This window comes from Fructilactobacillus sp. X2R1C1, assembly GCF_059901435.1.
Window position 1 is genome coordinate 288,358 of sequence record NZ_JBWXUV010000001.1, and the last position, 230,686, is coordinate 519,043.

The window sequence follows — 230,686 nt, forward strand, 5'->3', positions numbered from 1 at the left end:
CTATCCATCCCAACTCTCTGGTGGTCAACAGCAACGAGTAGCGATTGCTAGAGCGCTCGCTAACGACCCTAAGATTTTGATTTCTGACGAAGCTACTTCCGCACTTGACCCCAAGAACACCGATCAAATCTTGGATTTACTGAAAGAATTGAACGAGAAATACGGCTTAACGATTATTCTGATCACCCATGAAATGGAAGCCATCAAACGCATTTGTCAGGAAGTTGCCATCATGAGTCAAGGAAAAGTGGTTGATGTTGGTAATCTACTTGATATTTTTGTTGATTCGAAGAATCCAACTACCAGAAAGATTGTTGGAAACAGTTTCAACGCACTTGAAATCTTGAAGTCGATGAACATTGATGTTAATAAGCGAAATTTAGTTCAGCTGACGTATCTATCAGATGACATTAGCGATCCAATCATCGTTAGCCTGTACGAGAAGTTCCATATTTCGGCAAGTATCATCTACAGTAATATTGAAAAATTGGGTGAGCAGGTCGTTGGAACGTTGATTGTTGATTTACTTGGAAGTCAAGAGGATCAAGAAGCAGCGGTTAAGTACCTTAATGGTCAAGACATCAAGGTCACTGAATTGAAGGAGGCAGAATAATGGGAGCTTGGTTTGCAACTCATTTTCCCAACGTGGTTTCACAGGGATTAAATGGTGAAGAAGGCTGGATCACAGCCGTTAATCAGACAATTTACATGACGTTTTGGTCCGCAATCTTTGGTGGGATTGCAGGAATCATCTTTGGAGTTTGTTTAGTGATTTTTGCGGATAACGGGATTATGCCATGTCATCCACTGTTCTGGATTATCGACAAAGTTGTTTCGCTATTCCGAGCCGTTCCGTTTATCATCTTACTGGCCTTCATTGCCCCAGTGACGCAAAAGATCGTTGGAACCCAAATCGGGACGACGGCCGCTTTAGTACCTCTATCAGTCGGGGTCTTTCCGTTTTATGCTCGGCAGGTTCAAGTCGCCCTGGAGAGTGTCGATCATGGCATCATTGAATCAGCGGAATCACTAGGGGCCACGAACTGGGACTTAATCTTCGGCGTGTACCTCAGTGAAGCGCGTTCAGAGTTGATTCGAGTATCGACCGTAACTTTGATTAGTTTAGTTGGTTTAACCGCAATGGCCGGTGCCATTGGTGCTGGTGGCCTTGGTAACATGGCCATCTCATATGGGTACAACCGCTTCGCAAACGACACAACCTTAGTCGCAACAATCCTAGTTGTCATTATGGTTTTGATTATTCAAGTTGTTGGTGACGTCTGGGCCAAGTTTGCTAACCACGCCGATCGCGGTTAATAAATAAGAATTTAAAGAAGGGTGTTTAAGAATGGAAAAAGCAGAGAAAATCAAAATTCTACAGGATTTAATTCAGATTAAGTCCGTGAACGGTAATGAAATTGAGATCTCAGAGTACTTGTCGAAGCTGCTGAAAAAGCACGGTATTGACAGTAAGATTTTTCCGTTTGGCGACGGCCGCGCCAACTTGATTGCTGAACTTGGAACTGGTGAATCTGGGAAAGTACTGGCTTTAGAGGGACACCAAGACACGGTGGCGGTTGCTCATCCGGAAAATTGGAAGCATGATCCGTTTAGGGGTGAAATCGTGGGTGACAAGATCTACGGTCGTGGTGCCGCTGACATGAAGAGTGGGCTAGCGGCTGAGGTGATTGCGCTCTGTGAACTGGCCGATAAAGGTGAGGTTCCTGACGGCAAAATTCGTTTGATTGCGACTTCTGGTGAAGAATTTGGTGCACCTGGTGCTTATAAGATTGAACCAAAGTATATTGACGATGTGGACGCCATGATTGTCGGTGAACCATCCGATGGGGATGTCACCTATGCCCACTCTGGAAGTTTGAACTATCAGATTACTAGTACTGGAAAACCAGCGCACAGTTCGACTCCTGATTTGGGACTGAATGCCATTACTGGTTTGGTTAAATACATTCAAGCTGAGCCGGATTTCTTCAACGATTTACCAGTTGATCCAGTGCTTGGCAAAGTCCAACACAGTATCACCGTCATTAACGGTGGGGAACAGGTTAACATTATTCCTGGATCAGCAAGTTTGCTTGGAAACGTCCGTCCGACTCCTTCATTTAATAACGACAACGTGATTGAATTGATTCAAACAATCGTTGATAAAGTGAACGACGAGACGCCATATCACCTCGAATTTAAGTTGGTTCACAACTTTTATCCAATTGAAACCGATAAGGACAATCGATTCGTCCAGAATGCTTACGAGGTTACTAAAAAAGACTATCAGAATCGCAAGCCCGAGCTGATTGTCAATAACGGTGCAACTGATGCGAGTGTTTACGTTCAGGAAAACGACAAAATGGCAGTGATCTTGTTAGGTCCCGATAAGAACAACACGTCACACCAGATTAACGAGTATACGACACTTTCGAGTTATCTTGATACGATTAATGCTTATCAGGATATTGCGAACGATTTCTTTGAAAAGTAGTAAAAATAAAGGCCTTGAACTGTGGAGTTCAAGGCCTTTTTGTATGGCTTTGTTTAAAATATAATTTCTTCATATTAGTGAAACATAACTATATCCATAGCTATTGTTTTGGCAAACTTGTTAATCATACATGACATTATTATCTAGAACTGATTGATGGTAGAATACAACTATTAAATGAAAACAAATTAAGGAGAGGGGAATCTCTATGATTAAACGAAGAGTATTTTTTAGTTTTTATTATGATGAAGATGCTTCACGTGTTCAACAAATAAAGAATATGGGTATTGTTGAAGGGAATACGATTATCAATTCAAATGCTTGGGAACAAGTTAAACGTAGTGGGGATGCTGCTGTTAAACGATGGATAAATGATAATATGAAACAAACTTCATGTACAGTCGTACTAATTGGTACACATACGGCAGATAGAAAATGGGTAAAATATGAAATTGAACATTCTTTAGAAATAGGTAAGCCAATAATTGGAATCTATATAAACAATCTCAAAGATTTTAATGGAGATAGATCAGTACAAGGGAAAAATCCATTACCGAATGAAGTTGATGTATACGATCCATCTAAAACTATGGCTTATAATGAAATAAGTAACAATATTGAAAAATGGATAGAGAATGCTATTTCGAAAAAATGAGGTGATAGTTTGGATGAAGATAAAAATCAAGAACAAACAGTTAAGGAACAAAAATTAGAAAAAACATTAGATTTTATTGAAAGTATAATAAGTCGAATGGCAAAAAATTCTTTTCAACTTAAAACGTGGATGGTAACAATTTTTTCAGCCATAATAGTATTAATAATTGGGCAAAAAATAAATTTATTTCTTTCATCATTAGTTTTAATAATTCCAACCTTGTTTTTTGGTGGATTAGATGCATATTATTTGAAATTAGAAAGACAGTTTAGATATCTTTATACGGCCATAGTTGATAGACCAAATGATTTTAACTATAAGCCATTTGATTTGAATACAGCTGTAGATGGAGTAAAACAAGCAAGTTTTTGTAAAACATTAAAATCTCCAAGTATCTGGGCTTTTTATGGTTCCTTATTACTTTTAATATTTATAATTGTGATATTTTCATTAATAGCTAAATATTCACCATTGGTCATTATTATTAATGTTAGTTAGGAGTATGTGATATGTATCGTGGTTATAATTTAAATTTAGATGAGAATGATCTTAATGGTTTGTTTCCTTCTTCAATAATGGATAAAGCGTCTATGAATTTTTATAAAAATAATTTGTCTGCTAATGTTGAAAAAAGCATTAAGGACATTATAAAAGATAATTCCACAGTAAATGTATCTAAGAGTAATGAAAATAGTATTGATATTACTGAAATAGGGAAGAAATGGTTTCCTAAACAAAATGATAAAGTTTTTATTTCTCACTCTCATAAAGATGAGAGGTTAGCTTTAAGATTATCAAAATGGCTGAAGGAAGAATTTGGTCTTAATTCTTTTATTGATTCTTTAGTTTGGGGATATGCTCCTGATTTATTGAAAGAAATAGATAATGATTATTGTTATAATGAATCGACTGAGCTTTACGATTATAATAAGAGAAATATTACAACATCTGAAGTCTATCTTTTGCTTTCCTCTGCTTTGCATGAAATGATAGACCAATGTGAATGTGTTATTTTTATAAATACGCCAAACTCAGTAGAAATAAATAATGTAAATGATTATTATACAAATTCACCATGGCTTTATGATGAATTACAAACTGCTAAATTTATTGAGAAAAGAACTCCTAAAGGAATTGAAACATTAGAAGAAAGTAATAAAAGTTTGACCAGAAATAATCAATTACCTAAATTCAAACGTAATACTACTGAAGAAATTAAATCACTTCAAACAATTAACACTAATGATCTGAAACATTGGGAAGATTCTTGGAATAATTTTAAAGGAAAAAGAAGTATTTTAGAAAATGATAATGATGAGAGTACAAAGAAACTATTGTTTGAAATGAATGAAAAAGATCCTTTATATTTTTTGTATAAAATAAATAATTAATTAAATAAAGAAGTCCAACATAAAAACCATATGTGCTACACATATGGTTTTTATATTGGACTTTATATCTTAGAAAGCATCTTGAGTGCTTTTATTACCTTAGGGTTATCTGTTACTTTCTTATTAGCTTCTTCATTAATTCTTTTACGATTTTTGGGATCCATTAATTTATCGAATAATTGGTTCAGCTCTTTATCGGTTATATTCATATTAATTTCTCTTTTCTTAAACCACTATCTATGCTTTCAATACATGCTATTTTATAAATTTAGTTTTGTCAAACGCCAAGTATAGATTGCATTAAATCTAAGTCTAAATAACAATGAAAGGTAACATACTCTTTTAATTCAGCTTGTGACATGCTTTTTTGAGCAATTGCAACGGAAATCGTATAGAGAGCCATGTCATCATATATATCAAATGTATAATAATTATTACTAAGAAAGGTGAGAGCAGCTAACATGGCTGTTCTTTTGTTACCATTCGTAAAAAATTGGTAGCTTGCTATGGAATACCAAATATAAGTTGCCTTATCAATAATGGTAGGATGAAGGTCTTTGTTAAATAAATATTGGTTAATTTGGCCCAAAATTCGTTCTAAACCTGCCTGATCCTTTAAACCGTAGATAGTTTTTTCTTTAATTAGGATTTCGGCTTGTTTATTGATATTTTTCATTTCAGGTACACATAAATTAAATTGTGGCAAAGTTAAGACTAATTTGTCAGTTAAATGATTATGGACGTTAAAAACTGATAATTTAAGTGCGTTTTTTTCATTGGTTATTGATTTGTAAAAATGGAGATTAATTTTTGTTATTTCTTTTATATTAAGTGTTTTTTTGAGTAATTTTTTATACTCATTAATCTGTTCTGTTTTACTGTTTTGATAGTTTGTGATTATTAAGGCTTGAGGTAATTCCCTATTTAGCTGTTTATCTATTGACATATTTAAATTCCCTTAATATACATACGCTAAAAATATATTAAATTTGCGCATAAAAAAAGAGCTTGGTTACCAAGCTCTTTTTTAAAATTACCATCTTAAAATAGCTGCAACTTTCTTGTCAGTTGGCATATCGTCAGCAGGCAATACAGTAACATCACCATCAAGGCCAAGAACTGTCAATGCTAATGAGTTTAATTCATTAGATGGACGTGAACCTTCGGCGTTAACTTCAACGTCCTCACCGTTATCCTTGCTTTGAACGTAAGCATCCTGTTGGATGATTAGGTTAGCAATTCGGTCGTCAATGGCAGCCTTCAAGATTTCATCGTAGTCATCAGTGGTCTTCTTAGCACCGTCGGCTTTGTCATAGACGTCTTTCATTGATTTCTCACCATCTGAAACGAAGTTATCATGGATGGTTTGAGCAACTTCTTGAACGTTTTCGCCAGCATTTTTAACGGCGGCATCCATTTCAACGTGTTTGTCTTCAACCACGTATGGGTTGTGAGTAGCACGGTTGAAACGGCCTTCGTCTTCAGCGTTTGCAACAACTACTAATGGATTGTGGTCCTTGTTTGAAACATGTTTTTGAACATATTTGTCAACCAATTCGTAGTATTCGTGAGTATCCCACTTAGCTCCGTTCTTTCTAGGATCATCCTGGGTCTCAGTCTCGGTCTTGTTTGAGTCAAATGGATCTGGAGTGTCGGTGTCGTCATCAACAACGCTCAAGTCGTTAACGTGAAATACTTTGAAGTCGTCACGTTGTAAGAACAACATGTCAAAGTCAGGAACGAATTGGTATTGTCTTACGATTGGTAAGATTTGCAATTTGTCTGAGAATGAGAATGCTGTTTGTGGAGCGTAGTTCAATTGAGCAACTTCGATGGAATCGTTAGTTACGTACATGATGATCCCCTTAGCAATGGTTGCCTTAGGTTGTAAAGTCTTTAGGTAGTTCTTAATTTGAAAATCATAGGCGTTCCAAAGTTCTGGTTTGTATTGTTTTTGAAATGCTTTTTTAGCAGTGTCAACCAAACTGTTGATTTGGGTGTTGTCTCTACGAGTATTGTCTTCCTTAGGATCCAAGGGTACAGTGATTGTTAAAACTGGGCCGTTATCGGATTCCAAGTCAAGCAAGTTTTTAATTTGATCTTTTTTGTCATGCTTAGCCATGGTAAAACCTCCATTAATAAATTGTTACTATACTCTACTATATTACCATTTTTAAAAACAATTGGAAACGGGTACCTCGATTAGAGTTTATCGGTTACCAGTCGTTTAATTAAAAAGAACACGATGAGGGCAAAAACGACGATGATACCGATTAACACCATCAGTTTCTTGAAACTCCCTTGCAAAATCGTGTCACCACCAAGCGAGTAGATGATTGAAATGGGAATGCTTCCCAGAATCGTCGCAATCTTCACTTTCTTGTCTGGAAACCGTTTCTTATCCTGATTGGCCTGAAAACTGACTAGAAACGTCGGGATAAAGGGGATCGAATATCCGATAATCAGACCGAGGAGGGGATGCTTTAAGTGTTTAAAGTGTTTGGCATACTTATTGTTCTCGTATTTTCTAGCAATCCCTTTAAATGATGAAACAATCTTAGTCGTCCCAAAGTTTCCGGCTGAAAGTCCAATCACGTTGATGATAATGCCAAGCCATTTTCCAAAACAAATCCCAGTGATAACGCCGACAACTGCGACTGGTGCCCCTGGAATCATGGTCAAGATGTACAACAAGAAGATCAATAAGACAGCATCAATTAGACCGTGGTCACGGATTTCTTGAATCGCCGTGCCGCGGGTAGCAGGATTGAACATCATTTTAATCTCTGGCCAATAATCCATGAATAGGATGTAGAAGAAGAGGACGGCGATGACAATGCCAAGGTATTTTAAAATGTCCATGCGATGTTCTTTAATGAATTCTACGATGATAAAAAACTCCTCTAAATGTTATAGCTATATCTTATAAGAAAATCTTAGCCACGTCTATTCTTTCGAAAAAAATAAGCCAACCATTTGGGTTGGCTTATTAATTATTTTTCGGCGTGCTTCAAAACGTTTTGAGCGATGAAGGAAGAATACTTCGGCGTTCCTTGCACGTTAGGGTGCGTCTGGTCTTGATAGAGGTACTGTGGATGTGACTTAGCATAATTATACCAGTCGATCACATACAAGTTCTTATACTTCTTTTGAGCCTTATTTAGAAACGAGTTAACCTGGTTCTGCCATGGTTGAGTTGGAACGTAGGTGTTAATCCAGAAGACATGACGGTTCTTTCCCGCAATTTCCATGTATTGCTTCAGCGTCTCGTCACTAATGGCACCGTTAGTTCCAAGGCCGATAATGACGTTTTTACCCAACAAACCTTGTTGTTGCATACTCTTCATGATGGCAACGCCATCTTGAGGGTGACGCGAGGTGGCAGCGTCAATGTATAGTTTTGGAAAGATCTTTTGCAGATTATCGCGTCCAGACAGCATGACTGAGTCACCAATGGCACTTCCAGAGAGGTTCTGAGCTTCTTGGAGTTGTTGCTTGGTTAGGCCGTCTTTTTCCAGCTTCTTATTGACTTTCGTGTTCTTTGATTTTTTACCGGATTTGATTTCTTTGGCTAGTTTTTCGTTGTGCTTATCTTGCGCCTTAGAGTTCTTTTGAATTCGGTTGGCCAGTTGCGTGTGATTGGCGGCCTTCGGATTAACTGTGGTTGATTGGAAGATGCCAACCGTGCCAATGGTTAATACAATAATTGCTAGGACCTTTAAGACCATGTGGTGCTTAAAGCACGATGTCAGCCAATCTTTAATCTGGTTAAGACTCATCTTGTAAATGTTGAAGAGAGTCTTGAAAAACTCAGGGACCCGATGGTAATCGTATTTAGCGAGCGGAACCTCAATGAAGCGGTACGATAATTCTGAGATAACGATGATAATCGCAATTTCGATAAGAGAATACAACCATTGATGATCAGCTACATCTTTAAATTTGTCGGCAAAGAAAACAAAAACAGGGAACTGGTAAACATAGATTTCATAACTTCTAGAACCAATCCAGTCAAATAATTTATTGGTTAGGATGCGATTCCAGTGACTATTAGGATGAACAACCGCCATCATGGCCATTATGGTAAAGATCGAGAACAGTGCCATGCCACCACGATACAAAAACGGTGATTGTGAACCAGTGGTAACGATGATCCAACCCATTCCTACCATTCCGATTAGACCAAAGACGTCCAATAGAAATGATTTTTGGTTGTCATGATCGCGTTTCTGGGTACTCGGCCAGAAAACGGCCAGGGCGGCTCCGAAAAGAATTGAGAACATTCGGGTGTCGGTCCCGTAGTAAACTCGACTAGGATCACTACCAGGATGATACAGAACGGCCATTAAAAGGACTGAAAGAACTGATAATAAAATGGCAGTGTAGAAGATGGGGTGTTTGTTTCCGTGGAATTTTTTAAGTAAGAAGTAGGCAATGAGGGGCCAAATTAGGTAAAATTGACCTTCAATTGCAAGGGTCCAAAGGTGGGTAAATGGGGAAGCACTTCCAGCAAAGTTCTGAAAGTACGATTGACCATTCATGATTTCCCACCAGTTATATACGTAAGCTAAGTTAGATACGACGCTCTGCCATAGATTCGCTAGTAGATTACGTTGAAACAATGTTATGTATGCAGCGGTCGCAAATAACATCGTAATGAGGGTGGGATACAGCCGTTTTAATCGTTTTGACCAAAAGTAGCCGTAGCGGAAATGGTTCGTTTCATGATATTCGGTAATCAAATGATCGGTAACCAAATACCCTGACAACGTCAAAAACACCGGAACCCCTAGGTATCCTCCAGTAAATACGCTAGGTGACAGGTGGTATAAGATGACACAGATAACGGCAAGTGCCCGTAAGCCGGTGAAGCCGGTAATAAACCGACGTTTTGTAGTTTTATTATTCATATTATTGGATCCCTAATTATTAGTTTGTATAATAGCAAGTTTAGCACGCAAAAGCCGTGCTGTATATGGACTTCGGCAAATCTTAAGAAAAAGATTTTGGGCACAAAAAAACATCTACCAGAACTGGTAGATGTTTTTAAAAATGCAACTAACTTGACTAACATTTTTCTTATTACTTTAGATAATTAATTATTTGATGTTTATATGATATAATTGACTAGTTGAATACTCTATACATTATGAAGGCAGCTTGTAATGACGATTAGTATATATAATTTAACTATTTATCATGGATCTTCTTTAAAAAAATCTGAAAGCATTGTTAAAGGTAATCCTAATATAGTTAAATTAAACTATTCGAAAAATGGATGGTTAAAAAGATTACCTGGTAGTGCAGGATTCGGATTTTATGGTTTTGAGGATGACATGGAGTTAGCAAGAACCTTTGCGATTAATAAAAATCCAGTTAAGAAGATTGGGATAGTTAAACTAAATATTCAAGTTAAGGAAGATGAATTGTTAGATTTTACTGATCCTAGTATTTTAAAAATATATAGAAAGTTTAGAAAAGACATTTTGCCTGTGTTGAATAAAAAATCTAAAGCTTTTCGTGATGCAAATGAAAGACTTAGTAATGAAAAATATCAACAATCTTTGGATGGATTATGGATAGAAGAGTTTATAATGTATATAAATCGGACTCCACAGTTAAACAAATATTGGCCTAAAGGAATAAAAGCTGTTAGGGTTTTAGCTCCAACAAACATTTCTAATGATGACCAGAGTGATTTTAGTATTCATAATGAACAAATAGAGATTTGTATTAGAAATCTTGATGTTATAAGAGGGAAATATTTACTAAAATGTTAGCTATAGTGTATTATTTAATTAAAAGGGAGGAATATTATTATGCGTGATTTTAATTTTAATGAAATTGATAATGCCATCTTTAATGATAAAGAAGAAATTGCAAACGAATTATCTACTTTGATTGAGAAAGCAGCTCCTCTTACTAAAACTAAAGGTATTTCTGACCACTTTGATTATAAAATTAAGTTAAATTCCTCAAAAGATAATAATTATTATGAATTTTATAAAGTTGATGGACGAAAACATAATGAACCTACGTATTCATTATCGAGTAATGGTATTAACTCTATTGAATTGGCATCTTAATTAATAAGGAATTGATATGGTAAATAAGAATGATCCTGTGATTAATTTTATTGGATATAAAGTTAAAAAGATTAATGTAAAAAACTTTGATAATGTAAATCGTTACAATGAAGTAATTAAAGATTGTCCATCGCGTATGAACGTGAAAACTGGAGTTTCCGACGATAATAAATTAGCTTTCGTTGAGATTAAGGTTAGTTTTAATAATAATAAAGAAAAAAGAATGGGCACTATTGTAGTGCAGGGGAACTTTAAAGTTAGAGAGGGAATTTCTGAAAAAGAATTACAACGTTATCTAGCTATAAATGGAGCAGCTATGATTTATCCATATGTTAGATCCATTGCCTCAATTGTTACTTCATTTGATAGTTCAGATGCGACAGTTTTATCGTCAATTAACTTTGTTGAAGAATATAATAAATTGAATCTTAAATAGTGACAAAAGCCGTATTCTAATTAATAGAATACGGCTTTTTACTTTTTCATCGAACATAAAGAAATGATTCCTTTAGAATAAATATAAATTAGTTTAATCTTTTTGGAAATACTGTGACTTTTTTACTAATATCAGAATTTCTTTTATCGTAAGCCATATTAATGTATTTTTGAGGATCATTTAAGAAGTCATCTTTTTTAGATAAAACACAATAACGCTCATTATATGACCATGAGCATTTATCTGTACCATCATCTATATAAAAGTTTTTACTGAATTCCCTTATAACAGTATTGTCGTCAATATTTACTATATTATGATCTTTTCCACAAAAAATACACTTTTCTGACCCTCCATATATTCTATCCTCCATTTCTGGTAAAACTATTCCTAAAATACCATTTCTTCCAGCTTCTTTATAATTGTACAATGAAGCGCTTAATTCTTTTTTTATGAAATTTTGATTAGTTGCACTATACTCAGAGGAATAATTTCCAATTAAAAATATTGTTACAGTTGAGTCTTGTAGGTGATCTTCTCGGATTTTCTGCATGATATAATCTTCGTCAGTACTACTAATTGCTACTTCTAAAGATTTATCTATTATTTGATCAGAAAGTGCTTCTTTTATTTCATTTTTTTCATCCATATTGTTACTTTTAAATGAAATAAAGCATTTGTGTTTTTCCATAGATATTAATTACTCCAATTATTTATAATTTTAAGTACTTGTTTTCTTAGATTTTCAGTTTCGTTAAAAGATTTTACCTGTTCATTATTTGATTTATTTGTGAATATGCGTTTATAATTTGAAAAATTATCATTTTCTCCCATTAGTAAAGCTGAATTGGCATAAGTTGCTGCTGCCCAAAAGTCCCAACTTTTAGAATTGCGTGAATCATCATAAGCTTTTTCTGCTAATTTAGCTACTTCTTTATTTCTTTTTTGTATTTCAAATATAATGTAAGCTTTTTCGTCTTGCTTTATATTTTTATAATTATCTAATAATTTTTGACATAGACAATTAACATAATTTTCACCATTATAATAATCGTTTTTTAATATGAAACCCCTTAAGTATGAATCAATTGCGTTTTCTAAATTAATCGGGTTTTTACGTTTTTTATATATTCTTTTTTCAATACCCCCGTAAATTCCAGTGGTTTCTGTATCAAAACTTTTTAATGGTGAAAGGGTCCATATTATGTCTTCTGCTTTATTTAATAAATTTTCATCTCTACTATAGAGATAGGCTAATTGTTGTGTAAAAAAGTCATCATTAGTATATGAATTATGCAAATTTTCGTATATATTTCTTGCGTCAATAATTTTTTCTTCTTTTATTAATTTTTTTGCTTTATTTACTTCACATGATATAGAGTTTATGGAATTACTATTTTCTTCCCAAATTTTACTTATTTGTGATGGTGATAACTCCAAAGGAACTGCTAAATTACTATATTCATAAATTGGACTATCGGATTCTTTTTCATTAGAAATATTATATTTGGCGTCCTTTATAAAGGCTATTAAATGTTCTTTAGCAGTTTTTATATTTTCTGGTGTACTTAAACTATGTTTTAAAATATTTTCATGGTTGATATCAAAGGGTAATTTGTCATTTTTGTCAGCCATAACTATTGTTGAGTAAGGTCTTAAGGCATGTCGTACCCCAATTTCATACATAGCATTTGGATTTAAAGTCGTTATATCTGCGATTACTAGTTCTGCACTCATTAATAGTTTATACATTTTTGAATCAATATTTCCTGGTTTTTCTACTTCGTCACTTCTAATATAAGTTATTGAATTAGAAAATGTATCTAGTGCGGGCTTGATAATTTTTGAATATATTTCGTCTAAGTTTACATTTTCTGGCGTGGCTGTATTAGACCAGTAATCGGGACGTGTTCCATAACCCATTACAATAAAACAGTGTTGTTTATCGATATTAAAATCTCCTTATTCATAAACAATTTTACAAAAAAATACATGACTATAGACATAAATCTATAATCATGTATTTCTTTATTTTCCTAATTAAATTAGTCACCACTAGCAAGTTTAGTCTTGTCAGTATTCTTAGTGATTTCGATGGTGTCTTTTCTAAGGTCAGCCTTAAGATGTTTAACATCTTGGTGATCCAAGTAGTACATCGCAATTTTATCTCTTAATTGTTGTTCGATTACTCGACGTAATGGACGAGCACCCATGGCTTCGTCGTAACCTTGATCCATCAACCATTTCTTAGCATCTGGAGTTACGGAAAGTTCCATGTCTTTTTGAGCTAAGGTGTCGTTTAAGTTACCGATCATTAGGTCAACAATCTTGCTTAAGTCTTCCTTAGTCAGGTGTGAGAACTCAACAATGGCATTGAATCGGTTCAAGAATTCAGGTCTGAAGTATGGAGCCAAACGGTCCATAATTGACATGTCCTTCTTGTTGTTCTTGCTCATTGAATCGTTTCCGAATCCGGCGTTTGAAGTAGCAATGATAACGGTGTTCTTAAAGTCGACCACGTTACCTTGACCATCAGTCAAACGACCATCGTCCATAACTTGAAGTAATAGGGTAATTACTTGTGGGTTAGCCTTTTCAATTTCATCAAGCAATACGATTGAGTATGGGTTTCTTCTTACTTGTTCAGTAAGGGTATTACCATTGTCACCGTAACCAACGTAACCAGCTGAAGTACCAATCATCTTGGATACAGCAGTTACATCTTGGTATTCTGACATATCAAGTCTGATGATTGAGTTTTCATCGTTGAACATGTCTTTAGCCAATTGCTTAACTAATTCAGTCTTACCAACACCAGTAGGTCCAACGAATAAGAATGAACCAATTGGACGGTTACCCTCGTCAAAACCGGCACGGTTTCTACGGATAGCGTTAACAACTAGGTCAACAGCTTGGTCTTGACCAATGACACGGCCCTTAAGACGAGTATCCATACCTTTCAATCTTTCAAGGTCGTTAGCACTCATCTGTGAAACTGGAATACCAGTTAATCTTTCAACTGAGTCAGCAATGTCTGATACCTTTGCAACAGGACGGTCAGTGTTAGTGTCGTCACTCTTAAGTTTCTTTTCGATATCTTCGATCTTAGTCTTTGCTTTAGCTGCATCTTCGTACTTTTCAGCTTTAGCTGCGTCTTCTTTTTCCTTCTTAGCATCCTTTAATTCACTTTCAAGGGTAACCTTGTCAGTAACAGGGTGCTTTGCGGCCAAGTGAGCAGCGGTCATATCGATCAAGTCAATGGCCTTGTCAGGTAATGAACGTTGAGGGATGTATTGAACTGAGTAGTCAACGGCAGCTTTTAAAACATCGTCAGGTAAAGTAACTTGGTGATGGTCTTCGTAAGCCTTCTTGATACCCTTCAAAATTTCAAGGGTAGTAGCTTTACTTGGAGCGTCAACAGTAACGTCATTGAAACGACGTGCAAGTGCAGAGTCTTTCATAATGGTGTTTCTGTATTCGTCTTGAGTAGTAGCACCAATAACTGAGATTTCACCACGGCTCAAAGCTGGCTTGATCATGTCAGCTAAACCTTTACTTCCAGATTCGTCACCAGAAGCACCGGCACCAACGATTTGATGAATTTCATCAAAGAATAGGATAACGTTTTTACGTTCTTCAACTTCTTTGATTAATTTTTGAATATTTTCTTCGTATGAACCACGGTATTGAGTACCGGCTTCAAGAGAAGATAAATCGATTGAAATGATTTGCTTGTCTTTGATTGCGCCAGGGACATCACCCTTAACGATCTTTTGAGCTAAACCTTCAACGATGGCAGTCTTACCAACACCAGCGTCACCAACTAAAATTGGATTGTTTTTGATACGACGACTCAAAATTTCAGCGGTTTCTTGGATTTCTTTGTCACGTCCAATAACTGGGTCAAGTAAACCTTGTTTAGCTTCATCAGTTAGGTTTCGACCAACTTTGTCCAAGTAACTTTCGGCTTTCTTTTGTTGCTTGGCGTTGTTGCCTCCGCCGTTTCTGCCACGACGACCAGGGATTTGACCTGATTTTCTCATTGCTTCAACTTCTTCAGGAGTAAGTTCGTGACCGTTAACAACGTAACGAGCATTAGGGTTTTGACCCATTCCTCCATTCATTAGACTATTAAATAAATCGTCCATTCCGTTTCCGAATGGATCATTTCCAAAATTGTCTGCCATGTGCAATTTCCCTCTTTCCTATTTTCACCACTTGGTGAGTTTATAACTACATAAGATAAACAATAGGAACATATCTCAAGTTCCAATTCTAATTATACCAGTTTTGAATCGAATGCATAGTAATTAGCTCATATCTACCGGGTTTGGTCAACGTTGGTCAAACTATTTCCCTTGACTGGTGCCGATTTGCAAGATTTTTAATTTATAGTTTACTTCGGGGGCTTTTACTGAAATTGTTTCATTAAGATGATGACCTAGTAATGATTTTCCAAGCGGAGAATCGTAAAAAATTTTGTTTTCATCTAATTTAGAGAATTCAGCTTCTTGTTTCCCAACAATAAGGAAGGAATCTAAATCACCGTCTTCTAAAAATTGCACTTTGACCTCGCTACCAATGCCGATTCGGTCATTATCAGGTTTTCTAACAATCTCGGCATATTGTTCCTGTTTTCTAAAATAACGCAAGCGACTTTCTAGTCGATGGAGCTCTCTTTTAGAGGTACTGTATTCCGCGTTTTCAGAACGGTCACCCAGAGCAGCGGCATCGTGTAAGGCTTGGATTTTTCCCGGACGATTTTTTTGAAGCTTTTTGATTTCATTTTGAATCTGTTTGTAGCCGTTGCGTGTCATTTTATTAAAGTATGTCGCCAACTTAGTTCACCTCAGTCTTTTTCCTATTTTCGCCCAAATTTTAACATAATGTAGTTTAAATAATGGTAACAAAAGGTAACTTATTGCCTTATAAAGTTTTCATCGTTAGCAGCTTATGATATTATTACACTATGATTAATTCAAAATCGATTTTATTCTAAGGAGAAATAATATGAGAAGCCGTCACATGGAGAAGAAATCTCATAAGACTCGTAACATCATTATTCTAGTTGTGATCGTGATCGTAGCGATTGTTTTAGCGTTTTTAGGATATGGTGCTTACAAGTATAAATCTGCATCAAATGAAATTAACAAAGCTTATAAGAGTGCAGGAATCAAGAAACAACGAGATACTGACGCGCTGTTAAATCATAAAAAACCAATTTCAATCCTATTACTTGGGACTGATACGGGTGCTCTTGATCGTGATTATAAAGGTCGAACCGATACTTTAATGGTTGCCACCCTTAATCCAGAGACCAAGAAAATGACGCTCACAAGTATCCCACGTGATACTGCCGTTAATATTCCCGGATACCCACAGTATTCACCATCTAAGATTAATGCTGCATATACTTACGGAAGTGCTGGGACTGCCATTAAGACCGTTGAAAAACTGTTAAACGTTCCAATTGATTTCTATGTCTTAATTAACATGGGTGGCTTAAAGGAAATCGTTGACCAAGTAGGTGGAGTGACTATCACACCAACGTTGTCCTTTAGTTATGAAGGCTATAACTTCAAGAAGGGTCAACCAACTAAGATGGACGGAAAAGAAGCACTTTCTTATTCAAGAATGAGATATTCTGACCCAGCTGGTGATTACGGAAGAACAATGCGGCAACGTCAGGTTCTCCAAGCCATTGCAGCTAAAGGTGGTTCGGTATCACATCTCATGAATAATGACTTCATTAGTTCAATTGCCAAGTCCAGTCAGACTGATTTGGACTCAAGTGATTTGACGAAACTTGCTACTAGTTACCGTGAACACGGTGACTTTGTTGATAATCATCTTCAGGGTGAAAACCAGATGATTGAGAACTCAGCAATGCAGGTGCCAACGGAAAGTCAATTGCAACAGACTACCAACTTCATTCGGAAGAATTTAGGGTTGCCTGCCGCTAAGACTGGAACCGCAGCTTATCACTAGATTTAAATAGCAACGAGATGTTCTCCTAAGTTTATGAGGAGAACATTTTAGCGTAAAGGGTAATTAGAACTAAGTATGAGGGAGTCATGATGAATGGAAGAGAACCTAAAGAGAAAGACGATCTGGCTTGATCCCAAAAAAGTCCAGAATCGCCCAGTCTACTTTACGTGTAAAAGAATATTTGACATCACTGCCAGTCTAATTGGGCTTATCTTACTAAGTCCCTTATTCTTAGTGCTTAGCATTCTAATCAAGTGTGATGGGTCTCATGGCAAGGTTTTTTACACGCAAAAACGAGTTGGTTGTAATGGGGACGTCTTCAACATGTATAAGTTTCGGTCGATGATCCCTAACGCTGACAAAAAATTGGCTGAACTTAAAAAATTTAATGAAGTTGACGGGGCCATGTTTAAGATGAAGGATGACCCCCGAGTCACTAAGGTCGGACGTTTCATTCGAAAGTATAGTTTGGACGAACTGCCTCAGTTAGTGAACGTTTTAATTGGTGAAATGTCACTGGTTGGGCCACGTCCACCACTTCCAAAAGAAGTGGCCGAATACACGGATTATGATCGCCAGAGACTGTTAGTCAAACCTGGCTGTACTGGTTTGTGGCAGGTGACGGGGAGAAATAACGTCGGTTTTGATGACATGGTTTATTTGGACATCGTCTACATTATGAACAGTGGTTTCTGGTTTGATCTGAAGATCATATGCAAGACGGTTCAGATTATGGTGGTTCCAAACGCTGCTTATTAAAGAGGTTGAAGGATGAAAATTGCAATTTTGGTGGCGTCCCATAAAGATGCGCCGATGCCAAAAGATCAAGATTTGTACCGACCAGTTTTGGTTGGTGCTGACAAAAATTACAAGGGCCAAAAGGGTTTTCAACTGGATAATCAAGGTGACAACATCTCGGCCAAAAATCCCAATTACAATGAATTAACTGCCGTTTACTGGGCATGGAAGAACTTACATGACGTTGACGCGATTGGACTAGTCCACTATCGTCGTCTTTTCAGCAAACACCTTGATCGTTCGCTTGATAAGGTGCTAACTAAGGAGCAGGCCGAAAAGATGCTAGAAAAGGCTCCAGTCGTGTTGCCACGAAAACGGTACTACGTCGTTGAAACCATTTATTCGCATTATGTGCACTCTCACTACAAAGAGCCGTTAGAGGAGACTCGTCAGGTCATTTCAGAAATCGATCCCGATTACTTAGCCAGTTTTGACCAGGTCATGCACAGTCGTTCAGCCCACATGTTTAACATGTTCATCATGAAAACAAATTACTTTGACGACTATTGTAAATGGCTCTTTAACATTCTTTTTAACGTTGAAAAACGAATTGACATTTCCAATTATTCGGTTCAAGAGGCGCGGGTCTTCGGTTATTTATCCGAAGTTTTGATGGACGTTTGGATTAATAAAAATCACGTTAAATATACCGAATGCAACTGGATTCAAATCGGTGATCGTCATTTAGTTAAAAAGGCGTGGGGCTTTGTAAAACGAAAGTTCTCCAGTAACGTCGGAAAAGACGAAACACACTATTAGAAAGAGGAGTCATTAATGACTGACTATGACATTAGTATTATCATGCCCAGTTTTAATTCGGAAAAATCAATTGGAAACGCCATTGATTCGATTTTTAATCAGAAAACCGATTTTAGCTTTGAGCTTTTAGTTATTGATGATGGATCCTCCGACGACACTGTAAATATTATCAAGTCACGGATGCTCCATCACAAGAGCATCCAACTTTTTTATACCGACCGCCAGTATCAGGCTGAGGCCAGAAACAAAGGCCTTGAGCACGCTGCCGGGAAATACATCATGTTTTCTGATGATGATGACGAATATTTACCCGGATACATTCAGGCAATGGGTGATAAGATTCAAGATAGGCAACTAGTGATTGCGGGAATTGAGAAGAAATTTCCGAACGGTCGGGTCGAAGTTGAGGATCATTCCGTAATGGAATCTGCTACTAGTGATGCCCAGCTGCTTGGGGATTACCTGACTAAGAACCAAGAAATGGACGTTGGGCTTTGGAATAAGATTTTTGTTAAAGCCATTATTGATAAAAATCAGATTAAGATGAGCAACAAGAACTTTTTTGAAGACAGTTTATTTGTACTTCAGTACTTGTTGTCGATTAATCGGGAACAGATTGGCTACATTAATCAACCAATGTATTTATTGAACAAGCACGAGGGATCAACTACGAATACATATGATCCTCAATTACTTGATAAGTGTAATGAATACATTGATAAGGTCGATAAATTAATCGCAAACCACCCAGAATTGGCGAGATATTTCAGAAGCTTTAAGGCGCGAATTGACTTGTTTTACGTTCACCGCAACATCTTGAATAATCCGAATTGGGACGCTCAATCGCAGCGGTTGATTTTGCGGCCTTTAATTAGTTCTTCCTACTTAAAAGAATTAAGCAAAAAATATGTTGTTGCAATTATTTTGGCCTTCATGATGCCCAAGACTTACATTAAGTTGTATTCAAAACGAAAGTGAGAAATAGATTTGAACTTAAAATCTTTTATGTATAAGGCGTTTAACGACGCTCTTTACATTCCAATCTATCAAATTAAATATAAAACACAATTTCGAGCTTTGAAAGTTAAATCAATTGAACAAACCATCGATGCAATTACTAGCGATCATATTTCCCTTAGCCGATTTGGTGATGGCGAGTTTAAATGGATTAACATGACGGGTCAGAAATCGTTTGAACGCGATTCAAAAGAATTAAGCAAACGACTTTTGGAAGTGCTGCACTCGAATCTTAATGGTCATGGAATTGGTCTTCCTCAAGCATTTAGAGATCCAAGTATCATGAACGCTGACATGTACTGGGAACGTGAAATGGGGAAGTATGGCTCAGAATGGCTCAAAGATTTAGATCGAAATAAGTTTTACTATAATACCAGTGTGACACGTCCGTATATGGACTTAAAAGATAAGAACATTGCTAAGTACGTTTTTAATGAGTTTAAAAAGTATGTCTCAGATAAAAAGATATTAGTAATTGAGGGTGACCAAACCCACTTTGGCAAGGGAAACGATTTGTTAGAAAGTGCCAGTGAGGTCTTGAGGCTAGAATGCCCAAGTCATAATGCTTTTGAACAGTATGATGATATCCTCATGCGATCGAAAGGTCTCATCGCAAAAGATAATCCAGACTTAGTCCTAGTTGCACTGGGACCAACGGCGACCATTCTTTCGTATGACCTGACTAAAACCTTAAATAAACAGGTTCTTGATATCGGCCATTTCGATGTGGAGTATACTTGGTTTTTAAACGGAGATAAAAAAAGAACCAAAATTAATGGGAAAGCTGTTAATGAAGTAAAGGATAGTTAATTGACATTACAATCTTAATTGCATTGTTGCTTGTATCATTATTCTTTACTATTATTGATAAAGTAAGACTATCTATTAATTTAGTAAGTTATTTGTACATTTCAGACAGAAAATAAAACATTTAAGCAGGGCTTGCCCTAGTAAATTAATACATTTTGGAGGATAACATGACTGATTATTTAGTGGTTGGTTCTGGATTATTTGGATCAACCTTTGCATACGAAGCTGCTAAACGCGGCAATCACGTTGAGGTGATCGAGAAACGTGATCACGTTGGTGGCAATATCTATACCAAAGAAGTAGAGGGCATCCAAGTTCACGAATATGGAGCTCATATTTTTCATACCAAAATGAAAGACATCTGGGATTACGTGCATCAATTTGCGGACTTTAACAACTACGTTAACAGTCCGATTGCTAACTATCACGGTGAGATTTATAACATGCCGTTCAACATGAACACCTTTAACAAACTGTGGGGAGTTAGAACACCAGAAGAAGCTAAGGCTAAGATTGAGGAACAGAAGCGGAGTGCTAATATTCCGGATAAGCCCACTAACTTGGAGGAACAGGCTATCTCACTGGTTGGTCCTGACTTGTACGAAAAATTGGTGAAGGGCTACACTGAGAAACAGTGGGGCAGAAAAGCCACTGATCTCCCAGCCTTTATCATTAGAAGAATTCCAGTTCGCTTCATTTATGATAACAACTACTTTAGTGATCCATACCAGGGAATTCCAATTGGTGGATACACTCAAATTATCGAAAAAATGCTTGCTAGCGACTTAATCGATGTTAAAACTAACACTGATTTCTTTGATAAAAAGGATGAGTATCTAAAATCCGGTAAGCGTATCATCTTTACCGGAATGATTGACCAATTCTTTGAATATCAATTGGGAGCTCTGGAGTACCGTAGCTTGAAGTTTGATACTGAAGTGAAAGACGTTGATAACTACCAAGGAAACGCGGTAGTTAACTATACCGATGCTGAGACCCCTTACACTAGAGTCATTGAGCACAAACACTTTGAGTTTGGTAAGGGTAACAAGCACAAGACCGTCATTACTCATGAATATCCAAAGAGATGGCACCGTGGGGATGAACCATACTACCCAATCGATGATAAAAAGAATCGTTCTTTGTACAAGAATTATGTCGAATTAGCTGAAAAAGATGCGCCAAACGTTGTCTTTGGTGGCCGTTTAGGTCAGTACCGTTACTACAACATGGATCAGACCATCATGTCAGCTTTGAGACTAGTTAAAAACGAATTTGGTGAATAAATTTGGGTAAAGTAATTAAGAATTATTTGTATAATGCGTCCTATCAACTATTTGTGTTGATAGTTCCGCTAATTACTACTCCTTACTTGGCTCGTGTTTTGGGACCACAAGGGGTTGGTATTAATTCATATACAAATGCTAATATTCAATATTTCATTATCTTTGGAAGTGTTGGGGTCGCACTCTATGGTAATCGGCAGATTGCGTATGTGCGAAATAATAAGCAAAAACTAACCAACACCTTTTATGAAATATTCTTTATGCGAATGGTAACGATTGGAGTGGCGTATATTGCCTTCTTTATTTTTTTGGCATTTGTGCATCGCTTTCACAGTTATTACATTGCCCAATCTTTTTCATTGCTTGCGGCAGCTTTTGATATCTCCTGGTTCTTTCAGGGGGTCGAAAACTTTGCTGTGACCGTTTTAAGAAACTTTGTTGTTAAAATAATCACGCTTTTCAGTATTTTTGCGTTCGTTAAGTCATATAGTGACTTGTGGTTATACATATTTATACTGTCTATGTCGCTATTGATTGGAAATCTGACCTTATTCCCAAGTTTGAGAAGATATTTAGGAAAAGTGGACTGGAAAAACTTTCACTGGTTTAGGCATTTTTGGCCGTCGATGGTTCTTTTTGTTCCAGAGATTGCCACGCAAATTTATTTAGTGGTTAATAAGACGATGCTGGGGGCAATGACCTCTGTTACGGCAGCTGGTTACTTTGATCAGTCGGATAAGATCGTCAAGCTATCATTAGCGGTCGTTACCGCGACGGGAACCGTCATGCTTCCACACGTGGCGAATGCCTTTATGCAGGGAAAACACGAGAAAGTTAAAGACTACTTGTATCAGAGCTTTGAGTTTGTGACGGCGTTGTCCATTCCAATTGCGTTTGGAATTGCGGCGGTTGCTCCGACCTTTGTTCCACTTTTTTTCAGTCCGAAATTTATGGCAGTTGTTCCACTAATGATGATCGAGTCAATTGTGGTCGTCATGATTGCGTGGAGTAATGCGATTGGAGTCCAATACTTGGTTCCGACCAACCAAAACAAGGCCTATAATTATTCGGTCATTATTGGTGCAATTGTTAACATCGTTGCTAATGTTCCTTTAATTTTACTGTGGGGAGCAGTGGGAACCGCGATTGCGACGGTTCTTTCAGAAGCCATTGTCACTCTAGTCCAACTATATGCTGTTAAGGATGAAATTGACTTTAGAAAGTTGTACCACGGATTCTTTAAGTACTTTATTGCTGGTCTCATAATGTTTGCGATCGTTTCTGTCCTAGACATGACCCTAAATGTTAAATGGATTGATCTGATCATCGAAGTTGGGATTGGAATTGTAATTTATGGTCTCCTGATCTTTTTGTTTAAAACAAAAGTTTCAAAGGATATAATTACCATTGTTAAAAAGAAATTCTAGTTAAAATAATAAGAGGTTAAGAGCCAATGAAGATTGCTTTTATTAGTGAGGACAAATTAAATGATGTCTCGGTTTGGTCTGGGACGACCAGCAACATTTATGACGTCATTGCTAAACAAAACCAAGTTGTTTCAGTTCGTCCATCTGGTATTAAGCTGTTTTTAGGAAAGGTTTTTCGAAAGTTTACCAAGTGGTTTAAGTTACCTGATTTAAAAGCTTTCTCCGACGAGTGGATTGCAAGGGTTGAGGGTCAATCTTTACAGCAGAAGTTGAAGCATGAATCTGATATTGATTTTATCTTTGTTGCGGCTGAGGATAACCTCGTTGAATTTTTGCAGACTGACTTATCAATCGTTTTTTTAAATGATGCGACATTTAGCGAAATGATTAATTATTACTACTTCAATTTGACGAAAAAGAAGATTGAAGTACACACCCAAATGGACAAAGTTACCCTTGAAAAAGCTTCTTTGATTTTAATGGCCAGTGAATGGGCCAAAGAGGGTGCCATTGAATCTTATGGAATTGATGAAAACAAGGTCAAAGTGTTACCTTTTGGCGCTAATTTACCAGATAAATTTGTAGCTCACAAAGCTGACCCAGACAGTAAAATTAGATTATTGTTTGTTGGTGTTGAGTGGAAACGAAAGGGAATGGATCTCATCTGTGCCATGATGGACAAGCTGAACGAACGATTCCCAGATAAGTTTATGATTAACGTCATTGGTCTTAATCAGCCAACTGACCAAGATTTACCCAACAACATTAAGTTTCATGGTTTCATCTCTAAACATACAGACTCTGGTCTTAACAAGATGATTCAACTTTATAATGAGAGTGATTTGTTTGTTTTGCCAACAAAGGCAGAGTGTGCGGGAATTGCGTTTGCGGAAGCTTCCGAATATGGTCTGCCTTCTATTACGTATGATACTGGTGGAATTGGTACCTATGTCATTAATGATTACAATGGTTATCGGCTCAATAAGAACGCCACGGCAATGGATTTTGCCGATGCAGTGATTGATTTGACACAATCACCAGAAAAATTAGAAACGATGTCTAAAAACGCTCGAAAATTATATAAAACCAAATTGAACTGGAAGGCGTGGGAACATGGCTTCAACGAATTAACCCAACAGTTTAATAATTAGGTAGACCTTGAAGGAGTTTAGTAGAACTGATGAAAAAATTGATTATTGATGTGGTCCGGTCAAAAGCAAATGACGGGATTGGCAAGCCCAAAGAGGACATTAATAAAGTTCTTGAAAACGATTATGGTTTTCAAATGGCATACTTAAAGCAGTATAAATACGGTAAATTTGATCGTCATTTTTTGATTAATTATCGAATTAATAAACTGGATAAGTATCACCTAAAATCAACTGATGTAATCATTATTCAATATCCAATTTATTCTGGAAAACAGTTTGAAGAAACCCTTTTAAGATATCTCAATGGCCGTCACGTCAAGACAGTGGCAGTAATCCATGATATTGATTCACTACGTTTTCCTAACAGTACCTTTGCAACCGTCAAAGAAGAAGCCGAGTTTTTAAATAACTTTACGGCCGTTATTTCACCGAATAGTACGATGTCAGATACGTTAAAAGAAAATGGATTAAACGTTCCATGTGTGGACCTTGAAATCTTTGACTATTTTTCTGACGTTCAAAGTCAAAAAAACGGGATAAAATACAAAGATAACGTGACGTTTGCGGGGAACTTGAATAAGTCAATCTTTTTAAAATATCTAAACGTTTCAAAGGCAGTTAAATGCGAAGTCTTTGGAAATATTAATGATTCAAATACACTGAATTCCTCATTAGAGTACATGGGAAGTGTGTCACCGGACGTGTTATCAAAGAAGTTAGGCCATGGTTACGGATTAGTGTGGGATGGCAATAGTGTTGATACTGTTGATGGCAAGATTGGCGACTATTTGCGCTACAATAACCCCTATAAGGCATCGTCGTATTTAAGTGCTGGGATGCCTGTGATTGTCTGGGAAGAATCAGCCGTGGCGAAATTTGTAAAACAACATCACGTTGGCTTATCAGTGGATTCCATTTCTAACCTAGCTTCATCACTTAAAAAAGTAACTAATGAAGATTTTACCCAAATGGTTGATAATGCACATGAAATTTCAAAAAAACTTCATGATGGCTTTTACACTAAACAAGCCTTTAATCAGGTGTTTGAGAAAATTAAGTAAAACAAATTAGAAACGACGTGTTAATCTATTAGTTAATATTATTAGCTAATGATCATCACGTCGTTATTTTTTTATGGGAGTGATTTTATGATAAAAGTATTGGTACTGGGTTCAACTGGTCAGTTAGGTCGGGCGTTAGCAAATCTGCTAAATGAGAAACAAATTGAATTTGAGGCACCTTCTTCAAAAGAAGTTGATGTAACTAATCAGAAACAAGTAATGGATTATTTTCAGATCCATCAACCAGAAGTTGTTTTTGATTGTGTTGGATACACCGACATTGTTAACGCCGAAAATGAACCGGGTAAAACCATCAACAAGAATGTGAACTTTCTTGGCACCCAGTATGTGGCGTTAGCCGCTAGAGATGTGAATGCAACGCTAGTCCATATCAGTACGAATCGAGTGTTTGACGGAAATGATAATTCTAAATCGCATGAGATAACGGACATTCCCAATCCAGTAAGTGAGTACGGTAAGCAGAAACGCATGGCAGAACGTGCCATTGAGGAAATTAGTACGAAATATTATACGATTCGAACGGCTAATTTATATGATGAAAATGGAAGCAAATTGGTGGACGAATTACTAAAAAGTGGTGAGATTAAGGTTAATAACAAATTAATACAAGTAACTGACACAAGAAAATTAGCAGAGTTTATGCTGTTTGTGATTGAAAATGATTTATCTTATGGAATGTATCATTTAACGAATGAAGAAGAAATCACTTCATATGAGTTTGCGAGATCAGTTTTGAATGATAAAGGATTAAACGTGAAATTCATTAAATTAAATCATATTAGAATGGTATACACACCACTTCTTGCATAAATAAAGGATGACTAATCTGAATTTATATTGAAGTTTAATACCAAAATTATTTTTCTTTAATTTTTTCTATTGATTTAATTAAAGCTTTAAAATAATATTTTTTTACTTTATCTGATTGATTTTCCGCGTTTTGATTCATATGATCTAATGTTTTTTCAATTTGTTTTTTAACTTCTAAAGATAACTGTTGTTTAAACGGTAAAATTTGGTTATTAATATATGCTGTTAAATTTTCACTTTCATTTGCATTATCAAGAAGTCTATTAATATAAGTGTTTTCATCTAAAAAAGTTAAAAGATTTGTTTGTTGAACATTACCACTATTCGGGTTCCATTTTCCTTCTATGATATGAATAAATAGTTTTTCTTGAGAGCTTTTCTTAACGGCTTTAATTCTTGAATTAATTGCCTCTTTTATATGAGGATTCAGATCATATGTTCTGCTTTGTATTATTAATTTTAGGTAATCAATATCATCTGTTGTATTTATTGTTTTAATTACATTTGTCTCTAAATTATTAATATTGTCAAACTGTTCTGTAATTGGGAGTTTCCTCTCTTTTAACTCGTTGAAAGTTATATAAATACTCATCATGTCATTTAATGATATGTCATTATTTTCGCTTGTCTTAATAGTATTAATTACTGCATTCTCTAAGTTCATTAATTGGGAATCTGATTTGTAGTGTCCGTGTAAGAACTTATCAATTGAATTATCAACTTTTTTTTGATCAGAGAAAGACTGTTTTATTTGATATAAGTAATTTTTTACTGAAAAAATATCATGTGCTGCATTGTTAAAAATTTCATCTGAAAACATGATGTTTGAAGTATATTCCTGGTAGTTAGATAGAGTTGAATTGTACTCTTCTAAAAACTTAAATTCACTTAACGAAGATATTTTTTTGCGGAGTGGAATATATTTTAATCCATTAATTTCTTCCAAGCTATTTTCTTGGATTTTAGATGATCTTAGTCCAAGGGTTAATATTAAGTTTGATAAATATGCCGTCTTAATTGATTGATCCTCAAAATTATTATTATTTTTTTTATAGAAAGATCGTATTTCGGAAATTATTTCATTAAACGAATCTAGTGAGCTTTCAACTGATCTAATGTTAATGTTTCCTTTCACTGATAATACTTCATCTGAAATTTTAACAATCCAAGTTGACAATTCTTCATTTATTATGTTTTTAGGATTACTTATATATTTTTTAATAATTTGAGTGGCAATATCTTTATTATATTCACCAAAATGTATAGTTTTGTTTATTATTTTTTCTTTCGTAAATTTAAATCTTCCATTTGTATTGTTGCTTGAAGATAATTGGTTTTCGTTAGATATTATTATTATTTTTAGATTTTTATTCAACATGTTTTGTATAAATCCAGTAATTTCATTGCTTGTTACTGAGTCATCCAATCTTTCTAGATCATCAAGTACAACTATATTTTTATTATTATTTTTATTATCAGAAATTATTTTATTAGCTGTTTCATCCATTTTTTGGTTTATAAAAGAAGTAATATTTTTAGTATGTATTCCTTTTATTTTATGTGGTATATTCTTCGTTATTTTTTTAACTTTTTTTAGTACTTCCCCACTGTCGCTTAGAAGTTGATATATTATTTCATAATATTTTTCATTTAGGTCTTTAGTTCCACTTAAGGAAACATAAGAAAAATTATATGGCTTTTTGTTTTTTTCACTTTCTTCCATAAATCCTTCTATGTAGCACGTTTTTCCCGTTCCCCAGTCTCCGTTAATTTGGAAAGCAAGTTTATCATCTGAATCTATATATCTTTTAACAGCCTCATCAGTTGATTTTAAACTTTCAAATTCATTGTTTTCTGTCAATTGCTTATACCTCAACATTTATAATGGTTTTAATATACATAAAATAATACTAAATCCCAATTTCTGCAATGTTTTTTAACATCCGTGTAATATTTTCCTAATATTGTTGAAATTTCTACCCCTTAACGTATTGACTGTTGAGAGGAGGAACAAAATGGAGTGGAAACATATTATTCTTACAGCAGTTAGCGTTACAGCTATTTTTACCACGGGCATAGCAGTCGCAAATAGCTCACGCGCTAATGTTAATGCTGATTCATCGCGCTACACCACCGTTAATAAGCTAGTCAAATTTCGAAAAGCACCACACGCCAATAAACCTGTCAAAGTTATAAAATCAGAAAGTTCAGTGTCGAAATTAAGTCCGTCAGAGATGACAGCTAAGAATTGGATTGCTTATCATGAATCACGTGGTGAGTATCATGCTGAAAATCCAACTAATCCACAAGTGTATGGCAAGTATCAATTGACTAAGACTTACCTTCACGGGGATTACTCGAAGGAGAATCAGGAACGTACTGCTGACAACTACGTTCACGATCGTTATGGTTCATGGCAAAATGCTAAAAAGCATTGGGAAAGTAATAACTGGTACTAAATTAGTTTTAGCGCGGAAGGCTCATGATGAAAGTCATGAGCCTTTTTGTGTGCGTTTATAAGGGTTCATGATACAGTTAAGTCGGTAAATGACTAAGTAATGGAGGGATAAATATGACAGACAGATTAAAGAACAAAGTTGCAGTTGTTACTGGTGGAACTCATGGCATTGGTTACGCCATTGCTAAGATGTTTGCAAAAGAAGGGGCCAAGGTTACCATTACCGGACGTAATGAGGATAAAGGCCGTCAAGCCGCTGATGAAATTAATAAAACTTATCCTGATTCAGTAAAATTTATTACCCAAGATGTTTCTGACCCAGATCGTTGGCCAGAGGTGTTTGAAGAAACCGAAAAAGATTTCGGACAAGTAACTACCCTAGTTAACAATGCTGGGATTGCTATCGGGAAATCCATTGAAGATACTACGACCGAAGAATGGCACAAGGTCTTAAACATTGACCTTGATGGAGTTTTTTATGGAATGCGTGAAGGCATCAAGCAAATGAAAAACAAGAACGTTGGTGCTTCAATTGTGAATATGTCATCGATCGAAGGTTTAGTTGGCGACCCTGGTTTAGGAGCGTACTGTGCGGCTAAGGGTGGCGTTCGGATGATGTCGAAATCCGCAGCAATTGATTGTGCACTAAAAGATTATGGCATTCGGGTCAATTCAATTCATCCGGGTGGCATTCAAACCCCACTAATCAAGCCTGATTTTGCTAAATATGTATCACAACGTTCTAAAACTCCAATGGGACACCTAGGTAAACCAGAAGACATCGCATACGCAGCAGTTTACTTGGCGTCTGATGAATCTGAATTTACGACTGGTAGTGAGTTAGTGGTCGATGGTGGCTACACGGCTCAATAAAAATTTACGTGAAAAAAGACGACTTTTTTAAAGAGTCGCCTTTTTATTTCGTTAAGATTGCGTAAATGCCAGCGATGACCAAGATGATCATGACAACTGCCATTACTACGATTCGTTTAACTTGAGTTTTGTGAAAATTATTAAATTTGTTTGCCATACTATTCTCCTCTGATTGGTTATGAACATTTTAGCATTTAATAAGAGAAAAGAATTGCATTTTAACCACGATTTAATTCATAATTGGGTTGTTAAGATAAGGAGATAGTTTAATGTTTAAAATAACAATATACCATGCTGATGCGATGCAGAAGCAATACTTTGAAGATTATAATCAAACAGAATTCGACTTAAAGTTTGTCAATGAAAAGTTAACGATGGCCAATGTAAGTCAGGCTCAGGGATCAAACGGGGTTTTGATTGATGGGATGTGCGACGCTGATGGTACAATCGTTGACCACTTAGCCGATTATGGCGTTGAGTACTTGTTTACTCGTTCGGTTGGAGTTAATAATATTGACATTAAGCGGGCGACTGAAAAGGGCATTAAAGTTGCTAACGTGCCCGACTATTCACCACATTCGGTAGCAGGATTGGCGTTTACTCTTGGAATGACGCTTTTTAGACATGTTGCTCAAGCAACCGCCAACACGCATGACGCTGATTTTCGTATCTTACCACTGTACTTTAGTCGTGAGATTCACGATTCAACGGTTGGAATCATTGGGGCCGGTAGGATCGGAACGGCTGAAGCCCAGATGTATGATGCAGTTGGGGCAAACGTTTTGGCTTATCAACGTCACGCTGATCCGGACAATCATTCCGTTAAATTTGTTGACATGGATGAATTACTCACAAAGTCTGATATTGTATCCATTCACGTTCCACTAACTTCCGGGACCGAGAAGTTAATTGGCAAGACCGAACTCGATCAGATGAAGAACGATGCCATCCTGGTTAATACAGCTCGGGGCGGTGTGGTTGACAACAACGCGGTTGCTGATGCCGTTGAAAACTTTGAAATTGGTGGTTATGGAACCGATGTCCTACTAGATGAAGGTCAGATTATGGGTAAAGAATTCAATAGTTTGGATGATGTTCCTAATGCTGAAGACAAGAAGTTGATGAAGAACTATCCTAATGTGATTGTAACGCCACACATGGGTTCATTTACCGAGGAAGCCAATAAGGATATGGTTCGCATCAGTTTTGAGAACTTTCAAAAAGTGATTGAGACCGGGAAACCACTTCATCCATTAAACTAAGGAGAGATATAATGGCAAAGATTACTGCTTATGACGTAAGGCCATTTGAAAAAGAATACTTTGTGGATTTAAATTCATATGACTTTGATTTGAATTTGGTTGAAAGACCATTGAAGATTGATACGGTTGACGAGGCAATGGGCACGGATGCCATCCTGATTGACGGTTCCTGTGTCGCTGATAAAGATGTCTTGGATAAAGTCAAGGATATGGGAATTAAGTATCTGTTTACCCGTTTTGTTGGTTACAACAACATTGACCTAGATGCTGCTAAAGCAGACGGAATTATGGTTGCTAACGTTCCTAGTTATTCACCATATTCCGTTGCCGAATTAGCACTGACGATGGGAATGGACCTATTCAGACACGTTGCCCAGGCAACTGTAAATACAAATAACGCTGACTTTCGGGTTCTGCCAACGTATTTCAGTAATGAAATTCATGATGCAACCGTCGGAATTATCGGAGTTGGTCACATGGGGAGTGCTGAGGCTAAGTTGTATCACAATCTTGGTGCCAACGTGCTTGGCTATCAACGTCATCCAAATGACAATCCCGATGTAACCTTCGTTGATGAAGATGAGTTGTTAAAGAAGTCGGATATTGTTTCCATTCACGTTCCTTACGTACCGGGTGAAAATGACGAGATGATTGGTGCTCCAGAGTTAGCCAAGATGAAACGAAACGCTATTTTAGTCAACACTGCGCGTGGTGAGCTGGTTGATACTAAGGCCGTTACGATTGCATTGTCTGGTAGTAACATTGGTGGCTACGCTGCTGACGTGATTATTGATGAGAATCAGATTGATGGTAACGAGTTCAACTCATTAGATGACCTTCCAAACAAAGACGTGTTAGAATTGATGAAGCGTTATCCAAATGTTATTATTACTCCGCACATGGGTTATCTGACTAAGCCAGCCACGGTCGACATGATCAAGGTTAGCTATGATAATTTCCACGAAGCAATGACAACGGGAAAGACCAAGAATCAAATTTGACGAAAGAAGTTTTGGAACATGGAATTAAAGAAACAATTCTTAGATCTTGAGAAGAATCGACGAACTATCTATGACTTGGGTAAGGATGTACCTTTCTCACAGGACGATCTATATACTTATATCAAGGAATTAATTAAATACACACCAAGTGCCTTTAATGGGCAGACGGTTCGAGCTGTGGTACTTTTTAACGAAAACCATGATAAGTTGTGGGATATCGTTGAAGATGCACTAAGAGAAAAGGTACCTGCCGACGGCTTCCTTCGCACCAAGGCAAAAATCTCAACTTTTAGGGATGCCTACGCATCAATTTTGTTTTTCACTGATATGGACAAGGTCAAAGAATTGCAAGGTCAATTTAAGACCTATCAATACGAAATGTACAACTGGTCTGAAGAAGGACAAGGAAATGCGCAGTTCGCTGTTTGGACCGGCCTTGAAGAAAATGGACTTGGCGTTAACATTCAACACTATGATCCATTGATTAATGCTCAAGTAGCTTCAACCTTTGATATTCCGGATCATTGGCAGTTACGGGCTGAGATGAACTTCGGTTCAATCAACACTCCAGCTAGCGAAAAAGATTTTATGGAAGATAGCAAGCGATTTAGAGTGCTTAAATAGAATAATACGTAAAAGAGCGTGAAGATTTTGTCTTCACGCTCTTTTTGTATGTAAAATTAAATTTCTTATTTTGGAAGAATTCTGATATGATTAATGTATATTCTATTAATTAGAGGTGCTTTTTATCGTAATGTGTAAAAGAATTCTTCATAAACATCCTAATCTGTTTGTAATTTTATTGTTTGTATTACTGAGTATTTTGATTGTGTTACCGTACTATAATACTCCGATTGTCTCATGGGATTTGCCTTTTCATCTTGCTCCGCTAAATGAAACATTTGAATACATTAAAAATGGAAATTTGATCCATCTATTTCCAGATATTTTAACTAAAACTGGCGGATCAATTGGTTATCCTTTGAATTTATTTTATCCGCAGTTAATCCTTTTACCTGAACTATTTTTTAGAATGATAGGGTTTGGTGCATATAATTCTTATTTAATATTTTTATTTTTAATTACTTTGTTTACTTTCATTTCTATGTACTTAGTATCGTATAAGATTAGTGAAAATAAGTTTTCTGGATTAGTAAGTTCACTCCTATATGGATTTGCGCAATACAGAACTTTTGATATGTTTTTGAGACAAGATATTTCAGAAGCTATGGTATTTGTCTTCTTACCAATTTGTTTTTATGGGATATACCAGATATTATGTAAGAATTATAAAAAGTGGTGGATTCTTTCAATTGGAATGATTCTGGTTCTTTTAACTCATATTTTGTCTGCTGTTATTATCAGCGTTTTTATGTTTCTATCACTTGGGCTATTATTTTTAAATTCAAGTAGTGTTAAAGATAAAATAAAACGTTTAGTGTATTTAGTTTTATCCGCTCTTATTTCTGTTTTAGGAGCTGCAATTTTTCTTTTTCCATTGATGTGGAATCATCATTTGTACTCCCCTCTAATAATAGAAAGCCAGGAAACTTATTTACTTAGAGATTCTTTAAACATTAGTACCATAGTTTTTGGTGGACTTTCAGCATATGATTTAGGAATTGGAATTATCTTGCTTGTTACGTTTATTTTTTCTGCTTTTTGGTTTAGAAAAATGAACAATATGTTTAAATATTTGTTTATTGAAGCCATTGTATTTATTTTATTAATTTCTAATTTATTTCCCTGGAATGCTTTCCAACCTATTTTGAAAATGATTCAATTTCCAAATCGATTTTATCTGATTGCGGTTTTCTTGATTTCATTAATTGGTGGTAAATGTATTAATGATATTTTAAGTGAATCTGCACTAGGTGATTTAGTTAGGAACAAAAGTATCTTTCTTACTTTATTTACATTACTTTGTTTGTGTATATCATTGTCTTCTTCAGAGAAAATTAAATCAAATCCAACTGAACTAACTGGTTTTTCTGTTATTACTTCAAAGGATGGATTTGAAAATGAAACATCAAATTTTCATGATATTTTTGATTACTTACCAGCTAAATCAAAGAATACAATCCCAATGCTTCTAAGACATTCAGTACCAGCTATGAATGGTAAGAATTCCAGGATTAAACAAGTTGGCAGAAGTACTTCCTATAATAAGATTAGCTATGATCTTTTAAGTGCGAATAATACTAATTGGATAAAAATACCTAACATTTATTACCATGGTTTCCATGTTTATAATAATGGTAAAGAGATTCCAATTAAAGTTGATTATGAAAAAGTAATTCAAGTTAAATTGAACAAAGGTCGTAATAACTTAGATGTTGTTTATAAAAAGACTACCTTACAAATTATTTCAATTTGGATTAGTTTAATTACATGGATTTTTCTTTTGTTTTTACTTGTTAGAAACTTCTTAGTTAACCGAAGAAAGAAATTGAATAACTAATTTTAAAGGAGTGAAGAAATATTTCTTCGCTCCTTTATTTGATTAAAATTATATTTTTTGTTAGTTAAAAATCTGATACCATTGTAATTGTGTTAAAAATTACATAATTAGGAGATAGTATGAAAAAAAGATTAACTTATATTGATGTAATCAATATTATTGCGATTATATTTGTTTTATTTATTCATTCATCTTGGGATTTTACTCCAAGTGCCTTAGGAATATTTGATTCAGCGGTAAGAGCAATTGTTGCACCAGCTGTATTTCTGTTTTTAATGAATTCTGGAGCAACATTACTTGGGTATCGTGATAAGTATGACACACAAGTATTTTTTAAAAAGAGGTTTTTTAGGGTTGTAGTTCCATTGATTGTGTGGAGTATTGTCTATTATATAGTTGACTCGATGCTTAAAAATCCACTTCCAGATGTTAATTATGTTCATCCCAATCCTAGTATTGGAGATTTTATTACTAGCTTTTTCTCTGGAAATATTAATGGGGCTTTCTGGTTCTTTTACTGCATTATTGCATTGTATTTACTTACACCAATTTTATCGGTGCTTTCTAAAAATCATAAAAATGTTTTATTTTACATTGTAGTATTAGACTTTCTATTTAATAGTTTGTTTTTATATTTGAATAATAACTTATTCCATATGGATTTATCCCCATATATTTTCCCAATTACTTCTACGAGCTATGTTGGATTTTTCATTATGGGGTATTTAATCAAAGTAGGTTACTTCGATCGAAAATGGTTAAAGATTATGAAATGGGTTGCACTTTTATCCTTAATCATTTCTTTCGTCATTGCATTACTTATATTTAAGGGATTGCCGCCAGTTATCAATAACTTAAAAGAATATGGTGGACCATTATTGTTCATATATGTAATTGGACTTTATCTTTGGATTAAGGATTTTGTTGAATCACACAAAGTCTTTGTTAAGCCTAAGTTTCAAACTTTGTTAGCTAAAGTTGCTTCAGTTAGTTTAGGAATTTATATCTTGCATCCTTTCTTTTTGAAGTTATTTATGTACGTGACAAAAACAACCTTTAGTAGTTGGCTTGATATTCTGGTAATGCCATTATTTACTTACGTAGTTTGTGGATTAGTGGTTTATGTAATTAAAAAGGTTCCGTTTGTAAAAGATATTTTGCCTTAACGATATATATATATATAAATAAGCCCAATCCATCTGGATTAGGCTTATTTATTTACTATCTATTTAGTTTTCTTCAAACTCTTTCTCTTCTTTGGATACAACACAAGATCAAGATCTCCCTTAGATCCAAACTGACCTAAGTAGACATCCTGAATGGTGCATCCTTGTTTCTCACACATTTGTTCAACTTGATCGTCGTTTAAGTTACGACGTTTAGCAACGTTTTCGTTTAATTGACCATCGGTAATAATCGGGTAGTTCATAGTAGGTTCATCGTTTAACGTTACGGTCAACTGACCGTTTTCTTCAAGGGTGGCGTTCTTAACGTCCTTGAAGTCGTTAACTCCATGAGTTCTTAGTTTGAAAGCAAGCTGATTAGCAGTTAAACCGTTCCGCAATGCACGGTTGACATTTACGACACCATTTAAAATCAGTATCTGCGGACTTCCGTTGATGAGCTTGTTCAGCGTATTACTCGTTCCGGTTAAGAACTTACTTGCAAAGACGATAACAGACCAGATTAACAGGATAATGACAAATTGAATTGGAGTGATGTCTTGGTTGTAAATAACACCACCAATAATTCCACCAAGAATATAGTTCTGGAGTTGGTCGACGGCATTTGATGGAGCCAGGTTACCTTTGCCAGAAAGGTTAATCTGTAAGACAATCATGATGAATCCAATCAGGAACTTCAAGAAGATGGTCCAATATTGAGAGTCACTACTACTCCACGTGAAGCCACCCTTGTTGATATGCTTGGGTTTAGATACTAGTTTAGTTGGGGTGACCGTGTAGTTGGTCATGTCAGTATTGAAGTGAACCACGTAGGCGTCTTTTCCCGCTTGAATCGTCATTCCATCAACCAGATTATTGCTACTAGCATACATCTGGTTTAGCGGAACTTTTTTCTGTTTACTGATGTTTTTCATGATTTGGACGGTCTGAGTAGTTTGACTATCAGCGTTTTTTTGCTGAAAGACTCGGCCCGTCTGCATCGCGATAATCAGTGCCCCTAACATCGTAACTAGGATGAATAGGCTTCGAAATCTTAGATTACTTCTATTTCGATAATAGAAGATCCCAGTTCCAATGATGACCAACGCAATCACAATGATTAAACCAATAAAGATGTAGTTGGTAAAATTGAAATTGTGGGAAATAAATGAATATGAATAAAGCTTCACTACTCTCACTCCAGTTCTGTATTAGTTATGTAACAATTATACTCAATTCGGACGGTTTGTGTTTTATATTTAGCAAGAAATTAACTTTTTGTTTATTTTATTGTCTGGCAGGACGTGAAAATGGTATTAATCTAAAGCTTATGAAAGTGATACAATGGTTTGTGCTATAATATCTGTATTATTAACGTATCTATTAATTAAAAATAATATATACATTAATCGTATTATCATTTATAAGTAGGAGTGGTATTATCAAATATTCAAATACGCAATGGGTTATATACAAAGCCTCTGAGCTACTATCTAGCAAACTATTTGTATTATTAATATTACTGGTAGCGTTTGTTATTTTAGTCCTTGGATATGTTCTGATCAGAAATAGTTACTATCAGGACAAGGCAAGCAATAGCCACGGCATCAAACCAAATCATAAAAAAACAGGTGTATGGCTGGTTTGTATTGGGATCGTCTTCATCGGGATCTTTTTTGTTGGTTCTAAGTACGTTAAGGCTAGAGCAGTGGACCCGAACGAGATTGAAAGAACGAATCAAGTTAACTTTGATGAGACTGGTACGATCACCAACATTAATCAATCTGATGATAATTACTTGTATGAGATTAAAGTTAACGGTAAACGGAAAAATCAGACCGTCTATGTTTCGATGCTGGATAAACCCGTTAGCATGGACGTTCAGCCACCGATTCACCCCTTCAGTGGGACGATAATTACGCAACCAGTGATTAGTAATGCAACGGTGGGTAGTAAAGTAACGTTAAGGTCATGTAAATACGACTTTAAGTATAAAAACCATAAGGATTTTGTGCCTAATGACGATTCTGCTAATAAACAATTGAAGTTATTAAATGAGAATTACGTAAATGGAGTTGTAACCGAAAAATGATAAAAGATTCAATTTATTTTTTAAAAAAACATGAATCTTCTTTGTATCTGTGTGCTCTGGTAATCGGAATCCTCGATGCATTAGTTGGGACCACGATGATCATTAAAATGCATCCAGTCATTGGACACGTGTTACATTTAGTGCTCCTGTTGGCGTTTGTCTATGTGTTTTTTAAGATTTTTTTCTTTGATAACTTAAAGCCGATTTATTTGGTGGGAATTTTCGTCCTAATTACCTTCATATTCATAAATGGTCATTTTGCCAGAGACCAAAGTTTGTTATATACGATGGTGTTTCTTGTTGGTATGAAGGACGTTCCGATTAAACGGATTATTAAAACGGAAATAATTGTTACGATCTGTGTGATTGGGGTAGTTATTTTATTTTCAGCATTTGGCATTTTGCCGAATCTGCAATTCCCCCGAAACGGATTAATTCGCAATAGTTTAGGATTCGTTTACCCATTATTATTGTCCTCAGCGGTCTTTTTCTTGAACGTTGCGTTAGCGAGTTATTTATTGATTAATAAAATATCGTTTAAGAACAAACTGATTGGCGCATTAATAATGGCGGTTGGAACGATTGCCATCTACTTGATTACTGATTCCAGAACCGATCTGTTGCTTAACATCGCGATCGTGATTGTTATCATCCTTTCATGTTTTTCCATTAATTTAAGAAATCGATACACGAAGATATTGGCGGAACTGACGCCACTATTGATTGCCTTCTGGACCATCATATCAATGATTTTTTATAAAAATGATAGTCTTTGGTTAACTTTAAATAAGCTTTTTAGTAACCGGTTGGCTCTGGTGCATGAAGCCTATTTAAAGTACATGCCAGGCATGCTTGGTCAATACATCAAGCAGCGCGGAAACGGCGGTAAGGTGAGTGATGTCTTACATTACTTTTACATTGATTCCAGTTTTTCACGGGTGCTGTTTATGGATGGTTACATTGTGTTTGTAATATTGATGGTTTTAATTACCATTGGACTTGTTCGTTTATTGTCGAAAGACAGTGCGGTGGCCTCATATTTAGCCTTTATTATTATCATTACACTAATCGAAGGGGTCTTTACCGACCACATGTTTTATGCTAATAACGTCGCTTTGTTTATGATTGCTGGTCAGATCATGGAACTGATAAGTCAACGTGGTTCTAGTGAGAACCTTTTGAAGAGTGCCATATAAAGTTTATTGAAGTGTTTTGTAATTACTAGGGTGAATCTAGGAGTTACAGAGCGCTTTTTTTGTGAGTAAATTTGTTTCAAGCATGCTTAATCGGATTGAAAATGATAAAATAGTTCAAACGAAACAACAGGATAATTTATTTAAAGCGGCCCAAAATTCAGCAATTTTTAACACGTGGACGACTGATCATCACGATTTTGCTACCAAAACGGGGAAACTAAAGGAGTCTTTTTAATGGAGTCAAAAAGTAAAGAGGAAGCATTAAACAAAAAGATTAAGAATCTGCATAACTTTGCGAATTGGGGTTTAACGCCACTGGTTGTGATCTTTATCGTGGTTTACTTTTTAACCAAGCCAACCTCGATCTGGACGATTTTATTGGCGTTACTAGTGGTCTTTACGACGTTTATCGTCTGTGTAATGGCGCTAGTTTACATTCACCAGAAGAAGAAACTCCAAAAGGAAGCTAATCAACAGAATTCTGATCAAAAATAACGAGATAATGGCGGTACGATAGGTAACCGTTTTTTTTGTGGCAATTAATTAGTGTATAATCGATGATAATTAAGAAGTTAATCACAATTACTTATAAGAGGAAATCATGAAGAAGAATAAATATGCTAAAACGACGTTAGCGGTTCTTTTAATTTTGTTAGCGGCCCTTTTCTTGGTTGGAATTCAGTACTTTTCACACAGTATCCTACTAGGAAACGACTCGCTCTTTCATTTTAATCGCATTTATGACGTTGAAAGACAGCTTCAGACCGGCAACTTCAACTATTTCATGACTAACTATGGCTTCAATCAGACTGGTCGAATCGTCAACGCGGTCTATGGACCTTACATGGCCTTTATTTTGGGCGTAGTTTTGCTAGCGACTAAGAGTTGGTTTAGCTTCCAGCTGGTAACGAGTTTTGTTCTGTATGTCATCGCCGGACTGGGTTCGTACGGCTTGCTTCGCCGGGTCAAGGTCAATCGTTTTTTTGCCACGGCTGGCGCCATTATTTATTTGTCACAGAACTTCATTACCGGTTGGCAGACTGATGCCCAATTCCTAGCTTGGGGCGCAGCCGTCCTGCCGTTTGCGGTGATGGTGGCTCTTGATTTGCTGGATGGTTCACCGAAGAAAATTCACGTGACGTTAGCGTTGATCGTTGCGATTTTACTTGAGATGCACATCCTGAGTGCCTTGTTCACGGTCATTATGCTAATCCCGTTTGTGGTTGTTGGTCTTTGGCGTTCCCGAGCTAAGTGGAAGTATCTGGGTAAGATTACGTTAAACGTGCTCTTAACGTTGATTTTAGCTGGAAATTACTTCGTCGGTTTCTTGAACATTTTCGGAAAAAACGAACTCATGCCACCATTTACGATGAAGGACATGAGTACGTATTCGGCTAATTTTAATTTTTATAATAACTTACCCAATGAAGTTGGAATCGTGCTGACATTGATTTGTGTCTTCCAGTTAGGTTACATGATTATTGCCAAAAAGAAGAATCTGACTAACATCGTGGTCACGATTGTGGGTGGCTTGTTTCTCCTAGTATCATCGGCGATTCTCCCTTGGAACGCAATAGGTGAGAAGTGGACCTACATGCAGAACTTCATCCAGTTCCCATACCGTTTCTTTCCGTATGCGGCAATTTTGTTGATGGTGGGTTTTTTCATGTCACTCAGTCAGATTAATAGTGATTGGTACGAAAAAATCAGCGCATCGCATGGTAATATTCGCTATAACTACATGAAGATTTTTATGGGAATCGTGGTATCTGTCATGACTGTTTTGGCTCTCTGGTTTGCATATTCAAACGTTCAGTATGGCGTTGATGTTTGGCATAACCCGAAGAGTTCCCCGATTAAACGTAATATGATTCGCGCCCTTCCAAACGTGGAGACGCCACGCAAGTACCTGCCACCTGCTAAAAGTCCATTTAAGAAGGATTTGAGCGTGAAACAGGTTCGCTTAGACTTTATAAGTGGTAACCTTGATAAGCCCCTACGTGATGTTTCTGAGTTAAACGGGGACTACTTGCCAAATGATTCTGGTAATCCCAACTTTAATTCGGTTGGATCGCAGTACCATACGGATGTCATGAATAATCATGGCTTTAAGAAACAAGTGGACCGTAATGGTGATTTAACCATTAAGTGGAACGTTGATACCAATCAGACGAAGAATGGCTATCGGATGGTTCCGGTAATCTTGTACCATAATTCAACGGTTAAACTGAACGGGACCAAACTTAGTCGTAATCAATATCGCGTTTCCGATATTGGGGCGGCAAGGGTTAAAGAAAAACCTGGTCAGAATCAGCTGACGGTTGGATACCAAAACCCGGCACATTTCATGGCAGTGGTTGCTCTGTCGGTATTGGCATGGATTGTGACGGTCGGATGTGTGATTATTAAGGGAATCTATCATTGGTTGAAAAAATAATAGACATACAAAAAGGATTGAACCTTGATAAAGGTTCAATCCTTTTTAATGTTAAAGATTATTCCAGTTAATTCCTTTACTAATATCAGAATAGTGATTAGAATTCTGGTCTTTTTGTCCCTCAAGTGCTTCTTTGAGTTGACCATTCTTTTTTAGTTCTTCGGTTTCCCTTGTGGCACTATTATTTTTCATTCTCATCATTGGCCACCACGACTTTCCCAATCATTTGTTTACTTTCGACTAACTTGGTAGCTTTTCGTAAATTTTCGGCATTGATGGGACCAAACTGCTTGGTCATGGTGCTTACTAAATTCCCCTCATCGAGCATGATACTAATCTTATCCAGGATTTCGTGTTGGGTAATCATGTCAGTAGTATGGAATTCAGACTTGGTGAACATGTATTCCCAAGCAAAGCGAGCACGTTTTTCCTTTAGTTTACTCATGTCGAGTGACTTACCAGAGCCGGTGATTGATACGATTGTGCCAGATGGGGCAATTAACTCACAGATTTCGTCCCAGTACGCGTCAATGTTACGTAAATCTAAGATGTAGTCAACGTATTTGAAACCCTGGTCGTGAATCTTTGAAACGATGTCATCGTGGTAGTCAACAACGATGTCGGCGCCGTGATCGAGTTCCCACTGTTTCGTCTCATCTTTTCCGGCAGTGGCAATGACTTTGAGGTTAGCGCGGTGAGCCAATTGGGTCGCAATTGAACCAACTCCACCAGCACCATTGATGATTAAGATTGATTTATTGTGGTTCTGTTCGTCACGGTCGTAAAAATCAATGTTCATCTGTTCAAACATGGCCTCCCACGCCGTCAGGCTAGTGAGTGGCATAGCGGCAGCGTGAGCATTGTCTAACTTCTTCGGGGCAATGCCAACGATGCGTTCGTCAACCACCTGATACTCACTATCGCTACCTGGACGAACGTGTGAACCGGCGTAGAAGACGCGGTCACCAACACTGAAACGATTGGTCTTAGAACCAACTGCCTCAACGATTCCAACGGCATCCCATCCGATAATTTTCGGTTCTTTTAATGGCTCTTTTTGAGCTTCACGGGTGAAAACGTCCACTGGGTTAACCGAAACGGCAGCCACTTTTACTAACAGGTCGTGTGGTTCCGGTTTGGGCACTTCGGTGGTGAAATCAAATAAACTCTTGGGGTCATCAATTGGTAGATATTTTGTGTAACCAACGGCATTCATTTCTTTAGTCATAAGCGTTCTCCTTTTTCGTATTCTACCCCTAGGATACCACGCGGACGGCGATAATTGTTTCCCTGGAGTTAGGTTACCATCACATTTTATGATAAAATGATGATATGGAAAGAGTGGGATGAGGTAAAAAAATGCAAAGATTGTATTGGGATTCCGTTCATGTTAACGGGGATAAAGTCTTCTTCACGATTGACGATCATGGATTGAATTTCGTAAGCAGTCCAGGTCAAGGAGTGTCTCAACTGCTTGATTTTTATACGAATGATCATTTTGAGTACGCCAAAAATAGTGAGCACAGCTTGCAGTATCGTAAAACAATTAAAAACTATTTGCGAGGTAAGTCAACCAGTCTTGATTTGCCAACTGATTTTATGGGGTACGGTTCTGATGAAGACCGGTTGGTTTGGAACGAAATTGCCCAGATTCCGTTTGGTGAATTAGTTACGGTTTCCGATCTGGCAGACCGTTCTGGTGTTAGTCAGGATAAAGTGGAGGCTGCCATTTCAAGAAGTCCCATCTGGATCGTGTTGCCACTTCACCGGGTAACGGATCGAAACGGACGTTATCCATACCGGACAAACGAAATGACCCGTGATTTCTTGGTAAATCTTGAGCATCCTAAAAAGTAAATAATGAAATCGAGATTTCAGTCGTGAAGTCTCTTTTATTTTCGATAAATTGATGTGAAATGACTTTTGTAAAAATGTGTGATGTTGTATAGTCATAATCACAATCAATTAATGAATGGAGTATTTAAAATGAAACATATTATTAAGGCAGATAACGGGCGAGTGTTTAAACGATTGGTAGTGACAGGAGTCAACGATAACAGTAATCAGTTTGATTTCAACAAGGTCAGACCGATTCCGCAGCAAATCAGGGACGTAATCGTCGATAATTATTTGTCAAACGCTGCAATTGGGGTGTACATGGTCAACGTTGACTTTAATCGGGATGATATTCCGTCGACGGTGGAAGCACTAGCGGCTGATATGAATCACAATGGGGATGAATTCTACGACCACGTCCAGCGGGACCAGCAGAAGTTCCTTTCAACTTTCATGGAGGTCTACGGTCAATTTGAGCAACCCATGGATGACAAGATGAAAGAGGCCACCATTGCTTCGCTTCAACGTGGTTACATTGGGGCTAAAAAGTATTTGATTAAGGACAACATTGATTTAGAGGTCTTTCAGCCATATGATCCAGAGAAGATTTTGCAGCCAGACTTAAGGGAGGGTTTTCAAGGCATTGACCTGAACGTACTTGCTTGGTTGTCCAAACAAGGTGAGATGTTGATTAATAACTACATTGCCTTTCAGGCCTTTAATCAGGAAGACTGGACCAACGAAAACTGGCGTATTACTGAAAATGCGTTTGATACTGAGATTGATAAAAAAGAGAACACCATTACTTTTCATACCAATGAAATTGTCGGCTTAACCGATTTGTTTGAGACGTTGTTGATTAAATCCGATGCCCAGGCGGATGATGTGAAGTATATGTATGAGTTGTAGGATGTAACAGAAAAGTATTTTTTATGAAAAAGTCTCTGTGAAGATAAGTAATTAATGCGTATATGCACGATGTAAACCATTTAGTTAAATAATTTAACTAAGTGGTTTTTATTATGGTTAATTTATTGTTTTGTTTCTGATTAGAAACAAATGGTATAATGATATTAGCCAAGGGAGATATGGTGATAAGCACCATGAATAAATGCATCTAAGCGTAAAGTTAAAAGGGTTTTAAAGAAGATCAAAAAGAATCGATCAACTTGGCAGGTAAGCAGACGCTCTAAAAACCTGGAAACTCAAATTAAATTAGAGATGGATTCAGTAGGAATCATGAATTTTATTTATGACAATCTTTCTTGGAAGGATTATGTTTGTGGTCCAGAAAGTGATAACCACATTCCACCAATTTCTGGAGACATTTGGGTATTCGGGTTAACTAGATTAAATTATGATTTGTATTTAAAATTTCAATTGAAGAAGAATTCAGTATATTGGATTTCAATTCATATTGCTGAATATCCAATACAGTATCGTTATAAGTAGGAAGGAGAAAATAATGACGAAATTATTATATAATCCAGAAACAGACCAAACTGGTCAATACCGAGATGTTTACGAAAATAAAACTGTCAATTTTAAAGGCGTAGATGTTAATGTTAACGAACATTTTCTCGTCGATAATGCTGGTGAAAAATGGCTTGATTTTAACAAGCCTGATGAAAATATTCATAAAATATTTGATGCTTACCGCAAATTAAGGGGATTTATGACTTCCCAAGACGTGCGAAAACTTAGGAAAAGTTATGGGTTATCTAGCAGGGACTTTGCTAAAACATTGGGAATGGGATATGGAACACTGAACCAGATTGAAAATAACCATATTGTGCAAAGTACCCAACAAGATGCATTGTTTCAGATGGCTAAGAACAAGAGTGCTTTTGAGAGATTAGTGATTGAACATCATGATAATCACAAGCTAGCGATTGAGATGGGATTGTAATACTTATTTTTGAGATACATTGTTTTATGTTCACTCATTAACAAATTACTCTCAATAAGCTAAACTTAAGTCATCAAACAGCTCACTTTATTTCGCAAAGGAGACTTCCCATGACCCAATACATTTTAGGAATTGACATCGGCACCTCAAGCACCAAAGCCATCTTGATGACGACCACTGGTGAAATTATCGCTCAAGACAAAGCTTCATATCAGTTAGAAACCCCACATCCAGAATGGGCGCAAGAGAATGCTGACGACTGGCTCCAGGCGGTGACGTCCTTGATTAAAAAATTTTCCCAAAAAGTCGATAGTACCCACATCATTGGTATTGGCATCGACGGTCTTTACGGTGGTTCTGGAGTTCCAATTGACAGAAGTGGTCAGCCACTCGGTCCCGCGTTAATTTGGATGGATCGCCGGGCTACGAAAGAAACCGAAGAAGCACTGAAACTTGTCAGTAAATCAGAACTGATGGACGTCACTGGTAACTTGGCTGACCCGTACTACGGTTACACTAAAATTATGTGGTTGAAACAAAACAAACCCGAGTTGTACCGCGACACTTATCAATTTTTGCCACCAGAATCGTACGTCATTTACAAGTTAACGGGGAACATCAGCATTAATTATTCCGCGGCTGGTAATTTAGCTGGGATTTTCAACATTAATGATGATGAGTGGTCGCCTGAATTGGCAGCTAAATTAGGCATTGATTTAAATAAATTACCACAGAAGATGAGTGCTAGCACGGATGTCGCCGGTCAAGTCACTGACAAGTGGGCGCAAGAACTGGGCATTGAAGCGGGGACACCAATTTTTAATACTGGAGTTGACGTTGGGCCAGCGACGGTTGGAACCGGTGTCCTTGGTACTGGCCGCATGACGATTGCATTAGGTACGTCAATGAATGCGGCACTTGTGACCAACAAGCCACTTAAAGATGACAATCTGATTATCTGGCCGTACGCTTACAAACCGAAAGAATATTACTATAACTTTGCAGGCGCTAACACGGCTGGCGCGGTAATTGCGTGGTTCACCCGTGAATTCGCTCAGGAAGTTGATAATAATAACAGTACGAAAATGCTGGACGAAGAAAGTGAGCACGTTCCCGCTGGTAGTAATGGCTTGATTGTTTTACCGTACTTTATGGGAGAACGCAGTCCGGTATGGGATTCCAACGTTCGTGGAACCATCTTTGGGATTTCAATGACGACAAAACGTTATGAGTTATTTAAGGCATTTCAGGAGGCCATTGCCTACTCCGTTCGTCAGAGTATTGAACAGTTTGGTGATCATATTGGCGATTCGTTTACTCTAGTTGGTGGCGTTAGCAGTTCTAGAAAAATGGTCCAGATCATTGCGGATGTGACAGGTAAAACCGTCAAAACGACTGATTCTGGTGGTGAAGCCGACCTCGGAAGTGCCATTCTGGCTGGAATTGGATTGAATCAAATTCAACCACAAGCAGTCCAGAAGTGGGTCAAGATTAATGAAAAAATTGAACCCAATCCAGAAAGACACGAAGAGTATAACAAGTACTATGAGTTGTATCGTTTGGCGTATACGGATACGAAGGGCTTTTATAAGAAGTATAGTGAGTTGGTTGAAAAACAAAACTAATATAATGTGAGTGCTAACTATTTAAGTGGTTTAGCACTTTTTATAAGCCCTCGTTTTTGACATTCCCACTTCACAGCGACATACTTCTCCATGTATTCCAAAGTATTCCAAAAAAGAAAGAAGTATGGTAATAATGAAAATTGCAGTCTACGGCGCTGGTTCACTTGGGACCATTATTGGTGCATATCTCACCAAAGCATACGGCAAAGACAACGTGGATTTGATTGCCAACAATCCCCAGCACGTTAAGGATTTAAATGATCAGGGTGCGACGGTTACCGGCACGGTTAACTTTACCGTTCCTGTCACTGCAAAGACTCCGGATGAATTAAAATCGAACGAGTATGATCTCGTTTTACTTTTGACCAAGCAGACTCATAACGGCGAAGTTCTCCCCAAGGTTAAAGACGTGTTGAAACCAAATGGGACTTTGGTTTCGCTTCAAAACGGGGTTCCAGAAATTGCGATTTCAGAGGTCATTGATCCTGCAAACATCGTTGCTGGTTCCGTTGAATTTGGTGGGACCCAGCTTAACCACACGGAGTCCGAATTAACCACGGCACTTCCAGCTTTTTCAGATTGGTGAACTTGACGGAAAGGACACCGACCGCATTAAGAAGGTCAAAGACGTGCTGAGTCACGTTGGTGGCACCACCATTTCCGATAATTTACTTGGAACCAAATGGTCTAAACTTTTGGTTAACTCATCGTTTAGTGGGTTATCAGCCGCAAGTGATGCTACGTTTGGCCAGGTTGCTGATAGTGAGGTTGGCTTAAAGAGTGCGCTAAATATCGTCAATGAAGGATTAAAGGTCGGTCATGCTGACGGTGTTAAATTTGCCAAAATGGGAAATCATGACCTCAGTTCACTTACTAGTGAACATCCCAATGATGAACCAGCACAGTTGGCCTACCTGAAGTCCGCGATGAACAACAGTAAGAACCTAAAGGCTAGTATGCTGCAAGATTTGGAGAAGGGCAGAAAGACTGAGGTTGATGACATCAATGGGGTGATCTCCGAGACGGGCAAGAAGTATGGAATCAAGACTCCATTCAACGACTTGGTCATTAAGATGGTTGAAAATGCCCAGGATACGGGTAAACTACCGAAGTTTGATGATACCATGGACCAGTTTCAACAATTACTTGATAGCAAATTGTAATTATTGTAATGAGGCTTCTTACAGTACGTTAGAATTATTCGTTGTTTACTTTTAAAATATGTAATATTATGAATCTCTAAAGGAACTTTTAGAGGTTCATTTTTTGTGTTTAAATATAAAGTGTATGAATTAATCGTATCTTAGAAAGGCGAAAAATGACTGTTGCAATATCAATCTTTATTTTTTTGTTTCTGGTCTGGCTACTGTTTGAGTTTATCAGCAGTGCCGCTTGTGGTTGTCTTTTGTTGATGTTTCTATTAGCCGCTACGATTGGTTTGTTTGCGGCTAATTTTTGGATTCTCGGACTGATTATGTTGGTATTAGTTGTGTTTGGAGCGTTATTTAATTATTAGTGGCGTCGATTTTTCTTAAAATTATAGTAAATTAAAATTGTCAGCTCTGATTAAATTATCGGGCTGGCAATTTTTTGGCTTAATTTTTATTATCGTGTTGTTCATGCCACTTCTTGATCTGTTCCAAGCGTTCCTTGAACCGGATCTCATGACCCTCGCTCGTGGGTTTGTAGTAGACGTGACCTTCAACGGATGGTGGCATCGTTTTCATGGTGGTTAACTTGTCTTGATAGTTATGGGCGAGTTCGTACCCCTTGCCGTATCCTAAGTTTTTCATCAACTTGGTGGGAGCATTTCTGATTTGCAGTGGAACGGGATCGTCAGCGGTTTCCTTGACGTCTTTCTTGGCCGCCAGTCGTGCCTTATAGAGGGCGTTTGATTTTGGTGCGAGTGAGAGGTACGTAACGGCCTCTACGAGGTGGACGTCACACTCTGGCATCCCCAGAAACTGACAGGCTTGAAACACGTTAATGGCAACGTTTAAGGCATTCGTGTCAGCTAAGCCAACGTCTTCACTTGCAAACCGCACCAGTCGTCTGGCAATGTAAAGCGGGTCTTCTCCACCATCTAGCATACGAGAAAGCCAGTAAATGGCTGCGTCAACGTCACTATTACGCATCGATTTATGCAAAGCTGAGATAATGTTGTAGTGTTCTTCGCCATTTTTGTCGTACAGCACAAACTTGTTGCCGATCAGTTGTTTCAGACCATCTAACGTTATTTTAGTGACACCGTCTTTTTTGTCACCGTTGAGAACGGCCATTTCCAGGGTGTTTAACGCTTTACGGGCGTCACCGTTAGCAAAATTAGCAATCTCGTTAATTTCATCCTGACCGATTTTGATATTTTGTTTGCCAAAGCCGTCCGGGTTCTTTAAGGCGTTGTTTAAAAGCGTCACCACGTCAGACGGTTTTAAAGCGTGTAGAACGAAGACCTTACAACGTGATAGGAGGGCGGAATTGACCTCAAATGACGGATTCTCGGTGGTGGCTCCAATCAAGATGATGCTCCCTTGCTCGACGTAGGGTAAAAAGGCGTCCTGTTGGGCTTTGTTAAAACGGTGAATTTCGTCGACAAAGACAATCGTTTTTTGCCCAATTGCTTGATCTTGCTCAGCCTGACGCATGATTTTTTTAATTTTGCTGATGCTGCTGTCAGCCGCACTGAAACTGTAAAAGTTTGATTGCGTTTTTCTGGCGATAATTTCGGCCAAAGTGGTTTTACCAACCCCGGGTGGTCCCCAGAAAATCATGGAAGAAACCTGGTCGTTTTCAATTAGTTCTCTTAGAATTTTTCCCTCTCCAAGGAGATTTTGCTGTCCCACAAATTGGTCTAAAGTCTTGGGACGAACCCGACTGGCTAAGGGAACGTTTTGATCTTGATTATTAAAAAGTGATTCTTGCCGCATGGTTACTCACTTCGATTCTGCTAGAAAGTTTAGTCTTTAATTAAGTTTAAGTTAATACACTTGGGGAAATCATGCAATCAATGGGTTTAAAAAAGCTCTCTGATTAAAATTTTAATCAAAGAACTTCTTTTGCTTAGATTTCGTATGATGGTTTAGTGGATAATAAATCTTTAACCTGTTCATCAAGGGTTGGTAATGGTCTACCAATGACCTGCGGCAGGTCCGGATCGTTGTCAGTATTGTTTGCCAAGATTTCTTGATGAGTCATGCCAAATTTGACGGCCTGTTCGTCGATGTTTTCATCTAAGACCCCGGCCCTGATCATGTCTTGAACGCCGACCATGAAATTAATTGAACCCTTGTCATAGCCACGTTTTGCTAAAGCTTGGCGGTAGTTGTCATCGTTTAACAAGTTAACCTTAAAGTCCCTGTTGGTGTTGGCAATGACTGAGGCTGCTAAGTCAGCGTAGGTGTGTTCGTTTCCATAGAACTCATAGACATCCTTGGTCTTTTCGTCGCTTGCCATGACCTTGGCCGCCGCAAACGCGTAGTATTTCTCTTCGGCCCAGCCAACTTTGCCGTCACCAGCGGAGAAGATAAAAGCCGCTCCCTTAGCGGAACGTTTGATGAGGTCGAGGTCGTTTTCTAGGTACCAGTTGTTTCTAAGAAAGGAATGGTTGATGCCAGTTGCCTCAATTAATTTTTCGGTCTTGGCGTGGTCCTCTGCTAGTGGCACCTTGGCGATGTCAGCATGAGGGAAGCTCGTATAAGCGATAAACTTGACCTTAGCTTTGACGGCGGCGTTGACCACGTTTTCGTGTTGGACGTAGCGGGGATGTTCTGGATCAGGTTGCGATGAGACGAAAAGGAGCTTATCAATTCCACTAAAGGCCTGATTTAGACTTTCAGTGTCATTGTAATCACCCTTTCTGATTTCCACTCCCGCAGGATACATCTTTTTGGCTTTCTCAGTATTTCTAGCGATTACGACGATGTCTTCGACAGGAACCAGTCGAATCAAGCCCAAGATAGCACGCTCACCGAAACGACCCGTTCCGGCAGTAACTCCATATTTCATAGTATTGTCTCCTTAGTTTTCATTATCTAAAAACTAGCATTAATTTTTTCAAAAGGCAATTAAACCATTTTTGGAAATGATTCTTTATGAAAGCCGTGGTGATAATGATATAATAGGAACGTATAAACAAAACAGAAGAGGAGGGTTTAGTATGAGTGACAGAAGACCTAGTGAAAAACAAGAAAAGAACTTATTGCATAAATTAGAAAAAGACGATCACAAAAAGGATCGTGGCCATGAAAACCGTTCAACCGATGGAAAAGAGATTCATAAACACATCGAACGTAGTGACCGTCCTGAAGAACCGAATAAGGATCGCAAATAATTAATGGTACAAAAAAAGATCGCGAATCCGCGATCTTTTATTTTTGATTAGAATGAACGAACAATTAACAAAATTCCAAAGAACATGAAGTAAAATGCCACTAAGAATAATGCAACTGACATTGCCATGGCTGGTTGGAATAATAGAACAATTCCTAAGATCAAGCCAATAATACCAAGAATGACTTCAAACCAGAAGTAACCCTTGTGGTTTCTTTCGGCAAATCGACTGTACCATAGTTCAAACAATGAATCGATGATGAACCAGATTGATAACATCAACCAGATGTAGATTCCACCAACGGCAGGGTCTAAGAAGATCAAGATACCAATGATGATATCAAGCACACCGTTAATGACAAGCCAAACTGGTGACATCCCTAATGATTTGTCTAGTTGAGAAATTTCAGCAATCTTGAAGATCCCTTCAACGATTGACAGGATGGCAATGACGAAAACTAATGCCTTAAATGAGTTCAATGGATTCTTCAAAATGAAGAGTGATAAGATCACACTCAGGATTCCGATAACCAGTGAAAACGGGTCAAAGCCCTTTGTTTTACTAAACATATGAACACTCCTTTTTATTTATTAGCCTAAGCTTAAATTCATTTTACCAAAATTTAAGAAATAAACCACCATTGAAATGTTAAATGACGTAATTTAGGGAGATATTTAACTTTAAGGGAAGTTAATTGGAATAATTGACGTATCCTAGTTATGAAAGCTAGCTGGTTTTGTCAAAGACGCTAGCGTTAAATGATTGAACTAACAAATTATTCCTAAAGAATTGTCACATTTGTTAGGTTACGTCACAAAAATATAATACAATGAACTGTGGTTACATAATTTTACAAATATTAATATCGAGGGATTTTTTAGCTATGAAAAAGAAAATGCATGTTTGGAAATACTACGCGGCCGCTTTTATCATTCCGGTCGTAGTGGCTTCCATCGTCTTCGCAATTTACGGAATAACACCATTTGGTAACCATAATCTACTTATCAGTGATTTGCTCACGCAGTACATGCCATTTTTTAAGTTACTTCGTGATCAAATGCTCCATCATACCTTTAGTGCATACTCGTTTTTGGTCTCGATTGGTGATAATACCGTTCCGATCTACACTTACTATTTAATGAGTCCTCTGAACTTATTGGTTTCATGGTTCAGTGTGGTTCACATGCCAATTCTGATCTCAATCATCATTTTGATTAAGATCGGACTAATTGGTTGGTCAATGGCCTTCTTTTTGAAGGTAAAGTATCACAGACAGGACATGATGCAAATCATGGCTGCCGTAGCATACAGTTTGAGTGGTTACGTTGCCCTCTACTTTTATGATTTCATGTGGCTTGAGGCCTTAATGATTCTACCGCTTTTAACCCTTGGAATTGAACGACTGTTTTATAAGGGGAAATGGGGCGGATACGTCGTCGCTTTGACGGCCATCATTATCATGAATTACTACATGGGCTATATGCTGTGTATTTACTCTTTGATCTATTTTGTCTACCTCGTCTTTTTGAACCGTCCAGCTAAAACTGGGTTTTGGCATTACTTAAAGGTTCATGGTTCCATGACGTGTAAGTACGTCGTTAGTTCGATCATTGCCGCCCTGTTGTCGTGTTTCATGTTGATTCCATCAATTGTGGGGATGCTTTCAACCAGTAAGGGATTATTCAAGATCTGGGACTTTCTGCCTTATCCAAGGTTTAGTCCTGCTGTTTTTGTTAATCTTGGGGTGGGAGCCAATAACTTTATGGGTCGTTTGTCCCATGATCCCAGTATCTTTGTGGGCACGATCTTCATCATGGGCCTCTTGGTGTTCTGGTTATCGAAGAAGATTACGAAACGACAGAAACACGCTTCCTTCTGGCTAGTTGGGGCAATTTTCGTCGGGATGTGGATTACCACTTTCAACACTATTTGGCACATGTTTCAAAATCCAGCTGGATTCCCGTATCGAGAAGCCTTCATGTTCGGTTTTGTGACCATCATGTTTGCCTATGAAGCTTACATTAACGGAGCGTTTAAGGACAATCGAGTTGTTAAAAACGCTGGTTTAATCGTTTCCTTCCTGTTAGTAATTGGGTACGGTTGTGGCGATTTGGTTGCCTTATTTAACCACATGCATCAGTATGGCATTCAGCTTATTGCTGGGAATTCCCACTTAATTTATGCTTTAATCTTTGTCTTAGTAACCACGTTGTTGTTAATGGCAACGAATCGCTACGGCAAAAAGATTTGGTACCTGCTTTTCGCAGTCCTGTGTGTTGAGATGGGAGTTAACCTCTATCTTTCCCTTCAGGGACGACGGATTGATGCGTTTAGGAATGCTCCTGCAATGTTTGGGAATCAGAAAAAATTTGAAAATGCCTATAACCAGTCTAAAGGCATTATTGACCAAAAAGTTGATAATAAGAAGAATCAAACGACGTTCCATCGTAATGACGTGAATAATCAACTGTACAGTGGGATCTTTGATCAGGATTACAACCAGTATAATGATGGAATTATCTTTAATTACCGTGGGGTAAGTGGCTATAGTTCAACTTTAAACATGCATACTCAAGCAGTCCTTTCTAATCTGGGATTATCGTCAAGAAACGTGCGCCGGGTTAGCGTGATTGGTAGTTCGCCGATTACCGACCAACTACTTGGAGTTACTAATCGGTTAACCATTTTGAAAAATGGTCAGACGATCAATAAAAAGAATGAACGCTATAGTGGACTGGGCTATGCGGTTTCTGATCGGATTGTTAAGACCAAACTAAACAAGGGTCATGTTTTTAAGAACTTGAATCGTTTCGTTCAAGACGAGTCCGGAACCAAGAAGAAGTTCATGCATAAGGCTCAGGTTACCGTTAATAATTCTGGTAAGTACCGTTATCAGACGGTTGATCCATACGATACTAGACAAATGGATACGGTGGACGGATACAAGTATAATTTGACGGTTAATCCGGTTATTTCCGGTAACCAATACATGTATCTGAGTCAGGCCAACCTCTACAAGGATAAAATCTTTGTGAATGGCAAGAAGATTCCTGAAAGATACCGGATGATCGGGACTGAAAACGTTAAGTTAGGTCATTTTGATAAAGGACAGAAATTTACGGTTAAGATTATTTCTTCTAATAGTCTGAAGGAGAAGAGTCTATTAAAGAGCTTCTCTGGCTTAGACGGTGTGGCTTTCAATCAATTTGTTAACGAAACTCAGCCATACAAGCTGAGGGTGGATCATCCTGAAAACCTGAAACTTTCAGGAGCCGATTTCACTGGTCACGTTAAGACGAGTTCAAAGCGCAACGTGCTCTTATTGAGTATTCCTTATGACAAGGGATGGCACGTGACTGAGAATGGTAAGAAAGTCAAGACCTTGATGGTTGCTGACGGCCTTACTGGGATAAAATTAAAGCCCGGTAAACACACCCTTCACTTCCATTATCGTACTCCAGGATTGATTCTGGGATTGCTTTTGACCCTCGTTGGAATTTTGGGGGCATTCTGCGAGTGGCTATTCTACCGAAAACGAAATAAATAGAAATTAGCATTCCCAAAATACTTTGGGAATGTTTTTTGTTATAATTGGGTTAGAGTTAAGGAAACGAGTGAGGTAATAAATTATGAAAGTAACTGCATACTTAGTACGACACGGACAAACTTATATGAATCTTTATAACAAGGTACAAGGTTGGATTGATTCACCCTTGACCAAAAAGGGACTTGAGGACGCCGATAACGCTGGTGAACGATTGAAGGACATCAATTTTGATGCGGCCTTTAGTAGTGATTCTGGTCGAGCCATTCAAACGGCCCACCATATTTTGCAAGCCAACAACAATAACATTAACATCATTAGTTATCAGTTCCCCGAATTACGGGAACAGTTCCACGGCTACTTTGAGGGTGAAAACTTGGAGCAGATGTGGCAATTTGTTGGTGAACAGGTCAAGACGACTTCTGAAGCCGGGGTTCTCAAAAACTTTGGTCTTGAAAAGGCTCGTGATTTGATTGCCAGAGCCGATTTGTACAATAATGCGGAGGACAACAAGACGTTTTGGAAGCGAGTTGACCGTGGAATTGATCGAATCCGAAAAAACACCAAGGATGGTGACAAGATTCTGATCGTTTCTCATGGGATGACCATTCGCTCCATTGTTGATCGGTATAATCCAGCGCTTGATATTGGTGAACCAGCTAAGAACGGTAGTATCACTAAGCTGATTATTACTGATAAAGATATCAAGGTTGAGTATTTTAATAGTTTAGATGAACAAGTCTAAAAAGTCGGGACAAGCGTCTCGGCTTTTTCTTATGCCTTTTTCAAATGGTTTACTTCTTAATTTGTGAATAATATAATTATGACAGTTTAAAGGAGGAGTAAAAAATGGTTGAATTATATGCAAGCCCTAGTAATTATGTCCAAGGTTCAGATGTATTAATGAACAGTGCGGACCGAATTGGTAAGTTTGGGAAAAAGGTGCTACTTCTATCAAGTGGGACGGCACTAAGAATGGTTGGAAATGACTTTGCTGATTACTTGAAACAACATGACTTTGAAGTAACCGTCGTTGATTTTGCCGGGGAATCATCTGAAAGTGAGATTGATCGGGTCACTAAGATTGGGCAAAATAACGATGATGACATTGTCATTGGTCTGGGTGGTGGCAAGGTGTCCGATAGTGCCAAAGCGATTGCTGACAACTTGAACACGACTGTAGTGATTGCCCCAACGATTGCCTCGACGGATGCGCCATGTTCGCGGTTATCGGTAATCTACACTGATAGTGGTCAATTTGACCACTATCGTTTTTATAAGAAGAATCCCGACATGGTGATTCTTGATACCAAGGTGATTAGTCAGGCGCCAGTCAAGTTTCTGATTTCAGGAATGGCTGATGCCATGGCGACTAACATTGAGGCGACAGACACCCGAAAATCGAACGGGACGAACATGCTGGGTGGAAAATCCACCCTTGCTGGCGAAGCGATTGGACAAATGTGTGAACAAACGTTGTTTAAATATGGCAGTTTAGCAGTGGCTTCAAACGTGGTTGGATCGGCTACTTCCGAACTTGATAAAGTCGCTGAAGCCAACACGCTTCTTAGTGGAATTGGTTTTGAAAGTGGTGGATTAGCAGCTGCTCACGCCATTTATAATGGTTTTACGGCTTTAAGTGGTGAGATTGACCAGTTATCTCACGGACAGAAGGTCGCCTTTGGAACCCTATGTGAGTTGGTTCTGACTGGTTCTGATCACCGTCAATTTGAGAAGTATTTGAAATTTGATCTTGAATTTGGCCTACCAACGACGCTAGCGGATCTGAAGTTAGGGGAAGCTAGTGATGAAGAGTTAATGAAGGCAGCCACTCAAGCATGTGATCCAAATGATACCATGGCCAATTTACCAGCATCGGTAACTCCGACAGATGTGATGAACGCCATGAAAGCTGTTTCTGAATTTAGTCATGAGTATCAGGTCAAGAATGGATTAGGGAATTAAAATGAATAATCGTGATGATGTCGTTAAATACATTAAAAAGCAGTTTGACGTGGAACCAGACCGGCCCTTTAAAGAATATCCAAAGTACTTGGCTTTTCGTCACAAAGATGACCAGAAGTGGTTTGGCTTGGTCATGAACGTGCCTCAAAATAAGTTAGGATTAAACGGGACTGATGAGATCGATGTCTTAGACGTGAAATTTGATCCAGATGTTGCCGGACTTTTAAAACAGTCTAAGGGATATTTACCGGCTTATCACATGAACAAGGAGCACTGGATTACGGTTGTGCTTGGTGAAGTTGATTCAAAACAGGTCCAAAAGATGATTCAAGATAGTTTTAAAATGACCTTAAAGTAAGAATTAAAGCTAAGTAGATGATGACACCGCCGCCAAAGATAGTATCTCGAATACTAAACTTGGTTTCGTGATATCTAGTTGATTGGGATTTAGGCGTGTAGCCACGGGCATCTAAAGTATTGGCTAGCTTATTAGCGTGGTTTGTGACCGCGTACAACAGTGGAATAATGAGTTGAACGTGGAGTTTGATTTTCTTGGTCAATTTTGATGAAGTAAAGTCAACCCCACGGCTGGTTTGGGCAACTTTCAGGTCGTTTAGTTCACCTAAAATGATGGGAATAAACTGCAGGGTGAGGGTAATCATTAACGAAAACTCAGATACAGGTAGATGCAGATAAGTTAATGGTCTCAGTAGTCGTGAGATTGCCTGCGATAAATCGGATGGACTGGTCGTAAACGATAAAAGGGCGCCCACTAGAAGTAGGAGAATGATTTTAACGCAAATTTGGCTTCCATAAAGCCAACCACCAACGTTAATCTGATTAATATCCAAGTCGTGATTGGTTGGAAAAATTCCATGATAAATTAAAATAAACACTAAAATGAACAAAATGGGCTTGATGGAACTAAGTGCCATGCTTACCTTGATGTGTGCCAAGTGATACAGTCCAATTAGTCCTAAAGCACCGATTCCAATTTGAATGGTCGTGGTTGACCACATGAAAGTGATCGTTACGAGCGTAATGAAAATGAGCTTGGTTCGCGGATCTAATTGCTGCATGAAGGAATGATTGTTTGCGTATGTGCCAAAGATAAAATTATTCATGTTTGAGTTGTGACACCAGACTAATTTTCTTGGTGGAAGCACAGATTAAACTAACGATCACGGCTTTGATGATATCACCAGGGATGAAGGCTAAGTTTGAAACTAGTGAGGCCGTTACTGACATGTGGGCAATCACTGAGAGGTACATGGCCCCAAAAACGTCGATTAAAATCACACCACCGATGACATTAGCAACAAGATACTTCCAGAAATTAATCTTCTTCCACAATTTTTCAACTAGGAAGCCAATAAGAAAGGCGGCAATGGGCCAAATGATGAAGTAACCACCGGTCGGACCCGCTAAAATCCCTAAGCCGCCACGTCCACCTGAAAGGACTGGCAGTCCAATTAAGACCAGGATGACTACCAGTAGGGCACTTAGAAAGCCGTTTTTCTTACCTAGAAAACTTCCCTGAAGCATGATGCCCATACTTTGTAGCGTAATTGGAACTGGGATAAACGGCAGTGTCAGCGGTGGAAAGAGGCCTAACACAACGACGATTGCGGCAAATAGCGCGTCATAAACAAGTTCTTTGGTCTTCATGATTGTTGTTCTCCTTAATTAATTACTTAAATGTCTTTATTTAAGATTATCGATTAAATTCATGAGAAACAATCATTTCATTAAATGATGTAGGCCAAATGTTGTTGGAACAATTATTTATCCGAAAATAAAATTGAGCCACATATTTATTTTTGCAACCTATGCCATCTGCATATGACTTATGAATACAAGAAAGCAGTAGACAGGTTGTCCGCTGCTTTTTATATCATTTAGAATAAATAAAAAACATGGTTTATTCTAAATTGACGAATTGATTGCTATAATAAAAATGAAGTTGCATTAGAGTTATCCAATTGTATGTGACTTTTGTGGAGTCGTTATCATGCAATGAAGCTCAGCGTCTTCTTTTCTAGTCAATTGACTAGAAGGGATCCATATAAAAAAGAGGTCACACCTTCGTGTGGCCTCTTTTTCGTATCCTTTAAAAGAACTGTTTAATATTATTAGTAATTTTCCGCATGTCCCGATCGTCTAATTTCGCGACCAACTTGGTTTCACTTCTAACTTCCATGTCCACGGTTCGGACGTGCTGAAGCATGGCAGTCCCATGAACGTTTTTGTTATTGACCTGAAAGTATAGTGGTGATTTCACGTACTTCTTTTCTTCCAAGTACTTAGCGGAAGAACTGATTGGGATTACAATCACCGTGTTCATTAGATGATTATAGTGATTGTTACTAACCACCAGACACGGACGTTTTTTCTTGGTTTCGGTGCCAAGTGCCGGTTCAAGATTAACGAAGTAAATCTCACCTTGTTTATAATTCATTAATCGATAACCTCCGACCCCTGATCAGGGCCCCAATCTTGTTCCGAACTGCTGACGTTACCGTATTTCTTTTCCTGATCTTCAACGATTTTCCAAAACCCTTCAAAGGATTCTTTAGGTGCCATTGTTACCGAACCATCTTTTTGAATTGTAAATTCCAGTTGGTCGTTTTGCTTAAGATTGAGAATGTCACGGACGGTTTTTGGAATCGTAATTTGATTCTTACTCGTCATTGTTGCTGTGATTTTAATTTTGTTTGTCAACATGCATTAACCTCCCATATGCCCTCATCCAATGTAGCTCAAAATCAAGGGAAAGGGAAGCAATTTGTGCAGGCTAAACCATTCTTTTGTCGAACCATTTTGCAAGTAAGGAGAGTCCGTAGTTAATAATGAAGTACATAATGGCAATCGTGACAAACATCGGGATCATGTAATTAGGGTTCTGACCGTAGATGACCTGAGACCTAAAGGTTAGTTCTGGAAGGACAATGGCGGTTGCTAACGAAGTATCCTTAACTAGTGAAATGAATTGGGAAATCAGTGGTGGAATGGACTTCTTTAGGGCCTGTGGCAACAGGATGTGCCATAACGTTTGGGCCTTATTCATCCCGGTTGAAAGGGCACCTTCAGCCTGGTCAACTCCAACTGAGAGTAAGCCACCACGGATAATCTCACCAACCATGCTGGCTTCAAAGACCGACATGGCAACGACCGTGGCCGCAAAGGAATTCAACTCCACCCCTAACTTTGGTAAAGCGAAGAAGGTGAAGAAGATAAGAAGCAGTAAAGGAAGATTTCTGATGGTGTTGGAAATGAAACGAACCGTTTTGGTAAAGTAGGGAACTTTTTCAAATAGGATAATTCCGATTAGAGTTCCTAGGATAAAACTAATAATAATTGAAATCACTGATACCAGAATGGTAACGACTAGACCACCCAGTAAATAGTGCATGTTAATTAAACTAAATGCTCCACTCATTGTGTGACACCTCCGTTCACTTTGCGCTCAATCACGCTCATGCATTTGGAAACAGAGACGGTAATGATGAGGTACAAAATTCCAACGATGATGTAGGTGTTAAACGGATCAAGATTTTCACCAGAGATAACGTTGGCCTGGTACATCAAATCGAATCCGGCCACAAATGACAGAATTGATGAGTTTTTAACCAGGTTAATGAACTGATTTCCAAGTGATGGGATCGCCAGTTTGAATCCTTGGGGTAAGACCACCTGAATCATAGCTTGAGTGTACGTTAATCCGTTCGCTCTGGCACCTTCCATCTGGCCCGAATCAACTGAATCAACGCCACCTCTAATACACTCAGCGATAAACGCAGACGTATAGAGGATTAATCCAATGGTCCCAGACCAAAATCCAGAAATGTGAAAATCAGCGGCGACCACCACGTAGAAGAACAGGGTAATGACCAGAAGTGGGATGTTTCTAAAGAATTCGACAAACGCACTTCCGATGAATTTAAGTAGTTTATTTGGAGCCATTTCTAGAAGGGCAAAGATGGTCCCCAGGACTAGTGATCCAACTAATCCAATGATTGAGGATAGGATGGTAATCCAGAAGCCGTCTAGAAGAGTTTTCCAATTTTCAAGAAAGATATTTATCATTTTTCAAGACTCCTCCAATCTAATCCAGGCACGTTTGAGAACCATTTCTTAATCAGCTTGTTGTAAGTTCCGTCGGAAATGACCTGTTCTAAAGCTTTATCCATGGCGGCCTTCAGTTTAGGTTGGTGCTTGTTCATTGCTAATCCGTAGGGTTGATTAGTGAATGGTTTTCCAACAACCTTGGTGGAACGATTTTGATCAGCTAGACCATATAGAATGGCGTTATCGGTAGTCACAGCCACACCCTGACCAGATTCAAGAGCACTTAAGGCCTGGGAATTATCTGGCATCGAGATGACCTTCGCCTTTGGAGCAAACTGTTTCATGGTTTGAATCGCAGTGGTTCCAATGGTCGTGATCACGGTGTATTTAGGATTGTTTAACTGAGAAATGTCCTTAATTGGGGAATCTTTTTTAACCAGAATTGATTGGCCAGCTGGAAAATACGGTTTGGTAAAGTCAATCACTTTGGCTCTCTCGGGTGTGATGGTCATCGTTGCGGCTACTGCTTCAACCTGATTGTTTTTTAGTAATTGGATTTTAGAGTTAGTGGTGACCGAAGTGAATTCGGGCTTGATTTTCGTTCCGGCGTCCTTGGCCATTTGGGCGGTGACGGCGCGTGCCATGTCGACATCAAATCCTTCACTTTGACCGGTCTTGGGACTGATTAAGCCAAATAGTCTGGTATCACCCTTAACTCCCCAGTGCATGACGTGGCTGTCCTTGATCCTGGCGTAGTCATTGGTTGCGACCGATTGATGTTTCTTAGCCTCAAGTCCGGTGAAAATGCCACCAATGATTATGACAATTAAGATGACGGAGGCAATCAAACCCACTCGTTTTAACTTAAATTTACTCATGGAATCTACCTCACTTTTTATTTATGTTCAACTTGTGATAGGAATTTGCGAGCTCGTTCGGTCTTAGGATGATCAAAGAATTCATCGGTCTTAGAGTTTTCCAAGATTTTCCCGTCAGCCATGAAAATAACGCGATCAGCAACGGATCTGGCAAAGCCCATTTCATGAGTAACAACGAGGGTCGTCATGTCCGATGTGTTGGCGATGTCTTGCATGATGTCTAACACACTTCCGACCATCTCGGGATCAAGGGCAGAGGTTGGTTCGTCAAACAACAACACCTTAGGATTCATTGCTAGGGAGCGAGCAATAGCAATTCGCTGTTGTTGACCACCGGATAATTGAGCTGGGTATTTGGCTCCTTGTTCTGGTAGGTTAACTCGTTCAAGTAGTTTCTTTGCTACTTTTTCGTTTTCAGCTTGAGGACGTTTTAAGACGATTCGTGGAGCCAGCGTGATGTTTTCGGTGATGGTTTTGTTGTTGTAAAGGTTGAAATGCTGAAAGACCATCCCAACGTCAGTTCTAAGTTTATTGAGGTTGGTTTTGTTGCTTGACAGATCTTTTCCGTCAACAATTAGTTGCCCCTCTTGAATGGTCTCTAGTCCATTAATGGTTCTAAGTAAAGTTGATTTACCCGATCCAGATGGTCCGATCAACACAACGTTTTCACCTTCGTGAATATCAAGGTTAATGTTGGTTAACGCGTGAAATTTGCCGTAGTACTTTTCTACGTCTTTGAATTGAATGATTGATCCCATTAAATTGTCCTCCTTATCATAAGCTCCAAAAAATGTATTTTGGGGTTATGACTAGATTATACGCATTGAAAGGAAATTACTAGCACTGATGGCACATTTTGTTACACAAAAGTAAATTTTTTTATCAGAACAACCAAAAAGGTCCCAAAATACGAACATTATGGGGCCTTTTAGCTTAATTATCTTTAAAATGGAACTTACTTAGTGGTTGATTTTTTGAAATGATTTCATCAATGCTTCTCTAATCTTCGGATCGTGAGCAAAGATGAAAGTCCCAAAGACACCGCGCTTCATCAACACATTCACGGAGTTCAGGATGATTTGCCGCCTTATTTGTGCAAATTTTTTCGGATCTGTGACGTCTTTTCGGTGTTTTTTGCTTTCAACATCGGTTTGCTTTTTTAAGTCAACCTTTACGCGATGATCTTTAGGGTCAAGATAGATTGGTGGACCTAAAATAATGCCAACGTAGTTCAAATCAAATCCCTGACAGGTGTAAATGGAGCCAACTTCATTGATGGTTTGAGGAATTTCCGCCCACGGAGTACTGGTGTAATTGTACTGATCCCACGGCATTTTGAAACCACCAAGTTCTTTGATGTAATGTTTTCCGCCATCTAAAGTTGATGGATAGCCGGTGGTCGAAACAATTCGGGATAAGCCCACCTCATCGTTTTTCTTCACAATCGCTTGACGCATTTTTTCAGCGTCATCAAAGATTTGAAAGTCGTAACCAGTATCAGCGTCCTTGGGGATTGGCAGTAGTTCGCCCGCCGTAAATTCATTGATCCAATGAACAAGGTCTGGTTTAGCGGTCATGCGAAACTGATGAGTCAGTTGATAGCTTTCGTGATAGTAGGGCTCAAGTAGTTTGTTTAAACGTTGCTTGTCCCAGTAACACTTGGTTCGTAGTACCTGATTCATGTCAAAGACGGCAATGACGACCTTGCTTGACTTAATGATTTCTTCTAACTGGTTTTTCTGATAGAAATTATTGTAATGGTCTGGTGAAGACAGTAGTAAATGGGCCTCATCAACAATCACAACGTCAGCACGTTCGTTTCGCTTGTGCATTTGGTTAATAAATGAGGTAGGACGCATAAAGTTCTTTTTTAAAACATTATCTTCGGATCCAGCAATTTGTTTGTAAACCTTCAAAATTTCTGGATGGTTAACTAAGAAGTAGTTCTTAGTGTCATGAAGCTTGCCTTTTTTCTTTGCGGCTTGTTGAAGTTTGAAAAAGAGTTGACTCAAAATGACACTTTTACCCGTTCCAGCATCTCCAAAGATCGTGAAAATGGACGGTTGTTTTTGATCGATTCTTTGCTTAATAAATTGTTCAATTTGATGAATTAATTGTTCCTGTTCCGTAGTTAAATGGTGAAGGTTGGGAGCAAGTTTCTTAATTGCTTGATTGTTATGCATTTTTGGCAAGGTGATTTCTTTGAATGGTCCAGTTAACTAGTGCAAGGATTAAGCCGAAAACGGCCAGTACGAACAGTAGTAAGAAGTCCATGTGACCACCCATGACCGTCTTTGAGACGTATTGGGCAGCACTGTGAGCCTGGTTCTGGTTAAAGGCGTAGATCGTTGCTAGGACGCTGGTACCGATTGAACCAGCGTATTGTTGGAGCATGTTGAAGAGCGAGTTCACGTCGGCTGAATCAGATTGTGGTGCGGTTTCTTGAGCATTGGTAATGGTACAGGAGAACGCACAGTTAAATCCAATTCGTAAAAGTGTGAATAACAGCGTCAATACGACCACCGTGAAGGCCGCCGTCATGGAACTAAACAAGAACGTGGCGATTGACAGCAGAACCATCCCAATCATGATTGGTTTAAAGGCTCCGAACCGGTCATAAGCGCCTCCCGCAAATGGCGAAATGAGGCCACCAATGATTGAACCTGGCAGCAGAATCAGTCCGGCAACCATGGCACTGGTATGAAGAACCGTCTCAGCGTAAATTGGAATTACGAATGACGCCCCAATATTAATGAACATCAACAAGAAGTAGTTCACGGCGTTCAGTGAAACCGTGGGGATCTTGAGTGGGTGAAGCGACATTAGCTGTGAATCACCATGACCATTGAGGTAGATAAATAAGACTAAGGTGATTAATCCAATGACGATGGGAATGAAGCCACTCATAAACGTTGCACCCTTGACGCCAAACTGGTTAGCACCCCAAACAAATGAAAATAGGGTCACGATCAAGAGGGCAAAGCTAACGAAATCAAATCGTTTGGAGATTCCCGGAGCTTTAAGATCAATGCTCTTAAGTCCGATAAACAGGGTAATTAGGACGATTGGGAAAGCCACGATGAAGATGTAACGCCATGAAAGTAGTGATGATAGCGTTCCCCCGTAAGTTGGTCCCAGTGCGGGAGCTAGTGAGATAACCATTGAAGCAATTCCAGTATAAAAGCCGATTTTTGGTCGGGGTACTTCAGCAAAAATGATTTGATACATCATCGGAAGTGAGATTCCGGTGGCAGCTGCTTGAATTAATCGTCCGACTAATAGGAGCCAGAAGTTGGGTGCGACCGCACACAAAATATCACCAAGGATAAACGCGGTGACCGCAAAGACGAAAATGTTTTTTAGTGGGAATTTCTTTAGGAGGTATGCCGTCGTTGCCATGGTAATGGTAACGACTAGTAGGTATCCAGTTGAAATCCACTGAACTAAGTTTAACGAAATGTGAAAAATTTGTGAGAGTTCTGGAAACGTAACGTTCATTGAAGTTTCTAATAGAATTCCACAAAATGATAGTAACGCGGTGGCGAGGATCGCGATTTTGGTTTTTAAGCTTACTTTTGAATCCAAATAATTTCCTCCATTACCGTATTTTATTTGTTGGCGTCGCTAACCGCCTTGTTGACGGCATTTCTAAAGCCGGTGGCGTCTAAAGTAACCACCCCACGAATGGTAGAACCACCAGGTGAGGTAACTTGGTCTTTCAAAGTTGCCGGTGAAATGCCAGTATCGAGTGCTAATTTGCCACTGCCTTGAACCATACTTGCAGCGACCTTAAAGGCGGTCTCACGGTCAAGGCCATTTTGAACGGCGGCGTCAGCTAAGGCGTCCATGAAGACGTCGACAAAAGCTGGGCCACATCCAGCAACCGTTCCCACGATGCCAAGGTTTTGGTTGCTGGTTTTAATGAGCGTTCCTAGGTTAGTGACAACGTCTAAAGCCGACTTAACGTCTGCTTCATTAGCATTCTTAGATTTACCAACGGCGATGCAACCGGCGTTCACGGCAACCGGGATGTTAGGTACGATACAAACCACTGAGTTGTTTTGGTGCACGTCATTAATGGCTTGTTCACTAACCCCCTGGGCCGCTGAAACGATCACAGTTTGGTCTGGCAATTTGGTGTTCTTCAGCACTGCCACTGTGATTGGTGCGGGAGTTGTTACAAATAGGACGTTTAAGTCACTTGGAAAATCATCGGTGACAATTGTGAAGCCAAGGTCTTTTGAGAAGTTTTTAAGCTCATCGGTTACGTGATGACCCTTTACTAAAACGTCACTCGCGTTATATTTGTTGACAAGTCCTTTAATGATGGCGCTGCCCATATGGCCGGCACCTAATACTCCAATTTTCATGTGATTCACTCCTTAATTTATCATTATGATAATAATGATACATCATTGTTAATTGGTTATGTAAGCAGGAATTAACAAACCAATGATTTTACCGAGAGAAAGTTACTATTGGTAAGCGCTTACAGCTAATGATATAATGAAAGTAATAATTCACAAACCAAACATCAGAAAGGGGTTGGCAATTTGAGCTTAAAAAGTTGGTTTAGTAATTTGACGGATAAGGAGACCCCGAGCCTTTCGGATTCGAAACTGGCCGATAACGTTCAATTCATTGATAACGAAGGAAAATACCTTGAAACAGTTGTTAATAGTTTTAAAGATAACTCCGGGTTAGTTCATTATCGTGGTGATGGTTACACCGTTGAGAATTCATTTGCGTTTGCGATTGGTGACCTAGTCAATGACGATAACTTGCTTGAAAAATGCGCTTATTCGATTAAATTGTTAAAAAGAATGGACGCACCCAAAAAATCAAAGTTGGCCTCCTTAATTGCGCAGTTGATTAAGATGATTACGTATGTTTCTGATTATGTTACGGGAATGCGGCGTGATATGCGCCAGGGAACAACTGGTCATGCTGCGATCCAGATGTTCTGGCGTAGTGAGAAGGCCATTAAGGAATTTAAAGTTGAAAAAGTGTACACGGTCGCACTTGTTAATGCTGATGAACCAGTAACTAAATGAAAGTATCAAAAAACTGGACTCAAACGAGTCCAGTTTTTGTTTGCTTAAAATTATTTATTTAATAGTTCATCGTCAACGGCTTGAGTGTAGCTCTCGAGTTTTTGATCAGCTGCCTTTGCTGTATCAGCTTTAACCCCGATGTAAAACTTGATCTTGGGTTCAGTTCCAGAAGGACGAATTGCAAGCCAAGTCCCATCATCAAGCCAATACTTTAAAACGTTCGATTGTGGTAACTCAATTTTTTGGGTTGAACCATCAGCCATCGTCGTGGTGGAAGTCTGGAAGTCTTCAAGCTTAATCACCTTGGCGCCATTGAATGTTGTCATGGGATGGTCTCTAAAGTCTTTCATGATTGCGGCCATCTTGGATTTACCCTCTAGACCATCGAATTCCTTGGAGATGGTCTTTTCTCTAAAGTAACCGTACTTCTTGTAGATATCCTGAAGACCGTCGTACAGGGTCATCCCCTTTTCCCGGTAGTAAGCAGCAACTTCAGCAAGTAGTAGGGTTGACTGAATGGCGTCCTTATCTCTTACAAACGGTTTGATAAGATAACCGTAGCTTTCTTCAAATCCAAAGAGGAAGGTATGATCGTGATTTTGTTCAAAGTTTTTGATTTGTTCCGCAATAAACTTGAAGCCGGTTAGGACGTTCTTCATCTCGATCCCGTAATTCTTGGCAATATCGGTGGCGAGTTCAGTTGAAACGATTGATTTGACCACTACTCCATCCTTTGGAAGGGTACCAGCGTCTTTTTTGGCTTGAAGAATATAATTTAAAAGAACACTGGCAATTTGGTTTCCAGTCATGAGTTTGTACTCACCATCGGGTTGTCTAACGGCGGCTCCCAAACGGTCAGCGTCAGGGTCGGTCGCAATCAGAACGTCCGCATCTTCTTTTTTACCCAATTTAATGGCAAGATCGAAGGTTTGCGGGAATTCTGGATTAGGAAATGGTGTAGTAGGAAATTCAGGGTCGGCGATGGTTTGTTCAACAACCGCGTCGTAGTTCTTGAACCCAGCGTCTGAGAGTGCCCGTCTAGCAACAATTTTACCAGTCCCATGAAGGGGAGTGTAGACAAACTTCAGGTCTTTTCCTACCTTATTAATCAGGTCATGGTTCACGTTGACCGTTTGAACGGCTTCTAGATAAGGAACGTCGACATTTTCACCAACGATACTCATGAGCCCATCCTTTCTAAGGTCCTTTTCCTCTGAAACTGGAATTTTGAAGAGGTCGTTGACCTTGCGGATGTAAGTAGTTATTAGATCGGATTCTTTGGGTGGCATTTGACCACCATCTTCACCGTAAATCTTGTAACCATTGTATTGTTTTGGATTGTGACTAGCGGTAATCATGATTCCGGCGTAAGTGTGTAAGTGACGCACAGCAAACGAAAGTTCCGGAGTTGGGCGAATGTCATCAAAAACAAACGTCTTGATGCCGTGAGCACCAAGTACCCGAGCCGCTTCGTGAGCAAAAAGTTGCGAGTTGTATCGGGGATCAAAACTAATAACAACCCCACGCTTTTTTACCTCAGGATCAAGGGTGTCCATCAATTGGGCGAGACCCTCAGTGGCTTGTCTAACGGTATAAACGTTCATCCGGTTCGTTCCAGCACCGAGCGTTCCACGCATTCCGGCCGTTCCAAATGAAAGTGATGACCCAAAAGCGTCTTCAATTTGTTCCGAATCGTTTCTCATTTTGGCCAAATCGATTTTTAATTCTGCCGGCATATCTTCTTGAGAAACCCAGTTATCATATTCCTGTTTAGTATCTGTTGCACTCATAATTTTCCTCCTGGAAATAATTTTTCCACGTCGAATAGTTTGAATTGTAACTTCTAATATGGATTATAATTAAAGTCCGACACTCCGTCAATGTAAGCGCCTTTATATTGATGTCAAGACTGTGATATACTTACGCTAAGGTGGTGAGACAAATGAAATTTGATTATGAACCAGGCCGTTTCTATGCTAACGATGTCCATGGTGATTTAATTGCTGAAGTTACTTTTACTGAAGATAATGGAGTAGTCTCCATTAACGAAACATTTGTGAACCCAAGTTATCGTGGCCAGGGTTTAGCTGGAAAGTTAATTATGGTAATGATTGATTACGCCAAAGAAAACCATGATTTAATCAAACCAGTTTGTTCCTTTGCCGTTAAATTTTTCGAAAAAAATACTCAATATGATGATTTATTAGATAAATAGGAGGTAATTAAGATGGCTGTATTAGTTGCTGGAGGAGCTGGATACATTGGCTCACACATGGTCGATCAATTAATTAATAAAGGTTACGATGTTGTAGTGGTTGATAATTTGTCAACGGGACACCGCAAGGCCGTTAATCCAAAGGCCAAGTTTTATGAGGGGGATACTCGTGATTCTGACTTTTTGGATGACGTTTTCGCTAAGGAAAATATCGATGCTGTAATCCACATGGATGCTTTCTCACTGGTTCCCGAATCAATGAAGGATCCTTTGAAGTATTTTGATAACAACGTGATTGGGATGATTAAGCTGTTGGAGTCAATGAAGAAAGCCGGAATTAAGTACCTGGTCTTTTCTTCCACAGCTGCTACTTATGGTAATCCAGAGCGAATTCCAATCTATGAAAAAGACCGAAAAGACCCCATCAACCCTTATGGTGAAAGCAAGTTAATCATGGAGCACATTATGAAGTGGGTTGATGAAGCTTACGGAATTAAGTTTGTTGCTCTTAGATACTTTAACGCTGCTGGAGCCAAGGAAGACGGTTCCATTGGGGAGGATCATCATCCAGAAACCCATTTAATTCCCATCGTCTTAAAGGTGGCTGCAGGTCAGCAGGATACCATGAAGATTTTTGGGGATGACTATGACACGCCAGACGGGACCAACGTTCGTGATTACGTGCACGTCCTTGATTTAGCGGACGCTCATATTTTAGCCATGAAGTATCTGGAAAAGGGTAATCCAAGTAACATCTTTAACCTCGGCTCATCAACTGGTTTTTCTAATAAACAGATCGTTGATGCCGCTCGAAAGGTTACTGGTAAGAAGATTCCGGTTGAAATTGACGCAAGACGTGGTGGTGATCCTGATACCTTGATTGCTAACTCTGACAAGGCGAGAGAAGTTCTTGGTTGGAAACCACAGTTTGATAACGTTGAAGAAATCATTAAAACCGCTTGGACCTGGAAGACTAAGCATCCAAATGGTTACGAAGATAAGTAAATGGGGCACAAATATTGAAGAAAAGTAAAACTTACATTGGTGTCATCCTAGCAATTGCTGGAGCCATCATGTGGGGAATTCAAGGACCTGTTTCGCAGTTCTTGTTTCAAGATAAGAATTTTTCAACGGAATGGTTAATGGGAGTTAAGATGTCGGTTGCCGGCATCTTAATTCTTTTATTTACAAAGTTTGTTCAAAGAAATAGGATTTTAAAGATTTGGCACACCGGATATAGCTGGGTCATCCTGCTCTGTTATGCGATTTTTGGTTTATCGGCCGTTCAGTACCTATACTTACTGACAACGAGAGCCAGTAATGCGGCAACTTCAACTATCATGCAGAGCCTTGGAACGGTCATCATTATGATTTTGACGGTGATTGTGTACAAAAAAGCACCAACGATTCAGCAGGGTGTGGCTGTAGTGGTAGCCCTACTTGGAACGTGGTTACTGGTAACAAAGGGAGATTTGACCCACCTTGCAATGAGTCCTAAAGCGTTTACGCTTGGCCTTTGCCTGGCTTTTGCTGGCGCGCTTCAGACCATGCTGCCGGTTAAACTCCAGGAAAAGTTCAGCACGTTTGTCATCATTGGATGGGCAATGATCGTTGGTGGAGTGATCTTCACCTGCGTTCATCCCTTTTGGGTGGATGTTCCCAAGCTTTCTCTTGGTGGCATTTTGGGAGTGGCCTTCATTGTGCTTTTTGGCACAATGTTGTCATTTCTATGCTTCACATCGAGTTTAAGGTACGTGTCAGCTACGACTGCCGGCCTACTCGATACTTTTGAACCTTTGTCGGCAACGATTGGAACCGTGGTTTTCTTACATACCAGTTTCAATATCTATGAAATCATTGGTGGCATTTTGGTCTTGAGTACCGTTTTTATTCTGGCAATCAGACCCAGAAAAGCATCACTTCAGCACTGACTAATCGGTTGGTGCTTTTTTGATTGAACTGCTTTTGGCGGATTGCTTGTTTGTGATCAATTTTGTATAATTGGAAGCGTTATGAATGAATTAATGTTTTAAGTAAAATATTAAGCATTGAGGAGGAGTTTGATGAATAGGTTCGTCAAAAAATACATATTTTTTGCGATATTTTGGGTTCTTGCTGTTTTAGCTGCCATTTTCTTTTTGCCCAGCATTTCACAGGTAACTGCACAACATGGACAGACTAAGATTCCAGCTAACATGCAGAGTCAGGTTGCTGAAAATATTCAAAAGCATTGGGGCCATCACATTAGCGATACCAGACAAGTTGTACTGGTATATAACAACGGTAATAAACGCATTAATGCTAGTAAACAGGCTAACATCGATCGAACCGTTTCGAAGCTAAAAAATGATGCCGATTACTATGGAATTAAGGGTGTTACCTCAGCAAACGAGAATGCCGCCGCCAAGAAACAACTGATTTCAAAGGACGGTACGACCGAATTAGTTCAACTGAATGTTTCTAAAAGGGACTCGGTTGAAACGATGAACAACAAACTCAAAAAGGGTGCGAAAACGGCGAACTTGAAGTCGTACGTGACGGGATCTGATGTCTTAGATGACGACATGCGGCAGTCAATGATTGACGGAATCAAGCAAACCGAAATCATTGCGGCAGTCTTCATTTTGATTGTGTTGATCATTGTCTTTAAATCTCCAATCGTTCCGTTGATTTCACTTTTGACCGTGGGAGTTTCTTTCATTGTCTCTTTGAGTGTCGTCATGAATTTGGCGAAGTATATGGGCTTTCCACTCTCAAACTTTACCCAGGTCTTTATGGTGGTAGTGCTGTTTGGAATCGGAACCGACTACAATATCCTACTATATGACCGGTTTAAGGATAATCTGGGACAAGGAATGGACAAAGTGGAGGCGACGGTCGATGCCAGAAGACGAGCCGGTAAGACCATTCTTTACAGTGGTGGTTCGGTTCTAATTGGTTTCTTTGCCCTTGGACTAGCCAAGTTCTCAATTTACCAGTCTGGAGTGGCAGTTGCCATCGGAGTGGTGGTACTATTACTGGTACTTCTCTCATTAAATCCGTTCTTTATGGCACTCCTTGGTAAGACCATGTACTGGCCAGCTAAGAATCTGTCACCAAAGAAACGGGGTAGTCGAATCTGGTACTTCTTGTCCAGTCATTCAGTTGCACATCCGGTGATGGCGATTGCCTTGGTTCTAGTTTTGACTTTGCCGTTGATTTTCTTTGCGGGAAAGAGCAGCTTGAACTACGATAATTCGGTTGAATTAAGTAATTCATTGCCTTCAAAACAAGGATTAAATACGGTATCCAAGCATTTCTCAAAGGGGACTGCTGAACCGTCAACGATTTATATTCAATCCAAACACAAGGTCAATAACGAGAAGTCAATGATGGAAATTGATCGGATTACTCGTCAATTGGAGAAAAATAAGGAAATTAAGACGGTTGCTTCGGTCACCCAGCCAAGTGGCGAACCAATTAACCAACTCTACTTAAACGATCAGCTGGGGACTTTGAACAGCAAGATGCAACAGGCTAATGCTGGTTTAACCCAACTTCAGAGTGGGGCTAACAGTGGTTCATTTAATGCCGATCAACTAAAGGCAATTGGGGCTTCGGCACAATCAATTGGAGATCATTTAAAGACCATTCAAGGCGCTAGTGGAGCAAGTACCGCTCCTGGTCAAACTTCGGGTCAGCAAGTCATCGCCCAGATGCAACAACAAGCCACCGCTATGGGGTCACCAATGAGTCCTCAACAGTTACAAATTGTTGCTAGTGGCCTTCAAAGTGTTAGTTCCAAGGTGCAAATGCAACAGGCCGCTTCTATGTCAGGTCTTCAAAATGAATTGGCCGGGATTGCCTCAGATACTCAAAACATTGGTGCAAATGCTCAGGCGATGGGGCAACAACTCCAGGGTGTTCAAGCCCAATTGTCGCAAGCAAATGATGGCCTAAGTAAGATTAATAAGGGCATGCAACAGTCAAATGAATACTTGACCGGCTTACAGAACTCAGCTGCGGCTGCGAACACGTTCTACATTCCTAACCAGGTGCTTCAAAGTGATACTTTCAAGCAAGCCTTAAACAACTACGTTTCTTCTAATGACAAGATTACAAGCATCACCTTTGTCTTAAAAGATAACCCATCAAACGCTAAGTCGATGAACTTGGTTAAGGATGTTCAAAATCAAGTTAAACAGTCACTGAAAGGAACTAGTTTAAATGATGCAACCGTTGCAATTGGGGGAGAGACAGCAACCATGTCTGACACCCATGATATTGCCTCACAAGACTTCTTCAGAACGGCTGTCATCATGTTAGTCGGAATCCTGATTGCACTGATGTTTGTAACCCGTTCAATTTTACAACCACTTTACATTGAAGGAACATTAATTTTGACGTACTTCACTTCATTGACGTTGACACGGATCTTCTCGGATATTTTCCTCGGACAGAGCATGTTGACTTGGAACACGCCGTTCTTTACCTTTATCATGTTGATTGCGTTGGGGGTTGATTACAGTATCTTCTTGATGATGAGGTACCGAGAAACCAAAGACGGAACGCCTGCGAAACGAATCGTTAATTCGGCCAACTATATTGGAGTAGTGGTATTATCTGCTGCTGTGATTTTAGGTGGTACGTTTGCCGCACTGATTCCATCAGGAATTTTGACACTGATTCAGGTTGCAATCGGGGTAATCATTGGTTTGATTATCTTAGTAATCATCTTGCCAATCCTGTTACCAGCTGCCATTCGGTTAACGTATCAACCAATGAGATTTAAACGAGATAAAAACGAAGATTAGTTTTTAATTTAAAAGCGAAACCAGATAAAATTGGTTTCGCTTTTTTATGTTAGATAAAATTACATGGACTATTGACCGCCCTGTTCTTTACGCCTAAAATTAAACTATTAAATTGATATGTAAAAAAATAAATCGGTTTATGCCGAGTTAGGGTGAAAATATGAGTGAAGAAAAGACTAGCATTGGAAAAAGTAAAGTATTAAAGGGCATTGCTTGGGCAACCCTTGCATCCACTTTTTGGGGTATTTCTGGGGTTGTTTTGCAGTTTGTCTCACAAAATGCCGCTATTCCAGCTTCATGGTTCTTGTCCGTCAGAACTATTTTTTCCGGGATTCTACTTTTAGCAATTGGTTCGATTATGTATGGGAAAAAAATCTTCCATGTTTTTAAGGACTGGAAATCGATTATTTGTATTGTGGCATATGGAATCATTGGCTTAGGTGCCAACCTGATGTCGTTTTACCTTAGTGTTCAGGACGGAAACGCAGCATCAGCAACCATCTTGCAGTATTTATCACCACTGTTCATCCTTTTAGGGGGCTTTTTGTTCTTTCATAAACGTCCCTATAAGATTGATTTAATCGTGTTCCTGTTGGCACTTGTCGGGGTGTTTTTGGCAATTACCAAGGGTGACATTAATCAGTTAGCTATTCCGCTGCCAGCGTTACTTTGGGGAATTGTTTCAGGAATTACGGCCGCATGTTACGTTGTCATCCCTCGGCCATTAATGGAAGAAAATTCACCAATCGTCGTCCTTGGATGGGGAACCTTGATTGCCGGATTGGTCTTTAACATTCATCAACCAGTTTGGGTTGGTGTACCTCACTTAACGATGGGTGCGATCATTGGAATTGGTGCCATTGTTATCATTGGAACCGTAATCCCATTTGCATGTTTGCTTCACAGTTTACACTTTGCTTCCTCTGAAGATGTTAGTTTAGTTGACGCCGTTCAGCCAGTAGTGACTTTCATTTTGAGTGTCATCTTCTTACACACCAAGATTAGTTTAATGGAAATTGTCGGATCCGCCTTGGTAATTCTTGCCATCTACATCTTGCAGGATTCCAAGCGTCGCAATATTAAACAACAGAAGCTTTAGCCAAGATCATGGCAGATAAATATAAAGTAATTCGCTTTACCGGGGTTCCAGTTAAACTGGATGACTCTGGTAATTACGTAATTAAGAAGGATGAGCAGGGTAATTTTAAACTTCACACCTGGCGGATCGGAAAACATACTAAGGGACATTTTCAGCGCATTGGTCAAGTTTTTTTGACGGAAAATAAATTAAGGGTTGCCATTGTGGCGGATTTTAGTGTATCTTTTAAAAAACGACATTTGTACACACCGATGGAACGTTTTTTAAATGATTACGTTGATTTGAAGTTGATTGATGAGGCAAAGTCACATTTAGATCAAGAGTAGACTGTGAGGAGAGAATATGAAAAGTAAAACGGGTAAGATGAGCAACACCGTTAAAGGAATTAGTTTAGCGGCGTTTGCTTCAACTTCATGGGGTGTTGCTGGCGTTATTACGCAGTACGTTTCACAAAACGTTGGGATTCCAGCTGCGTGGTTCTTGTCAGCACGAACTACCGGGGCTGCCATTGTATTATTACTAGTCAGTGCCATTATTTACGGAAAAGGCATTTTTAGTGTTTTCCGTTCATGGAAATCAATCATGTGGCTAGTTTTATACGGTTTGTTCGGTTTGGCTGCCAACATGGGAAGTTTCTACGTTAGTATCCAGACTGGAAACGCCGCTGCCACCACGATTTTGCAGTACCTGTCACCGCTATTCATCCTACTGGGTGGTTTTCTGTTCATGCACAAAAAGCCCATGAAGATGGACATCGTGGTCTTCATTTTGGCGCTAGCTGGAGTTTTCCTTTCAATTACTAAGGGGGACCTTTCGCAATTATCCATTCCCTTTGACTCGTTTTTCTGGGGGATCATTTCTGGAATCACTGCTGCTTTGTACGTGGTGCTTCCAAGGCCACTGGCTCACGACAACTCACCAATCGTGGTTCTTGGCTGGGGAACTCTGATTGCCAGTTTAGCCTTTAACATTAATCATCCCGTTTGGACCAACGTGCCCCACTTAGGAATGGGTGGAGTCCTTGGTGTTTGTGGGATCATCCTCTTTGGAACCCTCCTGACATTCTCATCACTGATCTACGCTTCCCGCTTTACTTCTTCAGAAGTTATCAGTTTACTAGACGCCATTCAACCGGTAGCAACCTTTATCTTGAGTGTGATCTTTTTACACACGCACATCAGTTGGATTGAAGTCCTTGGTGCCGTTCTGGTTATTTTGGCCGTTTACATTCTGCAGTACGTTCAGCGACACAAGAATCAAGAAGAACTCTTATAACTTTCTTAAACCCTTGAGCATATTGGTTTGAACCCCTGATGTTTCAAGATATAATGATGTCATACTTAAAGAAAAGGGAGAGATTGTTATGTCAGACGAAAGTAAAGAAACAAAAGCATTAGATAAGATTTCAGAAATTATGAACGAACTCCAAAAAACTTTGGACAAGGAAGGCACTGAATCACAAGAGGGCCACAAAGTTCATCGTTGGTTAGAAGAACACCGTGCCATTCATGAAATTAAACGTACCCTTCATGAAGTTGGTAAGTTCGACAAGTTCGATTCTGCTGCTTATGATAAATTTATGAAAGATTACAAAAAGGTTGTCGACGATTTGGACGACAACGATTAATAAGCTCTAAAGGAGGCTACTTGGTAGCTTCCTTTTTTTGTGACAATTTTAATAAATAAAATCGGAGATGAGAATTTGGTAGATAAAAGTAATGGATTTAGTTTTGATGGGTTCACTTTAAATCCGGCAGTGGGAGAACTAAGTAGTAATACACAGTCGATTAAGCTAACTCCAACGGAGACTTCACTAATGGTCCTTTTCATTGAGCATAAGAATAAGTTAGTATCCAAAAAGGAATTGATGACGTTTCTGTGGGCGAACGGAAGTTTTATTGACGAGGATGCCATTGAAGATGACATTAGTTTACTTCGACGCAAGTTAGATCAAGTTGGACTAAAGGGAAAAATTAAGACGGTACCAATGCGGGGATATAAGCTGGTTGCCGATCGTTAATAATTTAATAGTATTAAAAGAAGCAGAATGATTCTCAAAAGTCATTCTGCTTCTATTTTTTATATCGTTCTGACCATTCCTTCATTGACTTTAAAATAGGTGCTAAATCCATTCCACGTTTAGTTAAATTATATTCTACAGTAGGAGGATTTGTATTAAAGACTTTGCGCGTAACGATTTGCTTGTTTTCTAACATTTTTAATCTTGTTGATAATGTTCTGGTACTAATTCCAGGTAATGCCCGCGTGATACCACCATAATGATTATTTCCATTATAAATTTCCCAGAGAATGTATGAGGTCCATTTTCCACTAATGATGTCCACAACTGGTTGAATAGGACAGTCATCGATGATGTTATTGTTTTCCATAAGTGCCTCCAGTTTACTTTTATGCTGATACTTTAAAAAATTACCCTACTTTTATTTTTAAACTTATAAATATATTATACAAATAACACCTACAAATCAAAGGTGCAAATAAAATATTTTCATACTTTTAATAATTAATCATGGAGGTACCACTTATGCTCAGCTTAAAACATGTCAGTAAAAGTTATCAAAATGGATCTGAAACAACTCATGCTTTAGACGATGTTAGTTTTGATATCGAGTCGAATAAGGTTACGGTGATTTTGGGACCAAGTGGGTCTGGTAAAAGTACAACTTTAAATATCTTAGGTGGGATGGATAAACCAACGTCAGGTAAAGTTTTATATAATGATAATCTTATTAACACAGAGTCAGATAAGCAATTGACAGTTTATCGAGGAGACGTTGTCGGATTTGTGTTTCAATTTTATAATTTAATTTCTAATCTTACGGCATTTGAAAATGTGGCAATTTCGGCACAATTAAAAAACAAGAAGTACAAGAAAGTGTCAGAAGAATATTTGAAAAAGGTTGGTCTTTTAAAACAAAGAAATAATTTTCCTGATCAGTTATCTGGAGGGGAAATGCAACGTGTTTCGATTGCGAGAGCCTTGGCTAAAGATCCCAGAGTACTTCTTTGTGACGAACCCACTGGTGCACTTGATACTGAAACCTCAAAACGAGTTTTTAAAATTCTGAAGGGTAGTAAAAATGAAAATACGGCCGTAGTGATCGTCACCCATAATCCATTAGTTGCTCCAATTGCTGATCGAGTTATCAATATTAAAGATGGCAAAATAGATAAGATCGTTGACAATCCAACTCCGCTTGAAGTTGAGGAGGTTGATTGGGGATGAAGTTTTTATTTAAGAAATTAACCCGCACGGTTGTGAAAAATTGGACTCAATTCTTTTCCGTTTTTTTGATGGCGTTTCTAAGTGTTCTTTTTTATACCGGTTTAGAGGGTACCTGGAATGGTATGAAACAAAATATTAATCAGTATACGAGTGAAACCCATTTGGCTACATCGACATTACAATCGACAGGCTTGAGCAATAAAGAACTAAATACAATTAAGTCAATTCCAAGTGTTTCAAAGGCATCGGCTAAAACAGAAATTAGTACCACGGCACAATTAAAAGGGGATAAACGTTATTTAGAGATTGATACTCCTGGAACCCAAGAAATTTCTCATACATTTCAAACTAATGGCAAGAATATAAATAAAAATACTAAGGGCATTTATTTGAATGAGAAGTTTGCTAAAAAGAATGGGTTAAAGAAAGGAAAACAAGTCACTATTAATTTCAATAACCAACCCATTAAATTAACAGTGGTCGGTATGATAAATTCTCCGAACAAGATGTATTATACCGGGACCAATGATTTCATATCTCCTCAAGAACAAAACTATGGGTATGGAATCATTAGTGAAAAGACATTGCTCAATAAATTTAAATTGCCAGCCCTTAATAATATTGTCGATATTAAAGACAGTGATAATTCTAAAACTGAAAGTAAAATTAGAGATATCATTGGTAGTAAATTTATCACTTTGCAAACTCAAAAATCCGATGTTGGCATCTCAACAGCTGTTGATCGAGTAAAACAAATACGTAATCTTTCAATTTTGTTTTCAATTATCTTTATTCTATTAGCTGTATTGGCCATGTATACCACTATTAGAAAAATAATTGATCAGCAACAAAAGGACATGGCAACTTTACAGTCATTAGGATATTCCAATATAGCATTGTCCATGTATTACTCAATGTATGGTCTTTTTGTTGGAGGAATTGGTGCAATTGCTGGTTTGATAGTAGCTCCAGCACTTTCAACATTTGTAATGAATTCACAGAAATCTATGTTTTCGCTTCCGTTATGGCAAATTGCCTATACTCCCACACCGATCTACGTTGCTGTGGGAGTAATAATTATATGTATTTTTTCAGCACTACTAGCGGCACAAGTGAATCATGGATTAACTCCAGCCCAGGCATTTAGGAAGGGCAGTACTGCTAAAAATGGTAAACGAGTCTTTCTCGAAAGATTTCCTCGAATTTGGAATAAAATTCCTATTGGTAATCGTTGGTCAATTAGAGATAATCTTGGTAATAAAATTCAAATGCTGATGGGATTAATCGGCGTTATTGGTGGACTAGCTTTGGTGATGACTGGATTTGGTACGAAAAATTCAATGGACAATCAGGTTAATCAAACGTATGGGCATGAGTATAACTATGCTAAAAAGATTAATTTAAACCAAAAGACTAGTGAGACAGAGATTAATCGAATTGTTAACAAAACTAACGGACAGAAGATTGAAACATCTTACGCTAGTTTAAGTCCAAATGGGAAATTTGATCGTCCACTTACTGTCTTGGGTTCTGGATCTCAAATCAATCTTAAAACCGATGATGGTCAAGGAATTAAGGATGGTGGTATATATCTAGCTGAGGGAATTGCTAAAACTGCTAACGTTAAGAAAAATGATACCGTTTTTATCAAGCCGTCATTAAGTACGAATAAATTGAAGTTGAAGGTAAAGGGCATCGTTAAATCAAATGCACCACAAGGAATGTATGTAACTAAACAAACGTGGACCAGTAATGGGTTGAAATTTCAACCAACGTCAATTTTGACAAATTATCAAGACGTTTCAAATTCAATTAAGAAGAGTCCAGATGTTAGTCAGATTGTTAGTTTGAAAGAACAAAAAAGTAATGCTAAAAGTATGGTAAATAATTTGAGTAGTATTTTCTTGATGATTCAAATTTTTGGAATCCTTTTGACCATTGTAATTCTTTATAATTTGGGATCTCTAAGCTTTACAGAAAGGTCAAGAAGTTATGCCACTCTTGAGATATTAGGATTTTCTCGTAAACAGATCCGAAATTTAACGATTATTGAGAGTTTAACAATTACGGTAGTTGGTTGGTTTTTGGGAATTCCGTTTGGATACTGGTTCCTATCCGGGTACGTAACTACTTTTAATACCAGTCAGATAATTTATTATCCGTTTATTTCTATTATTAGTATCGTTGTAGCTTCATTGATTGTGGTTCTAGCTGCTTTGTCTACAATTATAATGATTAGGAGCAGATTAAAAAAACTAGATATGATATCTTCAACTAAGGGCGTAGAATAAGACGGATCGTTAACAATTAATTCTAATAAAAGAGATGACAATTCAGTCATCTCTTTTTATATAAAAAAGAACCCATCAATTAGTGATGAGTTCTAAGAATCAAAAACTATTTCTTAAGTAACTTTTCAGCATCAGCTTTAACATCGTCATCGCTCATGTTTAAGTACTTTTCCATATCAGATTCAGTCTTCATGGTATCATGACTGTTATCTTCCATGTAGTGATCCCATAATGCATCACGTACTGGAGTTGAGTCGTCGCTCCAATCAAATACTTCTGACATCTTTTCGTCTAATACGCGTGGTGTTTCAAAATCATCAGCCATGTTATATATCCCCTTTTTCATTTATTCATGTCTATTTTAGTTCTTTTGGGTTAAAAATGTTAGTTATTTGCACTTAATTTAGTGTTTTTACTTAATTTTTTAATGCCAGGGATGTGATCATGGTGACAAAGCTGATTAAATATAAAATAGAGAGGAAAATCATCACTACGTACAGGTTGTACTGATCCATTAAAATCCCGATAATGACCGATGACATCCCACCAACTGCTCGACCAACACCCACGATGATGTTGTTAGCGCTACTTCTGACCTCAGTGGGATAGAGCTGGCTCACGACCGCACCATAGCCGCCGTACATCCCGTTTGAGAAGAAACCAACAATGGCACCAATCACCAGTAAAGCAATCGTCGTGTGAGCTAGGACCAATAAATAAACCATGATTGATGAGGCAATCAGGAAGATTCCAAATGAAAGCCGGGGACCAATGTGATCAAGAATCATGCCAAACACCATCATGCCAACACTCATCCCAATAATAGTGGAAATCATCCACATTGAGGATCCAGCAACGTTTAAACCACTTTGCTTTTGAACGATGGTTGGAAGCCAGTTCATTAACCCAAAGTATCCAGCAATCTGAACGGTGGTCATAATCATCAAACCGACACTTTGATAGGCAGTCTTAAAGTCTGAAAACATGTATTTTTTAATGGCTTCGCCAGTTGAAATGGTCTGTTCCTGCTTTGATTCAAGAAACTCGTCTGACTCATGCAAGTGGCGTCTAACGAAGAAGATTAGGATAATCGGAATGAGGCCAAATAGGTATAACGCATGCCAGCCAAGGTGTGGAATAACAAAGGCGGCCAGGATTGCTGCAAGTAAGGCACCGACTTGCCCGCCGACAGATGCAATTGACGACATTTTACCTAACTTATTCTTGGGGAAGGCTTCGGCTAGTAAAGTAATGCCAAGTCCATACTCACCACCAGCTCCAATCCCGGTCAACAGTCTTAGAAAGTAGATTAAGTAGATGTTGTTGGCAAACCCCATTAGAGCGGTCGCAAACGCAAAGATGAAGATGGTGTAGGTAAACGTCTTGACTCGACCAAAACGGTCACCTAGAAATCCAAAAATCACGCCACCAAGCAGCATTCCCCAGTTGGTGATGGTTCCAATTAACCCGGCCGCTCCAGCTGAGATGTGTAAGGATGCGATGATGGAACTCATTGTAAAAGACAGAAAAAGCACGTCCATGTTTTCAAGACCAAAGCCAGAACTAGACGATAGTAAGACTAGTTTCTGGTTCTTGCTCATTGATGCATGGCTGTGCTCAGTATTATTGCTTATTTTATCCATAATTTCCTCCAAATTAAGACTCGCTGGTCTTGTTTATTTGACGCTGTTAGTGATTATTACATAGTAAAATTGTTTTGACAAGATGAACTTTTACCTTGACGGCCCCACCGATATTCCCTATATTTAGAGTAATAATTAATTAAGTTGGTTCAGAGAAACCAAGATTATGTTTATTAACTGATATAAATTTAATTTTAAAGGACCATTCTCTGACACCCGTCTGTGATTGGTCCTTTTTTGCGAGGTAAGAAAATGAAGAAGGCAATGATGATTGCGCTGGATTTTCCGACGCAGATGGACGTAAATACGTTTTTGGATCAATTTGCGTACCCAAGTCAGTTGACGGTCAAGATTGGCATGGAACTTTTCTATCGATACGGTCCTGAGACGGTCAAAGAAATCAAAAATAAGGGGTGTTCAATCTTTTTAGACCTGAAGTTAATGGACATTCCTAATACTGTATACGCGGGTATGTTTCAGCTTGCTCAACTTGGAGTTGACTACGTGACCGTACACATGCTTGGTGGAAGTGAAATGATGAGGGCTGCCAAAAGGGGATTGGTTGATGGCAGTAATCAATCTCATAATCAGGTTCCCGAGTTATTAGGGGTGACCGAATTAACTTCTATTTCGCAAAAAGGACTCGCTAATGAACAAAATTGTTCTTTGAGCATGAATGAGCAGGTGGTTTCTCTAGCTAAGTTAGCGAAAGATTCTGGTTGCGAGGGAGTCATTACCTCCGCTAAGGAACTACCCGATTTAGTGAAACAAGTTGGTGATGATTTTGATTACGTTGTGCCGGGAATCAGAAGTAAAGACGACGCCAGTGAAGATCAAAAACGGGTGGCAACACCAGAACAAGCAAGACGTGATGGTGCGTCTGCCATTGTGGTAGGACGTCCAATTACGCAGAATGAACATCCCTATCGGGCTTATCAAAAATACAATGATGAATGGAATTTAAAAAAGGGGACAGATTAGTTATGAATAGTACAACTGAGATTTTAGAAGACCTGATTAACGACCAAATCGTTCAACTGAATCCAGGACGCCCCTTTACGTTTGCCAGTGGGATTAAGTCGCCAATTTATACCGACCTACGTTTAACGATTTCGTATCCAAAACTAAGAAAAAAGATTTATCAGGCCCTTGGTCAATTAATTCAGACTAATTTTCCGAACGTCACGGTCATTGGCGGAGTGGCAACAGCTGGAATCCCGCACGCGGCTTGGGTAGCTGAAGCAATGAAGTTACCGATGATCTACGTTAGATCTAAACCAAAAGATCATGGAACCAGTAAACAGATTGAGGGGAAAGTAAGGAAAAATGATCATATTGTGCTCATTGATGATCTAATCTCAACTGGCGGAAGCGTGATTAAGGCGGCTCAGGCAGTTCAAAATGACGGCCATCAAGTTGATGGGGTAGTTTCCATCTTCTCCTATGGTTTTAGTGATGCCGACGATAATTTTAACAAGGCCGATTTAAGATTTGTTCCGCTGTTAACTTATCCTGAACTAATTAAGCAAATGCTTAACAACGGTCAAATCGAAAATGATCAGTACGAGCGACTTAATAAATGGCATCAAGACCCCTGGGCATGGAAATAAATCACTTTTTTAATTCTTCGTTTTTTAAGGATATATTACAATCTGTTATCGCTTACAATTCCCTGTTGACACGTGAAAATTTTAACTATATGATAGGAATTGTTGATAGATAGACGACTATAAATCATGGGAATAGGAGAATTAATATGGTAAAAGCAGCAGTTGTTAGAGATAATTCAGATGGATACGTTGATGTTAAAGATGTCAAACTTCGTCCAATTCACGAGGGTGAAGCTTTAGTTAAAGTTGAGTATTGTGGACTCTGTCATACCGACCTCCACGTTGCCTCGGGTGACTTCGGTGAAGTTCCGGGCCGAATCATTGGTCACGAAGGAGTTGGACGTGTAACTCAAGTTGCTGACGACGTTACCGACTTAAAAGTTGGTGACCGAGTTTCAATCGCTTGGTTCTACTCAGCTGACGGTACTTGTGAGTACTGTGTTACTGGTAATGAGACCTTATGTCGTAACGTTAAAAACTCTGGTTTCACCGTTAACGGTGCCATGGCAGAAGAATGTATCGTTGATGCTAAGTACGCCGTTAAGGTTCCTGAAGGATTGGACCCCGTTGAAGCAACTTCACTAACTTGTGCCGGTGTTACCACTTACAAAGCTTTAAAGATTGGTGACACGAGACCCGGCAAATGGGTTGAAATCGTTGGTGCCGGTGGATTAGGTAACTTGGGTGTTCAACTTGCCAAAAACGTCTTTGGTGCTCCAGTTGTAGTTGTGGATGGAGATCCTAAGAAGTTGGAAGCTGCTAAAGAAAATGGTGCCGATGTTTTGATTAACAGACATGACGGTAACGTTGCCGAACAAGTTCAAGATAAAGTTGGTGGGGTTTACGATTCAATCGTTACTGCCGTTAACAAGGATGCTTTCACTCAATCAGTTAACGCCTTACGTCCCGATGGAACCTTAGTTGCAGTTGCTCTACCAAAGGGTGATATGGCACTTAACATCGACAAGACCGTTCTTGACGGTATTAAAGTTGCTGGTTCACTAGTTGGAACTAGACAAGATCTTAGAGAAACCTTCCAGTTCGGTGCTGAAGGTAAGGTTAAACCAATCGTTAGAACTGACAAGTTAGAAAATATCAACAACGTCATTGATGACATGAAGGCTGGTAAGATTGTTGGCCGTGTTGTTTTCGATTTCACTGGTGATGACAAATAAATTAAAATTATCAACTAACTTAAGAAGTAGAATTCATAGAATTCTGCTTCTTTTTTTAATAATTAGTCCTGGGTCCGTTATAATAGAAGAATAAAACTATTTTCAAATTCATAACGAACGAGGAATCATAATGACGGAACCAAAGTATAAAATTGCAATCCCAAATCAGGTCGTTGAACGTCTCCATATTAAGCCGGGAGCCAAATTGAACTTGACACTGCGAAGACAGGGCATGACGGTAGAGAAAGTTAATGATGGCACGCCGAATTCGTGGAACGTTTCGATCTGGTGGTCGCTGGTTCCGGCGGTGATGACCGCGTTAATCGCACTGATCTTTTTTAAGTATCGGCACTTTCAGATCGTCCCCATCAGTGGTAAATATTCGATTGCCAGTGGCACCATTATATTGGGACTGTTTTTTGGTGCTTTACTGTTTACGATTTTTCTCATTAAAAGTCGCAAGAATCCACAAAATACCATTTATCGCAATATTTACTGGCGAAACTTTCCAACGATTGTTCTATCCTTTACTGCCAGTTTATTGGTTGGGCTGCTTGGGGTATTTTGGATTCTGGGAATTGCTTTTAAAGGCGCCACTTTCGATGTGTATACGGCGACCATCATCATTGCCATTTTAGAGGGAATCGTGAACTACGTCATGATTAGTGTGGCAGTGGCTCTAACGCCAACTTTATTAGTCGATCTTTTGAACCTAATCATTGTTTCTGGTGTTCTGATCTCCATGTCGTCAAACAGTCATCGCTACTGGTGGCGCCATAATCTGAGCTTTTTGGGGACGAGTCGAGCAACCGACAGTTGGCAGTTTAACTTGACCATTATCTTTTCTGCTTTATTGATGTGGGCCGTGATTGATTTCTTGTTTGTTTCGTTAAAATCAGTTCAAAGACCAACCATTCAAACTTGGATTTTACGAACCCTTTTGACGTTAATGGCGTTTAACGTGGCCGCTATCGGGATTATTCCCAATGACATTCAGATTCCGTGGATGCATTTTTGGCACACTCAGTTTGGCTGGTCGTTAGTTTGGATTATTATTATTCTGATTGCTGGAATTCGTTGGCTTTGGCCTGGAATTTCTAAAAACTTCCTGAAAACGTCGTATTTGATTGGACTACTACTAGTGCTGGCCAGTATCCTCTTTCAAGTTGTGCACTACTTCTCACTAACAGCCTTTGAGATTACTTCGTTCACGTTGGCCTTTTCTTGGATTATGATGTTATTTCAGTACATCTTAGACGTCGTGAACAAGGGAACGCTTGATTTTACCGTGACGCTCGCTAAAAATAACAAACAAAATTCATGAAATAAATAACGTGATATCCTACAATTAGTTCATGGAGGTGTTAAGTATGAGTAGAGATTTAGAATCAAAAGTACGTTTAAATAATGGCGTTGAAATGCCCCAATTAGGAATGGGTGTTTGGAAGAGTGATAATAAAACCGCCGCTCAATCCGTTGAATGGGCACTAAATGATGGTTATCGAGCAATCGATACCGCTAAACAATATGGAAATGAAGCCGGTGTTGGTGAAGGTCTGAAAAAAGGTCTGACTGACAACGGATTAAAACGTGAAGATGTTTTTCTAACGACTAAAGTATTTAATGGTGATCAAGGATACGATTCAACTCTTGAAGCTTTTGAAGGCCAATTAAAGCGTCTTCAAACCCCATACGTTGACTTGTTACTAATTCACTGGCCAGTTAATGGCAAGTACAAGGAAACTTGGCGCGCTCTTGAAAAGATTTACCATGAGGGTAAAGCACGTGCCATTGGAGTTTCAAACTTCAATATTCGTCGTCTAAGAGATTTGATGAAGCATGCTTCCGTAAAGCCAGCTGTCAACCAAATGGAATTTCATCCCTTAGAACAAGAAGCTGACATTAAAGAATACTGTGACTTAAATGACATTAAACTTGAAGCATGGTCACCACTTGGTGGTGGAGCCGCTTTAAACAATCCACTTGTTAAGAAGGTTGCTGAAAAGTACGGTAAATCAACCGCACAAATCATCATTCGTTGGGACATGCAACGTGGCATTATCTCAATTCCAAAGTCAGCTCATGAAAAATACATTAAAGCCAATGCTGACATCTTTGACTTTGAACTTGACGACGATGACATTCGCCTAATTAATAGCCTTAACGTTGACAAGCGTTCAATTTGGTACGGTGACTTCCGTTGGAATGGGAATCCTGATGCTCCAGTTGACACTGTTGACCAATGGGATGACTAATTTAGTCAAAAGAGAAGCGTGTGCTTCTTTTTTTTATTGGTTGTGATTGTGACTGATAGCGTTTTTATTAAGATTTCGTTATAATGAAATTGTAAATAAATTAACAAAGGGAGAATTATTATGATTATTAAAGCAATTAAAAGTGCCCTTAACGTAACCAAAAAGCATTTTTGGATTTTGTTAGCAATGGTTGTTCCTGCGATCTTAATATCCGCTGTTCTGGGTGGAGTGGTTAGCAGCCTGCAAAATTCTGAGGCTTTGAGTTTAAGTTATAGTTTGGGTGCCAGTTTTAGTATCTGGTTAATCTCGATCATCGTTGGAATTATTGGGATTGTATTATTTGAATCAGCAGCGATGGGATACCTGACTGGTGACGAGACCGATACGTTTAAATTTGAAGATGCCTTTGTGGCATTTAAACAAGGAAACACTTGGCTAGTGGCAGCACTGTATGCCGCTTTTATGGATTTGATTAGTTTCATTTTTGGTGCATTATTTGTTGCCTCCGCTGGCGTTATTAGTGCTTCATTTGTTCCTCGAGTCTTTGGTTTTAACACCACCACCGCTCAAGTGGTCGCTTTGATCATTGTTGGAATTGTGATTCTAGCATTAGTTGGAATTGCTTGGATCTTTGTTGCCACTGGGTTAGCGTTCATTTACTTAACCTACTTTGATGCTCAACGAGCTGGTAAAAAAGTTCATCTAATGGATGGCTTTTCAGCTTCATGGAAACTCATGACTGGCAATCGTTGGGGTCTGATTGGTTTGAAAGTTTTGAACCTAATCATTGCCATCGTAACCTACGCGGTAATTGTCCTGGTAGGTGCACTTCTCTGGTGGATCTTCGCCTCAATGTTGACATGGACCGTCTTTGCAATTGTGCTTGAAGTCATTTTGACGGTACTAGCCATCGCAATTTCAATCTTTTACATGGTATGGTTCTCAATGGCTAACATTAAATTCTACGAAGAAATTAAATAGTTAATCATTAGTTACAAAAAGAGAAGCAAGTTGCTTCTCTTTTTTTTACGTTGTCAAAAAGAACTCGGCGTGTAATAATTCTAGTAACGAAAAATGGAGGAATACATATGATTGCAAATGCAATGACAAAGTCGTGGGGAATCGTGAAGAAGAATTGGTGGATGATGTTTTTAATGGGCATCCCAGCTGGGGTCGTGGGAGCTTTTTCGGATCCAATGATGTTGTTCAAGCTTCAGGGCATGCAAAGAGCCCTTTTCTCAATCTTTGAATTAATCGTTGGTCTGGTGGGGATCTTATTTTCTGCCTCTCTGGCCATGGGATACGCCAAGAGTATTCAAAATGATAGTTTTAAGTTTAAGAATGCTTTTGTGGCTTTTAATCGTAAGTACAATTGGCCTGTCATCATTCTGGTAGGGCTTTTAATGGCACTTGCAGAGGCCTTTGCAACCCTCCTATTGATTGTTCCCGGCGTCATCTTGTCGGTTGGATGGGGTCTTTGGATGTATTCGTATCAAGATGAAATTGAGACCGGAAAAGAAGTTGGGATTACTCAAGCATTTACCGATGCTTGGCAAACAACGAAGGGTTACAAGTGGAACTTTTTTTATCTGCAGCTGTTATTTTTCTGTATGTATTTCGTATTAACCATTTTGATGACAGCCGTCACAACCGCTGTGAAGGGTAATTCTATTTTAGCCGCGGTGGTTTCTGTAATTGTATATGTTCCAATGATTTTCATTAGTTTCTGGAATTCAGCGGCTCAAATCATTTTCTACCGTGAAATTAAAAATAAATAAGTGTCAAAAAAGCGTTCATCATTTGATGAACGCTTTTCATTTCTTAATTTCTATTTAAATAGGGTGTTAATTTGATCATACTCGGCGTGGCTAAGGTCAATGTCTAACGCTTTAGCATTGCTTTTGACTTGCTCTGGCTTTTTGGCACCCGGAATAACAACCGTGATATCAGGATTCTTGATGTACCAAGCAATGACGATTTGAGCAACGGTAGCGTCATGCTTGTCGGCAATTGGCTTTAGTTGGTCAACTTTTTCAACAATCTTTTTGAACTCTTTGCCTTTAAAGTCGGGATTGTCATGTCTGATATCATCCTTTGGGAACTTAGTCTCTTTGCTGTACTTGCCGGTCAAGAGTCCAGATGCAAGTGGGAAGAATGGAACAAATGAAATATCGTGTTCCTTTAGATATGGGAATCTTTCCCTTTCGGCTGAGCGATCAATCAAGTTGTATTCTTCTTCATCAATGTCAACCAGTCCGTCAAGGTTGGCCTGCTTTAATTGTTTCATTGACATGTTTGAAACTCCGATGGCACGAATCTTACCGGCTTTTTTCATTTCGTTTAAAGCAGCCACTGATTCGTTTAATGGGGTGTGATCATCTGGAAAATGGATGTAGAAGATATCAACGTAGTCGGTTTGAAGTCGTTTCAAACTATCTTCGACGCATTGTTTTAAGTATTCCGGAGAGTCATCAATAACAACGCTTCCATCGCTTTGAACCTTTTGACAACCCTTAGTAGCGATCTGAATCTTAGAACGATCGTATCCCTTGATGGCTTCACCGATTAGTTTTTCTGATTCGCCCATGCCATACGCAAAGGCAGTATCTAGCAGGGTAATGCCAGAGTCTAAAGCTGTTTTAACGATTTCGATTCCGGTTTGGTCACTTAAGTTTGGAAATAAGTTGTGACCACCAACGGCATTAGTGCCTAAACCTAGTGGGACGGTCGTTACGTCTGATTTACCAATTTCTACTGTTTTCATGTTAAATTCCTCCATTACTGATTGAGTTCTGCTTTAATCTCAGGTTGGGCAAGCAAATAGTGATAGATAATGATCGCTTGATTATGCTTTGTATCGTTTGCTCCATACAACAAAATTACGTTACCCGATTTTAAGTGGGTGGAAATTAATGATATAAATCCGGGCATTTGTGGATTATTTTTTAGTTCATCCAAATACTTTTGTTTGAATTCCTCAAACTTGGCGGGGTCGTGTCCGAACCATTTTCTTAGTTCGGTACTTGGAGCGATTGATTTGAACCAAATATCTAGATCGGCGTTAACCTTCGAGATTCCACGAGGCCAGAGACGATCAACTAGGATTCGGTATCCATCCTTATCGACGGGCTTGGTATAGATTCGTTCAAGCTTCAATTCCATTTTTCTTACCTACCTTCATTGATTATTTGATCTCTTATACTATAAGCAAGTATACGATACCTTGGTGTCCAAACGTTAGAATTTAGTCTTCAATGTGGTAAAATCAAGTGTAAAAACATTAAGGAGGGACAGTACCATGGTTAGAAAAAATCGGATTTCGGATGGCATTTCCAAATTGCATGGTTCAGCCAATGAATTTTTGAAAAAATTTCAAACTGAAATCGATGAAAAACGACATCCTAATAAACAGAGAGTGATTGATGGGACAGATATTGAGCTGGCGCCACGGCAAAAGATTGAACGTCATCGTTATCCAGATTTGGTGGACTATGGCACCTATTATTCCGCAATCATGGATAATGGGCATACTGTTCTGGTCAACCCAGATTACCTTGAGTACAGTGTTGAGGTTATGCCCGGTTCCTATGATCAAGAGCATCATTTCATAAATGACACCAATCACTGGCGGATGTACTATGTTGATGGTGTTGGAATCGATCGTTACTCGGCTCCCATCCCAGAATCCTATGATTATCTACAGGATATGGATAATGATGAGGCCGATAAATTCCCAGGAATTCCCGGAGATCGATACGGAAATCGATGGGCGATTGGGTATAATTCAAAGGATAAAATCCTGTTAGTAAGTAGCGAGGCACTCAGTTTGAATAAACGTTAAGATGTTACCAAACGTCACATTTGTAACGTAAAACTAAATTTTGTGAGATGAAAATATGGAACAGTTAAGCATTGATAAAATAATGGAAATTCTTCCAAACCGTAACCCAACTTTATTTGTGGACCGAGTGGATCAGCTAACTCCGGGCGAGTCAATTGATGCCGTAAAGAACGTCACCGCTAATGAAAATTATTTTCAGGGTCATTTTCCCGGATTTCCACTAATGCCAGGAGTTTTAATTGTTGAGACCTTATCGCAGGTGGCGTCAATCCTCATTTTGAAATCGCTTGATGTTGATCCTAAAAGTAAGGTTACTAAACTTAACAAAACTAAAAATGTGAAGTTTAGACACATGGTCCGACCTGGCGACATTTTGAAAGTTCACGTTGATTTAAAAGAAGTTAACGATGGAACCTACACGATGGTGGCTGATAGTGAAGTTAATGGCGATAAAGCTTGTTCGGCCACGCTTGAATTCTCGTTAGCTGACCGGGTCGATTAAGTAGGTGATAAGTAGTGAGTGCTTTTAAAATTATTTCAAGCGCCAAAAGTGTTCCTGAAAAGGTCGTCACTAATGACGACCTGGCTAAGATTATGGACACCTCTGATGAATGGATCAAGAGACGAACGGGCATTTCAAGTCGGCACATTGCGGTTAATGAATCTACAACGTCAATGAGTATGGAAGTGGCTCAAAAGCTTTTGAAAAGTTCTGGGACTGATCCTAAAGACTTGGATTATGTAATTGTAGCCACCATGTCATCTGATTATCAGACTCCATCGACGGCTGCTAGCGTTCAGGGTGCGATTGACGCTACCAATGCGGTGGCGTTTGATATTGATGCCGCATGTACGGGTTTTGCGTTTGGAACGTCAATTCTTAATTCGTTGTTAGCAAAAAAGAACGGTAGTTGTGGGATTTTGATTGGTGCGGAAGTATTAAGTAAGTTTTTGGACTGGTCAGATCGATCAACTGCCGTGCTTTTTGGTGATGGAGCCGCTGGAATCTTGGTTAAAAATGATCCTAGTTCTGATTCGAAGATCTTAGGAGAGTCCCTTCAAACTTATGGTGATTTGGGGTCAGCTTTAACAGCTGGACACTTTCCCTGCGTTACACCATTTGGGAAAAGTCCCAATCAGGAAAATCGGTTCTTTAAGATGGATGGTCATAAAGTGTTTAACTTTGCGTTAAAGAGGGTTCCCAGTTCAATTAAAATAGCACTAACAGATGCTCATTTAGCTTTAGATGATATTGATGTTTTTGTCATGCATCAAGCTAATGCCAGAATTATTACTAGCGTTGTTAGAAGGCTTGATTTGCCGAAAAGTCGGTTCCCAATTGATATTGATGAATATGGGAATACAGCGGCAGCTAGTGAACCACTGCTATTGGCAGATTTGCTTACAAGCGGTAAAATTCAAAGAGGAAACAAAGTTGCCCTTGTCGGTTTTGGTGGCGGATTAACTACTGGAACTGTTATAATTAATTATTGAGGGCAAACAAATTTTATTAAATGGAGTGATTATTTATGGCTGAAAAAGCAGATAAGAATCAGATTTTTGACAAGATTAAGGCGGTTGTTACCGACCAAACCGATATCAACCCCGATGACATTAAAATGGACGCTAACTTCAAAGATAACTTGGATTTAGATTCATTAGATATCTTTGAAATTGTGGATGCCCTAGAAGATGCCTATGACATCGAAATTGATAGTGACGAGGGCATGGAGACGGTTTCTGACCTAGTTGATTATGTTGCAAAGCAAATTGACGAAAAAAACGATAAATAATAAAGTGTTTTTTATTTTAGGAGTGTTTTAAATTTTGAAAATCGGTTATTTATTCAGTGGCCAGGGACAACAGTTTGCCAACATGGGATCTGACTTGTATCAAAATAACGATACCTATAAAAAGGTGGTCGATACCGCGTCGCATACTTTAAATCTTGATCTATCCGATCCGAAGGTTTTTGACGATCCTGAAAATACGCAGATTGCCATTTTGACTTTGAGTTATGGAATTTACCAGATTTTAGCTGGCAAGCTTCCTAGAGCACAGGCAATGATGGGTCTTAGTTTAGGCGAGTATAGTGCTTTAGTATCTGCTAAAGCACTATCTTTTCAATCAGGATTAAAATTAGTGCGTGACCGAAGCCACTATATGGATGAAGCCGGAAAGCAAAACCCCGGTTCAATGGCTGCTGTGTTAAAGGTTGAGCCCAAGGTGGTGGTTGACGTAACAAACGAAGTTGACGGGGCATATCCAGCTAATTTCAATACTAGCGAACAAACTGTGATTGGTGGGACTGAGTCTGGGGTCAAAACGGCTAGTGCAGAACTTAAGAACCGGGGAGCAAAGCGAGTCGTTCCCTTAAAAGTGGCCGTTTCTTCACATACTCCGCTGATGCAACTAGCTAGTGATTTGCTTTCAAAACGGATGGAGAATGTTGCCTTTAAAACCCCGGAGGTTCCAGTGATCAGCAACACTGACGTTGACCTGTTTAACAAGGATAACCTCTCCGATACGTTAACCCGTCAGTTGGTCAATCCAACCCACTTTAAAGCGGATCTAGAATTCATGGTCAAAAACTATGGAGTGGATACGCTGATTGAGATCGGGCCGGGGAACACACTGACTAAATTTGCAAAAAAGACACTTAAAGATGTTGATGCTTATAGCGTTGACAGTTTGAAAAAATTGAATGATTTACAAGCAAAACTTGGTTTGGAGGACTAATTCATGACAACAAAAAATGACAAAAGCACGGTTTTAATTACCGGTGCTACTAAGGGAATTGGTCTGGCAACTGCCAAACGATTAGCAAAAGATCCACATAATTTTGTGATTGTGAATTCTCATCGAGAATTAAGTGATGACGAAGTAAAAGATTTAAAGTCACAGTTTGACACTGAGATTGAGATCTTGATTGGCGACGTTTCAAAAGAAGAAGACGCTGAGTCAATGGTGAACCAGATCTTAGATGAACATGATCATCTCGATGTATTGGTTAATAATGCTGGGATTACCAGGGACAAACTCTTAACGCGGATGAGCGAAGAGGATTTTAAAGCTGTGTTAGACACCAACCTTGTTGGAACGTTTAATATGACTAAGTATGCCTTAAAGACAATGCAAAAGAAACGAGCTGGTGTTATCATCAACACTTCCAGTATTTCGGGACTTCACGGAAATATGGGACAGGCGAATTATTCGGCAAGCAAATCAGGGATTGTTGGTTTAACAAAGACGACGGCACAAGAGGGATCACTTAGAGGGGTTCGTTGTAACGCCGTTGCTCCTGGCATGATCAAGACCGACATGACGGCCAAATTGAGTGACAAAATTATTTCGAGGTGGGAAGATACCATTCCCCTTCATCGTTTTGGAAGTGCTGAAGAAGTAGCCGAAACAATCGAGTTTTTGATTAATAATCAATACATTACCGGACAGGTAATCACTGTTGATGGCGGACTCACAATGTAGTTCCGTTTATTTAAGGGAGGATTCAATTGGGTAATAGAGTTGTTGTTACGGGCATGGGTGCAGTAACCCCAATCGGGAACGATGCTGAGACTTTTATTGATAATTTGTTGGCTTCAAAGGTTGGAATCGAAAAAATCACTAGTTTTGACACCTCTGAGATTAAAGCTCACGTGGCAGCCGGCGTAAAGGACTTTGATCCAAGCAAACGCTTAGCTAAACGAGACTATCATCGAGTAGATCCATTTGCGCAATACGCACTTTACAGTGCCGTAGAGGCAATGGACCAAGCTGGGTTGAAACGAGGAGAATATGATGGAAAGGATCTTGGCGTCATCTACGGATCTGGGATTGGTGGAATTAGTACCATCGAGACGCAGGTTCTAAAAATGTACAAAAAGGGTCCCAGACGTCTTTCTCCGTTATTTATCCCAGAAACCATTATTAATATGGCTGCTGGCAATATTTCGATCTACTTTGGCGCTAAAAACACCAGTAAAGCCGTGGTTACAGCTTGTGCAACTGGAACCAACGCGATTGGCGATGCTTATGAATACCTTAAAGCTGGCAAGGCTAAAATGATGATCGCTGGTGGATCAGAGGCAGCAATTACTCCGGTTGGAATTTCAGCCTTTGCGGCCCTAACAGCTCTTTCTTCAAGTGAAGATCCAGCTCACGCATCCATGCCATTTGATAAAGATCGGGACGGTTTTGTAATGGGCGCTGGTGCTGGAACCTTAGTGCTTGAAGATTACGATCACGCCAAAGCGCGTGATGCACATATTTTGGGTGAAATCGTTGGCTACGGCCAAACGAGTGACGCTTACAACCTTACTGCTCCGGATCCAGATGGGGAAGGGGCCATTGGGGCCATGCAACAAGCATTGGATGAAGCTCACATCAAGACTTCCGACCTTGATTACATTAATGCCCATGGCACAGCAACTCAATCTAATGATGTTTCTGAGTCAAAGGCCATTAGCAAGTTGTTTAAAGATAATGACCACGTCTTGGTTAGTTCAACCAAAGGGATGACTGGTCATGCCCTTGGAGCTGCCGGGGCCATTGAGGCAGTGGCAATTCTTGGATCCATGAAGCATAGTCAAATGCCAGTGAATGTTGGTGTCAGTACCCAGGATCCAGAAAGTCATATCAGGCTAGTGGATAAAGAGAATGCTAAAAGACCGGTCAATACCGCCATTAGTAATTCATTTGGATTTGGTGGTCATAACGCGGTCATTGCGATAAAGAAGTGGAATCAATAATGAATGAAAAAGACATTGAAAAATTAATAACTAAATTTGATAAGTCCAACTTACAGGAATTAAAAATTGACGAAAACGGTCAACAACTTTATTTCTCCAAGATTGACAGTCATTCTAAACCAGTCACCCACGTTGAAAAAACGGCGGATGAAAATCAGGAAAAGCTTCAGTTGAATGCACCTACTAGTGGTAATTATCAACTAAAGGCACCGATGGTGGGAATATTGTATTTTGCTCCTAGTCCTGAAAAGCCCGACTTCAAAAAAGATGGTGATCGCGTTCAAAAGGGTGAAACGGTTTGTATCATTGAGGCCATGAAGATGGTCAATGAAGTTAAAAGTCCGGTGAGCGGAACCATCGTGAAACGTCTGGTTGATAATGGTTCGATGGTTGAGTATAACGAACCAGTTTATGAGATTAAGGAGGATTAGTTATGGCATTGAATGTTAATGATTATATCCCTCAACGTCCCCCAATTCAGATGATTGATAAGATTGACACCATTACCCCGGGAGAGGGAGCCGAGGCCACTAAGATGTTGGCAGGAAACGAATGGTACTTTGCAAATCAAGGTAATCATCCGACACTGCCGCGTCCGTTGGTGCTTGAGTCAATGGCTCAGACTGGAGTGGTTGCTCTCTTATCAATGCCAGAATATAAGGGTAAAAACGCCTTTTTTGGTGGAATCAAACAAGCTGAATTTAAAGATGATTTTCGACCGGGCGATGTTTTACATTTAAAGGTTGATTTATTAAAGGTTAAACATAATATTGGAATTGGCAAAGGTGTTGTCACTAGGGACGGACAGGAAATCGCTAATGCAACGTTGATATTTGCGGTTGAATCATAGTGAGTGAAAGGTGATTTAATGTTTAAAAAGGTACTGGTGGCTAATCGGGGCGAGATTGCAGTCCAGATTATCCGTGCGCTTCATGATATGAATATTAAGGCAGTGGCAGTGTATTCAACTGCTGACGCTGATAGTTTATTCGTAAAATTGGCCGATGAGTCAGTCTGTATCGGTGGACCATTTCCAGACGAGTCATATCTCAATATGGCAGCAATTGTTGATGCAGCGGTACTTACTGGTTGCGATGCTTTGCACCCGGGATATGGCTTTTTGTCTGAAAACGCTGATTTTGCGGAACTTTGCAATCAGTGTGGCATTAAGTTTATCGGTCCAAGTGCTAAGGTCATAAATTTGATGGGAAATAAAGGCAATGCTAAGGAAGCCATGAAAAAAAGTGGTGTTCCAACGATTCCTGGCAGTGATGGTTTTATTGACTCCGTAGAACAAGCCAAAGAAGTCGCTCATCAAATTGGTTATCCAGTAATGCTGAAGGCTGCTGCCGGTGGTGGTGGTAAGGGCATCCGAAAAGTTGCTGATGACGATGAACTGGCTAAGGCTTTTCAGGATACGAAACGGGAAGCTAAACTTTCCTTTGGCGATGACCGATTGTACATGGAAAAAGATCTAAATGACGCCAAGCACATTGAGATGCAAGTCATTGCCGATGAGCATAGTAACGTTGTTTATTTTCCCGAACGTGATTGTTCACTTCAACGTAATCACCAGAAGATCATTGAAGAAAGTCCATGTGCCGAAATTAGTCCGGCAAAGCGAAAAGAACTTGGTCAGATCGTCGTTAACGCCACCAAAGGAATCCAGTATACAAATACAGGTACATATGAGTTCTTAATGGATCAGGATCACAACTTCTACTTTATGGAAATGAATACCCGATTGCAGGTCGAGTACACCATTACCGAAGAAGTTGCCGATGTTGAAATCATTAAAGCCCAGATCTTAGTTGCAGAAGGTGAAAAATTACCCTTTACGCAGGCTGATTGTGGCGTAAAAGGCTACGCTTTGGAATGTCGAATTGATGCAGAAGATCCCAGCAATAATTTTGCCCCATCGCCGGGTAAGATTACGAGTTTGCACCAGACTTATGGTACAAAGGGAGTTCGAGTGGACTCTGGCATTGGACAAAACGACGTCATTTCGCCCTACTACGATTCAATGATTGCCAAAATCATTGTTCACTTGCCCACTAAGAAACAGGCTGTCCATAAGATGCGTCGGGTTCTTAATGAGTTTCACATTGAAGGGGTCAAAACCAACCGAGATTTCTTGATTGCTTTACTAAATGACAAGCATTTCTTGGCTGGGGATTTTAACAATAATTACATTGAAAGTACGTTCTTAAAAGAATGGATGAAGAAACATGGCAAAAAGTGATTTTGAGAATTTGAATTCTGATGAGCTGACCAAAAGAATGGATCAGATTCCTAATGATATTTGGGTGAAATGTCCTTATTGTGGGACTACTTTTTACAAAAAGAAACTTGGTAAGTACAAAGAATGCCCAAATTGTGGCTATGCTTTTCGGATTGGAGCCAAAGAACGCATCCAAATGATGTGCGACGACTTTGCACCCATTAATACTGATTTAAAGGCTTCCAAAAAATTTAAAGACGATAAGTACGTGGCAAAACTAAAGAAGGCCAGAGAGATTACTGGGATAAACGAAAGTGTCCTATCGGGAATCGGAACGATCAACGGTGTCAAAGTTGCGGTTGCAGCGATGGACTGGCGTTTTATTATGGCCAGTCTAGGGACAGCTACTGGAGAGATCTTGGCTCGTTTATTTGAAACGGCTACTAAAAAGGGCCTGCCGGTGATTGTCTTCACTGCTTCTGGGGGTGCGCGAATGCAGGAGGGAATTCATTCCTTAATGCAGATGGCCAAGGTCTCTGAGGCTGTGGCTGAACACAGTAAGGCTGGGTTGCTTTACATCAGTGTGCTTGGCGATCCTACCACTGGTGGTGTGACCGCCAGCTTTGCCATGCAGGGTGATATTTTGTTGTCAGAACCCCATGCTTTGATTGGTTTTGCTGGTCGTCGGGTGATTGAAAAAACGATCCAACAGCGTCCGCCAAAGGACTTTCAGCGGGCTGAAACGTTGCTTAAAAATGGCTTCTTGGACGATGTCATTAAACGTTCTGAATTGAAAGAAACGTTAGGGAAGTTACTAAAATGGCATCAGGTAGGTGATCTTAATGGCTAAAAAAACGGCATGGGATAAGGTGCTGGCCGCTAGAGCTGCCAAAAAAATTGGGGTTGATGATTTAATCAACGGCATTACCGATGATTTTATGGAACTTCATGGTGACCGGGCCTATGGTGATGATCCGGCTGTTTATGGTGGGATTGGCACCATGGACAACATTGCCACTACGTTTGTGGGGATTAGAAAGGGATCAGACCTGAACTCTAACATTGAACGGCACTTTGGTTCAGCTGAACCAGACGGGTATCGGAAGGCGCTCCGTCTGATGAAACAAGCCGAAAAGTTTAACCGACCGATTGTCACCTTGATCAATACACCGGGAGCCTATCCTGGCGTTGATGCTGAGTATCATGGAATTGGTTATACGATTGCTCAATTAATCTTACAAGGAATGCAACTAACCGTTCCTTATATTAGTGTGATCGTTGGCGAAGGTGGCAGTGGTGGTGCTTTAGCACTGGCTGTCGGTGATTGTGTCTGGGCCTTTGAGGATAGTATTTATTCGGTGCTCTCACCCGAAGGTTACGCCACGATTTTGTGGAAAGACCCCAGTCGGATGAAAGAAGCTGCTTCAGTGATGAAATTAACGCCGGATGATTTGTTGTCCGAGGGAATCATCGATCGGATTATTCCCGAAGCTGATACGGTTGATGGTTTCGAACGTTTCAGAGGTGATCTGGTTAAAAAAATTAGGGAATTAAATGCATTATCTAAGGATGATTTGGTTGCTAAGCGACTTTCCCGTTACCGAAATTTTTAATGAATGAATTAATTTTTTGATATAATGATGTAAATTAGATATTTGGTTCTAGGAGGATTTTGAAGATGGCTGATTTATTAAAAGGAAAAAAAGTTGTTGTGATGGGTGTGGCGAATAGAAAAAGTATTGCTTGGGGATGTGCACAAGCAATTAAGTCACTTGGAGCTCAAGTTATTTTGACATACCAAAATGATCGTTTAAAGAAGAGTATTGAGAAGACCATTGGTGATGAAGAGTTCCCACTGGTTGAATGTGACGTGGCCGAAGATGCTAACGTCCAAAAGGCTTTTTCCGAAATTCATGACCGTTTTGGAAACATCGATGGGGTTATTCATGCCATTGCTTTTGCTGACAAAGAAACCCTTCAAAATGGTGTGATTAACACCAAAAAAGATGGTTACAACTTAGCCGAAGACATTAGTGCGTACTCATTTATCTCAGTTACTCGTTATGCCAGCAAGATTATGAACAAGCCTGGTAGCATTTTAACGTTAACTTATATGGGTTCAACTCGTGCCATTCCTGATTACAACATGATGGGAATTGCTAAGGCATCCCTTGAATCAGCTATGCGTTACCTTGCTTCTGAACTTGGTAAAGACCAAATTCGAGTAAACGCAATTTCCGCTGGAGCCGTTAAAACTTTGGCTGTTACCGGAATTAAGGGTCATCGTGACCTTCTTAAAATGTCACAATCATTCACCGTTGATGGTGAGAATGTAACAACTGATCAGATTGGTAACGTTGCTGCTTTCTTAGTTAGTGATTTATCAACCGGTGTTACTGGTGACATTATCTACGTTGACAAGGGTGTTCATTTACTTGCCTAAATTAAAATTAATTTAAATATCCCATAGTCGTTGATCGGCTATGGGATTTTTTTGACTCAAAGGTGGGAGTTTGGTCATGATTACACATTAAAACAAGTGTAACCAGATACATACTTGCTTTAAAATGCTGATATGACAGGCTTTTATGTCAGAATCATTCTAACTAGAATGGTTTTTGATTGCTAAATAACGAAAACTTGTTGAATATGAACACATGGTAATTACTCGAAATACCATGCTTGAATCAAATTAGATTAATAGAGGTGAATAATTTGAGTTTAATGAATGCAAAAGAAATTATGGATCTGATTCCTAATCGTTATCCGATTTTATTTATTGATCGGGTCGATGCGATGGACCCAGGTAAGTCAATTACGGCTACCAAGAATGTTACGATTAACGAAAATTATTTCCAAGGACATTTTCCTGGTAATCCGGTTATGCCCGGTGTTTTGATTATTGAATCAATGGCTCAGGTGGCTTCAATTTTGATTTTAAAGTCGCCCCAGTTTAAGAACAAGACGGTTTATATGGGTAGCATCCGCAACGCGAAATTCAGAAAGATGGTGGAGCCCGGTGATGTGCTACGCTTTGAGGTTAAGATTGATAAGGTTAGAGGAAGTGCTGGCTCAGTTTCGTGTGTGGCATACGTTGGCGATAAAAAGGCTTGTGACGCTCAGTTGACCTTTATCGTAAGTAACAAGGAAAGAGAACAATAAAATAGGTAATAGGAGTCGCAAATGGGTAGTTTTTCAATCTTAGAAACGGCAAGGTCAACGCCCAATAATGTTGTTACTAATCATGATTTAACTAAAATCATGGATACCTCTGATGAGTGGATCAAACGACGGACCGGTATTCACGCCCGTCACATTTCTAAGTCAGAGACTAATACTTCCATGTGTACTGATGTTGCAACCAAGCTCATTAATAAGGCCAATATTTCTGCAAGTGACGTTGATTTCATCATCGTAGCCACCATGTCATCAGACTTTCAAACTCCCTCAACTGCAGCAGCGGTTCAGGGAAATCTTTATGCCGACAATGCAGTTGCCTTTGATCTAAACGCCGCTTGTTCCGGATTTGCTTACGGAATTTACGTCTTGAATGCGTTGCTTGCAAATAAGCCGCATTCAAAAGGAATTTTAATTGGCGGTGAGAAGCTAAGCAAGTACATTGATTGGTCGGACCGTTCAACGGCGGTCCTGTTTGGGGATGGTGCTGCGGGAATTCTAGTTACCAATGATGGAAGTGAGTCAGAGGTACTTGCTAGTGACTTAGAAACAGTTGGAGAACTTGGTAATTCGCTAACGGCTGGGCACTTCGCTGATGATACGCACCAGCCGTATTTCAAGATGGATGGTCATGAAGTATATCGTTTTGCTACTCAAAGGGTTCCAGAATCCATCAAACTGGCGCTTTCAAAGGCAAACATTGGCTTAAGTGATGTGAAGTACTTTATCGTTCATCAAGCAAATGAACGAATTATTAAAAGTATTGCTAACAAATTAGATTTATCGATGGAAAAGTTTCCCGTTAATATCAATAAGTATGGCAATACCGCTGCGGCGAGCGAACCATTGCTACTTAGTGAAATGGTAGAGGAGCATCAGATTAACCGTGGTGACAACCTTGTTTTAACCGGTTTTGGTGGTGGATTAACCATTGGAACCGTAGTAATTAGATACTAAATACAAAAAATATTATGGAGTGATAAATTATGGCAGATCAAAACGAAATTTTTAACAAAATCAAGGACTTAATCGCAAAACAAACTGATGTACCAGCATCAGACATCAAGATGGACACTAATCTTAAGGAAGACGTTGATATTGATAGTCTTGACTTTTTTGAAGTGGTTGACGGACTTGAAAATGAATATGACATCGAAATTGAAAGTGATGAAGACATCAACACCGTCCAACAATTAGTTGACTACATTCAAAAGAAGATTGCGGAGAACGATAAATAATCAGTAAAATTATTTATTTGAACAGGAGGAAATCATTTGAGTAATCGAGTAGTTGTAACAGGGATGGGAGCTGTCACCCCCATCGGAAATGATGCCGAAACCTTTTCCAACAATTTGTTTAACTCTAAAGTGGGCATTGCACCAATTACCAAATTTGATGCTAGTAACACGGGTGTAACGGTAGCTGCTGAAGTTAAAGACTTTGATCCAAGCAAGCGTTTAGATAAACGTGCCTACAAACGAATTGATCTTTTTTCACAGTACGCTTTGTACAGTGCTAAAGAGGCCATGGATCAAGCTGGCCTGAAACAGGGTGATTACGAACCTGAGGACCTTGGTGTCATGTACGGAAATGGAATTGGTGGTCTTACTACCATTGAGAGTGACATCATCAAGATGCACGAAAAGGGACCAAAGCGAGTTTCACCACTTTTTGTTCCTAAAGCCATTGCTAACATGGCAGCTGGAAATGTTTCCATGTACTTTGATGCGGAAAACACGTCTCAGACCATTGTGACGGCTTGTGCTTCAGCTAATAATGCCATTGGAAACGCCTTTGAACTAATTAAACAAGGGAAAGCCAAGATGATGATTGCTGGTGGAACTGAAGCTGCCATCACCGAGATTGGAATTGCTGGATTTGCTAAATTGACCGCTCTTTCAACCGCTGAAAAAGTAGAAGATGCCTCAATGCCATTTGATAAAGACCGCAATGGCTTTGTCATGGGAGAAGGGGCTGGTACTCTTGTACTTGAGGATTATGACCATGCTAAAGCACGTGGTGCTAATATTTTGGCCGAAGTGGTTGGATACGGTGCTACCAGCGATGCTTATCATATGACTGCTCCGAACCCCTCTGGAAAAGGTGCCATTAGAGCCATGAAGGAAGCCATTGACGAAGGTCACATTAAAACTAGTGAACTTGATTACGTTAATGCGCACGGTACCAGCACTCACGCTAATGATGTTGCTGAAGCTGGTGCGATTGAAAAGTTGTTTAAAGATAACGATCACGTCAAGGTTAGTTCCATTAAAGGAATGGTGGGACACTCCCTAGGTGCCGCCGGTGGACTTGAAGCGGTTGCTTTAGTTGCTGCCCTTCAAAATGATCAGATGCCAGTTAACGTGGGGATGAAGCATAAGGATCCTGAGATTCACGTTGATTTGGTCAATGAAGATAACAAAAAGGCACCCGTTAATACTGCAATTAGTAATGCCTTTGGCTTTGGTGGTCACAATGCGGTAATTGCAATGAAGAAGTGGAATGAAGATTAGTGAATGAACAAGATATTGAAAAATTAATTGATAAATTTGAGCAATCGAGTTTACAAGAAATTAAGATTAATCAGAATGAAGGAGCCGTTTACTTATCCAAAATTCCTGATCACGACAGCTTGCATGCAAGTGAGTCAGTTAATGAATCCAGAAAGCCGGCTCAACTTGAATCTACGTCAATTGATGCAGCTGATGACTCCGATAATTATCAATTGAAAGCTCCAATGGTTGGAATTCTTTATTACGCTCCAAGCCCAGAAAAGGCCGACTTTAAACAAGATGGTGATCACGTTAAAAAGGGTGAGACCGTTTGTGTAATTGAAGCCATGAAGTTGGTTAATGAGGTTAAAAGTCCAGTGAGTGGGACCATCGTTAAACGAATGCCCAAGAGTGGTTCGATGGTGGAATACAATGAACCGATTTTTGAAATTAAGGAAGACTAAGAAACTCAATTCATATTATTTTAAAAAGGTGATTTAATGTTTAAAAAAGTGCTGGTTGCAAACCGCGGTGAAATCGCAGTCCAGATCATCCGTGCACTTCACGAAATGAACATCAAGGCGGTGGCGGTTTATTCAACCGCTGATGCTGATAGTTTATTCGTAAAATTAGCTGACGAATCCGTATGTATTGGTGGACCGTTTCCAGATGAGTCATACCTAAACATGGCAGCAATTATTGATTCCGCGGTTCTTTGCGGATGTGATGCGCTCCATCCTGGGTATGGCTTTTTGTCTGAAAATGCTGATTTTGCTGAATTATGTGAACAGTGCGGAATTAAATTTATTGGTCCTACCGCTTCAGTAATTAATTTGATGGGGAATAAGGGTAATGCCAAAGAAGCGATGAAAAAGAATGGCGTTCCAACTATCCCTGGTAGCGATGGGTTTGTTGATACTTACGACCAAGCTAAAGGAGTGGCCCAAAAAACTGGTTATCCCGTGATGTTAAAGGCTGCTGCCGGTGGTGGCGGTAAGGGAATTCGAAAAGTTACTAGTGAATCTGAATTAAAAAAAGCCTTTAGTGATACTAAGCGTGAAGCCAAACTTTCATTTGGTGACGACCGCTTGTACATGGAAAAGGATTTAAGTGATGCCAAACACATTGAAATGCAGGTCATCGCCGATGAACACGGCCACGTGGTCTATTTTCCGGAGCGAGATTGCTCAATGCAACGAAATCATCAAAAAATAATCGAAGAAAGTCCATGCTCAAAAATTACGCCTAAAAAACGCAAAGAACTTGGACAGACCGTGGCTAAAGCCGCTAAGGGAATTGGTTATACCAATACCGGAACCTTCGAATTTTTGATGGATAAAGAAGAACATTTTTATTTTATGGAAATGAATACGAGGCTTCAAGTTGAATATACCGTTACCGAAGAGGTTACTGGAGTAGAGATTATTAAGGCTCAGATTTTAGTGGCGGAGGGTCAAAATCTGCCATTTAATCAGCAAGACTGTGCGGTCAAGGGTTACTCACTTGAATGTCGGATCGATGCCGAGGATCCTAGCAATAATTTTGCTCCATCACCTGGTAAACTTCAGCAGGTGAAATTTACCCATGAATCTGATTCCATTCGAATTGATTCTGGGGTGGAAGCTGGCGACATGATTTCACCTTACTATGATTCGATGATTGCTAAAGTTATTGTGCATAAACCGACAAAACGGGAAGTCGTGTCCGAAATGAAGCAAATTTTGAACGAATTTGTTGTGAAAGGAGTCACCACCAATCGCGATTTCTTGATTGGTTTGATTTCTGATCAGCATTTCTTAACTGGTGATTTTAACAATAATTACATTGAGAGTACGTTCTTAAAAGAATGGATGAAGCAGTATGACAAGCAAACGGTTTGAAAGTATTAGTCAAAAAGAGTTAAGTCAGCGAATGGATCAAATCCCTGATCACATCTGGGTTAAGTGTCCGATTTGTGAGAAGAATTTTTACAAGAAAGATCTTGGCAGGTATAAAGAGTGTCCTAATTGTTACTATGCCTTTCGGATTGGTGCTAAAGAGCGAATTGAGTTAATGTGTGACGACTTCACACCCATTAATACTGATTTAAAGGCTTCCAAAAAGTTTAACGACGAAAAGTACGTAGCTAAATTGAAGAAGGCACGCGCGATGACTGGTCTAAATGAGAGTGTTTTGTCTGGGATTGGTACCATTGATGGAAATCAGGTAGCGATGGCTGCGATGGACTGGCGCTTTGTAATGGCAAGCCTTGGGACGGCAACGGGTGAGATTCTGGCACGACTGTTTGAAACGGCAACGAAAAAGAAGCTTCCCGTGATTGTGTTTACTGCTTCTGGAGGAGCCCGAATGCAAGAGGGGATTCATTCCCTGATGCAGATGGCCAAAGTGTCTGAAGCGGTTGCGCAACACAGTAAAGCGGGCTTACTATACGTCAGTGTTCCCTGTGGTCCCACTACTGGTGGGGTGACCGCCAGTTTTGCAATGCAGGGAGACATTATTTTGTCAGAGCCCCACGCTTTGATTGGTTTTGCGGGACGTCGGGTGATTGAAAAGACGATTCAACAGCGCCCACCAAAAGACTTTCAACGATCAGAGACATTACTGAAAAATGGGTTTTTGGATGGGGTCGTGAGACGACGCGATCTAAAAGAGACACTTAATAAAATTCTAAAGTGGCATCGGGTAGGTGACAATGATGAGTAAACCAACCGCATGGGATAGAGTTATAAATGCTAGAGCTGCGGGTAAGATTGGGGTTGATGACCTCATTAACGGAATTACCGAAGATTTTATGGAACTGCATGGTGATCGTGCTTACGGTGATGATCCCGCCGTATACGCTGGGATTGGAACCCTTGATGAAATTCCGACGACGTTGATTGGGATTAGAAAGGGCTCGGATCTAAACTCCAACATCGAACGGCACTTTGGTTCGGCTGAGCCTGACGGATACCGCAAAGCGCTGCGATTAATGAAGCAGGCCGAAAAATTCAATCGTCCAATTGTTACCTTGATTAATACTCCTGGAGCTTATCCTGGTGTAGAAGCCGAGTACCACGGGATTGGCTATACGATTGCGCAATTAATCTTACAGGGAATGCAACTGAAAGTTCCTTACGTAAGTGTGATTGTTGGTGAAGGTGGCAGTGGTGGTGCCCTGGCATTAGCTGTTGGTGACTGCGTCTGGGCTTTTGAGGATAGTATCTATTCGGTTCTTTCCCCAGAAGGATATGCCACCATTTTGTGGAAAGATGCTAGTCGGATGAAAGAAGCTGCTTCAGTCATGAAGTTGACTCCAGATGACTTACTAAAAGAAGGAATCATTGATCGGATTATTTCTGAAGTAAATACCGCCGATGGCTTTGAACGGTTTCGTGGTGATTTGGTTAAAAAAATTAAAGAACTAAATGCGATGCCAAAGGATGAGATGCTTAAGAAGCGGTTTGCTAGGTACCGTAATTTTTAGTCAATGACCAAGATGTATGAGAGTGTTACTATTGTATCTGTTGAAAATAGTGAGACTCTTATTTTTTATCTCTCGGACCCAATCAGGTCTAATAAAATGAAAATGAGGAATTAGCATGATTAAATTTTTAAGTGATTCGATCACCACAAAAGCATTTCAACCATACTACCAAGACTTAGAAATCACCGATAAGCCCAAAAAGCAACAGACGCTTGTTGGAAGGGTTTTGTTAGCTAAACTGGTGGGGATGCCAGTACAAGACGCCATTAAAAACGTTGACATTGATTTTGGACATTACGGGAAACCCTATTTTGTGCCAAATGGCTATCATTTTAACATTGCTCACTCTCATGACGCGGTTTTGGTGGTAATTTCTGATCAACCAATTGGAGTTGACTTAGAACAGATTCGTCCTTATGACTACACCAGGATTACCAAGGCTTTTACTCCAGCGGAACTTAATTACTTAAAGAATTTAAAGGGCGAACGGCAAGGTGAACAAGCCTTAAGATTATGGACCATCAAGGAAGCGGTCTTAAAACTTCAAGGAGTCGGATTGATCGGAAAACCCAAGTCCGTTGAGGTTTCATTACCTCACATGGAAAGTGCTAGAAGAAACGATGATTTGTACCAGATTAACTTTTTGGACGTGGGATGGAAGTACATTGGGACACTTGCTACCCAGGTGAGTGAATAAATCATGAACGATATTTTAAATGCACGCGTAATTCATAGCTTAATTAGTAATCCCATTGATCAAATCGAGGTTTATGACCAATTGCCGTCGACTAACGAAGAGGCTCAAGTGGAGGTTTGGCATCGTCCTGGCATGATCATTGCTAACGAACAGACGAAGGGGAAAGGCCAAAATGGCCATCATTTTTATTCTCCTGCAAACAACGGCGTTTATTTTACGGTGGTGTTTCAGGCCCAACCAAGGTATCTTGATAATCCAGGTATCTTAACGCTTGGAATTGGCATTGCCGTTACGGACGCTATTAAACTGGTCTACAACATCGATACTCAATTAAAATGGGTGAATGACGTGTATCACGATGACAGTAAGGTCTGTGGGATTTTAACTGAAATTCAGAGTAACGAAGATAACGAGCCCGAGAACTTTATCATGGGCATTGGCCTCGATATTGGGATCATGCCGTTTTCACGTAATGGTGACCAAATGGTGGGGAGTTTAAACGTGGTACCACCACTTAAAAGGAACCAGTTAATTGCTTCGGTTTATGACCATTTGTACGAGGTCTATCGCGAGTGGGACGATGATCGGATTATTAATCAATATACTAAGCGTCTGCTGTGGCTTAACGAACAAGTTTCCCTGATCAATTATGATAATGAAATCACTGGAAAATTAGCGGGAATCGACGAACGTGGGCACCTTTTGTTAAAGACACGGGACCAGCAAACGTTAAACCTGGATCCGAATGTGACCAGACATATTAGGAAGATGAAATCTGACGATTGGTGTTAGGTTTCTCTTTTTGTGTTGATTAAATTTAATTGTATGCTAAAATTAGCAACAAATTCAGGAGGTCTTATTATGGTTAAATTAAATGAAATGAGAGACTACGTTAACCAAAAGAAGCTTGATGTTGCTTACATCAGTAATTTTGAGGATATTAAGTACTTTACTGGTTTTGGTAGTGATCCCGTTGAACGGGTGTTGGCACTTTTTATTTTTCCTGATGCGGAACCATTTCTGTTTGCACCAGAACTCGAAGTGGAAGCCATAAAGGAGTCAGGATGGAAGTATCCCGTTTATGGTTACTTAGACCATGAAGATCCCTTTAAAATGATCGCCAAGCACATTCGTGATGTAACTCCTGATCCCAAACGATTTGGGATTGAAGACGACAACTTGGTCATTAGTCGTTATCAACAGCTTCAAGCTGAATTCCCGAAGGCTGACTTTAGCACTAACGTGGCTCCAGAAGTTAGTGAACTGCGGGTAATTAAGACGCCATATGAGATCGAACAGTTAGACGCTGCTGGAAAAGAAGCCGACTTTGCTTTTCAAGTTGGTTTTGAGACCGCTAAAGCCGGTAAAACGGAGGCAGAAGTGGCTGCTGAGATTGAGTACCAGGAAAAAATCAGAGGGGTTATGAACATGAGTTTTGATACTCTTGTTCAGACTGGACCTCACGCGGCGGAACCACATGGTGCTACTGACATGAACAAGATTAAGAACGATAACCTGTTATTATTTGATTTAGGAACGGTTCATAATGGCTACATCTCTGATGCTTCCCGGACGGTCGCTGTTGGTGATAAAATTCCGGCCAAACAAAAAGAGATTTATGACGTTTGTTTGGAAGCTCAGTTAGCTGCCCAATCTGCTGCTAAACCAGGTATTCGGGCCGAAGACCTGGATGCGGTTGCAAGAGATATCATTGACAAGGCTGGTTATGGTAAATACTTCATCCACCGTTTAGGCCACGGCATGGGGATGGGTGAGCATGAATTCCCTTCAATCATGGAGGGCAATAAGATGATTTTAAAGGAAGGCATGTGCTTTTCAATTGAACCTGGTATCTACATTCCTGGAGTAGCCGGAGTTCGAATTGAAGATTGTATTCACCTAACCAAGGATGGAAATGAACCATTTACTCACACGTCCAAAGAATTACGCTATGTATAAGAATTGACATAAAAAGACCCTGGATTTTATCCAGGGTCTTATTTTTTACATTTGATGGGTCTGTTCTCGCTTGGGACCAGTTGAGAAAGTGACTAACGGGATACCTACAAGTTCTGAAACCCGGTCAAGAAACTTTTGGGCGTTTTTAGGAAGCTTGTCGTAGGTATCACAATTAGTGATATCCTCGTTCCATCCCTGGAGCGTTTCGTAGACCGGTTTGCACTTGTCCAAGATATCCAAGTTAGCGGGGTAATAAGTGATTTTCTTACCGTCTAGTTCATATGCGGTACAAATCTTAATTTCTTTTAATCCGTCTAAAACATCCAGACAGTTTAAGGCTAGGTGGGTTAGACCAGAAACACGACGAGCGTGTCTTAAGGCAACGCTGTCAAACCAACCGATTCGTCTGGGACGCTTGGTCACAACCCCGTACTCATGGGCGGTTTCTCTGATGTAGTTACCGGTCTCGTCTAGTAGTTCCGTTGGAAATGGTCCCTCACCGACACGTGAAGTATAGGCTTTACAAGTTCCAATGACCCGATCAATCTTGCTGGGTCCAATTCCCGCACCAACGGCAGCGCCGCCGGCAACGGGGTTCGAGGAAGTGACGTAAGGATAGGTTCCATGGTCAACGTCTAACATAATGCCCTGAGCACCTTCAAACAGGACGTTTTGGTTATGATCGATTTCATCGTTTAAAAGAACGGAGGTTTCGGTTACGTATGGTTTTAATCGTTTCCCGAGTTTTACGTATTCATCGTAAATGTCCGTAAAATCAAGGGGTTCATGATCGTACAGCTTGACTAAAATTTCGTTTTTTTCGGCTAAAACATCCTGCAAACGTTTCTTGAAAGTTGCCGGATCAATTAAATCAGCCACCCGAATTCCAACCCTAGCAACCTTGTCCATGTAGGCAGGGCCAATTCCCTTTTGGGTCGTCCCGATCTTATGATGTTTGTGTTCCTCTTGAAGCTTATCAAAAAGAGGATGGTATGGCATGATGACTTGAGCACGAGATGATACACGGAGGTTGTCGGTAGAAACACCATGTTCGTTTAGATAGTCGACTTCTTTAAATAGTGACTTCGGGTTTAAAACAACGCCGTTTCCAATTACTGCCAACTTGTCAGAATAGAAAATTCCGGACGGAACGAGTTGAACGTGAAAATTTTGATTGTTGTACACAATGGTGTGACCCGCATTGTCACCGCCCTGATATCTAGCAATGATATCTGCGTCAGCACTTAGGGTATCGACAATCTTTCCTTTTCCCTCATCGCCCCATTGACTACCAACAACAACTGTTACAGACATAAATAGCACCTCGTAAATGAATTTTTTGACCAAGAACAGTTTACCAATCACATATGGAAAAATCAAGAACGTTCAAAATATTGTTAAAAATAATGTTCGTGTTTTATTGAATATTAGAATTATAATAAAGTAGTAGCGGCGTTGATTTGACTGAAAAGAAAACATTATGTAAGATTATCCTGTAATTATAATGAGGTGAATGAAATGATTGATCGTTATACAAGAGCACCAATGAAGCGAATTTGGAGTAAGCAGAATCAGTATCAGACATGGCTTGAAGTTGAGATTGCGATTGATGAAGCATGGAATAAGTTAGGTAAGATTCCAGATGCTGACATTATTGCCATTAAAAGAAACGCGACCTTTGACGTGGACCGCATTGCACAGATTGAATCGGAAACTCACCATGATGTGGTGGCTTTTACTCGCGATGTTTCGGAGTCGCTTGGCCCCGAAAAAAAGTGGATCCATTACGGCGTTACTAGCACTGATGTTGTCGATACCGCTCAGGGACTTAGACTAAAGCAGGCTGACGAGATTCTTCGTCAGGATATTTTAACTTTAATGGATACCATTAAGCAGAAAGCCTTAAAATATAAGGATACGGTTGAAATCGGAAGAACCCATGGGGTTCAGGCGGAACCAATGACTTTTGGCTTAAAGATGGCACGTTGGTATTCAGAAATGAAACGGAACCTAAAACGATTTAACGAAGCAGCTGCCGGAGTGGAAGCCGGGAAAATTTCTGGAGCTGTTGGGACATTTGCTAACATTGACCCTCAGGTAGAGACTTACGTATGCGATAGGTTAGGACTACGTGCCCAAGAAATCACCAGTCAAGTCTTACCTCGTGATTTACATGCCGAATATATCGCCACTTTGGCGTTGATTGCCACTAGTCTTGAAAATTTTGCAACGGAGATTCGTGGTTTGCAACGTTCTGAGATTCATGAAGTAGAAGAGCATTTTAATCCTGGTCAAAAGGGTTCTTCGGCAATGCCACATAAACGGAACCCAATTGGATCAGAAAACATTTGTGGATTGGCCAGAACCATGCGTGGACTAATCACCACTGCCTACGAGAACGTTTCTTTGTGGCATGAACGTGATATTTCCCATTCTTCGGCTGAGCGAATTATTCTACCAGAGGGTACCACGCTCTTAGATTACATGCTTCATCGTTTCAATAATATTCTTTCAAACTTAGATGTTTTCCCGAAACGAATGAAGGAAAATATGAATCTAACTTACGGACTAATTTACAGTCAACGAGTAATGCTGAAATTAATTGATAAAGGGATGAGTCGGGAAGCGGCTTACGACTTAGTTCAGCCACTGACGGCTCAGTCATGGGAGAACCGCGAGTCATTTGAAAAGCTAGTCAAAGCTAATGATCAGATTAATGAACGGTTGTCTAACCAAGAGATTAACGATGCGTTTGATTATCATTACCACCTTAGACACGTTGATGATATTTTCAAACGGGTCGGATTAGAATAGGTTAAATGGAGATGCATTAATGCATCTCCATTTTGATTGCTTTTACCATTCAATCAGTATATTATTAGAGTGAATTATATAATTCTGGGGTGCCGAAAGGCTGAGATAATACCCATTGAACCTGATCAGGTTAAGACCTGCGAAGGGATCCGACTACACTACAAGTGTCATTTTTAATCATGTGTTGAAGTTCCCGGGGTAGATCCAGGAACTTTTTTTATTGGAGGAGATCACATGAAAATTTTGAGAGAATGGCATTTAAAGGACATTATTTTAGTTACATTAATTGGTGCTTTTTGTGGAGTGATTTTTTGGGGAACTTCATTTCTCTATAATATCTTAGCTGCGGCACTTACACCATTTGGATTGCAGCCGTTGGCAAACGAAGCCACCTTTGGATTATGGACGCTTGCTGGACCGTTAGCAGCGTTTATCATTCGCATCCCATTTTCCGCTACCCTTGGTGAGTTACTGGGAGCCTTCGTCGAGATGATCCTTGGCAGTCAGTGGGGAATTGCTGATTTGTTATCCGGCTTAATTCAAGGACTATCGTCTGAGTTAGGATTTGCCGTATTGGGATATAAGCATTATGATTGGTTAGGAATCATAAGTACGACGATTACCACCACGGTAATTACGTTTGCTTGGGATATGATCAAAAGTGGATACGCAAATTATCATTTTGGATTTTTACTCCTACTGTTTCTAACCCGGCTTGTATCGGTCTTCTTATTCAGTGGAGTGCTGACTTATTTCATCAGTCGTTTACTAGAAAAAAGTCAGGTCTTAAGCAGATAAGTCGTACCCAATATTTAATTAGGGGATGACAAAATGTCTGATTATCGAATTGAAAGTGACACGCTTGGAGACGTCAAGGTGCCAAAGGATGCTTTGTGGGGTGCTCAAACCGAGCGGAGCCGGCATAATTTTCCTGTCGGTCCCAAGTTACCAGTATTGGTAATTCGCGCTCTCATAAACATTAAAGCCAGTGCCGCCGAGGTGAGCATCAAACAAGACACCATCGATCGAAAAAAGGGTGAGTTGATTGAGCAGGGTGCCCAAAAACTATTGAGTCTTTCCGATAATCAATTAATGCAAAACTTCCCGTTACACATTTACCAAACTGGATCGGGAACTCAGACTAACATGAACGTGAACGAGGTGATTGCCCACGTTGCTAATCAGATTAATCCAAAGATTAATGTTTTACCAAATGATGATGTTAATCATTCCCAGAGTTCAAATGATACGTTTCCAACGGCAATGAACATTGCAAGTCTGGTTGCCATCAATCAGCTGTTACCAGAGTTGGGGCACTTAATTGATGTTATGCATCACTTACAGAAAAAGTATTGGGATGTGGTTAAGATTGGGCGCACTCATTTACAGGACGCCACTCCAATGACATTTGGACAGGAAGTGTCGGGATGGGCTAGCACCATTCAACACGACCTTGATTTTGTGAGGGACAATTCGAATTCACTACTGGGTCTACCAATTGGTGGAACCGCAGTAGGAACCGGCCTTAATACGACGGAAGACTTTGATAAGGAAATGGTTCAAACCCTGGGTAATGAGTATCATGAGCCGTTTGAAGTTGAAAATAAATTTTATGGATTAGCTTCCCATTCGGCCATTACCATGACGCATGGGGCTGTGCGGACGCTTGCAACTGATCTGATGAAAATTGCCAATGACATTAAATTTCTAGCGAGTGGTCCTAGAGCTGGTTACGGTGAGATTAAAATTCCCGCTAATGAACCTGGGTCATCGATTATGCCTGGCAAGGTGAACCCGACTCAGGGTGAAGCCATGGATATGGTAGTAGCGCGCATCATGGGAAATGATACGACCATCGAAGTTGCTAACACCCAGGGAAACTTTGAAATGAATGTCTATAAGCCAATTATCATATCCTGTTTTCTTGATTCCGTTCAGTCACTGACAGGCATCTTAAGCCACTTTACGGACTTGATGGTCAAAGGGATTGAAGTCAACCAAGATCGCATGGAGGAGTTGGTCCATAATTCTTTGATGACGGTGACGGCATTGTCGCCACACATTGGCTATCATCGAGCAGCTGAAATTGCCAATGCTGCTTTAAAGGGAAAAACGAATCTTAGACAGGCGGCCATTGATTCAGGATACGTCACTGGTGATAACTTTGATAAATGGGTTGAGCCATTAAAAATGACTAATTATAAGCGCGAACAATGATCAAGATTATAAATAAAAAAGGTCCAGCAACTAACGTCTCCGTTATTGCTGGACCTTTTGGGTATTTAATTACTTTTTGGAATCATTGGAGTTATTGGCATCAGAATCTTTTGAATCTTGAGGAGCACCATCAGCAGGACTACCAGTTGATTGTGGATTAACGTTACCGTTTTTGCTTCGTTTCATCATTTCTGCCATCAACATTCTGTACTGGGTCCGGTAAGCATTGTAGGCCTTCTGTGAGTCTTCCATGTTCGTTTGGGCGTCGTGAAGACGAGTCCCTAACTGTTGATTAGTGTACCCTGATAAGTTCATCTGAACGTTTAAAGTGGCGTTGTAAGCATGGGTTAGATAATGGTACCCAGATAACGTCGCCTTAGAAATCGTGCTAGCGGCGTGTTTAACCGTTGGCTGTTCACTGAAGTCGTCAATTCCGTTAACAATGGGGTCACTAATGTGTTTGTTCCAGTAGGAAATTAGTGGACCGGCAAAGAAGGCGACGATGATTGATGCAAATCCAACGGGGCCACCAGCAAGGACAGCGGCAATCAAGAAGAGGATATCTTGGATCACACGAGCCGTCTTGTACTTGATGTGTAGTCGTGATGATACAATTGGAGCAATGGCATCATAGGGGGCAACACCCAGATTAGGAGCCATGTAGATTGAACTACCAGCCGTAAATAGGATTAGTCCCAAGAAGGCATTAGCAACGATTACGAAGAAGTTAATCCCCGACGGGAAGATTTGTTGGTAAAATTGAGTGAAAATTTGAATCTCAAATCCAACTAACACCATGTTCATGATGGTTCCAATTCCGATCATGTGACGGTCAAGGAACAAGACAAACACGAAGATTACCAGGTTAGCCAGTAACTGGTACAAACCAAGTGACATGTGCAGATGGTTTGACATACCAATATTAACGGCAGTAAAAGGATCAAGACCTAAAATCTTGCTTGATCGAAGTAACGTGGCACCAAGTGATAACATGGTGATACCAACAAACGACATTAAAACTTTAAGTAATATATTAAATGTTTTACCGTACCAAGTCATTTGTGGTGCGGCAGTATTGCCTGATTGGGTAGAATTACTCATTGAATAGACTTCCTTCTTAATTTGATATTTGTATTATAACTTATTGCATACAGGATTGTAAGGGCTGGGCGGCACAAACGTATTGATACGGGCAATAAATTACAAGAGATGACTAATTTTGAAATATGTATTATAATTCTTGTTAACTTGAACTAATCATTTAAGTTGATTTTGTATTTGGAGGGATTGCTTATGAATATTAAAGTATTAAACAAGCAAGGCGCTCTACCAGTCAAAGACTGGCAACAGCGTGAAAATAACCTTTTTCGAGTTCATCAGCTAATGCACAATAAGAAACTTCAATTGAGTAAATCAGCCAGAGCAATGATTGCACCCATCTTGAAACCGTTAACTTAGTAAATTTTAGTGATTTAATTGCAAGGTGCTGCGGTTTCAACTAAAATGCAATTGTCTAGGAAGTGAGTATAATGGTTGATTCAGATTTGAAACAACAGGTCAAAGATTTATTGGCTCGTAATAAAGAGCTTAAAAGTAAAATTCAAGCTTTGACAAGTGGTACTGACATTTCAGATAAGAGCACTAGTGATTTGAAGTCACAGGTGGTCCAGTTTCAAGACGAATTAAAAAATGCTCTCGATCGAGCTACTCAGTATGAAAATAAATATAATAAAATGAGTACTGAATACATGGAATTATCAAATCAGTATCATGAATTGCAAACGCAACTTGACTCGTTAAAAAATAAATAAGTGTGAGGAGAACATTCTTCACGCTTATTTATTTGCCAAGTTAATCTCTCATGTTTATGGTCGAATGGTGAAAATATGGCAAAAAAAGAAACAGCCAAAAAGAGAATAATTGAAGGAACGTTTGAGATGCTCCAAACTAAGTCTTATCAAGAAATTACGGTGAAAGACATTTCCAAACACGTTGGGGTTTCCCGGATGACGTTTTATCGTAACTTCCATACCAAGGAAGACGTCATCGTTGGTCAATTTCAGGAGACCTTTTCAACCTTTATTAATCGTTTACTAGCGCAAAAGGTCTCTAATTTTAACGGCCTAGCAACGACTTTCTTTACGATTATTAAAGAGAATAAGCGGATGATGGATGTAATCGTTGATAATGATCTGTCTTATTTGTTACTTAAAATCTTAAAAAAATACATTACGAATTTGGTTGACGACGATATATTAGAGTTGCGCGCCAATTCATCGAAAATGCTAATTGCGTTGATTTCAGGTGGTTTAACTGAAGTTTTACTAACGTGGACAGAAGACGGGATGGAAGAGCCCGTTGAAGAATTGGTCATCTTTGCATCGAAGTACATGAACTTTAAGGTTAACTAATTTTTTAATTTAAAAATATGTATAAAAAAAGAGCTCTGCGATTGCAGAACTCTTTTTGTTTGGCTAAAATTAGTCCATTGGAGTAACGTTAGCAGCTTGGGGACCACGGTCTCCTTCTTCAACGTCCAAAGTAACCTTTTCGCCTTCGTCAAGGGTCTTGAAGCCATCCTTGTTGATAGCTGAGTAATGTACGAATACATCACCATCATCAGTAGTAATAAAACCATAACCCTTGTCAGCGTTAAACCATTTAACAGTACCTTGTTTCATAATATGAAACCTCCTAGCGCATAGCGCAATAAATTTTTCAGTGTTGCTTAGTTTGAATCTTAAAAGGAAGTCATTTCATAATAATACAAAACAAGAAACCTTAGAAACTCGAAACCATTCACACATCTATTTAAATATAACATAAATTCTACTGATGTCAATATGATAGACTTATATTAATCAATTAAAAGAAGATGAAGGCATGAAAACATTAATAATCGTTTCACACCCCAAGTTTCAGGACTCAATTACCCAGGAATTTCTAAGAACCAGTCAAGCTGATTTAGCCGATGTTACATGGCACTGTTTAGATGAAATATATGGAAGTGATCCAATTGACGTGCAAGCTGAGCATGACCTCTTAAATAAGGCTGATCGGATCATTTTTCAGTTTCCACTTTATTGGTATAGTGCCCCCTCATCGCTTAAAGTTTGGGAGGATGAGGTCTTAAGTCGGGCCTACACGTATGCTAATGAAGATGGCCGTTTAAAGGGCAAGAAACTCGGAATCGTGACGAGTGTGGGCTACCCTAAATCATCGTTTGCGGTGGGTGCTAGTCAATCCTTTAGTATTTCTCAAATTATGACACCATACGAAGCCCTTGCTAGACAAGCAGGTATGAAGTTTATGACACCACTTGTGATTTCGCAATTTGGGTACATGTCGGATGATGAGAAAAAAAAGTTGCTTGTTGACTACCAGATGTATTTGACAGCTAAGTATCCCTTTAACTTTAACGAACGTGAGACGTGGATGGCTTTTCAACTAAAGAAATTGGCAACTGGAAGTATGAAATCACATAAGCAGGATCTGGATTTAATTATTAAAGAAGTGGAAACCAGTCAAGATAATTTAAATGACTTAAAGGAACAAATTAACCTAATTCGGAATCAGGAGGAAGACTAATATGGATGATAACGAAGAATGGACGACTAATAAGATTAATGAATTAATTAAGACCCAGACGTCATTTATTAATCGTGCACTGTTATATGGATGTAAACAGTTAGTTAAAGAACAGGCCAAAAGAAATGAGCAGGCTGAAAATGAAATTGATGGGAGAAGTTGGAGTCCCGAAAAATGGTAAGGACTCTTTACGTTGATGGTATTGACAACAAAAGGGACCCGTCGTTAAAGACGAGCCCCTGTGGGTACGGTTTGATTTAAAAGCTCCGGTTTGGGAGCTTTTTTATTTATAATACTAAATTCGTTCGCTTCGGTCTGAAATAATGTATTGGTTTATTAAGGCTGCCAGAATCGAACCGACAAGTGGTGCTGTTAGATAAAGCCATAGTGATTTTAATGCTAATCCGCCAGCAAAAATAGCGGGGAACAATGATCGGACGGGATTCATTGAAGCGCCGGTTAACTTACCACCAACAATTACCAAAACAAAGATGGTAAAGCCGACGGCAATTGGTGACTGAATGGCATACATATTTGTTTTAGAATGGTTTAAGACTAGGATCACAATTAACAAAGTGGTGGTCAGTAGAACTTCGGTGAAGAAAGCAATTGGAGCGGAGATGTGGGGGAAGACCGTTCCACCTAAATAATTAGTGCTAACTTCCTTGTTCCAACTTTCACCAGTCTTGTTAAGCAGTGAGACGTAGGTTAAAACGACACAAATTTCACCTAAGAGACCGCCGACTAGTTGACTAATTACATAAATAATCGCCTCTTTTCCGGGCATTCTTTTAGTTAAATACATGGTAAGGGTTACGGCTGGATTTAGATGAGCTCCTGAAAGTGGTCCAGTGGCATAAACCAGAATGGATAAGGTGAGACCCCATCCAACCGACGGACCTAACTGGTCAGCGTACGGTCCGCTGAAAATGATGAGGCCTGTTCCTAAATAGATTAATAAGGCAGTCCCAACCAGTTCACCAAAGATTTTTAATTTCATTATTAGGTTCCTCTTTGAACTTCGGCCACGTCATTGATGATTTTAAGAAAGGTATCTGAAGATAATGAGGCTCTTCCAATCAACATTCCGTCGATATTTGGTGATGAAAAAATGGCTTTGGCATTTTCTGGGGTGACTGCTCCACCGTATTGAATCCTAATCTTTTCGGCAGTGTCATTTCCAAAAATAATCTTAAGGGAGGTGCGAATCACCCGTGCTGCATGTTCAATCTCCGCTAATGAGGCTGTTTTAGCGGCACCGATGGACCACGATGGTTCGTATGCGATGACTAAATGTTCAGCATCCTTTCTGTTGATGCCAGCAAATGAAACGGCAATTTCGGTTAAGGGTGACATCTCCAGATCATCAGGATTATAGGTTGAGGTATCCTCCGAGATTGCCACTACCGGAGTGAGGTGATTGCGAAAGCTGCCCATGATTTTTAATCCAATTGTACCGTTCGTTTCTTTAAACATCTTGCGGCGTTCATAGTGACCAATTATAGAACCATTGATTCCAAGGTCTGATAATGCAACCGGGGACGTTTCTCCGGTGTACGGACCTTCGTCGGCCCAGTGCAAATTTTCGGCAAAAACTTCGATGGGCTCTTTTTGGGATTGAATGAACTGAACCATTTTATAAAGGTAGACGTTTTGAGCCGCAATGCCAACTTGAACGAGGTTTTTATCAGGCAACTTACCTTCTAATGATTTTAAGAAGTCCTCAATATCTTTGCTGGTTTTGTTCATTTTCCAATTTGCTAAAATAAGTGGAATTCGATTACTCATTGAGACTAGCCTCCTTTAGTTTCTTTAATTGAGACTGATGGCGGATCTTAAAGTATTCCCTGGTCATGTTTTCTTTAGTTGCTCGATCCCAGCCTAATTGGCGGCTTATTTCATCGATGACCGGCCTCTCGATTTGATCGGTTTTCTCAGAATCAAATAGGAGGTAGTTCGTTCTTCTAAGTAAGAAGTCGATCGGGCGACTGATCATTTCGTGATCGATTGAGTAGTGAAGAACACTTGTTTCTGCCAAGGTTAAACCTGGCGCAGTGACGCCACTGGCAACGTAGTTAGCGATTAAGGGAGTGTTTGATCCAAACAGGTTGGCAATCGCCATGGCTTCCTTGGTGCTTAAGCCGCGGTTGACTAAGGTGGCAGCATAACTTTTAATGTTGCCATTAACGTCGTTTGAATCGAAGTGGCCACCAGAGATTTGGTAATTTTTAGAGTCAATTAATGAAACAGGTTGATCAAATTTTTGTTCCAGTTCTTTTTTGACGAGTTTCATCGTGTCTTCGCCCATTAGCCGGTAATCAGTTAATTTACCGCCAGAGACGTTGATGACACCGTCGACCAGTTTGATTTCAAATCCACGTGAAACACTTGAAGCACTTTGGTCGTTTGAAACTACCGAATGAACGTAATTGTTAACGTCGTTGTGGTCAATCTGTTGGTTAAAGTATTGATTGATTTTAGTGTCTAAGTGGTGCAGATCGTCGTCATTTAAGTTTTTGTGCGTGGTATTCCCGTTATAATCACCGGATTCAATCAAAGGACGAATGCCAGCCCAGCTTGCTTCTATATCGTTAGTCGTTAAGTTAGCGTTTGGGAAGTGTTGGTTAACGGCCTTTAAGAGATAGTCAACATCTTTTTGATTAACGGTTGGGTTGCTGTAATCACCATTGTAATCCGTGTCCGTCGTTCCAAAGTAAGTTTTTCCAAATCTTGGGATGATAAAAATCATCCGACCGTCGTCTAACCCAGAGTCTAAGTAAACGGGGAGGGGCACCTTAAGTTTGCTTTGATCAACTACTAAGTGAACTCCCTTGGTAGGTCTGATTTTTTGCTTATGATCGTAATCAAACATTTTAACAATGCCATCGTACCAAGGGCCTGCCGCATTGATGACGATTTTGGATTTAATTGGAAATTCGGTGTTATCTTCTCTATCAATCACGTTTACAATCTTTTGATTGTGATCGTTTTCGATGTTGACTGCTTTAACGTGACTAACGGCAACGGCACCATCACTGACTGCTTGTTTAATGTTTTCGATTGTGAGGCGCGCATCGTTATTTTTGTAATCAAGATAGACTCCCATCCCAACTAAATGATTGTGGTTTAGGTTGGGTAATTTTTTCTCTGCATCCGCTTTTGACAATGTTTGGTGTGCAAAGGGACTGTCTTTTGAAACGTTGGCTAAACGATCGTAAATGGCCATGGCGACTTCTGCGCTTAACGGGGTGAAGGTGTCATCCTTATTATCGTAAAGTGGCAGTAGCATTTTAGAAGGACGAGGGATGTGTGGAGCGATATGTTGCACAATGGCTCGTTCCTTGACGGTGTCGTTTACGACGTCAATATCAAAAGTCTTGAGGTAGCGGATTCCCCCATGAACGAGTTTGGTCGAACGACTACTGGTTCCTTCAGCAAAATCCTGCATATCAATTAAAGCGGTTTTGAGACCCGAAGCAGCGGCCTGAACGGCAATGCCTGCTCCAGTGATGCCACCGCCAATGATTGTGACGTCAAAATCATCATTTTTAAGTTGATCAATATCTTGGTTTCGGTTTTTATACGAAAAGTTATTCATTTTCATTCTCCTGAGGCTTAAATGATTCAGTTGCCTTAACTGCTTGTTTCCAGCCCGAATATAAGCTTTCTGCTTCATCTTTTTCCATGCTGGGATTGAAGATGGTGGGCTCAGGCTGAAGTTTTTTAAGTTCGTCAATACTCTTCCAGAATCCGATGGCTAGTCCGGCTAAATAGGCGGCGCCACGTCCAGTCATTTCAATGTCTTTTGATCGCACGACTGAGGTCTCTAAGAGATCGGATTGAAACTGCATTAAATAGTTATTTAACGAGGCTCCCCCATCAACATGGAGGTTGGTGACTGGCATATTAGTATCATTTACCATGGCACCCACAACGTCCCGACTTTGATAGGCAATGGACTGTAACGTTGCCTTAACAAAGTCATTTTTGGTGGTTCCACGTGATAAACCGAAGACCGCACCACGCGCGTCTGGATTCCAGTACGGAGCACCTAATCCAGTGAATGCTGGGACGACATAAACCTCGTTGTGATTATTAGACTTGTTGGCTAGATTTTCGGTATCGGGAGCCGTTTTAACTAACTGCATGCGATCCCTTAGCCACTGGATGGCGGAACCAGCAATAAACACGGATCCCTCCAAAGCGTAGGTAATTTGACCACCAATTCCATAACCAATCGTGGTTAATAAGCCGTTGTGTGAGTATTTGGGCTTTTTTCCCGTATTCATCACAATAAAGGAACCGGTGCCATAAGTGTTTTTAACATCACCGGAATTAACCGCTAAGTGACCAAACAGAGCGGCTTGTTGATCGCCTGCGATTCCAGAGATGGGAACCGAAGCACCAAAAAAGTTTTCCGGCAGACTCTTACCAAAGACTCCCGATGAGTCTTTGACTTCTGGAAGCATGACTTTAGGAATATTGAGAATGTTCAATAATTCTGGATCCCAGTCGAGATTTTCGATGTTATATAGCATGGTTCGAGAAACGTTCGAATAATCAGTCGCATGAACTTCACCGCCCGTTAGTTTCCAAAGTAACCAACTGTCGATCGTACCAAACAGAAGTTCACCATTTTCGGCTCGTTCCTGGGCACCAGAGACTTGATCCAAGATGTATCTGATTTTAGTGGCAGAAAAATACGCATCGATAATTAAGCCGGTTTTCTTTTGCACCATGCTTTTATACCCGGCATCAATCATTGTTTTGGCTATTGGGGCAGTTTGACGTGATTGCCACACAATGGCCTTAGAAATGGGCAATCCACTTTCTTTGTCCCAAATTACGGTGGTTTCTCGTTGATTAGTAATTCCGATACTAGCGATCTCATTCGGATTAATCCGGCCCTTGATAATGGCGGTTGCCATCACGGCTTGGGCGGTTAACCAAATTTCGTTAGCATCCTGTTCCACCCAACCGGGTTCCGGGAAATACATGGTTAATTCTTTTTGATCGCTAGATACCACGTTTGCGTTTTTATCGTAAATGATAGCGCGAACACTGGTGGTTCCTTCGTCAATTACTAAAATATATTTTTTCATTTTGTCTATCACTTCTTACTTTCACAAATAAACCATATTTCACATAATTATTAAATGTGCCATTTTCCTAGGATTCGCTTGATGGCAGCATTCATAAACTAAAGAAAACGTTTTCTTTAACGGTTAGTATACTACCAATATTAAATTTCACAATAAAAACATCCTGGATAATATCCGGCTTTGAGTAAGAAAATGAGTAATCACGTGGGTTAACGTTCGTTAAACTTTATTCATTTTATTATATGTAGTTGATGAATGAACTGATGGAATAAAAAAAGGATTCACATTTTTAGATAAATGTGAATCCAGATGGATTAATTATTTTGATAACGGGTATGAATTAGGCTTTGTTTTCTGATCCAAAGACTCCAATCCGGTCTAGGCACATGTTTTTAAGCGCGTTGGTTCCAGCCTTTAAGAAGATTCGGGGGTCATAATTTTTTCCTTCGAGGTCTTTATCAGAGTGGACGTAGTCACGCATTGCTTGGTGGAAAGCTAATTGTCCCTCAGTATTGACGTTGATCTTAGAGATTCCTAATTGAATAGCCTTTTTGATTTGGTCATCAGGAATTCCAGAGCCGCCATGGAGAACCAATGGGATTTGCTTTCCCGTATTATCATAAAGGGCTTGGTCGATCTTTTTTAGATGAGCAAAGTTTAAACCCTTCCAGTCCTTTGGATACTTACCGTGGATATTACCGATGCCAACTGCCAGCATGTCTACGCCAGTCTCGGCCATTTTGACGGCTGAATCAACTGGTGCAATTTCACCATCAGCAATTACTCCGTCCTCTTCACCACCAATGGTTCCGACTTCAGCTTCGACACTAACGTCTTCTGCATGTGCTAACTTAATTAGGGTCTTGGTTTTTTCAAGGTTTTCGTCTAACGGGAGGGCAGACCCGTCAAACATGATTGAAGTGAACTTGATTCCAAGGGTTTTAATGGAGTCGTAGTAGTTTCCGTGATCGAGATGGATTGAGACCGGTACGGTGATGTTTAGTGCATTGTGCAAATCCACGATCAAATCATAGGCTAATCTAAAACTGCCCATGTAGTTGGCCGCACCAGAAGTAACCTGCATAATGACCGGTGACTTGGCTTCTTCACATGCTTCTAAGATGGCTTTCGCCCATTCGAGGTTGTTGACGTTGAATGCCGGAACGGCATAGTGTTCTTTTCGAGCTTTATCTAACATTTCAGTACTGTTTGTAATCATTTTATTTTCTCCCTTATTCCCAATTTTCTTTTTGAAACGTACTTACATTTCCGTGGACGACGTATTTTGGATTTTGATCATTAGCCTGATTGACGGCATCAATCAACTGGTTAGTTTGATTGCCATATTGGGCAATTTTAATCAAGAATGGAACTAGATCATCTTTCCAAGTCAATCGTTTATCAAATCCGTATTGGATCCACACACTGTTGGTTTTGGTGTCGTTCCAAGCACTGGCACCATGATACGGACGATCATCGATCAGAATTCCACCAACGTAGTGAACGAGACTCTTATCGTGAGTCATTGTGATTTTTTTGTAAAAGGGGCTTCCTTTTTCTTGACCAAAGTAGCGTTGAATCCACGCTACCTTATCCTGCCAAGCACTTGGATTGCTCCACGGAGCAGTAGTGAGGATGTACAAATCATAATATTTTTTTAATTGATTAACACTTTCAATCGCATTTTCGGTTGGATCAAGATCCTTAAAGATGCCGGGGATCCGATCAGGACGAGCTCCGGTTGGTAATGATTTCGCCCGTTGGTTTAGAACAGGGATGGTATTAACTAACACGTTATCCATGTCTAAAAATAATTTTATTGGTTTGTTTGCTTTCATGAAACATAAGATTCCTTTCCTTTTTTGATCAATAAATTAATAATCAAAATTATTTAAGCTTGGATAACTAGAACATACCACATTATGATTAATTTGCCTCAAATGAAAATTGAGCTCAATCCAAAAAAGACGCAAACTCGTCCCTTACGTAATGAATTTGCGTCTTACAAATATTAATTCCTAAATTATCTTGCCCAATGATTGATTGGACCATATTTATGACCAACTTGGATCTCGTCTTCGATTGCGCCATCAACGTATTGTTTGGCAATCTTAATGGAATCGGCAACAGTGTGTCCCTTTGCCAGTTCAGCGGTAATGCCAGCTGAAAGAGTATCACCAGTTCCGTTTTTACGGTCGGTAGTAAAATAAGGGCCGTCGATATTAAAATGTTTGCCGTCTTCAAGTAAAACGTAGTCAGAAACCTTGGTCTGACTAGGGTCATCATGGCGTCCTTTGACAATTACGTTACTAGCCCCCATGTCCTGCATGACTTGAGCTGATTTTGCCATAAAGTTGGGATCGTCAACGTCTAAACCAGTCAACTTTTGCGCTTCAAAAAAGTTCGGCGTGAGGACGGTTGCCATGGGAACCAGTTGGTTTTTCATGGCGTCAAAAGCATCCGTTTCTAAAAGCATGGTACCAAATTTGGTGGTGATTACTGGATCAACCACGAGGGGACCAAAGTCATAGAGCTGATAATCTTTTACGACCGTATTAATGATGTTAGCGTCTGATAACATGCCAGTTTTAGCAGCCAAGATGTGAAAGTCATCACCAAGGTCTTTAAATTCCTGGTCAATAAAACTAGTCGGCATGTTAACACTATCGTGAATCCCATATGAATTACCCGATACACATGCTGTGATAATCGATGCCCCATAGACCCGACGGGCAAAGAAAGTGTTTAAATCAGCTTGGACGCCAGCACTACCGTCGCTATCGCTTCCAGCAATCGTTACTGCTTGTGGATAATCTTTAGCCATTTTTGTGTCTCCATTCTAGTTTGATTTGATTTTTACCTGTTCCATGTATTATAATACTAAGAGCTGATGTATTTAAGGAATTAGACTTAATTGGAAGGAGTTTTTCATCATGAGAATTTGTCATCCAAATGGTGTCCAAGGTCGTCGTCCGATCGACACTAAAAAACGTAAAGCAAAACAAAAAGAAGTAGCAGACTTACAAAAGTTTTTGAAACAAAAACCTGCTAAATAATTGAACTAATTAACTTTTACTAGACGTCTGATTATTGATTTATTTTGATAATTAGTGGTCTATTTTTTTGTGCTTTTTTATTGATAACCATTGAGCAAGGTGTGATAATGATGGTGAAAATTATGGGAATGGGATGATAAAAATGGGAGTTGTAGGTTTCTAACCTAAAATGATTTTTGTAAATGAGTTCTTAATAAAGGAGACTGAAAATCATGACTGATGTAAAAATTCCCGACTATGACAAAAATAATATGCCTAAGACCACTAAAAGTGCGGTCTTAGAAAAAATGTTTGATATTGATATGAAGGACACTAAGTTAAAGAAAATGGGTCCAACTGATGTTTTGATTAAAGTTGTGGCCGTTGGAATCTGTGGTTCAGATGTTCACTACTATGACCAAGGACACATTGGTGATTTTGTGGTTAAAAAACCCTTAATCTTAGGACATGAAAGTTCTGGTGTGATTGTAGCAGTGGGTGATCAAGTAACCGACTTTAAACGTGGTGATCGAGTCGCAATGGAACCGGGCGTTCCCTGTGGTCATTGTGAGGCTTGTCGAACGGGTCATTATAACCTCTGTCCTAACATGCAATTCATGGCGACCCCGCCAGTTGATGGTGATTTAACTCAATTCATCGTTTATCCACAAGACTTTGTTTATCACATTCCTGAAAACGTTTCTTATGAAGAGGCGACTCTAAATGAGCCATTGTCAGTTGGCGTTCATGCTACACAAAAATTAGGAGTTGACGTTGGTTCAACAATTCTCATTTCTGGCATGGGTCCCGTTGGATTGCTTGCGATCTTAGCCGCAAAGGCCCATGGTGCTGACACCATCATTGTCAGTGATACCGAGCAACTCCGACTTGATACCGCCAAGAAGCTGGGAGCTACTCATGCAATTAACATTAAAAATGCGGATGTTTTAGACGAAGTTAAGACCATCACAAATGGAACGGGCGTTGATTACGCCATTGACGCTTCAGGATCAGTTCCAGGTGAACAAACTTCACTTCACGCGCTAAAGCGGGGTGGCAAAGTCGCCTACATTGGTGTCCCAACAACCGACCAAACGCCACTGGATGTTCCGTTCATGACTGACCATGAAACCACCATTATGGGGATCTTTAGATACTGTAACAACTACAAGACTGGATTAAAGATTTTAGCTAAAAACACTGATAAGGTTGATAATCTATTAACTAACTTTTATCCACTAGATGAAACGAAAGCGGCTCTTGAAAAATCAAGAACGGATAAATCGAACTCTTTAAAGGTTATCATTTACCCAAACGAGCAGCTGCGAAAATAGATTAAACTTGAGTTCTGCGTTTCTTTAGCGCAGAACTTTTTTTATTTAAAATAATTTGATAAAACAGTAGACAGCTAATTAATAACTGTGTATACTTGTGAACAACAAATTAAGTAATTCATTATTGCTGTGTAGTTCAGTTGGTAGAAACGCTTCACTGTTAATGAAGATGTCGCTGGTTCGAGCCCAGCCACAGCAGCTACAAAAAAAGCACCCCTCATTTGATTGAGCGGTGCTTTTTTGTGAAATTAGTTAATCAAAAACCCAAATTCAACTCGGGACTTTTGATATTAATGCTTTTTACCCTTTTTAGCTTTTTTTGGTTTACTTTTTTTAGGTTTTGGCATTTGTCTAAGCTGGTCTTTCATGCCTTCAATTTCTTTTGCATGCTCTTGTTTCCATTCTTTGAATGAAGATCCTGAATCAGAATCGGCCGGTTTAAGACCGGTATCTAACCAGAATAATGCTTCTGATAGACTAGGGAAATTGTGCAACCAAAGCGTCTGACCATTCTCTGAATCGAAAGCAACGTATGAGCGGGAGCGCCGCTTTAAGAAAGTATGCTTTCTAATCTTAAACGCTTCCCTTTTTCTAGTTAAGAAGTAATCTGGTAGAATGTACTTACCGGGAGTCATTAACTTGGGAAAACGTTCATTTTTTTGAGCATGACGGTCCTTGAGCATTGCTAACGCTTGATCAACTGTAATTAATTTTGCAGCTATGTCAGCCATTGTATGAATCCCCTCCTGTATGTTATTTTCGCATAAATATTACAAAATGCAAAACGATATGATTAAATGTAATAATTAATTAAGATTTTAATTCAAATGGAGCTAAAATGGCAAAGAATAAGAAGTATTACGCGGTAAAGCAGGGGAGACACCCTGGAATTTATCCGACGTGGGAACTCACTAAAAAGCAAGTTGATGGATTTACGGGAGCTGAGTATAAAAGTTTTGCAACTAAAAGAGAAGCTGGGGCGTACTTATATGGGGTTCAATTTGAAAACCATCCGGTGAAAAGTAAAGTAGGTAAACGCCCAACCATCATTGTATTTACCGATGGTGGTTCCAGAAATCACGGTAATGTTGCTGGTGGTCACGTCAAATCAAACGATAAGGCGGCGTGGGCATACCTAATTGATGCTCCGACCGGTCAGCACGTTGATTCAGGCGGTGAGTATGGGGTGACTAATAATAGAATGGAGATTATGGCACTCGTGAAAGCTTTGAAATGGTTGTTTGATCATCAGCTTAACGACCAGAGTGTTGGGGTTGTCAGCGATTCAAGATACGTTTTAAACGCCATTACTAAACACTGGATTGACGGGTGGAAAAAGCGTGGATGGAAACGTAGTGGCGGAGAACTTAAAAATAAGGAACTCTGGCAACAATTGGATGATTTATTGAATCAGTTTCCTAACATCCAATTTGGTTGGACGAAGGGTCACGCCACAAATAAAGGGAACGTCTTCGTGGACGAGAAATTGAATCAAACTATGGACAAAATGTAAATTTTCCTAATAATAAGGTTAAGACCTAAAAGGAGTGATTCAATGACGAGTGAAAGAGAAAAAATGACTAAGGGAGAATCTTATAATCAATTTGATAAAGAACTGATTAGTCGAAGGATCCTTTGTCGAAAGCAGTTGCAGGAGGCTAATAATACCCCTAATAATGAGAGGCGGAACCAACTGATTCAATCCTTGTTAAAAAAGAGCGGACCAAGATTCTTTGTTGAGACTGGGATGGAGTTTGATTATGGCTTCAATATTTACATCGGAGACAACTTTTACGCTAACTACGGATTAACGCTGCTTGATACGGCTCCAATCACATTTGGTAAAAATTGTTACATAGGTCCTAATTGTGGACTTTATACAAACGTCCATCCTTTGAATGCTAAGGAACGGGTTGCAGATGTTGAAATGGCGGCCCCAATTACAATTGGTGATAATGCCTGGTTTGGCGGTCATGTCACCATTGTTCCCGGCGTGACACTTGGAAACAATGTGGTGGTTGGTGCTGGAGCTGTTGTTACCAAGTCGTTTGGAGACGATGTGGTTTTAGTCGGAAATCCAGCTCAAGTATTAAAAAAGATTGATAATAATTAGTGAATTTTACTTATTATCTTAGTTGTGTATAATGATAGTGAAAGATAAGTAATTATCATTTGTGTGACCTTTACAACGCTATGCAAGTGGCTCTATGAGCACCATACATAGCGTTTTTTGTTGTGAAAAAAGCGTTTGGAGGGATTTCTTTATTTTTAAAAAATTTAATATTGATAAATTCGTCTTTATTCCAACCTTATTAATTTTTGGAATTGGTTCAATCATTCTGATTATTGGTGGTTCCAAGTTGCAAGGAGTACTAGCGGTAGCCTTAAATTGGATCACTAATCAAATGGGCTGGGCTTATATGGTGGTTTACATAATTAACTTCTTATTTTTTATGTGGTTAATCTTTTCAAAGTATGGTGCTATCCGCTTGGGTGAGCCCCACTCCAAACCAGAGTATAGTGATTTGCAGTGGGGCAGCATGGTCTTTGCGACCGCAATTGATGCCAGCATTTTAATGTTGAGTATGGTGGATCCGCTTCGATACTTGCAGCATCCTCCCTTTGGGGCTAAACCATTTTCACAGAGTGCTTATAATTATGCGCACATGTTTGGTCAGTTTAACTGGGGACCAATGGCATGGATGATGTTTGCTCCGGCTACGATTGCCATTGCTTATATTCTATTTGTTAAACACGGCAAGGTACAACGCCTTAGCTCTGCCATTGATTTTATTCAAGGTGAGGCTAGGTGGAAGTATTACACCAGACAGCTAGTTGATTTTCTGGTTGTCTTTGGAATTATGGGTGGTGTTGGATCATCGGTTGGAATGGAAATTCCCATTATTTCTAATGTTTTAAGTCGTTTATTAGGGATTCCAGATAATTTGGAACTTAAAACTGCGCTCTTTGCGGTGCTATTTGTGATCTTTGCCTGGACCGTTTATAAGGGATTAAATGGTGGAATTGATCGTTTGAGTGATGCCCATATTTGGACAGCCATTATTTTCTTAGCCTTTGTCCTGTTAGTTGGTCCAACTATTTATATCTTAAGTTCAGAGACCAACAGTTTGGGACTCTTGGCTGATAAGTTTGTTTCCATGTCGACTAATACCATTCCCAATGGAACTGCGGACGTTGCCAAACTGGAAACGATTTTCTACTGGGGCTGGTGGTTGTCATACATGCCGGTCATGGGACTGTTTATTGCTCGTATTTCTAAAGGACGAACCATTCGTTCCACTTTGATTGGAATGCTTGGTTACGGTTCAGTAGGATGTTTAAGTTTTTATGCAATTCTTGGTGGCTATTCGTTATGGTTACAAAGGACCGGCCAGATTAACTTGGTTCATATTTTGAATACGCAGGGGCAGGCTGCTGTCATTACTGCTGTATTATCCAGTTTGCCCTTTAAGGTAATTGTTTTTATCGTTTACTGTATTTCGTGTTTTATCTTTCTGGCGACGACCATCTCGTCCTCAGCTTTCATTGTTTCCTCATTTACAAGTTTAGGGTTAAAGGAGGGACAGGAACCAACCCAGTTTAACCGAATGACATGGGTTGTTGTCTTTGTCTTATTCTCGTTTGGACTAGTAGTTGTCGGAGGATTTAGTACCATCCAGACCTTCTGTGCGATTGCTGGATTTCCATTAATGTTCGTATGTATCATGATATTGATATCGATTTACCACATGGTTAAAAATGATGAAGGAATCGTGCTTAAAAATAAAGCAATGGACAATCTAAGAATTAAACAAAAAAAGGAAAAGATGCGTCGTATTCATGCTAAAAAAATGGTAAAAAGTATTGAAGACGCTCAAAATGGTGCTGGTGAAGCGTCGCTACCTGATCCTAATAAAGAATAATGAGTTAATAATAATCAGTGGGTTGCTACTGATTATTTTTTTATTAAAAATCATAAAATTAATGATATGATGTTATTGAAAGGGGATGAAGACAATGGAAAAATTTAAACCATTGACATTTGAAAGGATTTTATTGACAGTTGATCCCGACGATAGTAAGTCAACGCAACGGGCTTTTCGTTACGCAGTTACTATTGCCATTAAGTTTCATGCGGCACTTGGAATTTGCTCGGTGTTAGAAAATAATGATATTAATATTTATGATTCTTTAACACCAAGTAAAATCGAAGCAAAACGGGATCATTTACGAGAAGTGGTTGGTAATTACACCGATCGAGCAAGTGACGCTGGCGTGGAGGACGTAACTCCCATTATTTCGGTTGGTGGGAACATTGACGATGAAATCTTGGATGCCATTGCTCCCAAGTTTAAGGCAGATCTCTTAATTTGTGGAGCTGATGCGACCGGTGAACACGGTAATCGTAGTATTAGTGTTAAACTGGTTAAGCAGTCTAAAATTTCAACGATTATCATTCGTTAGTCTAAAGTTTTTAATAATAGGTAGGGTAGGTAAGGGTTTTGTCAGATAAGTTAAGAGATTTTTTTAATGAAGGTACCACCGATGAGATTACTAAAAAGATGCTTGGAACGTTACTGGTTTATCATTCTCCAAAGGGGTTGATGAGCGGATACGTTACCGAAGCGGAAGCCTACCTGGGACAAAGAGATTCAGCAGCGCATGCCTATCAGGGGAAAAGGACCCCATCGAACGAAGCCTTGTATGGTGTTCCTGGCACGATTTATATCTACTCCATTCATGGTCGACTTTGTTTGGACGTTGCTGCTCAGGCTAAGGACGTACCAGAGGGAATTTTGATTCGTGGAATCGAACCTTATCAAGGGATTGACTTGATGAAACAAAATCGTAAGAAAAATGGTTTTGAATTGACTAATGGCCCGGGAAAATTAATGGATGCCTTGGGGATTTATGACAAGGATATGAACTTGATTGAGCTTGGTAACACCGCCCTTGACTTAGACATTGATCATGTGAAAGTCCCAAAAGAAGTGGTCGAATCGGGACGAATTGGGGTTAGTGACCGAGGAACTTGGACGGACAAGCCGTATCGTTTCTACGTTAAAGGGAACCCTTATGTGTCTAAGATACCTAAGCGTGATATGGATTTAAAAACATACGGATGGAAATAAGGAAGGGATGCTACTTTATGAAAGTGGCATCCCTTTAAAATTGTTTTATTTTTCATTGTACAGGTTTTTTAAACCATGAATGTCACTAAGACCAATCTGATTAGGATCAAGTGAATTATAGTAGGTGTCATTTGGGAACATGATACTTTCTTGAGCGTGATTGTGCTTAAGTCCCATTGCATGACCAAATTCGTGTTCGGTTGTTAGTAGTTGTTGTTTATAAGTGTATTGCATGTTGCTCATTACCCGCGGATTGAGCGTGATTTTGGCACCTGACTGATAAGTGTGATTTTTAACGTTGACGGTTTTAGTGAGATTCAAAGTAACTCCAGCGTACCGATTACCCTTCCAGAAGCCAGTATTACTATTGGTAGTACCAATGGTTGTCGGAACTTTGGTTTTGGAACGAATCCAAGTAAAAGCGTGCGTTTTATTCCAGTTTCTGGCAGCTTGTTCAATGATAGTTTGGTACGATTTGGGAGTTCCTCTCCGAATATAGTATTTGGCGGTGGGGTGTTCATAACGAAAACCAATGTTAGGGTCAACTTTCTGATCAGCTTCAGTGGTCGAGCTGGCGAGAGAACTAAAGGCAATCATTGAAACTAATAATACCATTAGGGTTCCCACAATTTTGATTGATTTTTTCATTTTTGATCCACCTTTCATCCCTGATTTAGTCTGAAACAAATCCATCTTAGCATAGCGAAACAGAATGGAGAACAAAAAAGAAATGGGTCCGAAATTCTTAATGATTTCGGATCCATTTTCATTACTTTTATTTTTTGAACATGTATTTAGCGTCAGCAACGTGATCCTGAGAAGTGAGAATTTTAGGACCATCTTCGGTGATTGCTAAGGTGTGTTCGTATTGAGCTGAGTATGATCCATCTTGGCTAACGTAGTAGGTCCAATCGTCTTTTTTATCATAGTCATCTTTGATTTTCCAAGTACCGAGGTTAACCATTGGTTCAATGGTAATGGTCATGCCCGGTCTGAGACGCATTCCATGACCGGCAACCCCATAAGCTGGAACAGCTGGATCTTCATGAATGGAAGGCTGGATGCCATGTCCAATTAATTCTCGGACATCACCCATATGGTTTTCGTCTTCAACGTAGTGTTGAATGGCAGCACCAATGTCTCCAATTCGATTACCAACTTGAGCTTGGTCAATGCCAAGGTATAGTCCTTTTTTAGTAACTTCCATGAGTTTCTTGATCTTTGGTGAGACTTCACCAACCGCGTATGACCAGCAGGAGTCACTTTCAAAACCGTCTTTATTGACACACATGTCAACTTTGACAATGTCGCCTTCCTTTAATTTTAAGCCCCGACGCGGGATTCCATGGGCAACTTCATTGTTGATTGAGATGCAAGTCCCGTAGTTATAGCCGTCAAAGCCCTTTTCTGATGGAGTAGCCCCGTGGTCAGTAATGTACTTGTCAGCGAATTCTTCAATTTCCCAAGTATCAACGCCCGGCTTAATGATTTTTTTCAAACCATTGTGGACACCAGCTAGAACTGCACCAGACTCGGCCATTTTTTTAATTTCACGATCCGATTTTAAAGTAATCAAGTGAATATCTCCTTTTATTAGTTGGATAAATTATTTTTTCTTCCATAATTAAAATTAAATAAAGCGTAAAAATAATTTTTAATTACCAAATTTAGTTAAAATCTCACACCTCTAATATATCACTACTGGGCCTATTATTTCTAATCATAAATTAACCGACGTCTTTGTGAAAGAACATCACAATTATTTTTATAAAATTTAAAGATTGAGAGGGATCGTGTTACAATATCAATTAATTAAGTGATAAATTAATAATTATTCTAAAATATGAAGCAAGATATCGGGTTTAGGTAACAAGTTATTGTTTAAGAAGATTATTTTTTATTCTTTGAGATAAAAGAGGCGACGAGTTTGGTAGCAAAAGTAAAATATGTAGGGCTTTTTCTATGCAGCATGGTTTTGTTAGTGTGCCTATTTTCCAGAATTGTAAAAGCCGATGGGTTAATTGATTATTCCCAAAATAATAATACCAACGTTGGCCTAAACGTGCAGGGAAGATTTAATGTTCCAATCATCAATCCCTTTACCCCAAGTGAAAATTCCAACATTGGTGCTAATGGAGCGGCTGGTGAGAATAATGATCAAGATGCCGTCGATTATGTCCCCAAAGATTTAACCTTTCAGGCTCTCAGTGACCCACATTTTGCGGATAGTCCGTTAACTTCAAGTGGCTCTAGCACGTCTAAAGATGGAAGTCAGAATAACTTTGTGTTTGTCCAAGTTCATGACTTTGGTGATACCGGACCAATGGAGTTAAAGGCCACGCTTGAAGCCGATGGGAATGGAAACGGGTTTGTTAACGGTGATGGAGATGCCCTTCCCGGAGCGTACATTGAATTAAAGAATACCCAACTGTTTCAATATGACATTGGGGGTGCTGTGTACAATAATATCTCACAACCAGCGTCACCAGACAACATTGGAACTACCACCATTACGACTGATGCAGATGCTCCGGTAATGTTGTCGAATACTAATAATGGCCCCGCTGATCAGTCAATGACTCCGGTTGGTTCGTTTGGCGTGTATGAATTAGCGTGGACGTTAGGAGATTTCCGCCTGGAAGTTCCGTTTAATAGTAATAGTTTTACTGGCTATGATAAAGTCCCTAGTCAAGATAATGAATACAACGGCACAATTGATTGGAATTATGCTCCTCAGGTTCACTAAAAAGTTAGGACCCTAATTATGAAAAAGTTCGTTAAATCACTATTAATCACGCTGATTGCTTTATTTATGGTGGTAGTCTTGGCCACTTTGACGACTTCGGCTGCTAGTATGAGCAGTACGACCCCAATCCAGGTCAAGATTGATGACAGTTATCATGTGTCACATGATAATTCATACTACCAGATTATAACTAACCAAGCACGTGATTATCCCATCGCCATCTCGATAACTAATTTAAGTAAAACCAACGCTTGTCAGATTAGCACCCGAGTTGATTCTGCGTCCACATCATCTAAGTTGGCGTTATTTTTTAATAATAATCAAAGTCAGTTTCGTGGATTACCCGTTAACATGCGCCAAGTGGTCTCATTTAATGAGTTAAGTGATCGTGATTTTCAGTTAGCTCCCAGGCAAACTCGGATCGTGAAAATGTCCCTTAACCTAAATAATGATAAGTTTCGCGACTTTAATGGCGAAATTCTTGGCGCAGTGACTTTTACACAAGATGCGCCGGCAGTTAAGGGTGAGATTAATAATCAATTTTCTTACACCATCCCGATTGAGGTTAGAAAAGGGAAACCGCAAGGTAGTGAGATTGAGGCAACCAAAAACGATCTCAAGAAGGATGCCGTCAAGCATGCAATGTTTACTTTTGGACTAGTAAATAAAAAACCGGCCATGTTAGATGACGTGAAGGCTAATGCAACGTTGAAGAACGTGACGCTGAACCGAATTATGACAAGTACCAAGATTAGAAGGGGTCAGGTTGCGCCCAACAGTGAATTTGCGATCAAACAACCGCTAAATAAGCAATTATTGCCCGGTAGGTACGTTGCTACCGTTAATCTCAGTGGTAAGAATTCAATTAGTGAGTCGCCTAGTCACGTTAAATTACAAAGGGAATTTATCGTTAACCCGGTTGACTACATCAGGACATTTTCAGATCGAACACTCTTGATTATGATCGGAATTATAGTTGCGTTAGGCCTGATTGTCGCAATTTTGGTATCTCTAGTAATATTTAATCATCGAAAACACAAGGTGTAAGTCTTAAATCGGGAGGGAATGAACGGTGAAAAAAGACAAGTGGATTAAACGAGTAACTATCGGTGGGCTGACCGGGTTATTTATAGTGGCTTGTACGATCCTATTCTTATATACAACGAGTTCAAATCGTTCTGCTTCAGTAAAGGCCGAAAGTAATCCTCAAACAGCTAGTTCATCAGCTAGTCATGCTCATTCTGCTAGTCAAAGTAGTTCGTTTAAAAAGACAAGTTCAAATAGTGATAATCCGGATCAGGCGTCATCTGGAAACGACCAGAAGACAAAAACCTTAAGTAACCATGATATGGACCAAAAGAATGGTAAGTACACACAATTAATGCAAGAAAGTCAGAATGACGAAAGTGATTTTAAGGCGGGTAAGTACGTGCCAGCCACCAAGTTGTCGGCTGCGCAAATTAAAACGGCTGATTTATCGACTGTCTCGGTGGGCGACTGGAGTAGTTTTGTTGCGGCCATCCAGAATTCAAACGTCGATCATATTTTAATTGCAAATGATTTTGCCGCTCCTGATACCGGAATGCGACAGGTCCAGGCTGCTTCTCGTCTAAGTGGCAATCTGGTGGTCGACGGACAAGTTACCACTTCTAATAGTAATCCGGACGATCAACACGTTAATGGTCCAACGGTTGATTTAGGCGGTAATAGTTTTGATTGGCATGGAAATAATGGAAGCAATTCGAATGGGACATCCCAGTTTTCAGACGTTCAGGTTAACAACTTGAACGTGTATGGTGGTAATTATTATGGGATGTTTTGTGATAGCAACGGTGGAATTCATGGTGATGTACAAACTTACACCAATTATTCGTATACTGGTTCTCAACCGTTTGTTAACTATGGTGGATTAGACGTTTTAAAGGGCCAAATCCGGTTGAACCAGGTTAATCGGTATTCAGCGATGGGGCGAACTAATACTAATATTTCCTTTGGTGGTCAACAACTAATGGAAGCATGTGCATTGTGGATTGCCGACAGTAATGACAGTTCCAATCCAACTAACGTTAAAACCACCAGTAATAACAATTCTTCTCTTCCTAATTTTGAAGTTGGTGACTGGGGAGACGAACGATGGGATCAGCGGATTCAAAATGTTCCCACTAATCCTAATACTGGTCAACCCTTTAATCTGGGGCAGATTGCGATTGGTAACAATGTCAATGTCGATATGGATGCGACCGCTAAAAACTCAGTTGGTGGTGGTAATAGCAACAGTTCAGGTCAAACTTCTGGATTTGATCTGGGGCGTGGAAATAACCAAAATGACTTTAGTATTGGTAATTACTCCAAGGTTAATATTGATATGACGCCTGGTCATACGGCCATCACTTCTTATAATCGAGCAAATAGTAGTGCTCAATCTGGAATTAGTATTGGGAGTTCAACCCTAACGGTCAATAGTAATCATGGTTACGGAAGCCCAGCAACTAATCGTCCAGGCATATTTGCTAACGGGGACATTACCTTTGCTCCTAATCAGGTTGCTGGACTTGACCCAGGTTCTGGTCAACAGCCAACCTTAAACATTGATAAAAATGTTCAAAATAATGACTCAAGAATGGCAATTCAGTCGCTAACTGGGAACATTGATTTACGTAAACTAGGGTATGGCGATCTGCGGATGAGTAATTATAGTCATCCGGTTAACGAACCAATTATTTCGGTTAATCGCGGTCGTACAACCGGGAGCGGACAAATTGAGTTTGGTGCTAATCAACCATTCTCAGCTTGGAACTTAACTAATTCTGATAATGACGGTTCGCCTCAGTGGAGTTGGGAACAATCACCGGCTAGTGGCTGGTCATATCCAAATGATACCTTTCAACCCACTTCGTTTGATCCATATCAATACTCTCGTTTAAAGGTGGGGACTTCCCAGTCTGAAGGTAACCTGCAGTTTGACCATTCATTAAATGATGCAAGGGATTCGAAGTACTCGTACCAGATTGACGGAACCGTCACGGATGACAACGGTGCTCCCTATGCAAATGCATATGTTAGTTTAACTGGTGATCCGAATATCCAACCCAATGTTGGTAACAACGATAGTATCCCAAATGATGGTTACGCCTTTGGATATCCAATGTTTCAACCCAAAGCTCCTGATAATATTTCCAAAAGGGAGTACGTCGCTAAGACTGATTCTAACGGGCACTTCAATTATACGTTGCCTAAAAAGAACGGACAGCAAACCTACCTGACTGCGAACGAAACCATTACGGCTTTTGCCGCTGGATATAATGATTCCAGCTGGTTTTACACGAAGGAGACCCCAGAACCAGTTGACGGTGTTAATAGCCCAGGGGTGATTAATCCATATCAACCGCAAACACAGGATGACAATGGCTTTCCACAAAATGTCGATCCAGGTGACCAAGTTGCGGGAGCTAACAACCCTGCTGACAATAATGATCCGGCAATGTTAAGACTCGACGCAGTTCCTCAAAGCATGCAATTTAACATGAACGGTGGGAATGCGTCACCGATTAATGGTCATTTGGCGGTTCCAATTTCTGAGCAGGGAACTTCGTTAGCTTACAATCCAAATAGTTCGAAGCCAGGGATCTTTACCCAGTTTACTAATTCTGTTGGTAGCGAAATAAATGATGACGGTTGGAACTTATCGGTTACGGCTACAGCAAATGATAATCAAGGAAACCTGTTAAATGATGCATCGTTACTTTTGGGTGGGTCCCCACTTGGTGATGGTTTTCTCCAAGAATTAAGTACCCCAAGTGGCATGGGACTTACGCAGTGGAATAAAACGGGAAACAATCTTTCCGACCTCATTAACTTTAATGGACAGGAAACCCCGATTGTCTCAAGTAATGATGTGAGTTTAGATAATTCAACCTATCAGACATTTTGGAATTTGGATAACATTAAATTGAACCTAGATGAAGAAGTTTTAAGGGATAATAAAGCGGGCCTTGGTGGCAATTCACAGAACTCTAGTGGAACGCTGACTTGGAACTTGTCTCACGGGCCTTCTGAGGGCGACTAATGATTAAGACGATGATAATTTAAGAATTGTTGTCGTCTTTTGTGCGTAATGAATGATTAAACTTGGAAATTGGAGTGGCGTTATAATGAAAGTAGTTCAAAGATTAATGGTGATGATGGTTGCACTCGGTGCTTTTGTTCTTTTCTTCTTACTTGGAAGTGTTTTTACCCAGGCCGATACACAAAATCAGGTCCCACTGGAAGTTCTTCCTCAGATTAAAGATGTGAAAGGCCAACAAAAAAGGGCTGATTATTTCGATATTAAGGCAACTCCTGGGATGAAACAACAGCTAAAAATCAAATTGATTAACCGAAGCACTAACATGCCATTAAAGGTTAAATTGGGAGTTAATCCCGCTACTACTTCTGGAGCTCCTACGATTAGTTACGCTAATAAAGAGAAAACTAATAACCGTCAATTTCCGATTGAGAAGTTGGTAACTTTTGCTAAAACTTCCGATCAGTCGGTTTCACTTCAACCGCAACAAAAGCAAACCGTTGTTTTAAATCTAAATGTTCCGAATGACAGGCGATTTCAAGACTTCAAGGGAACCATTCTTGGTGGCCTTTACGTTGTCGAAGATAATGGCAACCAGTCGTCATCACCAGTCAATTCACTGTATTCATATTCGGTTGGAATTCAGTTAAAACACGGAAAACAACCTGCTAACATCAAAATGAATGGGATTAAGATGCTGAATGCTAGTAATCCTAATTTGATGGAAGTCAAGTTATCAAATGACAGGGCGGCGGTGCTTGGAAAAACCAAGATTAAGACTGACGTTACACCGATTAACAGTATGAATGCTTTAGACTCACATACAACTTTTGATGCCGTAATCGCGCCTAATAGTTCGTTTAATTACCTGGTTCCTAAGTCCGCTAACCAATTACCGAACGGACGCTATTTGCTTCACTTAAAAATGATTTCTAATGATCCTCAATTTAAGGGAACTAAGGTCTGGAACTTTACGCGTGGGTTTACTGTCAATAACCCAATTTCAGCGACTCATTCAATAAATAAAGCGGTTTCAAAGAGCATCTTCTGGTTGGTTATGTTAATATTGTTGTTGGGTATCATTGGTATCTGTCTTTATTTCTTTTTTGCCGGAAGAAAACAAGATGAGCTATAAATCTAATAAGACTATGTTTCATACACAATTGTGTATTATTATTTGGAAACCGGTGCTTGCGTGTTCCGGATTTTTTGTGCGGGATTTTTGTGTCACTGGGATTCCTAATTTATGAACAAAGGAAGAGTGATTTTTTGGAAAAAGCAGCAAAGAAAAACATTTTTTTATTTGCGATTGGAATTGCCATTGTTGTGGCTGGTTTTCTTTTTATTGAATTTGGGATCAACGTTGATGGTGTAAAGCGTGGCGAACACACCCCCATTTTATTTGTATCAGACCTAAATAAAACTTCCAAGGCTGCTAACCACCTGACGGTTACTTCTAGTCGTGAGGGCGGCGAGTATGCCATGAAGATTAATGTTTATCCGGACGGTAAGATTTATTACCATCCTAACGGAAATGTACACGCTAAGTATCCGATTATCAAGGTCAACTTTACCGACAATACTGCTTCCACGGTAATTCAGGCGAAGTGGCTGAATGAGATTCTCGTTCATTTAAATCATAAGTACCATTATCAACAATATAATGCTTTAGGATTTGGTTCTGGGAGTCTAACGATTTATCAGAACGCCGTGGCATATGGTCAAGAATCGAATCATATGCGACTGACCAAGTTCATATCAATTGGTGGACCATACAAGGGCATCATGCCGGTAACTGATGTTATGAACCATCGCTACCCGAAAGTTAGTGAATTAAAGGATGCCTCTAAGAGTTTTCCGAAGGGTGTGAGTGTCCTCAACGTTTACGGACAATTGAGCAAGACAAATAAATCTGACGGACGAGTTACTACTTCGTCTGCTCGTGAATTAAGAAAGCTTGTCCCGGGCTCTGACTATCAGGAAATTAAAGTAAGCGGAAGATCAGGTCAACACAGTAAGTTATTAAACAATCAGATGGCTTCAAGAATTATTGAAAGATTCCTGTTCGCTGAATAATCAAACAAAAAGCGAGATCACAAATTAATGTGATCTCGCTTTTGTTTTAATTAGAGTTGGTTAACGACACCTTTTTCAACGGCACGGCTTAATGCTTGAAGTTCGTTAATCTTTGATTCAATGAGGTATTGACCCTTAACTTCACTCTTGTCTTTAGCATCTTGTAATTGTTGGTCTAAGAATTGAATTTGTTTATCGATATAATCAGTAAGTTTCATATTATGCACTCCCATCTGTTCCATTTTTCACTTACATCCTACCAGATTTGAACTCGTTTATCAGGTTTTAAGTACATCTGATCTTTGGCGGTTACGTCAAAAGTTGTGTAAAAGTCATCAAGATTCTTAACTTGAACAGATGCCCGAAGTGGGGCAGGTGCATGCACGTCAATTGATAGTAATAGATTCTGGTATTCTGGGGTGGCTTTCATCCGCCAAATCCGACCCCAGTTGGTAAAGAACTGGTATAAGTCAGTATTATCACCATTTTTAGCGGCTTCTTCAGCACAGCTAAGACCACCCGCATCAGCGATATTCTCTGAAACGGTCAATTTACCGTTAACTTTACCACCCGCAAATGGAATGCCGTTGAATTCGTCAATCATTTTCTGGGCTAACTTGGAGAAGTGTTCGTGATCGGACTTGGTCCACCAATTATTCAGGTTACCATACTGGTCGAATAAAGAACCATTATTGTCAAAGGCGTGTGAAATTTCATGAGCCATAACCGCTCCGATTCCGCCATAATTAGCGCTTTCGGGTTGATCTAAACTGTAAAATGGTGCTTGTAGGATGGCAGCCGGGAAGACAATGATGTTTTTAAAGGGGTGATAGTAAGCATTCACGGTGTTGGCACTCATTTCCCAACGTTCTCGTTCCACTGGTTTGTTCCACTTTGAGAATTCGTCTTGGTTGGCAATTTTTTCAAAGTTAAGTATGTTACTTAAAACCGTGCCACCATCTTTTTCCTCGGTAACGTGAAATTTCTTGTAAAGCGGATCTAGTTCATCAGGATATCCGACTTGAACTCCAAGGGTAGAAAGCTTTTTAGTTGCCATCTTCTTAGTGTCGTCGCTTAACCATTGGTTGTTTGAAAGTCGGTTTTTATATACGTCGATCATACTATCAACCATTTGATGAACGTCAGCTTTGGCTTTTTTACCAAAGTATTTTTTACCGTAGTAGTCACCAACCACTTGATCAAAAGTTCCTGATGCAAGGTAGTAGGCGGCCTTCTTTTTATTAGTGGCTTCCTTCTTGCCTGAGAGCGATCTACTATAGGTCCCACCAACTACCCGGAATTCGTCTGAGAGAGCGCCACTGTACCCATTAAGTGTCTTTACAAGCATCCAGTCCTTCATAAGCTGGAAGTGAGATGAAGTTAAAAGTTCGGAAAGATTACTAAAGAATTGGGGTTCGGTGACGATGATCTTTTCAGGAAGGGTACCAACTAATTGGTTAATGGCTTCCTTTAGGTTCAAGGCATTGGTTGACCGAGCTAATTCGTCGGTACTTTCTGGGTTGTATATTTTACTGTAGTCAGCAGCTTCTTCAGCTGACTTGACGTTTGGGGCGATTAAGCGATCAAATTCAACCGCATTTTCAACGATCTTTTGACTGTCGTTCTCACTATATCCAGCCATTTCAAATAACTTGGTGGTCATTTTAATGAAGATTGGCATTAAGGTTTTGGCCGCTTCATTATCTTTTTCGTAGTAAGTTTTATCTGGCATAAAAAGGGAAGGTCCACTCGCAAAGAGGGCGTTCACTTTCGCATTCTTCATGTCAGGATCAAGTCCCAATGAAAATGGGGTTGGGAGTCCAGAAAGGATCCAATCGGGGAGCTGATCGTTTAAATCATTGTAATTTTCCAGATTACTGATTCGGTCAAGGACTGGCTTTAAAGGCTTAACGCCATCTTCATCACGCTTTTTGAAGTTATTAGTCATGTTATAGAACTTTTTGTATTCTTCGAGTTCAGGGGTTTTAGCAGGTAACTTGCCACTTGATAGGTCGGATGAATCTTTCATTAAGGTTTTGTCGATATCATCAACTAGATCCATGAAACCACCGGTTGAAGAGTGATCAGACGGGATGGTTGCTTGTTTAATCCATGCTCCATTAATGGCGTCATAGAAGTCGGTTTTTAGTTCTGACTTATCAATTGGAAATTCTTTGTTAGTCATAGTCATTGTCCTTTCGAATTTTTTCTCATAATTAAATGGTATCAAAAAAGTCTCATGAATGTTGTTCATGAGACTCATTTTTTTCGATTATTTATTTTTTTAGGTCTTCAATTGAGTTAACGTTCTTCATGTACTTCGGAACAGCTAAGCCAACTTTAGCCTTGTCAATACTGGTACCAACGATTTCAACGTTGTTTTTGTACTTCTTGTACATCGGTGCCATCGTTGTTGGCAACCAACCAGCAGTTGAAGCGTCGGCCGATCCAGTTGAAAGGGCCGTCCACATTGGTTGAGCTTCCATTGCTGAAAGGGTTGGTTTATAACCTTTCATCCGTAGCAGTTGAGCAACCACGTTGGATGATGACAATTCAGAATCCCAGGAAACGAGGACCAGTTTAACGGGTTGACCGTGTCCCTCAGGAACGCCGTTAAGCCACTGTTTAACTAGTTCGGGGTGTTTATTGATGAATTCTTTTGATGCTTTTTCAGCATTTTCACCCTTATCAATCTTAAACATGACTTCACTCATTAATTCGTCGTTCCAGTGGAATTGTCTGAGAAGTTTTGTTGCTCCAGGATTTTTCTTTTCAAATCCCTTGTGGATGATAGTTTGAATGTGTTCACCCTTACCATAAGCGTTCTTTGGATCTTTTAAGAACTTGATGGGATACTTTTGAAACATCCAGTGCGGGGTCCAACCAGTAATTACGATTGGTTGTTTGTACTTGAGCGCTTTATCAAGAGATGAAAGCATGGCAGCAGTAGAACTAGCTTGAAGTTGCCATTTTTCCTTCTTAAGTCCATAGGTGTTTAACGCCTTGGTGGTTGATGACATGATTCCGGCTCCGGAATCAATTCCGGTTATTGTGTAGTTAACTTGTGGTCCAACTTTAGCGTTGGGATTGTACTTTGGTGGATTTACACTACATGCGGTTAGAGTTACCGCTAAGAGTAACGCGGAAGTGATTCCTAGAATCCATTTTGTAAATTTTTTATTCATTATTTATTTGCTCTTGCATCAGCTTTATTGGCACCACCAAGGCCTTTACTGATTTTATCAAGAACAATGGCAAGAATAACGATTGCGATACCCGCTGCAAAACCAGTACCAACATCATTTCTACCAACGGCAAAGTAAACGGCTTCTCCAAGCCCCATTGTCCCGATCATTGAAGCAATAACTACCATTGAGAGGGCAAGCATGATTCCTTGATTAATCCCCGACATAACGGTTGGTTTTGCTAGTGGGAACTGGACTTTGAAGAGTTTTTGCCATGCGGTACAACCAAATGATTCCGATACTTCAAGGTATTCACTTGGGACTTGTCTAATTCCAAGGTTGGTCATGTTGACGATTGGTGGAATTGAGAAGATTACGGAAGCAAATACACCAGGAACTTGACCGATTCCGAATAAAGCAACGGCAGGGATCAAGTAAACGAAGGCTGGCATGGTTTGAAGAAATGACATGATTGGACTCACAATAGTTTCCACAATTTTACTTTTAGCCATCCAGGTTCCAAGTGGAACTCCAATGATGACGATTAAAAGACAGGTTGTCAGAACCAAGTCCAAAGTTTGAGTCATGTCACGCCAGTATCCTTGGTTCCAGATTAAAAGGAAGCCAAGAAGTTCAAAGAGCATGAAGCCCCAGTGCTTTGTTTTGCGAAATAAGAACCATGTTCCAAGTAGGATAATGACAATAAACAACCAAATTGGGATAATGTCAAAAACCCATTGGATTCCGTTCATAACGGTATTTAAGAAAAGCGTAATTGCATTAAAGAAACCAGCAAATCCAGTTAACCAAGCAAAAAAGTCATTGACCCACTTGGCAATGGGAATTGCACCAATGCTAGCGATAGATAACAAACTATTCATTAGTTATCTCCTCCTTTCTTCGTAGCCATGGCATCAAGAACGGCACTTCTTAAAATAATACCCTTCAGATGTTTTTCGTCATCAACCACCGCGTATGGGATTGGTGATTTAGAGATGGCATTGAACAAGTCACCGATTGGTGTACTTGGAGCAGTAGTTGGAACATTTGTTTTTAATGCGATGTGAAGATCTTTTTCGTGTTTATCAATCATTTCGTTGACGTCATCAGCGTCGACAATTCCAACGAAGTGGTCTTGTGAATCAACAACAAAGATACTTGAGATTTGGTCTTCCTTCATCCGACGAAGGGCTAACTTAGGACCGTCTTTTTCGATATTAACGGTATTTGGCTTAACCATGACGTTGTATGCAGTAAGAATTTTAGAACGATCAACGTTTTCGATGAATTTCTTAACGTAATCATTTTTAGGATGATCAAGTAAGTCTTCTGGTGTATCAACTTGAATGACGTCGCCATCGTGCATCATCATGATTCGATCGCCAACTCTTAATGCTTCATTTAGGTCATGACTGATAAAGATAATGGTTTTATGCAACTTCCGTTGTAGTTCCAATAATTCATTCTGCATTTCCCGCCGATTCAATGGGTCAAGAGCTGAGAAAGCTTCGTCCATCAAAAGAATATCAGGATCATTAGTGATGGCACGTGCTAAACCAACTCGTTGTTGCATTCCACCAGATAGTTCAGTTGGATAACTATCGTCGTATCCGTGAAGACCCACCATCTCTAGTGATTCGTGGGCCTTTTTTTCACGTTCTTCTTTGTCAACGTCTTGAACTTCAAGTCCAAAAGCAGCATTTTCAAGGATGGTACGGTTAGGAAGTAAGCCAAAACCTTGAAATACCATACTCATTTTTTTACGACGAAGGTTAAGTAATTGTTTCTTATCAAACTTCATGATGTCTTCTCCATCTAAGTAGATGGATCCAGAAGTAGGGTCAATCAAGCGATTAAACATTCTTAACATGGTTGACTTACCCGAACCAGATAGTCCCATGATAACGAAAATTTCGTTGTTTTTAATTGAGAAGTTGGCATTATCAACTCCAACGGTACTACCAGTTTCTTCAAGAATTTGAGCCTTATCTTCTCCCTTAGATAAAAGTTCTTGTGCTTTTTTAATATGAGGACCAAAGATTTTAGTGATGTGATCAACTTTGATTTTTTCATTATTATTTTGAGCCACAGAACTCCTCCTTTCGATTAACACTGACAATTAAAGTAAAAATATCTACATTAACCAACTTAACAAGTACAACTGTATATGTCAACTTTTCTACCATTTATAAAGCGCGGCACACCGGTTTTTACGGGTTCTATGTCCTTACTCTGATGTAGGTTCTCGTAATGTAATTTTATTTTAAAATTAATGTTAAAAGATGAGAAATGTGTTAGAAGAATTGTCCGATCCCATAGTGAATGATCATGGTAATGATTCCCACGATGACGTTTCTAATTACCGCAATCTTCACCAGACCATTCCCAAGTTCGGCACTTAAGAATCCGGTGATAGCTACAGCAATGATGACAGCGATGATAGTTCCAGGCCACTGAAGTCCAACGGGAAGCAGCGTCATGGCAAGTAGTGGGAGAATTCCACCAAGTGCAGCAGAACACAGCGACGAGAAAGCGGCACTCCACGGACTTAGATATTTCCCTAACTGAAGGTCATATTTGACGCTTACTACCGTTTCAAGCGGTTTTTTTGATAATAGATCCTTTGCAATTTTAGTTGCCGTTTCTTTACTAACCCCACGGCTCATGTAAAATTGAACGACACTTGCCATTTCATCATCGAAATTGGTTTTTAAAAGCTTGCTTTCGGTTTTAACGGCCGCTTCCTCAGTGTCACGTTGGGAACTTACTGAAGCATATTCTCCTCCTGCCATTGAAAAGGCACAGGCAAGCAGATCCGATAGTCCGGCAATGAAAATAGTGAGGGGATTCGTAGTAGCTACAGCAACTGAAAAAAGGACTCCAACGACGGTGAGAATTCCATCATTTGATCCAAGAACGCCGGCACGGAGATTGTTCAATTTCTCATCCATGGTATTGTCGTTATTATCTTTTAGTTGTTTCTTTAAATGAAGACGCATCTGCTTACCTCCTAAAATGCTAATCCGACTAAACGACCAACAAGGTAGGCAACGGTCATGGTTACTAACCCCGAAATGACGTTTCGTATCAGTGACTTAGTCCGGTTAGCGTTTCCAAGAATGGCAGCAACGTATCCGGTGATTGAAAGTGCCAAGACGATGGCAATGTAGGTCCCAAGCACGCGATATTGCGCTGGTGCAACGAAAATAGTTACCAGGGGAAGAATTGATCCAGTTGGAAACGAGATCATTGATGCGATGGCAGCGGCATAAGGATTAGTGAAATCATTTCGATCAAATGAATATTTTTCACGAACCACGGTAGTGAGGGGATCCTTTTGCATCATTTCGGAAGTTGCTCTTTCAGCCAGGGCGTTTGCCATTCCGGTTTTAAGGTACTTATTTTTAACGTAGTTAAACTCGTCATCATAATGATTTTTAAGGCCTTGTTTAACAAGATCAATTGCCTGACGTTGTGAATCTTTCTGGGTGTTAACCGAGACGTATTCTCCCATCGTCATGGATACCGTTCCGGCAAGCATTCCCGCTAAACCTGAAATTAGAATTGCCCAATTACTAGTTGATGCACCAGCGACCCCGAGGACAATTCCAGCAACCGATAGGATCCCATCATTGGCACCCATAACACTAGCCCGCAAAACGTTGATTTTCTGGGCAAGCGATGTTTTCATTTTTGACATAACTGACTCCTCCAGTTTATAATGATTATAATCTAGCTCAACTACTATTTTACCGCAATAACTTGACATAGTAAACACGAAAGAGAAATTAGGCATAAAAAAAGCACCATGAACAAATGTCATGGTGATCGATTTTTGAAATAAAATTAGTTTTTTAATTAGTCCTTTGATGAAGTTTTGGACATTTCAACAACTTTTTGGTTGTTGCTCTTGTTTTGACTCTGTTGGTCCTTTTCCTTTGCTTGACATTCTTTACAAATTCCATGAACTTCAACGTTTGAAACTGATGGATCAAATCCAACCTGTTTGGTTGCGTCCTGTAAGTCTTTATCAATTTGCTTGAACTTTGGATCATCAATATCAATAATTTTTCCACAGGTATCACAAATGGCGTGAAAATGGGGATGACTGTAAAAGTCATAGCGATATCCACCATCTGGATTTGGCAATTCAATCACGATTCTAAGCTTTTTAAATAAACGTAAGTTATTGTAAACAGTTGCCATACTTAGGTTGGGAAAGGTTTCTTCCAAAAAATGGAAGATGGTCTCAACTGAAGGATGGTTATTGTGATCGATAAGGTACTTTAAAATAATTTGTCGTTGCGGGGTAATTCGGACATTGTTACTTTTAAGAATGTCCATGGCTTTCCCATACGCTTCTTTCTTCTCTTTTTCATTCATAAATATGCACTCCCATACATTATAATGTTACTCTTTTATTTCAATAATCATTCTAGTAGCTTATGGAACACAATTCAACTGAAATCACTGAAATAATTGAAATCTAGCGGATTTCGGGGATCGGGCTACTTGAGAGAAACCTAATCTTTTTATTATACCTATAAGATTATGCTGATTATTATTTAATAGAATAGAGATGTTTGGCTGTTTTAATTCTTGAAAAGTAAACTTGATCATGTGATTTAATAATTCGGAAATTAGATCCGGAGCAATTCCGACCTCAAAGATAAAGTAAAACTGGGGTTGGTTATTTTCTAAATTACTGATGGCAAAGATTCCGAGTAGAGTATGAGTGTTTTTGTCCAACACTCCCCAAATCAGAGCCTGAGATTTCATGATTTTACGCATGTCAAGATTAACTAGATCGGCTGTTCTAGTGGGGTTATACTCACCATCCAGGCGAACATTGGCAATTGTGCGACCATTTAAGAGTGAGGTTATTTCGCCAAGATTCATGGTAGTCAGCCAATCCATTTCAAGGTGAGCGGTAAAAATTGGGTGGTAACTTTCAAGTTTCGTCATGGTTTTTCCCCTTTATATTATTCCAAAATTGTTTGATGTCATGCTCGAGTTCATCAGGGTTGTGAGCAATCTGATAATTTTTCCATTGTTGAGGATAAAGGTTTGTGTACCTTTTCTGGGTAAATCTTTGATCCATTAATACAACGATTCCCTGATCATGCTTACCACGGATGAGACGTCCGGCAGCCTGAAAAACGTTGTTTAAGCCCGGTAGCTGATAAGCATATTCAAATCCGTGACCATTTTCGGCATCAAAGTAGTCCCGAATCAGGTTGGTTTCTGGGTTAAGTCCTGGAAGTCCAACCCCAACAATCCCAACCCCAATTAATTTATCACCAATCAGGTCAATTCCCTCCGAAAAGATGCCACCAAGAAGGGCAAATCCGACAACCGGATGGTCGTTTGGCTGATTGAATTGATTGATAAAGCTGGAACGCGCTGCTTCGTTCATGCCGGCTTCTTGCTTGATTGTTTTAACCGTGGGGTGTTGCCTGTTAAATTCATCGTAGATTTTTTCTAGGTACACCCCCGATGGAACAAAGATCAGGTAGTTGCCGGCTTTTCCGCTGATCATTTTGTTGACGGTATCAACAATCTTAGGGATGCTTTGGTCACGTTTTTGAAACGTAGTATTGATGTAAGAAGTGATGATGATATTCTGGTTTGCTTTTGGAAACGGGGAGGGCAGTTGATACTTCAAACTATTGTCTTCGTCACCGAGAACCTTGGCATAGTAGTTCATCGGTGAGAGGGTGGCCGAAAACAACACTGCTCCGCCACCAAGGTTAAGGGTCTCGGCTAGATTGTGACTTGGATCCATACAGAAGAGACGAACAGTCGTATTCTTACCATTGATGAGGATTCTCGTTTTGTAATTTGGACCATAGTACTCGTTGATTTTGAGGTATCCCGTACACTGAAAGAAAAAATCAAGCACCAAGTCCAGGTCATCACCATCGTCTTGTTTTGCGATCCATTTCCGGAGGACCTTAACTAGGTTAGTGACCGCTTTTGTAAATTTATCCAGTGGATCATCGAGTGCGACCTCGAATTTATGGTCTTTTTTTAATGGTTTGGCAATCATATTAAATTGACGTTTGAGTGATCGTAACTTGGTTAAGACCTTTGCGTTTTGTTCCTTGTTCTTTGATAGAAGCTTGATAACTTTTTCTAATGGTTCAGATGCTAGTTCGGTTGAGTACATGTCACGGGAACGATCGACTAGGTTATGGGCCTCATCAATCAGGTAAAAATTCTGATAGTCTTGCACCTCAAAGAAGCGTTGAAGGTGGACCTGTGGATCAAATAAGTAATTGTAGTCACCAATAATAACGTCACAAAAAAGGCTGATATCAAGCGAGAATTCAAAGGGATCAAGTGTGTATTTTTTTGCGTACTTTTCTACCACGTCACGCGTGATCTGGTGATTATTTTTTAAAATATCCTTTAGGGCTGGTTTTAAGCGATCATAGTAGCCAAGCATATAGGGATTATCCTCTGGTGATTTGTCACGTTCATCATCAAACGTAATCTTGTCCTTAGCGGTAAGGGTAATGCTTCGAAGTCGTAATCCATGATTACTCATGAGATTAATGGCGTCTTCAGCAACTCGTCTAGTACTTTGTTTAGCCGTTAAGTAGAACACCTTTGAAATGAGATCATTTCCCATAGCTTTGATGGTAGGAAAGAGGGTTGAGATGGTTTTACCGGTTCCAGTGGGAGCTTCTGCAAACAGGTGGCGGTTAGAAGCGACGGTCTTATATACCGCAGCTGCCAGTTCATGTTGACCCTTTCGATACGTTTGGAAGGGAAATTGAACTTTTTTGGCGGTGATCCTTTTTTCTTCATTTAACTGGTCTTTAAGTTCAAGCCATTCCCCAAATTCGTGAATTAAGTTGTCAAAGAAACGTTTGGAATCTTCGTATGTAATGGAAAGTTCCTTTTGCGTAATTTCTTCCTCAGGGGTTTGGACGTACGTCAGCCGCATGGTGACTGATTTGATTGAGGGATGTTCCGTCATTAGTAAATAGGCATAAGCCTGTACTTGTCCCCAGTAAAGAATCATTTTGTTTTTTGGAATATCGTTAAACTCAATGTCAGAGGTTTTGATTTCTTCGATTGTGGCTGATTTATCACTCATGATGACACCATCGGCACGACCATGAACCAGAAAATCAGTCTGATTAACCTGGACTTCTTTTTCTAGGTAGTACTCCCTTTCATAATTACTAGGACGATTTTTTTGAATTTTCCGGTGGATTTTAGTGCCAGCTTGAGCCGTGTTCAGACTACTAAGACTACTATTTAGATCTCCGCTTCGAAGTAAAAATTCAACGAGATCTCTGACTCCAACTTTGTTCACTATTTCCACCTCCTTTTTTCAATAAAAAAACAACTTCAAACGAAGTTGTTTTATTCTTCACGCCAACGATTGAACTCGTTTGCATGAGACCCTAAGTAATTCATTGCCTCTTTGGTTAGCCGATCAACCTCAGTTTTTGTTTGATCTGGCATTACATGATAGAAATTACAAACATATCCTTCAGCAATGTCTTCGTATTGTTCTCTTCGTCCGTAGCCAGCATCGTTAAATAATTTATCTAATCCCTTGACGTCGTTTTTACCGGCTTTATAGACTTGCTGAGCTAGATTAGTTTTGTTTTCACCTAACATTGTTGCGGCATACTTAATGATAAAATCATTCATATCAATGATGATGTTTTGGCGTTGTTTACGTTCTATTTTCTTCTTCGACATATTTTCACCTCACTATTAGTTTAAAGCATTCGCTCAATAAATGAAAATAGAAAGTGAAAGCTTAAAAAGAACGCAAAATTTATGTTATGATAAGCGCACTAAACTTGGTCGAATCCATACATGTGATAAGATTAAACTGATGTTATTAGAGAAGCGGGTGATTGTTTGGATAATTCAGTTAATCAAGTTGTTAAGGACTTGAAGTATTCGATGAATAACAATTTATTGGTAAATTTGACCCAGCAAAATACAACGGTCTTCTATACCGGCGTGGTCGTTGCCCTTGATGCTGCCGGTGCAATTTTGATCACGTACGATGATTACGGGCTTGCTAACGGACTGGTCTACGTTGTTTACGGAGATATCGATGATATTGACTTTCAAAGTGAGGACCTCACCAAGATGGAGGGACGTATCCGTATGTCTCGTCAATTAAAACTGAACGGAACTAAGCAGGAAGTAATGAAGCTTAATTCCAAAAATGATCTGTTGACTCAGATTTTGGGCAATTCTTTTGTTGACCAACAAGCGGTGATGGTGGTAACTCAAGACGGCAATTCCGTTGAAGGGTTCATTAATTCACTGTCGGACTTTGAATTTTCACTTTCCGTTGTTGATAAATTCGACAACGAAAATGTGACCCATAAGACCATCATTAAACCGTTGGTTCGTTCGGTTGAGTTTCTTGGAACCGAGTTAAAGTTATTAACGGATTCTAAGTCAGTTTTATTTGCCAAACACATTGCCCCGAAAGTCATCGACGGACAATTAGCCATTGAAGCCAACTTGTACTCGGCCATGGAAACAGGGAGAAGAATTGTGATGATACCGAAGATTCATTCTGATTTGTTTTTCATTGGTCAGGTGAAAGCGGTTAATTCTGATTCCGTTATGTTTTCGTTGGTTGATATGATGGGACGATTTGGTGGATATGAACTCATTAAGATTGATGAGATTGATAAATTAGTGATTAAAAGTGATTATTTGCGGCTAATTAATCACTTCGTGTCCATCAATTCGGCTAATGGGGTCTTCGTTCAACCCGTGTTAAATAATGATCGAAGTTTTGATTCGACGATTAATCTATTTGAAGCCACGATTCAAATGGCCATCAAATTTCAACGGGTGGTTAGAATAAAAATGAATGACGGCCAATCTTACCTCGGATTTCCCGTGAAGTACGAGCATGGTCAGATAACCGTTCAAATCGTTGACAAAGCAAAATTATTCGTCGTGAATAATCAACTCATTAATCTCGGAGATATTGACGAGATTGCTTTTGGCTACCTTGACTCATATCTAATTGAGCAACAAATCGGATAAAAAAACGATGGCTCTTATAAAAGTCATCGTTTTTATTTGTTATGAACAATAAACTGCTTAATTATTTTTACTTCATCCTGAGTAGGCTGAATTTGCATACTCTTGATGGCATGAAATCTCTCCACCGTCATGTGTAGGTCAACGGCCATTTGGTTGTCAGGGATGTCATGTTTTTCTTGGAATTTAATTAGATCGGTTGCTACCTGACTAAATTCTTCTCCAATTTTCATTTTGCTTCCTCCTCTACTTCGCTTACTTGACTCTATTATACATTAATTTATTTATTTGAGACAAAGAATACTAGAGCAGAAGCAGAACTACTTGAAGTAAAATGACGTTAAAAACAAAGACGAGCCAGTCCACCTTTGTGATTTTAATGGTCTGATAAAAAGTTCGTGGCTGACCTTCGACAAAACCATGTGATTCCATTCCTTGAGCTAAGTTTTCCGACCAGCGAATTGCTGATAAAATGGCTTTAAAGTATAGGGTCGGTGACCACCAGTGTAATTTAACTCCCCGCATCAAACTAGCAGTTTTAATCTTGTTAACTTCGGTTTGAATTTCTGGTAGAAGGTTGAAAGCCGCCATTGCCCCATAAACAAATTTACTTGGGAGGCGGAGGTTTTGCTCTAGCGAATTAACCAGTTCGTATAATTTAGTGGTTAACGTGAAGGCCGCTCCATAGACGATGTAAACGTAGATCCGAGTAAATAATAGGATTCCCGCGTGGGTACTTTTAGCGTATAAAATCTGGGAGATTAGTAACCCGACCGCAGGAATGAAGGCAATCAGAAGGATCCATAACAGATGCTTGAAGTTTACGTGTTTCACTATGAGATAGGCGAGTCCACAGACGATTAGCACACTGTTACCAACGATACTGGTAGTGAAAGAAACTTCTAGGGCAATGATCAATACCAGAACGAATTTTAGACTAGGATTCATGAACATCCTCCTTGTAAGTTAATCGATGATTGGCAAGTTCAATAAAGAAATCAGCATTTTCGACGAGGTCGGTTCGTTGATGGGAAGCAAAAATAATGGTTTTCCCGTTCTTAGCCTCATTCTCAAGGATCCGTGAAATAATGACGGTTGATTTTTGGTCAAGACCAGCGAATGGTTCGTCAAGCATGAGGATGGGCGCATCCCGAATCAACATAATCACGATCTGGAGTTTCCTCTTTTGTCCACCACTTAGTGAGTAGACAACCCGATCCAAAAGATGATCAAGGTGCAGGGCCTTTAAGAGGTCGTTAATTCGGTCATCAGTCCATTGTTTGGTGATGGCATTTTTCTTGGCTAGAGTCAGTTCGTCTTTAAGCGTGATGGTTAAAAATTGGTCTTCTGAATTTTGAAAAATCAGGTTTTCGGACTTCATGAGAGAGGGAAGGGATGATTTTTTAATGTTATGATTCATAATTTTGACGACCCCGTTGTACGAATGGAGGCGAGACAGCGCCTTAAAGAAGGTGGACTTTCCACTTCCATTCTTCCCATTTAGGTAAGTGATTCCAGGATACAGGTCAATGTTTTCTGGTTCAATCAGATTTTGATTACCGTTCGTCATGGAAAAATTTAATAAATTAATCACGGGATCGTTGTCTGACATAATCTTGTAGTGAATCTCTTCTTTAGGGTCGTTTGCAAGTTCATTTTTAATCTGGTCAGCTGGAACCGCATGAACGGAGCCAGCTTGGACGTTAAAGAAATGATCAGCCACGTCGAGATAGTCAGAAAGATTGTGGTCAGAAATAATGATGGTCCGATTACTTTTTTTCTTTAACTGGATTAGACGTTCGATGATGTCTTTTTTGCTATCAACATCAACGTTACTAAATGGTTCGTCCAGTAAAAGGACGGGACGTTTCATCGCAACTGTCACAGCTAAGGCAACTTTTTGCTTTTCGCCACCCGACAAGGTGGTAATGGCCCGATTTTTAAGTTCATTAATACCACAAAACTTTAAAGCAGAGTCAATCCGGTTGGGCATTTTAACAGGGTCAACGTGAAGGTTGCCAAGGGCAAAAATGAGTTCTTCTTTGACGGTTTTCATCGCAAACTGATGGTTTGGATCCTGAAATAACATGGCTGGTTTTTCATCCATGTCAATCTTTCCGGTTAGTTGGCCTTTGCTATATTTTGGATACAATTGAGCAATTAGTTTTAAGAGGGTGGTTTTTCCACTACCAGTTGGACCAAACAGGAGATTGATGCTATTTGGTTCAAAATTTAAATTGACCTGATTTAGAATTTTATCCTGCTCAGGATATGAAAATGATAGATTTTTAATTGTTATCATTGATTATTCTCCATAAAAAAAGACGTTTCAAGCGCGAGTGCGAGAACGTCCAGCTGATGTATCTAAGCTCAATCTTATCTTCCCTGCGCTGGCATTGTCCAAGTCAGGTTCAACGGGTATAATCTCAGCCACTCGGCACCCCTATGTTTAATTAAACTTAGTATATCAAAGATGGCATAAAAATCAATTTTCAATTAGAATAGGGAAGATAGGAAAATGAAGCGGAGGATACTTTCATGAATTCATGGTGGAATCTTATAGGTGTAGTTGCATGGATAGTTGTGTTAATCGTGTTGATCTTTATGATTAAAAATATTCGATCACGACGAATTAAGATGATTATCGAGGATAAAAAAACTTTTGAATGGCGTAATTTTTTGATATCAATTGGCGAAATTGTTTTTTTTGTTTTGCTGCTGACTTTGATGGTATATACGACTTTCTTCAGAAATATTACTAAAACCAATAATCGAAACGTGATTACGACGTCTCAAGTCGAACCATTGATTATTCAAAGTGATAAGAATGGCTCCTACTACGTAAAGGTTGAAGGTAATAGAGGACCGATCCAGCAGTATTCGTTCTGGCTAAAGAACATTAAGTATCAACTACCAAGTACGAATGCTCAGGTAGTTACTACGCGTGGAAATGCTGAAGTCACTGGTCGTAGTTACAAGTTGAAGCATAAAAACATCAAGTTAAATGACGAGCATTTTCAAAATGCATGGGCCAAGGTAGTTACCCTGAGATACAAAGGAAACTTTTGGAACGGTTTGGGGATGCATGCTGGTAAGGATGCTAACCAATTCATCTTAATCAGAGTTCCAAACAAGACGTTTGTGCAAAAAGAAAAATAATTAACTGACCACCGATAAGTACGTATCGGTGGTTTTGTTTAAATTGAGGTGTTTAAAATGAGTGAAAAAATTCCAGAGACAATGGATGAAATTAAAAATTTGTTAAACGAACTAAAAAAAGATGGTAGAACGATTACACTGGATGAGCTGATCCTTGATAACGTCGGGGAATTAGCTCAAGCCTATCTAGACGCCGCGGAAGAAGGCCATTATGACTCTGTAAAAGTGGTTGATGATAAGACAATTGAATTTGTTAGCATCACTGGGAGAACGGTTGGAAAATATGTTTCTAAAGGGCAAAGTTTAGTTGACGACTTTAAGGATAATTCGCTAAAGTTAGAGTTGGACCTTGAGGCAAGCGCAAATAAGGTCGCAAATGAATAATTTACTTGCAATTTACTGTGTTTATCGATAGCATAGTATTTGTTAAGCGCCCTTAGTGTAATGGATAGCACATGAGATTTCGGTCCTCATGATCCGAGTTCGACTCTCGGGGGGCGCATATATTATTTGCCGGTTATTTTCAAAACACCTATAGAAAGCAAATGTAAGGGCTGACAAAATTATTAAAACTGGTATACTTAGTTAACGGAGATTAAGTCGCAAAGGAGCCTCACTACTTTTGGTAGTGGGGCTCCTTTTGTGTTTAAATAACAAAACATAAAAAATGCTCGTCTATCAGAATGGTGGTAAACTTTTCTTGAATCAACTTTAGGAGGGAATTTTATGAGTGAAAGTGTAGTAATTTTTGGAGTTGGAAAAGGATTTGGCTTTTCAATTGCCAAAAAGTTTGGTGAAGCTGGCAAGACACCGATTATGGTGGCCAGAGATGCTGCTCAGTTAAAGCAGTTTGTTAAAGATTTGCATCAAGAAGGGATTAAAGCTGATTTTATTGCTGCTGATGTTACCGATCCAGCGCAGGTAACCAACGTGTTTAGTAAGATTAAAATGGCATATGGGATTCCTCAAACCATGGTTTATAACGTCGGTGATAAGACTCTAGATACACCATTCTCATTACCATTAGACCAGATTAAGAAAATGTACAATACCAACGTTTTTGGTGCCATTACGACAACCCGCCAATTTGTTGGCCTTTCAGACGATCAAAAGGGAAGCCGGAACATTCTGATTACTGGTGGTGGAGCTGCCTTTCATCCTACCAAAGGCAATGTCACTTTAGCAGCAACTAAAGCGGCTTTAAGTGATTACGCCTTTTCACTTCATGATGCGGTTCAAGATGATAATATCTACGTCGGTTTGATTACCATTCAGGGACTATCTGGTAGTAGTGAGGAAATGCAGCCCGACAACGTTGCCAAGGTATACGTAAAGGCTGTTCAAGATCGCTCCGAAAAAGAAATTAAATATCCCGAGAAGCCGTCAGATTTTTAAGAAAGAAGATTAAAAATGGCTGATAAAGAAAAAAGTGCGCTTTTAATCATTGATTACACCAATGATTTTGTTGATGATAAAGGGTCATTGACCGCCGGGAAGCCAGCTCAAGATCTCGACCAATCAATTAGTGACTTGGCTGAAAAATTTAAAAATGATGACCAATTTGTCATTTTGCCCACCGATGTTCATAAAAAAGATGATCCATACAGTCCTGAGACGAAGTTGTATCCACCTCACAACGTACGGGGAACTTGGGGTCGTCAGTTGTATGGAAACGTCGGAAAGTGGTTTGATAAGAACCAAAAGTTAGATAACGTTTGGCAAATGGATAAGACTAGGTATAGTGCGTTTGCTGGCACCGATCTGGATCTTAGATTGAGAGAACGAAACGTTAAAACTCTCCATCTGGTGGGTGTCTGCACCGACATTTGTGTCTTGCACACCGCAATTGCTGGTTATAACCTTGCCTATAACTTGGTTATTCATAAAAGTGGGGTGGCAACCTTTTCCGATTTGGGTCAGAAGTTTGCGATGAATCACTTTAAGACCGTCTTGGGTGCCAAAGTAGTTGATTAGGATTGTCATGCCAAATTTTAAAGCATATAATAAGTTTAATTGAATAGCTGTATGAGGGGGTGCCAAGTGGCTGAGACTATACCCATTGAACTTGAACTGGTTAATACCTGCGAAAGGAATCGTGCGATCTTTAATTAAGAATATAATTGAAGGCTCCTCATTATTATGAGGAGCCTTTTTGTTTGGGAGATGTTAGTAGTTGATGACAAATAAATTCACCGATGAATTGATAAGTAATGCGACAACAATAATGAATCAAATCATGAATTGTGATTATGTTAGGGGAATTAAAAGCGGTAAAGTACCAGAAGAGGCGCTAATTAACTACGTTCAACAAGATGAAATGTATTTAGACGGTTACGTTAAACAGTTTCAACAAATTCAGACTGAAACAAGTGATGTGAATTTGAAAAGATTTTTGGCAGGTTGCGTTGCCGGGATTAAAAACGAAAGCACACCGCACGAGGTCATGTTAAAAATTGCAAAAGTGACTGATGATGAACTTCAAGATGCCCGCATGTTCAACGTTACCAAGGATTACGTTGAAAGTATGCGTGAAGCCGTGAGCACTAAGTCCATTCTAGTTGGATTGAGCGTGCTCGCACCGTGTATTTGGACTTACTATGTAGTTGCTACTGAACTAAATAAAACCAACCTTATTAACAATCCATTTAGCGATTGGATCAAGTTTTATGCTGATGCAGATGAGGTAAAGCAAATTTTTGCTTTTATTAATCTCCAGGCGGAAACTCATCCAAACGAAAGGGCCATCGCAAATCAAGTTTTTCAGAATAGTTGTCATTATGAATTGGATTTTTGGAACAAAATGTATAACGCTTAGAACTTTTTAGGGGGGGAACTATGAGTAGTGAAATAAATCAATATCCAGAAGCACTAACAATTGCTGGGACTGATTCTGGTGGTGGAGCAGGGATGGAAGCTGATATTAAAACGATGCAGGCCTGTCAGGTGTTTAGCACCAACGTAGTAGTGGGAGTGACGGCACAAAACACCATTGGTGTTCAGGATACGTATCCACTTCCGAAAAAAATTATTGATGAGCAGTTTGCTTCCGTTTGTGATGATTTTGATATTAAAGCAACTAAGACCGGAGCTTTGTTTGACGAAGCACACGTTCATTTAGTGGCAGATAACATTAAAAAATACAAGTTGGGTCAAATTGTTGTCGATCCTGTTATGGTAGCTAAGGGAGGGTCAGTGCTACTTGAAGCCGGCGCCATTAAAACCTTGATTAACGAACTGATCCCATTGGCCGATTTAGTAACACCAAACTTACCTGAAGCGGAAAAGATTACGAATCAGTCCATTGCATCTGATGAAGCAATCAAAAGGACAGCACGAAAAATTCAAATTGCTGGTGCTAAAAACGTCATGATTAAAGGCGGACATGGTACGGATAAGATCGTAAAAGACTATGTTCTTTTAAAGGATGGATCTGATTTTTGGTTGACTGCCGAGCGGGTGAATACGGTTCGGACTCATGGCACGGGAGACACGCTTTCTTCAGCAATTGTCGCGGCTTTAGCGCGTGGTGAAAGTATGGAAACTGCCATTCGCTTTGGGAAAGATTATCTGGATAAAATTATCAGGGAACCATTAATTATTGGTCATGGACACGGGCCCCTAAATCATGGAATGTGGGAGTAATAAATATGCAATTTAACAAAAAAATGCTGCAAATATACCTGGTGGCGGGTACCCAAAATTTTGCTGGTTCTGAAACTGAATTTTTGGATCACATTGACCAAGCTTTAGATGCTGGTGTTACAGCTTTTCAGTACCGTGAAAAGGGTGTAGGTTCACTTACGGGTTTGAAAAGGATTGAGATGGGAAAGAAACTTCGTCATTTAACCACTAAACATCATACTCCACTAATTGTGGACGATGACGTGGATTTGGCTAATCAGATTAATGCGGACGGGATCCACGTTGGTCAAAGTGATGAGAGCGTGCAAAAGGTGATTCATGATAATCCAGAAATGATAGTTGGATTGTCGATCAGTACCAAAGAAGAGTTAAAACGTAGTGAACCTCTCACTGGCATTGATTATTTAGGAATTGGACCAATTTTTCCGACCACTAGTAAAGCGGATGCCGAGTCACCGATTGGCGTTTCTGGTTTAGTTCAACTACAACGACAGGTCTCTTTACCGGTAGTTGCGATTGGTGGAATTAATGCAAGTAACTGTCAGTCAATTTATCAGGTTTCAAACGCTGGAATTGCGGTAATATCAGCAATTATGGACAGCACTAACGTTGAAAAGACAATTAGCAAACTAGAGAGGAAATGATAGTATGACGTCGATTTTAGAAGAAATTAGAAGGGAAAATCCCGTTGTTTTGGACATTCCTAACATGGTGACCCCACAGAAAGTAGCGGATGCAATTAGTTATGTTGGTGGCTCACCAATTATGTGTGACTCTTCAAATGAGGGTCATGACTTGGTGGCAATTGCTAACAGTTTGGTCCTAAACCTGGGGACGATGAACGATGATAGTATTAAATTAGATATAATTGCTGGTCAAGCAGCTAATAATCGTCGTTTGCCGGTGGTGGTTGATCCAGTTGCTGTGAGTGCCTCAGAATTAAGAACGGAAGTTTTTAAGAAGATTAGTAGTGAAATTAATATTGATGTCTTGCGTGGCAACGTTGGTGAGATTGCCTTTATTGCAGGGATTGACTGGGGCAGTCGTGGAATTGATGCTGCTGACGGTAATGGTGATCGCGTTCAGGTTGCTAAAATGGCTGCTAAACAATTTCATTCCACGGTTGTCATTTCAGGAGTTGACGACGTAATTTCGAATGGGGAGGAAACGTATGTGGTCCACAACGGCAGTCATGAATTAGCAATCAACGTTGGATCTGGAGATGTTTTAGATGGTGTCATTGGCGTGGTTGCCGCTCACCATCAAAGTGTTCATGAAATTGCACTAGGGACGGCTATGGTTGGCATTGCTGGTGAACTAGCGGAGCAAAAATATCCGGATGAGCCGGCGTCATTTGAAGTCGAATTCTTCAACAACTTGTACCGACTGGACGACCATCATCTTTCCGATTCAATTAAGATTGAAAAAAGCAATGATTAGAATAAAAGCGACCAATTGTTAAAAATTGGTCGCTTTTATTTAGTTTTAAGTTTAACGACGACGATGTCTTAAGAACGTAAAGAAGTGAAGCAAGATTGCTAGAAGAACATAGAAAATAACCACAAATGCTACGTAGAAGAGCCAAAATTCTCCGTTAAATTTCAGTCCAAAAACTAATCCTTCAATTAACATTGTCACTAGTGACATTACTGCAATCATACAAAATAATTCGATATAACGTTTCAAAGTACTATCATCCTTTCGTGGCTTGTTGGCAATCTTTTGTCCCCACCGTTTACACAGTTCAATTTTTTTAGGGTCAGGAATTCCCTTACTTCCCCAGGTATGTGTTCCAATAACCTCTCCAAGTTTGATTAGACCAGCTGCGGTCATGATCTTATCAATGGTCCGAAAGGTTTGATCGGTAATGCCGGTAAAGAAGTTTTGAAATGAGGAGAGAAAGCAAGTAGTCAGACTTAGGTAGTGTTTGTTTTTAAACTTACCGGGCAAGGTATCACCAATACTGTTCATTTTAACCATTCGGTGACGCATGCAATCGAATAGATTTTTGGTAACTCCTGATAAATCAGCAAAGTACGTCGGGGATGCGATGATCCAGACGTCCGCTTCTTCCATTTTCTTTTCAATCATGTCAAGCGTTGGATTGGGGTTTTTGAGATTATCTGGTTTGATGTCATAATCTTGCAGAAATAATGTCTCAACCTGCGCATCCTTTGGAAGACCTGAAATAACTGCGTTAAGGTACTTAGCAGTCAAGCCATCCTTACTTTGTGATCCTAAAAATGCTAGATAACGCAAATTTATGACCTCCTTTGAAATTAATTAATTCTTTCTATTTCATGTTATATTTTTGTGAAACTAATATCAATTAAAAAACCCATCATTAATGATGGGTTTTGATTATGTGGTTTTAACGTGTCTCCCAATTGCCTGCTGATGAAGATGATCTGGCTGGATTACTCGTGCAAAAGCGTAAATAAATGGTGCAAACATGTAAGCATTAGTAAGTTGCGTTTCAATGATGCCTTGAACAGCAAGGGCAATTAAAATCACACAAAGGAAATAGTTATCGTCCTGTTTAGCCTTGTAAGCACTAGCAAGAAACAATGCCAGTAGCAACATTAAACCAATGAAACCGGTACTTAATAAGATGAACAAGAACGTGTTATCGACCCACAAGTTTGATCGGGCACCCAACAGGGGCATATTTTGTCCAATTAGCTTTGGCGAATAGAAATATTGAATGACGGTTAACTGTTGTCCGGGACGACCGGAAAGGGCACGATTCAACACGTTGAATAATGGCAGTGATGAACCCCAAGCGACCATGCCGATTCCTACTACGAAAGTCAATGAAACCAGGATCCAAGTGATTTTTGGTAGTAGGTGAGTGATTTTATGAGCAAAGCTCAAAGCGAATCCAAGTACTAGGATAGCTCCAGCAACCATAAATCCGCGTGAACCAGTCAGGTAGGCAATAATTAAGTAACTAACGAAAATAAAGGCATATACGAAGTACATCAGTTTTTTTCGACTATTTTGTATTAGCAAAAGGGCCGAACAGAAAATGCTTAAGATGAAACCACTTAAGACGTTTGGATGAGTGAATCCAATTGCATACCTAGTGGATGATCCTCTGGTAAATGAAATGGCATTTTGTGGTGGAAACACGTGTAAAATCAAAAAGGCCAAAATTACGAATAGAACAACGAGCTTAGTTGCAAGGTCGATGGTCGCAAACGCATCTTGATTTAATAAGTCAGCGTTGGCCATGAATAAGAACAATAAAAATAGGGTACTGGTAATCACATTTAAATGAAAAAGATATGACAAGATAAAGATGACTGCGATGATTATGATAATTGTCCACTGTTTAGGGTTATGTCTCCTGGTAAGTAATAGTACGATTTGGATTCCGATGACAACTAACGTGATTACCCCTGCGATTTGCCATTGCAAGAAACTTTTAGCGGAATATACGTTATTAAATTGACTGTTCAAAAGGATTACTGATGATGCTAGAAAAATAACGTAACTCAGCACGTACACGAGCTGGTATAAATGATTTTTATTGGTTAAAGCCATTAATTAAATTCTCCAATTATTGGGTCATCTTATCGGTGAAGAAGTATTCTGCGATGATCTTAACGATGGATGGGTTCTCGTGAAGCATTGTGTGCTGAGCTTGGGAACTGTTTCCGTGATATACGTAGAGCTTGTAACTTTTGACGTAGCCAGTCACAAGATTCTTCATTGGGATCTCACTCTTCATTGTAACTTCGCCATCTGTTCCAGAATGGTTCATATCGCCAACTAGATTAAGGATCTGAAGGTCTTTTGGTAGGTTTTTTACATCAGGATCGTTTGGAGCATAGTTCGTTGCAAGTGAGATGAACTTTTTAACCTTTGGAACGTTTTTAAGATTGGGATAATGAGCTAGGTAATAGTAAATAATGTTTCCACCAGACGAATGCCCAATCATGTTAACTGAACGAATGTTGTACTTCTTGTACAGATAGCGCATTACGTTTGGCATTTGGGTTGATTGAAAATAAGGATGATGATTGTCCTGAAAGACAATTTGAACGGTCGGATTATCAGCACCAAACTTATGGAACTGTTTAGTGGTTTTAACGGTACCATCCTTTTTCACATACAGTTGTAAGGTTTTGGTTGCTAGGTGGTAACGATTTAGGGTGTCAACCATGTAACCAGTCGTGATGTTATTTCCACCTAGTCCGGGAATGAACACAGTAGCGGTATCGCTTTGATTAACGTCTAATTTACTGAGAAAACTACCATGGTTATGCCAATAATAATAACCGCCACCGGCGAAGATGGCGATCACGATGATGATAAAGAGGGCAATGAATGATTTGGTGTGTTTTCTTTTTTTGATGTGCATTGCAAACATTCCTTTTAATTATTTTAAATTTGTACACTAACATCTAACATCATATAACAATTAACGTGATTCAGCTAGATGGTTGAAATGAATTGATCTTTAAAAGGCAATAAAAAATAGCCAAGCGTAAGGGCTTAGCTATTTTGTTTAAATAAGTCTTAACTATTTGATTGGGGTATTCTCCATGTTGGTTCTAACAATAATCACATCACAGGCGGCATGTGAGTTAACGTATCCGGCAACTGAACCTTCAAGCATGCGGTACAAGCGACCCTTACCAGTCGCTCCCATCATAATTAGATCGGTTTGATGGTCCTTGGGAAATTCGTAAGTAATTACTTCTCTAGGACTTCCAAACCGAGCATGGATATGAATATCGTCAATGCCAGTTTGGTCCTTGACTTTCTTAACTAAATCCTTTAAATAGTTAAGTTCTTCATTAACGATTTGGGTGATAACACTGCCATCAACAACTCCTAGGCTGTATCCATAATTAGTGGTGTTAATCACGTTTAAGACGTCAATTCGGCCTTTATTTCTTTGTGCTACCGCTGCCGCCTTGTATAAAGCAGCCTCTGCTTCTTTTGATCCATCAACTGGTACTAGAATGTGTTTGTATCCATTTAGCATTATGAAAGCCTCCGTTTTAGTTTTTCACTGGTAAAATTTGTTCGGCACTGGCAAGGACGTGTCCTGCCATTTTTTCCTTTAGTTCATTAAGCCAAAAGCCGTTGGTTAAATCTAGTTTTTGATCCAAGGCGTAAACATGCAACTGATAATCGTGTGGTTTATCGGGAGGAGTAGGACCAATGTAGTGTTGATTTAATTTTGAATCAGTAACGTGTACTAGTCCACCAGCTAAACTATTTTTCCCCAAAGTCATGTTAATTGATTGATCTTGGCTAGCATTTTCTGGTATTTCAGATATATTTGGATCAATGTTGGCAGCCACCCAATGAATGTAAGTAAAACCACAAACTGGGATTGAATCGTCGTCCAGTAGGATAACTACTAGTGACTTTGCGTTTTTTGGGACATCAGAGATTTTGATCGGGAATGAAATGATTGGATTACCATCTAACATTTCATCTGGGTCAGCGTGTTTAGTATACTTATCAGGTAAAAATCCATTTTGAAGTGGAGTATTAATTTTCATAATAGTGCCTCCTATACACTTCATTATACCAAATTCATTTGAATATAAAAAAATAAGGAACTATAAATAGTTCCTTATTTAACAAATTGCAAGGTGTAAAAGCCCTGACCATTCCGCTCAATCGTAAAGTTAGAGTAACCAGCTGCTAACCAACTGCTTTGAGTAGCGTGTGCATAGTTTTTAGCGTCTTGAACTGAGTCAAATGATTTTGGTGTAGCAAACATCGAACTAGAATCACTCGTTGAGTTGTTTCCATTGGAATTATTTTCGTTTGCTGATTGTGACCCACTTTGATTTGTTGGTGCTTGTTGGCTCCTGTTTACTGACGCTTCCTTGTTGGTCGTGGCTTGTTCCGCCTTATTAAAATGTTTTGCTTTTTTTTCTGATTGAATAGCTTTGCTACTCTGTTGACTTGTGGAGGATCCATTCATCCGATTCCCACTGCCGCTTGTCAGAAAGTGAATTCCAAAGACTAGCAGGATCACAATCACTACTAGTCCTAGAACCCATGGCCAAGCCTTAAAGTTTTTCTTTTGATGCTTTGGACCATTTGCGGCATTAAAGTCATAACGTTCGTATCTCGAATCTGGATCTTGACTATTCATAAGAATCCCTCCATCCATTTCAAGAAAAACAAGATGCATACGCATTATAACAAAATCCTTATGATTTTGCATTAACTTAACTAATGGTTGACCTGATCATCATCGACCTGTTCATTGACGCTTTTAGCGTTAAGCATGTTACCAGTGCGCTGATAACTAAAGACACCCCAGTAGAAGAACAGTAGTGCAACTACAATAATTACGATAAAATCATATGGGTAATGAATCCAGTTTTGACCACCGAATGGTGCGGATCCGATATACGAAAATGCTGACATAAAGATTAAATAGGCGACCATCCAAGCTCCTCCACGAAACTTGGTCAGGGTATTTTTCCAGCCGTTCTTGTTTTCGTAGAAGAAGTAAAACGGCAGCCCCAGCATAATAACAAGGATGACTTCAATAGTAGTAGGCCACATTGCCCAATAGATTGCCAAACTAGCAAGAACAAAGGCAAGTGGTGCCATGATTCCAGCAAAACTAATTTTGACTGGACGTTTGAAGTGAGGAGCGTGGAGACGTAATGATCCAAGGGTAACTGGACCAGTCAAATATGCAATTAAGGTTGACGTTGAGATAACACTGGCTAAAACAGCCCAGTTTCTGAACACTGATACCAAGATACAACTGACAATCCAGTTTACGATCATTGCGATTCTAGGAGTTCCCCATTTTTGGTTAATCTTACCTAAAAACTTTGGCATATGACCATTTTCGGTCATTGCTGCTAGTGTCCGACTAGTTGAAGCAACAAATGATACTCCGGTGCCAAAGGGTGAAACAAAGGCATCTAAATAGAGTAGAATTACTAGCCAGTTCAAGTTCAACATAATGGCTAGATCAGCAAATGGTGAACTGAAATTAAGACCATGCCAACCGTATTTGGCTAAAGTTGACGGGTCAATAACACCAACGAATGTGAACTGTAACATGACGTAAATGATGATACTGATTAAAAGTGAAATAACGATTCCCCGCCAGATGTTTTTCTTAGGATTGGTAATCTCATCACCAACATTTATAACCGTTTGAAAAGCATTATAAGAGAAGATGATTCCAGATACGGTGGTAGCCGCAAAGATTGGAGCCGTTCCGTATGGGAAAAATCCACCAGTTTGAACGTTGTTAAAGTTTCCGGGATGAAAGCCAGAAGCAAGTAGCATAATAATGGTAAGAACTGGAACTACAATTTTAAAAATTGAAGTCAAAGTAGTGAAACGAGTCAGTAAGTTGACTGACCAGTAGTTTAACAAGGTGAACACTAAGATGAAGAGAAAAACGACGAATAACCCTTCGGTAGTAACCGTGCCATTGGCGTAAAACCCGTGAGTCCAGTTGGCCCATGACCAAGGCCATGAACTCATGTATTGAACGGCAGCGACCGCTTCGATTGGAAGCAGCGTTACAAGTGAGACCCAGTTAGACCATGATGAGATGAATCCTAGAAGCGGTCCGTGGGTATACTGGGCATACTTACTCATTCCTCCGCTTTCTGGGAACATGGTCCCTAATTCGATGTAGTTAAACGCAATTGCACCAATCACAACGGCACCGATGATCCACGAAATAATGGCAGCTGGACCAGCGGTTTTAGCACCCTCCCAGGCACCGAATAACCATCCTGAACCAATGATTGAGCTTAGTGCCAGCATCGTGACACTGAAAAGGCTCATTTTCGGTTTAGTAACATTTTGATTTGAATTGTCCTTCGAATTTTCTTTTTTCATAAGTATCCTTTCTTTTTGCGTATTCGACGAATATAACAAAAATGATTATGGTTGTAAAATTGAAAAACACTATTTGATGGGGATTTTAGCCGGGTTGTATTCCCTTTCATTCCTATCGTTGATACTCTCTAATTTCAATCAAATTTTTATCTGGATCATTGATAAATAGTGAATTCATTTTACCGTTATGTCCCTGACTTTCGATCGGTCCTGCAACTACTTCAATAAAGTAGTTGGCTAAATGTGACTGGATTGAGTCAAGTGGATCCCTTGCAACCACGCTGAAACTGGTAGAACCAGGAGTTGGATTTTCTGGTTTAACGTTATCTTCCTTGTTTGTGACACAAACGAGTCGTTGGTGACCCAGCTGAAATTCAATTCTAGAATCAGTTTCGATCACAACTGGTAAATCTAAAACCTCATGGTAAAAGCGCATCGATTTCTCGATGTCATTTACCAATAGGGTGATGTGATCAATATCTTTGATTTTCATAGGCACTCCTCTTTTTTTAAAATGTACATACAATTATACCACTCAAATTCACCTGATTGACGTTGATTGCGATTCGGTGTTACGGTATAAGTTATGAAATAATGGAGGGAATTATATAATGGCGTTATTAAGTGTATCTAATCTAAGTATGAGTTTTGCCGACAAAGACCTGTACTCGGATGCTACATTTCAGCTAAATAAAGGTGAGCACATGGGAATTGTGGGCCAAAATGGAGTTGGAAAATCAACTTTGATTAAGATTTTGACCAATAAGCAATTACCCTTATCTGGTGACATCAAATGGCAAAAGGGGACCAAAGTTGGTTACCTAGATCAGTACGTTAATATTCCAAAGGGAATGACACTGATTAATTTTTTGCATACTGCCTTTTCAGACCTCTACAACATGAATCAGCATATGAGCGATTTGTACGTAAAATATGCCGACAATATGGACGAAAAGTTACTTGAACAAGCGGGAAGAATCCAAGAACAACTTGAATCTCGTAATTTTTATGATATTGATACTGAAGTCGAACAGGTGATTAATGGATTGGGTCTTGACGACATTGGGAGAGACCAAACCATTTCTGAAATGAGCGGGGGACAACGCTCTAAGATTATTTTAGCGAAATTAATTCTGGAGCATCCTGATGTAATTTTGCTTGATGAACCGACTAACTATCTGGATACCGCTCACATTAATTGGTTGGAAGATTATTTAAATAGTTTTGATGGGGCAGCGATGATCATTTCCCATGACTACGACTTTCTAGAAAAAGTAACGAATTGTATCGTAAACGTTGCGTTTGGGAAGGTCACTAAGTACCGTGGTGATTTCAAGTCCGCCATGAGACAAAAAGACGAAAAAGAAATGACCCAGCAGCGGGAGTACGAGAAACAACAAGAAGAGATCTCCAAGGCCAAAACTTTTATTCAAAAAAACAAGGCCGGAAGTCATTCCAATATGGCTAAATCACGGGAAAAGATGTTAAAACGAATGGATGTGATTGAGCCACCTTCAAGTAACATCCAGGCTTCTTTTGACTTTCCGTATGCTGATACTGGATCCCAGAACGCACTAGTGGTTGACCAACTGTCAGTTGGTTACGATCAACCGTTACTTAAGCCAGTTACCTTTTCCGTTAATACTGATCAGAAAGTTGGGCTTCAGGGTTTTAATGGGGTTGGAAAGTCAACCTTAATTAAATCAATCCTCGGACAAATTCCGGCAAAGGGGGGAAAGGCTAACTTTTCTCCATCCGCGAAGGTTAACTATTTCAGTCAAGACTTGATCTGGCCGAATAGTAAGATGACACCCCTGCAAATCATTCAGGATAAGTATCCCAAGTTGACACAGAAGGAGATTCGTTCTCAGCTGGGTCGTTGTGGACTCGACGCTGCTAACGCCATGAAACCAATTGGTGAGCTTTCTGGTGGAGAACAAACTAAGGTCAAATTGGCTTTGATGGAATTTGTAAAAAGCAATTTCTTAATCATGGATGAACCGACTAATCACCTAGACGATGAGACTAAAAATGCTTTAAAACGGGCAATTATTAAATTTCCTGGGAATGCCATCATTGTTAGTCATGAAGCCAGTTTTTATGATGGATTGGTTGACAAGACCATTGATGTCGAAAAATTAAGTTTAAACCAAAAATAAAAAGGCACTTCATTTTGAAGTGTCTTTTCGTTTGCTTATTTTTGGTTGAAAGTTCCATTTTCAACTTGTCTAATGAAGTTGGCCAAATGGTCGTAGTAGACGGGAGCATTATCAATCATGTGGTGATGACCACCGTTTGGGGTTGAAACGAATTGAGCGTTTGGAATCATTTTAGCCATTCGTTTTCCGGTTTCCATTGGCATGGTTTCGTGTTCACCAAAAGTGACCAGTGTTGGAACTTTGATGTCCTTTAAATGATCAGTAAAGTTCCAGTCTTTTAACTTTCCAGTGATGACAAATTCGTTATCACCCTGAAAGGCGTTATAGATCGGTTTGCTCATGGTATCAATGACGTGGGCAATTGCAGGGGGTTGCTTTCGATCCACATATTCACGGTTTAAGAGTTCGACCAGTTCCTGATACTTATCGTTATCGTAATCGTTATTTGCTTCGCATTTTTTCATGTACGCTAATTGTTCGGGGGTGAGCGCTTTTTCTCTAATTTGAGCTAAATGGTCAGTGTAGTCCCCGATCCGATCAACCATTGAAGAAATAATGGCACCTTTCAGGTGATCACCATATTTAGCGGCGTACATCTGAACTAAAGCACCACCCCAAGATTGACCAATCAAATAAAATTTATCGATTCCGAGTTTTTGTCTAACCTCTTCAACCTCGTCAAGGAAGTAGTCGTATGTTAAAACCTTGTTAGCTACCTTCGGATCATCAAAATCGGGAGTGTCGGAGTACCACGAACCTAATTGATCGTACATGTGAACTTGGACGTTTAGTCCTTGTTTTTTCAGTTGTTTCGCAGTGTTTTCCCAGTATTCATGTGTTCCACCCGGGCCACCATGAAGGGCGAGAAGATGAATGTCTCCGGTCCCTTGAGTGTTAGTCCATAGGTGGTAACCATTATCTAATGTAATGATTTTAGTTCCTTGTTTCATAACATTCACCTACCTAATTAGTTTAATTATTATGATAACACTTTAAAATGGTAAAAAAAGTGTGGAAGAATCAACGTACCCGTGTGATACACGTTCAAACGTGTACATAACAATTATTCTAGGATATAATGGGAACGGTTTAAAAAGGAGTAGGATCGGAAATGGAGTTCCGTATAAAACGTTTCATTAAAAATGTAAACGTTTGTTATTTTTTGGCTTTTGTGGTCGTAGCCTTAATCTTTATTGGGATGTTTAGTTACGCATCCCCACTTTATTATTTTGATTATTCGCCCGACGTTAACTGTTTCTTTACGGTCGGCAAGGGTATGATGCACGGACTAGTTCCGTACAAGGATGTTTTTGAGCAAAAGGGGCCATACGTTTATCTGCTTTATGGGCTCGCTTATTTAATCAGTCACTATTCGATTATTGGAATTACCATAGCAGAAATAATTGCGTTAGCAACCTCGTTATTTTTGGTTTTTAAAACCGCTCATTTATACGTTAGTAAACCAACTGCTTCAATTTTGGCACTTATAACGCCCTTTTTCTTAATGTTTCAAGAGTATTTTACCTATGGTGGCCTGGCGGAAGAATTCGTCTTTCCGATGATTTTATCGGCCATTTATTTAACTTTTAAAGCATGCCACAATCATTTTGCGATTAGTAACGTGAACTGGTTAGTTCAGGGATTCCTAGTTGGGGTGGTTTTTTTATCTAAATACACGCTGTTGGGCACTTGGATTGCTTTTTACATTATTTTTGCGCTGGTTTATTTGTACCATAGAAAGTTTAGTAGTCTTTTTAAGATGATTCTTTCAAGTGGCGTTGGTTTTTTGGCCGCAATTGTACCATGGGGAATTTATTTTCTCGTTACTAACTCGTTTAAAGCCTTTTACGATGTTTATTTTGTTTCCAACATGACGGTCTATAGCACCTCAGCTAATGGTGGAATTTTCACGAAGATTGCTGGCTCACTAGCCATTTTTAGTGAATTTTTAATTGATAAACCGCAACTCTTTGTTTTGGGTGCAATTCCGTTAATTCTTTTTGTCGTCTTTAACCATGGGGCGGAAAAGAATATTTTTTTGTGTATGATGTTTGTGAGTGCTTTTTTTGCCGTTTACAGCTATACCCCAGACACCCTATACGTCTATTACCAATTAGCGTTTATGCCGTACGTTCTTGTAACGTTGGTCGTTTTAATTGCTAAGGGACTAAATTATAAGCAAATTACATTGCCTAATAAGCGACTTATTTCGACATTTGTTTTGATGACGCTTTTAGTCCTGTTCTTTACCATGGGGGTTAACGGCAATTTTCAAAAATCAAAATTATTTCCGAATAACAATCAGGAAACGCTGGATCCTAGTGATCCGCAGACCGCGCAAAAGAAGTTTGGCAAAATTATTAGAAAAGAGAGTAAGGGAACTCCAACCCTTCTCAACTACGGATATCTTGATCTTGGCATGTACACGGTTTCAGGAGCACTTCCCACGCAGTATTATTTCCAGATCAATAATATCTCGTATGATAAGAACCCTAAAATGGTCGAGTCACAAAATAAAGTTGTTAAAAAGAAGGCGGTTGAATGGATTGTCGTAAAGACCAATCAAGCTGATTCAATCAAAACATACTTTGGCAGACACGATTCTACTAGGCCAGCATCCAAAACCCTGTTAGAGAATTATCGGGTCGTATCCACTCATGAACAAAAGGCTCCCAATAATCGGAAGTCAGTATATTGGTTACTAAAAAGAAAAGCATAATCTTAAAATAAGGTTATGAAGTCTGGCGTCTCCGCGTTTGAGTGGAGGAATGTGGTATAATTGCTTTTATTATTGAGTGTGAGCTTAAATTCTTAATGATTGGAAGAACAATGTATGTTAAAAAAACTAAAAACTAAACCTTATTTATTTGGTTTAACGTTTGTAGTAATGAGTATTATCATAATTCTACTTTTGTCATTTGCTTCACCGTTCTATTATTTTGATACCTCACCCGACAGTAATAATTTTTTCACTGTCGGTAAAGCAATGTTTCACGGAATCATTCCATATAAGGATGTTTTTGAGCAAAAAGGGCCATTTGTTTATTTGCTTTACGGACTAGCCTCACTGATCACAAAACGATCGCTTGTTGGGATGGTACCGTTTGAGATTATTGCGATGATTATTATTATGACCATGGCTTACAAGATTGCTAGATTATACTTGTCACAAAATTGGTCATTTGTAATTTCATTGTTCATGCCAGTTTTTTCCGTGCTTCAGCCATTTTATGACTATGGTGGTTCGGTTGAATTCTTCGTGTTCCCGGCCGTTTTATATTTGATTTATGTTGCTTTAAAGGCTTGTCAAAATGATTTTGATATCAAATGGTGGGAATGGATGATTCAGGGATTCATGGTCGGAGTGGTCTTCTTTTCGAAGTACACTTTACTTGGTCCATGGATTGGATTTTATGTCTTTATGTTTGTCTTCTACGTTTACCATCGTCGCTTTAAAGAAATGTGGCGATTGATTTTCTTTAGTGGACTCAGCTTCTTAATCGCACTTATTCCATGGTTGATTTATTTCTTAGTAACAGGGAGTTTTAAGTCCTTTATCCACGTTTACTTTACCATTAACATGACCGTTTACGGTTCATCGGGAATTGTACCAACTAAGATTCTGATGGCAACTGGATTCTTTATGAAGTTTCTGACGCAGTATCCGATCACAGTGGTCTTTGGTCTCTTGGGCTTAATCTATGTTTTATTTGACCATGAAATCTTTAAAGATGGAATTTCAAAGTCGCTTTTCTTGTTCATGATGATTGTAAATGCGATTGTAGCCGTTTACGGTCACACCTTTGGTAAAATCTATCAGTACTATCAATTAGCTTATTTCCCATTTATCATGGTGACAACTATCTTTGTACTGGTGTTTTTTATCAGACACTTTGAATCTAACAGAAAGCTCGCTCTCCCTTGGACGTTTGTTTTCGTAACGCTATGTATGGCCTTAACCTTTGTCCTTGGATCAAACAATAACTTTATTTACTCGAAGTTGCATCCCCAAAACTTATACGTTACTCTTAATCCTAAGAAAGGTGAGTACCAACAGCCTGCTCAAGTTTCGTTTGGAAAGATTATTAGAGACGAAAGTAAGGGAACGCCGACCCTTTTAACTTACAGTCGTTTAGAAAATGGTTTTTACACCAGTTCTGGTGCATATCCAACTCATTACTTCTTCGAACGTAATAATATTCCTAGCCGCGCTTATCCTAAAATGATGAGATCAGCTAACAAGGTGGTTCGAAAGAAACAAGTTCAATGGTTGGTAATTAGGGTTGATAATACAAGCAACAAGAGTAATGCTGAGTTGTACAAGTACATGAGCAGTGGTTCTAGAAAGGGTGGACGTGATGCGCTAATTAGAAATTACAAATTGCGTAGTAGTCATGCCCAAATGTTTGAGGAAAGACGTGCTACTTACTACTTGTTTGAAGCTAGGTCCAAGCATAACCCCAATGCAAAGAAAATGATAAAAGAACATAAGTTTTATTAAATTAGTGGAGTTTGTCAAATTGGCAAACTCTGCTTTTTTTGAGGGATAACGGAGGTTATATGGAATATTTAGCAACAATTGGATTGATTTTACTTTCAACGTTGATTTTAGGAGTTTTAAGTCAAAGGATTGGGATGCCGGCGGTGGTAGGAGAGATTTTAGCCGGCTTATTAATTGGACCCGCGGTTTTGCACCTAGTCAGTTTAAATCACCTGGTTTCGGTTGGATCCGAAATTGGGGTCATCTTTTTGATGTTTATTGCGGGATTAGAATGTGATTTCGATTTGGTCAAGAAGTACTTAAAGCCGGCCGTTAGCGTTGCTATCTGTGGGGTCATTTTACCGGTGGTCGCTTTTACCCTTTATGGTCAACTACTAGGCCAAGGAATTGAAAGAGCGCTCTTTTGGGGAGTGATCTTTTCGGCTACTTCAGTATCCATTAGTGTCGAAGTGCTTCAGGAGTTTGGCAAGTTGAAATCGGTCGCGGGAGCAACCATTTTAGGGGCCGCGGTAGTTGACGATGTGATTTCAATTATTTTGTTGAGTGTTTTTTCCAGTGTGTTTGGGACGGAATCAGGATCTAAAAATTTGTTTGTCCTGTTTACGTTTCAAATCTTGTTTTTTGGATTGATTTTTGTTGTCATTAAATGGATTGCACCTTGGCTCATGCGGTTAGCCGACCTTCTTCCTGCCAATTCAGCCGTGTCGATTATGGGGATTAGCATTTGTTTGATTATGGCATATCTGGCAGAATCGGCCAATCTGAGCACGGTGTTAGGGGCTTTCTTTGCTGGAATTGCAATTGGACGTACGCCGCTTCATGATCAGGTGATTCAAAGTGCTAATCGAATTGGTTATTCCTTCTTTATTCCAATCTTTTTTGCCGCAATTGGGATGGAGATGAGTTTTAAGGGGCTCTCTAGCACGTGGTTGATTGTTGTAGTAATGACGATCTTAGCGGTTCTTACCAAATGGATTGGGTGTGGAATTGGAGCGAAATTAACTGGATTGACCCTAAAAGATGCCAACATAGTGGGTGCCGGAATGGTATCAAGAGGTGAAATGGCTCTCATTGTCGCTCAGATTGGACTAGCTAGTCATCTGCTTGCTTCTGAACTGTACTCCGAAATTATTATGGTAATTGTACTTTCGACGATTCTTTCACCAATTATGCTTAAGTTCAGTATTAAATCAGTGTAGTTTTTGATTTTTTGGTACAATGAAAGAAACAAATAAATGGGGCATTTTTATGATTAATGAAATTGACGGTGGAACGATTGTTTTTCAACTTAAGGAAAATCAACCACTATATTTACTTTTAAAAAGTGCAACTAGTGATTTTTGGGGATATCCCAAGGGGCACGTCGAGGGAAACGAGACATTACAACAGGCCGCTAAACGTGAATTAAGAGAAGAAACGGGAATTCATGGTGAGATTGATGATGGTTTTGATGTAAAGGTCGAGTATGACATGAAGAATGGCCACCACAAAGTAGTAACTTTCTTTGTGACGGAGGTTCCGGTTGGCACTTCGGTTACCAGACAGAAGGAAGAAATTAGTGAGGATCGTTGGTGCACTTACGAAGAAGCTTTGAAGTTAGTCACATACGATAACTTACTTCCACCACTTAAAAAGGCCAATGAATACATTGAGGACCACTATGTCAAATAAACGATTTGTAATTGTGATTACTGGAGCCGCTGGCACCGGTAAGACCACCATCTCGGATTATTTAATGAAAAAGTATGGAATTCCTAAGGTGATTACCCATACGACCAGAGCACCACGGGATCAAGAGCAAGATGGAGTGGATTATTATTTTGAATCACCGACAAGTTTTAAAAAACTTCATCTTTTAGAATCAGTAAGATATTCGGGGCACTGTTATGGATCATCATACGAAGGGTTAGATCGCGCTTTTTTAAAGTCTCCCATTGTTTCAATTGTGTTAGACACGAAGGGTGCAATTACGTACAAGGATCGATTAGGAGTAGAAGCGGTTGTCATTTTTTTGAAAGTTAAAGATCCGGCTGAGCTTAAAAAGCGCATGATTGATCGCGGGGATACTCTGGCTCAGATTCAAGTTCGAATGGAAAGTAAAGAAGACGCGCGTGATTTAAAGCTTCCAGCTGCTTTAAAAAATCGATCCATTGTGATTGATAATGAGAAATGGAGTCAAACTAAGAATCAGATTGATCAAATTGTACTAAATCTAAAAAGCCAACTTTAAAGAATTCTTTTATCGACTGGAATAAATTCTTTACTTTTAAGTGCAATAATTAAGCTTCACAAAAGAGAATATACGTTGAGAGGATGATTAAATGCCAAATCGAGTGCCACCATTTCTTACTCCATTTGCCATTATTTCAATTTGTTTAGCGTTAGGAGCCACTAATATTGTTGTCAATAAAGCAACCAATACCCACGAGGGTGCTAAAGTCACTACCCATCAAAGCCAGAAACGTTCTATTTTTGACTTTAAGAAGAATGATGATAATAATAAGGGTACTAAGAACCAGAACTCGAATTCTAATGACGATAATAGTAAAAATGAATCCAATAGTTCTGGGGCTAAACAAGATAATATGAATAATAACAATAACGATGGTAATAGTAAGTCACCAAATAATGAACAAGGGAAAACAACTTCTGGTGGACAGGAGCAAAATAATTCGACCAGCACGAATGGAAATAATTCGGAGACTGGTAATAACAATCAAAAGACAACTGATAATAACGGTGGAAATGCCGAAAAATCAAGTCAGAATACCGGAAATAACGGCAATTCTAATAATGGTACGGGGACTACTTCTAACAATACTCAGAATAATACCCAAGCCAATACGACTAATCCTGGGGGTGAACATTAATGTTTAGTTTTCTAGATATTATTAATCATTATCTTGGATATATAACGATTGAAACAAACACTAAAAGCCGAATTTACGTAATTTTAGGGATTCTAGGCGACTTTTACCTTTTGTACGTTGCCTACCGTTTTGTTGTAAATGGCTTTATGATTAGGGGGGTTCTGGTCTTCTTAGTTGTCTTGATTTTAGCGTACTTCTTGTACCTAAACATCATGTATTACTTTACTAAAAAACGGGCGAAGTTTGATGTTACCCCGGTCATTAATAAGGTCTTGCACATTCAGCCCAAGGAAACTGATCAGCAAACCGAGGCTCGTAGTGGAAGTCGTCGTTATCGTAATATTCCCGCCAACGGTTTATTTGATGAAAGAAAAACGATGCCAGCTAAATTGGAATCGACAATTAGTGAGCGCCATAACGTTCATCAGTTAGCCGATACCATGATTACCAAAAAAGTTGCAAGTGATGACTACAATGGATTAGGCGATCGGGCGCTTCTTTCCGAAATTAAAGCTAATCCTAAGCATCGCGTCTACGCTTTGGGTGATGGAGTGTTAATCCCTTACTTTGATTTAAGAGAAGAAAACGGAAAGTATGAAGTCTATGCCGGAATGAATCAGGTTAATTGTGAACCCGTTGGCCACATTGTTAAGGCTGGTTTTGAAGATATTCAAAAAATCGATAAGAATAAAGTCAAGTTGTATCTAGCTGAAGCTTTTTTGGTTGGAGGAAAATACAAGACTTCTGGTCGAGCCGGCTTAATTGATGGAGCTGACGACTATGCGGTTCAGATTAAAATTGCATATCAGAAAAAATAAGAGATCTCATTTGAGATCTCTTATTTTTTAACCTTATTTCTTTTGAGAATAACTTCAAAGTAATAGATTGGAATCCCGAGTGCAACGATTCCCAGTGAGCAAACGACCCCAATGAAGTCTGATCCAATTTCTGAACAGATTACGAAAAGGGATGCCAAAATAGCTACGATTGGTGTGAATGGATATAGTGGAACTGAGAAGACTCGCTTTCGGTCGGGGTGACGTTTTCTAAGGATGAAAACCCCGAAGAACGCCATCACGTAAAAACAATAGACGGTAAAGATACATAGTTCTGAGAGCCGGTCGGCATCAAAGAAACAGATCATGATAATTACAATGATCAGAACAGCAGCAATTGATACCACTGGCGTTCTGGTCTTTGGATTGAGGTAAGCTAACTGCTTAGAGAACGGAAGTTGATTTTCTTTCGCCATGGCATACATGATACGAGGAAAGGTCATGATTTTTCCGTTCATGCAACCGATGATTGAGATGATGATACCGATACTTAAAATCTTCCCACCAATCATTCCAAAATCTTTGTTAGCCATGTATGGAATGGCATTTGTTCCAAGATCATGAATTTTATCGGGACCAATACTTTTTAAAACACCGTATGAAACTAGCATATAAATGGCAATGACGATTAAAATTCCGAAAGCAATAGCGCGTGGTAGCATCTTTTTAGGGTTTTTGATTTCTCCACCAAGGTTAGCAACTAGGATCCACCCATCAAAGGCAAATAGAGTGGCTAACATGGCAACTCCAAATCCACCAACTGAGGAGTGGACGTCACTAACACTTTGAGTAAAAGCATCGGCGTGACCAAAGAAAAGTCCGAAGATAATAAGCGCTGCGACTGGGACGAGCTTACAAATTGTGGTAATAATTGAAAAAGCAGCTCCAAATCGATTGGGAAAGGTATTTAATAGACCAACCGCAACAACTGCAATGATAGCTATCGGAATGTTCCATTCTGGTGAAATATGGAAAAAGTCACCTAATAAGATGGCGAGATAAGCTCCAAGTGAAGCGATCATCGCGGGACCATAAACAATAATCTGCATCCATCCAGATAAAAAGCCCCAAAACTTGTTATAAATGACTTCCATGTATGCATATAGTCCACCGGTTTCTGGAATTTGCGAGGCAATCTCGGCAATTGAAAGGCCCGCGGCTAAAGTCAGAAGTCCACCGGCTAGCCAAGCCAGCATGGCACCAGTTGCTGATCCTGCATCGTTTAGAACGGCAGCTTGTCTAACAAATATTCCAACTCCGATGATGGTTCCAACTACAAGTGAGAGTGCGGACCAAATTCCTAAAGAACGGTTTAACTTTACATTGGACTCTTCTTTTGGTTTCTTCATATAAAATTCCTCCCTTTGAGAATAAAAAAAGTCCCTGACAACTAAATGTCAGGGACGCAAATTTGCGCGGTTCCACCCAAAATTCTCTGAAATTTTCAGAGCGCTTTTTGTTGCGTATTAATGTGTTTTAAGAGGTGGTTAAATAAAGATTAGTCAGCCAACTTCCAGAATAACGTCGGCTTCTCTTGGGCGGTTTCTTTAAATATTGTTCTCTTAAATTAGTATAGGACCATTTAACCGCGATCCATATTAAATGTCAATGTAATTTTATTAATTAACTTCGTATTTTTGGTATTTTTTGGCCGATGTTTCGGGAAGTTCAACTTTCAACCTCGTTCCCTGATCGGTGTAATCAGTCTGATAGACCGTTTCGTTTTCATTTAGGTCCGAAACTACTTGGCCACTATTGAAAGGGATGAGGTACGTCTTTTTGACGTAATCTTTAAACAAGTTTTGAGAAATTATGTCAATTAATAAATTAATTGAATCAGGGTCAAGAGCTGACATGATGATGTTATTGCCTTCACGAACAGGATAATTTTCTCCACTCTTATCAGCCTTATTAAAGACCTTAATCATGTTAATGTCGGGGACCCCGATTTCTCTTAGAGTTTTTTCAGTAGTTTGCATCATTAGTTCTTGATTTGGGTCTGAGTAGTCAACTACCTGTACCAAGAGATCAGCGTTGCTTGCCTCTTTTAAAGTTGATTTAAAGGCTTGAATTAGTTGATGCGGAAGTTGACTGACAAAACCAACCGTGTCGGTTGCAAGAAAACGTTTATGGTTTGGTAGCTCAATCTTTCGCACGCTGGTGTCCAAGGTGGCAAATAGCATGTTTTTAACGGTAACTTCTTTCTCCTCGTTTTCACCAAATCGTTTTACCAGCTGATTCATAATCGTGGATTTGCCCGCGTTGGTGTAACCAACAAGAGCAATGGTTTTCAAATCGTTTTGTTTGCGCTTTTTACTTTGAGTGTTGTATGATTTGTCAATTTCCTTTAATTCGTGACGAACGTGCGTGATTTGATGTTGAATGGTTCGACGATTCAATTCAATTTGGGTTTCACCAGCACCACGGTTAGCTAGTCCGCCACCAGCAGACTGTTGGTCTAATCGTTGACTAGCACTAGTATGGAGCCTCGGGAGTTGATAGTTTAGTTTGGCCAATTGGACCTGTAACTTGGCTTCACGAGAACGAGCTCGATTGGCGAAGATCTCCAAAATTAGCCCAGTTCGGTCAATGATTTTAGCATTGGTTAATTTTTCAAGGTTTCGAATTTGACTAGGACTGAGTTCATCGTTTGCCACAATGATATCTGTCCCAGACGTTTTGACGAGTTGTTCTAGAAATTCAACCTTACCTTTGCCGAAGTAGGTTGCTGGATCAGGGTGATCCAATTTTTGGGTCACAGTTTCAACGCTATGCATGTTGTTCGCGGTGACTAAGTTGTTAAGTTCCTCCATTGAGTACTGAAAATTAGCATCATTTAAATCTAAACCAATTGTAATTACATCAGTAAAGTTGTCGATCATTTATACTCCTTTAGACTGGATCTGAAATGTTGTTATAGTATTTGATAATATAATCGCCATCTTTATAATCAACTTTAGTGACGCTGCCATTCTGAATGGGTTCACTAATATCGATGTCACTAAAACGACTAACGATACTTCGAATGAGAGTTCCATGAGCAGTAATGAGAATATCGTCACCATCTTCAGCGTTGTTAACGATTTCGTCCAGCCCAGTTTGAACTCGTTTCCAAAACTGTGAATCATTTTCAGCATCCCCGTATGGATCGGCGTCAGCAATCATGTCGCGGGTCTTTTCCATCGTATAAGTGGCGATCATTTGACTGTATGAATCAGCGCCAGATGGCCCCCCAATGATGTGCCAAACTTGTCCCATGTCATTTCCCTCAAAATATCCAAAATTCTCTTCTCTGAGGTTTTCCATTTCGATCGGTTCAACTAGTCCTGATGGATTTTCCTTTAGGATTAGTTCGGCGGTGTCACGGGCCCTTTTGGTATCACTACTATATGCCTTGTTGAAATCAACCTTATTAAGGTGTTTTCCAGCATCAATTGCATCGGTGATTCCCTTATCGGTTAAAGCTGAGTCTGCCCATCCCTGTAAACGATGGTAACGATTCAAATATGTTTGGCCGTGTCTGACAAAATATAAATTGATTGAAGTCATTTTTATTTCCCCCTGATTCACTAGTTGCTTAATTCTAGCATATTTTAACGTCCAAGATAAACGGGACGGATGGAATTGGTATAATTTAGTAATCATTTGAAATAATCATTATATTGTTTTGCGTAAATCATCATGAACCAGATAAAAAATCCACTGACATCATCTTAGTCAGTGGATTAATTAATTTAATTTTGTGATGCTTCTGGGTTAAAATCACTTCTGATTTGAATTCCAGTTCCCTTTTGGGCTGAGAAAATAATTTGATCACCTAATCTTAGGATCGTCTCACCGGTCGGGTGAAGTAGTTTATGGTCGCGAAAGATTTCGTTAATAGTAATGTCACTACTAAAGGGAAGGTCTTTGACTGCTATGTTAGCCAAACTCGGATTAGTTAGTTTAACTTCATGGAGAACTGATTCGTTAGATTCAATCATCTTAAATGTTGACGGGACCTCAATCAACTCTCTTAGCATGGCAATATTAACGGCAAGGTTGTTATATATCTCGACCCCTAGAGAAAGGAGTTCATCTTGATGCTTATCAAGGACATCACGATTCTCAAAACGAGCGATAACCCGTTTGACACCGTACTTTTTAGCCGACTTGGCCAATTCGTAACTTTTCTCTGAATCAAAGTAGGCCATGACGACGATATCGCAGTCAAAATAGCCGTTGTCAATTAAAAATCTTGGGTCAAGCTTAGAAACAAGATGAACGTTAGCCTGACTGTTATAGGAGCGGTAGTGCTCCTGATTATCAGTGTATACGTTAACGTCGTACCACCCAGTTGAAAGTTGTTGAGCGACTGGGATGGTAGTTAAGTTAACCCCAAAGAAATTAACCTTAATCTTAGGATAGGTTTCTGGTTCGACTTTAAAGGCCTTGTTAAAGACCAGTGGTCCAATGATACAGGTAATAATCGCTGCAAGCAAAAATGCCCCCGATTGTTGAGATGTGATCACTTTCATCCCCTTAGCAACTTGGAGGATTGCCAGAACCATGGTGATGGTTGCACTCGGAAGGGCCATTCCAGCCAGTGAGTTTTGCTTATTGAAACGTAACCTAAAGATGGGATAAAGTCCCAACTTCGCGATGATGTAACTAGCAAAGAAAACGGGGATTAGAACCAAAGTCGCTGGGTTTGACAGCAACTCTTTGACATTCAAACCAACACCACTCATGATAAAGAAGACTGGAATGAAGAGCCCATATCCGATTGAATCCAATCGATCTTTCGTGGTTTCGGATGGTTGTAGTAATTTATAGACCATTCCACCGATGAATGCCCCTAAGATGTCCTCTGATCCAACAAAGACGGCAATCGTTGATAGTAAAACAATGATGAAGAAAGCTAGCCGAATGTCAATCTGAGTGGTTGATTTATTGATTTGGTCTGAAACCTTGAAGAAACGTTTAAACCACCACAATAAAAAGCCCGCTACCACAAATAGAATCAGGATGAGCCATAGTGACTTACTGTCGGATCCAAATACCGAGGCGTAGATCGTCAGGGCAAAGATCGGTAAAACTTCACCAAGGGCAGCAATTAACAGAATGGTTTGGCCAAAGGCGCTTCCAGTGACGTCTTTTTCCTTTAAGGCTGCGATGACCACGCCAAGTGAAATGGTAGCAAACAAGATTGAAGCTAACCAGAAGTCACTGAATAGTCCAGTTAGTTTACAGAAGTATCCTAGGATTAATGCTAGAATGATAACCGTTGCATACCCCATAAAGGCTAGTTGAACGGATGAAAATCGTGGAGCAGTCTTGCTTGATTTTTTTTCTAGTTCACTGGGATTTTTGTTTTTGGGTTTAAATAAGGAAAAATCGATTTCCATTCCACTCAAAAACAGCAGAACGATCACACCAATCTTGGAAAGAATGGATAAAATGTTTGAGTCGGAAACGATGTTGAATAAACTGGGTCCTAATATGATTCCAACTAAAATTTCAACGACTGCGGTTGGCAGCATTGAAATGTGGAATCGTGCCATCACTAATGGAGTTATTAGGGCCGCAAGTAGAACAATTACTAATGAGATTGAGTCCATATTACGATCACCTTGGTTTATATATTTTGTTCAGTTGAGTTAATATGTTAGAATATTTAATCAAGTTTAGCAAGCAGGAGGGATTATCCGTTGGAAAATTCAATTAAAGATGAAGAACAGAAACACCTTGATTTTGTTGAAAGCAAAATTGAAATGGCAGAAGTCGATGCTGCTAAAAAAATTAAAAAAGCGAAGGGTGACCAATCGGAAATCCAAAAGAACTTTTTTAACGATGTTCGTTTAAAGACAAGTACATATAGTGGACAGATGGAGACGGGTGTCTCGGTTAGACAGCAACAGCAATTACTTTCGGAACGTGAGAATCGCTGGAAGAACGCCGCAAGGGATCTTGATACGCTAAAACGGCTGGATCAAAATCCCTACTTTGCTCGAATTGATTTTCACGAAGAAGGCGAGAAACACACTGAAACCATTTACATTGGCCTAGCGTCATTTACCGATAATCCTGACGATTATCTGGTGTACGACTGGCGGGCACCTATTTCCAGTATTTACTATGATAGTGGAATTGGTGAAATGACGTATGATTCACCGGCTGGTCCCCAAAAGGTTGACGTCAAGTTAAAGCGACAGATTGAGATCAAGAACGGTAAGATTGAAACCATCTTTGATACAGACGAAGCCCTTGGAGACAACTTACTTCTAGAAAATCTCAGTCATCAGTCTGATACCAAAATGAAGAGCATCGTTACCACGATTCAAAAAGAGCAGAACCAGATCATTCGTGATACTGATTCTGATTTGCTTTTTGTTCAAGGAGCGGCCGGGTCAGGAAAAACGGCTGCTGTTTTGCAACGAATTGCATACTTACTTTATCGTTATCGTGGTAATTTGAATTCTGGACAGGTAATCTTATTTTCCCCCAACCAACTTTTTAATGACTACATCAATGAGGTCTTACCCGAGTTAGGGGAACAAAATATGGTTCAGATGACGTACTACCAATACACCAACCGACGAGTTCCCCACTTGGAGGTTGAAACCATTGGTGAACGTTTTGTCGAAACTCATGAAAAACACCAACAAAAGGTGGTTGACTTCAAAAACAGCTTGGATTTCTTTGATCTAGTTGGAAAGTACGCTCACCATTTAAATAAGGAAAACTTTCAGTTTAAAGACATTAAATTTGAAGATAATGTCTTTATTTCAAAGGAAGATATTAGTGAAATCTACTATCGTTTTAACGAGAACTATAACTTACGGAATCGTTTGGAAGCTACTAAGGAAGAACTGAATAAGATTTTAAATCGTCACATTGGGAGTGAGATGAAAAAGAAGTGGGTCGAAGAAACCATTGAAGGACTTGACCAGCAACAACTTCAGGCCATTTACGCTAAATATGGCGAAAGTATGGATAATCCCGATAAGGAATATAACTTTTTGGCTAAAAAGATTGTCCAAAACGCTTTTAGAAACGTTAGAAAGGCCATTACTCGCGGTCGATTTGTTAGTATCAATCGTCAGTTCGTTAATCTAATCAGAAACGTTCCTAGAATTACCGACTTGAGCAAGTATGGAATTGATGAACAGGAATGGAATGACGGGGTTGAAAAATCAATTGAGAGATTAAAGAATGGCAAAATTAGTGATGCTGATATTTCAATTTATCTTTATTTGTATGATTTAATATCTGGGAAACGTCCTGATATTCATATGCGTTATTTATTTGTCGATGAAGTTCAAGACTATACCCCATTTCAGTTGGCTTACCTCAAGTTTAATTTTCCAAGGGCTAAGTTTACTTTGCTGGGAGACCTCAACCAAGCAATCTTCACGCATGAGAGTAGTAACAGCCTTTTGCGGGAAATGAAGACGATGTTTGATCCTGAGAAGACCAAGGTAATCGAACTTAATAAGTCTTATCGTTCAACTGAACAAATCACTGATTTTACCAAGCATTTGATCCCAGATGGCAGTAAGATCCAGTCGTTTGCTAGAAGTGGTGAACTTCCTAAAGTTAACGTTGTCAAAGATTTTAATAAGGGAATAAACGTTTTAAAGAATACGATTCAGGTAAATGATCAGGCGAGTGATACCACGGCCGTCATTGCTAAATCGTTAGACGAGTGTCGACGAGTTCATGATGAGCTAAAAAAAGATGGGATTAAATCCACGTTGATTCAAACCGAAAATCAGCGGTTGGTCAAGGGTGTTATTGTTGTTCCGGCCTATCTAGCTAAGGGACTTGAGTTTGACGCCGTTGTAATGTGGAATGGTTCTAAAGAAGAATATCCAACGGAGCGTGATGACCAGTTAGTGTACACAATTTGTAGTCGTGCTATGCACCGCCTGGACGTGATTTCAGTTGGGGAGTTATCACCAACGTTTAAGGACGTCCCAAAAGATGAGTATGATTTAGTAACCAAGTAGGTGAGTTTTGTTGAAGGATTTCTATGAATTTAGTAAAAATGAATGGAAACAGTTTTATCCAAATGAATCTGCTCCAATTACACAGGCTAATTTGGAAAGATTAAAGGCCTTTAATGATCAGATCTCACTTGACGATGTTTCTGATATTTACATGCCATTGGTACGCTTATTAGAACTGGCTTCTAAGCATTACCAAGATTGGGAGCTTACTGAAAGTGATTTTCTAAAACGTAAAACGCCTAAAATTCCATTTATCATCGGAATTTCGGGAAGTGTAGCTGTGGGGAAATCAACCGCAGCGCGTTTGCTTCAATACCTTTTTACCGATTTATTGCCAGAAATGAAAACGCAACTAATCACGACTGATGGTTTTTTGTATCCAACGAAAGTCTTAAAAGAAAAGGGCATTCTTGATCGTAAAGGGTTTCCTGAAAGCTATGACATGGAATCATTGATTCAGTTTTTGGTTAAGATTAAAGCCGGCGTGAAAGAAGTAAAAGCACCAGTTTACTCTCATCAAACGTATGACATTATTCCTCATCGTTATGATGTCATCACTAATCCCGACATTTTAATCATTGAAGGAATTAACACGCTTCAAATTCCTGATCATCAAAAACTCTATATTGGTGATTTTACTGATTTTTCGATCTATATCGATGCTAATCCAGATCTGATTGAGACTTGGTACCTTAATCGTTTTAAGAAGTTAATGAAAACGGCTTTTCAGGATCCAACTAATTATTACTATAAGTACGCAAAAGAGGAGCCAGAACAGGCGGTTAAAATGGCGGGAAACGTTTGGAAAACCGTCAATTTACCGAACTTAAAGGAGTACATTTTACCAACACGTGAAAGAGCCAACCTTATTATTCATAAAGGTGTAGGGCACATCGTTGATAAAGTTTATCTTAGGAAATATTAAAATAAAAATCGCTCGATCGTTATAATTCAATGATTGAGCGATTTTTTATTGATAAATAGATTAAATGGTTGCAAAATTTACAAATGTAGATTATGATTAATATTGAATTTACAGATGTAAACCATGAATTGGAGGTGAATTATTTGGATCAAACCAAAAAAATTGAAGAAATTACGCCCGCTGAATGGCAAATTATGCGGTTGATTTGGACGATGGGAGATAGTTCATCACGAAAAATAATTGATACGATTGCGAAAAAACGTGATTGGAAAGAGTCAACGATTAAAACGTTACTTAGTCGATTGGTTAAGAAGGGATTGTTGACTCGGTTTAAAAAAGGACGCTATTTCGTTTATTCGCCCACTGTTAACGAACAGAATGCGATGAATCTAAGTGCTGAAGAACTTTTTGAACAAATGTGCGACATGCGTAAAGGCCAGACCATTATGGATTTGATTAACCAAAGTAAGATTAGTAAGAGTGATATTCACAAGTTGGGTGAAGTTTTGAGACAAAAGCTAAAAACCGCCCCCGATAAAGTGGATTGTAACTGTTTACCAGGCGATATGGGCATGGATTGTCAATAGAAAGGAGCTTTTTAATGAAGGATATGGACAATGGAAAACATGATTCAATGGGGAAAATGAATATGAATCATGATAACCATAATATGAAAAATATGAACCCCAAAGACAGTGATAATAGTCAAATGAACATGAAGGGTAATTCTAAAATGAAAATGGACCATGGTTCGATGAAAATGGACCATGGATCTATGAACATGGGAAACGGTTCAATGGATATGGGTGGCGGCCACATGATGAACATGGGAAACTTCAAACGGCGCTTTTGGATTTCATTGATTATTACGATTCCCATCTTATTACTTTCTCCGTTTATGGGGATGAAGTTGCCGTTTCAGATTACTTTTCCGGGGTCTGATTGGATTGTAATGATTCTTTCAACCATTCTGTTCTTTTATGGTGGTCAACCATTCTTTAGTGGAGCCAAAAATGAGTTGAAAAGTCATGCTCCAGCAATGATGACGTTGATTACACTAGGTATTTCAGCTTCGTACTTTTATAGTTTGTATGCTTTTATTATGAATACCTTCATTAATCCAAACGGTCATGTGATGAATTTTTTCTGGGAACTAGCAAGCTTGATTGTCATTATGCTACTAGGTCACTGGATTGAAATGGATGCGGTCATGAATGCTGGCGATGCTCTTAAAAAGATGGCTGCACTACTTCCAAGCACAGCCCATTTGGTTGAATCTAACGGAGAAACTAAGGATATTCAACTAGACCAGTTAAAAGCTGGCGACATTGTTTTGGTTCAACCGGGTGAAAAAGTTCCAGCTGACGGCGTGGTTGATTCTGGAACTAGTGCTGTAAACGAAGCCTTAGTAACTGGTGAATCGAAGGCAGTGACTAAGAAAAGGGGAAGTAAAGTAATTGGTGGATCCGTCAACGGTGATGGTAGTATGCAAGTCAAAGTTACCGCCACTGCTAAAGATGGATACCTAGCTCAAGTTATTAAAATGGTGCAAGCTGCTCAAAAGGAAAAATCAAAAGCGGAGACGTTAGCTGACAAGGTTTCGCGCTGGTTGTTCTATGGCGCCCTGATCATTGGAATTTTAGCATTGGTCGTTTGGACGATTTTAAGCGGATTAAGTTATGGACTGCAACGAATGATTACGGTCCTGGTTATCGCATGTCCCCATGCTTTAGGTTTAGCCATCCCACTAGTCGTAGCTAGAAGTACCTCAATTGCCGCTCAGAATGGACTGTTAATCAGAAATCGTCAGTCAATTGAAGAGGTTAAACGTTTGGATTACGTCTTTATGGATAAGACTGGGACTCTGACTGAAGGAGTCTTTCAAGTCAATGATGTAATTTCTGATTCCGATATGAGTAACGAAGAACTTTTGACTAAATTTGCTGATCTTGAAGCTAATTCTAGTCATCCTCTAGCAGCTGGAATTCTAGCCAAGGCTAAAAAGGAGCAAGTTTCCGTCGTCCCAGCCAAGAACGTCCAAGCCATTCAGGGAGTTGGACTAACGGGACAAATTGACGGAAAAGAGTATAAGATTGTGACGGCTAAGTATCTAACTGATAATCACATGGACTACGATCATAAACAATTTGATAATCTTGCTAGTCAAGGTAATTCGATTAGTTACTTGGTAAGTGATGATAAGGTACTTGGGGTGATTGCCCAAGGAGATGTTCTTCGTCCTAAGTCAATCGACTTAATTAAGGCACTTAGAAGAATGAACATTACCCCCGTAATGCTCACTGGTGATAATGACTTGGCTGCTAAGCGAGTTGCTCATCAATTGGGTGATATTGATTATCGGTCCGAACTACTTCCACAAAATAAGGAAGAAATCATCAAAGAGTATCAGAATAAGGGTAATGATGTCATGATGGTTGGTGACGGTATCAACGATGCTCCGAGTTTATCACGTGCTAACATTGGAGTGGCCATCGGTGCTGGAACTGACATTGCCATCGAATCAGCTGACGTTGTACTGGTTAGAAGTGATCCAGAAGATATCATTGACTTCTTAGACCTTGCCAGAGCAACTAACCGGAAAATGGTTGAGAACCTCTGGTGGGGAGCTGGCTACAATATCATTGCAATGCCACTTGCTGCTGGGATCTTAGCTCCAATTGGAATTATCCTTTCGCCAGCCGTTGGGGCCTTGATTATGTCAGCTTCAACCATCATTGTGGCTGTGAATGCTTTCACCCTTCATATGGGAAAGATTAAAGAATAAACAATTAATTAGTCGATTAAGCAAGAGTGGCTTTCATTTGCCACTCTTTTTTTGTATAATCGATCCATTAAGTAATAAATTAAGTAACAAGGGATGGTGGGTGTTCATGGATCAACAAAAGAAAAAGTATTCCCCGATGATGAAGTTTTCGTTGTTGGCGGTTTCGTTAGTTTTAGCGTCATCACTGTCAGTTTCAGCGGAAGTACCACAATGGCAGCGTGCATTTCCAGGGCATTCATATTCAAGTATTGAGTTAATTGCCACCATGCCAGCTTTAGCAGTGATCATCTTCCTGCTTGGAAGTAGTTGGATTGCTAAAAAGATTGGTGCCAAAAGAACCGTTATACTCGGGTTGCTGGTCAGCGGAATCGCTGGAGTGATTCCTATTTTTGTTACTAATTATTATGTAATGCTTATTTCACGATTTGCTTTTGGAATTGGGCTTGGTTTGTTGAATGGACTGGCCGTTAGTCTGATTGGAACCTTCTTTAAGGGAAAAGAAAAGAATCAACTGATGGGAGTTAGAAGTGGATTTGAGATGTTGGGTAATGCCATTTCAGCGTACGTTGCTGGTGCATTACTAGTTGATTTTGGTTGGCATAGTGCTTTTCTAATTTATACCTTGGCATTTCCGGTTGCCATCTTGTTTTTCTTCTTTGTTCCGTCACCACCAAAAGTGGAACATTATCAAGCGGAACGAAAAAACAAATACTTTCCAAAGATTAATACTGATGTTCTTTTCTGGACCATGCTACTTGCTGGATATCAAATTACGTATGTGGGTGCCACCGTTCGAATTGCTGAATTTATTGAAGAAACCGGGATTGGTTCCACACAACAGTCAGCGGTTGTTATCAGTATTGCGCCAATCTTTGGTTTAGTTGGTGGTATAGTCTTCAGTATGGCACTGATGAAGTTGAAGAAATATTTATTGCCCGTCGGAATTATTGCTAGTGGATTTTGTCAGCTATGGATTGGGTTATCACACTCGTTCTTTAGTGCGGCGCTTGGCTTTTTCCTAGTAACTTTTCTTGATGCGATTGTGGTTTCCTACATTTTAAACATTGCGACTGAAATTTCATCCAAAGGAACTCTGAACTTAACCACTTCCATCTTGTTGATTGGTAGTAATTGTGGAATCTTTTTAGCACCGATTGCTTTAGGTGGGATTGATTCGGTATTTAGTTCCAATAAGCCCGCATTAACCTTTGTGGTTTGTGGAATTATTCTACTAGCTATGGGAGCCGTTGGTGTATGGGATATTAAATTTTTACGCAGAAAAATATTTAATTAGGGCAGTGCATTTGATGCATCGCCTTATTTATTTTGGTCAAAGGAGCAAAAAACCATGAAAGTTAATTTTAAAAGTTCTCATACTAGTCCCATATCGCTCAAGGCCTTTTTGAGTCAACATGGGATTAGTCATCGGATGTATGCAGACTTAAAGCGAGCGAAAAATGCTTTTAAGATTAATGCTAAGACCGTCAAGCCATCGGTTAACGTTGCTTTTGATGATGTCGTCTCTGTCTTTCTCCCAAATGAATTATCTGATCCACGAATTGCGGTTAGTTTTGAACCAATTAATGTAATTTACGAAGATGAGAATTGGCTAGTGGTTAATAAAGAAGCTGGGTTAACGTCTGTTCCAGGCCCAAGCAACCAATCCGATACACTGGTGAATCGGATTAAGGGCTATTTAATAAATGAAGAGGCCGCAAATTTACGACCGCACATTATTACACGTTTGGATCGGTTTACTAGTGGACTGGTCTTAGTTGCTAAAAATCGTTTGGCAAATAGTTATGCCAATGAAGAGCTGAATCGTCATGAAATTGATAAGCGATACCTAGCAATCGTTTCTGGCAAAATGACACAAAAGCACGGGCTCATTGACCAGCCAATTGGGCGAATTGGTGATAACTTTGCGAGACAAGTGACTACGTCGGGAAAGGCCGCACAGACGGAATACTGGGTTAAAAAAGACTTAAGTGATGCATCACTATTAGAAATTAAACTTCACACTGGGCGTACCCATCAGATTCGGGTTCACATGACATCGATTGGTCACCGGCTGCTTGGTGATGAACTTTATCATGGTCCACTTGATCGGGGAATTAAACGCCAAGCGTTACATGCTTTTACGCTTTCTTTCTTTGATCCGTTTCAAGGACGGCAGTTAAATTTTGAAGCCAAGTTGCCTGATGATATGGAAAAGGTAATTTCCAAAAATTAGTATGTAAATTTTTTAAAATTTGCTACAATAAAGTTAGTAAAGTAAGGAGAATGTTCCGTGGAAGATAACATCCAGTTAGGTGAAAAATCCTTTGATAAAATGATGTTTGTACTTAATAAGCCGGTGAATGAGAAGAATCACCTTGACTATAAGTTCAAAGATTATGAGATGCAGCAAATTGCTGACGACATTTGGGCAATGCCTGCTTACATGAAAAAAGACGATGATTTTACCATTTTCTTCATTGTCACCAGGGTTAATAGTGGCGAGATTGTGGTAGCAATGGCAACTGGTCAGTCTGGTAAAAAAGGTCAGTTTGATCTGTCACGACCAGTTAATACGGGTGCCGGATTAAACGAATTATATAAACACGATCAGGACCAAGCGAAAGAAGCTCTTCACTTTTTGAATTTAATTTCAAAAGCTGGCGAGGGTGAATGGCGAATGGTAGAAGACTAAACAGAAAATAGGAGAGTTAACATGGCTCAAATTTATTTGGCAAGTCCATTTTTTAGTAACGAACAAATTCAAAGAATTGAAGTTGTTGAACACGCATTAGAGGCAAATCCAACGGTGACTGATTTTTATTCACCACGTAAACATCAGGACGCTGAAAATGAACAGTTTACCCTTCCATGGGCGAACGAGATCTATCATCGTGACATGGAAAATCTAGAAGCAGCTAAAGCAGTGGTGGCTGTGGTTGATTTTGGTGGTAGTAATGTTGATAGTGGTACTGCGTATGAGATTGGTGCGGGGGTTCAAATGGGAAAGCCCGTTGTGGTCTTTCAGCAAAAGGATGAACCACTTAACCTAATGATCTCAGAAAGTTTGCATGCTTACCTGAAAAACGGCGAGCAACTCCAGGCTTATGATTTTACTAAGATGCCAGAGAGTCACTATACAGGGAACATTTTTTAAGTCGAATTAAAGGAGAAAGATTATGAATAATGATCAATTATCTGGAATGAGATTTTTCGAAGTAACGGTATTAAATGCAGTCATTACGATTCTTGAATTTTTGGGTGGGATCTTTTCGGGAAGTTTGTCACTTCTTTCGGACGCCTTCCATAATTTGGGGGATTCCATTTCAATTGTATTGAGCTATATTGCTCATCGAATAAGTAAAAGACAACAAACCAAACAGAACACTTATGGCTTTAAACGAGCTGAAATTATTTCGGCGTTCTTGAATTCATTGTTTTTGATTTTAATTTCGCTTTTTTTGATTATTGAAGCTGTTAAGCGAATTTCACATCCAGAAACAATTAATGGGCCAGTAATGCTGGTGGTTGCAGTTGTCGGAACTGTGGCCAACTTCTTTTCTGCTTTTTTGTTAAATAAAGGCGCTAAGCACAACTTGAACATGAGAGCCACCTACCTCCACTTGTTGAGTGATTCGTTGTCATCGCTTGGAATTATCATTGGTGGAATCTTAATTGCTTTCTTGAATTGGACAATTGTGGATCCAATTGTGACCATCCTAGTGGCACTTTACATTATGTGGGAGAGTTGGCCCATCATTAGGAAAACGGTGGGGATTTTGATGGAAAGTGCACCCAAACTGAATTACGCTGCCATTAAAAAAGATCTATTAAAAATTGATGGGGTGACTGGTGTTCACCACGTGCATGCGATGATGGTGGATGAAAACAGCATCGTTTTTTCGGCTCACGTTAATATGAAAAATATGCCCTTAGATCAGGTCCAATTAATTTACGATAAGATTAATAAATTATTGAAGAGTAAGTATCACATTGACCATGTCACGATTCAACCAGAAGTTGACCGGGGAAGACATGATGATTTATTTTACGATAACGGCAAAGACATATAAAAAAACAGTTTCTTTCTACTAGAGAAAGAAACTGTTTTTTTGTGATTTTAAAGTGATCTATAAAGTGCTGTCTGGATCTAATTTATTGGTTTCGTTAACATACCATTCTGACCAATCAGTGGTGGGGTTACCGTTTTCAAAGTAAGTCTGACTTAATTTACTTAAAAGGATTGCGAAATCACCATAGTCAAGTTCAATGATGTCAGCGACAACGTCTCGTGGACTATTATTACTCAGAGTGACGATTTCACGGTTTAAATCAGCAATTACACCAGATTCACCGTCAAAAGTACTCATAACTTCCAGGTTGTTGTTCCTAAATAGTTTGATGTAGAAAGGAACAAAATCGTTAACAACCTTTTTTTGTGCCTGCTCACTTAAATCACTAAACTTTACATTGTCACTCATATTTTTCCTCCTGTATGATACCGTTACAAATCTAATTTAATTATATCTGTCTGGATACCATTCGTAAAATAGTTTTTTGTAACGAAAACTCAATGAGATTTTTTACTTATATTTTGATATGCTAGAAATATTAAAGAAAAGGGGTGAGTCGCATGTTTGGGAAGAATCAACTGGATCCGGATTCGCGTTTTCGTAATTATAGTGACTTGGTCATTAAGACCTGTATGTTGGCGGGTAAAATCATGATTGAAAATGGGTCAGAAATGACACGAGTTAATGACACCATTAAGCGAATCGCACAAAATGCTGGGATGCCAAACTTGAAGACTTACATTACGATTACTGGAATTATGATTTCCGTTAATGATAATTCAGAAACTCAGATTACTGAGATTGATAAGCGGGCTTTTGACTTAAGAAAAATCACGGCTGTGAACGATTTATCGCGACGCTTTGCGGAACACAAGACAACGTTAGAGCAGTTCTATCAAGAATTGCAACACGTTAGTGATCTGGATACTTATTTTCCGTATTGGATGAAAATGTTAGCGGCTGCGGTCCTTTCAGGATCCATTGAAGTGGTTTTTCGTGGTGATTATTCGGTATTCTTTATTACCTGTCTGATTGGGATGTTAGGTTGGATTATTTTTGACTATTTGAATCGTATCGTGAAAGTTGAGTTTATAAACGAATTTACTGCGGCCATTTCAATTGGCATGTTAGCCATGCTAGCCCGAAAGTTGGGACTTGGAAGTGGTGTGGATAATATGATTATTGGGAGTGTGATGCCGCTTGTTCCTGGCGTCCAAATTACTAATGCGGTCCGAGATTTAATGTCTGGCAACCTTGTTAGTGGACCAGCTAGAGCAATGGAAGCCATTATGGGAGCGTGTGCTTTAGGATTTGGAGTGGCACTTGCTTTGAAGTGGTTTGGATAGGGGTGTTTATGATTGAAATTTTAGTGAAAATAATTGGAGTTTACGTTGCCACCCTTTGTTTTGCAATTTTGATCAACGTGCCACCGCGTGCTCTTAATCTAGGTGGATTGGTGGGGGTTGCCAGCTATTTAGTGTACCTAACCTACAATTCGATTTTTGGTGGTTACGTTGGTGGAAACGTCTTTGGAGCGTTTACGATTGGGATCTTGGGAATGCTGGCAGCTCGGTACAAAAAAATGCCAATCATCGTTTTTAACATTCCAGCGTTAGTTCCGCTTGTTCCCGGTGGACAGGCGTATGAAGTTATGAAATACATTGCAACGGGCAACACGCACTTAGCGTTTGTTTACTTAATGCAAGTCGCGATGATTGCAGGAGCGTTGGCGATTGGGTTCTTACTAGCCGAGTTGGCGATTCAACTGTTCTTTCACATCACCCATCTTTTGAAAGGAATCGTATCTTAATTGAAAGTAAAAACCACATTGACAAGCGGCCAATGTGGTTTTAGTTAGTTTGAAGCTGTTTGACAAAGTCTTGATAATCCTGCTCCTCACCGGTATCGGTGATTTGAATATTATCGAGGTTGGCGTTTCTTAGGTCACCTTCACTAATATTTAACTCATTAGTAAAAGTCGCATTTCCAATCAAATGAAGATCGTAGTGAACCCCACTGCGTTTTATGTGAGTTTTTACCATCCCACCTGGATTATAAATATTGACGGTTTCGTCAAAGTCCGAATCATGAGTTAAGATTTCGTAAATTAGACTAGTGGCCGTCATTCCAGTCCCACAGGCATTTGTAAGACCTACACCCCGTTCGAAGGTTCGAACGAAAAGTTCATTTTGATCCATAACGTTAGCAAAACTAACGTTGACGCCGTCCGTAAAGTACTTGTTTTTTCCGTTTAGCATTTTGCCTAGCTTAACTAAATCGTCTGATTTAACTTGATCCATACTCATAAAACTAATGAGATGAGGATTAGGCACTGCGACCGCTGAATAATCTAATCCAGAAATGAAATCATTGACTGGCTGATCTAACAGTGGTGTTTTGATATTTTCAAGGGGCAGACTCTTAGCGTCAAATGAGATTGGTGAGATCTGAACACTAAAGGCGGGAACTCCAGGTGCAATGTCACTCTCTTTTGTCACATCTAGATCTGCATCGTTGGTTTCGACCTTGAAAGCATCCTGACCAAACTTTTGTGACAAGTACCGAGAAACGGTCCGAAGTCCGTTTCCACACATTGAAGCTTCACTGCTATCGGCGTTAAAGACTCGCATTTTCCCCAGTGCATTGGGGTGGTTTGATGAATCAACTACCAGGACCCCATCGGCGCCGTTTAAAATGTGATTTTGGGGGTCTGAAATGGTTTGAGCAAGTTTTTTAAGTTCCGAGTCAGTTAGTTTTTGGTCTAATTCGGTTTGATCCAAAATAAAGAATTGATTTTCGGATCCGTGTACTTTAAGTAATTTAGTCATAATTTAGTCTCCTAATAAATTAGTCGGTTGTTGTCAAAGAAGTTTCTGTAGATTAGCTTGACGGCTTTGTCTGAATCTTTAATGTCAGTTCCAAGCATCACGGAAATCTTGGAAGCTCCTTGATTAATCATGTGAATGGAGATGCCATTGTCGGTTAGGGGCCGAATGATTTTTTCAATGGTGTGATTATCAGACTGCATTCCCTCGCCGACGATCATGATGATGGCATAGTCATTAATCCAACGAATTTGATCGGGATGAAGCGCATCTTTGATTTCTCTCGTAATTTCTTTGACGATATGGTCATTTAGTTGGGCCTTATCAAAGATAATGGTCAGGTCATCGATTCCAGAAGGCATGTGTTCGTACGACACGTTGTATTTGTACAGAATTTTGAGAATCTTAAGGGTAAAACCTACTTGTTTGTTAAGCAGATAGCGATGAATGTACAGTGCTGAGAAGTGCTTGGCACTGGCTACCCCGGTAATTACGCGAGTTGGCTGAAATTTATTTTCAGGAACAATCAAGGTTCCGGGTAAATCAGGGGCCGATGTATTTTTCACGTTGATCGGAATTCCGACCTGAATTGCTGGAATGATGGCTTCATCATGAAAGACTGAGAAACCAGCATACGAGAGTTCTCTCATTTCTCTATAAGTCATTACGTCGATAGCTTTCGGGTTTTTAACCACCCGCGGGTCAACCGAATAGATTGCGTTGACATCGGTAAAGTTTTCGTATAGATCAGCTTGAAGCCCACGAGCTACGATTGAGCCAGTAATATCGGAACCGCCCCTTGAAAAGGTAGCGATTTGATTATCATCATTGACCCCAAAAAATCCTGGAAAGATCATTTTTTCTTTAACGTCACGAAATCTTCTGATGTTTCCGTAGGTAACTGGATTGATTTGCGCATCAGCAACGTCGCCGGTGACTTTAAAACCAATTTCTTTTGGATCCATAAACCTTGCGGGAATTTTAAGTTGGTTTAAAATCATCGTCAACATTTGCGCGTTGAGGTACTCTCCCTGAGCTTTAAAGGTACTCATTAGATGAGCAGAATCCAGAAACGATTGATTAGGTAATTCTCTTAACTGTGAGACAATTTGGTTAATCTGTTTCGTCTGAACGTTAAATGATTCACCAATTTCTTGATAGCGATCAATAATTTGATTAAGAATGTCAGAGAAGTCTTCATGGTCAAGAACTTTGTTAGCGTACTCGATTAATAAGTCGGTAACTTTCACGTCACCTTTGAAGCGAGTTCCGGGAGCAGAAACAACGACTGCCTTCCGATCTGGATCTGATTTGATGATATTAATTACCTTTTGAAATTGGGTTCCGTTAGCTAGTGAGCTTCCGCCGAATTTGGTTACTTTCATGAATTATTCATCCTTAAGAATTTAATTAAGTTGAATTGTAGCATTAATTTTTAATTTATCAATCTTGGAACCCAAAATATGTGAAATAGTTATTAATTTAGATGATATTAATTGACGAACAGGTCAAAATGGGTTATATTTTTAACAAATTTAAATAGAGGTTGCAGGTAACAAGATTAGCTAATGGAGATTACTCGTCGAAGAAGTTAGTGAAAGGGTTGTTTGCCGAAGCACTCTGTCAGAGTAGTGGCACTGGTGCTGGGACGTGATTTAATAAATCGCGGACTGTCGCAGATATTCTGCGGGGAGCTATTCAAGAATATTTGATCAAATAATGTCAAATTAATTATTTTTAGATCTTTTTGTTCAACTCCTGAGCAAAAAGATCTTTTTTTATAAATTATTTAAGAGGTGCGAGATGAAGTCAGTTATTGATAAGCAAGACATAAGGAATCATGATTTGTACATTGGTGGGATCAAGGCCAGTGATTTAGCAAAAGAATATGGAACACCCCTAGAGGTTTATGACGTTAGTAAGATCAAGAGTCAAATTGAAAAATTTAAACGGGTTTTTGAGGACCGTAAAGTTAAATACTCGGTTAATTATGCTAGTAAGGCGTTTGCCACGGTTGGAATGTATCAAATTGTGAAGCAAGAGGGAGCTGGAATTGACGTAGTTTCCGGTGGCGAGTTGTACACCGCGCTTCAAGCTGATTTTCCGATGGCACGGGTCAGTTTTCACGGCAACAATAAATCAAAAGACGAACTAACGATGGCTGTCAAAAACGGGGTGGGAACGATTATGTTGGATAATTTCCATGAAATTGAGTTACTCCACGACGTGCTAGAAGAGCAAGATAAAAACATCGACGTGATGTTACGGATTACCCCTGGTATTTCAGCTCATACTCATGAGTACATCCAAACGGGTCAAGTCGACAGTAAGTTTGGGTTCGATCTGGCATCAGGACAAGCTGATGAAGCTTTACAAAAGGTCCTTTCTGAGAAGCGAATGAATATGAAAGGGGTTCATGCTCACATTGGGTCTCAGATTTTTTCACCCGAGGGCTTCGTGGGAGCTGCCGATAAACTTGTTGATGTAATGAAGCACTGGCATGATGATTTTAATTACACGGCGAAAGTAATCAACGTTGGTGGTGGTTTTGGTATTCAATACACCGATGAAGAACATCCCGTCGCCCCAGAGGACTTCGTCTCAGCCATTGTGGATGAGATTAAACAAAAAACAACTGAGGCTGATTTACCAACTCCATCAATTTGGATTGAACCGGGCCGTTCAATCGTCGGGTCAGCGGGTTATAGTTTGTACACAATTGGTTCCAGAAAAGATGTCCCCGGGATTAAGTCGTACGTTTCCGTTGATGGCGGGATGGGTGATAACATTCGGCCAGCTTTATATGAAGCAGACTATGAAGGCGCTCTTGCAGGCAATGTTGATGGAAAGCCGGTTGAAACCGTCCGAATTGCCGGGAAATACTGTGAATCAGGTGATATCTTGATTAAGAATCAACCGCTCCCAAAGAGCCAACCGGGAGACATTTTTGTAATCTTCAACACCGGGGCTTACGGATACTCAATGGCTTCCAACTATAATCGAAATCCACGGCCAGCCGTTGTGTTTGTTGAAGATGGTAAAGCACAGTTAGCGGTCCAACGTGAGAGTTATGCGGACCTGACCCACTTAGATAAGAAATTAAAGGAGAACTAGAAGATGGCACAATTAGATGCACAGTCAATCATTAAATTTATTTCTAACTCAGACAAAAAGACCCCAGTCAAGGTTTATTTGAAAGGTAAGTTAGGAAAAATCAAATTTCCTAAGGGAATTGAGAATTTTACCACTAACAAAACTGGTGTCATTTTTGGCGACTGGGCTAACGTTTCTAAATTTCTTAAAAAGAATAAAAAATTAATCAGTAGTTATGAAATTGAAAGTGATGCACGAAATTCTGCCGTTCCATTACTTGATACCAAGAACCTAGACGCTCGGATCGAACCTGGTGCTATTATTCGTGATCAGGTCTCAATTGGAAAGCATGTTGTCATAATGATGGGAGCTTTAATCAACATTGGAGCTGAGATTGGTGATGATTCTATGATTGACATGGGGACCATCCTGGGTGGTCGTGCGATCGTTGGAAAGCATTGTCACATCGGTGCTGGTGCTGTTTTGGCCGGTGTGATTGAACCAGCTAGTGCTAAACCGGTTCGAATTGACGATAACGTCTTAGTTGGTGCTAATGCGGTTGTGATTGAAGGCGTTCATGTTGGTGAGGGTGCAGTGATTGCTGCTGGCTCAGTGGTTTTGCATGATGTTGAACCTAATACCATGGTAGCCGGGGTTCCTGCTAAAAAGATCAAGGACATCGACACTCAGACCAAGTCTAAGACTAAACTTGAAGACGACTTAAGGAAGTGATGAATGTGTCAAATAACCCGACCAAGTTGAGTGACGATGATCTCCTTGAAATTTATCGTCATCTTCACCAAATTCCAGAATTAGCAATGCATGAATTTCAGACCCATGAATATCTAAAAGAAGTCATTGATAAGTTTAAAACGGACTACATGGAAGTTAATGTACCAGAAAAGTTACCAACGGCGATTTTGGTGCTGGTCCATGGAACTGATCCCAAGCGCACCATTGGATACCGAACGGATATTGATGCGTTACCAGTTAAGGAAAAAACGAATTTAACGTTTGTGTCAAAAAATGATGGTGTGATGCATGCGTGTGGTCATGATATCCACATGACGGTTGCGTTGAGTATCTTGAATTACTATGCTGCTCATCAACCCCAAGATAATTTGTTAGTTTTTTTTCAACCAGCTGAAGAAAGTGAAAATGGCGGTAAGGTGGCATACGAGGATGGTATTTTTACCGGGAAGTGGCATCCAGATGAATTTTATGGTCTACATGACAACCCCCAGCTTCCGGTTGGGGCAATCGGTTGTCGGATGGGTACACTGTTCGCTGGGACAACCGAGGTCAACGTTGACTTGATCGGAAAAAGTGGTCATGCTGCTTATCCGCAGGATGCAAACGACATGATTGTGGCCGCCAGTCAATTTATTAATCAGGTTCAGACGATTGTATCAAGGAATGTTGATCCGATTGAAGGCGGGGTTGTTACCTTTGGAAAAATGGAAGCCGGTACCATTCGAAATGTGATCGCTGGTCATGCTCGAATTGAAGGAACGATTCGGGGTCTGACCCAGAAAATGATTGAGTTGATTGATAAGCGGTTAAAAGAAGTCGCTAATGGGATTTCAGTGAGTTACGACTGCCAGGTTAAACTCAACCTGAATCAGGGCGGTTATTTGCCAGTCGAGAATAATCCGAAGTTAACCAGTAATTTTATTGATTACATGGAAAAGCAAAAAAACGTTGATTTTATTAACACGATGCCCGCAATGACGGGAGAAGATTTTGGTTATTTGTTGTCAAAAATCCCCGGAACAATGTTTTGGTTGGGAATTGGTGACCCAAAGTCTCAGCTTCATGAGGCGACGCTTACCCCCAATCCAAAGGCAATTGCGATTGGAAGTAGAGCCATTATCGGATTTTTGAATTATCGAATGCAACAAGGAACAAAAAAATAGGGGAGATCATAATCATGGTAGAAAAAGCAGATTTATTAACGGCCATCGTCACCCCGTTTGGCAATGACGGTGAGGTTGATATTACACGGCTTAAGAAGCTGATTAAACATTTGGTTGATACGGGGACCAATGGATTTGTGGTCGGCGGAACGACTGGTGAAACTCCGACATTATCTGAAGACGAAAAATTAAAACTGTACGGTGAATTTGGCAAGATTGTGGGCGATCAGTATCCGGTAATTGCAGGGACTGGTTCAAACAATACCCGACAAACGGCTGAGTTTAACCAGAAAGTGATGCAATTAGATGGGATTGATTATGGCTTGGTGGTTGTGCCTTATTACAACAAACCCGACCAACGGGGCATGAAGGAACACTTTAAGTACGTTGCCGATCATTCAGATAAACCAATCATCATCTATAACATTCCTGGACGAACGGGCGTGAACATGGATAAGGAAACGGTCGTGGAATTATCCGAATACAATAACATTGCTGGAATTAAGCAGTGTGGCTCACTTCCTGATATGGAATACATCATTTCCAACACTCCAGATGATTTTCTGGTTTACAGTGGTGAAGATCCACAAGCACTAGCAACTAAGATGCTTGGTGGTGATGGAGTGATTTCGGTTGCTTCCCATGTCTATGGTAAGCAATTAAGGGGAATGTACGATGATTTAGATCAGGGGGATTACAAAGCAGCTGGCAAGCTTCAACGTTGGTTAACACCAAAGATGCAGGCGCTATTTATGTATCCTTCCCCGTCACCGACTAAAGCAACTTTAAATGCTAATGGTTTAAATGTGGGTGGTTGTCGTTTACCAATTGCAACCCTAAATCAAGATGAAAAAAAAGAATTGGCAAAAGCACTAGACGTTGATTCTTTAGGAGACATTTTAAATGATTAAAGTATTAGTAGCAGGCTTTCGTGGCTCAATGGGCCAAAAGGCCGTTAAGATGATTGAAAAGAATGGTGATTTTAATTTGATAGGCGTATATGACCCGAAAGCGAACGATTTGAGTCCTGAAAGTTATGATTTACCAAAAGACGTAAAAGTTTATAACGATTTTGATCAGATTAAGGGACCAGATGTAGACGTTTGGGTTGATTTTACGGTTCCAAAAGCAGCTTATCCCGACACTAAATTTGCCTTGGATCATGGGATTCATCCGGTTATTGGAACCAGTGGGTTAAGTGATGATCAACTAGCTGAATTGCAAAAATTAGCGGACAATGAAAATGTGAGTGGGATTATTGCGCCGAACTTTGGAATTTCAGCGGTATTGTTAATGAAATTTGCTAAAGAGGCAGCTCAGTATTTCCCCAATGCAGAGGTGATCGAGATGCATCATCAGGATAAAAAAGATGCTCCGTCTGGGACCGCCATTAATACGGCCAAGTTAATCAGTGAGGGAAGAAAGAAACGACCCAAAGCTTTATCCACTGAGGAAACCCTAAAGGGTGCTCGTGGAGCCGAGTATGATGGAGTTCCGATTCATTCCGTTCGACTTCCTGGATATGTTGCTCATGAACAGGTGCTGTTTGGCGGAGATGGTGAAGCACTCACCATTCGTCAAGATTCCTTTGATCGTGATTCATTTATGAATGGTTTAAGGGTTGCCATTGAGAGAGTTGACGGTTTAGATGGGTTAGTTGTTGGATTAGAAAATATTTTATAGAGGGGCAAGTAGTAATGAAAGAGTATAATGTCGCAATTTTAGGTGCCACTGGCGCCGTTGGAACACGTCTCATGGATAAGTTAGCTGAATCAAGTATCCCGGTTAAAAGTCTGAAATTGTTGGCTTCTAAAAGATCCGCTGGGAAAAAGCTCGAGTATCAAGGTGACGAATTAACCGTTGAAGAGGCCACTCCCGACTCATTTAACGGTGTTGATTTAGTCCTTGCTTCAGCTGGCGGTTCGGTTTCCAAAAAATTGTTACCGGAAGCCGTGAAGAGTGGTGCCGTTGCGGTTGACAACACGAGTGCGTTTCGAATGGACCCGGATGTTCCCTTAGTTGTGCCAGAAGTGAACCCAGATGCTTTAGAGAATCATCATGGGATCATTGCCAATCCAAACTGTTCCACCATTCAAATGGTAGTAGCATTAGAGCCGATTAGAAAGCAGTTTGGGTTGAAACAAATTATTGTTTCTACTTATCAAGCTGCTTCAGGTGCCGGTCAGAGTGGACTTGATGAATTAAAAGATGAAGCGCAAGAACACCTTGATGGCAAAAAGATGGATGCTCACATTTTCCCAGTCAAAGGTGAAAAGGAACATTATCCGCTAGCGTTTAACCTTTTACCCCAAATCGATGTGTTTGAAAAAGACGGTTATACTCACGAAGAGTGGAAGATGATTCACGAAACGAAGAAAATCATGCTGAATGATATGGATTCTGGAGATATTAAGGTGACTGCTACTTGTGTCAGAGTTCCAGTGGAGATTTGTCACGGTGAGTCAGTTTATTTCACGGTCAAGGATGAAAAAGCCGCCAGTCGTGAAAAGATCCAAAGGATTTTAAATGATGCTCCGGGAGTAACTCTTAAAGATGATCCCAAAAAACAACTCTACCCACAACCAATCGACGCTGCTGGCAAGGAAGATACATATGTCGGAAGAGTTCGACCGGATCAAGAAAATGGTGAGGCCTATAATATGTGGGTGGTAGCCGACAATTTATTAAAGGGTGCTGCACTAAATACGGTTGAAATTGGCGAAGAATTAGTTAAAAGAGATTTGATTTAATGATTGAATTTCTTGATGATGATAGGGAAGAGGATTAACATGCCTACTTTAAATGAAAACTTGCAAAATCGGTTTAACAAGAATTTAACTCAACTGCAACCATCAGCAATTCGAGCTTTTTCGGAGTCGATATCTGATATTGACGGGTTGATTATGCTATCAGTGGGAGAACCAGGATTTAACACCCCTGAACACGTTAAAAAAGCAATGATGAAGAGTATTGAAGATAATCACTCGCATTATTCTCCTCATAAAGGAATCAAATCTTTAAGAGATGCCATCAGCAACTTTATGGCAAAGAAATATAATTTAAAGTATGATCCTGATACTGAAGTAATGGTTAATATGGGAGCAACCGAAGCGCTTGCTTCGTCGATTCTTTCCACGGTTAATCCTGGCGATGAAGTTTTGATTCCAGCACCTTTCTATCCCCTATACGAGTCATTAGTACGTTTTGCTGGTGGGAAACCCGTGTTTATTGATACGTCCACTTCTGATTTTGTTTTAACACCTAAAGAATTGGATGAGGCACTCTCAAATCATCCCAGTGCTAAAGCGTTGATCTTAAATTATCCAAATAATCCAACGGGGGTTGAATACACACCAGAGCAGTTAAAAGCACTTGTTCCAATTCTTGAACAACATTCACTCTTTGTGATTACCGATGAGATCTATAGTGAGTTAACCTATGGTATTAAACATCATTCACTGGCAGAGTATTTACCTGATCAAACGATTGTAATTAATGGAGTGTCTAAATCTCACGCAATGACTGGTTATCGACTGGGGTTCACGGTTGGACCCGCTGAATTTATCACTCAGGCTAATAAGATGCATGGTTATTTAGTTTCTTCACCATCAGACCCTGCTCAGTATGGTGCACTTGAGGCACTTAAGAATGGGATGGATGATGCTTTTTCGATGCGAGATGAATACCAAAAGAATCGGGATGGGGCCATTTTTCAACTAAAGAAGATGGGGCTTGATCCGATTGATCCTACCGGAGCGTTTTATATTTTCGTAAAAATTCCAGCAAATTATGGAAATGATGACGTTCGTTTTGCCAAGGATTTAGCGCAAAACGCTAAAGTTGGGGTAATTCCCGGATCAGCGTTTGGTGACGGTGGTAAAGGCCACGTTCGGATTTCCTACGCTGCTTCTAGTGACGATTTAAAGGAAGCACTAAGTCGGATGGAAAATTATTTAAGTTAATGTAATTATTAAAAAAGCGGAATTAGACATTTGTCTAATTCCGCTTTTGTTTAAAATTGTTTAAAGATGCAGGTAAGTTCCAAGGAAAAAACTAATCATCAAGATGATGAAGACGATGGTAGTAATGATGACGTACATCTTATCGTGTTCTTTATAGAATGAATAGATTGATACGACCACCCTTAGAATTGGCGTTAGGATCAAAGCAAAAACGCCTAACATCATGATGGAATAGGGTTTTAATTGAATGATTCCCTTTAGCAGTTGACCAAAGGAGGTTAGGTAATAGTGACTGCCAAACCCCGTTGTTCCGGTAACAAGGTACAAGAAAAGTCCAAAGACCATGATGATGACGGAAATAATCACGCCGATACGCATGATTTTTCCGATAAGTTTTTCGATTCGAATATTTTCAGCTTCTTGATTTTTTTCACTTTGATTTACATTATTTTGAGTGCTCATGATAAGAAGTTCACCCCAAATCCTTTAAGAATCATTTGAACGCCAAGGTAAATTAGGATGGGAATAAAAATAATTCGAATTAATTTGGAAGGCATGATTTGCATCACACGTGACCCGACGGTTGCTCCAACGATAATTCCGAGCGCCAGTGGGACGGCAATCTGAGGCAAAATTGATCCGTTAAAAAAGTAAATGGTGGCACTCGCTGCTGCCGTGACCCCCATCATTAAATTACTGGTGGAACTCGATGGTTTGAGTGGCATTTTCATAAAAGTGTCCATCGCAATCACCTTAAAGGCACCGGATCCAATTCCCAGTAAACCACTGGCAATTCCGGCACCAAACATTACGGTTAAACCAGCTGGAACGTTTGTTACCTTATAGTCAATCTGCTTTTTTAGGTTTTTATCGTAGTAAGAACCATTTAGTTTGAGTTCTTTTGCAATTTTATCTTCACTGGTTGTATTCGTTTGAACCTGTTTGCCCCAAATCTTTTTAACCATATTTAGACCGGAAAAGAAGAGTAACAGGCCAAACAAAATGTAGAGAAAGATTGGATTGATCACTCCAGTTAGTAAAGCACCAGCAACGGCCCCAATGGAAGTAGCAATTTCTAGAAACATGGCTACCCGTAAGTTTAAGACGTTGTCTTTTAGATAGGCGATCGTTGCTCCTGAACTGGTAGCAATCACGGCAATGATACTTGCACCAATCGCATACTTAATGTCAAGATTAAATCCGATGGTTAAAACCGGTGTAATGATCATCCCACCACCGATTCCTAGGATTGAACCCAGAACACCCGCAAAAACTCCTACCAGTAACATGATAATAAGGCTATGAATCATTAATAAAACTCCAATCTGTAAAATTCATGGTGCAATTATATCACACTAATCACGGCGATTTTGGTGCTTCTCTCAATCGGCTAATCGATATTATGTTATACTTTTTTTATATGAATTCTTGGAGGTATGGCGTTTATGATGATTGGAAGGGACGTTAGTCGTCCGTACAAATTAACAATTGCGTTTCTCTTATCGTTAATCCTGACGATTGGAGTCAAAATGAGTTTTGGCTACGTTGACTTTTTAGATTCAATGATAATTGGAACCATTCAAGGGTACCCGTCTTCATTTGAAGAAACCATTTTCTCAATGATTAGTTTTGTCGCGAGTCCCAAGATGGATATTGTGTGGATACTTATAATTGCTGTTTTGTTGTGGTGGTTTAAGTATAAAATACCGGCATTCTTTTCGCTGGTACTGGTTTTTGGTGGAGATGCCATTGGATTTGTGATTAAACACATCGTAGCCAAACCCCGTCCCTCAATGCATTTGCCGGGGGACACTGGCTTTAGTTATCCTAGTGGACATGTTTTAGGAGCTTTTCTAGTGATTAGCGTCCTGTGGATCATAGTGGTTCCAATGATTAATCGACAATCAACTAAATGGATTATTAGAACTATTTTAGCAATTGTTCTTTTCCTAGTGATGATCTCACGGGTTTATCTGAATGCCCATTTTCCTTCAGATACCGTTGGTGCCGCCTTAATTGCTTACACATGGCTTCAAGTTTGTGAATATGGGTACGTAAAGTGGGCCAAGGAGCTAAGTACAACAAAGATTTTTCAGAATACAATTTACTAATTTCATGAAAGTGATTGATAATCGTTAACTTATCACTTATACTTTACTTATAATGAAATATGAATTCTAAGAAGAGGCGCGACTTTTATCAGTAATTTGCCAGAGATTCACTTAATCGATGAGGGCTTATGAAAGGGAAAGTTGCCGAAACTGATCACGTGGTAAATGATTGGTTGGGTTTTGATTTAATAAGTCAAGGACTGTCGTGTGTTGCACGGAGAGCTTTCTAAGATTACGATTAGTAAGAATTTGTGGACTCTTTTGGAAGTTATTCAAGAGGGTCTTTTTCTTTGTCGTTTTGTTATTGGGTTTCTTCTTAATTATTTAGGAGGAGAATTTATGTCTGAAAAAAATGGAAACGGACAGGTGAAGCGGGGATTAAAGTCTCGTCATGTGTCTATGATCGCCCTTGGTGGTTGTATTGGAACCGGTCTTTTTGTGACTAGTGGTGGAGCAATTCACAATGCTGGTCCCGGTGGTGCGTTAGTAGCATATGTATGTATGGGAATCATGGTTTATTTTTTGATGACTAGTTTGGGAGAAATGGCCACTAATATGCCAGTCTCTGGATCATTTGCTACATATTCAGCTAAGTACGTTGATCCAGCTTTAGGGTTTGCAATGGGTTGGAACTACTGGTTTAACTGGGCAATTACGGTGGCGGTTGACGTTAGTACGGTGGCAATCGTCATGCAATTCTGGCTGCCACATTTTCCGAGTTGGATTTGGAGTTTAGCGGCTCTGTCACTGATTTTGTTGATTAACATCTTGTCCGTCAAGGCGTTTGGAGAAACTGAGTTCTGGATGTCTTTGATCAAAGTGATCACGATTTTTATCTTTCTAGCCGTCGGAATTTTGACCATTTTTGGAATTATGGGTGGTCACTTTATTGGAATGAGGAACTTCACCTATAAGCAGGCTCCCTTCGTAAATGGGATTCCCGGCATTCTGAGTGTTTTCGTAATTGCTGGATTCTCATTTCAAGGAACTGAGTTAGTTGGAATTACAGCTGGAGAGTCAGAAAACCCACGGGAAACGGTCCCAAAAGCGATTCATGAAGTATTTTGGCGCATCATTTTATTCTATATTCTGGCAATTGTTGTGATTGCTGCAATTATTCCATATACTAGTCCCGATTTGTTGGGATCAAGTGCTTCAGATGTTGCCATTAGTCCGTTCACGATTGTGTTTGAACGTGCCGGATTAGCTGGAGCTGCAAGTATTATGAACGCGGTCATCTTGACCTCCGTGATTTCTTCAGCCAACTCTGGAATGTATGCCTCAACGCGAATGTTGTATTCGATGGCCGATGAAGGTTATGCTCCAAAAGTTTTTGGCAAAGTATCTAAGCGTGGAATTCCGGTATTAGCGCTCCTAGCAACCATGGTGATTTCGTTGTTGACTTTTATGACAAGTATCTTTGGATCTAAGATTTACATGTGGTTAGTGGCTGCTTCCGGGTTGACTGGATTTATTGCTTGGTTCGGGATTGCTCTTTCACATTATCGATTTAGAAGGGCGTTTATAAAACAAGGACACAAAGTTTCGGAACTTAAATACCATGCGACTTGGTTCCCGGTTGGTCCAATTATCACTTTAATCCTGTGTATCGTTGTTATTTGTGGTCAAGATATTGGTGCCTTTGCTCACTTCAACTTATTTGAGATTGCGGTCACGTATATGAGTGTTCCGTTGGTTATCATCTTGTATTTTGGGTACAAATTTGTTCATCATACCCATATCATTCCCCTCGATCAAGTGGATGTCTCGCCTTCAGAAGATTATACGGATGAAATTAAAAAGAATGAAAGCTAGTCTTAAATTCATGATTTTTAAATGGTACAATTACAATTGCAAATTCTTTAAATTAGTCTAAGGGGATCAAATAAATGATTGTATTATCAGGAACTATTGGAGCAGGGAAGACCACGTTAACGACATTATTGGCTGAGAAACTAAACTCACCAGCATATTACGAGTCCGTTGATGATAATAAGATTCTTCCGTTGTTTTACAAAGACCCAAAAAAGTATGCTTTTTTGCTTCAGATTTATTTTTTAAATAAACGTTTGGACAGCATTAAAGAAGCTTCTTCTGATAAGTACAGTGTGATGGATCGTTCAATCTTTGAAGATTCATTACTGTTTCATCTAAATGCTGACCTTGGTCGAGCAACTGAAACAGAAGTTCAAATTTATGATTCTTTATTAAAGAACATGATGGAACCGATCCCTAACGGTAAATATAAGAAAATACCGGACCTACTGATTTATATTGATATTTCTTTTGATACGATGCTTAAAAGAATTAAAAAGCGTGGAAGAAAATACGAACAGATCGATAATGACGCTAGTTTGTATGAATATTATCGTGAGTTAAACCAGAGATATTCGAAATGGTACGAGGATTATAACTTATCTCCTAAGATTAGGATTAACGGGGATAAGTATGATTTTGTCGAAGATGCGGACGCCAGAAACAAAGTTTTAAAGAGACTTTCTGACAAAATTCAAGAAGTATTAGGATAATTTCAGAGATTATTGTATAATTAACGCAACAAATAAACGTGACGTGCCCATTAAGTAGAATTACAGAGAGACAATGTTGGTGAAAATTGTCATTTGAAAATTCCAGCACGTATTTCGGGCGGCCAATCCCGCACGGCAATTACCGTTATTAATTAATCGAGTGCCTTAATTGGAACTTGGGTGGTACCGCGAAAAGACTTTCGTCCCAATATGACGAGGGTCTTTTTGTGTCTTTTAAGGGAGGAAATTAAAATGTTAGATATGAAGTTGATTAGAAGTAATCCAGACTGGTATAAAGGAAAGCTAGCCGAGCGAAATGTGCCTGGCGAAGTGATTGACAATTTACTTAGAAAAGATTCAGAACGGCGTGATCTAATCGTTAAAAGTGAGTCGCTTAAAGCGGAACGAAATGAGGTATCTGAGAAAATTTCACAGCTCAAGCGCAATAAAGAGGACGCAAATGATCAAATTACCAGAATGCGTGAAGTTGGAAAAGAGATCAAGGCGCTGGATGAAAAGCTAGAAACTATCAAAGCCGAACAACATGATATTGAGGCTCATTTACCCAATGTTCCTGCTGATGAAGTTCCCGTTAGTCTCACCGAAGAGGGTTCAAAAGAGTTAAGACGAATTGGTGAACCACGGAAGTTTGATTTCACCCCTAAACCCCACTGGGAAATTGGCGAAGACTTAGATATTTTAGATTTCAAGCGAAGTGCTAAGGTATCAGGAAGTCGTTTCGTATACTATCTAGGTGCAGGAGCCAAATTAGAACGTGCGGTATATAATTTCTATTTGGATCAAAACACCGATGCTGGCTACACCGAAGTCTTACCCCCATACATGGTTAATTCTGATTCAATGTTTGGGACCGGGCAGTTTCCTAAATTCCTAGAAAATAAGGCTGGATTTGAGATTAAAGATAGTGACTTGACCATGATTCCGACTGCTGAAGTTCCACTGGTTAATTTCTATCGCGACGAAGTCATTTCTGAAGAGAAGTTACCAGTGAAATTCACAGCCTTGACCCCAGCGTTTAGATCAGAAGCAGGAAGTGCCGGAAAAGATACCCGGGGCTTAATTCGATTGCATCAGTTTAACAAAGTTGAAATGGTTCAGTTTACCAAGCCCGAGGAGTCTTGGGATGCTTTAAAGGAAATTACGCATCAAGCAGAGACATTACTTCAGAAACTCGGTCTGCCTTATCATGTCATCACGCTAACGTCAAGTGACATGAGCTTCACTGCCGCTGAAACTCATGATCTTGAAGTATGGATGCCAGCTCAAAATCGGTACCGCGAAATTTCAAGTTGTTCTAACACGCTTGATTTTCAGGCAAGACGGGCTCACATTCAGTACAGAGATGAGAACGGCAAATTGCAGTACGTTCATACGTTAAATGGTTCTGGCTTAGCCGTTGGTAGAACGGTTGCAGCTATCCTTGAAAACTATCAAAATGAAGATGGAACGGTGAATGTGCCCGAAGTTCTTCAACCTTATATGCATGGGATGAAGAAGATTGTAAAAAATGAAAAATTTTAACAAAAATAGTAGAAATCAATAAGACATTCCGGTATAATAATATTTGTTGTATGACTGGTTTGAGAAGAATTGATCGTTGAGGCGTAACCAATTTGTTCTTGACGCTTAAACATCAAAATGATATTATTTAATAGTTGTCGTTGCGCTTTATCGCAATGATATCTATCAATGGAGGATTAGCTCAGCTGGGAGAGCATCTGCCTTACAAGCAGGAGGTCACAGGTTCGATCCCTGTATCCTCCATTTGAGCCGTTAGCTCAGTTGGTAGAGCATCTGACTTTTAATCAGAGGGTCGGCGGTTCGAACCCGCCACGGCTCATTGCCAGTAACACATTATTATGCGGGCGTGGCGGAACTGGCAGACGCGCTAGATTTAGGTTCTAGTGTCTTAGGACGTGGGGGTTCGAATCCCTTCGCCCGCATTGATTTTTCGCCGACTTAGCTCAGTTGGCTAGAGCGCTTCACTAGTAATGAAGAGGTCGTAGGTTCGAATCCTATAGTCGGCATATGCGGAAGTAGTTCAGTGGTAGAACGCCACCTTGCCATGGTGGAGGTCGCGGGTTCGAATCCCGTCTTCCGCTTTTTTTGTTATCATACTGCCGGAGTGGCGGAATTGGCAGACGCACAGGACTTAAAATCCTGCGGTCAGTGATGACCGTACCGGTTCGATCCCGGTCCCCGGCATTTAAAATTTAAAACAGTAAGAGAGTCCTATTACTAGGACTCTCTTTTTTATTTAAAATATTGATTCAAGGTAGAAATACGGGTCCGACAGCGCTATCATAGAGTTAAATTGATGTTGTGATGTGGGTAATAAGTTGATTTCAAGTTACATGACAAGTTAGAATTACGATAACGGTATGATTGATCAAATAAAGGAGAAGCGATATGAAACTCGAGAAAAAATCGCCTTATGGGCTTAATAACGTAAGTGCTTTACTTAATGACGTTTCAATGAATGATGATCAATTAATTCATGTTGGTGAGAAGATGAGTAATGATGCCAACATGGAAGCCATGCGGAATTTCAAAGCTAGAAAGCGGGACATTAAACCAATTTTGACTGAGCGTGATTCACTGCTACTTAGTGGACTTCTAGGATTAAAACGAGAACGAATGGCCAAAAATCCATTTTCTTTTTATCGGGGAAGCGTTGAGCTAATGAACCATGATTTAGGTACCATTCCCATGAGTGACATCAATCTGTTAATTGCGGGTGATGCTCACCTTGGCAACTTTGGTTTTTATGGTTCTCCAGAGCATCAACTTTTGTTCGATTTAAATGATTTTGACGAATCTCACGTAGGTCACTTTGAAGATGACTTATTACGTTTTCTAGTAAGTGCTTTATTGGTCGCGAAGCAACAAGGATTTGACATCACAAATGAAGTTAATCCGTTTTTAAGGGATGTCTTGGAGGCTTATCGTAGTGCCTTGGTCAGGATGACGGAGATTCCAGCCATGGATAAACTGACATTGCCTAATTCCATCAGAAATATTTCTAAGATTTTTGGTACATTAAAAGACGGTGAGAAGCATTTTAAAAAATCGTTTCAAAAAATTACCGCTAAGAGTATTAACAAGGCCCTTAGAAGTACTTCTGACTACGCTGTGGAAAAGTATACAACCGTTCTTAAAAATGGGGAACGGCGCTTTATTGATAATGAACCGGTTACGGTTCACATTGGGAAAAAAGATTATCAAAAAATTAGTGATGGACTCGATCGTTACTACAATCATACTAAAAGTGATATCCGTTTCTTTCTTTCTAACTTCCAGATCGTTGATATTGTAAGACACAGTGTGGGAGTGGGAAGTGTTGGCACTCTTTGCTTTTTAGTTTTACTAGAGGACGCTAACAATAATTACTTGGTTTTGCAGATTAAGCAAGCCCTTCCAATTTATAAAAACAATGTTATTGGTATGAACAAAAATGATTCATTGGGTGAAAATATTGTTGATTGTCAGCTGATTCTTCAAACTGCCTCGGACCCATTTTTAGGGTGGTTTAATACTAGTAATAAGAGTTACTACGTGCGTCAGTTTAAGGATATGAAGGGTTCCGTAAATCTTAATAAGTTGGATTTAGACGCTTTTAAGGATTACGTGTTAGTTTGTGTGATCTTACTTGCACGGGCACACAGTCAATCACCAACGTTTCCGATGATTATCGGGTACCTAAAAAATAGCGACAAGGTCAAAAAGTCATTCATTGAGTTCGCCAATGAATACATGAAACAAGTTGAGATTGATTATGATACGTTTATTAAGGATTTGAAATAACATGAAGAGAAATGAAGAGTATGTTGACTCGTGCTATAACCGGGATTTGAGTTGGACTTTATTTAATCGAAGAGTGATTAATCTAGCCACTGAATCGTTCACTCCGTTTTTTGAAAAGCTGAAGTTTTTAGCAATTGGGTCAAATAATTTAGATGAGTTTTATAGTGTCAGGGTTCCAAGCGTTCAGGGACAAATGGAGCTTAGTGATAATGGGATTGAAAAAAAGTCGGGGCTTCATTATAGCCAGATCCTGGACCAGATTCATGATCGTAATAACGAGAATTTTAAGATCCAATACAATGATTACGATAAATTAAATCAAGAGTTAAACGATAAAGACATTTGTTCAATTGAGTCCTATGAAGAACTGAATGACAAACAGAAGGATCAGGTCAATCAATATTTTATTCAAAAAATTCAGCCGTCACTCGTTTTTAAAGAGTTTTATGAAAATTATGGGTTAAAATTTCTTTCCAATAAACAAATTGCAATTGGTGTCCTGGTTAAGGGTGATGATAAAAAAGCCATTCGGATTATTCCCATTCCTTCTAAGTTTGATCGTTTGGTTTCGGTTAAGTCGAACGGGATTGACACGTATATCTTACTTGAAGATTTGATTAACCATAATCTCAAACGTCTCTTTAATGGAAAAGAAATTAGTGGAACGGTCGTCTTTAGAGTCACCAGAGACCTTGATGCCACCTTAGATGTTGAAAAAGAGGATAATAATTTTGAAACAATTTCTCGGATGCGTCAGTATCTGGTTGACCGGGAAAAGGGGAAGGTAACTCGATTTGAAGTTGAGGAATTTGATGGTAATACCGATAGTGATTTCTTAAACGATTTTATTGATAAGTTTAAGATTGAAAAGAATGCCATTTTTAAGATTCCTGGTCCAGTTGATTTAACTTATCTGTTTGAGATTGTCAGCAAGTATTCGCCTGATTATCCCGAATATTGTTACGCCAAATTTAACCCACGAACTTGGCCTGCTTCCACCTCAATGCTTTCGTATTTGGATCAAAAGGATCTGCTTATCCAGTACCCGTATGATTCGTTTAGTCAGTTTTTGCAATTCTTAAAAGAAGCGGTCGAAAATCCTAAAACAGTTGCGATTAAACAAACCTTGTACCGTGTTTCCAAACACTCTGAAGTGGTTGATTTACTAGCAAAAGCCGCTCAAAAGGGAATTAAAACCACCGTTGTGGTTGAATTAAGAGCTCGTTTTGATGAAAAGAACAACTTGAAAGTAACTGAAAAACTGAAGAATGCTGGTGTTCATGTTATTTTTGGGAAAAAAGACATGAAAGTTCATAGTAAAACTTGTTTGGTGTTAACAAAAGAGGGCAATCACCCCAAGGGCTATATCCAGGTTGGAACGGGAAACTACAACATGCAAACCGCGAAGGGATTTGTTGATCTCAGTTTCTTTACCAGTAAGGATGATTATGTTCAAGATCTATCAAAATTTTTTGATTACTTGCAAGCTCCAGATGCCGCTCAACCCAGTTATCAAGTTTTATCAGCTTCTCCCCATCAAATTCAAGATCAAGTGATTGATGGGATCCAGGAAGTTAAAGAAAGTTATTTAAGAACCGGCAAAGGAGCAGTCTTTTTAAAGATTAACTCGTTGACTGATGTAGAAGTGATTTCAGCCATTTATGATGCGGCCAGAGTGGGTGTACCATTTAGGCTCGTTGTTAGAGGAGCTTGCTGTCTTAAACTTGGAATTTGCGGGAAGAAAGAAAAAATCGTGGTTTCAAGCATTGTTGGTGAGTTTTTGGAACATAGTCGAATTTATGGATTCTTCACTCAGGATGATTCTAAATTGTGGATATCTTCTGCTGATTTAATGACAAGAAACATGGATAACCGTGTCGAGCTAGCGGCGCCAATTCTCGATCCAAAACTAAAACAACAGCTTTTAAACATCATCGACATTTACGCTCAAGATGATGTGGATGGGAGCTTTTTAAAGCCTGATGGGGAGTACTTTAAATTCAAGCATCCTAAAGGCAAGTCCGCCCAACAGACCTTCTTAAAGATTATCGATGATCCCAAATTAAATAATAAAAAGCACGTTTCTAAACGTCATGACATTCGGATTAACGTTAAAAACGATTCCAAATTAAAAAACGAGTGGTTTTATGTTTCGATTCTAGTCGTTACGATTATCGTAGTAGTGGGCGTGCTATTGTGGTGGTGAAAATAACCAGATGTTTCTGGTTATTTTTTTATTTTTCTTTTCCAAAATCGGATACTTCTGGTATAATAATATATGTTCGCTGATGAATGTGAACGTTTAATGCTTATATGCACCTATAGCGCAATTGGATAGAGTGTCTGACTACGAATCAGAAGGTTGTAGGTTCGACTCCTACTAGGTGCATTCATCGGGAAGTAGCTCAGCTTGGTAGAGCACCTGGTTTGGGACCAGGGGGTCGCAGGTTCGAATCCTGTCTTCCCGATTTTTATATACTTTTTAATATTTAAGCATCGGGAAATAGCTCAGCTTGGTAGAGCGCCACGTTCGGGACGTGGAGGTCGCAAGTTCGAATCTTGTTTTCCCGATTTTTTTATTACCTTGGTTTCCAAGAGTATTTACTTGGAATTTACAAATCTTCTTTGTATAATAATAGTCAACATTAGTCAGAGATGAGATGAGTTTATGGCAAGCCGTAATATATCGGACATTATTGAAGATTATTTGAAGGATATGCTAGGTGATAATGATCAAGAACGAGTCGAAATTCGTCGATCAGACATTGCCAATCATTTTGACGTGGTGCCCTCGCAAATTAACTATGTAATTAAAACACGTTTTACGTTGCGTAATGGTTATTTAGTTGAGAGCAAACGTGGTGGTGGTGGTTACATCAGGATTGAAAAAATCAACTTAATGGATAATTCGGATGTCCTAGACAGTTTGATTGATTCAATTGGTGATGAAATTTCCGAAAAGGATGAAGAATCAATTTTAACCACCTTATATGCTAATGGAGTCATTACCGAGAAAGAGGAGAACATGATTGCTGCTATTTTAAAGAAAGAGGCAATTAGACTGCCTGATCAAGCAATGGAATATCAGGTTAGAGCGAGTGTTTTAGAGGCTTTACTTTACCGGCTTAAATATGAGTGTTAGTTTGATTATGGATTATGATTTAAAGAGAAATGAAGGGAGATTTGCATATGCATAATTTATTTACCCCTAGTGCAAAAAACGTTTTGGTAATTGCCCAAGAACAAGCTAAGAGTTTCCAGCATCAAGCTGTCGGAACCGAACACATGTTACTGGCACTTACCATTGAGAAGAATGGGATTGCTTATCAAACTCTCCAACAACTTGCCGTCAGCGAGGCGGACGTTAGAGAAGAAATTGAGCAGTTGGCTGGATACGGTAATTTAAAGGTCGATGGAAACACGTATCTGCCGTATTCTCCAAAGATGAAAGAAATTTTAGCTTTAGCTGGAAAGATTGCCAAGCAGTATGGATCAACTAAAGTGGGTACTGAGCACATTTTGCTAGCTTTAACTAGTGATGATGCGATGCTCTCTTCAAGAATTTTGACTAACTTGGGAGTTAGCCCAGAACAAGTCCGAAAAGTAACGATCCGAAAGATGGGGGTTGCAGATACTAATATGGCTTCTGAAAATAATTCGAATGGTGAGTCAGAACAAAGCGAAACTCCAACTTTAGATTCACTGGCACGTGATTTGACTAAAGCTGCTCGAGATAATCAGCTCGATCCAGTGGTTGGACGCACCGCTGAAGTTCGTCGTGTCATCCAGGTTTTAAGCCGAAGAACTAAAAATAATCCAGTTTTAATTGGTGAACCCGGTGTTGGTAAAACTGCCATTGCTGAAGGTTTAGCGGAAAAAATTGTGAATAAATCTGTTCCTGCGGATATGCAAAATAAGCGGGTAATGGAATTAGACATGGGATCACTGGTTGCTGGCACTAAGTATCGTGGCCAATTTGAAGATCGTTTAAAGAAGGTCTTAAAGGAAGTCGAAGATAGTGGCAATGTCATTCTCTTTATTGATGAGTTGCATACCTTGATTGGTGCTGGTGGAACTGAGGGATCAGTTGATGCTTCAAATATTTTAAAGCCATCTCTTGCTCGTGGTCAGGTTCAAGTTATTGGTGCTACTACTTTAGATGAATATCAGAAGTACATTGAATCTGATGAAGCATTGGAGCGTCGTTTTGCAACGGTTGAAGTTGAAGAACCAAGTAAGGATGAATCACGTAAGATTCTTAAGGGATTACGTCCCAAATACGAAGAACACCATCACGTTCAAATCACCGATGATGCCATTAATGCAGCCGTTGATTTATCTAGTCGTTACATTAGTGATCGTTACCTTCCTGACAAAGCCATTGACTTGATGGATGAAGGTGCAGCTAAAGTTAGACTGGATTCAACTGGAAAAGATGACAAGTTAGCAAGCGCTGAATCAAAACTTAGTTCCGTTAAAAATGATAAGGACAAAGCCATTGAGGAACAGCGCTTTGAAGATGCGGTTTCAATTCGTAAGCAAGAACAAAAGTTACAAAAAGAGATTGCTGATTTAACCCAAAAACAGCGCATTAAAGAAAATGACGCTAACAAGACCCATAATTATCAATTAAAAGAAAATGCTGAAGATATTGCTCAAATTGTTTCTGAATGGACCGGGATTCCCGTTACTCATTTGAAACAGTCTGACAAGAAGCGTTTGGTAAACTTGGAAAAGATTTTACACGAACGAGTTGTGGGACAAGATGAAGCTGTTTCGGCAGTTGCAAGAGCAATTCGTCGGGCACGAAGTGGACTTAAAGATCCAAACCGTCCCATTGGGTCATTCATGTTTCTTGGGCCAACCGGAGTTGGTAAAACTGAACTTGCCAAGGATTTGGCAAAAGCAATGTTTGGTTCTGAAGATGACATGATCAGAGTTGACATGAGTGAATTCATGGAAAAATATTCGACTAGTCGAATGGTTGGGTCTGCCCCTGGTTACGTTGGCTATGATGAGGGTGGTCAACTTACCGAAAAAGTTCGAAAGCATCCCTACTCAGTTGTTCTACTTGATGAGGTTGAAAAGGCTCATCCTGACGTCTTTAACTTGCTACTTCAGGTTCTAGATGATGGGTACTTAACCGATGCCAAGGGCCGAAAGGTAGACTTTCGAAACACGGTTATCATTATGACTTCCAACATTGGTGCTACAGAGCTGCAATACAAGAACACCGTTGGATTTGCCGCTGAAAAATCGGGTAATGATGATAATTACGATGCTATGAAGGCCACGATTCAAGAACAGTTGAAGAAATTCTTTAAACCAGAATTCTTGAACCGAATTGATGATACGGTGATCTTCCATTCCTTGACTAAGTCAGAATTACACCGGATCGTTAAGTTAATGTCTCAAGAACTGATTGATCGTGCCAATGGATTAGGTTACAAAGTTAGAATGACTCCAGCTGCCATTGATTTAGTTGCTGAAGTTGGCTACAATCCAACCTATGGTGCTCGACCAATTCGAAGAGCTTTGCAGGATAAAGTTGAAGATCCATTGAGTGAAGACTTGCTAGCGGGCAAGTTCAAACCCGGTGATCAGATTACGATCGGTGCGCATAAAAACAAGATTACGATCAATAGACGTGAAGTTAAGAATCCCAAAGAAGAAATTCTAAGTAAATAACGTTAAAACTCTCAGTAAATTTTTACTGAGAGTTTTTGTGCATATTAATTGACTTTTACTTTGATTCTTTGTATTATGTGTAGAGTATGCAACTGGGAATTGAAATGAGTCGTTGCGATCTATTGTCCGTGATGGCGTTTATAAGAACCAAAAGTAAGATTTAGATCTTATTTTTGGATTTTTTTTGCTCAAAAACCAGCAATATGGCTTTTTGTAACAAAAACGTAACATTTCTTTTTCGTGGAATTTTAGGGAGAGGTGAATAACTTGGCAGGACACATTGTAAAGTATGGAAAACACAGGACCCGTAGAAGTTATTCCAGAATTAAGAAGGTATTGGATCTTCCAAATTTGATTGAGATTCAAACAAATTCTTATAACTGGTTCTTAGACGAAGGTTTGCGTCAAATGTTTAAAGATATTATGCCAATTGAGGATTTTCAGGGAAAGCTTTCACTAGATTTCGTTGATTATAAACTATTGGAACCTAAGTACACGGTTGATGAAGCACGTGCTCATGAGGCAAATTATTCAGCCCCATTACACGTTACTCTCAAGTTAACTAACCATGAAACCGGTGAGATTAAGACTCAAGATGTTTTCTTTGGTGACTTTCCACTTATGACTGACCAAGGAACTTTCATCATTAACGGTGCAGAGCGTGTTATCGTTTCTCAATTAGTGCGATCACCAGGTGTTTATTACCATAAAGATCTCGACAAAAATGGTCGTGAAATTTACAGTTCAACTGTGATCCCCAACCGTGGTGCTTGGATGGAATTTGAAACTGATGCGAAGAATATTTCATACGTTCGAATTGATCGTACTAGAAAGATTCCTTTGACTGAATTAGTTCGTGCCCTTGGTTTTGGATCAGATGATGAAATTACTGAGATTTTTGGAAATACTAATGATAGTCTCTCACTTACCCTTGAAAAAGACGTTCATAAAGATGCCGATGATTCTCGTGTTGAAGAATCATTAAAGGATATTTACGAACGCTTGCGTCCGGGTGAACCAAAGACAGCTGAGTCAGCAAGAAACTTGTTAACCCAAAGATTCTTTGATCCAAAACGTTACGACATGGCACCAGTTGGTCGTTACAAGACAAACCAAAAATTGAGCATGAAGACTCGTTTAATGGGATTAGCTTTGGCCGAAACCCTTGCTGACCCAGATACTGGTGAAATCATTGCTAACAAAGGTGATGTGATTGACAAAGAATTGATGGAAAAGTTGAAGCCGTACTTGGCTAACAAAGATTTTAAAGCTTACACCTTTAATCCTTCCGATCAAGCTGTCGTAACTGATCCAGTTACTGTTCAAGTAATTAAAGTATATTCAAATACAGATCCAGACAAAGTCGTTCCAGTAATTGGTAATGACAATATTGATCTGGACTATAAACACATTACCCCAGCGGATATCTTGGCTGAAATCAATTACTTCTTGGATCTTCAAGAGGGAATTGGATCTGTTGATGATATTGATCACTTGGGGAACCGTCGTGTTCGATCAGTTGGTGAATTACTGCAAAACCAATTCCGAATTGGTCTTTCACGGATGGAACGAGTTGTTAGAGAAAGAATGTCCATTCAGGATGCTTCAACGGTAACACCACAACAACTAATTAATATTAGACCAGTGGTGGCCTCTGTTAAAGAATTCTTTGGTTCATCACAGCTTTCACAATTCATGGATCAAACGAACCCGTTAGGTGAATTGACCCATAAACGTCGATTATCTGCTTTAGGACCTGGTGGTATTACTAGAGACCGTGCTGGATATGAAGTTCGTGATGTTAACTACACTCACTATGGTCGAATTTGTCCAATTGAAACTCCCGAAGGTCCTAACATTGGATTGATTAACTCACTTTCAAGTTATGCTCGGGTTAACAAGTATGGATTTATCGAAACCCCATACCGTCGTGTTGATTGGACTACTCATAAGGTTACCGACAAGATTGATTACCTAACTGCTAACGATGAAGATAAATACGTGATTGCACAGGCGAACTCTCCATTAAATGAAGACGCAACCTTTCAAGACGATCAAGTTATGGCACGTGATAAGTCCCAATACGTTGAAACTAATTCAAAGAACGTTGACTACATGGACGTTTCACCAAAGCAAGTTGTTGCGGTGGCAACGGCATGTATTCCGTTCCTAGAAAATGATGACTCAAACCGGGCCCTAATGGGTGCTAACATGCAGCGTCAGGCTGTTCCTTTGATCAGACCACACGCACCACTTGTTGGAACTGGGATGGAATATCAAGCTGCTCATGATTCTGGAGTTGCTAAGATTGCTAAGTATCCTGGAACCGTTGAATATGTTGATGCAAGAGAAATTCGGGTAAGACGTGATAATGGCACTTTAGATACGTACAAATTGATGAAGTTTATGCGTTCTAACGGTGGTAAAAACTATAACCAAACTCCAATTGTAAAAATTGGAGATCATGTTGATGCCGATGAAATTATCGCTGATGGCCCAGCAATGGAAAATGGTGAATTGGCCTTAGGTCAAAACCCAACCGTTGCCTTTATGACATGGCAGGGTTATAACTTTGAAGATGCCATTGCCATTTCCGAACGACTAGTTAAAGATGATGCTTACACTTCAATTCATATTGAAGAGTATGAGTCAGAAACTAGAGATACCAAACTGGGACCTGAAGAAATGACTAGAGAAATCCCTAACGTTGGTGAAGATGCACTAAAGGATCTTGACGAAGATGGAATTATTAGAGTCGGTGCCGAAGTTCATGACAACGATATTTTGGTTGGTAAGGTAACCCCTAAGGGTGTTACTGAATTATCTTCTGAAGAGCGACTACTTCACGCTATCTTTGGTGAAAAGGCTCGAGAAGTTCGTGACACGTCACTTCGAGTACCTCATGGTGCCGGTGGAATTGTTCAAGACGTTAAAGTCTTTACTAGGGAAAACGGCGATGAATTAAAGCCCGGTGTAAACAAGATGGTTCGAGTTTACATTGCCCAGAAACGTAAACTTCAAGTTGGAGATAAGATGGCTGGAAAACATGGTAATAAAGGTACTGTTTCCGTCATTATTCCTGAAGAAGACATGCCATATATGCCAGATGGTACCCCAATCGACATCTTATTGAGCCCCATGGGTGTTCCATCACGGATGAACATTGGACAGGTGCTTGAATTGCATCTTGGAATGGCTGCTAAGAAGCTTGGAATTCACGTTGCCACCCCAGTCTTTGATGGTGCTCGTAGTGAAGATATTACCGACGCTTTAAAGGAAGCTGGTATGCCAGCTGATGGTAAGACGGTTCTGTATGATGGTAGAACCGGTGAACCATTTGACAAACGAATTGCTGTTGGAGTTATGGGTTACTTGAAACTTAACCATATGGCTGAAGACAAGATTCATGCAAGAGCCATTGGACCTTACTCACTAGTTACGCAACAACCACTTGGTGGTAAAGCTCAGTTTGGTGGACAGCGTTTTGGTGAAATGGAAGTTTGGGCTCTTGAAGCTTATGGTGCCGCACACACCCTCCAAGAAATCTTGACTTACAAGTCAGATGATGTTGTCGGACGGGTTAAGACCTACGAAGCAATTGTGAAGGGTGATCCAATTCCTAAACCAGGTGTTCCTGAGTCATTCCGAGTATTAGTTAAAGAATTACAAGCATTGGGACTGGACATGAAGGTTCTCGATGCCGAAAACAAACAAATTGATTTGCGTGACATGGACGATGACGAAGACGTTGTTAACGTGAACGCATTGAGTAAGTTTGCTCAAAAACAAGATGATAAAAATGAGAAGGATAAAGAAAAGAAAGATGAAAATGAGAAACAAACTCCAACTTCATCTGATGCCGACTCAAAAAATGATACAAATGACGACAATAAATAATAAAGGAGGGTACGCCAATGGTTGATGTTAATAAATTCAAAAGTATGCAAATTGGTTTAGCTTCACCTGAGACCATTCGTAGTTGGTCATATGGAGAAGTTAAAAAACCAGAAACGATTAACTATCGAACTTTAAAGCCTGAAAAGGATGGATTGTTTGATGAAAGAATTTTTGGTCCAACTAAGGACTGGAAATGTGCCTGTGGAAAATACAAGGGTGTCAGATATAAAGGCATCGTTTGTGATCGCTGTGGTGTTGAAGTCACTCGTTCAAAAGTTAGACGTGAACGAATGGGACACATCGAATTAGCAGCTCCTGTAACCCACATTTGGTATTTCAAGGGAATCCCTAGTCGAATGGGACTAGTTCTTGACATGAGTCCACGGGCTCTTGAAGAAATCATCTACTTTGCTTCATACGTTGTTACCGACCCAGGTAACACACCAATGGAGAAGAAGCAGTTGCTTTCAGAACAAGAATACCGTGACAAAAAGCGTGAATACGGCAATCGTTTCCACGCTGAAATTGGTGCGGAAGCCATCAGAACTTTATTAAACGACGTTGACATTGATAAAGAAGTCAAAGAGTTAAAAGATACGCTTAAGAAAGCAACGGGACAAAAGCGAACTCGTGCCGTTCGTCGTCTAGATATTCTTGAGGCCTTTGCTACTTCTGGCAATCAGTTGTCATGGATGGTAATGGATGCGATTCCAGTTATGCCGCCTGACTTACGACCAATGGTTCAACTTGAAGGTGGTCGTTTTGCTACTTCTGATTTAAATGATTTATATCGTCGGGTTATTAACCGAAATAACCGATTAAAACGATTGTTAGACCTGAACGCTCCTGGCATTATTGTTCAAAACGAAAAGAGAATGCTCCAGGAAGCTGTCGACGCTTTGATTGATAATGGTCGTCGTGGTCGTCCTGTTGCAGGACCTGGTAACCGTCCCCTTAAATCACTTTCTCACCTATTAAAGGGTAAACAAGGTCGATTCAGACAGAACTTGTTAGGTAAGCGTGTTGATTATTCTGGTCGTTCAGTTATTGACGTTGGTCCTAATTTAAAACTAAGTCAGATGGGTCTTCCAGTATCAATGGCATTGGAATTATTTAAACCCTTCATTATGCATGCGCTAGTTAAACGTGGTCTAGCTTCTAACATTAAAAACGCTAAACGTCAGATCGAACGTCAAGACGACGCTGTCTTTGAAGTTCTCCCTGATGTCATTAAGGAACATCCAGTTCTTTTGAACCGTGCTCCTACTTTGCATCGACTTGGAATTCAGGCTTTTGAACCAGTTTTGGTTAGTGGGAAATCAATGCGTTTGCATCCATTAGTTTGTGCTGCGTATAATGCTGACTTTGATGGTGACCAAATGGCCATTCACGTTCCACTATCTGATGAGGCTCAAGCTGAATCAAGATTATTGATGGCTGCTGCTGGACACATTTTGGCTCCTAAAGATGGTAAACCAGTTGTTACTCCTTCACAGGATATGGTTATTGGTAACTACTATTTAACCCTTGAAGAAGCAGGGGCTGAAGGTGAAGGAATGGTATTCAACGATCCTGATGAAGTTGAATTAGCTTACCGTGATGGAAAGGTTCATTGGCATACCAGAATTGGTATTCCAGCGAGCGCCTTCCCAGACAAACCGTTTACTGACGATCAAAAAGATAAGATTTTAGTAACGACGGTTGGAAAGGTTATTTTCAATGGGATTCTTCCAAAGAAATTTACCTATTTGAACGAACCAACTTCAACTAACTTGCACGGATACCTTCCTGACAAGTATTTCTTGAAGCCTGGTGAAGACATTCATGAACACTTGAAGAACGCTGAATTGGTTAAACCGTTTAAGAAGGGATTTTTAAGTGACATCATTGCTGAAGTTTACAGTCAATACCAAGTTACTGAAACTTCAGAACTTCTTGATCGAATCAAAGATTTAGGTAATGATAAATCAACTAAATCTGGTTTGACGGTTGGTATCTCTGACATTACTGATTTAAAGGAAAAGCCAGAAATTGTTGCTAACGCCCATAAGAAAGTTGATACCATCACTAAACAATTCCGTCGTGGTTTAATTACTAACCAAGAACGTTATGAACGAGTTGTTAGTGTTTGGAATGATGCCAAAGACGAAATTCAAAACAAATTAATGAAAAACTTCGATCCCCAGAACCCAATCTTTATGATGAGTGACTCTGGTGCTCGTGGTAACATTTCGAACTTTACTCAGTTAGCTGGGATGCGTGGTTTGATGGCTTCACCTAATGGTGAAATCATGGAACTTCCAATTACCTCTAACTTTAAAGAAGGACTTTCAGTCTTGGAAATGTTCATTTCAACCCACGGTGCTCGTAAGGGTATGACCGATACGGCACTTAAGACCGCTAACTCTGGTTACTTGACTCGTCGACTTGTTGATGTTGCCCAAGATGTCATTGTTAGAGAAGAAGACTGTGGAACTGACCGTGGTCTTGTTGTTCGTGCCATTACCGAAGGGGACGAAATGATCGAACCATTGTATGACCGAATCCTTGGTCGTAACGCAATGAAGACCGTTAAGAACCCTAAGACTGGTAAAGTGATTGTTAAAAAGAATGAAATGATCGATGAAGACGTTGCTCAAGAAATTGTGGACGCTGGAATTGATTCAGTTGAAATTCGTTCCGCCTTCACATGTAATACTGCTCATGGTGTTTGTGAGAAGTGTTATGGTCGAAACCTTGCTACTGGTGACGAAGTTGAGGTTGGTGAAGCTGTTGGTACCATTGCGGCCCAATCAATTGGTGAACCAGGTACTCAGTTAACTCTTCGTACTTTCCATACCGGTGGTGTTGCAAGTAGTTCAGATATTACCCAAGGACTTCCTCGTGTTCAGGAAATTATGGAAGCACGTAATCCTAAAGGTAAGGCAATCATCAGTGAAGTTACTGGTACGGTTGAATTAATTGAAGAAGATCCTGCTGAAGGTATCAAGGAAGTTACCATTAAAGGGAAGTCCGATACTCGTAAATATAAGGTTCCAATTAAGGCCCGAATGAAGGTTTCAGAAGGCGATCAGGTTCGTCGTGGTGATGCTTTAAATGAAGGTTCAATTGATCCTAAGGAATTGCTTAAAGTTCGAGATGTTTTGTCAACTGAAACTTACTTGTTAACTGCGGTTCAAGAAGTTTATAGAAGACAGGGTGTTGAAGTTAACGATAAGCATGCCGAGATCATGGTAAGACAGATGTTGCGTAAGGTTCGTGTTATGGACCCAGGTGACACTGACATCCTCCCTGGTACTTTGATGGATATTGATGATTTCAAGGATCGTAATAAGGATGCTGTGATTAGTGGTAAAACACCCGCAACGGCCCGTCCGGTATTACTTGGAATTACTAAGGCTGCACTTGAGACTAACAGTTTCTTGTCTGCTGCATCATTCCAGGAAACCACTCGTGTTCTTACTGATGCCGCAATTCGTGGCAAGGTTGATCCATTAGTTGGTTTGAAGGAAAATGTTATCATTGGTAAGTTATTACCTGCTGGTACTGGTGTTGGGAAATATGAAAACATTGAACCAGAAGAAGAGGGTAAGACTGATACCAAGGGTGTTACTTCATTAAGTGATGTCGAAAAAGAAATGCAACAAAAAGATTCAAGTAAAAACTAGTTATTAAACTAAAAAGGGAGTTCATCAATGATGAACTCCCTTTTTGATACATATTAATCAATCTTTTTTAAAACTTACTTCATTATTATCAAGGGATGAAATACGAGCAAGCGATTCTAAGTGAATGCCATGATCCTTGATCCACTTAGCGCCCGGTTGAAATGATTTTTCAATTACAATGCCGACTCCAACTAGATTGGCTTGAGCTGCTTCAACGATCTTAATCATCCCTTTAGTGGCTTCGCCATTTGCTAAGAAATCATCAATGATTAAGACGTTATCGTCAGGTGAAAGGAATTTTTTCTCAATAAAAATGCGGTTAGTTTTTTGTTTGGTGTATGAATATACGTCAGCCGAATAGGCTGCATCGTTTAATGTGGATGGCTTTTTCTTTCGCGCAAAAACGACGGGAACACCCAATACTAAGCCAGTCATAACGGCTGGAGCAATTCCCGATGATTCAACCGTGATGACTTTAGTAATATTATCGTTTGAGAAACGTTTGACGAATTCTTTGCCAACTTCGTACATCAAATTAGGATCAATTTGATGATTTAAAAACGAGTTGACCTTTAAAATATTTCCAGGAAGGACTTGGCCTTTATTTTTGATTGCTTCTTCTAATTCTTTCATGATTACTCTCCCATTTAAAAAGACCCTAATATAGAAGTTTAGGGTTTTTTTTCCTAATAGTTTGGAATTATGGTTCCAAGTAGAGACTGTCGACCCATTACGACTATATATTAGAGCTTCACTTATTACGTTAATCATAATTTAATTTTTAACTTTAAGCAAACCAAATTAATATAATTAGAGTGGCAATGTAAATGAATGGAATAAAAGCAATCGCACGTTTTTTAAATAAGATGGCATAAATGATCGCTATGATTGACCCGGTTAAAACGACTAGATTGGTAACCGTAATTCCGTATGCAATTAAAAGGATTAAGAAGAGATCCAAATCCCCGTTGCCAATGAAATGGAAGTAATGATTTATTATTATCAATATTAAATATCCAATAATATAAATTCCAGTTGTCTTTGTTAGAGGATTAGAAATTATAAGAGCTATCATTACTGCAATCAGTGAATATGCCGTAGGGAAATGGTAGGTTAATAAATCAAAAGTTGCCATAACCTGCATGAGTAAAAGTAGCGATAAATTTTCGAGGTTATCTAAACAAACAGGTGGAAATATAGTAAAAGCGGTGGCTCCGGTTACTTCAAAATACAGTAAATAAAGTGGTAATCGAGTTGAACATGTCCGACACCTTCCGAATTGAATCATGTAACTCACGATCGGGATGAGTTCGTACCACTTTAGAAACTTGCCACAGTTACTACATTTAGAATGACCGAAGATAAAGTTTTCGTGCGTAATGGTTCGATCAACCATAACGTTTATAAAAGATCCAACGATGCTACCTACAATAAACCAATAAATTTTCATTAACAAAACCTCCACTAAAAAGTACGGAAATTAATTGAAGTCTTATTGACACGTCTTTTTCTACGTGGTATTCTACTTATTGTGCTTATAAACAACTAAGCGATTTTTTTAACTTCAAAAAAGAACCGCCTGGATGTGTGGACTTAAAAAATATATTATATTAGGAAAGGGAGGACTTTTTAGATGCCTACAATTAACCAATTGGTTCGTAAAGGTCGTAAATCTAGAACTTCTAAATCAAAATCCCCAGCTTTAGGCTTCGGATATAACAGTTACAAAAAGAAAAACACACAGAACCCTGCACCTCAGAAACGTGGAGTTGCAACCCGTGTTGGTACTATGACTCCTAAAAAGCCTAACTCAGCTTTACGTAAGTATGCTCGTGTTAGACTTTCTAACTTGATTGAAGTTACCGCATACATTCCCGGAATTGGACACAATTTGCAAGAGCATAGTGTTGTTTTAATTCGTGGTGGACGTGTTAAGGATTTACCTGGTGTTAGATATCATGTTGTTCGTGGTGCATTAGATACTGCGGGTGTTAGTGATCGTCGTCAAGGTCGTTCTAAATACGGTACTAAGAAACCTAAGGAATAGACAATTAATTAAGTTATTATTGAGGAGGACTTTTACATGCCTAGAAAAGGAAAAGTGCAAAAGAGAGAAATCCTTCCTGATCCAATCTACAACTCAAAGTTGGTTTCTAAATTAATTAACCATTTGATGTTAGATGGTAAAAGAGGGACTGCATCAGAAATTTTATATGGTGCATTTGACATGATCAAAGAACAAACTGGTAACGATCCAGTTGATGTGTTTGAAGAAGCAATGAAGAATGTTATGCCAGTTCTTGAAGTTAAGGCCCGTCGTGTTGGTGGATCTAACTACCAAGTTCCAATCGAAGTTCGTCCTGATCGAAGAACTACTTTAGGCTTACGTTGGATTGTTAACTATGCAAGACTTCGTGGTGAACATACCATGACTGAACGTCTTGCAAAAGAAATCATCGATGCTTCAAACAACACCGGTGCAGCAGTTAAGAAGCGTGAGGATACTCACAAAATGGCCGAAGCTAACCGTGCTTTTGCGCATTATCGTTGGTAATCAGCTTTTAGTTTTTAACTGTAAGTGGGTGGCTAAAGCGATTTAGCCACTTTTTTAAAATAATGAAATTGTGAATGATTGAGAGGAGTTAAATAATGGCTAACAAGCGAGAATTTCCGTTAGACAAAACTCGTAATATTGGTATTGTTGCCCATATTGATGCCGGTAAAACTACTACTACTGAACGTATCTTGTACTATACCGGTCGTATCCACAAAATTGGTG

233 protein-coding genes, 11 tRNA genes, 1 pseudogene and 6 riboswitches (2 of these 251 running past the window's edge) are annotated in these 230,686 nt (G+C 39.5%); of the genes and pseudogenes, 165 read left to right on the plus strand and 80 right to left on the minus strand.

Translation table 11 applies throughout. The features are described 5' to 3' along the window. From AC6UDG_RS01275 to AC6UDG_RS01300, 6 genes are all read left to right on the plus strand, one after another. On the plus strand, window positions 1-613 hold the 3' portion of the coding sequence (locus AC6UDG_RS01275) for a methionine ABC transporter ATP-binding protein (protein ID WP_500706185.1). 443 nt of this gene lie to the left of the window's left edge; the window shows 613 of its 1,056 coding nt (coding positions 444-1,056); its start codon lies off the left edge, out of view; it ends in the stop codon at window positions 611-613. Further along, entirely contained in the window at window positions 613-1,317 is a 705-nt protein-coding gene (locus AC6UDG_RS01280) for a methionine ABC transporter permease (RefSeq protein WP_500695429.1), read from the plus strand. The genes AC6UDG_RS01275 and AC6UDG_RS01280 overlap by 1 nt, the downstream gene beginning before the upstream one ends. 31 nt (window positions 1,318-1,348) lie before the next feature. Further along, on the plus strand, window positions 1,349-2,494 hold the full coding sequence (locus AC6UDG_RS01285) for an ArgE/DapE family deacylase (RefSeq protein ID WP_500706186.1): 1,146 nt from the start codon (window positions 1,349-1,351) through the stop codon (window positions 2,492-2,494). Between the two features lie 208 nt (window positions 2,495-2,702). Beyond that, window positions 2,703-3,149, plus strand: a complete 447-nt coding sequence (locus tag AC6UDG_RS01290; RefSeq protein WP_500700932.1) for a TIR domain-containing protein — start codon at window positions 2,703-2,705, stop codon at window positions 3,147-3,149. A gap of 9 nt (window positions 3,150-3,158) precedes the next feature. Further along, window positions 3,159-3,647, plus strand: a complete 489-nt coding sequence (locus tag AC6UDG_RS01295; RefSeq protein ID WP_500706187.1) for a hypothetical protein — start codon at window positions 3,159-3,161, stop codon at window positions 3,645-3,647. A gap of 11 nt (window positions 3,648-3,658) precedes the next feature. After that, window positions 3,659-4,540, plus strand: coding sequence for a toll/interleukin-1 receptor domain-containing protein (locus AC6UDG_RS01300; protein ID WP_500706188.1), 882 nt, complete (start codon window positions 3,659-3,661; stop codon window positions 4,538-4,540). Window positions 4,541-4,602: 62 nt separating this feature from the next. Here the strand turns inward: AC6UDG_RS01300 and AC6UDG_RS01305 are convergent, their stop codons facing one another. The 5 genes from AC6UDG_RS01305 to AC6UDG_RS01325 all read right to left on the minus strand — a co-directional run bounded on the left by AC6UDG_RS01305 (window position 4,603) and on the right by AC6UDG_RS01325 (window position 9,450). Next, window positions 4,603-4,749 carry a hypothetical protein gene (locus AC6UDG_RS01305; protein WP_500695421.1) on the minus strand — a complete coding sequence of 49 codons (147 nt, stop codon included), beginning with the start codon at window positions 4,747-4,749 and terminating at the stop codon, window positions 4,603-4,605. A 68-nt stretch (window positions 4,750-4,817) separates the two neighbouring features. Further along, window positions 4,818-5,486 (minus strand): type II toxin-antitoxin system death-on-curing family toxin, encoded by a 669-nt coding sequence (locus AC6UDG_RS01310; protein ID WP_500706189.1) that lies wholly within the window; start codon window positions 5,484-5,486, stop codon window positions 4,818-4,820. An 87-nt stretch (window positions 5,487-5,573) separates the two neighbouring features. Continuing rightward, window positions 5,574-6,662 (minus strand): baeRF3 domain-containing protein, encoded by a 1,089-nt coding sequence (locus AC6UDG_RS01315; protein WP_500706190.1) that lies wholly within the window; start codon window positions 6,660-6,662, stop codon window positions 5,574-5,576. Window positions 6,663-6,742: 80 nt separating this feature from the next. After that, window positions 6,743-7,402, minus strand: coding sequence for a TVP38/TMEM64 family protein (locus tag AC6UDG_RS01320; RefSeq protein ID WP_500696383.1), 660 nt, complete (start codon window positions 7,400-7,402; stop codon window positions 6,743-6,745). Window positions 7,403-7,533: 131 nt separating this feature from the next. After that, window positions 7,534-9,450, minus strand: coding sequence for an acyltransferase family protein (locus AC6UDG_RS01325; RefSeq protein WP_500706191.1), 1,917 nt, complete (start codon window positions 9,448-9,450; stop codon window positions 7,534-7,536). Between the two features lie 255 nt (window positions 9,451-9,705). On the opposite strand from AC6UDG_RS01325, the gene AC6UDG_RS01330 reads away from it, so the two are divergent. From AC6UDG_RS01330 to AC6UDG_RS01340, 3 genes are read left to right on the plus strand one after another with little or no spacing between them, the layout of a single operon-like run. After that, window positions 9,706-10,320, plus strand: a complete 615-nt coding sequence (locus tag AC6UDG_RS01330; RefSeq protein ID WP_500706192.1) for a hypothetical protein — start codon at window positions 9,706-9,708, stop codon at window positions 10,318-10,320. Between the two features lie 39 nt (window positions 10,321-10,359). After that, the gene (locus tag AC6UDG_RS01335; protein ID WP_500706193.1) at window positions 10,360-10,626 is read left to right on the plus strand and encodes a hypothetical protein; all 267 of its coding nucleotides are present in this window, start codon (window positions 10,360-10,362) and stop codon (window positions 10,624-10,626) included. Between the two features lie 16 nt (window positions 10,627-10,642). Beyond that, complete coding sequence (locus tag AC6UDG_RS01340; protein WP_500706194.1) at window positions 10,643-11,062, plus strand: protein-export chaperone SecB; 420 nt, start codon at window positions 10,643-10,645, stop codon at window positions 11,060-11,062. 88 nt (window positions 11,063-11,150) lie between these two features. Here the strand turns inward: AC6UDG_RS01340 and AC6UDG_RS01345 are convergent, their stop codons facing one another. The 4 genes from AC6UDG_RS01345 to AC6UDG_RS01360 form a co-directional block, all read right to left on the minus strand. Further along, on the minus strand, window positions 11,151-11,753 hold the full coding sequence (locus tag AC6UDG_RS01345; protein ID WP_500706195.1) for a TIR domain-containing protein: 603 nt from the start codon (window positions 11,751-11,753) through the stop codon (window positions 11,151-11,153). Window positions 11,754-11,758: 5 nt separating this feature from the next. After that, window positions 11,759-12,985 (minus strand): tetratricopeptide repeat-containing protein, encoded by a 1,227-nt coding sequence (locus AC6UDG_RS01350; protein ID WP_500706196.1) that lies wholly within the window; start codon window positions 12,983-12,985, stop codon window positions 11,759-11,761. Window positions 12,986-13,107: 122 nt separating this feature from the next. Then, window positions 13,108-15,249 (minus strand): ATP-dependent Clp protease ATP-binding subunit, encoded by a 2,142-nt coding sequence (locus AC6UDG_RS01355; protein WP_500706197.1) that lies wholly within the window; start codon window positions 15,247-15,249, stop codon window positions 13,108-13,110. Window positions 15,250-15,411: 162 nt separating this feature from the next. Further along, window positions 15,412-15,879, minus strand: coding sequence for a GreA/GreB family elongation factor (locus AC6UDG_RS01360; RefSeq protein WP_500706345.1), 468 nt, complete (start codon window positions 15,877-15,879; stop codon window positions 15,412-15,414). A 193-nt stretch (window positions 15,880-16,072) separates the two neighbouring features. Here AC6UDG_RS01360 and AC6UDG_RS01365 point away from each other — a divergent pair, with 193 nt between their 5' ends. The 10 genes from AC6UDG_RS01365 to AC6UDG_RS01410 all read left to right on the plus strand — a co-directional run bounded on the left by AC6UDG_RS01365 (window position 16,073) and on the right by AC6UDG_RS01410 (window position 26,190). Further along, the gene (locus tag AC6UDG_RS01365) at window positions 16,073-17,050 is read left to right on the plus strand and encodes an LCP family protein (RefSeq protein ID WP_500693330.1); all 978 of its coding nucleotides are present in this window, start codon (window positions 16,073-16,075) and stop codon (window positions 17,048-17,050) included. A 93-nt stretch (window positions 17,051-17,143) separates the two neighbouring features. Next, entirely contained in the window at window positions 17,144-17,809 is a 666-nt protein-coding gene (locus AC6UDG_RS01370) for a sugar transferase (RefSeq protein WP_500693331.1), read from the plus strand. 12 nt (window positions 17,810-17,821) lie between these two features. Further along, window positions 17,822-18,607 (plus strand): DUF4422 domain-containing protein, encoded by a 786-nt coding sequence (locus tag AC6UDG_RS01375; protein WP_500706198.1) that lies wholly within the window; start codon window positions 17,822-17,824, stop codon window positions 18,605-18,607. A gap of 15 nt (window positions 18,608-18,622) precedes the next feature. Then, the gene (locus tag AC6UDG_RS01380) at window positions 18,623-19,585 is read left to right on the plus strand and encodes a glycosyltransferase family 2 protein (protein WP_500706199.1); all 963 of its coding nucleotides are present in this window, start codon (window positions 18,623-18,625) and stop codon (window positions 19,583-19,585) included. 9 nt (window positions 19,586-19,594) lie between these two features. After that, window positions 19,595-20,434 (plus strand): GT-D fold domain-containing glycosyltransferase, encoded by an 840-nt coding sequence (locus AC6UDG_RS01385; RefSeq protein WP_500706200.1) that lies wholly within the window; start codon window positions 19,595-19,597, stop codon window positions 20,432-20,434. A 167-nt stretch (window positions 20,435-20,601) separates the two neighbouring features. After that, entirely contained in the window at window positions 20,602-21,720 is a 1,119-nt protein-coding gene (gene glf / locus AC6UDG_RS01390) for a UDP-galactopyranose mutase (protein ID WP_500706201.1), read from the plus strand. 2 nt (window positions 21,721-21,722) lie between these two features. Next, window positions 21,723-23,147 (plus strand): flippase, encoded by a 1,425-nt coding sequence (locus AC6UDG_RS01395; RefSeq protein ID WP_500706202.1) that lies wholly within the window; start codon window positions 21,723-21,725, stop codon window positions 23,145-23,147. Between the two features lie 26 nt (window positions 23,148-23,173). Continuing rightward, window positions 23,174-24,298, plus strand: coding sequence for a glycosyltransferase family 4 protein (locus AC6UDG_RS01400; protein ID WP_500706203.1), 1,125 nt, complete (start codon window positions 23,174-23,176; stop codon window positions 24,296-24,298). 29 nt (window positions 24,299-24,327) lie between these two features. After that, entirely contained in the window at window positions 24,328-25,359 is a 1,032-nt protein-coding gene (locus AC6UDG_RS01405; RefSeq protein WP_500706204.1) for a glycosyltransferase, read from the plus strand. Between the two features lie 87 nt (window positions 25,360-25,446). Further along, window positions 25,447-26,190 carry an SDR family oxidoreductase gene (locus tag AC6UDG_RS01410; protein WP_500706205.1) on the plus strand — a complete coding sequence of 248 codons (744 nt, stop codon included), beginning with the start codon at window positions 25,447-25,449 and terminating at the stop codon, window positions 26,188-26,190. 46 nt (window positions 26,191-26,236) lie between these two features. Here AC6UDG_RS01410 and AC6UDG_RS01415 read toward each other — a convergent pair whose 3' ends face one another. Next, a complete protein-coding gene (locus tag AC6UDG_RS01415; RefSeq protein WP_500706206.1) occupies window positions 26,237-28,051 on the minus strand; it encodes a P-loop NTPase fold protein in 1,815 nt (604 codons plus the stop codon). A gap of 154 nt (window positions 28,052-28,205) precedes the next feature. On the opposite strand from AC6UDG_RS01415, the gene AC6UDG_RS01420 reads away from it, so the two are divergent. From AC6UDG_RS01420 to AC6UDG_RS01450, 7 genes are all read left to right on the plus strand, one after another. Continuing rightward, the gene (locus AC6UDG_RS01420; protein ID WP_500693341.1) at window positions 28,206-28,649 is read left to right on the plus strand and encodes an aggregation-promoting factor C-terminal-like domain-containing protein; all 444 of its coding nucleotides are present in this window, start codon (window positions 28,206-28,208) and stop codon (window positions 28,647-28,649) included. A 113-nt stretch (window positions 28,650-28,762) separates the two neighbouring features. After that, window positions 28,763-29,521 carry an NADP-dependent (R)-specific alcohol dehydrogenase gene (locus tag AC6UDG_RS01425; protein WP_500706207.1) on the plus strand — a complete coding sequence of 253 codons (759 nt, stop codon included), beginning with the start codon at window positions 28,763-28,765 and terminating at the stop codon, window positions 29,519-29,521. 269 nt (window positions 29,522-29,790) lie between these two features. After that, window positions 29,791-30,783 carry an NAD(P)-dependent oxidoreductase gene (locus AC6UDG_RS01430; protein WP_500706208.1) on the plus strand — a complete coding sequence of 331 codons (993 nt, stop codon included), beginning with the start codon at window positions 29,791-29,793 and terminating at the stop codon, window positions 30,781-30,783. Window positions 30,784-30,794: 11 nt separating this feature from the next. Continuing rightward, window positions 30,795-31,784 (plus strand): NAD(P)-dependent oxidoreductase, encoded by a 990-nt coding sequence (locus tag AC6UDG_RS01435; protein WP_500706209.1) that lies wholly within the window; start codon window positions 30,795-30,797, stop codon window positions 31,782-31,784. An 18-nt stretch (window positions 31,785-31,802) separates the two neighbouring features. Next, entirely contained in the window at window positions 31,803-32,408 is a 606-nt protein-coding gene (locus AC6UDG_RS01440; RefSeq protein WP_500706210.1) for a nitroreductase family protein, read from the plus strand. Window positions 32,409-32,538: 130 nt separating this feature from the next. Continuing rightward, window positions 32,539-34,245: a putative glycosyltransferase family protein gene (locus tag AC6UDG_RS01445; RefSeq protein WP_500706211.1), complete on the plus strand. Its 1,707-nt coding sequence runs from the start codon at window positions 32,539-32,541 to the stop codon at window positions 34,243-34,245. A gap of 119 nt (window positions 34,246-34,364) precedes the next feature. Beyond that, window positions 34,365-35,411 (plus strand): acyltransferase, encoded by a 1,047-nt coding sequence (locus AC6UDG_RS01450; protein ID WP_500706212.1) that lies wholly within the window; start codon window positions 34,365-34,367, stop codon window positions 35,409-35,411. A 59-nt stretch (window positions 35,412-35,470) separates the two neighbouring features. Here the strand turns inward: AC6UDG_RS01450 and AC6UDG_RS01455 are convergent, their stop codons facing one another. Continuing rightward, complete coding sequence (locus AC6UDG_RS01455) at window positions 35,471-36,598, minus strand: DUF3290 family protein (RefSeq protein WP_500706213.1); 1,128 nt, start codon at window positions 36,596-36,598, stop codon at window positions 35,471-35,473. Between the two features lie 518 nt (window positions 36,599-37,116). Between AC6UDG_RS01455 and AC6UDG_RS01460 the strand changes: the two genes are divergently transcribed. The 5 genes from AC6UDG_RS01460 to AC6UDG_RS01480 all read left to right on the plus strand — a co-directional run bounded on the left by AC6UDG_RS01460 (window position 37,117) and on the right by AC6UDG_RS01480 (window position 41,133). After that, complete coding sequence (locus tag AC6UDG_RS01460) at window positions 37,117-37,500, plus strand: hypothetical protein (RefSeq protein ID WP_500706214.1); 384 nt, start codon at window positions 37,117-37,119, stop codon at window positions 37,498-37,500. Beyond that, window positions 37,497-38,696: a hypothetical protein gene (locus AC6UDG_RS01465; protein WP_500706215.1), complete on the plus strand. Its 1,200-nt coding sequence runs from the start codon at window positions 37,497-37,499 to the stop codon at window positions 38,694-38,696. The genes AC6UDG_RS01460 and AC6UDG_RS01465 overlap by 4 nt, the downstream gene beginning before the upstream one ends. 61 nt (window positions 38,697-38,757) lie before the next feature. Continuing rightward, complete coding sequence (locus tag AC6UDG_RS01470; protein WP_500706216.1) at window positions 38,758-38,931, plus strand: hypothetical protein; 174 nt, start codon at window positions 38,758-38,760, stop codon at window positions 38,929-38,931. After that, the gene (locus AC6UDG_RS01475; RefSeq protein ID WP_500693356.1) at window positions 38,931-39,191 is read left to right on the plus strand and encodes a hypothetical protein; all 261 of its coding nucleotides are present in this window, start codon (window positions 38,931-38,933) and stop codon (window positions 39,189-39,191) included. The genes AC6UDG_RS01470 and AC6UDG_RS01475 overlap by 1 nt, the downstream gene beginning before the upstream one ends. 106 nt (window positions 39,192-39,297) lie before the next feature. After that, window positions 39,298-41,133: a putative glycosyltransferase family protein gene (locus tag AC6UDG_RS01480; protein ID WP_500706217.1), complete on the plus strand. Its 1,836-nt coding sequence runs from the start codon at window positions 39,298-39,300 to the stop codon at window positions 41,131-41,133. A 51-nt stretch (window positions 41,134-41,184) separates the two neighbouring features. Here the strand turns inward: AC6UDG_RS01480 and AC6UDG_RS01485 are convergent, their stop codons facing one another. Continuing rightward, entirely contained in the window at window positions 41,185-41,325 is a 141-nt protein-coding gene (locus tag AC6UDG_RS01485; RefSeq protein ID WP_500706218.1) for a hypothetical protein, read from the minus strand. Beyond that, on the minus strand, window positions 41,315-42,361 hold the full coding sequence (locus AC6UDG_RS01490; protein ID WP_500706219.1) for a zinc-binding alcohol dehydrogenase family protein: 1,047 nt from the start codon (window positions 42,359-42,361) through the stop codon (window positions 41,315-41,317). The genes AC6UDG_RS01485 and AC6UDG_RS01490 overlap by 11 nt, the downstream gene beginning before the upstream one ends. A 131-nt stretch (window positions 42,362-42,492) precedes the next feature. Between AC6UDG_RS01490 and AC6UDG_RS01495 the strand changes: the two genes are divergently transcribed. The 7 genes from AC6UDG_RS01495 (at window position 42,493) to AC6UDG_RS01525 (ending at window position 48,019) form a co-directional block, all read left to right on the plus strand. After that, entirely contained in the window at window positions 42,493-42,990 is a 498-nt protein-coding gene (locus tag AC6UDG_RS01495) for a methylated-DNA--[protein]-cysteine S-methyltransferase (RefSeq protein WP_500699003.1), read from the plus strand. A 129-nt stretch (window positions 42,991-43,119) separates the two neighbouring features. Beyond that, window positions 43,120-43,878, plus strand: coding sequence for a hypothetical protein (locus AC6UDG_RS01500; protein WP_500706220.1), 759 nt, complete (start codon window positions 43,120-43,122; stop codon window positions 43,876-43,878). Window positions 43,879-44,434: 556 nt separating this feature from the next. After that, window positions 44,435-44,878: a helix-turn-helix domain-containing protein gene (locus AC6UDG_RS01505; RefSeq protein ID WP_500706221.1), complete on the plus strand. Its 444-nt coding sequence runs from the start codon at window positions 44,435-44,437 to the stop codon at window positions 44,876-44,878. Between the two features lie 110 nt (window positions 44,879-44,988). After that, on the plus strand, window positions 44,989-46,503 hold the full coding sequence (locus AC6UDG_RS01510; RefSeq protein ID WP_500706222.1) for an FGGY-family carbohydrate kinase: 1,515 nt from the start codon (window positions 44,989-44,991) through the stop codon (window positions 46,501-46,503). A gap of 133 nt (window positions 46,504-46,636) precedes the next feature. Continuing rightward, window positions 46,637-47,089, plus strand: a complete 453-nt coding sequence (locus AC6UDG_RS01515; protein WP_500706223.1) for a ketopantoate reductase family protein — start codon at window positions 46,637-46,639, stop codon at window positions 47,087-47,089. Window positions 47,090-47,132: 43 nt separating this feature from the next. Beyond that, window positions 47,133-47,666, plus strand: coding sequence for a ketopantoate reductase family protein (locus AC6UDG_RS01520; RefSeq protein ID WP_500706224.1), 534 nt, complete (start codon window positions 47,133-47,135; stop codon window positions 47,664-47,666). A 155-nt stretch (window positions 47,667-47,821) separates the two neighbouring features. Beyond that, entirely contained in the window at window positions 47,822-48,019 is a 198-nt protein-coding gene (locus tag AC6UDG_RS01525) for a hypothetical protein (protein ID WP_500695384.1), read from the plus strand. 79 nt (window positions 48,020-48,098) lie between these two features. Here the strand turns inward: AC6UDG_RS01525 and AC6UDG_RS01530 are convergent, their stop codons facing one another. Continuing rightward, entirely contained in the window at window positions 48,099-49,427 is a 1,329-nt protein-coding gene (locus tag AC6UDG_RS01530) for a replication-associated recombination protein A (protein WP_500706225.1), read from the minus strand. Window positions 49,428-49,560: 133 nt separating this feature from the next. Then, a complete protein-coding gene (locus AC6UDG_RS01535; RefSeq protein ID WP_500706226.1) occupies window positions 49,561-50,505 on the minus strand; it encodes an NmrA family NAD(P)-binding protein in 945 nt (314 codons plus the stop codon). Window positions 50,506-50,656: 151 nt separating this feature from the next. Between AC6UDG_RS01535 and AC6UDG_RS01540 the strand changes: the two genes are divergently transcribed. After that, window positions 50,657-50,830: a hypothetical protein gene (locus AC6UDG_RS01540; protein ID WP_500693369.1), complete on the plus strand. Its 174-nt coding sequence runs from the start codon at window positions 50,657-50,659 to the stop codon at window positions 50,828-50,830. Window positions 50,831-50,877: 47 nt separating this feature from the next. On the opposite strand, the gene AC6UDG_RS01545 is transcribed toward AC6UDG_RS01540, so the two are convergent. Next, entirely contained in the window at window positions 50,878-51,399 is a 522-nt protein-coding gene (locus AC6UDG_RS01545) for an HdeD family acid-resistance protein (protein WP_500693370.1), read from the minus strand. Window positions 51,400-51,713: 314 nt separating this feature from the next. Here AC6UDG_RS01545 and AC6UDG_RS01550 point away from each other — a divergent pair, with 314 nt between their 5' ends. From AC6UDG_RS01550 to AC6UDG_RS01565, 4 genes are all read left to right on the plus strand, one after another. Continuing rightward, a complete protein-coding gene (locus tag AC6UDG_RS01550) occupies window positions 51,714-54,377 on the plus strand; it encodes a YfhO family protein (protein WP_500706227.1) in 2,664 nt (887 codons plus the stop codon). An 82-nt stretch (window positions 54,378-54,459) separates the two neighbouring features. Next, entirely contained in the window at window positions 54,460-55,119 is a 660-nt protein-coding gene (locus AC6UDG_RS01555; RefSeq protein ID WP_500693372.1) for a histidine phosphatase family protein, read from the plus strand. Between the two features lie 104 nt (window positions 55,120-55,223). Next, a complete protein-coding gene (locus AC6UDG_RS01560; RefSeq protein WP_500706228.1) occupies window positions 55,224-56,339 on the plus strand; it encodes a glycerol dehydrogenase in 1,116 nt (371 codons plus the stop codon). 1 nt (window position 56,340) lies between these two features. Continuing rightward, complete coding sequence (locus AC6UDG_RS01565) at window positions 56,341-56,697, plus strand: MmcQ/YjbR family DNA-binding protein (protein WP_500706229.1); 357 nt, start codon at window positions 56,341-56,343, stop codon at window positions 56,695-56,697. On the opposite strand, the gene AC6UDG_RS01570 is transcribed toward AC6UDG_RS01565, so the two are convergent. The 11 genes from AC6UDG_RS01570 to AC6UDG_RS01620 all read right to left on the minus strand — a co-directional run bounded on the left by AC6UDG_RS01570 (window position 56,678) and on the right by AC6UDG_RS01620 (window position 65,655). Continuing rightward, on the minus strand, window positions 56,678-57,463 hold the full coding sequence (locus tag AC6UDG_RS01570; RefSeq protein ID WP_500706230.1) for an energy-coupling factor transporter transmembrane component T family protein: 786 nt from the start codon (window positions 57,461-57,463) through the stop codon (window positions 56,678-56,680). The two genes, AC6UDG_RS01565 and AC6UDG_RS01570, sit on opposite strands and share 20 nt — an antisense overlap. Further along, window positions 57,456-58,007, minus strand: a complete 552-nt coding sequence (locus AC6UDG_RS01575; protein ID WP_500706231.1) for a biotin transporter BioY — start codon at window positions 58,005-58,007, stop codon at window positions 57,456-57,458. Before AC6UDG_RS01575 ends, AC6UDG_RS01570 begins: the two co-directional genes overlap by 8 nt. A 442-nt stretch (window positions 58,008-58,449) precedes the next feature. After that, window positions 58,450-58,797: a type II toxin-antitoxin system PemK/MazF family toxin gene (locus AC6UDG_RS01580; RefSeq protein ID WP_500693377.1), complete on the minus strand. Its 348-nt coding sequence runs from the start codon at window positions 58,795-58,797 to the stop codon at window positions 58,450-58,452. Continuing rightward, window positions 58,797-59,063 carry an AbrB/MazE/SpoVT family DNA-binding domain-containing protein gene (locus AC6UDG_RS01585; RefSeq protein WP_500693378.1) on the minus strand — a complete coding sequence of 89 codons (267 nt, stop codon included), beginning with the start codon at window positions 59,061-59,063 and terminating at the stop codon, window positions 58,797-58,799. The genes AC6UDG_RS01580 and AC6UDG_RS01585 overlap by 1 nt, the downstream gene beginning before the upstream one ends. Window positions 59,064-59,133: 70 nt before the next feature. Next, window positions 59,134-59,778 (minus strand): amino acid ABC transporter permease, encoded by a 645-nt coding sequence (locus tag AC6UDG_RS01590; protein WP_500693379.1) that lies wholly within the window; start codon window positions 59,776-59,778, stop codon window positions 59,134-59,136. Beyond that, window positions 59,775-60,425 (minus strand): amino acid ABC transporter permease, encoded by a 651-nt coding sequence (locus AC6UDG_RS01595; RefSeq protein ID WP_500706232.1) that lies wholly within the window; start codon window positions 60,423-60,425, stop codon window positions 59,775-59,777. The genes AC6UDG_RS01590 and AC6UDG_RS01595 overlap by 4 nt, the downstream gene beginning before the upstream one ends. Next, window positions 60,422-61,285 carry a transporter substrate-binding domain-containing protein gene (locus AC6UDG_RS01600; protein ID WP_500706233.1) on the minus strand — a complete coding sequence of 288 codons (864 nt, stop codon included), beginning with the start codon at window positions 61,283-61,285 and terminating at the stop codon, window positions 60,422-60,424. Before AC6UDG_RS01600 ends, AC6UDG_RS01595 begins: the two co-directional genes overlap by 4 nt. 17 nt (window positions 61,286-61,302) lie before the next feature. Continuing rightward, window positions 61,303-62,043 carry an amino acid ABC transporter ATP-binding protein gene (locus AC6UDG_RS01605; RefSeq protein WP_500706234.1) on the minus strand — a complete coding sequence of 247 codons (741 nt, stop codon included), beginning with the start codon at window positions 62,041-62,043 and terminating at the stop codon, window positions 61,303-61,305. A gap of 201 nt (window positions 62,044-62,244) precedes the next feature. Next, on the minus strand, window positions 62,245-63,468 hold the full coding sequence (locus AC6UDG_RS01610; RefSeq protein WP_500706346.1) for a DUF2075 domain-containing protein: 1,224 nt from the start codon (window positions 63,466-63,468) through the stop codon (window positions 62,245-62,247). Then, a complete protein-coding gene (locus AC6UDG_RS01615) occupies window positions 63,461-64,870 on the minus strand; it encodes an MFS transporter (RefSeq protein ID WP_500706235.1) in 1,410 nt (469 codons plus the stop codon). Before AC6UDG_RS01615 ends, AC6UDG_RS01610 begins: the two co-directional genes overlap by 8 nt. Window positions 64,871-64,893: 23 nt before the next feature. Continuing rightward, entirely contained in the window at window positions 64,894-65,655 is a 762-nt protein-coding gene (locus AC6UDG_RS01620; protein ID WP_500706236.1) for a pyrroline-5-carboxylate reductase family protein, read from the minus strand. Between the two features lie 183 nt (window positions 65,656-65,838). Between AC6UDG_RS01620 and AC6UDG_RS01625 the strand changes: the two genes are divergently transcribed. Continuing rightward, entirely contained in the window at window positions 65,839-66,339 is a 501-nt protein-coding gene (locus tag AC6UDG_RS01625; protein ID WP_500693386.1) for a hypothetical protein, read from the plus strand. A 50-nt stretch (window positions 66,340-66,389) separates the two neighbouring features. Here the strand turns inward: AC6UDG_RS01625 and AC6UDG_RS01630 are convergent, their stop codons facing one another. After that, window positions 66,390-68,129, minus strand: a complete 1,740-nt coding sequence (locus AC6UDG_RS01630) for a phospho-sugar mutase (RefSeq protein WP_500693387.1) — start codon at window positions 68,127-68,129, stop codon at window positions 66,390-66,392. A gap of 152 nt (window positions 68,130-68,281) precedes the next feature. On the opposite strand from AC6UDG_RS01630, the gene AC6UDG_RS01635 reads away from it, so the two are divergent. The 9 genes from AC6UDG_RS01635 to AC6UDG_RS01675 all read left to right on the plus strand — a co-directional run bounded on the left by AC6UDG_RS01635 (window position 68,282) and on the right by AC6UDG_RS01675 (window position 76,466). Beyond that, complete coding sequence (locus AC6UDG_RS01635; protein ID WP_500696433.1) at window positions 68,282-68,554, plus strand: GNAT family N-acetyltransferase; 273 nt, start codon at window positions 68,282-68,284, stop codon at window positions 68,552-68,554. 12 nt (window positions 68,555-68,566) lie between these two features. Beyond that, window positions 68,567-69,559, plus strand: coding sequence for a UDP-glucose 4-epimerase GalE (gene galE, locus AC6UDG_RS01640; protein ID WP_500693389.1), 993 nt, complete (start codon window positions 68,567-68,569; stop codon window positions 69,557-69,559). Window positions 69,560-69,573: 14 nt separating this feature from the next. Next, window positions 69,574-70,485 (plus strand): DMT family transporter, encoded by a 912-nt coding sequence (locus AC6UDG_RS01645; RefSeq protein WP_500693390.1) that lies wholly within the window; start codon window positions 69,574-69,576, stop codon window positions 70,483-70,485. Window positions 70,486-70,617: 132 nt separating this feature from the next. Next, window positions 70,618-73,347, plus strand: coding sequence for an MMPL family transporter (locus AC6UDG_RS01650; RefSeq protein WP_500706237.1), 2,730 nt, complete (start codon window positions 70,618-70,620; stop codon window positions 73,345-73,347). 160 nt (window positions 73,348-73,507) lie between these two features. Continuing rightward, a complete protein-coding gene (locus AC6UDG_RS01655) occupies window positions 73,508-74,446 on the plus strand; it encodes a DMT family transporter (protein WP_500693392.1) in 939 nt (312 codons plus the stop codon). A gap of 8 nt (window positions 74,447-74,454) precedes the next feature. Then, entirely contained in the window at window positions 74,455-74,772 is a 318-nt protein-coding gene (locus tag AC6UDG_RS01660) for a DUF7671 family protein (RefSeq protein WP_500693393.1), read from the plus strand. A 16-nt stretch (window positions 74,773-74,788) separates the two neighbouring features. Then, window positions 74,789-75,721, plus strand: coding sequence for a DMT family transporter (locus AC6UDG_RS01665; protein WP_500693394.1), 933 nt, complete (start codon window positions 74,789-74,791; stop codon window positions 75,719-75,721). Window positions 75,722-75,809: 88 nt separating this feature from the next. Beyond that, window positions 75,810-76,073, plus strand: a complete 264-nt coding sequence (locus tag AC6UDG_RS01670) for a hypothetical protein (RefSeq protein ID WP_500693395.1) — start codon at window positions 75,810-75,812, stop codon at window positions 76,071-76,073. A gap of 75 nt (window positions 76,074-76,148) precedes the next feature. Then, complete coding sequence (locus AC6UDG_RS01675) at window positions 76,149-76,466, plus strand: winged helix-turn-helix domain-containing protein (protein ID WP_500706238.1); 318 nt, start codon at window positions 76,149-76,151, stop codon at window positions 76,464-76,466. Between the two features lie 52 nt (window positions 76,467-76,518). On the opposite strand, the gene AC6UDG_RS01680 is transcribed toward AC6UDG_RS01675, so the two are convergent. Beyond that, window positions 76,519-76,836 carry a winged helix-turn-helix transcriptional regulator gene (locus tag AC6UDG_RS01680; RefSeq protein ID WP_500706239.1) on the minus strand — a complete coding sequence of 106 codons (318 nt, stop codon included), beginning with the start codon at window positions 76,834-76,836 and terminating at the stop codon, window positions 76,519-76,521. 155 nt (window positions 76,837-76,991) lie between these two features. Between AC6UDG_RS01680 and AC6UDG_RS01685 the strand changes: the two genes are divergently transcribed. Continuing rightward, complete coding sequence (locus AC6UDG_RS01685; protein WP_500706240.1) at window positions 76,992-77,693, plus strand: ABC transporter ATP-binding protein; 702 nt, start codon at window positions 76,992-76,994, stop codon at window positions 77,691-77,693. Beyond that, window positions 77,690-79,984, plus strand: a complete 2,295-nt coding sequence (locus AC6UDG_RS01690; RefSeq protein ID WP_500706241.1) for an ABC transporter permease — start codon at window positions 77,690-77,692, stop codon at window positions 79,982-79,984. The genes AC6UDG_RS01685 and AC6UDG_RS01690 overlap by 4 nt, the downstream gene beginning before the upstream one ends. 106 nt (window positions 79,985-80,090) lie before the next feature. Here AC6UDG_RS01690 and AC6UDG_RS01695 read toward each other — a convergent pair whose 3' ends face one another. Beyond that, the gene (locus tag AC6UDG_RS01695; RefSeq protein ID WP_500693400.1) at window positions 80,091-80,309 is read right to left on the minus strand and encodes a P8 family protein; all 219 of its coding nucleotides are present in this window, start codon (window positions 80,307-80,309) and stop codon (window positions 80,091-80,093) included. 59 nt (window positions 80,310-80,368) lie between these two features. Then, a pseudogene (locus AC6UDG_RS01700) lies at window positions 80,369-81,627 on the minus strand (MFS transporter). Between the two features lie 252 nt (window positions 81,628-81,879). On the opposite strand from AC6UDG_RS01700, the gene pyrF reads away from it, so the two are divergent. The 7 genes from pyrF (at window position 81,880) to AC6UDG_RS01735 (ending at window position 88,445) form a co-directional block, all read left to right on the plus strand. After that, a complete protein-coding gene (pyrF, locus tag AC6UDG_RS01705) occupies window positions 81,880-82,608 on the plus strand; it encodes an orotidine-5'-phosphate decarboxylase (RefSeq protein ID WP_500706242.1) in 729 nt (242 codons plus the stop codon). 2 nt (window positions 82,609-82,610) lie between these two features. Further along, a complete protein-coding gene (pyrE, locus tag AC6UDG_RS01710) occupies window positions 82,611-83,237 on the plus strand; it encodes an orotate phosphoribosyltransferase (RefSeq protein ID WP_500706243.1) in 627 nt (208 codons plus the stop codon). Window positions 83,238-83,383: 146 nt separating this feature from the next. Beyond that, entirely contained in the window at window positions 83,384-84,412 is a 1,029-nt protein-coding gene (gene adhP / locus AC6UDG_RS01715) for an alcohol dehydrogenase AdhP (RefSeq protein WP_500696445.1), read from the plus strand. 130 nt (window positions 84,413-84,542) lie between these two features. Next, window positions 84,543-85,736 (plus strand): AbrB/MazE/SpoVT family DNA-binding domain-containing protein, encoded by a 1,194-nt coding sequence (locus AC6UDG_RS01720; RefSeq protein ID WP_500706244.1) that lies wholly within the window; start codon window positions 84,543-84,545, stop codon window positions 85,734-85,736. A 46-nt stretch (window positions 85,737-85,782) separates the two neighbouring features. Next, window positions 85,783-86,667, plus strand: a complete 885-nt coding sequence (locus AC6UDG_RS01725) for an aldo/keto reductase (protein ID WP_500696447.1) — start codon at window positions 85,783-85,785, stop codon at window positions 86,665-86,667. Between the two features lie 120 nt (window positions 86,668-86,787). Then, on the plus strand, window positions 86,788-87,648 hold the full coding sequence (locus tag AC6UDG_RS01730; protein WP_500706245.1) for a hypothetical protein: 861 nt from the start codon (window positions 86,788-86,790) through the stop codon (window positions 87,646-87,648). Between the two features lie 107 nt (window positions 87,649-87,755). After that, window positions 87,756-88,445, plus strand: a complete 690-nt coding sequence (locus AC6UDG_RS01735) for a hypothetical protein (protein ID WP_500706246.1) — start codon at window positions 87,756-87,758, stop codon at window positions 88,443-88,445. A gap of 50 nt (window positions 88,446-88,495) precedes the next feature. Here AC6UDG_RS01735 and AC6UDG_RS01740 read toward each other — a convergent pair whose 3' ends face one another. Next, window positions 88,496-89,431 (minus strand): aldo/keto reductase, encoded by a 936-nt coding sequence (locus AC6UDG_RS01740; RefSeq protein ID WP_500695357.1) that lies wholly within the window; start codon window positions 89,429-89,431, stop codon window positions 88,496-88,498. Window positions 89,432-89,445: 14 nt separating this feature from the next. Next, entirely contained in the window at window positions 89,446-89,829 is a 384-nt protein-coding gene (locus tag AC6UDG_RS01745) for a DUF488 domain-containing protein (RefSeq protein ID WP_500706247.1), read from the minus strand. 136 nt (window positions 89,830-89,965) lie between these two features. Between AC6UDG_RS01745 and AC6UDG_RS01750 the strand changes: the two genes are divergently transcribed. The 24 genes from AC6UDG_RS01750 (at window position 89,966) to AC6UDG_RS01865 (ending at window position 109,268) form a co-directional block, all read left to right on the plus strand. After that, complete coding sequence (locus AC6UDG_RS01750; protein ID WP_500693411.1) at window positions 89,966-90,508, plus strand: hypothetical protein; 543 nt, start codon at window positions 89,966-89,968, stop codon at window positions 90,506-90,508. A gap of 55 nt (window positions 90,509-90,563) precedes the next feature. After that, window positions 90,564-91,010, plus strand: a complete 447-nt coding sequence (gene fabZ, locus AC6UDG_RS01755) for a 3-hydroxyacyl-ACP dehydratase FabZ (protein WP_500706248.1) — start codon at window positions 90,564-90,566, stop codon at window positions 91,008-91,010. A gap of 14 nt (window positions 91,011-91,024) precedes the next feature. Next, a complete protein-coding gene (locus AC6UDG_RS01760; protein ID WP_500706249.1) occupies window positions 91,025-92,002 on the plus strand; it encodes a beta-ketoacyl-ACP synthase III in 978 nt (325 codons plus the stop codon). Between the two features lie 35 nt (window positions 92,003-92,037). Beyond that, window positions 92,038-92,301, plus strand: a complete 264-nt coding sequence (locus tag AC6UDG_RS01765; protein WP_500693414.1) for an acyl carrier protein — start codon at window positions 92,038-92,040, stop codon at window positions 92,299-92,301. A 34-nt stretch (window positions 92,302-92,335) separates the two neighbouring features. Then, the gene (locus tag AC6UDG_RS01770) at window positions 92,336-93,247 is read left to right on the plus strand and encodes an ACP S-malonyltransferase (protein ID WP_500706250.1); all 912 of its coding nucleotides are present in this window, start codon (window positions 92,336-92,338) and stop codon (window positions 93,245-93,247) included. A 3-nt stretch (window positions 93,248-93,250) separates the two neighbouring features. Next, window positions 93,251-93,994: a 3-oxoacyl-ACP reductase FabG gene (fabG, locus tag AC6UDG_RS01775; protein WP_500696453.1), complete on the plus strand. Its 744-nt coding sequence runs from the start codon at window positions 93,251-93,253 to the stop codon at window positions 93,992-93,994. Between the two features lie 26 nt (window positions 93,995-94,020). Then, on the plus strand, window positions 94,021-95,256 hold the full coding sequence (gene fabF / locus AC6UDG_RS01780; protein WP_500695351.1) for a beta-ketoacyl-ACP synthase II: 1,236 nt from the start codon (window positions 94,021-94,023) through the stop codon (window positions 95,254-95,256). Next, a complete protein-coding gene (locus tag AC6UDG_RS01785) occupies window positions 95,256-95,687 on the plus strand; it encodes an acetyl-CoA carboxylase biotin carboxyl carrier protein (RefSeq protein WP_500706251.1) in 432 nt (143 codons plus the stop codon). The genes fabF (AC6UDG_RS01780) and AC6UDG_RS01785 overlap by 1 nt, the downstream gene beginning before the upstream one ends. A 2-nt stretch (window positions 95,688-95,689) precedes the next feature. Next, window positions 95,690-96,106: a 3-hydroxyacyl-ACP dehydratase FabZ family protein gene (locus AC6UDG_RS01790; RefSeq protein WP_500706252.1), complete on the plus strand. Its 417-nt coding sequence runs from the start codon at window positions 95,690-95,692 to the stop codon at window positions 96,104-96,106. Window positions 96,107-96,124: 18 nt separating this feature from the next. After that, a complete protein-coding gene (locus AC6UDG_RS01795) occupies window positions 96,125-97,498 on the plus strand; it encodes an acetyl-CoA carboxylase biotin carboxylase subunit (RefSeq protein ID WP_500706253.1) in 1,374 nt (457 codons plus the stop codon). Then, window positions 97,485-98,327: an acetyl-CoA carboxylase carboxyltransferase subunit beta gene (locus AC6UDG_RS01800; protein ID WP_500699133.1), complete on the plus strand. Its 843-nt coding sequence runs from the start codon at window positions 97,485-97,487 to the stop codon at window positions 98,325-98,327. Before AC6UDG_RS01795 ends, AC6UDG_RS01800 begins: the two co-directional genes overlap by 14 nt. Then, a complete protein-coding gene (gene accA, locus AC6UDG_RS01805; protein ID WP_500696459.1) occupies window positions 98,320-99,090 on the plus strand; it encodes a carboxyltransferase subunit alpha in 771 nt (256 codons plus the stop codon). The genes AC6UDG_RS01800 and accA (AC6UDG_RS01805) overlap by 8 nt, the downstream gene beginning before the upstream one ends. Before the next feature lie 65 nt (window positions 99,091-99,155). Further along, window positions 99,156-99,920 carry an enoyl-ACP reductase FabI gene (fabI, locus tag AC6UDG_RS01810; protein ID WP_500693423.1) on the plus strand — a complete coding sequence of 255 codons (765 nt, stop codon included), beginning with the start codon at window positions 99,156-99,158 and terminating at the stop codon, window positions 99,918-99,920. 272 nt (window positions 99,921-100,192) lie between these two features. Then, on the plus strand, window positions 100,193-100,639 hold the full coding sequence (gene fabZ, locus AC6UDG_RS01815) for a 3-hydroxyacyl-ACP dehydratase FabZ (RefSeq protein WP_500693424.1): 447 nt from the start codon (window positions 100,193-100,195) through the stop codon (window positions 100,637-100,639). Window positions 100,640-100,660: 21 nt separating this feature from the next. Then, window positions 100,661-101,611 carry a beta-ketoacyl-ACP synthase III gene (locus AC6UDG_RS01820; RefSeq protein ID WP_500706254.1) on the plus strand — a complete coding sequence of 317 codons (951 nt, stop codon included), beginning with the start codon at window positions 100,661-100,663 and terminating at the stop codon, window positions 101,609-101,611. Window positions 101,612-101,640: 29 nt separating this feature from the next. Further along, complete coding sequence (locus tag AC6UDG_RS01825; RefSeq protein ID WP_500693426.1) at window positions 101,641-101,892, plus strand: acyl carrier protein; 252 nt, start codon at window positions 101,641-101,643, stop codon at window positions 101,890-101,892. Between the two features lie 36 nt (window positions 101,893-101,928). Continuing rightward, complete coding sequence (fabF, locus tag AC6UDG_RS01830) at window positions 101,929-103,167, plus strand: beta-ketoacyl-ACP synthase II (protein WP_500693427.1); 1,239 nt, start codon at window positions 101,929-101,931, stop codon at window positions 103,165-103,167. Continuing rightward, a complete protein-coding gene (locus tag AC6UDG_RS01835) occupies window positions 103,167-103,610 on the plus strand; it encodes an acetyl-CoA carboxylase biotin carboxyl carrier protein (protein ID WP_500706255.1) in 444 nt (147 codons plus the stop codon). Before fabF (AC6UDG_RS01830) ends, AC6UDG_RS01835 begins: the two co-directional genes overlap by 1 nt. Before the next feature lie 36 nt (window positions 103,611-103,646). After that, window positions 103,647-105,026 carry an acetyl-CoA carboxylase biotin carboxylase subunit gene (locus tag AC6UDG_RS01840; protein WP_500706256.1) on the plus strand — a complete coding sequence of 460 codons (1,380 nt, stop codon included), beginning with the start codon at window positions 103,647-103,649 and terminating at the stop codon, window positions 105,024-105,026. After that, complete coding sequence (locus AC6UDG_RS01845; protein WP_500706257.1) at window positions 105,007-105,849, plus strand: acetyl-CoA carboxylase carboxyltransferase subunit beta; 843 nt, start codon at window positions 105,007-105,009, stop codon at window positions 105,847-105,849. The genes AC6UDG_RS01840 and AC6UDG_RS01845 overlap by 20 nt, the downstream gene beginning before the upstream one ends. After that, entirely contained in the window at window positions 105,842-106,612 is a 771-nt protein-coding gene (gene accA, locus AC6UDG_RS01850; RefSeq protein WP_500706258.1) for a carboxyltransferase subunit alpha, read from the plus strand. Before AC6UDG_RS01845 ends, accA (AC6UDG_RS01850) begins: the two co-directional genes overlap by 8 nt. A 115-nt stretch (window positions 106,613-106,727) precedes the next feature. Beyond that, window positions 106,728-107,309, plus strand: a complete 582-nt coding sequence (locus AC6UDG_RS01855) for a 4'-phosphopantetheinyl transferase family protein (RefSeq protein WP_500706259.1) — start codon at window positions 106,728-106,730, stop codon at window positions 107,307-107,309. 3 nt (window positions 107,310-107,312) lie between these two features. Then, window positions 107,313-108,101, plus strand: a complete 789-nt coding sequence (locus AC6UDG_RS01860; RefSeq protein WP_500706260.1) for a biotin--[acetyl-CoA-carboxylase] ligase — start codon at window positions 107,313-107,315, stop codon at window positions 108,099-108,101. 69 nt (window positions 108,102-108,170) lie between these two features. Next, the gene (locus tag AC6UDG_RS01865; RefSeq protein ID WP_500706261.1) at window positions 108,171-109,268 is read left to right on the plus strand and encodes a M24 family metallopeptidase; all 1,098 of its coding nucleotides are present in this window, start codon (window positions 108,171-108,173) and stop codon (window positions 109,266-109,268) included. 45 nt (window positions 109,269-109,313) lie between these two features. Here the strand turns inward: AC6UDG_RS01865 and AC6UDG_RS01870 are convergent, their stop codons facing one another. Further along, window positions 109,314-110,582: an adenylosuccinate synthase gene (locus AC6UDG_RS01870; protein ID WP_500706262.1), complete on the minus strand. Its 1,269-nt coding sequence runs from the start codon at window positions 110,580-110,582 to the stop codon at window positions 109,314-109,316. A 204-nt stretch (window positions 110,583-110,786) separates the two neighbouring features. Between AC6UDG_RS01870 and purB the strand changes: the two genes are divergently transcribed. The 3 genes from purB (at window position 110,787) to AC6UDG_RS01885 (ending at window position 114,299) form a co-directional block, all read left to right on the plus strand. Then, window positions 110,787-112,082 carry an adenylosuccinate lyase gene (purB, locus tag AC6UDG_RS01875; protein WP_500706263.1) on the plus strand — a complete coding sequence of 432 codons (1,296 nt, stop codon included), beginning with the start codon at window positions 110,787-110,789 and terminating at the stop codon, window positions 112,080-112,082. A gap of 75 nt (window positions 112,083-112,157) precedes the next feature. Next, a riboswitch (TPP riboswitch) is annotated at window positions 112,158-112,249 on the plus strand. 67 nt (window positions 112,250-112,316) lie between these two features. Next, complete coding sequence (locus AC6UDG_RS01880; RefSeq protein WP_500696470.1) at window positions 112,317-112,880, plus strand: ECF transporter S component; 564 nt, start codon at window positions 112,317-112,319, stop codon at window positions 112,878-112,880. A 33-nt stretch (window positions 112,881-112,913) separates the two neighbouring features. Further along, the gene (locus tag AC6UDG_RS01885; RefSeq protein WP_500706264.1) at window positions 112,914-114,299 is read left to right on the plus strand and encodes a class II fumarate hydratase; all 1,386 of its coding nucleotides are present in this window, start codon (window positions 112,914-112,916) and stop codon (window positions 114,297-114,299) included. A 69-nt stretch (window positions 114,300-114,368) separates the two neighbouring features. Here AC6UDG_RS01885 and AC6UDG_RS01890 read toward each other — a convergent pair whose 3' ends face one another. Beyond that, on the minus strand, window positions 114,369-115,400 hold the full coding sequence (locus tag AC6UDG_RS01890; protein WP_500706265.1) for a YczE/YyaS/YitT family protein: 1,032 nt from the start codon (window positions 115,398-115,400) through the stop codon (window positions 114,369-114,371). A gap of 192 nt (window positions 115,401-115,592) precedes the next feature. Between AC6UDG_RS01890 and AC6UDG_RS01895 the strand changes: the two genes are divergently transcribed. The 3 genes from AC6UDG_RS01895 (at window position 115,593) to AC6UDG_RS01905 (ending at window position 116,710) form a co-directional block, all read left to right on the plus strand. Beyond that, window positions 115,593-115,757 carry a hypothetical protein gene (locus tag AC6UDG_RS01895; protein ID WP_500693440.1) on the plus strand — a complete coding sequence of 55 codons (165 nt, stop codon included), beginning with the start codon at window positions 115,593-115,595 and terminating at the stop codon, window positions 115,755-115,757. Between the two features lie 71 nt (window positions 115,758-115,828). Then, window positions 115,829-116,110, plus strand: coding sequence for a hypothetical protein (locus AC6UDG_RS01900; protein ID WP_500693441.1), 282 nt, complete (start codon window positions 115,829-115,831; stop codon window positions 116,108-116,110). Window positions 116,111-116,185: 75 nt separating this feature from the next. Then, on the plus strand, window positions 116,186-116,710 hold the full coding sequence (locus tag AC6UDG_RS01905) for a TetR/AcrR family transcriptional regulator (protein WP_500695318.1): 525 nt from the start codon (window positions 116,186-116,188) through the stop codon (window positions 116,708-116,710). Window positions 116,711-116,779: 69 nt separating this feature from the next. Here AC6UDG_RS01905 and AC6UDG_RS01910 read toward each other — a convergent pair whose 3' ends face one another. After that, a complete protein-coding gene (locus AC6UDG_RS01910) occupies window positions 116,780-116,980 on the minus strand; it encodes a cold-shock protein (protein WP_010022560.1) in 201 nt (66 codons plus the stop codon). A 202-nt stretch (window positions 116,981-117,182) separates the two neighbouring features. Between AC6UDG_RS01910 and AC6UDG_RS01915 the strand changes: the two genes are divergently transcribed. Both AC6UDG_RS01915 and AC6UDG_RS01920 read left to right on the plus strand, forming a co-directional pair. Then, window positions 117,183-117,887 (plus strand): NAD(P)H-dependent oxidoreductase, encoded by a 705-nt coding sequence (locus AC6UDG_RS01915; protein ID WP_500706266.1) that lies wholly within the window; start codon window positions 117,183-117,185, stop codon window positions 117,885-117,887. 1 nt (window position 117,888) lies between these two features. Continuing rightward, window positions 117,889-118,068, plus strand: a complete 180-nt coding sequence (locus AC6UDG_RS01920) for a hypothetical protein (RefSeq protein WP_500693444.1) — start codon at window positions 117,889-117,891, stop codon at window positions 118,066-118,068. Between the two features lie 114 nt (window positions 118,069-118,182). Here the strand turns inward: AC6UDG_RS01920 and AC6UDG_RS01925 are convergent, their stop codons facing one another. The 7 genes from AC6UDG_RS01925 to thiD (AC6UDG_RS01955) all read right to left on the minus strand — a co-directional run bounded on the left by AC6UDG_RS01925 (window position 118,183) and on the right by thiD (AC6UDG_RS01955) (window position 125,813). Then, a complete protein-coding gene (locus AC6UDG_RS01925; RefSeq protein WP_500693445.1) occupies window positions 118,183-118,887 on the minus strand; it encodes an MIP/aquaporin family protein in 705 nt (234 codons plus the stop codon). 2 nt (window positions 118,888-118,889) lie between these two features. Continuing rightward, window positions 118,890-119,675: a triose-phosphate isomerase gene (gene tpiA / locus AC6UDG_RS01930; protein ID WP_500706267.1), complete on the minus strand. Its 786-nt coding sequence runs from the start codon at window positions 119,673-119,675 to the stop codon at window positions 118,890-118,892. Beyond that, window positions 119,668-121,485, minus strand: a complete 1,818-nt coding sequence (locus tag AC6UDG_RS01935) for an FAD-dependent oxidoreductase (protein ID WP_500706268.1) — start codon at window positions 121,483-121,485, stop codon at window positions 119,668-119,670. Before AC6UDG_RS01935 ends, tpiA begins: the two co-directional genes overlap by 8 nt. After that, window positions 121,478-122,989, minus strand: coding sequence for a glycerol kinase GlpK (glpK, locus tag AC6UDG_RS01940; RefSeq protein WP_500706269.1), 1,512 nt, complete (start codon window positions 122,987-122,989; stop codon window positions 121,478-121,480). Before glpK ends, AC6UDG_RS01935 begins: the two co-directional genes overlap by 8 nt. A 340-nt stretch (window positions 122,990-123,329) precedes the next feature. After that, entirely contained in the window at window positions 123,330-124,208 is an 879-nt protein-coding gene (fba, locus tag AC6UDG_RS01945) for a class II fructose-1,6-bisphosphate aldolase (RefSeq protein ID WP_500706270.1), read from the minus strand. 13 nt (window positions 124,209-124,221) lie between these two features. After that, entirely contained in the window at window positions 124,222-124,827 is a 606-nt protein-coding gene (locus AC6UDG_RS01950; RefSeq protein ID WP_500695304.1) for a 5' nucleotidase, NT5C type, read from the minus strand. Window positions 124,828-125,012: 185 nt separating this feature from the next. Next, a complete protein-coding gene (gene thiD / locus AC6UDG_RS01955) occupies window positions 125,013-125,813 on the minus strand; it encodes a bifunctional hydroxymethylpyrimidine kinase/phosphomethylpyrimidine kinase (protein ID WP_500706271.1) in 801 nt (266 codons plus the stop codon). A gap of 109 nt (window positions 125,814-125,922) precedes the next feature. On the opposite strand from thiD (AC6UDG_RS01955), the gene AC6UDG_RS01960 reads away from it, so the two are divergent. The 3 genes from AC6UDG_RS01960 (at window position 125,923) to AC6UDG_RS01970 (ending at window position 127,557) form a co-directional block, all read left to right on the plus strand. Beyond that, window positions 125,923-126,045: a hypothetical protein gene (locus AC6UDG_RS01960; protein WP_010022570.1), complete on the plus strand. Its 123-nt coding sequence runs from the start codon at window positions 125,923-125,925 to the stop codon at window positions 126,043-126,045. A gap of 212 nt (window positions 126,046-126,257) precedes the next feature. Continuing rightward, entirely contained in the window at window positions 126,258-127,358 is a 1,101-nt protein-coding gene (locus tag AC6UDG_RS01965; protein ID WP_500693452.1) for an NAD(P)-dependent alcohol dehydrogenase, read from the plus strand. A 125-nt stretch (window positions 127,359-127,483) separates the two neighbouring features. After that, window positions 127,484-127,557, plus strand: a tRNA-Asn gene (locus AC6UDG_RS01970). 91 nt (window positions 127,558-127,648) lie between these two features. Here the strand turns inward: AC6UDG_RS01970 and AC6UDG_RS01975 are convergent. Next, on the minus strand, window positions 127,649-128,089 hold the full coding sequence (locus tag AC6UDG_RS01975) for a hypothetical protein (RefSeq protein WP_500693453.1): 441 nt from the start codon (window positions 128,087-128,089) through the stop codon (window positions 127,649-127,651). 107 nt (window positions 128,090-128,196) lie between these two features. Between AC6UDG_RS01975 and AC6UDG_RS01980 the strand changes: the two genes are divergently transcribed. The 5 genes from AC6UDG_RS01980 (at window position 128,197) to AC6UDG_RS02000 (ending at window position 132,490) form a co-directional block, all read left to right on the plus strand. Then, window positions 128,197-128,871: a ribonuclease H family protein gene (locus tag AC6UDG_RS01980; RefSeq protein ID WP_500706272.1), complete on the plus strand. Its 675-nt coding sequence runs from the start codon at window positions 128,197-128,199 to the stop codon at window positions 128,869-128,871. A gap of 42 nt (window positions 128,872-128,913) precedes the next feature. Next, window positions 128,914-129,471, plus strand: a complete 558-nt coding sequence (locus tag AC6UDG_RS01985) for a sugar O-acetyltransferase (RefSeq protein WP_500696482.1) — start codon at window positions 128,914-128,916, stop codon at window positions 129,469-129,471. A 94-nt stretch (window positions 129,472-129,565) separates the two neighbouring features. Continuing rightward, window positions 129,566-131,281, plus strand: coding sequence for a BCCT family transporter (locus AC6UDG_RS01990; RefSeq protein WP_500706273.1), 1,716 nt, complete (start codon window positions 129,566-129,568; stop codon window positions 131,279-131,281). 94 nt (window positions 131,282-131,375) lie between these two features. Next, on the plus strand, window positions 131,376-131,822 hold the full coding sequence (locus AC6UDG_RS01995; protein ID WP_500693457.1) for a universal stress protein: 447 nt from the start codon (window positions 131,376-131,378) through the stop codon (window positions 131,820-131,822). 38 nt (window positions 131,823-131,860) lie between these two features. Further along, complete coding sequence (locus tag AC6UDG_RS02000) at window positions 131,861-132,490, plus strand: DNA-3-methyladenine glycosylase (RefSeq protein WP_500693458.1); 630 nt, start codon at window positions 131,861-131,863, stop codon at window positions 132,488-132,490. 45 nt (window positions 132,491-132,535) lie between these two features. Here the strand turns inward: AC6UDG_RS02000 and AC6UDG_RS02005 are convergent, their stop codons facing one another. Continuing rightward, window positions 132,536-133,138 (minus strand): matrixin family metalloprotease, encoded by a 603-nt coding sequence (locus tag AC6UDG_RS02005; protein WP_500706274.1) that lies wholly within the window; start codon window positions 133,136-133,138, stop codon window positions 132,536-132,538. Window positions 133,139-133,265: 127 nt separating this feature from the next. Continuing rightward, window positions 133,266-134,066 (minus strand): type I methionyl aminopeptidase, encoded by an 801-nt coding sequence (gene map, locus AC6UDG_RS02010; RefSeq protein ID WP_500695297.1) that lies wholly within the window; start codon window positions 134,064-134,066, stop codon window positions 133,266-133,268. 351 nt (window positions 134,067-134,417) lie between these two features. Here map and AC6UDG_RS02015 point away from each other — a divergent pair, with 351 nt between their 5' ends. From AC6UDG_RS02015 to AC6UDG_RS02035, 5 genes are all read left to right on the plus strand, one after another. Beyond that, window positions 134,418-135,236 carry a hypothetical protein gene (locus AC6UDG_RS02015; protein WP_500706275.1) on the plus strand — a complete coding sequence of 273 codons (819 nt, stop codon included), beginning with the start codon at window positions 134,418-134,420 and terminating at the stop codon, window positions 135,234-135,236. Window positions 135,237-135,254: 18 nt separating this feature from the next. Next, the gene (locus tag AC6UDG_RS02020; RefSeq protein ID WP_500706276.1) at window positions 135,255-136,283 is read left to right on the plus strand and encodes a WxL protein host-binding domain-containing protein; all 1,029 of its coding nucleotides are present in this window, start codon (window positions 135,255-135,257) and stop codon (window positions 136,281-136,283) included. A gap of 25 nt (window positions 136,284-136,308) precedes the next feature. After that, the gene (locus AC6UDG_RS02025; RefSeq protein WP_500706277.1) at window positions 136,309-139,302 is read left to right on the plus strand and encodes a pectate lyase-like adhesive domain-containing protein; all 2,994 of its coding nucleotides are present in this window, start codon (window positions 136,309-136,311) and stop codon (window positions 139,300-139,302) included. A gap of 85 nt (window positions 139,303-139,387) precedes the next feature. Continuing rightward, window positions 139,388-140,434 carry a WxL protein host-binding domain-containing protein gene (locus tag AC6UDG_RS02030; protein WP_500706278.1) on the plus strand — a complete coding sequence of 349 codons (1,047 nt, stop codon included), beginning with the start codon at window positions 139,388-139,390 and terminating at the stop codon, window positions 140,432-140,434. 134 nt (window positions 140,435-140,568) lie between these two features. Next, on the plus strand, window positions 140,569-141,375 hold the full coding sequence (locus AC6UDG_RS02035) for an alpha/beta hydrolase (RefSeq protein WP_500693465.1): 807 nt from the start codon (window positions 140,569-140,571) through the stop codon (window positions 141,373-141,375). A gap of 50 nt (window positions 141,376-141,425) precedes the next feature. Here the strand turns inward: AC6UDG_RS02035 and AC6UDG_RS02040 are convergent, their stop codons facing one another. From AC6UDG_RS02040 to AC6UDG_RS02090, 11 genes are all read right to left on the minus strand, one after another. Further along, window positions 141,426-141,593, minus strand: coding sequence for a hypothetical protein (locus tag AC6UDG_RS02040; RefSeq protein WP_010022596.1), 168 nt, complete (start codon window positions 141,591-141,593; stop codon window positions 141,426-141,428). A 38-nt stretch (window positions 141,594-141,631) separates the two neighbouring features. Beyond that, window positions 141,632-143,560, minus strand: a complete 1,929-nt coding sequence (locus AC6UDG_RS02045; protein WP_500706279.1) for a M13 family metallopeptidase — start codon at window positions 143,558-143,560, stop codon at window positions 141,632-141,634. Between the two features lie 91 nt (window positions 143,561-143,651). Beyond that, window positions 143,652-144,560 (minus strand): glycine betaine ABC transporter substrate-binding protein, encoded by a 909-nt coding sequence (locus AC6UDG_RS02050; RefSeq protein WP_500693467.1) that lies wholly within the window; start codon window positions 144,558-144,560, stop codon window positions 143,652-143,654. Continuing rightward, complete coding sequence (locus AC6UDG_RS02055) at window positions 144,560-145,441, minus strand: ABC transporter permease (protein ID WP_500693468.1); 882 nt, start codon at window positions 145,439-145,441, stop codon at window positions 144,560-144,562. The genes AC6UDG_RS02050 and AC6UDG_RS02055 overlap by 1 nt, the downstream gene beginning before the upstream one ends. Then, window positions 145,441-146,649: a quaternary amine ABC transporter ATP-binding protein gene (locus AC6UDG_RS02060; protein ID WP_500696488.1), complete on the minus strand. Its 1,209-nt coding sequence runs from the start codon at window positions 146,647-146,649 to the stop codon at window positions 145,441-145,443. The genes AC6UDG_RS02055 and AC6UDG_RS02060 overlap by 1 nt, the downstream gene beginning before the upstream one ends. Window positions 146,650-146,854: 205 nt before the next feature. Then, the gene (locus AC6UDG_RS02065) at window positions 146,855-147,559 is read right to left on the minus strand and encodes a VIT1/CCC1 transporter family protein (protein ID WP_500693470.1); all 705 of its coding nucleotides are present in this window, start codon (window positions 147,557-147,559) and stop codon (window positions 146,855-146,857) included. Window positions 147,560-147,570: 11 nt separating this feature from the next. Continuing rightward, window positions 147,571-148,260, minus strand: a complete 690-nt coding sequence (locus tag AC6UDG_RS02070) for a VIT1/CCC1 transporter family protein (RefSeq protein WP_500696489.1) — start codon at window positions 148,258-148,260, stop codon at window positions 147,571-147,573. 158 nt (window positions 148,261-148,418) lie between these two features. Beyond that, entirely contained in the window at window positions 148,419-148,943 is a 525-nt protein-coding gene (locus tag AC6UDG_RS02075) for a Fur family transcriptional regulator (protein WP_500699208.1), read from the minus strand. 84 nt (window positions 148,944-149,027) lie between these two features. After that, window positions 149,028-149,525 (minus strand): GNAT family N-acetyltransferase, encoded by a 498-nt coding sequence (locus AC6UDG_RS02080; protein WP_500706280.1) that lies wholly within the window; start codon window positions 149,523-149,525, stop codon window positions 149,028-149,030. After that, entirely contained in the window at window positions 149,512-151,890 is a 2,379-nt protein-coding gene (locus AC6UDG_RS02085) for a helicase C-terminal domain-containing protein (RefSeq protein WP_500706347.1), read from the minus strand. The genes AC6UDG_RS02080 and AC6UDG_RS02085 overlap by 14 nt, the downstream gene beginning before the upstream one ends. Window positions 151,891-151,937: 47 nt before the next feature. After that, window positions 151,938-152,282 carry a hypothetical protein gene (locus AC6UDG_RS02090; RefSeq protein ID WP_500706281.1) on the minus strand — a complete coding sequence of 115 codons (345 nt, stop codon included), beginning with the start codon at window positions 152,280-152,282 and terminating at the stop codon, window positions 151,938-151,940. A gap of 165 nt (window positions 152,283-152,447) precedes the next feature. On the opposite strand from AC6UDG_RS02090, the gene AC6UDG_RS02095 reads away from it, so the two are divergent. Beyond that, window positions 152,448-153,605, plus strand: a complete 1,158-nt coding sequence (locus tag AC6UDG_RS02095) for a hypothetical protein (RefSeq protein ID WP_500695284.1) — start codon at window positions 152,448-152,450, stop codon at window positions 153,603-153,605. 32 nt (window positions 153,606-153,637) lie between these two features. Here the strand turns inward: AC6UDG_RS02095 and AC6UDG_RS02100 are convergent, their stop codons facing one another. The 3 genes from AC6UDG_RS02100 to AC6UDG_RS02110 form a co-directional block, all read right to left on the minus strand. Then, entirely contained in the window at window positions 153,638-153,835 is a 198-nt protein-coding gene (locus AC6UDG_RS02100; protein ID WP_500693476.1) for an LBP_cg2779 family protein, read from the minus strand. A gap of 70 nt (window positions 153,836-153,905) precedes the next feature. Beyond that, window positions 153,906-154,550 carry an energy-coupling factor transporter transmembrane component T family protein gene (locus AC6UDG_RS02105; protein WP_500693477.1) on the minus strand — a complete coding sequence of 215 codons (645 nt, stop codon included), beginning with the start codon at window positions 154,548-154,550 and terminating at the stop codon, window positions 153,906-153,908. Further along, the gene (locus tag AC6UDG_RS02110; RefSeq protein ID WP_500706282.1) at window positions 154,540-155,904 is read right to left on the minus strand and encodes an ATP-binding cassette domain-containing protein; all 1,365 of its coding nucleotides are present in this window, start codon (window positions 155,902-155,904) and stop codon (window positions 154,540-154,542) included. The genes AC6UDG_RS02105 and AC6UDG_RS02110 overlap by 11 nt, the downstream gene beginning before the upstream one ends. A gap of 63 nt (window positions 155,905-155,967) precedes the next feature. Continuing rightward, window positions 155,968-156,057, minus strand: a riboswitch (TPP riboswitch). An 83-nt stretch (window positions 156,058-156,140) separates the two neighbouring features. Here AC6UDG_RS02110 and AC6UDG_RS02115 point away from each other — a divergent pair. From AC6UDG_RS02115 to thiM, 9 genes are all read left to right on the plus strand, one after another. Further along, window positions 156,141-156,761, plus strand: a complete 621-nt coding sequence (locus tag AC6UDG_RS02115; protein ID WP_500695281.1) for an LVIS_2131 family protein — start codon at window positions 156,141-156,143, stop codon at window positions 156,759-156,761. Window positions 156,762-156,818: 57 nt separating this feature from the next. After that, window positions 156,819-157,145, plus strand: a complete 327-nt coding sequence (locus tag AC6UDG_RS02120) for a hypothetical protein (protein WP_500706283.1) — start codon at window positions 156,819-156,821, stop codon at window positions 157,143-157,145. A 46-nt stretch (window positions 157,146-157,191) separates the two neighbouring features. Beyond that, window positions 157,192-157,263 (plus strand) — tRNA-Arg (locus AC6UDG_RS02125). Window positions 157,264-157,487: 224 nt separating this feature from the next. Further along, complete coding sequence (locus tag AC6UDG_RS02130) at window positions 157,488-158,156, plus strand: SDR family NAD(P)-dependent oxidoreductase (protein ID WP_500706284.1); 669 nt, start codon at window positions 157,488-157,490, stop codon at window positions 158,154-158,156. A gap of 15 nt (window positions 158,157-158,171) precedes the next feature. Next, window positions 158,172-158,735 carry a cysteine hydrolase family protein gene (locus AC6UDG_RS02135; RefSeq protein WP_500706285.1) on the plus strand — a complete coding sequence of 188 codons (564 nt, stop codon included), beginning with the start codon at window positions 158,172-158,174 and terminating at the stop codon, window positions 158,733-158,735. Window positions 158,736-158,780: 45 nt separating this feature from the next. Further along, window positions 158,781-158,871, plus strand: a riboswitch (TPP riboswitch). Between the two features lie 66 nt (window positions 158,872-158,937). After that, window positions 158,938-159,576 carry a TenA family protein gene (locus AC6UDG_RS02140; RefSeq protein WP_500706286.1) on the plus strand — a complete coding sequence of 213 codons (639 nt, stop codon included), beginning with the start codon at window positions 158,938-158,940 and terminating at the stop codon, window positions 159,574-159,576. 20 nt (window positions 159,577-159,596) lie between these two features. Further along, window positions 159,597-160,403: a bifunctional hydroxymethylpyrimidine kinase/phosphomethylpyrimidine kinase gene (gene thiD, locus AC6UDG_RS02145; protein WP_500706287.1), complete on the plus strand. Its 807-nt coding sequence runs from the start codon at window positions 159,597-159,599 to the stop codon at window positions 160,401-160,403. Between the two features lie 5 nt (window positions 160,404-160,408). Further along, window positions 160,409-161,047 (plus strand): thiamine phosphate synthase, encoded by a 639-nt coding sequence (gene thiE, locus AC6UDG_RS02150; protein ID WP_500693484.1) that lies wholly within the window; start codon window positions 160,409-160,411, stop codon window positions 161,045-161,047. A 4-nt stretch (window positions 161,048-161,051) separates the two neighbouring features. Then, window positions 161,052-161,843, plus strand: a complete 792-nt coding sequence (gene thiM, locus AC6UDG_RS02155) for a hydroxyethylthiazole kinase (RefSeq protein ID WP_500706288.1) — start codon at window positions 161,052-161,054, stop codon at window positions 161,841-161,843. Between the two features lie 51 nt (window positions 161,844-161,894). Here thiM and AC6UDG_RS02160 read toward each other — a convergent pair whose 3' ends face one another. The 8 genes from AC6UDG_RS02160 to AC6UDG_RS02195 form a co-directional block, all read right to left on the minus strand. Next, on the minus strand, window positions 161,895-162,662 hold the full coding sequence (locus AC6UDG_RS02160) for a flavodoxin family protein (protein WP_500693486.1): 768 nt from the start codon (window positions 162,660-162,662) through the stop codon (window positions 161,895-161,897). Window positions 162,663-162,764: 102 nt separating this feature from the next. Beyond that, complete coding sequence (locus AC6UDG_RS02165) at window positions 162,765-163,949, minus strand: O-antigen ligase family protein (RefSeq protein WP_500706289.1); 1,185 nt, start codon at window positions 163,947-163,949, stop codon at window positions 162,765-162,767. 16 nt (window positions 163,950-163,965) lie between these two features. Continuing rightward, a complete protein-coding gene (locus AC6UDG_RS02170; RefSeq protein ID WP_500706290.1) occupies window positions 163,966-164,769 on the minus strand; it encodes an alpha/beta fold hydrolase in 804 nt (267 codons plus the stop codon). Between the two features lie 162 nt (window positions 164,770-164,931). Then, a complete protein-coding gene (locus tag AC6UDG_RS02175) occupies window positions 164,932-165,399 on the minus strand; it encodes a universal stress protein (protein ID WP_500693489.1) in 468 nt (155 codons plus the stop codon). 16 nt (window positions 165,400-165,415) lie between these two features. Beyond that, the gene (locus AC6UDG_RS02180) at window positions 165,416-165,925 is read right to left on the minus strand and encodes a YbhB/YbcL family Raf kinase inhibitor-like protein (protein WP_500706291.1); all 510 of its coding nucleotides are present in this window, start codon (window positions 165,923-165,925) and stop codon (window positions 165,416-165,418) included. A gap of 74 nt (window positions 165,926-165,999) precedes the next feature. Further along, window positions 166,000-166,530 (minus strand): hypothetical protein, encoded by a 531-nt coding sequence (locus AC6UDG_RS02185; RefSeq protein ID WP_500706292.1) that lies wholly within the window; start codon window positions 166,528-166,530, stop codon window positions 166,000-166,002. Window positions 166,531-166,610: 80 nt separating this feature from the next. Next, complete coding sequence (locus AC6UDG_RS02190; RefSeq protein WP_500693492.1) at window positions 166,611-168,257, minus strand: APC family permease; 1,647 nt, start codon at window positions 168,255-168,257, stop codon at window positions 166,611-166,613. Window positions 168,258-168,369: 112 nt separating this feature from the next. Continuing rightward, window positions 168,370-168,750 carry a VOC family protein gene (locus AC6UDG_RS02195; protein ID WP_500693493.1) on the minus strand — a complete coding sequence of 127 codons (381 nt, stop codon included), beginning with the start codon at window positions 168,748-168,750 and terminating at the stop codon, window positions 168,370-168,372. A 118-nt stretch (window positions 168,751-168,868) separates the two neighbouring features. On the opposite strand from AC6UDG_RS02195, the gene AC6UDG_RS02200 reads away from it, so the two are divergent. Continuing rightward, a complete protein-coding gene (locus tag AC6UDG_RS02200; protein ID WP_500706293.1) occupies window positions 168,869-170,416 on the plus strand; it encodes an ABC-F family ATP-binding cassette domain-containing protein in 1,548 nt (515 codons plus the stop codon). Window positions 170,417-170,451: 35 nt separating this feature from the next. On the opposite strand, the gene AC6UDG_RS02205 is transcribed toward AC6UDG_RS02200, so the two are convergent. Beyond that, the gene (locus tag AC6UDG_RS02205) at window positions 170,452-171,366 is read right to left on the minus strand and encodes a proline-specific peptidase family protein (protein WP_500695260.1); all 915 of its coding nucleotides are present in this window, start codon (window positions 171,364-171,366) and stop codon (window positions 170,452-170,454) included. Between the two features lie 161 nt (window positions 171,367-171,527). Between AC6UDG_RS02205 and AC6UDG_RS02210 the strand changes: the two genes are divergently transcribed. From AC6UDG_RS02210 to AC6UDG_RS02240, 7 genes are all read left to right on the plus strand, one after another. After that, on the plus strand, window positions 171,528-173,135 hold the full coding sequence (locus tag AC6UDG_RS02210; protein ID WP_500706294.1) for an ArnT family glycosyltransferase: 1,608 nt from the start codon (window positions 171,528-171,530) through the stop codon (window positions 173,133-173,135). A 114-nt stretch (window positions 173,136-173,249) separates the two neighbouring features. Beyond that, complete coding sequence (locus tag AC6UDG_RS02215) at window positions 173,250-174,917, plus strand: glycosyltransferase family 39 protein (protein ID WP_500706295.1); 1,668 nt, start codon at window positions 173,250-173,252, stop codon at window positions 174,915-174,917. A 59-nt stretch (window positions 174,918-174,976) separates the two neighbouring features. Continuing rightward, window positions 174,977-176,116 (plus strand): cation:proton antiporter, encoded by a 1,140-nt coding sequence (locus AC6UDG_RS02220; RefSeq protein ID WP_500706296.1) that lies wholly within the window; start codon window positions 174,977-174,979, stop codon window positions 176,114-176,116. A 49-nt stretch (window positions 176,117-176,165) separates the two neighbouring features. After that, entirely contained in the window at window positions 176,166-176,588 is a 423-nt protein-coding gene (locus AC6UDG_RS02225) for a bis(5'-nucleosyl)-tetraphosphatase (RefSeq protein ID WP_500693499.1), read from the plus strand. Next, window positions 176,578-177,147 carry a guanylate kinase gene (locus AC6UDG_RS02230; protein ID WP_500699238.1) on the plus strand — a complete coding sequence of 190 codons (570 nt, stop codon included), beginning with the start codon at window positions 176,578-176,580 and terminating at the stop codon, window positions 177,145-177,147. The genes AC6UDG_RS02225 and AC6UDG_RS02230 overlap by 11 nt, the downstream gene beginning before the upstream one ends. A gap of 91 nt (window positions 177,148-177,238) precedes the next feature. Further along, window positions 177,239-177,787 carry a hypothetical protein gene (locus AC6UDG_RS02235; protein WP_500696509.1) on the plus strand — a complete coding sequence of 183 codons (549 nt, stop codon included), beginning with the start codon at window positions 177,239-177,241 and terminating at the stop codon, window positions 177,785-177,787. Further along, window positions 177,787-178,605, plus strand: a complete 819-nt coding sequence (locus AC6UDG_RS02240) for a DUF6681 family protein (protein WP_500696510.1) — start codon at window positions 177,787-177,789, stop codon at window positions 178,603-178,605. Before AC6UDG_RS02235 ends, AC6UDG_RS02240 begins: the two co-directional genes overlap by 1 nt. A gap of 20 nt (window positions 178,606-178,625) precedes the next feature. Here the strand turns inward: AC6UDG_RS02240 and AC6UDG_RS02245 are convergent, their stop codons facing one another. From AC6UDG_RS02245 to AC6UDG_RS02260, 4 genes are all read right to left on the minus strand, one after another. Then, window positions 178,626-179,972: an APC family permease gene (locus AC6UDG_RS02245; RefSeq protein ID WP_500706297.1), complete on the minus strand. Its 1,347-nt coding sequence runs from the start codon at window positions 179,970-179,972 to the stop codon at window positions 178,626-178,628. 270 nt (window positions 179,973-180,242) lie between these two features. Further along, entirely contained in the window at window positions 180,243-181,505 is a 1,263-nt protein-coding gene (gene hflX, locus AC6UDG_RS02250) for a GTPase HflX (RefSeq protein WP_500706298.1), read from the minus strand. A 10-nt stretch (window positions 181,506-181,515) separates the two neighbouring features. Then, window positions 181,516-182,172 carry a histidine phosphatase family protein gene (locus AC6UDG_RS02255; protein ID WP_500693505.1) on the minus strand — a complete coding sequence of 219 codons (657 nt, stop codon included), beginning with the start codon at window positions 182,170-182,172 and terminating at the stop codon, window positions 181,516-181,518. A 185-nt stretch (window positions 182,173-182,357) separates the two neighbouring features. After that, window positions 182,358-184,223, minus strand: coding sequence for a cation:proton antiporter domain-containing protein (locus tag AC6UDG_RS02260; protein ID WP_500693506.1), 1,866 nt, complete (start codon window positions 184,221-184,223; stop codon window positions 182,358-182,360). 90 nt (window positions 184,224-184,313) lie between these two features. On the opposite strand from AC6UDG_RS02260, the gene helD reads away from it, so the two are divergent. The 9 genes from helD to AC6UDG_RS02305 all read left to right on the plus strand — a co-directional run bounded on the left by helD (window position 184,314) and on the right by AC6UDG_RS02305 (window position 194,394). Then, the gene (helD, locus tag AC6UDG_RS02265; RefSeq protein WP_500706299.1) at window positions 184,314-186,614 is read left to right on the plus strand and encodes an RNA polymerase recycling motor HelD; all 2,301 of its coding nucleotides are present in this window, start codon (window positions 184,314-184,316) and stop codon (window positions 186,612-186,614) included. A 10-nt stretch (window positions 186,615-186,624) separates the two neighbouring features. Continuing rightward, on the plus strand, window positions 186,625-187,539 hold the full coding sequence (coaA, locus tag AC6UDG_RS02270) for a type I pantothenate kinase (RefSeq protein WP_500693508.1): 915 nt from the start codon (window positions 186,625-186,627) through the stop codon (window positions 187,537-187,539). Between the two features lie 134 nt (window positions 187,540-187,673). After that, on the plus strand, window positions 187,674-188,126 hold the full coding sequence (locus tag AC6UDG_RS02275) for a CopY/TcrY family copper transport repressor (protein ID WP_500706348.1): 453 nt from the start codon (window positions 187,674-187,676) through the stop codon (window positions 188,124-188,126). A gap of 14 nt (window positions 188,127-188,140) precedes the next feature. Beyond that, entirely contained in the window at window positions 188,141-190,324 is a 2,184-nt protein-coding gene (locus AC6UDG_RS02280; RefSeq protein WP_500706300.1) for a heavy metal translocating P-type ATPase, read from the plus strand. A 106-nt stretch (window positions 190,325-190,430) separates the two neighbouring features. Then, the gene (locus AC6UDG_RS02285; RefSeq protein ID WP_500706301.1) at window positions 190,431-191,618 is read left to right on the plus strand and encodes an MFS transporter; all 1,188 of its coding nucleotides are present in this window, start codon (window positions 190,431-190,433) and stop codon (window positions 191,616-191,618) included. Window positions 191,619-191,672: 54 nt separating this feature from the next. After that, a complete protein-coding gene (locus AC6UDG_RS02290) occupies window positions 191,673-192,557 on the plus strand; it encodes an RluA family pseudouridine synthase (protein WP_500695247.1) in 885 nt (294 codons plus the stop codon). Between the two features lie 57 nt (window positions 192,558-192,614). Further along, window positions 192,615-193,016, plus strand: coding sequence for a hypothetical protein (locus AC6UDG_RS02295; protein WP_500693512.1), 402 nt, complete (start codon window positions 192,615-192,617; stop codon window positions 193,014-193,016). A 21-nt stretch (window positions 193,017-193,037) separates the two neighbouring features. Beyond that, complete coding sequence (locus AC6UDG_RS02300) at window positions 193,038-193,478, plus strand: nucleoside 2-deoxyribosyltransferase (protein ID WP_500693513.1); 441 nt, start codon at window positions 193,038-193,040, stop codon at window positions 193,476-193,478. A 22-nt stretch (window positions 193,479-193,500) separates the two neighbouring features. After that, entirely contained in the window at window positions 193,501-194,394 is an 894-nt protein-coding gene (locus AC6UDG_RS02305; protein WP_500706302.1) for a cation diffusion facilitator family transporter, read from the plus strand. A 57-nt stretch (window positions 194,395-194,451) separates the two neighbouring features. Here the strand turns inward: AC6UDG_RS02305 and AC6UDG_RS02310 are convergent, their stop codons facing one another. Continuing rightward, complete coding sequence (locus AC6UDG_RS02310) at window positions 194,452-194,802, minus strand: hypothetical protein (RefSeq protein ID WP_500693515.1); 351 nt, start codon at window positions 194,800-194,802, stop codon at window positions 194,452-194,454. 152 nt (window positions 194,803-194,954) lie between these two features. Between AC6UDG_RS02310 and AC6UDG_RS02315 the strand changes: the two genes are divergently transcribed. Next, window positions 194,955-195,740, plus strand: a complete 786-nt coding sequence (locus AC6UDG_RS02315; protein ID WP_500706303.1) for a threonine/serine exporter family protein — start codon at window positions 194,955-194,957, stop codon at window positions 195,738-195,740. A gap of 8 nt (window positions 195,741-195,748) precedes the next feature. Then, window positions 195,749-196,204, plus strand: a complete 456-nt coding sequence (locus AC6UDG_RS02320; RefSeq protein ID WP_500693517.1) for a threonine/serine exporter family protein — start codon at window positions 195,749-195,751, stop codon at window positions 196,202-196,204. A 40-nt stretch (window positions 196,205-196,244) separates the two neighbouring features. Here AC6UDG_RS02320 and dapF read toward each other — a convergent pair whose 3' ends face one another. Next, window positions 196,245-197,222 carry a diaminopimelate epimerase gene (gene dapF, locus AC6UDG_RS02325; RefSeq protein WP_500706304.1) on the minus strand — a complete coding sequence of 326 codons (978 nt, stop codon included), beginning with the start codon at window positions 197,220-197,222 and terminating at the stop codon, window positions 196,245-196,247. 11 nt (window positions 197,223-197,233) lie between these two features. Next, on the minus strand, window positions 197,234-198,604 hold the full coding sequence (locus AC6UDG_RS02330; RefSeq protein WP_500706305.1) for an aspartate kinase: 1,371 nt from the start codon (window positions 198,602-198,604) through the stop codon (window positions 197,234-197,236). 147 nt (window positions 198,605-198,751) lie between these two features. Further along, a riboswitch (Lysine riboswitch) is annotated at window positions 198,752-198,924 on the plus strand. A gap of 98 nt (window positions 198,925-199,022) precedes the next feature. Here AC6UDG_RS02330 and lysA point away from each other — a divergent pair. Genes lysA through AC6UDG_RS02365 form a run of 7 tightly spaced genes read left to right on the plus strand, consistent with a single transcriptional unit; the run spans window position 199,023 to window position 206,190 of the window. Beyond that, window positions 199,023-200,333 carry a diaminopimelate decarboxylase gene (gene lysA / locus AC6UDG_RS02335; protein ID WP_500706306.1) on the plus strand — a complete coding sequence of 437 codons (1,311 nt, stop codon included), beginning with the start codon at window positions 199,023-199,025 and terminating at the stop codon, window positions 200,331-200,333. A gap of 3 nt (window positions 200,334-200,336) precedes the next feature. Next, the gene (dapD, locus tag AC6UDG_RS02340; RefSeq protein ID WP_500693521.1) at window positions 200,337-201,044 is read left to right on the plus strand and encodes a 2,3,4,5-tetrahydropyridine-2,6-dicarboxylate N-acetyltransferase; all 708 of its coding nucleotides are present in this window, start codon (window positions 200,337-200,339) and stop codon (window positions 201,042-201,044) included. Next, the gene (locus AC6UDG_RS02345; RefSeq protein WP_500706307.1) at window positions 201,044-202,228 is read left to right on the plus strand and encodes an N-acetyldiaminopimelate deacetylase; all 1,185 of its coding nucleotides are present in this window, start codon (window positions 201,044-201,046) and stop codon (window positions 202,226-202,228) included. The genes dapD and AC6UDG_RS02345 overlap by 1 nt, the downstream gene beginning before the upstream one ends. A 14-nt stretch (window positions 202,229-202,242) precedes the next feature. Further along, window positions 202,243-203,139, plus strand: coding sequence for a 4-hydroxy-tetrahydrodipicolinate synthase (gene dapA / locus AC6UDG_RS02350; RefSeq protein ID WP_500706308.1), 897 nt, complete (start codon window positions 202,243-202,245; stop codon window positions 203,137-203,139). Then, window positions 203,132-203,911, plus strand: coding sequence for a 4-hydroxy-tetrahydrodipicolinate reductase (gene dapB, locus AC6UDG_RS02355; RefSeq protein WP_500706309.1), 780 nt, complete (start codon window positions 203,132-203,134; stop codon window positions 203,909-203,911). Before dapA ends, dapB begins: the two co-directional genes overlap by 8 nt. 14 nt (window positions 203,912-203,925) lie before the next feature. Continuing rightward, window positions 203,926-204,978, plus strand: a complete 1,053-nt coding sequence (locus AC6UDG_RS02360) for an aspartate-semialdehyde dehydrogenase (RefSeq protein WP_500706310.1) — start codon at window positions 203,926-203,928, stop codon at window positions 204,976-204,978. A 39-nt stretch (window positions 204,979-205,017) separates the two neighbouring features. Further along, the gene (locus AC6UDG_RS02365; protein WP_500706311.1) at window positions 205,018-206,190 is read left to right on the plus strand and encodes an aminotransferase class I/II-fold pyridoxal phosphate-dependent enzyme; all 1,173 of its coding nucleotides are present in this window, start codon (window positions 205,018-205,020) and stop codon (window positions 206,188-206,190) included. 60 nt (window positions 206,191-206,250) lie between these two features. Here the strand turns inward: AC6UDG_RS02365 and AC6UDG_RS02370 are convergent, their stop codons facing one another. Together AC6UDG_RS02370 and AC6UDG_RS02375 are read right to left on the minus strand one after the other, a co-directional pair. Continuing rightward, window positions 206,251-206,652, minus strand: a complete 402-nt coding sequence (locus AC6UDG_RS02370) for a DUF1634 domain-containing protein (protein WP_500706312.1) — start codon at window positions 206,650-206,652, stop codon at window positions 206,251-206,253. Further along, window positions 206,649-207,500: a sulfite exporter TauE/SafE family protein gene (locus tag AC6UDG_RS02375; protein ID WP_500693528.1), complete on the minus strand. Its 852-nt coding sequence runs from the start codon at window positions 207,498-207,500 to the stop codon at window positions 206,649-206,651. The genes AC6UDG_RS02370 and AC6UDG_RS02375 overlap by 4 nt, the downstream gene beginning before the upstream one ends. Before the next feature lie 135 nt (window positions 207,501-207,635). On the opposite strand from AC6UDG_RS02375, the gene AC6UDG_RS02380 reads away from it, so the two are divergent. The 19 genes from AC6UDG_RS02380 (at window position 207,636) to rpoC (ending at window position 227,907) form a co-directional block, all read left to right on the plus strand. Further along, entirely contained in the window at window positions 207,636-208,301 is a 666-nt protein-coding gene (locus AC6UDG_RS02380; protein ID WP_500695236.1) for a phosphatase PAP2 family protein, read from the plus strand. Window positions 208,302-208,364: 63 nt separating this feature from the next. Further along, window positions 208,365-208,534: riboswitch (Lysine riboswitch) on the plus strand. A gap of 106 nt (window positions 208,535-208,640) precedes the next feature. Continuing rightward, window positions 208,641-210,116 carry an amino acid permease gene (locus tag AC6UDG_RS02385; protein ID WP_500693530.1) on the plus strand — a complete coding sequence of 492 codons (1,476 nt, stop codon included), beginning with the start codon at window positions 208,641-208,643 and terminating at the stop codon, window positions 210,114-210,116. 74 nt (window positions 210,117-210,190) lie between these two features. Beyond that, window positions 210,191-210,829, plus strand: a complete 639-nt coding sequence (locus AC6UDG_RS02390; protein ID WP_500696526.1) for a deoxynucleoside kinase — start codon at window positions 210,191-210,193, stop codon at window positions 210,827-210,829. 252 nt (window positions 210,830-211,081) lie between these two features. Next, on the plus strand, window positions 211,082-212,371 hold the full coding sequence (gene serS / locus AC6UDG_RS02395) for a serine--tRNA ligase (RefSeq protein ID WP_500693532.1): 1,290 nt from the start codon (window positions 211,082-211,084) through the stop codon (window positions 212,369-212,371). A gap of 170 nt (window positions 212,372-212,541) precedes the next feature. After that, window positions 212,542-212,614: transfer RNA gene (locus AC6UDG_RS02400), tRNA-Val, on the plus strand. 3 nt (window positions 212,615-212,617) lie between these two features. Continuing rightward, a tRNA-Lys gene (locus AC6UDG_RS02405) sits at window positions 212,618-212,690 on the plus strand. A 21-nt stretch (window positions 212,691-212,711) separates the two neighbouring features. Further along, window positions 212,712-212,793, plus strand: a tRNA-Leu gene (locus tag AC6UDG_RS02410). Between the two features lie 10 nt (window positions 212,794-212,803). After that, window positions 212,804-212,877 (plus strand) — tRNA-Thr (locus tag AC6UDG_RS02415). 3 nt (window positions 212,878-212,880) lie between these two features. Further along, window positions 212,881-212,952: transfer RNA gene (locus AC6UDG_RS02420), tRNA-Gly, on the plus strand. A gap of 17 nt (window positions 212,953-212,969) precedes the next feature. After that, window positions 212,970-213,055, plus strand: a tRNA-Leu gene (locus AC6UDG_RS02425). A gap of 204 nt (window positions 213,056-213,259) precedes the next feature. Beyond that, window positions 213,260-214,654, plus strand: coding sequence for a DUF2252 domain-containing protein (locus AC6UDG_RS02430; RefSeq protein ID WP_500693533.1), 1,395 nt, complete (start codon window positions 213,260-213,262; stop codon window positions 214,652-214,654). 1 nt (window position 214,655) lies between these two features. Next, window positions 214,656-216,860 carry a polyphosphate kinase 1 gene (ppk1, locus tag AC6UDG_RS02435; RefSeq protein ID WP_500706313.1) on the plus strand — a complete coding sequence of 735 codons (2,205 nt, stop codon included), beginning with the start codon at window positions 214,656-214,658 and terminating at the stop codon, window positions 216,858-216,860. 109 nt (window positions 216,861-216,969) lie between these two features. Continuing rightward, window positions 216,970-217,043: transfer RNA gene (locus AC6UDG_RS02440), tRNA-Arg, on the plus strand. Window positions 217,044-217,048: 5 nt separating this feature from the next. Next, window positions 217,049-217,122, plus strand: a tRNA-Pro gene (locus tag AC6UDG_RS02445). Window positions 217,123-217,151: 29 nt separating this feature from the next. Further along, window positions 217,152-217,225 (plus strand) — tRNA-Pro (locus AC6UDG_RS02450). 97 nt (window positions 217,226-217,322) lie between these two features. Continuing rightward, window positions 217,323-217,796 (plus strand): CtsR family transcriptional regulator, encoded by a 474-nt coding sequence (locus tag AC6UDG_RS02455; protein WP_500693535.1) that lies wholly within the window; start codon window positions 217,323-217,325, stop codon window positions 217,794-217,796. Window positions 217,797-217,843: 47 nt separating this feature from the next. Continuing rightward, a complete protein-coding gene (locus tag AC6UDG_RS02460) occupies window positions 217,844-220,342 on the plus strand; it encodes an ATP-dependent Clp protease ATP-binding subunit (protein WP_500693536.1) in 2,499 nt (832 codons plus the stop codon). A gap of 258 nt (window positions 220,343-220,600) precedes the next feature. Beyond that, the gene (gene rpoB, locus AC6UDG_RS02465) at window positions 220,601-224,239 is read left to right on the plus strand and encodes a DNA-directed RNA polymerase subunit beta (RefSeq protein WP_500695232.1); all 3,639 of its coding nucleotides are present in this window, start codon (window positions 220,601-220,603) and stop codon (window positions 224,237-224,239) included. Between the two features lie 17 nt (window positions 224,240-224,256). Next, window positions 224,257-227,907, plus strand: a complete 3,651-nt coding sequence (rpoC, locus tag AC6UDG_RS02470; RefSeq protein ID WP_500706314.1) for a DNA-directed RNA polymerase subunit beta' — start codon at window positions 224,257-224,259, stop codon at window positions 227,905-227,907. A 57-nt stretch (window positions 227,908-227,964) separates the two neighbouring features. Here rpoC and AC6UDG_RS02475 read toward each other — a convergent pair whose 3' ends face one another. Next, the gene (locus tag AC6UDG_RS02475; protein WP_500693539.1) at window positions 227,965-228,540 is read right to left on the minus strand and encodes a xanthine phosphoribosyltransferase; all 576 of its coding nucleotides are present in this window, start codon (window positions 228,538-228,540) and stop codon (window positions 227,965-227,967) included. A gap of 37 nt (window positions 228,541-228,577) precedes the next feature. Further along, a riboswitch (purine riboswitch) is annotated at window positions 228,578-228,673 on the minus strand. Window positions 228,674-228,694: 21 nt separating this feature from the next. Then, window positions 228,695-229,357, minus strand: a complete 663-nt coding sequence (locus AC6UDG_RS02480) for a prepilin peptidase (protein WP_500706315.1) — start codon at window positions 229,355-229,357, stop codon at window positions 228,695-228,697. A gap of 183 nt (window positions 229,358-229,540) precedes the next feature. Here AC6UDG_RS02480 and rpsL point away from each other — a divergent pair, with 183 nt between their 5' ends. From rpsL to fusA, 3 genes are all read left to right on the plus strand, one after another. Then, window positions 229,541-229,954: a 30S ribosomal protein S12 gene (gene rpsL, locus AC6UDG_RS02485; protein WP_010022704.1), complete on the plus strand. Its 414-nt coding sequence runs from the start codon at window positions 229,541-229,543 to the stop codon at window positions 229,952-229,954. Between the two features lie 36 nt (window positions 229,955-229,990). After that, entirely contained in the window at window positions 229,991-230,461 is a 471-nt protein-coding gene (gene rpsG, locus AC6UDG_RS02490) for a 30S ribosomal protein S7 (protein ID WP_500693541.1), read from the plus strand. Window positions 230,462-230,556: 95 nt separating this feature from the next. Continuing rightward, window positions 230,557-230,686 carry the beginning of an elongation factor G gene (gene fusA / locus AC6UDG_RS02495; RefSeq protein ID WP_500693542.1) on the plus strand. 1,976 nt of this gene lie beyond the right edge of the window, so only the first 130 of its 2,106 coding nucleotides appear in the window; the start codon lies at window positions 230,557-230,559; its stop codon lies off the right edge, out of view.

Coding starts and splice junctions, on each gene's coding strand:
- AC6UDG_RS02210 (WP_500706294.1), top strand. CDS start 171,528: ATGGAGTTCCGTATAAAACGTTTCATTAAAAATGTAAACGTTTGTTAT.
- tpiA (WP_500706267.1), bottom strand. CDS start 119,675: ATGAGTAATCGAATTCCACTTATTTTAGCAAATTGGAAAATGAACAAA.
- AC6UDG_RS02255 (WP_500693505.1), bottom strand. CDS start 182,172: ATGACTTCAATCAATTTATATTTTGTCAGACACGGCCAAACATATTTG.
- purB (WP_500706263.1), top strand. CDS start 110,787: ATGATTGATCGTTATACAAGAGCACCAATGAAGCGAATTTGGAGTAAG.
- AC6UDG_RS02200 (WP_500706293.1), top strand. CDS start 168,869: ATGGCGTTATTAAGTGTATCTAATCTAAGTATGAGTTTTGCCGACAAA.
- AC6UDG_RS02100 (WP_500693476.1), bottom strand. CDS start 153,835: ATGAAAATTGGAGAAGAATTTAGTCAGGTAGCAACCGATCTAATTAAA.
- AC6UDG_RS02385 (WP_500693530.1), top strand. CDS start 208,641: ATGTCTGAAAAAAATGGAAACGGACAGGTGAAGCGGGGATTAAAGTCT.
- glf (WP_500706201.1), top strand. CDS start 20,602: ATGACTGATTATTTAGTGGTTGGTTCTGGATTATTTGGATCAACCTTT.
- rpoC (WP_500706314.1), top strand. CDS start 224,257: ATGGTTGATGTTAATAAATTCAAAAGTATGCAAATTGGTTTAGCTTCA.
- AC6UDG_RS01305 (WP_500695421.1), bottom strand. CDS start 4,749: ATGAATATAACCGATAAAGAGCTGAACCAATTATTCGATAAATTAATG.
- thiE (WP_500693484.1), top strand. CDS start 160,409: ATGCAATTTAACAAAAAAATGCTGCAAATATACCTGGTGGCGGGTACC.
- AC6UDG_RS01880 (WP_500696470.1), top strand. CDS start 112,317: ATGAAAATTTTGAGAGAATGGCATTTAAAGGACATTATTTTAGTTACA.
- AC6UDG_RS02130 (WP_500706284.1), top strand. CDS start 157,488: ATGAGTGAAAGTGTAGTAATTTTTGGAGTTGGAAAAGGATTTGGCTTT.
- AC6UDG_RS01905 (WP_500695318.1), top strand. CDS start 116,186: ATGGCAAAAAAAGAAACAGCCAAAAAGAGAATAATTGAAGGAACGTTT.
- AC6UDG_RS02475 (WP_500693539.1), bottom strand. CDS start 228,540: ATGAAAGAATTAGAAGAAGCAATCAAAAATAAAGGCCAAGTCCTTCCT.
- ppk1 (WP_500706313.1), top strand. CDS start 214,656: ATGAAGAGAAATGAAGAGTATGTTGACTCGTGCTATAACCGGGATTTG.
- AC6UDG_RS02055 (WP_500693468.1), bottom strand. CDS start 145,441: ATGAATAGTTTGTTATCTATCGCTAGCATTGGTGCAATTCCCATTGCC.
- AC6UDG_RS01895 (WP_500693440.1), top strand. CDS start 115,593: ATGAATATTAAAGTATTAAACAAGCAAGGCGCTCTACCAGTCAAAGAC.
- AC6UDG_RS02090 (WP_500706281.1), bottom strand. CDS start 152,282: ATGTCGAAGAAGAAAATAGAACGTAAACAACGCCAAAACATCATCATT.
- AC6UDG_RS02370 (WP_500706312.1), bottom strand. CDS start 206,652: ATGAGCACTCAAAATAATGTAAATCAAAGTGAAAAAAATCAAGAAGCT.
- AC6UDG_RS01785 (WP_500706251.1), top strand. CDS start 95,256: ATGAATGAAAAAGACATTGAAAAATTAATAACTAAATTTGATAAGTCC.
- AC6UDG_RS01405 (WP_500706204.1), top strand. CDS start 24,328: ATGAAAAAATTGATTATTGATGTGGTCCGGTCAAAAGCAAATGACGGG.
- AC6UDG_RS01680 (WP_500706239.1), bottom strand. CDS start 76,836: ATGGAAAACAATAACATCATCGATGACTGTCCTATTCAACCAGTTGTG.
- AC6UDG_RS01910 (WP_010022560.1), bottom strand. CDS start 116,980: ATGAAACAAGGTACTGTTAAATGGTTTAACGCTGACAAGGGTTATGGT.
- dapF (WP_500706304.1), bottom strand. CDS start 197,222: ATGACTAAATTACTTAAAGTACACGGATCCGAAAATCAATTCTTTATT.
- AC6UDG_RS02135 (WP_500706285.1), top strand. CDS start 158,172: ATGGCTGATAAAGAAAAAAGTGCGCTTTTAATCATTGATTACACCAAT.
- AC6UDG_RS02225 (WP_500693499.1), top strand. CDS start 176,166: ATGATTAATGAAATTGACGGTGGAACGATTGTTTTTCAACTTAAGGAA.
- AC6UDG_RS01670 (WP_500693395.1), top strand. CDS start 75,810: ATGTCAGACGAAAGTAAAGAAACAAAAGCATTAGATAAGATTTCAGAA.
- AC6UDG_RS01925 (WP_500693445.1), bottom strand. CDS start 118,887: ATGAAATTAAAAATCTTTGGTGAACTGGTTGGGACTGCCTTATTAATC.
- AC6UDG_RS02260 (WP_500693506.1), bottom strand. CDS start 184,223: ATGGACTCAATCTCATTAGTAATTGTTCTACTTGCGGCCCTAATAACT.
- AC6UDG_RS01650 (WP_500706237.1), top strand. CDS start 70,618: ATGAATAGGTTCGTCAAAAAATACATATTTTTTGCGATATTTTGGGTT.
- AC6UDG_RS01915 (WP_500706266.1), top strand. CDS start 117,183: ATGAAAACATTAATAATCGTTTCACACCCCAAGTTTCAGGACTCAATT.
- AC6UDG_RS01890 (WP_500706265.1), bottom strand. CDS start 115,400: ATGAGTAATTCTACCCAATCAGGCAATACTGCCGCACCACAAATGACT.
- AC6UDG_RS01510 (WP_500706222.1), top strand. CDS start 44,989: ATGACCCAATACATTTTAGGAATTGACATCGGCACCTCAAGCACCAAA.
- AC6UDG_RS01730 (WP_500706245.1), top strand. CDS start 86,788: ATGATTATTAAAGCAATTAAAAGTGCCCTTAACGTAACCAAAAAGCAT.
- accA (WP_500696459.1), top strand. CDS start 98,320: ATGGCTAAAAAAACGGCATGGGATAAGGTGCTGGCCGCTAGAGCTGCC.
- AC6UDG_RS01900 (WP_500693441.1), top strand. CDS start 115,829: ATGGTTGATTCAGATTTGAAACAACAGGTCAAAGATTTATTGGCTCGT.
- AC6UDG_RS01475 (WP_500693356.1), top strand. CDS start 38,931: ATGGAGTCAAAAAGTAAAGAGGAAGCATTAAACAAAAAGATTAAGAAT.
- AC6UDG_RS02215 (WP_500706295.1), top strand. CDS start 173,250: ATGTTAAAAAAACTAAAAACTAAACCTTATTTATTTGGTTTAACGTTT.
- AC6UDG_RS01630 (WP_500693387.1), bottom strand. CDS start 68,129: ATGAGTGCAACAGATACTAAACAGGAATATGATAACTGGGTTTCTCAA.
- AC6UDG_RS01375 (WP_500706198.1), top strand. CDS start 17,822: ATGAAAATTGCAATTTTGGTGGCGTCCCATAAAGATGCGCCGATGCCA.
- AC6UDG_RS02320 (WP_500693517.1), top strand. CDS start 195,749: ATGATTGAAATTTTAGTGAAAATAATTGGAGTTTACGTTGCCACCCTT.
- AC6UDG_RS01720 (WP_500706244.1), top strand. CDS start 84,543: ATGACGGAACCAAAGTATAAAATTGCAATCCCAAATCAGGTCGTTGAA.
- AC6UDG_RS01365 (WP_500693330.1), top strand. CDS start 16,073: ATGAGAAGCCGTCACATGGAGAAGAAATCTCATAAGACTCGTAACATC.
- AC6UDG_RS01425 (WP_500706207.1), top strand. CDS start 28,763: ATGACAGACAGATTAAAGAACAAAGTTGCAGTTGTTACTGGTGGAACT.
- AC6UDG_RS02205 (WP_500695260.1), bottom strand. CDS start 171,366: ATGAAACAAGGAACTAAAATCATTACATTAGATAATGGTTACCACCTA.
- AC6UDG_RS01350 (WP_500706196.1), bottom strand. CDS start 12,985: ATGGGTTATGGAACACGTCCCGATTACTGGTCTAATACAGCCACGCCA.
- thiD (WP_500706271.1), bottom strand. CDS start 125,813: ATGGCTAAAGATTATCCACAAGCAGTAACGATTGCTGGAAGCGATAGC.
- AC6UDG_RS02110 (WP_500706282.1), bottom strand. CDS start 155,904: ATGATAACAATTAAAAATCTATCATTTTCATATCCTGAGCAGGATAAA.
- AC6UDG_RS01330 (WP_500706192.1), top strand. CDS start 9,706: ATGACGATTAGTATATATAATTTAACTATTTATCATGGATCTTCTTTA.
- AC6UDG_RS01515 (WP_500706223.1), top strand. CDS start 46,637: ATGAAAATTGCAGTCTACGGCGCTGGTTCACTTGGGACCATTATTGGT.
- AC6UDG_RS02050 (WP_500693467.1), bottom strand. CDS start 144,560: ATGAATAAAAAATTTACAAAATGGATTCTAGGAATCACTTCCGCGTTA.
- AC6UDG_RS01450 (WP_500706212.1), top strand. CDS start 34,365: ATGAAAAAAAGATTAACTTATATTGATGTAATCAATATTATTGCGATT.
- AC6UDG_RS01315 (WP_500706190.1), bottom strand. CDS start 6,662: ATGGCTAAGCATGACAAAAAAGATCAAATTAAAAACTTGCTTGACTTG.
- AC6UDG_RS02330 (WP_500706305.1), bottom strand. CDS start 198,604: ATGAAAGTAACCAAATTCGGCGGAAGCTCACTAGCTAACGGAACCCAA.
- AC6UDG_RS01795 (WP_500706253.1), top strand. CDS start 96,125: ATGTTTAAAAAGGTACTGGTGGCTAATCGGGGCGAGATTGCAGTCCAG.
- fba (WP_500706270.1), bottom strand. CDS start 124,208: ATGATTACAAACAGTACTGAAATGTTAGATAAAGCTCGAAAAGAACAC.
- AC6UDG_RS01545 (WP_500693370.1), bottom strand. CDS start 51,399: ATGTTTAGTAAAACAAAGGGCTTTGACCCGTTTTCACTGGTTATCGGA.
- AC6UDG_RS01500 (WP_500706220.1), top strand. CDS start 43,120: ATGAAACATATTATTAAGGCAGATAACGGGCGAGTGTTTAAACGATTG.
- AC6UDG_RS02170 (WP_500706290.1), bottom strand. CDS start 164,769: ATGCACATCAAAAAAAGAAAACACACCAAATCATTCATTGCCCTCTTT.
- AC6UDG_RS01535 (WP_500706226.1), bottom strand. CDS start 50,505: ATGAAATATGGAGTTACTGCCGGAACGGGTCGTTTCGGTGAGCGTGCT.
- AC6UDG_RS01695 (WP_500693400.1), bottom strand. CDS start 80,309: ATGGCTGATGATTTTGAAACACCACGCGTATTAGACGAAAAGATGTCA.
- AC6UDG_RS01565 (WP_500706229.1), top strand. CDS start 56,341: ATGAATAATCGTGATGATGTCGTTAAATACATTAAAAAGCAGTTTGAC.
- AC6UDG_RS02180 (WP_500706291.1), bottom strand. CDS start 165,925: ATGAAAATTAATACTCCACTTCAAAATGGATTTTTACCTGATAAGTAT.
- AC6UDG_RS02195 (WP_500693493.1), bottom strand. CDS start 168,750: ATGAAAATCAAAGATATTGATCACATCACCCTATTGGTAAATGACATC.
- AC6UDG_RS01600 (WP_500706233.1), bottom strand. CDS start 61,285: ATGAGTAAATTTAAGTTAAAACGAGTGGGTTTGATTGCCTCCGTCATC.
- AC6UDG_RS01595 (WP_500706232.1), bottom strand. CDS start 60,425: ATGATAAATATCTTTCTTGAAAATTGGAAAACTCTTCTAGACGGCTTC.
- AC6UDG_RS01340 (WP_500706194.1), top strand. CDS start 10,643: ATGGTAAATAAGAATGATCCTGTGATTAATTTTATTGGATATAAAGTT.
- AC6UDG_RS02185 (WP_500706292.1), bottom strand. CDS start 166,530: ATGAATAGTCAAGATCCAGATTCGAGATACGAACGTTATGACTTTAAT.
- AC6UDG_RS01325 (WP_500706191.1), bottom strand. CDS start 9,450: ATGAATAATAAAACTACAAAACGTCGGTTTATTACCGGCTTCACCGGC.
- AC6UDG_RS01725 (WP_500696447.1), top strand. CDS start 85,783: ATGAGTAGAGATTTAGAATCAAAAGTACGTTTAAATAATGGCGTTGAA.
- AC6UDG_RS01820 (WP_500706254.1), top strand. CDS start 100,661: ATGGGTAGTTTTTCAATCTTAGAAACGGCAAGGTCAACGCCCAATAAT.
- AC6UDG_RS02120 (WP_500706283.1), top strand. CDS start 156,819: ATGAGTGAAAAAATTCCAGAGACAATGGATGAAATTAAAAATTTGTTA.
- AC6UDG_RS01735 (WP_500706246.1), top strand. CDS start 87,756: ATGATTGCAAATGCAATGACAAAGTCGTGGGGAATCGTGAAGAAGAAT.
- AC6UDG_RS01995 (WP_500693457.1), top strand. CDS start 131,376: ATGGAAAAATTTAAACCATTGACATTTGAAAGGATTTTATTGACAGTT.
- AC6UDG_RS02390 (WP_500696526.1), top strand. CDS start 210,191: ATGATTGTATTATCAGGAACTATTGGAGCAGGGAAGACCACGTTAACG.
- AC6UDG_RS01740 (WP_500695357.1), bottom strand. CDS start 89,431: ATGAAAACAGTAGAAATTGGTAAATCAGACGTAACGACCGTCCCACTA.
- AC6UDG_RS01980 (WP_500706272.1), top strand. CDS start 128,197: ATGGCAAAGAATAAGAAGTATTACGCGGTAAAGCAGGGGAGACACCCT.
- AC6UDG_RS01605 (WP_500706234.1), bottom strand. CDS start 62,043: ATGGGATCAATCATTCAATTCAAAGACGTAGAAAAGTACTACGGCAAA.
- hflX (WP_500706298.1), bottom strand. CDS start 181,505: ATGATCGACAACTTTACTGATGTAATTACAATTGGTTTAGATTTAAAT.
- AC6UDG_RS02300 (WP_500693513.1), top strand. CDS start 193,038: ATGGCTCAAATTTATTTGGCAAGTCCATTTTTTAGTAACGAACAAATT.
- AC6UDG_RS01560 (WP_500706228.1), top strand. CDS start 55,224: ATGGTTGAATTATATGCAAGCCCTAGTAATTATGTCCAAGGTTCAGAT.
- AC6UDG_RS02455 (WP_500693535.1), top strand. CDS start 217,323: ATGGCAAGCCGTAATATATCGGACATTATTGAAGATTATTTGAAGGAT.
- AC6UDG_RS02460 (WP_500693536.1), top strand. CDS start 217,844: ATGCATAATTTATTTACCCCTAGTGCAAAAAACGTTTTGGTAATTGCC.
- AC6UDG_RS02240 (WP_500696510.1), top strand. CDS start 177,787: ATGTTTAGTTTTCTAGATATTATTAATCATTATCTTGGATATATAACG.
- AC6UDG_RS01430 (WP_500706208.1), top strand. CDS start 29,791: ATGTTTAAAATAACAATATACCATGCTGATGCGATGCAGAAGCAATAC.
- thiD (WP_500706287.1), top strand. CDS start 159,597: ATGAGTAGTGAAATAAATCAATATCCAGAAGCACTAACAATTGCTGGG.
- adhP (WP_500696445.1), top strand. CDS start 83,384: ATGGTAAAAGCAGCAGTTGTTAGAGATAATTCAGATGGATACGTTGAT.
- AC6UDG_RS01570 (WP_500706230.1), bottom strand. CDS start 57,463: ATGAATAATTTTATCTTTGGCACATACGCAAACAATCATTCCTTCATG.
- AC6UDG_RS01540 (WP_500693369.1), top strand. CDS start 50,657: ATGAGTGACAGAAGACCTAGTGAAAAACAAGAAAAGAACTTATTGCAT.
- AC6UDG_RS01840 (WP_500706256.1), top strand. CDS start 103,647: ATGTTTAAAAAAGTGCTGGTTGCAAACCGCGGTGAAATCGCAGTCCAG.
- AC6UDG_RS01790 (WP_500706252.1), top strand. CDS start 95,690: ATGGCATTGAATGTTAATGATTATATCCCTCAACGTCCCCCAATTCAG.
- AC6UDG_RS01505 (WP_500706221.1), top strand. CDS start 44,435: ATGACGAAATTATTATATAATCCAGAAACAGACCAAACTGGTCAATAC.
- AC6UDG_RS01585 (WP_500693378.1), bottom strand. CDS start 59,063: ATGTTGACAAACAAAATTAAAATCACAGCAACAATGACGAGTAAGAAT.
- AC6UDG_RS01530 (WP_500706225.1), bottom strand. CDS start 49,427: ATGCGGCAAGAATCACTTTTTAATAATCAAGATCAAAACGTTCCCTTA.
- fabG (WP_500696453.1), top strand. CDS start 93,251: ATGACAACAAAAAATGACAAAAGCACGGTTTTAATTACCGGTGCTACT.
- AC6UDG_RS01300 (WP_500706188.1), top strand. CDS start 3,659: ATGTATCGTGGTTATAATTTAAATTTAGATGAGAATGATCTTAATGGT.
- AC6UDG_RS02245 (WP_500706297.1), bottom strand. CDS start 179,972: ATGAAGAAACCAAAAGAAGAGTCCAATGTAAAGTTAAACCGTTCTTTA.
- AC6UDG_RS01345 (WP_500706195.1), bottom strand. CDS start 11,753: ATGGAAAAACACAAATGCTTTATTTCATTTAAAAGTAACAATATGGAT.
- dapB (WP_500706309.1), top strand. CDS start 203,132: ATGATTAAAGTATTAGTAGCAGGCTTTCGTGGCTCAATGGGCCAAAAG.
- AC6UDG_RS01965 (WP_500693452.1), top strand. CDS start 126,258: ATGACTGATGTAAAAATTCCCGACTATGACAAAAATAATATGCCTAAG.
- AC6UDG_RS02315 (WP_500706303.1), top strand. CDS start 194,955: ATGTTTGGGAAGAATCAACTGGATCCGGATTCGCGTTTTCGTAATTAT.
- AC6UDG_RS02375 (WP_500693528.1), bottom strand. CDS start 207,500: ATGATTCATAGCCTTATTATCATGTTACTGGTAGGAGTTTTTGCGGGT.
- AC6UDG_RS01360 (WP_500706345.1), bottom strand. CDS start 15,879: ATGACACGCAACGGCTACAAACAGATTCAAAATGAAATCAAAAAGCTT.
- AC6UDG_RS01335 (WP_500706193.1), top strand. CDS start 10,360: ATGCGTGATTTTAATTTTAATGAAATTGATAATGCCATCTTTAATGAT.
- AC6UDG_RS01410 (WP_500706205.1), top strand. CDS start 25,447: ATGATAAAAGTATTGGTACTGGGTTCAACTGGTCAGTTAGGTCGGGCG.
- AC6UDG_RS01990 (WP_500706273.1), top strand. CDS start 129,566: ATGAGCACCATACATAGCGTTTTTTGTTGTGAAAAAAGCGTTTGGAGG.
- AC6UDG_RS01440 (WP_500706210.1), top strand. CDS start 31,803: ATGGAATTAAAGAAACAATTCTTAGATCTTGAGAAGAATCGACGAACT.
- glpK (WP_500706269.1), bottom strand. CDS start 122,989: ATGAAAAAATATATTTTAGTAATTGACGAAGGAACCACCAGTGTTCGC.
- AC6UDG_RS01655 (WP_500693392.1), top strand. CDS start 73,508: ATGAGTGAAGAAAAGACTAGCATTGGAAAAAGTAAAGTATTAAAGGGC.
- AC6UDG_RS02075 (WP_500699208.1), bottom strand. CDS start 148,943: ATGAATGAAAAAGAGAAGAAAGAAGCGTATGGGAAAGCCATGGACATT.
- AC6UDG_RS01575 (WP_500706231.1), bottom strand. CDS start 58,007: ATGAAGACCAAAGAACTTGTTTATGACGCGCTATTTGCCGCAATCGTC.
- AC6UDG_RS02220 (WP_500706296.1), top strand. CDS start 174,977: ATGGAATATTTAGCAACAATTGGATTGATTTTACTTTCAACGTTGATT.
- AC6UDG_RS01465 (WP_500706215.1), top strand. CDS start 37,497: ATGATAAAAGATTCAATTTATTTTTTAAAAAAACATGAATCTTCTTTG.
- thiM (WP_500706288.1), top strand. CDS start 161,052: ATGACGTCGATTTTAGAAGAAATTAGAAGGGAAAATCCCGTTGTTTTG.
- AC6UDG_RS02020 (WP_500706276.1), top strand. CDS start 135,255: ATGAAAAAGTTCGTTAAATCACTATTAATCACGCTGATTGCTTTATTT.
- AC6UDG_RS01985 (WP_500696482.1), top strand. CDS start 128,914: ATGACGAGTGAAAGAGAAAAAATGACTAAGGGAGAATCTTATAATCAA.
- fabI (WP_500693423.1), top strand. CDS start 99,156: ATGGCTGATTTATTAAAAGGAAAAAAAGTTGTTGTGATGGGTGTGGCG.
- AC6UDG_RS02030 (WP_500706278.1), top strand. CDS start 139,388: ATGAAAGTAGTTCAAAGATTAATGGTGATGATGGTTGCACTCGGTGCT.
- AC6UDG_RS02365 (WP_500706311.1), top strand. CDS start 205,018: ATGCCTACTTTAAATGAAAACTTGCAAAATCGGTTTAACAAGAATTTA.
- AC6UDG_RS01370 (WP_500693331.1), top strand. CDS start 17,144: ATGGAAGAGAACCTAAAGAGAAAGACGATCTGGCTTGATCCCAAAAAA.
- AC6UDG_RS01855 (WP_500706259.1), top strand. CDS start 106,728: ATGATTAAATTTTTAAGTGATTCGATCACCACAAAAGCATTTCAACCA.
- dapD (WP_500693521.1), top strand. CDS start 200,337: ATGGCACAATTAGATGCACAGTCAATCATTAAATTTATTTCTAACTCA.
- rpsG (WP_500693541.1), top strand. CDS start 229,991: ATGCCTAGAAAAGGAAAAGTGCAAAAGAGAGAAATCCTTCCTGATCCA.
- AC6UDG_RS02285 (WP_500706301.1), top strand. CDS start 190,431: ATGGATCAACAAAAGAAAAAGTATTCCCCGATGATGAAGTTTTCGTTG.
- AC6UDG_RS01445 (WP_500706211.1), top strand. CDS start 32,539: ATGTGTAAAAGAATTCTTCATAAACATCCTAATCTGTTTGTAATTTTA.
- AC6UDG_RS01935 (WP_500706268.1), bottom strand. CDS start 121,485: ATGAATAACTTTTCGTATAAAAACCGAAACCAAGATATTGATCAACTT.
- lysA (WP_500706306.1), top strand. CDS start 199,023: ATGAAGTCAGTTATTGATAAGCAAGACATAAGGAATCATGATTTGTAC.
- AC6UDG_RS01860 (WP_500706260.1), top strand. CDS start 107,313: ATGAACGATATTTTAAATGCACGCGTAATTCATAGCTTAATTAGTAAT.
- AC6UDG_RS02105 (WP_500693477.1), bottom strand. CDS start 154,550: ATGAATCCTAGTCTAAAATTCGTTCTGGTATTGATCATTGCCCTAGAA.
- AC6UDG_RS01355 (WP_500706197.1), bottom strand. CDS start 15,249: ATGGCAGACAATTTTGGAAATGATCCATTCGGAAACGGAATGGACGAT.
- AC6UDG_RS02280 (WP_500706300.1), top strand. CDS start 188,141: ATGAAGGATATGGACAATGGAAAACATGATTCAATGGGGAAAATGAAT.
- AC6UDG_RS02235 (WP_500696509.1), top strand. CDS start 177,239: ATGCCAAATCGAGTGCCACCATTTCTTACTCCATTTGCCATTATTTCA.
- AC6UDG_RS02080 (WP_500706280.1), bottom strand. CDS start 149,525: ATGACGAAACTTGAAAGTTACCACCCAATTTTTACCGCTCACCTTGAA.
- AC6UDG_RS01280 (WP_500695429.1), top strand. CDS start 613: ATGGGAGCTTGGTTTGCAACTCATTTTCCCAACGTGGTTTCACAGGGA.
- AC6UDG_RS01310 (WP_500706189.1), bottom strand. CDS start 5,486: ATGTCAATAGATAAACAGCTAAATAGGGAATTACCTCAAGCCTTAATA.
- AC6UDG_RS02430 (WP_500693533.1), top strand. CDS start 213,260: ATGAAACTCGAGAAAAAATCGCCTTATGGGCTTAATAACGTAAGTGCT.
- AC6UDG_RS01665 (WP_500693394.1), top strand. CDS start 74,789: ATGAAAAGTAAAACGGGTAAGATGAGCAACACCGTTAAAGGAATTAGT.
- AC6UDG_RS02290 (WP_500695247.1), top strand. CDS start 191,673: ATGAAAGTTAATTTTAAAAGTTCTCATACTAGTCCCATATCGCTCAAG.
- AC6UDG_RS01800 (WP_500699133.1), top strand. CDS start 97,485: ATGGCAAAAAGTGATTTTGAGAATTTGAATTCTGATGAGCTGACCAAA.
- AC6UDG_RS01750 (WP_500693411.1), top strand. CDS start 89,966: ATGGTTAGAAAAAATCGGATTTCGGATGGCATTTCCAAATTGCATGGT.
- AC6UDG_RS01745 (WP_500706247.1), bottom strand. CDS start 89,829: ATGGAATTGAAGCTTGAACGAATCTATACCAAGCCCGTCGATAAGGAT.
- AC6UDG_RS02310 (WP_500693515.1), bottom strand. CDS start 194,802: ATGAGTGACAATGTAAAGTTTAGTGATTTAAGTGAGCAGGCACAAAAA.
- AC6UDG_RS02165 (WP_500706289.1), bottom strand. CDS start 163,949: ATGGCTTTAACCAATAAAAATCATTTATACCAGCTCGTGTACGTGCTG.
- AC6UDG_RS02345 (WP_500706307.1), top strand. CDS start 201,044: ATGAATGTGTCAAATAACCCGACCAAGTTGAGTGACGATGATCTCCTT.
- dapA (WP_500706308.1), top strand. CDS start 202,243: ATGGTAGAAAAAGCAGATTTATTAACGGCCATCGTCACCCCGTTTGGC.
- rpsL (WP_010022704.1), top strand. CDS start 229,541: ATGCCTACAATTAACCAATTGGTTCGTAAAGGTCGTAAATCTAGAACT.
- pyrF (WP_500706242.1), top strand. CDS start 81,880: ATGAAGAAGGCAATGATGATTGCGCTGGATTTTCCGACGCAGATGGAC.
- AC6UDG_RS01400 (WP_500706203.1), top strand. CDS start 23,174: ATGAAGATTGCTTTTATTAGTGAGGACAAATTAAATGATGTCTCGGTT.
- AC6UDG_RS01290 (WP_500700932.1), top strand. CDS start 2,703: ATGATTAAACGAAGAGTATTTTTTAGTTTTTATTATGATGAAGATGCT.
- AC6UDG_RS02065 (WP_500693470.1), bottom strand. CDS start 147,559: ATGCGTCTTCATTTAAAGAAACAACTAAAAGATAATAACGACAATACC.
- AC6UDG_RS01865 (WP_500706261.1), top strand. CDS start 108,171: ATGGTTAAATTAAATGAAATGAGAGACTACGTTAACCAAAAGAAGCTT.
- AC6UDG_RS01380 (WP_500706199.1), top strand. CDS start 18,623: ATGACTGACTATGACATTAGTATTATCATGCCCAGTTTTAATTCGGAA.
- AC6UDG_RS01660 (WP_500693393.1), top strand. CDS start 74,455: ATGGCAGATAAATATAAAGTAATTCGCTTTACCGGGGTTCCAGTTAAA.
- AC6UDG_RS01320 (WP_500696383.1), bottom strand. CDS start 7,402: ATGGACATTTTAAAATACCTTGGCATTGTCATCGCCGTCCTCTTCTTC.
- fabZ (WP_500706248.1), top strand. CDS start 90,564: ATGGAACAGTTAAGCATTGATAAAATAATGGAAATTCTTCCAAACCGT.
- AC6UDG_RS01550 (WP_500706227.1), top strand. CDS start 51,714: ATGAAAAAGAAAATGCATGTTTGGAAATACTACGCGGCCGCTTTTATC.
- AC6UDG_RS01885 (WP_500706264.1), top strand. CDS start 112,914: ATGTCTGATTATCGAATTGAAAGTGACACGCTTGGAGACGTCAAGGTG.
- AC6UDG_RS02070 (WP_500696489.1), bottom strand. CDS start 148,260: ATGTCAAAAATGAAAACATCGCTTGCCCAGAAAATCAACGTTTTGCGG.
- AC6UDG_RS01490 (WP_500706219.1), bottom strand. CDS start 42,361: ATGACTAAAGAAATGAATGCCGTTGGTTACACAAAATATCTACCAATT.
- AC6UDG_RS02115 (WP_500695281.1), top strand. CDS start 156,141: ATGAATTCATGGTGGAATCTTATAGGTGTAGTTGCATGGATAGTTGTG.
- AC6UDG_RS01590 (WP_500693379.1), bottom strand. CDS start 59,778: ATGAGTGGAGCATTTAGTTTAATTAACATGCACTATTTACTGGGTGGT.
- AC6UDG_RS01765 (WP_500693414.1), top strand. CDS start 92,038: ATGGCTGAAAAAGCAGATAAGAATCAGATTTTTGACAAGATTAAGGCG.
- AC6UDG_RS01635 (WP_500696433.1), top strand. CDS start 68,282: ATGAAATTTGATTATGAACCAGGCCGTTTCTATGCTAACGATGTCCAT.
- AC6UDG_RS02480 (WP_500706315.1), bottom strand. CDS start 229,357: ATGAAAATTTATTGGTTTATTGTAGGTAGCATCGTTGGATCTTTTATA.
- AC6UDG_RS02190 (WP_500693492.1), bottom strand. CDS start 168,257: ATGAAAAAAGAAAATTCGAAGGACAATTCAAATCAAAATGTTACTAAA.
- AC6UDG_RS01420 (WP_500693341.1), top strand. CDS start 28,206: ATGGAGTGGAAACATATTATTCTTACAGCAGTTAGCGTTACAGCTATT.
- AC6UDG_RS01845 (WP_500706257.1), top strand. CDS start 105,007: ATGACAAGCAAACGGTTTGAAAGTATTAGTCAAAAAGAGTTAAGTCAG.
- AC6UDG_RS02360 (WP_500706310.1), top strand. CDS start 203,926: ATGAAAGAGTATAATGTCGCAATTTTAGGTGCCACTGGCGCCGTTGGA.
- AC6UDG_RS01870 (WP_500706262.1), bottom strand. CDS start 110,582: ATGTCTGTAACAGTTGTTGTTGGTAGTCAATGGGGCGATGAGGGAAAA.
- AC6UDG_RS01975 (WP_500693453.1), bottom strand. CDS start 128,089: ATGGCTGACATAGCTGCAAAATTAATTACAGTTGATCAAGCGTTAGCA.
- AC6UDG_RS01960 (WP_010022570.1), top strand. CDS start 125,923: ATGAGAATTTGTCATCCAAATGGTGTCCAAGGTCGTCGTCCGATCGAC.
- AC6UDG_RS01950 (WP_500695304.1), bottom strand. CDS start 124,827: ATGAAAGCAAACAAACCAATAAAATTATTTTTAGACATGGATAACGTG.
- AC6UDG_RS02040 (WP_010022596.1), bottom strand. CDS start 141,593: ATGAAACTTACTGATTATATCGATAAACAAATTCAATTCTTAGACCAA.
- AC6UDG_RS01495 (WP_500699003.1), top strand. CDS start 42,493: ATGCAAAGATTGTATTGGGATTCCGTTCATGTTAACGGGGATAAAGTC.
- AC6UDG_RS02005 (WP_500706274.1), bottom strand. CDS start 133,138: ATGAAAAAATCAATCAAAATTGTGGGAACCCTAATGGTATTATTAGTT.
- AC6UDG_RS01685 (WP_500706240.1), top strand. CDS start 76,992: ATGCTCAGCTTAAAACATGTCAGTAAAAGTTATCAAAATGGATCTGAA.
- AC6UDG_RS01690 (WP_500706241.1), top strand. CDS start 77,690: ATGAAGTTTTTATTTAAGAAATTAACCCGCACGGTTGTGAAAAATTGG.
- AC6UDG_RS01580 (WP_500693377.1), bottom strand. CDS start 58,797: ATGAATTATAAACAAGGTGAGATTTACTTCGTTAATCTTGAACCGGCA.
- AC6UDG_RS02045 (WP_500706279.1), bottom strand. CDS start 143,560: ATGACTAACAAAGAATTTCCAATTGATAAGTCAGAACTAAAAACCGAC.
- AC6UDG_RS01285 (WP_500706186.1), top strand. CDS start 1,349: ATGGAAAAAGCAGAGAAAATCAAAATTCTACAGGATTTAATTCAGATT.
- AC6UDG_RS02380 (WP_500695236.1), top strand. CDS start 207,636: ATGATGATTGGAAGGGACGTTAGTCGTCCGTACAAATTAACAATTGCG.
- serS (WP_500693532.1), top strand. CDS start 211,082: ATGTTAGATATGAAGTTGATTAGAAGTAATCCAGACTGGTATAAAGGA.
- AC6UDG_RS01920 (WP_500693444.1), top strand. CDS start 117,889: ATGGATGATAACGAAGAATGGACGACTAATAAGATTAATGAATTAATT.
- AC6UDG_RS02175 (WP_500693489.1), bottom strand. CDS start 165,399: ATGCTAAATGGATACAAACACATTCTAGTACCAGTTGATGGATCAAAA.
- AC6UDG_RS01825 (WP_500693426.1), top strand. CDS start 101,641: ATGGCAGATCAAAACGAAATTTTTAACAAAATCAAGGACTTAATCGCA.
- AC6UDG_RS01555 (WP_500693372.1), top strand. CDS start 54,460: ATGAAAGTAACTGCATACTTAGTACGACACGGACAAACTTATATGAAT.
- AC6UDG_RS02230 (WP_500699238.1), top strand. CDS start 176,578: ATGTCAAATAAACGATTTGTAATTGTGATTACTGGAGCCGCTGGCACC.
- AC6UDG_RS02305 (WP_500706302.1), top strand. CDS start 193,501: ATGAATAATGATCAATTATCTGGAATGAGATTTTTCGAAGTAACGGTA.
- AC6UDG_RS01620 (WP_500706236.1), bottom strand. CDS start 65,655: ATGAAAATTGGAGTATTAGGTGCCGGCCATATGGGCAGCGCCATCATT.
- accA (WP_500706258.1), top strand. CDS start 105,842: ATGAGTAAACCAACCGCATGGGATAGAGTTATAAATGCTAGAGCTGCG.
- AC6UDG_RS01610 (WP_500706346.1), bottom strand. CDS start 63,468: ATGCATAACAATCAAGCAATTAAGAAACTTGCTCCCAACCTTCACCAT.
- AC6UDG_RS01485 (WP_500706218.1), bottom strand. CDS start 41,325: ATGAAAAATAATAGTGCCACAAGGGAAACCGAAGAACTAAAAAAGAAT.
- AC6UDG_RS02140 (WP_500706286.1), top strand. CDS start 158,938: ATGACAAATAAATTCACCGATGAATTGATAAGTAATGCGACAACAATA.
- AC6UDG_RS01435 (WP_500706209.1), top strand. CDS start 30,795: ATGGCAAAGATTACTGCTTATGACGTAAGGCCATTTGAAAAAGAATAC.
- AC6UDG_RS01480 (WP_500706217.1), top strand. CDS start 39,298: ATGAAGAAGAATAAATATGCTAAAACGACGTTAGCGGTTCTTTTAATT.
- galE (WP_500693389.1), top strand. CDS start 68,567: ATGGCTGTATTAGTTGCTGGAGGAGCTGGATACATTGGCTCACACATG.
- pyrE (WP_500706243.1), top strand. CDS start 82,611: ATGAATAGTACAACTGAGATTTTAGAAGACCTGATTAACGACCAAATC.
- AC6UDG_RS01525 (WP_500695384.1), top strand. CDS start 47,822: ATGACTGTTGCAATATCAATCTTTATTTTTTTGTTTCTGGTCTGGCTA.